At 46.8% G+C, this 230686-nt stretch carries 182 protein-coding genes, 34 tRNA genes, 6 rRNA genes, 1 pseudogene and 1 riboswitch (2 of these 224 cut by a window edge); of the genes and pseudogenes, 50 read left to right on the top strand and 173 right to left on the bottom strand.

What is annotated here, in order from left to right:
• From AC1VYS_RS02195 to AC1VYS_RS02185, 3 genes are all read left to right on the top strand, one after another.
• Nucleotides 1-676: the 3' portion of a transporter substrate-binding domain-containing protein gene (locus AC1VYS_RS02195; RefSeq protein WP_482912806.1), read on the top strand. The gene continues 164 nt to the left of window position 1, outside the view; the window shows 676 of its 840 coding nt (coding positions 165-840); its start codon lies beyond the left edge, outside the window; the stop codon is at nt 674-676.
• 275 nt (nt 677-951) lie between these two features.
• Nucleotides 952-1674: an amino acid ABC transporter permease gene (locus AC1VYS_RS02190; protein ID WP_482912805.1), complete on the top strand. Its 723-nt coding sequence runs from the start codon at nt 952-954 to the stop codon at nt 1672-1674.
• Nucleotides 1675-1882: 208 nt separating this feature from the next.
• The gene (locus AC1VYS_RS02185) at nt 1883-2533 is read left to right on the top strand and encodes an amino acid ABC transporter permease (protein ID WP_154959977.1); all 651 of its coding nucleotides are present in this window, start codon (nt 1883-1885) and stop codon (nt 2531-2533) included.
• A 671-nt stretch (nt 2534-3204) separates the two neighbouring features.
• Here AC1VYS_RS02185 and AC1VYS_RS02180 read toward each other — a convergent pair.
• The 32 genes from AC1VYS_RS02180 to AC1VYS_RS02025 form a co-directional block, all read right to left on the bottom strand.
• On the bottom strand, nt 3205-4551 hold the full coding sequence (locus AC1VYS_RS02180; RefSeq protein ID WP_482914885.1) for an FAD-dependent oxidoreductase: 1347 nt from the start codon (nt 4549-4551) through the stop codon (nt 3205-3207).
• Nucleotides 4552-4826: 275 nt separating this feature from the next.
• Nucleotides 4827-5672, bottom strand: coding sequence for a carbohydrate ABC transporter permease (locus tag AC1VYS_RS02175; RefSeq protein WP_482912804.1), 846 nt, complete (start codon nt 5670-5672; stop codon nt 4827-4829).
• Nucleotides 5665-6498, bottom strand: a complete 834-nt coding sequence (locus tag AC1VYS_RS02170) for a carbohydrate ABC transporter permease (protein WP_482914884.1) — start codon at nt 6496-6498, stop codon at nt 5665-5667. Before AC1VYS_RS02170 ends, AC1VYS_RS02175 begins: the two co-directional genes overlap by 8 nt.
• A 77-nt stretch (nt 6499-6575) precedes the next feature.
• Nucleotides 6576-7559, bottom strand: coding sequence for a hypothetical protein (locus tag AC1VYS_RS02165; RefSeq protein WP_482934461.1), 984 nt, complete (start codon nt 7557-7559; stop codon nt 6576-6578).
• Between the two features lie 170 nt (nt 7560-7729).
• Nucleotides 7730-9025, bottom strand: coding sequence for an ABC transporter substrate-binding protein (locus AC1VYS_RS02160; RefSeq protein WP_482912802.1), 1296 nt, complete (start codon nt 9023-9025; stop codon nt 7730-7732).
• 242 nt (nt 9026-9267) lie between these two features.
• Complete coding sequence (locus AC1VYS_RS02155; protein WP_482912801.1) at nt 9268-10044, bottom strand: response regulator transcription factor; 777 nt, start codon at nt 10042-10044, stop codon at nt 9268-9270.
• Between the two features lie 5 nt (nt 10045-10049).
• Nucleotides 10050-11816: a sensor histidine kinase gene (locus AC1VYS_RS02150; RefSeq protein WP_482912800.1), complete on the bottom strand. Its 1767-nt coding sequence runs from the start codon at nt 11814-11816 to the stop codon at nt 10050-10052.
• A 599-nt stretch (nt 11817-12415) separates the two neighbouring features.
• On the bottom strand, nt 12416-12601 hold the full coding sequence (locus AC1VYS_RS02145; RefSeq protein ID WP_261764645.1) for an aspartyl-phosphate phosphatase Spo0E family protein: 186 nt from the start codon (nt 12599-12601) through the stop codon (nt 12416-12418).
• A 249-nt stretch (nt 12602-12850) separates the two neighbouring features.
• On the bottom strand, nt 12851-13231 hold the full coding sequence (locus AC1VYS_RS02140) for a 1,4-dihydroxy-6-naphthoate synthase (RefSeq protein WP_482912799.1): 381 nt from the start codon (nt 13229-13231) through the stop codon (nt 12851-12853).
• Nucleotides 13232-13834: 603 nt separating this feature from the next.
• Nucleotides 13835-14167, bottom strand: coding sequence for an SMI1/KNR4 family protein (locus AC1VYS_RS02135; RefSeq protein WP_482934460.1), 333 nt, complete (start codon nt 14165-14167; stop codon nt 13835-13837).
• Between the two features lie 179 nt (nt 14168-14346).
• A complete protein-coding gene (locus AC1VYS_RS02130; RefSeq protein ID WP_482912797.1) occupies nt 14347-14670 on the bottom strand; it encodes an HNH endonuclease in 324 nt (107 codons plus the stop codon).
• A gap of 699 nt (nt 14671-15369) precedes the next feature.
• Nucleotides 15370-15867 (bottom strand): hypothetical protein, encoded by a 498-nt coding sequence (locus tag AC1VYS_RS02125; protein WP_482912796.1) that lies wholly within the window; start codon nt 15865-15867, stop codon nt 15370-15372.
• Nucleotides 15868-15895: 28 nt separating this feature from the next.
• Nucleotides 15896-17227 (bottom strand): WXG100 family type VII secretion target, encoded by a 1332-nt coding sequence (locus AC1VYS_RS02120; protein ID WP_482912795.1) that lies wholly within the window; start codon nt 17225-17227, stop codon nt 15896-15898.
• 127 nt (nt 17228-17354) lie between these two features.
• Nucleotides 17355-18053: a hypothetical protein gene (locus AC1VYS_RS02115; protein ID WP_482934459.1), complete on the bottom strand. Its 699-nt coding sequence runs from the start codon at nt 18051-18053 to the stop codon at nt 17355-17357.
• 296 nt (nt 18054-18349) lie between these two features.
• Nucleotides 18350-18790: a hypothetical protein gene (locus tag AC1VYS_RS02110; protein WP_482912793.1), complete on the bottom strand. Its 441-nt coding sequence runs from the start codon at nt 18788-18790 to the stop codon at nt 18350-18352.
• 16 nt (nt 18791-18806) lie between these two features.
• Nucleotides 18807-20027, bottom strand: coding sequence for a WXG100 family type VII secretion target (locus tag AC1VYS_RS02105; RefSeq protein WP_482912792.1), 1221 nt, complete (start codon nt 20025-20027; stop codon nt 18807-18809).
• Between the two features lie 127 nt (nt 20028-20154).
• Complete coding sequence (locus AC1VYS_RS02100; RefSeq protein WP_482912791.1) at nt 20155-22935, bottom strand: DUF5704 domain-containing protein; 2781 nt, start codon at nt 22933-22935, stop codon at nt 20155-20157.
• Nucleotides 22902-23486 (bottom strand): hypothetical protein, encoded by a 585-nt coding sequence (locus AC1VYS_RS02095; protein WP_482912790.1) that lies wholly within the window; start codon nt 23484-23486, stop codon nt 22902-22904. The genes AC1VYS_RS02100 and AC1VYS_RS02095 overlap by 34 nt, the downstream gene beginning before the upstream one ends.
• 12 nt (nt 23487-23498) lie before the next feature.
• Nucleotides 23499-24452 carry a copper amine oxidase N-terminal domain-containing protein gene (locus tag AC1VYS_RS02090; RefSeq protein WP_482912789.1) on the bottom strand — a complete coding sequence of 318 codons (954 nt, stop codon included), beginning with the start codon at nt 24450-24452 and terminating at the stop codon, nt 23499-23501.
• 250 nt (nt 24453-24702) lie between these two features.
• Complete coding sequence (locus tag AC1VYS_RS02085; RefSeq protein ID WP_482912788.1) at nt 24703-25410, bottom strand: ATP-binding cassette domain-containing protein; 708 nt, start codon at nt 25408-25410, stop codon at nt 24703-24705.
• Between the two features lie 11 nt (nt 25411-25421).
• On the bottom strand, nt 25422-26183 hold the full coding sequence (locus AC1VYS_RS02080; protein ID WP_482912787.1) for a hypothetical protein: 762 nt from the start codon (nt 26181-26183) through the stop codon (nt 25422-25424).
• A 15-nt stretch (nt 26184-26198) separates the two neighbouring features.
• Nucleotides 26199-27299 carry a YcaO-like family protein gene (locus AC1VYS_RS02075; RefSeq protein WP_482912786.1) on the bottom strand — a complete coding sequence of 367 codons (1101 nt, stop codon included), beginning with the start codon at nt 27297-27299 and terminating at the stop codon, nt 26199-26201.
• Between the two features lie 20 nt (nt 27300-27319).
• Nucleotides 27320-28360: a YcaO-like family protein gene (locus AC1VYS_RS02070; protein WP_482912785.1), complete on the bottom strand. Its 1041-nt coding sequence runs from the start codon at nt 28358-28360 to the stop codon at nt 27320-27322.
• Nucleotides 28361-28370: 10 nt separating this feature from the next.
• A complete protein-coding gene (locus AC1VYS_RS02065) occupies nt 28371-29201 on the bottom strand; it encodes a nitroreductase family protein (RefSeq protein WP_482912784.1) in 831 nt (276 codons plus the stop codon).
• Nucleotides 29191-30084 (bottom strand): McbB family protein, encoded by an 894-nt coding sequence (locus tag AC1VYS_RS02060; RefSeq protein ID WP_482912783.1) that lies wholly within the window; start codon nt 30082-30084, stop codon nt 29191-29193. The genes AC1VYS_RS02065 and AC1VYS_RS02060 overlap by 11 nt, the downstream gene beginning before the upstream one ends.
• 103 nt (nt 30085-30187) lie before the next feature.
• A complete protein-coding gene (locus tag AC1VYS_RS02055) occupies nt 30188-30403 on the bottom strand; it encodes a hypothetical protein (protein ID WP_146236230.1) in 216 nt (71 codons plus the stop codon).
• A gap of 182 nt (nt 30404-30585) precedes the next feature.
• Complete coding sequence (locus tag AC1VYS_RS02050; RefSeq protein WP_221823829.1) at nt 30586-30759, bottom strand: aspartyl-phosphate phosphatase Spo0E family protein; 174 nt, start codon at nt 30757-30759, stop codon at nt 30586-30588.
• A gap of 199 nt (nt 30760-30958) precedes the next feature.
• Nucleotides 30959-32305: a helix-turn-helix domain-containing protein gene (locus tag AC1VYS_RS02045; protein ID WP_482912782.1), complete on the bottom strand. Its 1347-nt coding sequence runs from the start codon at nt 32303-32305 to the stop codon at nt 30959-30961.
• 33 nt (nt 32306-32338) lie between these two features.
• Nucleotides 32339-32581: a hypothetical protein gene (locus tag AC1VYS_RS02040; RefSeq protein ID WP_482934458.1), complete on the bottom strand. Its 243-nt coding sequence runs from the start codon at nt 32579-32581 to the stop codon at nt 32339-32341.
• A 9-nt stretch (nt 32582-32590) separates the two neighbouring features.
• A complete protein-coding gene (locus AC1VYS_RS02035) occupies nt 32591-33694 on the bottom strand; it encodes a helix-turn-helix domain-containing protein (protein ID WP_482912780.1) in 1104 nt (367 codons plus the stop codon).
• 29 nt (nt 33695-33723) lie between these two features.
• Nucleotides 33724-35100: a helix-turn-helix domain-containing protein gene (locus tag AC1VYS_RS02030; RefSeq protein WP_482912779.1), complete on the bottom strand. Its 1377-nt coding sequence runs from the start codon at nt 35098-35100 to the stop codon at nt 33724-33726.
• Nucleotides 35101-35345: 245 nt separating this feature from the next.
• A complete protein-coding gene (locus AC1VYS_RS02025; RefSeq protein WP_482912778.1) occupies nt 35346-36740 on the bottom strand; it encodes a helix-turn-helix domain-containing protein in 1395 nt (464 codons plus the stop codon).
• A 292-nt stretch (nt 36741-37032) separates the two neighbouring features.
• Between AC1VYS_RS02025 and AC1VYS_RS02020 the strand changes: the two genes are divergently transcribed.
• Nucleotides 37033-38157: an LLM class flavin-dependent oxidoreductase gene (locus AC1VYS_RS02020; RefSeq protein WP_482912777.1), complete on the top strand. Its 1125-nt coding sequence runs from the start codon at nt 37033-37035 to the stop codon at nt 38155-38157.
• Between the two features lie 115 nt (nt 38158-38272).
• Here AC1VYS_RS02020 and AC1VYS_RS02015 read toward each other — a convergent pair whose 3' ends face one another.
• Nucleotides 38273-38854, bottom strand: a complete 582-nt coding sequence (locus AC1VYS_RS02015; RefSeq protein ID WP_482912776.1) for a TetR/AcrR family transcriptional regulator — start codon at nt 38852-38854, stop codon at nt 38273-38275.
• Between the two features lie 487 nt (nt 38855-39341).
• Between AC1VYS_RS02015 and AC1VYS_RS02010 the strand changes: the two genes are divergently transcribed.
• A complete protein-coding gene (locus tag AC1VYS_RS02010) occupies nt 39342-40577 on the top strand; it encodes an MFS transporter (protein ID WP_482912775.1) in 1236 nt (411 codons plus the stop codon).
• A gap of 478 nt (nt 40578-41055) precedes the next feature.
• Here AC1VYS_RS02010 and AC1VYS_RS02005 read toward each other — a convergent pair whose 3' ends face one another.
• The 6 genes from AC1VYS_RS02005 to AC1VYS_RS01980 all read right to left on the bottom strand — a co-directional run bounded on the left by AC1VYS_RS02005 (nt 41056) and on the right by AC1VYS_RS01980 (nt 46384).
• Complete coding sequence (locus AC1VYS_RS02005; protein WP_482912774.1) at nt 41056-41466, bottom strand: DUF2000 family protein; 411 nt, start codon at nt 41464-41466, stop codon at nt 41056-41058.
• Complete coding sequence (locus AC1VYS_RS02000; RefSeq protein WP_482912773.1) at nt 41463-41612, bottom strand: hypothetical protein; 150 nt, start codon at nt 41610-41612, stop codon at nt 41463-41465. Before AC1VYS_RS02000 ends, AC1VYS_RS02005 begins: the two co-directional genes overlap by 4 nt.
• A gap of 229 nt (nt 41613-41841) precedes the next feature.
• Complete coding sequence (locus AC1VYS_RS01995; RefSeq protein ID WP_482912772.1) at nt 41842-42948, bottom strand: Glu/Leu/Phe/Val family dehydrogenase; 1107 nt, start codon at nt 42946-42948, stop codon at nt 41842-41844.
• A gap of 372 nt (nt 42949-43320) precedes the next feature.
• Nucleotides 43321-43956 carry a sporulation-specific diadenylate cyclase CdaS gene (gene cdaS / locus AC1VYS_RS01990; protein WP_482912771.1) on the bottom strand — a complete coding sequence of 212 codons (636 nt, stop codon included), beginning with the start codon at nt 43954-43956 and terminating at the stop codon, nt 43321-43323.
• Nucleotides 43957-44093: 137 nt separating this feature from the next.
• Nucleotides 44094-44651, bottom strand: coding sequence for a hypothetical protein (locus AC1VYS_RS01985; RefSeq protein ID WP_482912770.1), 558 nt, complete (start codon nt 44649-44651; stop codon nt 44094-44096).
• Nucleotides 44652-44812: 161 nt separating this feature from the next.
• Nucleotides 44813-46384: a DUF6359 domain-containing protein gene (locus AC1VYS_RS01980; RefSeq protein ID WP_482912769.1), complete on the bottom strand. Its 1572-nt coding sequence runs from the start codon at nt 46382-46384 to the stop codon at nt 44813-44815.
• Nucleotides 46385-46589: 205 nt separating this feature from the next.
• Here AC1VYS_RS01980 and AC1VYS_RS01975 point away from each other — a divergent pair, with 205 nt between their 5' ends.
• From AC1VYS_RS01975 to AC1VYS_RS01965, 3 genes are all read left to right on the top strand, one after another.
• Nucleotides 46590-46880 carry a hypothetical protein gene (locus tag AC1VYS_RS01975; RefSeq protein ID WP_482912768.1) on the top strand — a complete coding sequence of 97 codons (291 nt, stop codon included), beginning with the start codon at nt 46590-46592 and terminating at the stop codon, nt 46878-46880.
• Between the two features lie 158 nt (nt 46881-47038).
• A complete protein-coding gene (locus AC1VYS_RS01970; protein ID WP_167375706.1) occupies nt 47039-47191 on the top strand; it encodes a hypothetical protein in 153 nt (50 codons plus the stop codon).
• A gap of 283 nt (nt 47192-47474) precedes the next feature.
• Nucleotides 47475-48002 carry a GNAT family N-acetyltransferase gene (locus AC1VYS_RS01965; RefSeq protein WP_482912767.1) on the top strand — a complete coding sequence of 176 codons (528 nt, stop codon included), beginning with the start codon at nt 47475-47477 and terminating at the stop codon, nt 48000-48002.
• A gap of 1126 nt (nt 48003-49128) precedes the next feature.
• Here AC1VYS_RS01965 and AC1VYS_RS01960 read toward each other — a convergent pair.
• Entirely contained in the window at nt 49129-49905 is a 777-nt protein-coding gene (locus AC1VYS_RS01960) for a Crp/Fnr family transcriptional regulator (protein ID WP_482912766.1), read from the bottom strand.
• A gap of 284 nt (nt 49906-50189) precedes the next feature.
• On the opposite strand from AC1VYS_RS01960, the gene AC1VYS_RS01955 reads away from it, so the two are divergent.
• The 7 genes from AC1VYS_RS01955 to chrA all read left to right on the top strand — a co-directional run bounded on the left by AC1VYS_RS01955 (nt 50190) and on the right by chrA (nt 55749).
• Nucleotides 50190-51023: a hypothetical protein gene (locus AC1VYS_RS01955; RefSeq protein ID WP_482912765.1), complete on the top strand. Its 834-nt coding sequence runs from the start codon at nt 50190-50192 to the stop codon at nt 51021-51023.
• A 386-nt stretch (nt 51024-51409) separates the two neighbouring features.
• Nucleotides 51410-51835, top strand: coding sequence for a GAF domain-containing protein (locus AC1VYS_RS01950; RefSeq protein ID WP_482912764.1), 426 nt, complete (start codon nt 51410-51412; stop codon nt 51833-51835).
• A gap of 185 nt (nt 51836-52020) precedes the next feature.
• Entirely contained in the window at nt 52021-52671 is a 651-nt protein-coding gene (locus AC1VYS_RS01945; protein ID WP_090919046.1) for a response regulator, read from the top strand.
• Nucleotides 52664-53779, top strand: coding sequence for a PAS domain-containing protein (locus tag AC1VYS_RS01940; protein WP_482912763.1), 1116 nt, complete (start codon nt 52664-52666; stop codon nt 53777-53779). The genes AC1VYS_RS01945 and AC1VYS_RS01940 overlap by 8 nt, the downstream gene beginning before the upstream one ends.
• A gap of 328 nt (nt 53780-54107) precedes the next feature.
• Nucleotides 54108-54602, top strand: a complete 495-nt coding sequence (gene chrS, locus AC1VYS_RS01935; RefSeq protein WP_482912762.1) for a chromate efflux transcriptional regulator ChrS — start codon at nt 54108-54110, stop codon at nt 54600-54602.
• 12 nt (nt 54603-54614) lie between these two features.
• The gene (chrB, locus tag AC1VYS_RS01930; protein WP_482912761.1) at nt 54615-55202 is read left to right on the top strand and encodes a chromate efflux transporter ChrB; all 588 of its coding nucleotides are present in this window, start codon (nt 54615-54617) and stop codon (nt 55200-55202) included.
• A gap of 1 nt (nt 55203) precedes the next feature.
• The gene (chrA, locus tag AC1VYS_RS01925) at nt 55204-55749 is read left to right on the top strand and encodes a chromate efflux transporter ChrA (protein WP_441926715.1); all 546 of its coding nucleotides are present in this window, start codon (nt 55204-55206) and stop codon (nt 55747-55749) included.
• A 209-nt stretch (nt 55750-55958) separates the two neighbouring features.
• Here chrA and AC1VYS_RS01920 read toward each other — a convergent pair whose 3' ends face one another.
• Nucleotides 55959-58331, bottom strand: a complete 2373-nt coding sequence (locus AC1VYS_RS01920; protein ID WP_482912760.1) for an Ig-like domain-containing protein — start codon at nt 58329-58331, stop codon at nt 55959-55961.
• A 273-nt stretch (nt 58332-58604) separates the two neighbouring features.
• Between AC1VYS_RS01920 and AC1VYS_RS01915 the strand changes: the two genes are divergently transcribed.
• A complete protein-coding gene (locus tag AC1VYS_RS01915) occupies nt 58605-59210 on the top strand; it encodes a methyltransferase domain-containing protein (protein ID WP_482912759.1) in 606 nt (201 codons plus the stop codon).
• Nucleotides 59211-59318: 108 nt separating this feature from the next.
• Here the strand turns inward: AC1VYS_RS01915 and AC1VYS_RS01910 are convergent, their stop codons facing one another.
• The 7 genes from AC1VYS_RS01910 to AC1VYS_RS01880 form a co-directional block, all read right to left on the bottom strand.
• A complete protein-coding gene (locus tag AC1VYS_RS01910) occupies nt 59319-59807 on the bottom strand; it encodes an NUDIX hydrolase (protein WP_482912758.1) in 489 nt (162 codons plus the stop codon).
• A gap of 21 nt (nt 59808-59828) precedes the next feature.
• The gene (locus AC1VYS_RS01905) at nt 59829-60965 is read right to left on the bottom strand and encodes a glycoside hydrolase family 88 protein (protein ID WP_482912757.1); all 1137 of its coding nucleotides are present in this window, start codon (nt 60963-60965) and stop codon (nt 59829-59831) included.
• An 87-nt stretch (nt 60966-61052) separates the two neighbouring features.
• Nucleotides 61053-63074: a glycosyl hydrolase gene (locus AC1VYS_RS01900; protein WP_482912756.1), complete on the bottom strand. Its 2022-nt coding sequence runs from the start codon at nt 63072-63074 to the stop codon at nt 61053-61055.
• Nucleotides 63067-65391 (bottom strand): heparinase II/III family protein, encoded by a 2325-nt coding sequence (locus tag AC1VYS_RS01895; protein ID WP_482912755.1) that lies wholly within the window; start codon nt 65389-65391, stop codon nt 63067-63069. Before AC1VYS_RS01895 ends, AC1VYS_RS01900 begins: the two co-directional genes overlap by 8 nt.
• 47 nt (nt 65392-65438) lie before the next feature.
• Nucleotides 65439-66095 carry an SGNH/GDSL hydrolase family protein gene (locus AC1VYS_RS01890; RefSeq protein ID WP_482914883.1) on the bottom strand — a complete coding sequence of 219 codons (657 nt, stop codon included), beginning with the start codon at nt 66093-66095 and terminating at the stop codon, nt 65439-65441.
• Between the two features lie 145 nt (nt 66096-66240).
• Complete coding sequence (locus tag AC1VYS_RS01885) at nt 66241-66570, bottom strand: AzlD domain-containing protein (protein ID WP_482912754.1); 330 nt, start codon at nt 66568-66570, stop codon at nt 66241-66243.
• Nucleotides 66561-67235, bottom strand: coding sequence for an AzlC family ABC transporter permease (locus tag AC1VYS_RS01880; protein WP_445646790.1), 675 nt, complete (start codon nt 67233-67235; stop codon nt 66561-66563). Before AC1VYS_RS01880 ends, AC1VYS_RS01885 begins: the two co-directional genes overlap by 10 nt.
• A 241-nt stretch (nt 67236-67476) precedes the next feature.
• On the opposite strand from AC1VYS_RS01880, the gene AC1VYS_RS01875 reads away from it, so the two are divergent.
• On the top strand, nt 67477-69477 hold the full coding sequence (locus tag AC1VYS_RS01875; protein WP_482912753.1) for a methyl-accepting chemotaxis protein: 2001 nt from the start codon (nt 67477-67479) through the stop codon (nt 69475-69477).
• 689 nt (nt 69478-70166) lie between these two features.
• On the opposite strand, the gene AC1VYS_RS01870 is transcribed toward AC1VYS_RS01875, so the two are convergent.
• The 3 genes from AC1VYS_RS01870 to AC1VYS_RS01860 form a co-directional block, all read right to left on the bottom strand.
• Nucleotides 70167-70934: a hypothetical protein gene (locus AC1VYS_RS01870; protein ID WP_482912752.1), complete on the bottom strand. Its 768-nt coding sequence runs from the start codon at nt 70932-70934 to the stop codon at nt 70167-70169.
• A 338-nt stretch (nt 70935-71272) separates the two neighbouring features.
• On the bottom strand, nt 71273-72538 hold the full coding sequence (locus AC1VYS_RS01865; RefSeq protein WP_482912751.1) for a DUF2087 domain-containing protein: 1266 nt from the start codon (nt 72536-72538) through the stop codon (nt 71273-71275).
• A gap of 288 nt (nt 72539-72826) precedes the next feature.
• Nucleotides 72827-74854 carry a methyl-accepting chemotaxis protein gene (locus AC1VYS_RS01860; protein ID WP_482912750.1) on the bottom strand — a complete coding sequence of 676 codons (2028 nt, stop codon included), beginning with the start codon at nt 74852-74854 and terminating at the stop codon, nt 72827-72829.
• Nucleotides 74855-75112: 258 nt separating this feature from the next.
• Between AC1VYS_RS01860 and AC1VYS_RS01855 the strand changes: the two genes are divergently transcribed.
• On the top strand, nt 75113-76513 hold the full coding sequence (locus tag AC1VYS_RS01855; RefSeq protein WP_482912749.1) for a serine hydrolase domain-containing protein: 1401 nt from the start codon (nt 75113-75115) through the stop codon (nt 76511-76513).
• Nucleotides 76514-77266: 753 nt separating this feature from the next.
• Here AC1VYS_RS01855 and nagZ read toward each other — a convergent pair.
• The 7 genes from nagZ to AC1VYS_RS01820 form a co-directional block, all read right to left on the bottom strand.
• Nucleotides 77267-78961 (bottom strand): beta-N-acetylhexosaminidase, encoded by a 1695-nt coding sequence (nagZ, locus tag AC1VYS_RS01850; RefSeq protein ID WP_482912748.1) that lies wholly within the window; start codon nt 78959-78961, stop codon nt 77267-77269.
• A gap of 231 nt (nt 78962-79192) precedes the next feature.
• A complete protein-coding gene (locus tag AC1VYS_RS01845) occupies nt 79193-80362 on the bottom strand; it encodes an exo-beta-N-acetylmuramidase NamZ family protein (protein WP_482912747.1) in 1170 nt (389 codons plus the stop codon).
• A complete protein-coding gene (locus AC1VYS_RS01840) occupies nt 80359-81075 on the bottom strand; it encodes a hypothetical protein (RefSeq protein ID WP_482912746.1) in 717 nt (238 codons plus the stop codon). Before AC1VYS_RS01840 ends, AC1VYS_RS01845 begins: the two co-directional genes overlap by 4 nt.
• Before the next feature lie 77 nt (nt 81076-81152).
• Nucleotides 81153-82262, bottom strand: coding sequence for an ABC transporter ATP-binding protein (locus tag AC1VYS_RS01835; protein WP_482912745.1), 1110 nt, complete (start codon nt 82260-82262; stop codon nt 81153-81155).
• A gap of 98 nt (nt 82263-82360) precedes the next feature.
• Nucleotides 82361-83194, bottom strand: a complete 834-nt coding sequence (locus AC1VYS_RS01830; protein WP_482912744.1) for a carbohydrate ABC transporter permease — start codon at nt 83192-83194, stop codon at nt 82361-82363.
• Nucleotides 83195-83261: 67 nt separating this feature from the next.
• Nucleotides 83262-84182 carry a carbohydrate ABC transporter permease gene (locus tag AC1VYS_RS01825; RefSeq protein ID WP_482912743.1) on the bottom strand — a complete coding sequence of 307 codons (921 nt, stop codon included), beginning with the start codon at nt 84180-84182 and terminating at the stop codon, nt 83262-83264.
• A 67-nt stretch (nt 84183-84249) separates the two neighbouring features.
• Complete coding sequence (locus tag AC1VYS_RS01820; RefSeq protein ID WP_482912742.1) at nt 84250-85602, bottom strand: ABC transporter substrate-binding protein; 1353 nt, start codon at nt 85600-85602, stop codon at nt 84250-84252.
• 450 nt (nt 85603-86052) lie between these two features.
• On the opposite strand from AC1VYS_RS01820, the gene AC1VYS_RS01815 reads away from it, so the two are divergent.
• Together AC1VYS_RS01815 and murQ are read left to right on the top strand one after the other, a co-directional pair.
• Nucleotides 86053-87018, top strand: a complete 966-nt coding sequence (locus AC1VYS_RS01815; RefSeq protein WP_482912741.1) for an N-acetylglucosamine kinase — start codon at nt 86053-86055, stop codon at nt 87016-87018.
• Between the two features lie 26 nt (nt 87019-87044).
• Nucleotides 87045-87950 carry an N-acetylmuramic acid 6-phosphate etherase gene (gene murQ / locus AC1VYS_RS01810; protein WP_482912740.1) on the top strand — a complete coding sequence of 302 codons (906 nt, stop codon included), beginning with the start codon at nt 87045-87047 and terminating at the stop codon, nt 87948-87950.
• Nucleotides 87951-88425: 475 nt separating this feature from the next.
• On the opposite strand, the gene AC1VYS_RS01805 is transcribed toward murQ, so the two are convergent.
• From AC1VYS_RS01805 to AC1VYS_RS01785, 5 genes are all read right to left on the bottom strand, one after another.
• Nucleotides 88426-89265 (bottom strand): MurR/RpiR family transcriptional regulator, encoded by an 840-nt coding sequence (locus tag AC1VYS_RS01805; RefSeq protein ID WP_482914882.1) that lies wholly within the window; start codon nt 89263-89265, stop codon nt 88426-88428.
• 109 nt (nt 89266-89374) lie between these two features.
• Nucleotides 89375-90619: an anhydro-N-acetylmuramic acid kinase gene (locus AC1VYS_RS01800; RefSeq protein ID WP_482912739.1), complete on the bottom strand. Its 1245-nt coding sequence runs from the start codon at nt 90617-90619 to the stop codon at nt 89375-89377.
• Nucleotides 90620-90803: 184 nt separating this feature from the next.
• A complete protein-coding gene (locus AC1VYS_RS01795) occupies nt 90804-91460 on the bottom strand; it encodes a GAP family protein (RefSeq protein WP_482912738.1) in 657 nt (218 codons plus the stop codon).
• Nucleotides 91457-92209, bottom strand: a complete 753-nt coding sequence (locus tag AC1VYS_RS01790; protein WP_482914881.1) for a MerR family transcriptional regulator — start codon at nt 92207-92209, stop codon at nt 91457-91459. Before AC1VYS_RS01790 ends, AC1VYS_RS01795 begins: the two co-directional genes overlap by 4 nt.
• 42 nt (nt 92210-92251) lie before the next feature.
• Complete coding sequence (locus AC1VYS_RS01785) at nt 92252-92410, bottom strand: hypothetical protein (protein WP_167375708.1); 159 nt, start codon at nt 92408-92410, stop codon at nt 92252-92254.
• 185 nt (nt 92411-92595) lie between these two features.
• On the opposite strand from AC1VYS_RS01785, the gene AC1VYS_RS01780 reads away from it, so the two are divergent.
• The gene (locus AC1VYS_RS01780) at nt 92596-93261 is read left to right on the top strand and encodes a DUF4097 family beta strand repeat-containing protein (protein ID WP_482912737.1); all 666 of its coding nucleotides are present in this window, start codon (nt 92596-92598) and stop codon (nt 93259-93261) included.
• 168 nt (nt 93262-93429) lie between these two features.
• Here AC1VYS_RS01780 and AC1VYS_RS01775 read toward each other — a convergent pair whose 3' ends face one another.
• The 4 genes from AC1VYS_RS01775 to AC1VYS_RS01760 form a co-directional block, all read right to left on the bottom strand.
• On the bottom strand, nt 93430-95004 hold the full coding sequence (locus AC1VYS_RS01775; protein WP_482912736.1) for an MBL fold metallo-hydrolase: 1575 nt from the start codon (nt 95002-95004) through the stop codon (nt 93430-93432).
• On the bottom strand, nt 95001-96599 hold the full coding sequence (locus tag AC1VYS_RS01770) for an ABC transporter permease (protein WP_482914880.1): 1599 nt from the start codon (nt 96597-96599) through the stop codon (nt 95001-95003). Before AC1VYS_RS01770 ends, AC1VYS_RS01775 begins: the two co-directional genes overlap by 4 nt.
• Nucleotides 96600-96969: 370 nt before the next feature.
• Nucleotides 96970-98046 carry an ABC transporter substrate-binding protein gene (locus tag AC1VYS_RS01765; protein ID WP_482912735.1) on the bottom strand — a complete coding sequence of 359 codons (1077 nt, stop codon included), beginning with the start codon at nt 98044-98046 and terminating at the stop codon, nt 96970-96972.
• A 142-nt stretch (nt 98047-98188) separates the two neighbouring features.
• Nucleotides 98189-99253: an ABC transporter ATP-binding protein gene (locus AC1VYS_RS01760; protein WP_482912734.1), complete on the bottom strand. Its 1065-nt coding sequence runs from the start codon at nt 99251-99253 to the stop codon at nt 98189-98191.
• A gap of 367 nt (nt 99254-99620) precedes the next feature.
• Between AC1VYS_RS01760 and AC1VYS_RS01755 the strand changes: the two genes are divergently transcribed.
• The gene (locus AC1VYS_RS01755) at nt 99621-100538 is read left to right on the top strand and encodes a LysR family transcriptional regulator (RefSeq protein ID WP_482912733.1); all 918 of its coding nucleotides are present in this window, start codon (nt 99621-99623) and stop codon (nt 100536-100538) included.
• A gap of 138 nt (nt 100539-100676) precedes the next feature.
• Nucleotides 100677-101537, top strand: a complete 861-nt coding sequence (locus AC1VYS_RS01750) for a hypothetical protein (protein WP_482912732.1) — start codon at nt 100677-100679, stop codon at nt 101535-101537.
• 170 nt (nt 101538-101707) lie between these two features.
• Here AC1VYS_RS01750 and AC1VYS_RS01745 read toward each other — a convergent pair.
• The 22 genes from AC1VYS_RS01745 to AC1VYS_RS01640 form a co-directional block, all read right to left on the bottom strand.
• Nucleotides 101708-101778: transfer RNA gene (locus AC1VYS_RS01745), tRNA-Gly, on the bottom strand.
• A gap of 13 nt (nt 101779-101791) precedes the next feature.
• Nucleotides 101792-101865, bottom strand: a tRNA-Pro gene (locus AC1VYS_RS01740).
• 16 nt (nt 101866-101881) lie between these two features.
• A tRNA-Arg gene (locus tag AC1VYS_RS01735) sits at nt 101882-101958 on the bottom strand.
• A 6-nt stretch (nt 101959-101964) separates the two neighbouring features.
• Nucleotides 101965-102039: transfer RNA gene (locus AC1VYS_RS01730), tRNA-Gly, on the bottom strand.
• Nucleotides 102040-102048: 9 nt separating this feature from the next.
• A tRNA-Leu gene (locus AC1VYS_RS01725) sits at nt 102049-102136 on the bottom strand.
• Between the two features lie 12 nt (nt 102137-102148).
• Nucleotides 102149-102221: transfer RNA gene (locus tag AC1VYS_RS01720), tRNA-Lys, on the bottom strand.
• Nucleotides 102222-102229: 8 nt separating this feature from the next.
• Nucleotides 102230-102304: transfer RNA gene (locus AC1VYS_RS01715), tRNA-Gln, on the bottom strand.
• A 13-nt stretch (nt 102305-102317) separates the two neighbouring features.
• Nucleotides 102318-102393 (bottom strand) — tRNA-His (locus AC1VYS_RS01710).
• Between the two features lie 94 nt (nt 102394-102487).
• A tRNA-Thr gene (locus AC1VYS_RS01705) sits at nt 102488-102563 on the bottom strand.
• Nucleotides 102564-102695: 132 nt separating this feature from the next.
• Nucleotides 102696-102773, bottom strand: a tRNA-Asp gene (locus AC1VYS_RS01700).
• 28 nt (nt 102774-102801) lie between these two features.
• Nucleotides 102802-102875 (bottom strand) — tRNA-Met (locus AC1VYS_RS01695).
• A 16-nt stretch (nt 102876-102891) separates the two neighbouring features.
• Nucleotides 102892-102967, bottom strand: a tRNA-Val gene (locus AC1VYS_RS01690).
• 129 nt (nt 102968-103096) lie between these two features.
• A tRNA-Glu gene (locus tag AC1VYS_RS01685) sits at nt 103097-103168 on the bottom strand.
• Between the two features lie 17 nt (nt 103169-103185).
• Nucleotides 103186-103277, bottom strand: a tRNA-Ser gene (locus AC1VYS_RS01680).
• 1 nt (nt 103278) lies between these two features.
• Nucleotides 103279-103354, bottom strand: a tRNA-Asn gene (locus tag AC1VYS_RS01675).
• A gap of 1 nt (nt 103355) precedes the next feature.
• Nucleotides 103356-103431: transfer RNA gene (locus AC1VYS_RS01670), tRNA-Ala, on the bottom strand.
• Between the two features lie 27 nt (nt 103432-103458).
• Nucleotides 103459-103532, bottom strand: a tRNA-Ile gene (locus tag AC1VYS_RS01665).
• Between the two features lie 57 nt (nt 103533-103589).
• Nucleotides 103590-103706 (bottom strand): 5S ribosomal RNA (gene rrf, locus AC1VYS_RS01660).
• A gap of 96 nt (nt 103707-103802) precedes the next feature.
• A 23S ribosomal RNA gene (locus tag AC1VYS_RS01655) occupies nt 103803-106728 on the bottom strand.
• A gap of 335 nt (nt 106729-107063) precedes the next feature.
• Nucleotides 107064-108619: ribosomal RNA gene (locus AC1VYS_RS01650) — 16S ribosomal RNA — on the bottom strand.
• Together the 16S, 23S and 5S rRNA genes with 17 tRNA genes alongside form the textbook arrangement of a ribosomal RNA operon.
• A 734-nt stretch (nt 108620-109353) precedes the next feature.
• On the bottom strand, nt 109354-110334 hold the full coding sequence (gene rocF / locus AC1VYS_RS01645; protein WP_482912731.1) for an arginase: 981 nt from the start codon (nt 110332-110334) through the stop codon (nt 109354-109356).
• 57 nt (nt 110335-110391) lie between these two features.
• Nucleotides 110392-111588, bottom strand: a complete 1197-nt coding sequence (locus tag AC1VYS_RS01640) for an ornithine--oxo-acid transaminase (RefSeq protein ID WP_482912730.1) — start codon at nt 111586-111588, stop codon at nt 110392-110394.
• Nucleotides 111589-112068: 480 nt separating this feature from the next.
• Here AC1VYS_RS01640 and AC1VYS_RS01635 point away from each other — a divergent pair, with 480 nt between their 5' ends.
• Nucleotides 112069-112713, top strand: coding sequence for a GntR family transcriptional regulator (locus tag AC1VYS_RS01635; protein WP_441931128.1), 645 nt, complete (start codon nt 112069-112071; stop codon nt 112711-112713).
• A 108-nt stretch (nt 112714-112821) separates the two neighbouring features.
• On the opposite strand, the gene AC1VYS_RS01630 is transcribed toward AC1VYS_RS01635, so the two are convergent.
• Nucleotides 112822-113553 (bottom strand): methyltransferase domain-containing protein, encoded by a 732-nt coding sequence (locus tag AC1VYS_RS01630; protein ID WP_482912729.1) that lies wholly within the window; start codon nt 113551-113553, stop codon nt 112822-112824.
• 165 nt (nt 113554-113718) lie between these two features.
• Here AC1VYS_RS01630 and AC1VYS_RS01625 point away from each other — a divergent pair, with 165 nt between their 5' ends.
• Nucleotides 113719-114087, top strand: a complete 369-nt coding sequence (locus AC1VYS_RS01625) for a hypothetical protein (RefSeq protein ID WP_482912728.1) — start codon at nt 113719-113721, stop codon at nt 114085-114087.
• 214 nt (nt 114088-114301) lie between these two features.
• On the opposite strand, the gene AC1VYS_RS01620 is transcribed toward AC1VYS_RS01625, so the two are convergent.
• The 3 genes from AC1VYS_RS01620 to AC1VYS_RS01610 all read right to left on the bottom strand — a co-directional run bounded on the left by AC1VYS_RS01620 (nt 114302) and on the right by AC1VYS_RS01610 (nt 115590).
• Nucleotides 114302-114529 carry a cold-shock protein gene (locus AC1VYS_RS01620; protein WP_056697134.1) on the bottom strand — a complete coding sequence of 76 codons (228 nt, stop codon included), beginning with the start codon at nt 114527-114529 and terminating at the stop codon, nt 114302-114304.
• A gap of 185 nt (nt 114530-114714) precedes the next feature.
• Complete coding sequence (locus AC1VYS_RS01615) at nt 114715-114915, bottom strand: cold-shock protein (protein WP_024633772.1); 201 nt, start codon at nt 114913-114915, stop codon at nt 114715-114717.
• A 438-nt stretch (nt 114916-115353) separates the two neighbouring features.
• The gene (locus tag AC1VYS_RS01610) at nt 115354-115590 is read right to left on the bottom strand and encodes a DUF6953 family protein (RefSeq protein ID WP_482912727.1); all 237 of its coding nucleotides are present in this window, start codon (nt 115588-115590) and stop codon (nt 115354-115356) included.
• 425 nt (nt 115591-116015) lie between these two features.
• On the opposite strand from AC1VYS_RS01610, the gene AC1VYS_RS01605 reads away from it, so the two are divergent.
• Nucleotides 116016-116687: a phosphatase PAP2 family protein gene (locus tag AC1VYS_RS01605; protein WP_482912726.1), complete on the top strand. Its 672-nt coding sequence runs from the start codon at nt 116016-116018 to the stop codon at nt 116685-116687.
• Nucleotides 116688-117016: 329 nt separating this feature from the next.
• On the opposite strand, the gene AC1VYS_RS01600 is transcribed toward AC1VYS_RS01605, so the two are convergent.
• A complete protein-coding gene (locus AC1VYS_RS01600; RefSeq protein WP_482912725.1) occupies nt 117017-117796 on the bottom strand; it encodes a helix-turn-helix transcriptional regulator in 780 nt (259 codons plus the stop codon).
• Nucleotides 117797-117909: 113 nt separating this feature from the next.
• On the opposite strand from AC1VYS_RS01600, the gene pyk reads away from it, so the two are divergent.
• Nucleotides 117910-119325: a pyruvate kinase gene (gene pyk, locus AC1VYS_RS01595; protein WP_441931122.1), complete on the top strand. Its 1416-nt coding sequence runs from the start codon at nt 117910-117912 to the stop codon at nt 119323-119325.
• Nucleotides 119326-119468: 143 nt separating this feature from the next.
• Here pyk and AC1VYS_RS01590 read toward each other — a convergent pair whose 3' ends face one another.
• Nucleotides 119469-120992, bottom strand: a complete 1524-nt coding sequence (locus AC1VYS_RS01590; protein ID WP_482912724.1) for a methyl-accepting chemotaxis protein — start codon at nt 120990-120992, stop codon at nt 119469-119471.
• Nucleotides 120993-121176: 184 nt separating this feature from the next.
• Entirely contained in the window at nt 121177-121626 is a 450-nt protein-coding gene (locus AC1VYS_RS01585) for an SRPBCC family protein (protein ID WP_482912723.1), read from the bottom strand.
• A gap of 180 nt (nt 121627-121806) precedes the next feature.
• Here AC1VYS_RS01585 and AC1VYS_RS01580 point away from each other — a divergent pair, with 180 nt between their 5' ends.
• Nucleotides 121807-122652: an AraC family transcriptional regulator gene (locus tag AC1VYS_RS01580; protein ID WP_482912722.1), complete on the top strand. Its 846-nt coding sequence runs from the start codon at nt 121807-121809 to the stop codon at nt 122650-122652.
• Between the two features lie 30 nt (nt 122653-122682).
• Here AC1VYS_RS01580 and AC1VYS_RS01575 read toward each other — a convergent pair whose 3' ends face one another.
• Entirely contained in the window at nt 122683-123216 is a 534-nt protein-coding gene (locus AC1VYS_RS01575; RefSeq protein ID WP_482912721.1) for an MOSC domain-containing protein, read from the bottom strand.
• 270 nt (nt 123217-123486) lie between these two features.
• Here AC1VYS_RS01575 and AC1VYS_RS01570 point away from each other — a divergent pair, with 270 nt between their 5' ends.
• The 4 genes from AC1VYS_RS01570 to AC1VYS_RS01555 all read left to right on the top strand — a co-directional run bounded on the left by AC1VYS_RS01570 (nt 123487) and on the right by AC1VYS_RS01555 (nt 127817).
• Nucleotides 123487-123852, top strand: coding sequence for a DUF1304 domain-containing protein (locus tag AC1VYS_RS01570; RefSeq protein ID WP_441931117.1), 366 nt, complete (start codon nt 123487-123489; stop codon nt 123850-123852).
• A 117-nt stretch (nt 123853-123969) separates the two neighbouring features.
• The gene (locus tag AC1VYS_RS01565; RefSeq protein WP_482912720.1) at nt 123970-124770 is read left to right on the top strand and encodes a DUF4261 domain-containing protein; all 801 of its coding nucleotides are present in this window, start codon (nt 123970-123972) and stop codon (nt 124768-124770) included.
• Nucleotides 124771-125037: 267 nt separating this feature from the next.
• Nucleotides 125038-125397, top strand: a complete 360-nt coding sequence (locus tag AC1VYS_RS01560) for a hypothetical protein (RefSeq protein ID WP_482912719.1) — start codon at nt 125038-125040, stop codon at nt 125395-125397.
• A 443-nt stretch (nt 125398-125840) separates the two neighbouring features.
• Complete coding sequence (locus tag AC1VYS_RS01555) at nt 125841-127817, top strand: methyl-accepting chemotaxis protein (RefSeq protein ID WP_482912718.1); 1977 nt, start codon at nt 125841-125843, stop codon at nt 127815-127817.
• Nucleotides 127818-127947: 130 nt separating this feature from the next.
• On the opposite strand, the gene AC1VYS_RS01550 is transcribed toward AC1VYS_RS01555, so the two are convergent.
• The 34 genes from AC1VYS_RS01550 to AC1VYS_RS01385 form a co-directional block, all read right to left on the bottom strand.
• Nucleotides 127948-128949 (bottom strand): LacI family DNA-binding transcriptional regulator, encoded by a 1002-nt coding sequence (locus AC1VYS_RS01550; RefSeq protein ID WP_482912717.1) that lies wholly within the window; start codon nt 128947-128949, stop codon nt 127948-127950.
• 115 nt (nt 128950-129064) lie between these two features.
• Nucleotides 129065-129871, bottom strand: coding sequence for a 5-deoxy-glucuronate isomerase (iolB, locus tag AC1VYS_RS01545; protein ID WP_482912716.1), 807 nt, complete (start codon nt 129869-129871; stop codon nt 129065-129067).
• Nucleotides 129872-129979: 108 nt separating this feature from the next.
• Nucleotides 129980-131029 carry an inositol 2-dehydrogenase gene (gene iolG, locus AC1VYS_RS01540; RefSeq protein WP_482912715.1) on the bottom strand — a complete coding sequence of 350 codons (1050 nt, stop codon included), beginning with the start codon at nt 131027-131029 and terminating at the stop codon, nt 129980-129982.
• Nucleotides 131030-131123: 94 nt separating this feature from the next.
• Nucleotides 131124-132599: a CoA-acylating methylmalonate-semialdehyde dehydrogenase gene (locus AC1VYS_RS01535; protein WP_482912714.1), complete on the bottom strand. Its 1476-nt coding sequence runs from the start codon at nt 132597-132599 to the stop codon at nt 131124-131126.
• A 133-nt stretch (nt 132600-132732) separates the two neighbouring features.
• A complete protein-coding gene (iolC, locus tag AC1VYS_RS01530; protein WP_154985913.1) occupies nt 132733-133743 on the bottom strand; it encodes a 5-dehydro-2-deoxygluconokinase in 1011 nt (336 codons plus the stop codon).
• Nucleotides 133744-133894: 151 nt separating this feature from the next.
• Entirely contained in the window at nt 133895-134788 is an 894-nt protein-coding gene (gene iolE / locus AC1VYS_RS01525) for a myo-inosose-2 dehydratase (RefSeq protein ID WP_482912713.1), read from the bottom strand.
• A gap of 101 nt (nt 134789-134889) precedes the next feature.
• Nucleotides 134890-136755 (bottom strand): 3D-(3,5/4)-trihydroxycyclohexane-1,2-dione acylhydrolase (decyclizing), encoded by a 1866-nt coding sequence (iolD, locus tag AC1VYS_RS01520; RefSeq protein ID WP_482912712.1) that lies wholly within the window; start codon nt 136753-136755, stop codon nt 134890-134892.
• A 510-nt stretch (nt 136756-137265) separates the two neighbouring features.
• Nucleotides 137266-137336 (bottom strand) — tRNA-Gly (locus AC1VYS_RS01515).
• An 11-nt stretch (nt 137337-137347) separates the two neighbouring features.
• Nucleotides 137348-137421: transfer RNA gene (locus AC1VYS_RS01510), tRNA-Pro, on the bottom strand.
• A 7-nt stretch (nt 137422-137428) separates the two neighbouring features.
• Nucleotides 137429-137507, bottom strand: a tRNA-Leu gene (locus AC1VYS_RS01505).
• A 21-nt stretch (nt 137508-137528) separates the two neighbouring features.
• A tRNA-Arg gene (locus AC1VYS_RS01500) sits at nt 137529-137605 on the bottom strand.
• 6 nt (nt 137606-137611) lie between these two features.
• Nucleotides 137612-137686, bottom strand: a tRNA-Gly gene (locus tag AC1VYS_RS01495).
• An 11-nt stretch (nt 137687-137697) separates the two neighbouring features.
• A tRNA-Leu gene (locus AC1VYS_RS01490) sits at nt 137698-137778 on the bottom strand.
• Between the two features lie 12 nt (nt 137779-137790).
• Nucleotides 137791-137863 (bottom strand) — tRNA-Lys (locus tag AC1VYS_RS01485).
• A 10-nt stretch (nt 137864-137873) separates the two neighbouring features.
• A tRNA-Tyr gene (locus AC1VYS_RS01480) sits at nt 137874-137959 on the bottom strand.
• 6 nt (nt 137960-137965) lie between these two features.
• Nucleotides 137966-138041, bottom strand: a tRNA-Thr gene (locus AC1VYS_RS01475).
• 20 nt (nt 138042-138061) lie between these two features.
• Nucleotides 138062-138137, bottom strand: a tRNA-Phe gene (locus tag AC1VYS_RS01470).
• Nucleotides 138138-138300: 163 nt separating this feature from the next.
• A tRNA-Asp gene (locus AC1VYS_RS01465) sits at nt 138301-138378 on the bottom strand.
• Nucleotides 138379-138406: 28 nt separating this feature from the next.
• Nucleotides 138407-138480, bottom strand: a tRNA-Met gene (locus tag AC1VYS_RS01460).
• 16 nt (nt 138481-138496) lie between these two features.
• A tRNA-Val gene (locus AC1VYS_RS01455) sits at nt 138497-138572 on the bottom strand.
• A gap of 44 nt (nt 138573-138616) precedes the next feature.
• Nucleotides 138617-138688: transfer RNA gene (locus AC1VYS_RS01450), tRNA-Glu, on the bottom strand.
• 4 nt (nt 138689-138692) lie between these two features.
• Nucleotides 138693-138768, bottom strand: a tRNA-Asn gene (locus tag AC1VYS_RS01445).
• A gap of 3 nt (nt 138769-138771) precedes the next feature.
• Nucleotides 138772-138847, bottom strand: a tRNA-Ala gene (locus AC1VYS_RS01440).
• Nucleotides 138848-138874: 27 nt separating this feature from the next.
• Nucleotides 138875-138948: transfer RNA gene (locus AC1VYS_RS01435), tRNA-Ile, on the bottom strand.
• A 35-nt stretch (nt 138949-138983) separates the two neighbouring features.
• A 5S ribosomal RNA gene (rrf, locus tag AC1VYS_RS01430) occupies nt 138984-139100 on the bottom strand.
• 139 nt (nt 139101-139239) lie between these two features.
• Nucleotides 139240-142164: ribosomal RNA gene (locus AC1VYS_RS01425) — 23S ribosomal RNA — on the bottom strand.
• Nucleotides 142165-142502: 338 nt separating this feature from the next.
• Nucleotides 142503-144058: ribosomal RNA gene (locus AC1VYS_RS01420) — 16S ribosomal RNA — on the bottom strand.
• A gap of 679 nt (nt 144059-144737) precedes the next feature.
• Nucleotides 144738-145292 carry a GNAT family N-acetyltransferase gene (locus AC1VYS_RS01415; RefSeq protein WP_482912711.1) on the bottom strand — a complete coding sequence of 185 codons (555 nt, stop codon included), beginning with the start codon at nt 145290-145292 and terminating at the stop codon, nt 144738-144740.
• 181 nt (nt 145293-145473) lie between these two features.
• Complete coding sequence (locus AC1VYS_RS01410; RefSeq protein WP_482934457.1) at nt 145474-147078, bottom strand: response regulator; 1605 nt, start codon at nt 147076-147078, stop codon at nt 145474-145476.
• On the bottom strand, nt 147078-148970 hold the full coding sequence (locus AC1VYS_RS01405; protein ID WP_482912709.1) for a histidine kinase: 1893 nt from the start codon (nt 148968-148970) through the stop codon (nt 147078-147080). The genes AC1VYS_RS01410 and AC1VYS_RS01405 overlap by 1 nt, the downstream gene beginning before the upstream one ends.
• Nucleotides 148971-148997: 27 nt before the next feature.
• Nucleotides 148998-149846: a carbohydrate ABC transporter permease gene (locus tag AC1VYS_RS01400; RefSeq protein ID WP_482912708.1), complete on the bottom strand. Its 849-nt coding sequence runs from the start codon at nt 149844-149846 to the stop codon at nt 148998-149000.
• Entirely contained in the window at nt 149843-150793 is a 951-nt protein-coding gene (locus AC1VYS_RS01395; protein ID WP_373323317.1) for a carbohydrate ABC transporter permease, read from the bottom strand. The genes AC1VYS_RS01400 and AC1VYS_RS01395 overlap by 4 nt, the downstream gene beginning before the upstream one ends.
• 148 nt (nt 150794-150941) lie before the next feature.
• Nucleotides 150942-152273: an ABC transporter substrate-binding protein gene (locus AC1VYS_RS01390; protein ID WP_482912707.1), complete on the bottom strand. Its 1332-nt coding sequence runs from the start codon at nt 152271-152273 to the stop codon at nt 150942-150944.
• 219 nt (nt 152274-152492) lie between these two features.
• Nucleotides 152493-154811 carry a glycoside hydrolase family 88/105 protein gene (locus tag AC1VYS_RS01385; protein ID WP_482912706.1) on the bottom strand — a complete coding sequence of 773 codons (2319 nt, stop codon included), beginning with the start codon at nt 154809-154811 and terminating at the stop codon, nt 152493-152495.
• Nucleotides 154812-155172: 361 nt separating this feature from the next.
• On the opposite strand from AC1VYS_RS01385, the gene AC1VYS_RS01380 reads away from it, so the two are divergent.
• On the top strand, nt 155173-156000 hold the full coding sequence (locus AC1VYS_RS01380; protein WP_482912705.1) for a methyl-accepting chemotaxis protein: 828 nt from the start codon (nt 155173-155175) through the stop codon (nt 155998-156000).
• A 211-nt stretch (nt 156001-156211) separates the two neighbouring features.
• Here AC1VYS_RS01380 and AC1VYS_RS01375 read toward each other — a convergent pair whose 3' ends face one another.
• The gene (locus AC1VYS_RS01375) at nt 156212-157036 is read right to left on the bottom strand and encodes an endonuclease/exonuclease/phosphatase family protein (protein ID WP_482912704.1); all 825 of its coding nucleotides are present in this window, start codon (nt 157034-157036) and stop codon (nt 156212-156214) included.
• A 243-nt stretch (nt 157037-157279) separates the two neighbouring features.
• Here AC1VYS_RS01375 and AC1VYS_RS01370 point away from each other — a divergent pair, with 243 nt between their 5' ends.
• Both AC1VYS_RS01370 and AC1VYS_RS01365 read left to right on the top strand, forming a co-directional pair.
• Nucleotides 157280-159028, top strand: coding sequence for an SWIM zinc finger family protein (locus AC1VYS_RS01370; protein ID WP_482912703.1), 1749 nt, complete (start codon nt 157280-157282; stop codon nt 159026-159028).
• A gap of 5 nt (nt 159029-159033) precedes the next feature.
• Nucleotides 159034-162063 carry a DEAD/DEAH box helicase gene (locus AC1VYS_RS01365; RefSeq protein ID WP_482914879.1) on the top strand — a complete coding sequence of 1010 codons (3030 nt, stop codon included), beginning with the start codon at nt 159034-159036 and terminating at the stop codon, nt 162061-162063.
• Nucleotides 162064-162190: 127 nt separating this feature from the next.
• Here AC1VYS_RS01365 and AC1VYS_RS01360 read toward each other — a convergent pair whose 3' ends face one another.
• Together AC1VYS_RS01360 and AC1VYS_RS01355 are read right to left on the bottom strand one after the other, a co-directional pair.
• Nucleotides 162191-162658 carry a hypothetical protein gene (locus tag AC1VYS_RS01360; protein WP_482912702.1) on the bottom strand — a complete coding sequence of 156 codons (468 nt, stop codon included), beginning with the start codon at nt 162656-162658 and terminating at the stop codon, nt 162191-162193.
• Nucleotides 162659-162834: 176 nt separating this feature from the next.
• Nucleotides 162835-163482, bottom strand: coding sequence for a TetR/AcrR family transcriptional regulator (locus AC1VYS_RS01355; protein WP_482912701.1), 648 nt, complete (start codon nt 163480-163482; stop codon nt 162835-162837).
• A gap of 215 nt (nt 163483-163697) precedes the next feature.
• Here AC1VYS_RS01355 and AC1VYS_RS01350 point away from each other — a divergent pair, with 215 nt between their 5' ends.
• The 5 genes from AC1VYS_RS01350 (at nt 163698) to csaA (ending at nt 167687) form a co-directional block, all read left to right on the top strand.
• Nucleotides 163698-164381, top strand: a complete 684-nt coding sequence (locus tag AC1VYS_RS01350) for a type 1 glutamine amidotransferase domain-containing protein (RefSeq protein WP_482912700.1) — start codon at nt 163698-163700, stop codon at nt 164379-164381.
• Between the two features lie 329 nt (nt 164382-164710).
• A complete protein-coding gene (locus tag AC1VYS_RS01345) occupies nt 164711-165247 on the top strand; it encodes an RNA polymerase sigma factor (protein WP_482912699.1) in 537 nt (178 codons plus the stop codon).
• Nucleotides 165231-166358, top strand: coding sequence for a DUF4179 domain-containing protein (locus AC1VYS_RS01340; protein WP_482912698.1), 1128 nt, complete (start codon nt 165231-165233; stop codon nt 166356-166358). The genes AC1VYS_RS01345 and AC1VYS_RS01340 overlap by 17 nt, the downstream gene beginning before the upstream one ends.
• A 191-nt stretch (nt 166359-166549) precedes the next feature.
• The gene (gene udk, locus AC1VYS_RS01335) at nt 166550-167182 is read left to right on the top strand and encodes a uridine kinase (protein WP_154959850.1); all 633 of its coding nucleotides are present in this window, start codon (nt 166550-166552) and stop codon (nt 167180-167182) included.
• 175 nt (nt 167183-167357) lie between these two features.
• Nucleotides 167358-167687: a chaperone CsaA gene (csaA, locus tag AC1VYS_RS01330; protein ID WP_482912697.1), complete on the top strand. Its 330-nt coding sequence runs from the start codon at nt 167358-167360 to the stop codon at nt 167685-167687.
• Nucleotides 167688-167715: 28 nt separating this feature from the next.
• Here the strand turns inward: csaA and AC1VYS_RS01325 are convergent, their stop codons facing one another.
• From AC1VYS_RS01325 to AC1VYS_RS01300, 6 genes are all read right to left on the bottom strand, one after another.
• Nucleotides 167716-168537 carry an ATP-binding cassette domain-containing protein gene (locus tag AC1VYS_RS01325; protein ID WP_482912696.1) on the bottom strand — a complete coding sequence of 274 codons (822 nt, stop codon included), beginning with the start codon at nt 168535-168537 and terminating at the stop codon, nt 167716-167718.
• The gene (locus tag AC1VYS_RS01320) at nt 168527-169345 is read right to left on the bottom strand and encodes an ABC transporter ATP-binding protein (RefSeq protein ID WP_482912695.1); all 819 of its coding nucleotides are present in this window, start codon (nt 169343-169345) and stop codon (nt 168527-168529) included. Before AC1VYS_RS01320 ends, AC1VYS_RS01325 begins: the two co-directional genes overlap by 11 nt.
• A complete protein-coding gene (locus AC1VYS_RS01315) occupies nt 169345-170946 on the bottom strand; it encodes an ABC transporter substrate-binding protein (protein WP_482912694.1) in 1602 nt (533 codons plus the stop codon). The genes AC1VYS_RS01320 and AC1VYS_RS01315 overlap by 1 nt, the downstream gene beginning before the upstream one ends.
• A gap of 18 nt (nt 170947-170964) precedes the next feature.
• On the bottom strand, nt 170965-171795 hold the full coding sequence (gene nikC, locus AC1VYS_RS01310; RefSeq protein WP_482914878.1) for a nickel transporter permease: 831 nt from the start codon (nt 171793-171795) through the stop codon (nt 170965-170967).
• 6 nt (nt 171796-171801) lie between these two features.
• Nucleotides 171802-172740: a nickel ABC transporter permease gene (gene nikB / locus AC1VYS_RS01305; RefSeq protein WP_221790165.1), complete on the bottom strand. Its 939-nt coding sequence runs from the start codon at nt 172738-172740 to the stop codon at nt 171802-171804.
• A gap of 183 nt (nt 172741-172923) precedes the next feature.
• A riboswitch (cobalamin riboswitch) is annotated at nt 172924-173118 on the bottom strand.
• A gap of 105 nt (nt 173119-173223) precedes the next feature.
• Nucleotides 173224-174054, bottom strand: coding sequence for an AraC family transcriptional regulator (locus tag AC1VYS_RS01300; protein WP_482912693.1), 831 nt, complete (start codon nt 174052-174054; stop codon nt 173224-173226).
• 226 nt (nt 174055-174280) lie between these two features.
• Between AC1VYS_RS01300 and melA the strand changes: the two genes are divergently transcribed.
• Nucleotides 174281-175579, top strand: coding sequence for an alpha-galactosidase (melA, locus tag AC1VYS_RS01295; protein ID WP_482912692.1), 1299 nt, complete (start codon nt 174281-174283; stop codon nt 175577-175579).
• A gap of 152 nt (nt 175580-175731) precedes the next feature.
• On the opposite strand, the pseudogene AC1VYS_RS01290 reads toward melA, so the two are convergent.
• Together AC1VYS_RS01290 and ytxJ are read right to left on the bottom strand one after the other, a co-directional pair.
• Nucleotides 175732-175947, bottom strand: a pseudogene (locus AC1VYS_RS01290) (winged helix-turn-helix domain-containing protein); the annotation flags it as partial.
• Between the two features lie 298 nt (nt 175948-176245).
• Complete coding sequence (gene ytxJ / locus AC1VYS_RS01285; protein WP_482912691.1) at nt 176246-176785, bottom strand: bacillithiol system redox-active protein YtxJ; 540 nt, start codon at nt 176783-176785, stop codon at nt 176246-176248.
• 224 nt (nt 176786-177009) lie between these two features.
• On the opposite strand from ytxJ, the gene AC1VYS_RS01280 reads away from it, so the two are divergent.
• On the top strand, nt 177010-177921 hold the full coding sequence (locus tag AC1VYS_RS01280; protein WP_482912690.1) for a hypothetical protein: 912 nt from the start codon (nt 177010-177012) through the stop codon (nt 177919-177921).
• A gap of 99 nt (nt 177922-178020) precedes the next feature.
• On the opposite strand, the gene AC1VYS_RS01275 is transcribed toward AC1VYS_RS01280, so the two are convergent.
• The 3 genes from AC1VYS_RS01275 to AC1VYS_RS01265 all read right to left on the bottom strand — a co-directional run bounded on the left by AC1VYS_RS01275 (nt 178021) and on the right by AC1VYS_RS01265 (nt 179553).
• Nucleotides 178021-178527 carry an SMI1/KNR4 family protein gene (locus AC1VYS_RS01275; RefSeq protein WP_482912689.1) on the bottom strand — a complete coding sequence of 169 codons (507 nt, stop codon included), beginning with the start codon at nt 178525-178527 and terminating at the stop codon, nt 178021-178023.
• Nucleotides 178528-178628: 101 nt separating this feature from the next.
• A complete protein-coding gene (locus AC1VYS_RS01270; protein ID WP_482912688.1) occupies nt 178629-179057 on the bottom strand; it encodes a VOC family protein in 429 nt (142 codons plus the stop codon).
• A 268-nt stretch (nt 179058-179325) separates the two neighbouring features.
• Nucleotides 179326-179553: a DNA-binding protein gene (locus AC1VYS_RS01265; protein WP_434748459.1), complete on the bottom strand. Its 228-nt coding sequence runs from the start codon at nt 179551-179553 to the stop codon at nt 179326-179328.
• Between the two features lie 284 nt (nt 179554-179837).
• Here AC1VYS_RS01265 and AC1VYS_RS01260 point away from each other — a divergent pair, with 284 nt between their 5' ends.
• Nucleotides 179838-180248, top strand: a complete 411-nt coding sequence (locus AC1VYS_RS01260) for a hypothetical protein (RefSeq protein WP_482912687.1) — start codon at nt 179838-179840, stop codon at nt 180246-180248.
• A gap of 179 nt (nt 180249-180427) precedes the next feature.
• Here AC1VYS_RS01260 and AC1VYS_RS01255 read toward each other — a convergent pair whose 3' ends face one another.
• From AC1VYS_RS01255 to AC1VYS_RS01185, 15 genes are all read right to left on the bottom strand, one after another.
• Nucleotides 180428-181300, bottom strand: coding sequence for a sugar phosphate isomerase/epimerase family protein (locus tag AC1VYS_RS01255; RefSeq protein WP_482912686.1), 873 nt, complete (start codon nt 181298-181300; stop codon nt 180428-180430).
• Nucleotides 181301-181311: 11 nt separating this feature from the next.
• Nucleotides 181312-182187, bottom strand: a complete 876-nt coding sequence (locus AC1VYS_RS01250) for a sugar phosphate isomerase/epimerase family protein (RefSeq protein ID WP_482912685.1) — start codon at nt 182185-182187, stop codon at nt 181312-181314.
• A gap of 320 nt (nt 182188-182507) precedes the next feature.
• Nucleotides 182508-185843 (bottom strand): alpha-mannosidase, encoded by a 3336-nt coding sequence (locus tag AC1VYS_RS01245; protein WP_482912684.1) that lies wholly within the window; start codon nt 185841-185843, stop codon nt 182508-182510.
• On the bottom strand, nt 185840-188167 hold the full coding sequence (locus AC1VYS_RS01240; RefSeq protein WP_482912683.1) for a glycoside hydrolase family 3 N-terminal domain-containing protein: 2328 nt from the start codon (nt 188165-188167) through the stop codon (nt 185840-185842). Before AC1VYS_RS01240 ends, AC1VYS_RS01245 begins: the two co-directional genes overlap by 4 nt.
• A 43-nt stretch (nt 188168-188210) precedes the next feature.
• On the bottom strand, nt 188211-190436 hold the full coding sequence (locus tag AC1VYS_RS01235) for a helix-turn-helix domain-containing protein (protein WP_482912682.1): 2226 nt from the start codon (nt 190434-190436) through the stop codon (nt 188211-188213).
• Nucleotides 190437-190606: 170 nt separating this feature from the next.
• Complete coding sequence (locus AC1VYS_RS01230) at nt 190607-192241, bottom strand: type 2 periplasmic-binding domain-containing protein (protein WP_482912681.1); 1635 nt, start codon at nt 192239-192241, stop codon at nt 190607-190609.
• Nucleotides 192242-192395: 154 nt separating this feature from the next.
• Nucleotides 192396-193304: a carbohydrate ABC transporter permease gene (locus tag AC1VYS_RS01225; protein WP_482912680.1), complete on the bottom strand. Its 909-nt coding sequence runs from the start codon at nt 193302-193304 to the stop codon at nt 192396-192398.
• 15 nt (nt 193305-193319) lie between these two features.
• Entirely contained in the window at nt 193320-194264 is a 945-nt protein-coding gene (locus AC1VYS_RS01220; RefSeq protein WP_420848966.1) for an ABC transporter permease, read from the bottom strand.
• A gap of 347 nt (nt 194265-194611) precedes the next feature.
• Complete coding sequence (locus AC1VYS_RS01215) at nt 194612-196024, bottom strand: alpha-L-fucosidase (protein ID WP_482912679.1); 1413 nt, start codon at nt 196022-196024, stop codon at nt 194612-194614.
• A 511-nt stretch (nt 196025-196535) separates the two neighbouring features.
• On the bottom strand, nt 196536-197594 hold the full coding sequence (locus AC1VYS_RS01210; RefSeq protein WP_482912678.1) for a Gfo/Idh/MocA family protein: 1059 nt from the start codon (nt 197592-197594) through the stop codon (nt 196536-196538).
• A gap of 288 nt (nt 197595-197882) precedes the next feature.
• On the bottom strand, nt 197883-198749 hold the full coding sequence (locus AC1VYS_RS01205) for a sugar phosphate isomerase/epimerase family protein (protein ID WP_482914877.1): 867 nt from the start codon (nt 198747-198749) through the stop codon (nt 197883-197885).
• A 109-nt stretch (nt 198750-198858) separates the two neighbouring features.
• Nucleotides 198859-200667: a glycoside hydrolase family 35 protein gene (locus AC1VYS_RS01200; protein WP_482912677.1), complete on the bottom strand. Its 1809-nt coding sequence runs from the start codon at nt 200665-200667 to the stop codon at nt 198859-198861.
• A 1-nt stretch (nt 200668) separates the two neighbouring features.
• Nucleotides 200669-202147, bottom strand: coding sequence for an alpha-L-fucosidase (locus AC1VYS_RS01195; protein ID WP_482912676.1), 1479 nt, complete (start codon nt 202145-202147; stop codon nt 200669-200671).
• A gap of 192 nt (nt 202148-202339) precedes the next feature.
• The gene (locus tag AC1VYS_RS01190) at nt 202340-203245 is read right to left on the bottom strand and encodes a copper homeostasis protein CutC (protein WP_482912675.1); all 906 of its coding nucleotides are present in this window, start codon (nt 203243-203245) and stop codon (nt 202340-202342) included.
• 76 nt (nt 203246-203321) lie between these two features.
• Nucleotides 203322-204341, bottom strand: coding sequence for a sialidase family protein (locus tag AC1VYS_RS01185; protein WP_482912674.1), 1020 nt, complete (start codon nt 204339-204341; stop codon nt 203322-203324).
• A 310-nt stretch (nt 204342-204651) separates the two neighbouring features.
• Between AC1VYS_RS01185 and AC1VYS_RS01180 the strand changes: the two genes are divergently transcribed.
• Nucleotides 204652-204852 (top strand): hypothetical protein, encoded by a 201-nt coding sequence (locus tag AC1VYS_RS01180; RefSeq protein WP_221790134.1) that lies wholly within the window; start codon nt 204652-204654, stop codon nt 204850-204852.
• 332 nt (nt 204853-205184) lie between these two features.
• Here the strand turns inward: AC1VYS_RS01180 and AC1VYS_RS01175 are convergent, their stop codons facing one another.
• The 10 genes from AC1VYS_RS01175 to AC1VYS_RS01130 form a co-directional block, all read right to left on the bottom strand.
• Entirely contained in the window at nt 205185-205376 is a 192-nt protein-coding gene (locus tag AC1VYS_RS01175) for a hypothetical protein (RefSeq protein WP_090924244.1), read from the bottom strand.
• 250 nt (nt 205377-205626) lie between these two features.
• On the bottom strand, nt 205627-208410 hold the full coding sequence (locus AC1VYS_RS01170) for a glycoside hydrolase family 3 C-terminal domain-containing protein (protein ID WP_482912673.1): 2784 nt from the start codon (nt 208408-208410) through the stop codon (nt 205627-205629).
• A 297-nt stretch (nt 208411-208707) separates the two neighbouring features.
• Nucleotides 208708-209796, bottom strand: a complete 1089-nt coding sequence (locus AC1VYS_RS01165) for a low temperature requirement protein A (protein WP_482912672.1) — start codon at nt 209794-209796, stop codon at nt 208708-208710.
• Between the two features lie 130 nt (nt 209797-209926).
• A complete protein-coding gene (locus AC1VYS_RS01160; protein WP_482912671.1) occupies nt 209927-210886 on the bottom strand; it encodes a ring-cleaving dioxygenase in 960 nt (319 codons plus the stop codon).
• A 190-nt stretch (nt 210887-211076) separates the two neighbouring features.
• Complete coding sequence (locus AC1VYS_RS01155) at nt 211077-211304, bottom strand: DUF896 domain-containing protein (RefSeq protein WP_090924289.1); 228 nt, start codon at nt 211302-211304, stop codon at nt 211077-211079.
• A gap of 357 nt (nt 211305-211661) precedes the next feature.
• Nucleotides 211662-212681, bottom strand: coding sequence for an SPFH domain-containing protein (locus AC1VYS_RS01150; RefSeq protein WP_482912670.1), 1020 nt, complete (start codon nt 212679-212681; stop codon nt 211662-211664).
• Between the two features lie 94 nt (nt 212682-212775).
• On the bottom strand, nt 212776-213576 hold the full coding sequence (locus AC1VYS_RS01145; RefSeq protein WP_482912669.1) for a TPM domain-containing protein: 801 nt from the start codon (nt 213574-213576) through the stop codon (nt 212776-212778).
• Nucleotides 213573-214604 carry a TFIIB-type zinc ribbon-containing protein gene (locus AC1VYS_RS01140; RefSeq protein WP_482912668.1) on the bottom strand — a complete coding sequence of 344 codons (1032 nt, stop codon included), beginning with the start codon at nt 214602-214604 and terminating at the stop codon, nt 213573-213575. The genes AC1VYS_RS01145 and AC1VYS_RS01140 overlap by 4 nt, the downstream gene beginning before the upstream one ends.
• A 30-nt stretch (nt 214605-214634) precedes the next feature.
• On the bottom strand, nt 214635-215342 hold the full coding sequence (locus tag AC1VYS_RS01135; protein WP_482914876.1) for a PspA/IM30 family protein: 708 nt from the start codon (nt 215340-215342) through the stop codon (nt 214635-214637).
• An 83-nt stretch (nt 215343-215425) separates the two neighbouring features.
• Entirely contained in the window at nt 215426-216325 is a 900-nt protein-coding gene (locus tag AC1VYS_RS01130) for an alpha/beta fold hydrolase (protein WP_482912667.1), read from the bottom strand.
• Between the two features lie 372 nt (nt 216326-216697).
• Here AC1VYS_RS01130 and AC1VYS_RS01125 point away from each other — a divergent pair, with 372 nt between their 5' ends.
• The 5 genes from AC1VYS_RS01125 to AC1VYS_RS01105 all read left to right on the top strand — a co-directional run bounded on the left by AC1VYS_RS01125 (nt 216698) and on the right by AC1VYS_RS01105 (nt 224040).
• Nucleotides 216698-218518, top strand: a complete 1821-nt coding sequence (locus tag AC1VYS_RS01125; RefSeq protein WP_482912666.1) for a PrpR N-terminal domain-containing protein — start codon at nt 216698-216700, stop codon at nt 218516-218518.
• A 349-nt stretch (nt 218519-218867) separates the two neighbouring features.
• The gene (locus tag AC1VYS_RS01120) at nt 218868-219854 is read left to right on the top strand and encodes a 2-keto-3-deoxygluconate permease (protein WP_445647550.1); all 987 of its coding nucleotides are present in this window, start codon (nt 218868-218870) and stop codon (nt 219852-219854) included.
• A 275-nt stretch (nt 219855-220129) separates the two neighbouring features.
• Nucleotides 220130-221425: a four-carbon acid sugar kinase family protein gene (locus tag AC1VYS_RS01115; RefSeq protein ID WP_482912665.1), complete on the top strand. Its 1296-nt coding sequence runs from the start codon at nt 220130-220132 to the stop codon at nt 221423-221425.
• The gene (gene pdxA, locus AC1VYS_RS01110; RefSeq protein WP_482912664.1) at nt 221422-222423 is read left to right on the top strand and encodes a 4-hydroxythreonine-4-phosphate dehydrogenase PdxA; all 1002 of its coding nucleotides are present in this window, start codon (nt 221422-221424) and stop codon (nt 222421-222423) included. The genes AC1VYS_RS01115 and pdxA overlap by 4 nt, the downstream gene beginning before the upstream one ends.
• Before the next feature lie 384 nt (nt 222424-222807).
• On the top strand, nt 222808-224040 hold the full coding sequence (locus AC1VYS_RS01105; protein WP_482912663.1) for a Fic family protein: 1233 nt from the start codon (nt 222808-222810) through the stop codon (nt 224038-224040).
• Between the two features lie 80 nt (nt 224041-224120).
• On the opposite strand, the gene AC1VYS_RS01100 is transcribed toward AC1VYS_RS01105, so the two are convergent.
• Nucleotides 224121-225044, bottom strand: coding sequence for a helix-turn-helix domain-containing protein (locus AC1VYS_RS01100; protein WP_482912662.1), 924 nt, complete (start codon nt 225042-225044; stop codon nt 224121-224123).
• A gap of 379 nt (nt 225045-225423) precedes the next feature.
• On the opposite strand from AC1VYS_RS01100, the gene AC1VYS_RS01095 reads away from it, so the two are divergent.
• Nucleotides 225424-228597: an alpha-mannosidase gene (locus tag AC1VYS_RS01095; RefSeq protein ID WP_482912661.1), complete on the top strand. Its 3174-nt coding sequence runs from the start codon at nt 225424-225426 to the stop codon at nt 228595-228597.
• A gap of 208 nt (nt 228598-228805) precedes the next feature.
• On the opposite strand, the gene AC1VYS_RS01090 is transcribed toward AC1VYS_RS01095, so the two are convergent.
• Entirely contained in the window at nt 228806-229657 is an 852-nt protein-coding gene (locus tag AC1VYS_RS01090) for an aldo/keto reductase (RefSeq protein ID WP_482912660.1), read from the bottom strand.
• 121 nt (nt 229658-229778) lie between these two features.
• A protein-coding gene (locus tag AC1VYS_RS01085; RefSeq protein ID WP_482912659.1) for an AraC family transcriptional regulator crosses the window boundary here: on the bottom strand, nt 229779-230686 show its 3' end. The gene runs 1042 nt beyond the window's last position; the window shows 908 of its 1950 coding nt (coding positions 1043-1950); its start codon lies off the right edge, out of view; it ends in the stop codon at nt 229779-229781.

The raw sequence follows: 230686 nt of genomic DNA, 5'->3' as shown, positions 1-230686 counted from the left end.
GCTGATTGCTGGCGTGAAATATGATACGAAGTTATTCGGACTCAAAGACCCGGCAAGCGGAGATGTGGAAGGCTTTGATATCGATATTGCCAAGGCACTCGCCAAGCAGATTCTGGGAGATGAAACGAAGGTCGAACTGAAAGAAGTAACGTCCAAAACACGGATACCCATGCTGCAAAACGGAGATATCGACATCATCATTGCCACGATGACCATTACAGATGAGCGGAAAGAGCAAGTGGACTTCAGTGATGTGTACTTCGAGGCAGGCCAATCCCTTCTAGTGAAAAATGACAGTGCCATCGCCGGTCTGGAGAGCCTGGATGGTGTGAAGGTACTTGCCGTGAAAGGCTCTACGTCCGCACAAAATATCCGCGAAAAGGCACCGAAGGCCGAAGTGCTGGAGTTCGATAATTATCAGGATGCGTTTACAGCGCTAAAAGCAGGCAAAGGCGAAGCACTGACGACCGATAACATCATCCTCATCGGTATGCAACAGACAGACAACAACTACAAGTTGGTTGGCGGCAATTTCACAAGCGAGCCTTATGGCATGGCGATTCGCAAGGGCGATACGGCTTTTGTAGAAGAAGTGAACAAGATGCTGAAAAACCTGAAGGATAGCGGCGAGTATGACACGTTGCATGAGAAATGGCTGGGTAGCAAGCCGGAGTAACGTTTAGCAGGCTACTTATGCTTAACTTAAACAGGTGCAGTGAATTCAGGCTTGTTGTGAGGTATTCCATGCGTCTGATGACGCCAAGTATAAAGACTGACGACATGACAGTTATGCAACTAAGGATGGGATAGTCCCTGTATCTGGGGATGGGCAAATCTACCATCAACTAAACATGCAATATGCACTGTTAGCATCTGCTGTATGCGAGAGATTCGCATGTAGCAGATGCGCTGCTGTTTTATTTTCACACCTGGAGAACGGGGGCTCTTGTTATGGGCACATTGGATTTTAGCGTACTGTTCCGACACTCCGACCGCTTTATGGAAGGATTTCTGAATACGATTCAAGTGAGCGTGATGGCTCTGATTGGCAGCTTTGTGCTGGGGGCCATTCTGGCGATCTTTCGAATCTCACCGGTCAAACCGTTGAACTGGTTTGGTACGGCCTTTGTTGAGTTTATCCGCAACATTCCGTTGCTGCTGGTGGTGTTTTTTTTCTATCTTGGGCTGCCTTCGCTGGGTATTTCTCTGGATGGATTTGTCGCAGGTACACTGGGACTAACCATATACACGGCCGTTTTCATCGCGGAAGCGATTCGGGCAGGCATTCAAACTGTACCTCGCGGTCAACTGGAGGCGGCACGTTCATCGGGACTGTCTTATGTACAGGCCATGAACTTGGTCATTCTGCCGCAGGCGATCAAAATTGTACTGCCTTCTATTGGCAATCAATTTATTAATCTGGTCAAAAACTCATCCATCCTGGCGGTTGTGGCCGGCATGGACTTGATGTATTTTGCTGACATTGTAAACTCCGATACGTTCCAGCCACTAAGTGTCTACACCATCGTTGCTCTGTTCTATCTGACGCTAACATTACCGCTCAGCTTTCTGGTGCATTATATGGAACGCAGATTCGGACAGAGTGATGCAGAAGCACGCAAACCCAAAGGGAAACCGAAGAAAAACAAACCTGCCGGGCAGGTTACGATGTAGGGATTTTCTAACACAGTCACATATGGTGATTCGCCAAGATCAGCATTAAATTAAGGCTCCACTGTCGCTTTAGAATGCTCTATTCGAGCTCAGTCTCCATGTCGCATATTAATTCGGCTTGATATTCAGCTTGAGCATAAGCATGCAAGGTAGCCTACGCAGATCACGCATTGAACATATATCGCTCACCGAAGGAGGCATCGAACGTATGGACTTTAGCGGGGCCTATGAATGGCCTAACCTTCGTTTCCTGCTGCAAGGTTTTTGGGTGACCCTTCAAGTTGCAGGCTTATCCATTGTGTTCAGCTTTGTGCTGGGCACACTGCTCGGTACGATACGATTTACACGAATTCCCGTCCTCTCCCAGATTGTGGCGGTCATCGTGGATACCATTCGTAACCTGCCTTTGCTGCTCATCATCTTTTTTATCCATATCGTGCTGCCACAGCTTGGTATTAAAATGCCACCCTTCTGGTCCACGGTTGTAGGACTGAGTCTGTTTGAAGGCGCGATGATCGCTGAAATCGTGCGAAGCGGTCTTAAGTCTGTAGAGCGCGGTCAGGTGGAAGCCGCCCGCTCCTCCGGCCTAAGCTACATGCAGACGCTAATCGGTATCATTATGCCACAAGCACTGCGCCGTATGTCTCCGCCCATGGTCAGCCAGTTCATCTCCCTATTGAAGGATACGTCACTGGCGATTATCATCTCCTTGCCGGAGCTGATGCGCAATGTACAGATCCTAGGTGGTCAAAGCTTCGATTACATCATCCCAGCGTTGTTGCTCGCCGCTGTACTGTATTTCATCATCAACTACTCCCTCTCCATCGTTGCCAGAAGGCTTGAGGCACGAATGAACTAGAGAAGTGGGCGTTGTTTTGGTTACGTTGTTTTGGTTCAGTTCTTTTGTTTGCTTCCATTGCTTGTTGCAACGGTTCGAAGCGAAGCTACTCTAGTGCTCCATGTTGAACGGTTTAAGACCACCGCTACGATTGCTCGCAATTCAGGCTCCTCCAGCTTCAATGCTCGAAGTGGAGTCGCTCGCAATATGAGCTAAACAAAGCAACGGTTCGAAGTTCAAAAGCTCCCATTCCACATTTTTCGTGGAATGGGAGCTTTTGAATTCTAACGATCTCAGATGAGCTTATTTAGCCATTTTTGAGGCATTTTCAATTCTAACGATCCGTAGGAAGCTTATTTTGCTAATTTCGATCATTTTCCATTCCATTTGGAGCAATCTCGGCAAAATAGCGTCGCTGGGGATCGTTAGAATTTTTATGTCACCTTTTTTGCCCGAATAAGGCTTCTGGTGATCGTTAGAATTTCGCCACTGTGCGGTTACGCTAACTTCGTTCCCTTTACCGAGTTATTCCGGCGTTGACTACTGTCTTAGGAGAGTAGATTAGCTTCAAAGGTTCGTAGTCCACACATTCTAACCCAAGTTACTCACGAAACCCCGTCTTCCCTCCCAACCAACTTAAGACGTTCTCACAACTTCTCCGCCCCGGCCCATTCTTATCCCAACCTTTCTACTCAAATTGCCGCACCATTTTGGCGCAACTCTGCTTGCAACAGTGATACAGGAAGATTCGCAGGCGCAAGTTTCAGCTTAACCGCCATAGCTGCAGCTGTTCCCGCAGCCTCTCCCGTTGCCATACAGCTCGGGGTCAGCCTCGTGGTGGCATGAGCCTCATGTGTCGTGGAGATACAGCGTCCGGCAGCCAGCAAGTTGCTGATATTTTGCGAGAGCAGCGAACGATAGGGAATATCATACGCACCATCTCCTTCAATAAAGGCTGCTGTCACGCCCTGCCCGGAGGGATCATGAATATCGATAGGATAACCGCTTCTAGAGACTACATCTTCGAACTTCCGCCCTGCAACGACATCTTCCTGAGTCAGCGCATAATGCCCAATGACACGTCTGGATTCACGAATACCGATCTGCGGGGCTACAGCCGAGATCGAAGCTCGTTCGAAACCCGGCACATCATTCTGCAGAAATTCGGCAATCATCAGCACCTGCTTCCGTCCTTCCTGTTCAGCTTGGGTTAAATCCATAGCATTGGTGGCATCAAGCCCCTGCACCCGGGTACAGTTAACCAACACTTCATCTGCCGCCGGTCCAGTAAAAAACAACACCTGATCGCGTTGAATCGGCACCGCCGCTTTCTTCCAGTGCGAATAGAAACCGCTCACGCCCGTTAACGGAATCGTATCCAGCTCGGCAAAGGGGGTTTTCTCATAAAAATCCTCCGGATGCTCCTGCATATACTGCTTCACACGCCCCAGATCCACGCCGCGCATACGAAACTTCATCGTCATGGGCTGAGACTGGCTGTCTTCCTCCCGTCCCTTCGCTATAGCAGCCCCAGCCAAAAAAGCCACATCCGCATCACCACTCGCATCGACAAATATGTTCGCCCGAATCTCCAGCTGACCGGATTTGTTCGTCACTCGCACTGCCTCTACTCGGTCATCCACTGCAGTAACACTATCTACGAAGCTGTGCAGCAACAGCCGAATACCCGCCTCTTTCAACATTTCTGCCGCAACTACCTGATACACAGCCGGATCGTACGGAGTGACGCTATGCACAAAACCAACCGTATCACGCAGATGCCCGGGAGAACCGCCGCGTGCCTGCAAACGATCCACAATCTCCTGTGCAATTCCCCGAATGACCTGCTCACCCTGCTCGGTATGAAACGTCATCCACGGATAGACCATAGCAGCCGTTGACATCCCGCCAACGAATCCGTAGCGTTCCACTAGCACCACGCGAACACCCTGTCTCCCTGCTGCAATTGCCGCCGCTATGCCTGCAGGGCCGCCTCCAACGATGACAACATCCGCCGTTTCTCTTTTCACATTCGCCATTTCATTCAAATGTGCCCTCTCCCTTCCATACGATACGCTGCCCTTCCATGTGAATAATGGATCGAAACCCGCTACCTACTCTCACTGATCCTCTTGCGCTCATCCCGCTCTTACCGTACTAAATCCATCCTTCTGTTACCTTTCAGTTCTCTCTCACTTCCCCCTTCCCTCCCAGTAGCTGCACGATCTCCTCACTCCACCACAACCCTTTTCCCAAACCGTTACAAATGTTCACACCCCTCATATTCATTACCTACCCCGCTTCCCGATCCCCATTACTCCTTCAACCCCGTCATCGCCACACCCTCAATAAAACGCCGCTGCGCCAGGAAAAAGACGATCAATAGCGGCACCGTTGCCATCACGGTCGCACTCATCAAATACTGCCAGGCTGTGCCCACCTCATCCGTGAACAGGGACAACCCCAGCGGCAATGTCATCAGCTCTCTCGAATTGATAAAAATCAACGGATCAAAGAACTCATTCCAGCTCGTCACAAATGTAAAAATGGTCAGAGTCGCCATACCCGGCTTGGCAAGGGGAAGCATAATCTGCCAATAAATCCGAAATCGGCTACAGCCATCAATCATGGCCGCTTCCTCCAGCTCGGTGGGCACCGTAAGAAAGAACTGCCGCATCACAAAGATGCCAAACACACCGCCCGCGCCAAAGATCGGCAGTAAAATCAGCGGAAGATGCGTATCAATCCACCCCAGCTCCCGCATAAACAGAAACATCGGAATCGCCGTGACTTCATGTGGAATCATCATCGCGCTCAACAAAATGAGAAAGACCACATTCCGCCCCTTAAACGGAATCTTGGCAAAGGCATACCCCGCAAGCGAAGCGAAAAACACCGTGCCAAGCACCACCAACGCAGAGATATACACACTATTCCCGTAAAAACGGTGAAACGGAATCAATCGAAACACATCGATATAATTCTGAAATTGCAAGCTGTCCGGTATCCACTGCGGTGGATAGGTAAATATGCTCTGCGGTTCCTTGAGGGATGTCGAGACCATCCAGATCAGCGGAACAATCATGATCAGCGAAATTGCCGTCAGGATCAAATAGGTGCCAACAGCAGCCCCGAACCTCCGGCCTGTCAAACTAGGCATCGCCTTCACCAAACACCCACCTCTTTCGGAGCTGCCATTGCAGCAGCGTCAGAATCAGCACAATCAGGAACAGCACATACGCAAGGGACGAAGCATAGCCGAACTGAAACAGCTTGAACGCTTTTTCCCAGATGTAATAGACCAGAACTTTCGTGCTGTTGCTCGGCCCGCCCTGGGTCATGACATAGATCTGTCCAAAGACTTTGAGCGACCCAATGACGGTCATCACTACGGTCAGAAATACGGTCGGCGTGATCATAGGCAGGGTGACGTTGAAAAAAGAAGCCCTTCTGCCCGCGCCATCCAGTGTCGCCGCTTCGTATAGAGAACGCGGAACCTGCTGAAGTGCTGCAATGAACAGCACCATGTTCAGACCGACATTTTTCAGCACACTCGTCACAATGACCGCAGGCATGGCCAGGTTCGGATCGTACAGCCAAGCAGGGCCTTTAATCCCCATCATCAACAATAGCTGATTGATCAGCCCCGACTCTGTTGCATACATCAGCTTCCACACGATGGCCCAGACAATTAATGACGTCATTACCGGGACAAAAATGGCCGTTCTGAACAGGCCGATCCCTCGAATGCTTTTGGATAAGAGCAGGGCGAGCAACAAAGCGAGTACGATATTCAGCGGCACCAGACCTGCCGTAAAATAAACCGTATTGCCAAGCACTTCCCAGAACATAGCGTCCGTCATAATATCCCGGTAATTGTCCATTCCGATAAAATGATGATCCCCAAGCAACGGCCAATCCGTCAGGCTCATATAAAACGCAAGTCCCATCGGGAACAGAAGTAGCAAAGCAAAGCCCAGCACCATCGGTGAAATAAACAACCAGCCAGCAATCTGCGCTTCCCTGGCGAGCGGCCCTCCGCGTCTCCGCTTGTTGGATCGGCTCACGAGCCATCCCTCCTTGGACTCGAACCATCTAAAGGTTCCATAGGCTCGGAAGGGTCTAAATGTCCGGCAGCTAACGATTCAGAAGCAGACTGTTCCGAGCACAAAGGCTCCATTTGCCCCAGACGATCTATCGCATTGCGGAAGCTACTTACCGCTCTACGCAGCTCATCCTCCGTTTTGCCTGTAACCATGGCCCCAAGCATAATAGCCTTGATGCCACTATGGTGAAGCACGGGAACATCCTCCGGCACCAGCTTACGCTGGGAAGGGACAAGTACCGGTACCCCGGCCTGCAAAACCAGCTGCCGATAATGAAGCACGTCCGCAAAGCTGAGCGGGGTGCCGTATTCTTTGCCGGGTACAATCGAAGCCTCCAGTGCAGTAAAGCCGAAATGTGTAGCAGATGCGAGTAGAGAAACATCATACTCGTTGTTAATCGCAAACGTAGATTCCAGCCCAAGATTTTGCAACATAAAAGAAGGCAGATGATGCGCATAGATGGAGTAGAAGTCAAAGCCCATACCTGCCAGTCGCTCCACATCTTCTCTGCATGTCCCTTCAATACTGCCGGATGGCACAACGCCGAACGGACCACCGAACTCCGAGCGAATCGCACGAAATACCTCGGTGTATTCGTCCAGCCGGCCAAAATGGTTGCCGCTTGCGCGATGGCCCACATTAAAGTGCACCTTCAGAGCATCCGCCCCTTCTTCCCATGCCGCCCGAGCCAGTGCGAGATCATTCCCGGGCAGACTGACGATGAGCGACAGCGGTTTTTGCTCCAGCATAACTTGCAGTTGACCTGTCTTTTGCATATTTTGCTTAGCACAAAGTTGACCGACTTGATGTGAATGTTGCGGCTTCTGGGAGTTCTGCGGGTTCTGCCAACTCTGAGAAAGCTGCATCTGTTGTGACTCCTGTGTCTGTTCCGTCCTCTGCGACCGCTGCTGCATCTGCTCCGTCTGTTGACCCTTCTTCATGTCTTCCACCTAGTTCATCTCCTCACTTCTCGCACTCTTCATACGCCTCATTCGCTTTTTTTCGTTATTTTTCTTTTCGTCATTTTCCTGTCTTCCCTACGCTCTATTCACATTTACGCTTCATCTCCCGCACTCCTTCACTCTCTGACTCCTTCACTCTCTGCCTGTCGTCAGGGCTGCAATATGCGCTGCACTTCGGTCTGCATCTGTTTCAAATTATCCTCTGGCGAGGCTGTACGGGCGAATAAACGGTCAAAACCTTGCAGTACCGCATTATCAATATCCTGCCAGCGGATATGTCCCGGAATCAGACGAGCTTTCGGCATTTCATCAATGACCGCCTGCACGATATGCTCTTTGCTCGGGTTGTTCGGCTGCTGGATGAAAGCGTCGGAGTTCAGCACCGAAGTACGCGCAGGCACAAAATACGTCGCGGTGGCCTGAGTCCCCTGTTCGCTGGCAAAATACTTCAGCAGCTTCTTCGTTTCCTCCGGATGTTTGCTATCCTTAAACATGGCATAGCCCGCTTGCCCCAGCATTGGTACGCTGCCCTGTGAGCCAGACGGCATAGGTGCAATACTCCACTTAAAATCCTTGATCTCCCTTGCTTTGGACACATAGCTGTAGTTATCGAAGAACATGCCCACATGGCCTGCATCAAAGCTCACCTGCTCGCCCGCTTTCGGGTGAGATTCGTCGTTAAACATCATGCGCTCCAGCATGGCAAAGGTCTGTACACCGTACTCATCATTCCAGGTAAACGCTGTCATATCTTCGTTGAACGGCCCGCTTCCGTTAGACCAGGAGTATGAAGAAAGCACTGCCCAGGTCTTCCAGTCCCGAAAAAAGTTAGCCCCATAGATACGATTCGCCGCATCCTTGCTGGTTATCGCTTTGGCAGAAGCCTCGAAATGCTCCCACGTCCACTCGCCTTTGGCAGCCAGCGTACTCGGATCGGTCAGCCCAGCCTTGTCAAACAGCGTCTGATTATAAAACATCACCACAGGCGGTGTGGAGAACGGCAAGCCTAACAGTTGATCTCCCTCACGGAAGAGATCCAGCGTGCTGGGAATGTAATCGTCCAGCTTGAATTGTGTATCATCCTTGAACGCCGACACGTCGGCCAGGATGTGATTGGACTTGAACTGTGGTATCATGCGTTCCGATACCCAGGCCAGATCAGGGAGCGAGCCGCCAGCGGCAAGCACCGATATTTTCTGCTGATAATCGGCAAAGGGTACCGATTCCATCGTTACCTTAATGCCCGGGTTCTCTTTGGTAAAGCCATCAATGAGCTTGTTGTACACATCAATGTGGGCCTGATTCCCCCACATCATGAATTTCAGTTCTACCTTGTCGTTCTCTCCACCAGAGGCGTTAGAAGCCCCGCCCGTATTGGTGCTTGTGCACCCGATTAGAGCTGTGATCATAAGTACGAGAATCAGCATCAGTCCTGCCTTTTTCATGGAAATCCCCCTTATGGACGTTATGGTATCCTGTGCCACCTCAGTATATCGAAAGCATTGCTTACTCCTAAATCACGTCAGTTGCAGAAATGGTACGTTTTTTAAAGAGATTTACTCGTGGCTCTGTCCCTGGCCTCATACAGCACTCGCCTAAATGCTCTCTGTGCTACGCTCTTTCATACTCTCTAAACCAAGAGGCATTTTGCTAGTGCTACTCTCTTACCTGTACTCTCTGTTTCTTACTACTCCCCACGCTGCACATCATATCCATCACGATACTCCCCTGCCGTACATCCCATCTGCTGTTTAAAAACCAACATGAAATGTTTCGGACTCTGAAACCCGGATAACCGGGCAACGTCATAGATTTTAAGTCCGGTGTTGACCAGCAGCCATTTGGCCCGCTCCATTCGTGCCTCCGCGATATATTCGGAATAGTTGATGCCCGTCTCGGTTTTGAACAACTGGCTCAGATACGTCGGGTTCAGATTGACCAGTGAAGCAACCGTCTGGAGCCGCAGGTCACCATCGGGATGCTGATGGATGTGCTCTTTCACGCTGCGAATAATTTTGCGGGGTTCCCCGTGTTCCGGGTTGGCAGTGCCAGAGGTTTCGGGGATAGGAAGTGTGGAGCGGCCGGTTCTACGGTCCAGCAGCGATTGCATTTTTTGCAAACTTTTCACCAGTTCATGGCGTTCGATTGGCTTCAAAAGATAACTTAATACCCCGTGTTCCATCGCCCTGCGTGCATATTCGAACTCCCCGTACCCGCTGATGATAAGCATGAGCAGATCAGGGTACATCTCTCTCGCTAATGAAACCAGCGTTAATCCATCCATCTCGCGCATACGGATATCCGTGATTAATACATCCGGCACTTCACAGCGCAGTACCTCCAGTGCCTCGGCTCCGCTTGCCGCTTCCCCCACTACCTGAAACTGAGGGGATGCCTGTACAATCAACTCTCGTAATCCCTGGCGGATCACCGTCTCATCTTCGACAAGTAGCACTTTATACATGCGTATCAATCCCCTTTCCGTTGAAGGTGAATGGATAAGGTAACCACCAGCCCATGTCCAGGACTTCCATCAACCGTTAGTCCGCTGTCTTTTCCATACACCAGATGCAGCCTTTGAGCAATATTGTGTAGTCCCAGACTCTCCCCGGCATGACGGTGCAGAATGGGATTAGCGGGTGGGTACACGTTTTGTCCAGAAACGGTCTGCCCAGAAACAGAAGCATTTAACCGATCCAGTTCCTCCTGTTCCATCCCTTTGCCGTTGTCCCGAACACTGATGAGCAGTTCCTGATCGAATAAAACGGCAGATATCCAGATCATGCCGCCATTATTACCACCCGTGCTGCCGCCTGCTAGCCGTCCTTCGATCCCATGGCAGATTGCATTTTCCACCAGCGGTTGCAGGATCAGCTTGGGAACAAGACAGTCGTTAACTGCTTCCTCCATGTCATAGATGATCTCCAGTTCACCGTTGTAACGCACTTGCTGAATTCGTACATAAGAATCGACAAACGCCAGCTCTTCCCGCAGCGTCACCATGCGATCTGCCTTATCAATGGTGTATCGCAGCAGCTTGCCAAGCGCTGTCACCATTGCAGATACTTCGGCATGCCTCTGGCGGACAGCCATCATGTTGATCGACTCCAGTGTGTTGTATATAAAATGAGGGTTCATCTGGCTCTGTAGCGCCGACAGTTCTGCTTCCCGTTCCTGAATTTCCAGCATATACACCTCATGGAACAGACGATGGATCTCCTCCATCATGCGGTTAAATCCCCTGCTGATCTGCCCCAGTTCATCACTGCTGTATTGGGTAACCCGCTGGCTGAAATCACCCTGTTCCACCCGAATCATATGATGTTTCAGACGAATAAGCGGACGGGTGACCCTATACGATACGAGTACGGCGAGAATCGCTACAGCCGCCATACAGAGAAGGGCAAGTCCCATCGTGAAAGTCAGCATCTCCCCCGACTCCTTTTGAATGACCGTAATTGGCGTCAGGCTGATCACAGACAACCCTGAATATACTGAATGATGCCTTACATGGAGGTAGGAATGTCCATCCAGTGCTATCTTCTGATTGTCTGCATAATTCTGAAGCTTTCCATGGGATAACAAAGGAGTATAAGCAGATAACCCGTCCGTAGACGTTTTTTCAAAAATAAGACGTTGCTGGCTGTCTACGATCATCAGGCTTGCTTTTTGCTCAAAATTCAGGTTGGATAATAGCTGCCCAAAGGCCTCCAGCCGGATATCGATCAAAATGTACCCCAGCCGCTGTAGCGTTCCCGGATCACGCAGCTCTCTGCCCACGGTGATGTATACCGCTTCCTGACCACTTACGTAGTAGCCGGGAATATGCGGAGGAAGCAAGTGCCATATGCCTTCGGTGCCCCTTAATTCGGCAAACCATTTCTCTTGGCTGGCGTTCCAGACGGGTTTGACCGCAAGGGAGTCCAGATTAGAGAACAGGATGCCGCTATTGCTGATCAGATGAATGCCTCGAATCTCTGGCCGATCATAGGCCTGAGCTGACGTATACAGCTTCATTTTCTGATAATCATCCGACTTCGCCCAAGTCCCTGCACCCATCGCCCCATCGTACTTCCTCAGGATGCCAAGAACAGTCTGGTCATAGAGCGGCAAGAGCGACAACCGCTCAAAATCCTTCAGCATTCGGTTCAGATTGGTGTTGATCTGCCGCACCATATCAATGGTGAATTGCTCCGTTTTCCGATCCAGCGTCTGTGAAAAATGGGCGTAGCTCATTACCCCCTGCAAACTAAGCGGCAAGAGCGTCAATGCCAGAAAAAGCACTAGCAGCTTGGAGCGCAGGTTTATGCTTTTTCGGATCGAGCTGAAATCTATGAAATCTCGAATAGAACAAAAACTGCGCATCAATTGAAAAGCACGCCTAAAGCAACTAGAACAAAAAGCCTGTATAAGTTCCACACCCTTCCTGCCATTCACTTGTCCCCCTCCTTCGTTGAATCATTGTATGAAACCTTGCTGTTGTTCAATGAAATGATTCATCCGATGGAACAAACAGATGCATCAAACAGGATGAATTGAGGTCATCATATCCAGTTTAGAGATGCGGCGCCTATCCCGTAAGCTATGGATTTAGTAAGAAATTTTAAGAGGGAGGTGGATAGAGGTTGTTCTGGGAGCAGTTTGAAAGATGTGTGGCACTTCGTTCGGGACAGCATTAAAAAGCCGACTGCAACATTGCAGTCGACTCCTTTTTGGCATCTAATAGGTACAGCCTAGATTAAGCAGGTTTTATTGGGGTGGGTGCTTCTTATAGACTCCATGATTCTTCTAAATCCTCGAAGAAAAGAGATTGTCACATCAAAAAACCGACTGCATTAAGCAATCGGTTGTCTCTTCATCATATGTTTATATTGGAAACGATAATATTCATTGATTAGCTCATCCAAAACCATGGACTGTTCGAGGACTTTGTTATCCTGCATGCCATGATTCTCCGCCAACCGACGTAACTTTTGTCTATCCCGTTCAATTCGATCTTTAATCTGCAACGGTTCACTCACAGCATACACCCCCTCTTTGTATAACATAATAGGATAGATTGCCAAAAAATTCATATTTTGTTCCTTTGCAAAATGAAATGATTGTTTGCAGGGTATTAGTTTCATAAGCCATATTTTTGTGAATAATTCTTATAATCACTCAAACCACAAAATATAGATCTAAAAAACAATGCAACGTCTACATTTCGTATGTAAAATATCTTTTGAAAATACATGCAATAAATCCAATGATGCTTCACTATAACTAACTCAAAGCCTTTCCTGGAAATTGTATCCTCCTTTTCTTGGAAGAAACTCTTCAAAGTCACAAGATGCTATTGCCTTATAACCGGCATCCCATAACTTTATTAATAAATTTGTTACTTCTACAACAAAAGCATTATTCTCTACATTTTCAGCAGCTTTAATTTCTATACAATATCTGTAATATAGAAATTTATCATTTCCTAAATTCCTTCGATCTTGGTTGAAATCTCCATTGTTGAAAATATAAATATCTGCTTGTTCTGTAGAAAAGTATGAGCCACTAATCGTTCCGTATCCAATCTTAGATATTATCTCTATAACTTCTCCTTTTTCAGAGTCAGTATCTAAAAATATTTTTGTAAATAAATCAATGTTTTCATCCATTGAAATCACCTCGCATTATTTAAGTGACGTTGACTATAAATAACTTGCTTAATCTGCTAAATAACGTTATTACATGGTACTTCATTTTTTTCAAAAGATTCTTTGAACCATTCGTAGTTATCATGAATACATTCCTTTTCGACTTCACTTAAATCAAAATATCTTTCTATAATTGCATTTAGAAATCAGATGAGAGTGACTCTCCAAATGGTTGTAAGCTATCGGTTGATAAATTATCCATTATAGCCCCAATCAATGCTGCAGATGAATTTGTTAATTTCTGCTAAATAATCTCTTTTGCTTTTTCTTGGTCAACTTCATAAAGCAAATTAAATGCAACAGCTATTCAAAATCTAGTCGACCAACGCACTTTCTAAATCCTTATTGTCCATAAGTCAATCATGGTGGTATCTGACCATAATTAGCCTGTTTGGTTTGTTGTACCGGCATAGCGTTATTTATTTCAAGCATTTGATCTGTATACAAACGAAATTGAAGAAATCTTTATACGAGTATTACATGGGTTAGGTCCTTATGAAATCAGCCCCCGATTATTTCAGCGCAGGGGGCAATTTATAATACGTTAACATTAACTAAAAAGCCCTACTCTTTTAGCACCTCGAAAAATTCAGATATATTGAGGGCAACCTCTTGTGTCACAGGAGAAAATTCCTCTGACTCTTCATGAAACCAAATAACTACTGTAGGCTCTTGTGTTTCTCTGAAATCTAAACAAATAAAATCTCCTGAAAAAAGTGCCGCGATCGGAACTACATTCATTCCGATTAAATCCTCATTGTCAGTTAATCTATCCCCTATTTGTGTAATAGTAACCTCAATATCATACCAACCATTTATGGGATCAGACTCACTGTCATCTAGTACACACAAAAATTTCTCGATAAGACATTCATGCTGATTAAAACTAAAAAACATTAGTGATTGGTACAGCTCCATTATTCTCCTTAATAAAGATTCTATAAGCTTCGGGAAATGAAACTCTCAAGCTTCGTTCGACTACATCTAGTAATCCATCGCTCGGCAACGGTAGAACAACTGTATTAAAATCCATTTTCATTTTTGCCACTTCCTATATTTTATCTTTTAGCGTGTACTCAACCACCTGGAGCCCTTCTACCTTTATGTATACCAAAAGATACTAATTCTTTTCTACCGTTAATTTCAGAATGATGCCATGTTGTTCCATGTGGTCGTTTCCCACCTGGAAGTTGTGAATCAAGCCATTGGAACTGTTTTAGATCGGTCTCCTTCCAATAATTTTTAGGTAACTGTAAAATAACAGGTTTACCAGCAATCTTTATGATTAAACCAGCTTTTACGAAATCCGGATGTCTTGTGCCAGGATTCATAGGTACATCAGGTATCTTTTTCAATTCTTTCGCGCATTCTCTAATTAACTTGATCTGCTTTTGAGTCAAAGAATTTCCACCTGGTATATTTATCCATTTTCAAGGGGTATTTGAATTAACTTTGTCAGCATAAACTGTAGCATAGTCATCTAATACCTCATTAAACTTCTTATTACCTGACAAAAAATTGTTAATATTATTTAAATGAGGTGATTTTATATTTCCAAAAGCCTGGTAAAGCCGACTTTAAGCTGTATTATATGTCAAAATTATTGCATTCTTTAATAGAGGGCCCTTCTCGCATCTCAAAACGGAAAGGCTTTATGCTTAAGAAGCATGAACAATTCAGAGCGGAGAATTGCAACTACGTCCCATTTTTACTACCAAAACCTAGCACAACGCTAACTAAACAAACTGCCTTCAGTATAGTTCCGAAAGCAGTTCATAACTTAGCGACTTTTTTTAAATTATATTAAATGGCCTTGACCATACATCACCCCCATAGCTTTTATTATGAAGTAGGACACCGGCTGGGATTAAATAAAAAAACATGGCCAGACGGCTACTGTTAACTGAGAAAAGGAGTTCCACTTCTTAGCCCCGTCTAGAAGAAGACATAGATCTCTTGTCTACTTTGCTGATCCTTACTCATCCTGGCAGCAGGGCTCAAACGAGAATATCTATGATCTCTTGTGAGAGTTCTTTCCCAAAAGGTCTTACCATCTCATTAACCACAAATCATGAAAATGTTTGGGGCTGGAAGACCACTCACGAATTCTGACTATTATCAAGTGCATCTAAGGTTTCATCGCTTATATTAAGGGGTTCCCTTTCAACTCGCTTTGTAAGCGAAAGAAGATCAGTAGCACCGGCTACATTTAAATAACCTCCTCTTATAAAGAAATGTCCTCCTCTCTCATAAAGCTTTATTGCTGGCTCTAACAAATCTTTATTATCAATAGCGATTTGATTTCCTTCATCCCTGAGCGCATTTAATTCTAAATAACTTTTGGCGATTTCTCTAACATAACTGTTGTCGATCTCCTTTAATATTTGCAAATCATCAACATTCATCTGTGGTTTAATTATAGAATTTGAAATAACAATAAAAGGATACCTACAAGGTCCAGGGTAGTATTTGAGAAATAGTGATGCTCTTCTTAAGTATTCTTTACTCAGGTGAACATGTGACCTTGCTTGCTTGTTCCCAATAATACTCCAATCTATTGCAGAAATACGCTTAATTGCCTGATTGAGATTCTCCATAAATTATTTCGCCCTTTCTTCTCTATTTTTATTGCTCAAGAACCTTTTTCGCATAATATTCATATCCTCCAGGAAGTTCAAATGAAGGTTGGTTAGAAGCTAAATCATGTGCACCAGGAGGATCTGAACCAAAATCATCACTATCTTTCTGATACGAACCAGGATTTTTATATGGATAGCCTTGTTTCATTTTTTCACTTTCAGTTAATTCATGTTTAGCTAACTCTTGAAACCATTTTTTTTGTTTTGGATCCAGCTCACCTTTTTGTGCTTCTTTCCATATAAATCCAACTTCCAAATCAGGGGTAAAGTGACCAACTCGATAACTTTTATTATCTAAAGGAATTTTATGTTTATCAAAAAACATGTGTTGTTTCATGGCCTTAATTTCTTCCACTGTCATACCAGTATTTTTTGCAACCTGTTCAATATCACTCATACCAACACTTCTAATATCAACATAATCCTTCGATGCAGCTTTATATTCTTTTTCTTGAAATTTATCCATAAATGTGGGTTTATAATTATCTACGCGCTTGTATTCATTCCAATCAACCTTTTTAAGAGCAGGTTTTGATTCATTCCCCGTCTCCTTACCACTCTTGCCTGCCTGCTCCCGTTTCGCCTTCGCATCCCGAATCGTCTGCTTCATCTTGTCCAATATTGCATTGGTTCCGCGACCCTTATAGGGACCCTTGCCGTTTTTCATACTACCGGCGACCATTCCAATTCCGGCTACAATCTGACTCCACTTCAAGGAGGAGATCATCATCTTGGCATAATCGTCTGTGACAGGCTCTCCCGTAAACGGATTCACTCTGAGCTCAAATGCTTCAATCTGTAACTGAAACAAATCCTGTTCCGGGGCAGGATTTGCCCCAGGAGCTTGCCCCATCTTAGTCATATCGATCTTTCCATGATCTCGTTCATACGCTTGCAAGGCTGCCTGATCGGTTACCCCCTTCTCATTGACCGGTAGATAGATGTGGTATTGAGGATCATACTGCATCCGATACCCCTTATTATCATTGCTCTGAGTCGCTTTCAGCCCAATCGACATGGTGGCTACAGCGCCTGCTACGGCTGCTCCGCTGACCTCATCCGCCTGCTGAAACCGCCTGCCGATCTCTCGAAGCTCCTTCGCGATCTGAGCCAAATGCTCCAGCGTTTCTTTCATACGGGGTTGATTCTCTTCGAACCGTTCTAAAAATCGTTCTCGCACCATCCCGGACCACATCGATTCCATCCAGCGCATCAAGCGAACGAGTTCCTCACGAGTATCTTCCATTTGGTCACGAGTACCTTCGACCTCTCGTGCCGCTTCAAACAGTCGCTCCGGGGTCACTTGTATTCTACTCATCGCATTCTCCATCTGTCCAGATTCGGACTCTACGTCTTCTTTTCGTTAAAACTAACGCGTCATACACGCAATCTTTCCCTTACTTGGATCCCTGATAGCTAATTTAAAAATACTTTCTCTTGCTTGCTTAATGCGGCACCTGCGCACTGAAATCATCCCGGCTCGAACGATCCGCATGGTAAAAGACCACATCTCCATCTCGTAACGCAAATGAATTTTCGTAGCTATCCAGCACCTGACGCTGGAAACCTTCCAGCAGCCACTGGTTCATTAGCGGCGCGTGAATATATTGCAAATGCGGAGCGGCAAGATTACCTTCCCGAATAGACTCCAGGTTAAAGTTCACCACAATGTATCCATTTTTCAAGAAGATTGGTGATTTAGCATCCAGTCCACCATGCGTTCGCCCATACTCGGCCAGATTGGTTCCGGCCTGAACCACATAGGGCTCTGCTGGCAAGCTATACTCGCCATACCATTGCTGAATTGCCGCATTGGCTCGCAGTACATCTGCACTGGCTGTCGTTGGGATGTTCGTTTTTGGCCCGATGAATGTCCGTAATTGCTCTGGCATCAGCAGCAGACTGTATCCACCGACGGGTGTTTTCATCTTCGTAAACTTGTCCCGGTAGTATTCTTGATACGCTTGCTCGCTCATCATACCCGGGTGTATCTCACCATAGCGATTGTACTTGTACGTTGCGGTATCACGCAGCTGCACCCCCGGCACCTGACGCATCCGATCGTTCAGAATGACAAACCGCTTCACCTGATCCTCCGCCGAACCAATGCGGATAAAGTTCCGTTGATTGGTCGAATAGTACAAATCTACTGGAACACGCGTTTTTCCATCCTTTCTCACAAATAAGAGGTGCGGTGTCCATTATTCGGGGGTTAAACCGGTTTTTCTCTCTTATGTTCTAATTGAGTTCTAATTGAGTATGAATGTATACATTGATTGTAGAGAGCAATTAAGTGATCTAGCTACGTATATGCGTTTTGTTTATACATAAAAAAAGACTGCTTCGAACATTCGAAACAATCTTATCGATATACCTCAAATAATTTGCTTACCTTATCCAAGGCTACACTGGTTCAGCAGTCTGAATACATTTTAATTTCCTAAATTATGCTACCTTCTTGATATTTTATTTTTAGTTCATAGAATGGAAATCGTTCCGTGCCGCCCAACCCGCTATCATCAACTATTACTATATTATTTCTCTTTATCAATAAAGGAGTGTCTCCATTTGACTCCAATAAACACTCACCTTCTAAATTTGACATAATGATTCCGACAAACTTCATTAATTTATTTACACCGTTTGAATGATCACTATAAATATCAAACCACATACTATATTTAAAATTCACTTCATAATCCTCACTTCTGAATTCAACACTATCCCCGCCTTCAGTAATACTTACGTTAAATCCATTTGTTATTACTTCAAGCTCTGTATCAGAATCAGTTACTATCTCCTCATTACACAATATTTCAGTTACTACTTTCTTCAAATGATCAAAGCTATAATTTCCAGCCAAATAAAACAAATAAAACAATACAACCCCTCCAATTCTAAGGATAAAGCCTTCTTACTTTTCCATCTTTAATGATAAGTAACTCCTCTAGTGTATTTATCTTATATTCTTTAAATTGTTTAGCTACATCATCAACTGATCCTTTAAAATCGTTTAAATTAATGACAATTCGACTCGCTTGTTTTTCTGTTTTCACTCTTACAGTATCCCAAATATTTCTTACAGGTGTTTTTTCTTTAGGTGAATAACAATCGAATGCTTTTCCACCTATTAAGAAGTCTGGACATGAGGTTTTTTTTATTCCATAACCATTTCCCCCTTTTGTATCAGGCAGCATTTCTATATTATAGCCTTTACTAGCTAAGAAATTTGCTGCTTCATTTTGTAGTTCTTTCGGACGAGGATCTTTAGGATCTGGTTTCTCATATTTACCTTTAGGCTTCCCGCCTGGAGAAACTGTCGGCTCTGTAACACCAACATTCCCATTTCCTCTAGTTCTCTCATCAGCCTTTCCCCGTTTTGCCTTCGCATCCCGAATCGTCTGCTTCACCTTGTCCAATATTGCATTGGTTCCGCGACCCTTATAGGGGCCCTTGCCGTTTTTCATACTACCCGCGACCATCCCAATTCCGGCTACAATCTGACTCCACTTCAAGGAGGAGATCATCATCTTGGCATAATCGTCTGTGACAGGCTCTCCCGTAAACGGATTCACTCTGAGCTCAAATGCTTCAATCTGTAACTGAAACAAATCCTGTTCCGGGGCAGGATTTGCCCCAGGAGCTTGCCCCATCTTAGTCATATCGATCTTTCCATGATCTCGTTCATACGCTTGCAAGGCTGCCTGATCGGTTACCCCCTTCTCATTGACCGGTAGATAGATGTGGTATTGAGGATCATACTGCATCCGATACCCCTTATTATCATTGCTCTGAGTCGCTTTCAGCCCAATCGACATGGTGGCTACAGCGCCTGCTACGGCTGCTCCGCTGACTTCATCCGCCTGCTGAAACCGCCTGCCGATCTCTCGAAGCTCCTTCGCAATGTAGGCCAAGCTTTCTAACGTTTCGATCATCCTAGGCTGGTTCTCTTCAAATCGTTCTAGAAACCGCTCGCGTACCATTCCCGACCACATCGATTCCATCCAGCGCATCAAGCGAACGAGTTCCTCGCGAGTATCTTCCATGTGCCCGCGAGTCTCCTCCACCTCTCGTGCCGCTTCAAACAGTCGTTCGGGAGTCACTTGTATTCTACTCATCGTATTCTCCATCTGTCCAGATTCGGACTCTACGTCTTCTTTTCGTTAAAACTAACGCGTCACACACGCAATCTTTCCCTTACTTGGATTCCTTATAGCTAATTTAAAAATACTTTCTCTTGCTTGCTTAATGCGGCACCTGTGCACTGAAATCATCTCGGCTCGAGCGATCCGCATGGTAAAAGACCACATCTCCATCTCGTAACGTAAATGAATTTTCGTAGCTATCCAGCACCTGACGCTGGAAACCTTCCAGCAACCACTGGTTCATTAGCGGCGCGTGAATATATTGCAAATGCGGAGCGGCAAGATTACCTTCCCGAATAGACTCCAGGTTAAAGTTCACCACAATATATCCATTTTTCAAGAAGATTGGTGATTTAGCATCCAGTCCACCATGCGTTCGCCCATACTCGGCCAGATTGGTTCCGGCCTGAACCACATAGGGCTCTGCTGGTAAGCTATACTCGCCATACCATTGCTGAATTGCCGCATTGGCTCGCAGTACATCTGCACTGGCTGTCGTTGGGATGTTCGTTTTTGGCCCGATGAATGTCCGTAGCTGTTCTGGCATCAGCAGCAGACTGTATCCACCGACGGGTGTTTTCATCTTCGTAAACTTGTCCCGGTAGTATTCTTGATACGCTTGCTCGCTCATCATACCCGGGTGTATCTCACCATAGCGATTGTACTTGTACGTTGCGGTATCACGCAGTTGCACCCCAGGCACCTGACGCATCCGATCGTTCAGAATGACAAACCGCTTCACCTGATCCTCTGCCGAACCAATGCGGATAAAGTTCCGTTGATTGGTCGAATAGTACAAATCTACTGGAACACGCGTTTTTCCATCCTTGCTCACAAAATCAAAGGTCGGTGTAAGCCGAATGCCATCTCGCGGACCAAACATATTGCCTTTGGTTTTAAAATCGAATTTAAAGTGGTATCCCGTCTTCATGGCTACATTCTGATACCCCTGAAGCGGATGGCTTCCCGGACGGATGGGTACGGTGAACTGTGAAAAATTGCCCCGCTTGTCCCCGTCAATATTCTTTGTGCCTGTCCAGTAGCTAATCCACGTCGGGGCAATGCTTCCCTTGAATCGGCGGAAGACCAGTTCCCAGTTGTAATCAGCGATATCTGTGATTTCAAAATCGTATAACCTGCCAATCACTTCAACTGAAACTTCATCACTTGCCAAGTGATACGTTAGATCGGTATTCGCATCCGGCTGTGCATTACTGCGAGACATGCTTTCGAAATCGTCCGGAGCATTCTCGGCAATGTTGCGGAACTGTACCTGGTAGTCCCCTTCGTCGACCCAAACCGGGAGATAGAAGGTCGTATCCAGGACATACACCGGAACATCAATCCACGTGTTCCTTGGATAAAACTGCGTCCGGTCTTCGCTATATACATCAAAAGGGAATCGCACCTGTTTAATCCGATAATATTTGGCATAGTCCCGATCCCCATATCCCGGATACGAGCCAACATCCAGGTGCTGTCCACTGGTAGGCATGCGCACGGTGAATGGACGCTCCAAAATCAAGGCAGAGCGATTCATGTTGGGTACGGTTTTCTGGTTATGCGGCTGATCATCCGATACGAGAGAATAGTTGACGACCGGAGTGTGGACCGTGACGGTGTTGATTCCTGCAATGTCATATGCCAGTTCTTCCTCCTCAGCCTCAACACTGCCGTCCGCCAGCGTATAACGGATCTGTCCTGTGCTCGGTTGATCCTTCTTGTTCGTCTTCTCGGACGGAATATAGTTATACGGGCTGTAGAGCACATCTTGGTCAATTTCCTCTGGTTCAGGAATTTGTCCAGGTTGTGGTCCTTCTTTGGCCGTACGCTGCTTGTCCATGATCGTCTGGCCCTTGAACACCAACGAATCATTTTCAACCTGCACATCGGGAATGGCTGCTTCAGCTACATCCTGAAAATCTAATGGATCCGGGTCTGGCCTGCTGTCCTCACCGTCCTTGGATTGAGGCGGCCCTTCCACCTTCTCAGGCAGTGGCGCCGGGTAGAAATCTCCCGTCGTTTCCGCGGTAAAATCAGGTGGAGTATATCCGGAAGGATTGATCGTGATCTGCTCCCCTGAGAAGGCGTAGTTTTCTAAAGTAGCTTCCTCAATGTTGTAGACACTAAGTCCTGCAATCGTCCAATACGAATAAGGTCGAACTACGCTATACGAACTAGGCACCACTTCGGTATCCGTCATGGGTGTAGGAGGAGTCTCCTCATCCTCGCCCTCTTCGGTCCAGGTTAGCGTCCAGGTTGTTTCTACAACGACAGTATAGGTACACGTGCCTGTCATCTGAACAAATTGGTTTTTGAATAGATAGTCCAGGGCGAAGACGTTGCCGTACAGACTTTCTGATGTCGGAATGCCCTTTAGCACATCGAACGGTTCTCTTCCTCGCTGATCTGCCTTAACCATGGCCCTGACGGCCGGGTTCATGCTCTCTCCTTCCATCGTCTGTCCGGGCTCCGGCCGGGTACATACTATATCTGGATTGTTCGGTTCCTCTTGATTTTTAAGTTTGTAGTAGTAGTAAACGTAGTAGTTAGGAAAGGTGCCGTCATACTTGAATCCCGCCGGGTCTCCCCCCGTTCGAGAACCGCCTATGACTTTAGGTTTTTCGCGCGTGCTCTTCTTATGACCTTCATATGTATATTTGTCACCCGGGGCGGAATGTGGAAAGGTATAATTCCTGTCCTTCTCTAGCTTCGTTTCCTTGTCGGTAAAACCGTCTATACCATTCAAAGGATTCCCTTTTGTATCAAAATGCTGAATGATTGCTTTGCCTTCATCTGGTTCAAGTTCAATAGTAAATAAGGTTGGGAAATAATAACGATACCCTTCTACACCCGGAGCAAAAACCTGATCATTCTCCACTCCTCTTCAAGCTTTCGATCAATTCTACTTTTTGCTTTTAACACGCCATTCTGAACATGTACTGCTTTTTGTGCTTTATTTGTTCCTAGTCCAGAAACAGGAGTTTTCTCATAATTATTATAGTTTACTATTGAAGTCGCACCCTGATAATACTCTTGAGATTTATCTTTCAATTCTCCAGTTCTAGAAGTTTGGAAAGTTTCATTAGCATGTGTCCAATTAAAATCAAATTGCTTTACCTCAATGCTTTTGATTTTTCGGTTGGTTCCGAAAGTGAATTCATAGGTTCCACCATCCACTTTACGAACTACAGAATCTGGATGGTGACCAGCTCCAGTCCATGAACCACCGCTGTTTTTCCAGACTTCGTAGTAAACCATCCCTACAAAATAGAAGGTATTGGGCTTATTAAGACTAGGGTCCTTAAATAACCTATTAGAACTAATAGAAAATACGGCGGCTTCTGCCTTTCCTGAATTGAATGTGAATATAATTAGCACAGATGAGAGAATTATTATAAGACTCAGCGCACAACTAATAGTTTTTTTCATAATACTTCTTCCTTATTTGAACGGATTAACGAGAACAACAGCATAACTCTTTAAATTGCTATCCTCAAACAAAATATAATCAGCCTGGCTAATTTTAAAATTCATCCAGCTATTATCAGATTCAACATATTTCCCAGTGGCAAACTTATCCACCGTACTTAAAATTGGGTAATGATTCATACCCGTTTTGTCGCCATTGTTTATGAACGCTGCATCTAATACTTGACGCATCTTTGCATATCCATTTTTTATTAAGAATGCGGCTGGCTTACCTCTCGCATCACTACGAACTTCCACCATTTCCAATCTGGCCTTTTTAATCTTCACCAAATCCAAGCTGTAGATGACTTGACCATTTCCTAATTGAATTGGCAAATCAGTCTCTTTTATAATCTTTACCCCAGAGTACTTTTCACCCTCCCAATTTTCGAAAATATCCTTGGTCTTTGTATACGCCTTGAAATCACTCAGCTTCGTCAACTTAAACTGCTTATCATCTGTACTTCGAAAATTCTTATTTCCAATCCATACCCAACGACCAATCTTATCCCATTCTACTTTCTCACCAAGGCCTTCACTGACCAAGCGAAGAGGAACAAACGTCCGGTTTTGCTTTAATATAATTTGCGTTCCATAATCTTTCTTTTGTCCATCTACTAGTGCTGAGGTTTGCCCAATCGTCATATCTACTTTGTGATCTTTACTGTACACTCCGACTTTGGATACCTTGCCTTCTTTAAAATATGTAACTTTCGCGCCTAACGCTTCGGATACAAATCGGATGGGAACCATAACACTACCCTGAGCGTCTTGGAATGGCTTAGCGTCTGGAAATTTCATCTTAATGGTGTTTAACAACACTTCTACTTGCTTAGGCTTACCCGCAGCGGAAGCCGATTCCGCTCCTGATCCAATTAAACTCACACTGATTACACCCGCTAATACTGCTAACATTAGTTTTTTCATCTTTTGAACTCCTCTACTTCCTATGTAGTTTCTATGTATATCTTATCGATTCATACTCTATTTATCGGCTAAAGCATCCTAAATTTGAATCATAAATGGAAATATAGAGAAGAATATACCAATTTAAATGGTATGTCCTAGTGCTATTAAAGTTAGTAGTATACAAAAAAAACAACAGGGAGATTAATTTATCTCACTGTCCAGTAAAATAGCTAGGAATAATGATTTAACACTGGTGTAATACCTCTCCCTACTTCACCTGCTCCAAAAACGCCAAATCCGGATTCACTCCATCTCCCATTTCAACAAATGTCTCATATGATCCGCTAAAGGTGATTTTACCTTGATGAATAAAATGCAGAACACATTGAATATTTGCAATATCCTGCAAGTGATGGTTCGAGACCAGTACAGTGCACTCATTATGGAGTGCCAGCTTTTCGATCCTTTTTAAAATATGATAACGCATCTCAGGATCGATTCCCGCCAATGGTTCATCGAAGATGTACAATTTTCTCTTCATTAATGTGATTGCCAGAATACACAGATAACGCCTCTCCCCAACAGATAGTTGTCCAAATTCCATATTCCATACACGCTGTACCAATTCAACCTCAGCTGGACTCATAGCTTCATCTACATAAGGTTCGTTGTTCACTTCAATACGGTTGGAGTGATCGGAATACAGGAAAAAACGAAAGAGATCCTTAGCCTTCAAGGTTAGAGGAAATAACAAACCCTGCAGCTGGTAGATGATCTCCTTCTCATCAGGAATACCTTGTATTTCTGGCGGGCGTTTTATCACATTCGCGATCAGATCAAATAATGTCGTTTTGCCAGAACCATTTTTGCCAATGATCATATTAACGGTCTGTTCGGGAAACTCCACATGTAAATGATCCAGATTTTTGCGAGAGGCTTTGGGATAAGAAAAGCTCAAATCTTCAATTTTAATCATAGGTCCTCCTGCTATGTCCGATGTGTTCTGGATATGACTTTCACAAACTTGAGTGCGATAAGTCCGCAGGTAACATAACAAAGTGTGATAAAGCTCATGTTGATCAGACTCAAATGTGGGAACGGGCTATCCATAAACCATTCTGCTAATAAAAAAGTTAGATTTCTTACGTATTCCATAGGGTTGATGAACACCAGAAGTAGACCATACTCTGTTGAATACGCCAGTCCCTTTGCTGATAGAAAAAACATGACCAGTAAACTCATACTGACCACCGCATTCAGCGACTCTTGCCTTACTGGAAGAAGCATGAGGATAAGCGTTAATAAAATGACCATGACAGATCCCACTATACAGCTTGTTAAAGACACGGCGAGAAACAAAGCAACCTGTCCAAAGCTATCCAGGAATATCACTCCCGATACTAGCGAGAACAGAAGAATCGTCAAGAACAGAAAACCAATTTGGTTCAGAGCTTTTCCCCAGATAATAGGATATTTACTACCCGAGATAAATTTGAACATTTTGAAAAAACCGCTCTCCCTTAAAGAGATCAGGTTGGTCGTCACATCGATGGACATCACAAAGATAATATATGAAACAAATACACTGGTTTGGATGTAAAATTCATTGATCTCAGGCCCCTGAGTAAACCATTGAACATTAAAGATAAAAAAAGCAATGAGGGGAAATAACAAATACCATACGAATGCTACTTTGTTGCTTAACATCATTTTAGTAAACAGACGGAAGTATTCACGAGTTATTTTCAAAATACAACCTCCAATTTATCCAAACGGGAGCATTTTCCCTATATTGTGTAATCGATTCTTATAAGGCTTTAAGATTTCTACTTGAGTTGGATCTATTTTTGCAGCATACATGTGATGGAAGCCCTTATTTGTTATGATTTTAACAATTTTTGTATTCAACTCTCCATCAAGAGCTGGTATATAACAAAGATTAAAATCCATTGCTAATTTTAAAGAAATTTTCTTTACTGTATTATAAAATTCATTAGGATCGGCTTTGTCTCCATCTATTAGTTCACCACACACTTGATCCGATTTCTCTAGGTATTGAAACTCGCTTTTTAATTCATCTACACCAAGTCTCTCCATAAAATAATGAGAGTAAAGTAAAGGATCAACCGAGTTTTCCGTATTTTGATAATTCGATTTTTTTATAGGTTGCTCCACAGTTATATATTGGAATAGCTCTTTTAAACTGCCTGTTATTGCACCTCGGTAGTCCCAATCAGCACTTATCCCAACACCTTTAGTTTTTTCTCCAAAGGCGATTGTAATTACTACCTTGACCTCATCACACAACGATATATCGTACATAAAAACCTCATCTACATGTATCCGAGACATCTGGATAATGGATTGAAGATCTATAAATTTTATATCTTCAATATGAATCTTTTTAGCAGGAGATTTAGTGAACCAACTAAAGAGCAAGCTTTGTCTTTCAAAGAATTCTAAAAATGCAGAATTTATTGACTGATAGGAACTAACATGAGAGGCCATTCCGCAGGTATCGCTATATATATTATCTAGATTTAATTTGTTAAGTATAGGATCATTCCAGTTCAACAAAATACGATGTAGAGGAAATTGTTCTATTGTACCATTCAGCATGTTGACTCCCTCTACTAATTGATCCCTGAATCTATGATAATTGTTAAAAACAGATACCCTCTCTATATGCTCTCCTATTGCTGCTTTAATTGATTTTCTTTTATCAAAATCAATTGCGCTTGCAGGCGGGCCATTCTCAGAATACGTAATAACATCACTCTGAAAATAGTCAAGGAGAAATGAATTTTGTTTGATATGAAACCTTTCAATCATAAAAGGTGTGCCGTTAACTGGATTATTTATCAAAGCGTATTCTCTCCTCTCTATCACACTACAATACAGTTAGGTATTTTCAACATGCTTTGCTCGTTAAGATCTATCGTATTTACATTCATAGGGTTTCTTAGGTTAATGTACTCTTTTAAAGGAATATGATTAAAAAGATAAGGAGAGTAGATTTTTATACATTTAATTTTTGTAGTTACCGTTTGTTTTAGCGGAATCATATATACCTCATCCACCCAAGCAGGAAGTATATTCAACAAATTGGAGATTGTTAATTCTTTCATCGTTTTTTCATAATCACTAGTTGAGATACTTCCGTACCCTACAGATAAGTAATCAATAATCTCAGATTGATTTTCATATTTTTTCTTGAACACTTGGCGTGACATAGCAACGAGTTCATTACTTTCTTCTTTCCACTGTAATAAAACGGCTTCTTGTGTGGATTTAAGGATAGCCTCTTCAATGGAAAAAGAGCTACCCACCCCAGAAGAGCACACGAAATTTTTGTAAAGAATAAAACAAAATACTACCTTTAAGGGATAAAAATATTCATTGATAAAAAAAAGAACTTCTTTATTTTTTTGATACATTAATCCAGATAAAATCTTATGTTTGTTTATCAGAGATACATCTAGTTTAATTTTAGAACCTCGTTTACCATACCAAAATAGATACAAGGCATTTTTTTCAATAATTTCTCGGAGAGAACTAACAATTGCTTTTTGTGACGAAATATGACTAGAGGTTCCGGTAGTATCAATTGGGAATTCTCCTGATAATGAATACGTTGAGTATTTCTTATTAATAAGTACACTGCTTGAATTCACCATATTAATAGCGTAAACACTCTTCTCATCAAAAGGGATGCCCCCGGCAGATATTGCCCTTCTCTCGATCATTTCTGAAAAGGCTTTGATTAGAGACTGTTGCTTATTAAAATCTATTGCAGTGGAACTATCCGGCCCTATATAACCATTTTTAAGAAAGTTCCCAATCCTTGAGAAGGATGTGTATATGTCGTCAGTAATAAATTTTTGCTCCGGTATATTAAAGTGAAGAGGATTTGATAAATACAACATGATATCGACCTCATTTTCCTATTGAATCCGTGTATCCAAACCATTGAAGCATCACTATTGGACACAATCTCACATTAAGACCACATCGTTTAGTCAGTTCATTATCATTGAATCCAGACCAGCTTACCTCCCCGACACCTTTACTCATTTTATGGAGAGAATTTTTAAATACTTGGCTCATGGCCCCTACCTCTATTAGAGCATGTCTGTACCCTCTGATATGATATTTGATTATTGATCTGCGTAAGTCTGCTGCATATGCAATACAAATTTCCGGTAGATCTATTGCATCATGACAGACATACTTCTTGATATGGAGTGCTTCGTCCTTGACCCAAGACTTTATTTTTAACAATGTTTGTTCTATACCATCATATACGTAAACACCTCTTGTTAAAGTATCATGATCTTGGAACACGAGTACCAACGGAACTATGGGATAGAGAGCACCAGCAGAACCATATTTTTTAGACCCTTTTTGTTTATCTCTTATAAAAGCATCATTTAATAATTGGGATAACTCTTCAAAATTGAACTTTCTTTCTTTGTTAAATGATCTGTAACTTCCGATTACATTCACTTCTGTGCTTGTATTAAGATTAATTTTCTGTTCGTAATAATCAGGAGTGATATCTGTGTACTGCACATATTCAAGCCATGGGATAACGTTATCATCGATGGATTGGTGCTTGGAATCAGGCAACTTTAGCAAAGTACTGCTTTGATGAAATTTAAGAATATAGTTTTCAACTTTCTTTGGTATATGAGAAGAGTAAATGTAATCAGTGAATGACCTTTCCACGGTGTTATGTTCTAGACTTCCAACATATTTATTTTTCATAGCAATCACATAGCTCCCAATGTAATGAATAATCTGTATAGTAATTATTCGTTTGGAGATCAAATACAGAACATTCATGCAACTCTTCGTTATGGATTATTCTACCATTTTCCAAAGTGAAATATTTACTTATTTTATTACTTAATAACGAGAGTATATTCAATATATTATTTTTGTTAAGAGGAGTATGAACTTTGAATTTGGGTTCATCTTTATAAATCGAATCGATAATTTGCTGGTAAGAGATATTCCCAGTAGAATCTACACGTAATTGTGATTCAATGTGACCTATGTGGCAAAAATGACATGGATTAGATGCTTGAGGGCTATAAAGAGAATCAATATAAAAGTTGTTGTTATACGTGTAACTCATCAATAAAATTGAATTCTCACTCTTTCTTACAAGTGAAGTAATCTTATTGGCGATTTCTTTACTGTAAGGATTCATAAATACTACATATAAAGTATTACTATTCTTCTCTGAAAATAACGTGCTATTCGCTTCTTCATTAAGATTTACAATGGAATTTTTCATGTTTTGGTTCTCAAAAAGAAACTCTTGGGATACTTTAAGTATTTCATCATTGTTACTTAAGAAAATGCATTTTTCTATTGAGAAATTCACCTCTTCTTTAGTAATGAAGATGTAATTACTCTCTAAAAATGCTATAGCATTTGAATAATCTTCTTGAAAAACATCCATAAGTTCTTTTTCATGGACTGATTTAATATTATTGTTATCCCATTTCTTAATTTCTTCTATTAATCTTGCTTCTTTTATTTTCACTATCCCATAGTTATGCATTAAAACTAGTTCATTTAAGTTTATTTCATAGATAACAAAGTTATTCAATGTATACGTAGTGTACTCTTTTGTAATCAAAGTGATATGACACCTCCGCTTTAAACTTCAAGTGCGGCTAATATCCTAAATACGTATATTGCCGCACTCGAATCAATATAATTATTGGGGATCAAAAAAAGTCCTATAGTTCAATTTGTTTTTGTACATTATCCGCTCCACCACCTTTGCCACAACAACAGCAAAGTACACAACTAACATTAACGCCACAGCTACCGGTGTTCCCCGTTCCCCCGCCTGTATTTGGAGGATTTTGAAATCTGATTGCTCCAACACCGAAATCCCCGCTAGTCAGCTCGGGATATTTATTACTGCCTTTACCAGGTTTACTTGCTCCCATACACTCACCTCCTTATTTAATATAGATAAAAAATTCATTTAACCTTTTCAAAAATTGAACTAGTATGTTGATCCCTTTTTAAAATATAATATTTTGCAAAAGAATATTATATTTAAATTATTTGAATAATTATACAAATTAACATGTGTAATTATTTGGTAAAAGCTTAAATATCATATCATTCATTTCCTCATATTCATTCCTAAAGTAAATCGATTATACTCATTAATTAGCTCATCCAACGCCATAGACTGCTCAAGCACTTTCACATTCGGGATTCCATATTGATCCACCAAGCGACTCAACTCTTGCCGACCTTGCTCGATTTGGTCTTTTAAGATACTTCGTTCTCTCATGGCATGTACCCCTCTAGGACATTCTAAAAAACATTTAATATGAGTAAGCTATCTAGTTTTACTAATGACTACAGGTGCTTTTTAGAACATATTATTTTTTGCATAATATTGTAAAAATAATTCTTTAGAAAAGGCATTGCGCTCTATCTTTTCAAGGAAGTAAAAATAAAAAATAGCCTACTGATTTCAGTAAGCTAAACTATAAACTCGCTTCTATATAAATATTATCTACTAGTATTTTATATTTATCATGATCTTGATTAGTTAAATGCTCCGTAAACTGCCCATAGAGATTTACACATTTTGAGATCAGAACGTCATCTTTGACAAAAATACTTAACTCTAAACTTATTAACAGAGAAGTAGCTCCGAGTTCAAACCTCTTCTTGTTAAAGTAGTAAAAGGCCAATTCGTAGAATAGCACCACTCTTCGATAATACCAGCTCTGTACAGTATATCTTCCTTGTGAACGTGCGTCACTGAATTTAGCATCGATTTGAGCTTTAAATCTAATCAACACCTCATCTATATCATATTGATATCTATTTGCTGATTGAAGAATTTTGACCATTGCAGGGAGAATTTCCTCTTCACTATGTTCAATGTAAGTGATGTATTCAGGGATGACCTCTTTTCTTCCCATCATGACTTTATACAAACATTTGTTGAATTTCGCCCATTCTCTAAATTTATGAAGAACTTCATAATCTGCATAAACTTTCGCTTCATTCTCAATGATTTTCTCATATATATCAGTGTACTTTAAGGCTTCTTTGTAATTTTTAGCATAATCACAATAGTTAGAAAAAAGTAAGTTGGCATAGGCTTTGTATACGAAGAAAGGATATTGAGATTTAGATACACGCTTTTTAGTTTGTTTCATAGCCAGGTTAGCTCGTCTCTCAAGTTCTTGCGATAAATCCTTCATTTTATTCCACTCATGCAACCCCCAGTAAGCATTCGCCAAATCCTTAATTGCATCCAATTGATAGTCCTGATCTAATCGCTCTATAAAAGGTTCAAACTTTGAAATAATTCTTCTGTTTTCTTTTTGGTCAGAACCCATACTAATCAGAAATATACGATACTGACACATAGCCAACCGTTCAGAGTGCTGATATTTTTCGCATTCAGACACACATTCATACAGAATAAGTGCTGCTTGCTTCATTCCTTTGTTATACAAATCTTCGGCTACTTCAAACAACTCATCTATATATGAATGATCATCTGTCACATGAGTAATGACTTTTTGAATAATATCCAGCTTACCAAGCTCAGCACAACGGTATATAAACGGTTCTAAACGTCTCCAATGGGGTGCAGACTCAATAAAACATTCCACACCATACACATCATAAAAGTACCCCTGTTCCAAACCCATTGCAGAGGCAATCTGGTCTAGTTGGTTCATTGAAATAAGCCTAGTTCCTTTGATGATCGCACTTAATGTGCCCACATTAATGTCAGCGATTTCTGAAAATTGCTGTAGTTTATATCCCTTATTCCTCAAGTGATTTTCAATATAGGAACGTATATTGGACATTTTCTTCACCGTCCCTTCTTAGATATTTCATTATCAAAAAGTTGGTGTGCTTAACTTTTCTATTACATTTTTATACTTTTTCATTTGTGTTGCATTGGCTTCGCTCCAATACTCCCCGTACATATCCAAACATTTAATGCACATCAGATCATCTTTACTTAAAGATGAGAGCTCTAAACATACAAGTAAGGCATCCACTCCAAATGAATAATTACGTTTTTTCATTTGATACCTTGCCAATTCATAATAAAAATCTTGATGCATGCGGTTAAACATTTGATCGTTTTATCCACTTTTATTGTGCATATCCGTATTAATTAATTTAATCTGATTTTCGAATCGAATCAAAGCATAGTCAATGTTAAAGGAATACTGATTAGCCGATTGTAAAATATTAACCAATCCAGCTAAAATTTCTGAAGGGTTGTTTTCGATATAATCCAAATAAGCATCGATTACATTTTCTTGACCAAGCATTAATTGGTACAACAGTCGATTACCTTCCCCCCATTTTCTGAATAAATCTATTATTTCTTGATCCTCTTCTGTAGGATTCTCGATTTCAATTATCCTCATGTATTTGTGCATATACTTTATGGCTTTATGATATTCCCTGCCAGCGCTATATACAGTTGATATCATTAAGTTTGCATAGGCTGCATATGTAAAAAGAGGATAGGCTGTTAGTCTTCTTTTATTTTTTCGCCTGCGAAATTGCATTTTTAATTGAATCTCTGCTTTCCGTTCCAATTCCCGCGACCACGCATCGACCTTGTCCCACAAATGTATCGTATTATATACGTTTGCCAAGTCTTTAATTGCATCCAATTGCACTTCTTCATTTAATTTATCAATATATGGTTCGAACTTTGCTGCGGCATTAAGATTATCAAATTTACTCAGTGTTTTATGAAGCAGGAAGATACGGTACTGGCAAAGGGCCAACCGTTCCGAGTGTTGATACTTCTCACTGTCAGCCACACATTTATATAAAATGAGTGCCGCTTCATTTATGCGTTTATTAAAGAGACTCTCTGCCACATTAAATAACTCATCAATATAGGATTGATCATCTGTCACATGAGTAATGACTTGTTGTATAATATCTAGCTTACCAAGCTCAGCGCAACGATATAAAAACGGTTCTAATCGTCTCCAATGGGGCGCAGATTCAATAAAACATTCAACTCCATACATTTCATAAAAGTACCCCTGTTCCAAACCCATTGCTGATGTGATTTGGTCTAGTTGATTCATTGACATAAGTCTGGTTCCTTTGATGATCGCACTTAATGTACCAACATTAATGTCAGCCATTTCTGAAAATTGCTGTAGCTTATATCCCTCATTCTTCAAGTAATCTTCAATATAGGAACGTATATTGGACATTATCTTCATCGTCCTCCCCAGAAGTTTTTTTATCGAAAAGACGGTACACTTAACTTATCTATTAGTCTTGCATACTGCTCTTCCTGGGTCTTACTGGCGCGATCTCTATATTTTCCGTATAAATCAATGCATTTGATACACATCATGTCATCATTACTTGAGACGCACCGTTGAAGACTAGTGATTAGATCATCAATCCCTTGACCAATCAGGTTTTGATTTAATCTGTATTTTGCTAGTTCGTAGAATAGGCGTATATATCTAAAATTTGATGCCTGTTCGTTATATGCTCTTTTTACTTTTACATATTTCTTTGTTCTAATCTTGTTTATCTGATTTTTGAATCTATTCAGTGTATAGTCAATATTGTAGGAGTACTGATTGGCAGCTTGTATAATATATACGAATGCTGTTGAAATTTCCTCATGATTAACATCTAGGTAATCCAGATAATCATTCAATACCTCAAAATCACCCGATAGTATCTTGTATAAATATCGATTCCCCTCAGCCCAACCCTTGAACAGTTCTATTAGTTCTTGTTCTTCCCCAGTTGGATCGTTAACTTTGTTCACTATACCCTCATAAATACCTGTATACTCTAAAGCTTTTATATATTGCCTACGTTCTCCAGATACATGCGCCTTGTGTAGAATGGCATAGGCTTTATAAGTGAAAAGAGGATAACAGGCAACTCTAGTTTTCCTTTTCCGTCTCAAGGATTGAAGATGAATTTGTAAGTCAGTTCTTCGAATCGACTCCTCAGCCAACTCAAAAACCTTATCCCATAGATTCATTGTGCTATACAAGTTAGCTAAATCTTTAAGCGCATCCAATTGCATTTCCTCATTCAATTTATCAATATAGGATTCAAACTTGACTGCTGCATTCAGGTTAATGAGTTTATTCAATGTTTTCTGAAGCAGGAAAATACGGTACTGGCAAAGGGCCAACCGCTCCGAGTGTTGGTATTTCTCACAGTCTGCCACACATTCATACAGAATAAGAGCTGCTTCTTTTAATCCTCTAGCAAAAAAGCTCTCAGCTACATCAAATAACTCTTCTATATAGGATCGATCGTCCGTTACATGAGTGATCACTTGTTGTATACAATGCAATTTACCTAGTTCAGCACACTCGTATAGGTATGGTTCCAAACGTCTCCAGTGAGGCGATGATTCAATGAAGGATTCTACTCCGTAAGTTTCATAAAAATAACCCTTTTCTAATCCCATTGCAGAAGTGATCTGATTCAGTTGGTTCATAGACATCGGTCTGCTACCTTTAAGAATGGAACTTAATGTCCCAACATTAATTCCTGTAATATCAGAAAAATGCTGCAACTTGAGATTTTGTTCTCTCATATATTTCTCAATATGTAAGGTTATCGTAGGTGCTAAATTCATTACTCCACCCCCGCAAATAAATACCATTTATAATTGAATTGTGTATAATAAATGTTATTTTAATCCTGTATTTTACATTGGTCAATTTTTTATAAAATAAAAAAACGTCCCATTTCCAAAATGGAAATAGCACGCTTACTATTAATAAACTTAGAATCTTTTAGTATCCCCCAAAACCATGACTAGAAAGTAAAGTTATAATTGTCTCTACACCTTCTGTAGAGCACTGAAACATCAAAAAGGAACTAAACAGCATTAGTGCCAACACTGCTTTTTTTATCATATCGATCATAAACCTCCTTAATGATACTTTTATACTGTGATTCTGTTGTTTCAGAAGCCTGATTTCTATATTCTTCAAATAAACTGACACAATAAATTATGGTAGAGTCATCGTTAACCTTCTTAGCAACCACTAAACAATTAATAAGATGCCTAAATCCTTCTTGATACCTCTCTCTAGACAACTCGTATAAGGCTAATTCCCCCAAAAATTTGATATAATGGTCGTTTTTTATCATTATACTATAACTATTTTGATAGCTAAGTTTATTAAGTACCTTGTAAATAAAAAGATCGAATCTTCTAAGAACTTGATCAATATTGAAGTTATTCTGATTAGCTGCTTCTATAACTTTAACAAGTCCGAGAAGGGTTTCGTTTTCATTAATTTCTATAAAATCGAGATAAGAATTCAACGCATTTTTATCACCTATCATTAGTTTGTACAAATAAGTGTTTACCTCAGCCCAATCTTCGAATCGTTTTATAAAATGTTGATCCTCTGGAGTAGGGTCTTCAATAACTATATCGGAATATAAAGCGGTATACTCCAATGCCTTTTCATATTCTTTACGTTCTCCGCATACTGTTGCCATCATTAAATAAGCGTAGTATTTATAACTAAACATTGGGTGTTTAGAAAGTCGATTATAGTCCATTCCTTTTTTTTTATTTTTATATTGTTCCAAACATTTGACTCGTTGTAATAGTTCGCCAGCTAAATGAAGTACTTTATCCCAGTAACATAAGCTACCATACATATTAGCTAACTCCCTTATCGCATCCAGCTGCCTCTCCTCATCCAAGCGATTAATATAAGGCTCGAAGTGCACAGCGGCCCGGAGATTATCATGCTGATTCTGACCGAGAGAGAGGGTGAAGATGCGATACTGGCAGAGGGCCAGGCGCTCGGAATGCTGGTATTTCTCGCACTCGGCTACACACTCATATAACATGCGGGCAGCTTGCTGCTGACCGCGCTCCAGCATACCTTCGGCCATCTCGAATAGTTCAGAGATATAGGAGCGATCGTCCGTCACTTGTTGGATCACCCGCTGGATGCAGTCCAGCTTGTCCAATTCTGCACAGCGTTGCAGGAACGGCTCAAGCCTTCGCCAGTGTGGAGCCGACTCTACGAAGCACTCCGCACCGTACGTCTCGTAGAAGTAGCCTTCCTCCAGATTCATGCCCTGGGTAATCAGATCAAGCTGCGCCATGGCGATGGGGCGTGTTCCCTTAATAATGGCGCTAAGCGTTCCAGCGTTCACTCCCGATATATCTGCAAAATATTGAAGGGTATATCCCTGTTTCCTGATGTAATCTTCAATCGTTGAGCGTATCGTAGTTGCAGGTTCCATGTATCCCACCTCCACAATTAAAATCCAAAAATTTGAATTTATATGATTAGACCAATTTTAATCCTAAATTTTACAGTGGTCAATAACAATCGTGGCAATAAATTTACATTTTTATGCAAACTCCAAAATTTCTATATCTCCAGCTTGCCTTCGCCCCGAATTGCTTATAGAAAAAATCCATTAGAAGAATGGACGGGAACATGATACAGTTATTCCAACTTCAATATCCTACTATTTCCATAGGATTATACAACACGGACAGACACTTTATATGAGCAAGGGAGTACATTCAATGAAATTTGCCTTGTTTAGCCTCATGATGAATCTACCTAATGCCGTCACAGGGGAAGTTTTGACGACTCAGCAGAAATTCCATAACATCCTGCAACAGGCTCAGCTCGCTGAGCGACTGGGGTTCGACGCCTATGGCATCGGTGAGCGACACGGTGCACCCTTTCTGTCATCATCGCCGCCGGTTGTGTTAACAGCGATTGCTGCGGCCACCTCACGGATTCGTCTGCTGACCACGGTTACGGTTCTCAGCATTCTTGATCCGGTTCGGGTTGCCGAGGATTACGCTACGCTGGATCAGTTGTCGGGTGGACGGCTGGAGCTGATTATCGGCAAAGGCAATGACCCGCGTCATTATCCGCTGTTTGGCATTCGTGAAGAGCAGCAGTGGGACTCTCTGGATGAACGCTACCATCTGCTAAAGCGGCTATGGTCGGAAGAGAATGTCACCTGGGAAGGCATATACCGCCCTCCACTTGATGGAGTGACAACGTGGCCGAGACCCCTTCAAAAGTCCATGCCGATCTGGCATGGCAGTGCGTCGAGCACGTTATCTACAGAACTGGCCGCCAAATACGGTGAGCCGCTGTTCACCTCGAATTCCTTCCACCCTCAGGCCAAATACAAAGCTTTGATCGACCATTACCGCGAGCGCCTCACTTATTATGGTCATGATGCACAACAAGCTGTAATTGGTTCTGGTGCTGGCAGCCTCTATCTTGCGAGCACGGGCGAAGAAGCCATTCGCCGTTACAAGCCTTACTACGAAGCATTTCATGCTACCGCGGCGGCACAGCATAACCAGTCTCCTTTTACGGATCTGGAGGATAACATTGCCCGCGGCCCGGTTCTGATCGGCAGCCCGGAGCAGGTGATCTCGAAGATTCTGGATTATCATGCCGCTTACGGGCACCAGGTGCTCAGTATAAGCGTTGACGGACTCACGCATAGCGAGCAGCTGGAGCAAGTGGAACGTTTTGCCACAGAAGTGGCTCCTGTATTACGACGCGAACTGCCAAGTTCAGTGTGGAATGATCCCCCCGTTTTAAACGAGCACGAAACTTCATTCGCCCCTCAGGAGACGGACACATGGCCCACTGCCATCTCCCCGATCTTCCAAGTATAAGACTTCGTTTGGCTACGCAGTAACCGTATCTCCGGGTAATTCGGTCTATCTCCGAGTTGCCCTCTTCCTCTTTCTTCTCTACCTTCATTCATCCCATGTTGGCTATCACTTCTTGCTATGCCTCAGACCCGATGCCTTTAAATACGGTACTTAGCAGTAACTCCACAAACGTATCATCCATCGGCTCACCCGTGACCAGCATCCGGTAGAACACAGGCCCATAGATCATGTCGATAAACAGTCCAATGTCCAGTCCTTGCTTCAATTCGCCGCGTTCCACGCCTTTCTCCAGAATGCCCCATGCTTCGCGCCGGCGAGGCTGAATATATCTGCTACGGTATTCTTCCGCAAGAACGGGATCAGACTGCCCCTCTCCGATGATTTGTGTAATGACTTTCCCTTCGGCACTTGTCAAAAATTGAACCAGGTTCCCTGCATGAGCACGCACATCCTCATATACAGATCCCGTATCCGGCACAGGCAACCTGGCCGTTAACGCCGACATGTACCCGTCCAGCATAACGGCGCCTTTACTCGGCCACCATTTGTAGATGGTGGCTTTGCTGACCTGTGCACGTTCGGCAATCTTTTCAATCGTCACCGCCGCGAACCCATCCTCAAGCAGCAGTTCATAGGCCGCCGCAAGAATGGCATTCTGGGTTTCCATGTTGCGGGGACGTCCTCTTTTTGCAGTCATTGCTGACCCCTCCATTGTAATCATCTATGTAGTCTGAACTAAAGTATTTACACAACCACTTCAATGGCAGAATAACCTTTCAATCGCTGTTATCCCCAGATTTTTTTCATTCCCTTTATTAAAGGGGAAGATCCGGTGATAAAGGCGACCGCTTCGCTTTTCCAGGTTTTTTCTGTCCTCTCCGTTTTTGTGTAAAAATAGTTCAGCTAAAATAGCTACAAAAAATAAAATTAACAAAACGATACGTTCATTATACTAAAATGCAGCGTCAATATACATTTCTAAGCTCACAGCAATGTCATTATATTTCCGCCCTATCAATGTAAAATCACTTTGTTCTGTAACTGCCTATTTACAATACTAAACGTATCGTATATTATTTAGGTGTAATTAGTAAACGTAACGTTCATTAATTAAACCAACACATCATTCTTAGTGAAAATGGCATTTGAATGACCATCATACACTTTTATTGGAGGTTGATCTTATGGATACCAAATATCCTCATTCCAAACAGAAACAAAGTACCAACCAGACTCAGACTACCGTGCCTGCCTGGATTATTTTCCTACTCGCCGCTTCCTGCGGTCTGATCGTAGCTAACCTGTATTATGCTCAGACTGTTCTTGGGCCGATCAGCAGCACTACAGGTCTGTCGTCTGCCGCAGCCGGATTAATCGTGACACTGACACAGATCGGATATGTCATTGGTCTGCTGTTCATCGTTCCGCTCAGTGACATTATTGAAAACCGCCGTTTAATGGTTCTGTTTCTTATTGTACTTGTGGTAGCGCTGATCACCGCTACGTTCTCCACTAGTGCTTTCCTCTTCCTGACGGCGTCATTGCTCATCGGCATCGGTTCTGTCGTTGCACAAATTCTGGTGCCGTATGCGACTTATCTGACTTCGGAAGAGCAGCGCGGGCAGGTGGTCGGCAATGTGATGAGCGGTCTGCTGCTCGGCATAATGCTCGCACGCCCTGTCGCCAGCTTTATCACCAGCGTGTTCGGCTGGCAAGCGGTCTTTGCATTCTCGGCCGTGGTGATCGCATTGCTCATGCTGTTACTGTCACGGGCACTTCCAGCGCGTCGGCCTGATCCAAACCTGACTTATGGACAATTGATTATCTCTCTCGGTACACTGCTTCGCACTCTACCGATGTTGCGGCGGCGCGCGTTCTATCAGGCCAGCTTGTTCGGCGCATTCAGCCTATTCTGGACGACGGTGCCTCTCCGGCTGGCAAACGATTTTGGCCTGTCGCAGCAAGGCATCGCCTGGTTTGCTCTCGCTGGGGTAGGCGGCGCCATTGCCGCTCCGATTGCCGGAAGATGGGCAGACCGCGGTTTTACCCGAGTGCTCACCGGAGCCGCTATGGTCATTGCCGCGGCTTCCTTTGGTCTGGCCTATCTGTTCCAGAGTCATTCTACAGCGGCCTTGATCCTACTGGTCGTGGTCGCCATTACGCTGGATATGGCCGTTTCTGGTAATCTGGTGCTGGGTCAGCGCATCATTTACTCTCTTGGCAACGAGGCAAGAGGACGTGTGAACGGCTTGTTTATGTCGATCTTTTTCATCGGTGGTGCCATCGGTTCTTCACTTGGAAGCTGGTCATATGCCCATGGCGGCTGGAGTCTCACGACACTGATTGGTCTGATCATGCCACTGCTCGCGCTGCTATACTATTTCACAGAGAAAAAGATCACGGCTGTAAGCCGCACATAACCTGTACCTGACCTATAACTGTATCTGTATCTGTATTCTGTGCCTATACCTGTACCAGCATCTTTATCTTTTCTTTTCCTTTGTCCTTGCCTTTACCATTGCCATTGCCCGTGCCTTTACCTGAACCAGTCTATACTTTACCTATACATCTATCTTTACCTTTCCATGCGGTTGCTGCTCCTCTATCCCATCTGCATCACCAGATACAGAGCATTCATCTAAAAATTTCTCTTAGACAAAATAAGGGCAGAGGCCATCCATAGGATCGCTTCTGCCCTTCTTGTTATGTTCGTAACCCTTATGTTTCATACCCCGCATCGACAAGCTGTTCTGTCCTCCGCTAGTCTCCGGTACTCTGCTCCGTTCTGTTCCGTTCCAGCCAGGCGCAACAACTTGACTGCTGTAACTGCACCCCAGTTGTACTCAATCTAAAGCGTATCCCCAAACCTGCCTTATTTCATGGCACTATTCCATTACACTATTTCATCACACTGAACTTCTTGGTCGTTGCCCGAACGGACTCGCCTTCACCCCATACAATGACACCTACGACTTTGGTCGCCTCCAATGTCATCGATGCAATTTCGCTTGCATATTGTTCAAAAGCGTTATTCAGGGACTGTCCCGTCTGTGTAAAAACAAGATGTTGCAATCCGTCCTGATTATCGGCACAGGATTTGGCCAGATTGATCAGTTGATTCTCCCCGGCCTTCAGAATAACGGTGCTATAGCGGATGCCAGCATGCTGAATGCCGCTCTGATCCCGTACAGGCTGATCCGCATATAACTCCGGTTCGTTGAGAGCAGCTTGTCCCATAAGCAGGGCTGCCACGTTGGCTGCGGCTCCTTGCTCCAGATTTTTATCCAGTATAATTGCAATTCTCTTCATATGAGTGCATTCACCCTCTGTGGTTTTTTCGTAAAACATACCCATGGCATTTGAATGCCTTCACGCAACACTTTATACGTTACCAGTCCGTAATGATCCGCACAGAGCTGGTTCGTGAGCGCAATGGAGGTCTCTGTACTCAGCATAACCTGCCTACAGGGATCTTTTCTACAAAACTTGCAGACACGACCAGATCTGAATTCATAATGAAGCTGTCCAGCTTGGGATACTCTCCAGGCACCAGCATTTATTGTGCCTTTGCTTTACCTGCTACGTTTGTTTTGCCGTGTTATTTCCACTTAACACTTTGTCTTACCTATCGTCTTACACGTTGTCTTACATGAGTCCAGCTCTCGGTTGCTCGGCTGGCAACGTTTATTTACGCAGTCTGCGTGCACTTAATGCGTGATGACTGTTTTTTAAAAAGGTGCTACGCGTGTTCTTCATCATCTCGATCCGTTGCTCGGCAAGACGGTCTGCCGCGACATAGGTCGCGATGCCTTCGGTGCGGGAGCTTTCGAAAATTTTCTCCAGCGTGGTGTAAATCTCTCCGATCTTCGCCCAAGCTCGATCTTCATGATATCCGTTCAGCTCATCCGCAATGTTGATCACACCGCCTGCATTAATGACATAATCCGGTGCGTACACGATGCCTCGCTGATACAGCTCATCCCCATGGCATGGCTCCAGCAGCTGATTGTTCGCACAACCCGCGACAACTTTGGCTTTCAGTGTCTTGAGTGTATCGTCATTAATCGTGCCGCCGAGCGCACATGGCGCATAGATATCACATTCGACGCTTGTTATATCTGCCGGATCAACCGCCTTGGCACCAAAACGTTCCACCGCCAGCTTCACGGAATCCTTATGGATATCCGTTACGATAAGGTGTGCACCTTCCTCGTACAAATACTTGCACAGATGCATCGCTACGTTGCCTACGCCTTGGACGGCAATCGTTTTGCCTTCCAGCAGATCAGTGCCGAACGCTTCCTTCGCAGCGGCCTTGATGCCTCGGTATACCCCCCAAGCCGTTGCAGGGGAAGGGTTGCCAGATGAGCCATAGCTAGCCGAGATTCCCGTGACATAATCGGTCTCCTGATAGATCAGATTCATGTCTTCTTCCGTCGTGCCCACATCCTCGGCAGTGATGTAACGGCCGTTTAACCCTTGAATGTAGCGACCGAAGGCGCGGAACATCGCTTCATTTTTATCAAGACGCGGATCTCCGATAATTACCGTTTTGCCTCCGCCCAGATTGAGGCCGGATACTGCATTTTTATATGTCATGCCCCGAGCGAGACGCAGTGCATCTTCAATGGCAGCTTCCTCTGAAGCGTACGTCCACATCCGTGTACCGCCTAGTGCAGGCCCAAGTGTTGTATCGTGTATGGCAATAATGGCCTTCAAACCTGAATTTCGATCCTGGCACAGGACCAGTTCCTCGTAATCATGTTGCTCCATTGCTTCAAACCAACTCATGTGCTAACCGTCTCCTCTAAACCATTTTTGCGATATACCGCAGACTTCCTACGAACGCTCCACCCTCTATTGTACCCATATCCACCCAGTTTGTGCAAAAGGATCACCCCTAAGTTCGCTTTGAGCCAGCACCGTTCGTGTCTAAGCCACAGTTATGCCTACCTAATGAGATCTCTTTGATGGAATGAAACTCACCATAGCAAAAAGAGGCCTCCCCTGTCACCCTGTGACTGGTTGGTTAGCCCCTTCAATAACTCGATAACGGATATGCGGTCGGATTAGTTTACTCATGTGCTCGTGTGTTCGTGTGTTCGTGCTCGTCTGTTCTTGCTCATGTACTCGTTCTCACCCCGCTCTACGCTGCTCTACGTTCTAGGTCAGCGTCTCAACCACATTAATCGGATGCAACGCCCCGTCCACCGCAAAAGAAGCCTGTCCTGTCTCTTCCGAGACAACCAGCACAACCGCATCGGTTAGTTCGCTTAGTCCGAGCGCAGCCCGGTGGCGGGTGCCCAGCTTACCTTCGTGGGCTTCGGCTTGGGATAACGGAAGCACATTGCCAGCAGACACAATCTGGTTGCCACGAATAAGTACCGCCCCATCATGCAGAGGCGCACCGGGAATAAAGAGTGATTCGAGCAACGCATGGGTTACTTTGGCATCCACGGCTACACCGGAATGAATCAGCGGCTCCAGCGGAACCTCTCTTTCAATGACAATCAGCGCGCCATACCTGCGGTCGGACAGATGCTGCACGCTGGACGTCAGCTCTGCAAACTTCTCGGTGAATGGAGACAGATAACAGTCCAGATAAAAAGAAGAAGCGAGCACCTCAATGTGTTTGATCTCGGCACGAATCTCCGCAAACTGCCCCAGCAAACAGACACTGTCGTGGTCAAAACGCGATAATGTCAGATTCATTCGCTCGGCTACGCGGTGCAGGTCTGCCTTCAACTTTTGCCGCATCAGGGAACTGTCACAGTCCGCTTGTCCTAGGTGCTGATTCATCTTGTGCCGCCTCCCTCTTCTTAAATTCGTACACATCTGCTTTCAAACCTGACTGTTTTGTGAATCATCTGCTCTCCGGCTCCAACTCCATGATTAGTACCCCTACCTTCCCCCGAAGAGGCAAGATTTATGCAAAATTAATCCACGGCTATAACACTCCATTTCCCCGCTTGATCCGCTACGAAATATACGGTTACCGCCGCATGCTCTATCTTGTTCTCTCTTATCATTTCGCCTTCGACTGTAACGAGTATATGGTTTTTCGTTTCATCTTTCGAGATATGATTTATATCTGTAAATTTATAATCTCCATCATAGCTCCACATATAGGCATCAGCAGTTTCGGAATCTTTGAACGTACTGCGGAATGTTTTTTCATCTGAATGAGCCTGTGCAACCAGATATTTCCTCAAAACGTTCTTGATCTGGTCATTCAGCAAAGGGTCCCTTTCTTTCTCAAAATCAATGAACACTCCTCTTTCAAAGTCGGCAAGAGCCGGGGAATCAGGACTGTTTTGTTCTTGGTCTATTTTATTTTCTTCTTTGTCTTCTTTGTCTTCTTTCTGCTGCTGCTCGATTGCTTGCTCATCTACTGCCTCATTTAGATTTGTATTATTCTTGGCTTCATTTCCGCAGGCAACCAAAATTACAATAATGCCTGACAGAAAAAGCAACATTCTTAATTCCCTTTTCATCTTTAATCTCTCCTTTGCCGTTCACATGCGGTTAGATCACTTATATAAACAAACAACGTCAGATGTATGTAAAGGTTACGAAAACACACGAAGAAGCCGGGCGACCAACCCCAGCTTCTTTGCGAAAATTGTCTTATGCCATTTCTGACTCTGATAAATTTCTATTGAGCCTTGCCGTATGAACCGGCTTTAAATGTCGTTGGGTCATACCATTTATACCCTGCCGCAGGTGCAGCCCATGGCTCAACCTTTGGCTCGGTAGAGTTCGCTGGTGTCTCCATTGGCAACAGGCTTGTTGCTGTATCAAGGGTCAGACCTGGCACTTGGGACAGGCTGGTATAACTCTCTTTGACCGCCAGCCATTTCACCGTATTCACGAGGAATGTGGCATCGTCCACTTCTTTGAAACCATCATAGGTTTTCTTGGTGGCTCCGTTTTCTTCACGCAAATACTTTGGCGACGCATCTTCAACCGGAGAAGAATCACCGATAAATGCCGCTTTTCCTGCGCCTACTTTGGCAATTGCAGCGTAAGCCCCTTCTGCTCTTCCGCCACCGCTATATACGCCCTGATCGACGGCGTTATTCCATTTGGACACGCCCGCTGGAACATAAACCAACCCTTTGGCCTTGTTCGGGTCCATAATGGCAATCGTTGATCCGGCGTGCATCGCTACAGCTTGCACCCCTGTTGTGATGCCAAAAGCTTGTGATGGTGCAACGATATCCGTGGCATTCACATCACCCAGCGCGTTATAGCGGAAACGAACGCCGCAGTTCGTACCGAGCCAGTCGGAACTGGTCACACCCTGCATGGCTGGTGATTCCGCTTCGGCGGAGGACATGCCCTTGGCTGGATTCAGGAAAGCACCACGGCGGTAGCCGTTGAATACCTCCGAAGAATCCCAGCGGTTTTTGTTCCGGTCTGCATTATAGTGATCGGAGATGAAGAAGACACTACCGCCATTCTGAACGTATTGCAGGAGCGCAGCCTGCTCGGTGGCCTTGAATGGCACGTTGGCTTCGCCAATGACAAACACGTCATAGTCTTTTAATTTGTTATAGGTGTACGCTTGCTCACCAAATGTATACGGGATGCTGCGTTCCAGCTGATCCACGATAAAGCCTGCGTTTCGCAAACCATTCGCAAAGTCTGAAAAAGCTCCATCGATAATCCAGTCAGCCGCACCTGCGGTCTGGGCATGCGTGTTATCAAACAGCACTTTTTTGCCGTTGCCGCCCGGAAGAGGTGTGCCCGGATTCGGATTTGGCTCGGGGTCAGGGTTTGTTGTGCCTGTAGAGAGGGTGATCGACGTTGGATTTTTGACACCGGCATAGCTGTTATAGGCGCCAAGTGTTCCCGTTACGATAATTTTTTTACCTACCAGACTTGGGTTTGAAGCCAGTCCATATTGAGCACGGAAAGAAGAAGATACCTGCACATCCAGCAGTTTGGCGTTCGAGCGCTCGGATGCAGAATCTGCAATCAGCACATTGAAATCATTGGCATACGGTGAGGTAAACTTGGCCGTCAGTGATCCGGTCGCATGTCCCACAACATAACCTTCGACGGTTGCTGTGCCTCCACTGCTCTGGGCAGCAATGGCTTGTGATACGGTAAGTGGTGCTGCGGCTTGAACCGGAGCCTGAACCCCCGGAACGAGTAACGTTGTTGCCATCATAACAAAGACCAGGAATGCCCCGATCCAGTGCTGCCTTAACGCCTTTTTCATATACCCTTTCTCCTCCTCCATAACGTATGATGCTTGTCCCTATCTAATTTAAAGCTTCATATGATGAATTCCTCCAGATTTATGTAAAATTTTTGAAAAAAGTTTGAAGTCGCTTTCGGTAGCCGATACTGACCATTACTACAAGTTGATTACGAGTACAGTTGTGAGGTTTGGAATTATCTCTAATTCTGAAGGAGAATCTCATATGAAAATTGTCTTTTTGTTACTACTCATCATTGCACCTCTTGCAATGACCTTTATAGCTCTTCGCTTCCAATGGGCGACTCGGCTATTCCATGTGCTTGCCATCCTGTGCTTCTATAGCGCCGCAACCGTTATCGCCAGTGATGTCTACGCCACCAATGTTCATATGACAACATTCACCACGGAAATACATCACTTTTTGTTGAACGACTGGTTCCTGATCCCGGCTGCCTACTTGGGCGTTTATATCCCATATGTGCTCTGGAAGAGCCTTTTTCCTGAAAAAAGTTGAGTTATAACGCGGTTGGGCATTGCAATTTACCTACGTTCGATGCATAATGACATTATATATGTGATAATGATTATCATTATTGAGCTTGTTTATTTTCAATTCCGATGATGATGCCAACCATACTTACGACTTTATAGATAAAGGGGAACGAACATCGAATGAACACAACTCTGCAAAAGGCTGTCCTGCAGCTTGACGATTATTTGGATCTTCTGAACCTGGCGATTAATCTGGGTGACACAAGATGGCAAAAGGAGATCATCCGCAAGCTAGCCTACACTTACCCTGCAACGACTTGCAACCAGCCATAGTCACGCAATTACTGGTACTGTCATCTTTCAGATTGCTTCCGCAATGATCTGTAAAGGTAATCTGCAACGTTGTTACTCACGAACTGAAATAATATATCCTTTACAGTTGGACGATAACTGCCTGCGAGGAATTCAGATGTATGAATTCGGTCGTGGGCTTTTTTGTGTGCATATGGTGCGATACAATAGGATGCAATACGATGCGGAATCCATTCAGGTAAGGGGATGTGACGTACTCCAAGTCGGATGAAGAAATCTGAGATGGAACAAAGGAGTGTACGATATGCAGCTTGAAACGGAAAGATTACTTCTTCGTGAGATTGTAGAAAATGACTGGCCTCATATCCATACCTATACTTCGATGCCCGAAGTCACGGAACACACCGCATGGGGCCCGAACACGGAAGAGGATACCCGGGCTTATGTACAGGATGTCATTCGTATGCAGCTGGCCGAGCCGAGAGAAGGATATGAACTTGCCATTGTTTTGAAAAAGGAAGGGCTTCTTATCGGGGGCGCAGGGCTCCACCTTGTCGATCAGACCAATGCTGAGATCGGCTATGTGCTTCACCCTGCCTATCAGGGAAATGGATATGTGACCGAAGCCTGCCGCGCATTACTTCATTTTGGCTTCAAGGAACTTGGCGTCCACCGGATTTATGCCAAATGCCGTCCAGAAAACCCCGCATCTGAGCGCGTCATGCAACGGATCGGAATGCAGCGTGAAGGTGTAATACGAGAGCACTGGTTCTATAAAGGGGCATATCATGACTCGGCACTCTATTCCATGCTGGATCGGGAGTTGGAGTAAAATCTCAGGTGTGCTACTGCGTTGCGTGGGATGTGTGGCATCATGAGGCAGCAGCCAGTGAGAGTGCATGCCTTGCAAAATCCCCTGCGATGCTATGACGTGCTTTGTGATGTAATGTAATGCGGTGCTCTCGATTTCGCGATAATACACCTTGAAGTAGTGCGATGCGTTGGGATGTATGGAGATGATGCGCTGTATTCTATCAAGATGCGTTCGGGTGTATTTTAGTTCACTGAGGGCGGCGGGTGCATGGGGACGATGTGCTGGTGTATAGTACGATGTGCCGGTGTATAGCACGATTTGCTAGTGTATAGTACGATGTGCTGGTGTATAGCACGATTTGCTAGTGTATAGGTATGATGTGCTGGTGTATAGTACGATTTGCTAGTGTATAGTACGATGTGCTGGTGTCGCCAATGTCTGTGAGGCAGCAAGATCCAGCAAGGTACGGAAGTAGCTACCAAAATTCTAACGATCACCACGGACCTTATTTGGATGTTTTTCAGCTGTTTGGAATTCTAACGATCACCAGTGACGCTATTTCGCCAAATAACCGTAAAAAAACTCCATTTCCCAGCAATTTCTGAGAAATAACGTCTCTCCTGATCGTTAGATTTTTAAATGGGTTAAAACACATAAAATAAGCTCATCTGAGATCGTTAGCCGCGGGAGAGCGAGACCCGATAGTTTGAAAAGCTACATACCAAGAAGTACGAAAAAGTACGGAAAAAGGATGACACAGCCTACGCCACTCCATCCTTTTTCCGTTTTATTCTATTCTTTCGTTCCGTTAAGTTTCTTTCGTTCCATTTCGTTACTTTAGTTCCGTATTACTCTATTTTGTTCCGTTAGTTTTGTTCCGGTAGTTCTGTTTAGTCCAACTCGTTCAGTTCTGTATCCGTTCAGTTCTGTTTAATTCGTTCAGTTCACTATCCGTATCTGTATCTGTATCTGTATCTGTATCTGTATCGTATCCGTATCCGTTCCGTTATGCCCAATTCGTTCAGTTCCAATTCGTTCACTTTCGTATCCGTTCCGTTCAGTTCCGCTCTCGTGTCTCCCCACCCGTGCATTCTCTCTAAAGTTACCTGTTCTGCTGTTTAAAGCTAATCTATTGCAATATCTCCTACAGACGGCACAGCTCTTTCGGACAGCTTGGGAACGAAGGGCATCCACACATGCAGCGGAGCGCAGCCATATCCCGGATCATTAATTTGCCGTCCATCATATCAAGGGTGCCCTGCTCTTTCCACGCTCCAAGCATACGTGTAACACTCTCCCGAGTTGCCCCGATCATCTCAGCGAGTTCAGTATGGTTCAGCTTCATCTCCAGCACGATGCCATCTGGAACAATCTTGCCATACGTATTGCTGGCACGAATCAATGTCGAAGCAAGTGCACCCGCTTTGCCGTAGAGCAACAGGTCACGGAATCTCGACTGTGTAATGCGCTGTGCAAGTGCCATCCATTGCAAGAATTTCAGCGCAAGATCCCCATTTTTGCTAAGCACACTTTCAAGATCCGTCAGCGAGATGATGGCTAGCTCCCCTTTTTCCGCCATCTCTGCACTGTAACTGTGATTCAATCCGCCAATACCGCCGAATTCACCGATCAGATCGCCTCTTTGCTGAATCGACAGAATAATCTCTTTGCCATCCTCCGTCGATTTGGTCAACTTCACACGTCCCGAACGAATGTAGTACAGATATCCAGCTTCATCACCTTCCAAAAAGAGGCTGTATCCCGACTTTACTTTTTTAGGCTGCATTTTCTCTTCGATCAGATCCCACTGCTCCGGTGTAACAAAAGACAGAATCCCACCTGTTCTCTGAGTCATCTTGCCCGCCTCCGTCTGTGTACGCTCTACTTTTTGGGTGATTCTTTCCACAAATACTGTACCCATCATTTTCGTCCCCCTCGGTGATTCCTTATGATTACATCATATCGCGAAAGGGTCAGAAAGGTTATCGGGGGATTACCTGATCTTTGGCGGGAAACTCCCCCAATTCGCTGTGAGATAAGTCACATATCCCCAATAAAGGCCTCGTTTGCGAGCGATCCGATTCTGAATTGTCAATTTTTTGCGTTAATGCTAGCATACAGTTAAATACTTATGAGTATTTACTCTAGTGAATCTTCATTTATAAATCTTCAATCTTACGCATCTCCAGAACAGGAGGAAATCCTATGTTATCCCTTGATCATGATGTTTGGGAAAGGCTATCTGGTCCGTATGGCTCAGCAAAACATGTACCCGGCTTGTTGCAACAACTGGAGCAGGAGTTCAGCCAAGAGGTTTTTAATGATTTGTTTCAGGAGTATCTGTTTCATCAAAATTCAATCTATACGGCCACCTACGCCGTCATGCCATTTCTGGCACATCACGCTTGTACGACATCCGATGTAGCGGTGCGCAAAGAACTGTTTATCCACTGCGGTATTATTGAAGCAAGCCGTGATGAGCCGCACCAAGCACCCTATCCATCATCATGGACTGAGCTGGCCGATGTGGTGGGCAGTAGTGTCTGCACGCAGATGTATATTGAATATATAAAAGCCATTGACCAGCTCAGATCGCTGACGGAACAAGTGCTGACCGATGCTGCCGAACTATCCACAGATGATACGGAGAAACGTTACATCCTCATTGCCGATGCCGCATTCCGCAAATCCTATATCGTTGCGAATATGCTAATGACATTTTCGGAAGGGGATGAGTATGTAGCTGAGTGCCCCGCTTGCGAAAATGAACTGTACATATGGCCCGATGAAAATCATGCTGTGCCTCTGAAAGCTTATGAACAAGATCCTGTTTTCCAATCCAATCAGGAAGCTCAAGCCATCATTCCCGCTTCTTCATGGACAGATGAGGAGACACAAGTTTTAGCAGAGCGGACAGCCAGGATCGGAGAACAGACACTCGCTGCACACCTCCCTTATCTGGCAGGTGAAACCACATGTCCCGCTTGCCGTGAGAATATCGCTGTGTGGCCGGCGTTACTGAGCACATTTACAATGTAGAAAAATAATAATGTGTACATTTCCTTATCTGCAGGAGAATCTTCCTAAATCCAAACTCATTCAAGAATACACATTCAAACCAAGCAGTTGGCTCATGTTGCCGGCTGTTTTTTCATTTTTTGTGTTCCCCGAGTGATTCAGCAGCCATGTTCAGCAGTTTCCAGAAGTGAAATAGGGGTTTTCCCTGAATTACAAGGCCCACGAAACAGTCTACAATAGAACTAACATCGGAATAACCTGATTGTGAACTGTTTTCCCATCCAACAAGCCTTGAGTTCAAGGTTTCCCATATGTTGTGACAACGATGAATGACTACGATAACGATTGTAACGTAATGAGTGACGAGCTAATCGTCTATATGATTCGAGAAAAAGGAAGTGTCCCTCATGCATGATGAAGTCTCATCTGCCGTTCAGGAGATGATGAGCGGCCTGTGTCAGAGCACCGCCGGAGATTTTTGCGGAATGGCCTGTGTGTCTGGATCGATGCTGCGCTGGAAATATACCTCTGGGGCAACCAATGAACGTGTCAAACGCATGGCTATGCGCCCTGGACAAGATCTGGTAGGCACAGCACTCCGAACCGGACGTACAGTCATGCTGGATGAGCAGTCCAGTAGAGGATATACCCCGGATCGGTGCCCGCTTATGTTGGCTGAACGACTCGTGTGTGCGATAGCTGTGCCGATGTTTAGCGAGGGCAGTCTGCCAAGTGGTGTATTGCTTGTGGGAAGCAGGACCCCCTGCACGTTTTCCCCTGAGATGGTTGTCCAAACTGAGCAAGTCGCCAAACAATTGGAACAATACGCATAAGTAGAATAAGAATGCATAACCTGATTGCACCTCATGATACGCATTGCTTCATCTCTCTTTTTTCATTTATACATCCTGTGTGATCTGTACACGGAATAGGAGACTTTTCGGAGATTACCCTCTGAAAAGCCTCTTTTTTTGGTATGATAGATATAGATGAAGGAAGCGGACAGGGGGAAACGATTGTGATTCGATTATTAGTTGTTGACGACCATGTGGTCGTACGTTCAGGGCTCATTGCCCTTCTTGAAGGAAAGAACGATATACATATTGTTGGAGATGCAGCCGATGGTGACGAGGCCATTGCCAAAGCGCAGGAACTGAAACCCGATGTGGTCCTTATGGATTTCAGCATGCCCCCGGGCAAGGATGGATTGACCGCCACAGCAGAGTTAAAAAAATTGATGCCGGATGTATCGATTTTAATTCTTACGATGCATGATGATGAGGAATACCTGTTCCGTGCAATCCATGCTGGAGCTTCAGGGTACATCCTCAAGAGTGCGCCCCACGAGGAATTGCTCGCTGCCATTCGTTCTGTAGCCGATGGAAGTGCCTACCTCTATCCAAGCGCAACCAAACGATTGATGAGCGAGTATCTGGACAAAGCCAAACAGGAAAATGCCGGGCCGTATGATACCCTCTCGGATCGGGAAAAAGAAATTTTGTCCTGGATTGCCAAAGGTTATGCCAATAAGGAAATTGCCGAGCATCTGGTTATCAGTGTCAAAACGGTGGAATCTCACAAAAGTAATCTGATGGAAAAGCTCGGTCTTCGCACCAGACCGGAACTGGTGAAGTTTGCCATGAAGAAGGGGTTGTTAAACTTTGAGTAAGCCACGCAAAAACAGACTCAGCGGATTAGCTGACCAACCTGTTCAGCTCCTGCTCAGCGAGATTGACCAGCACATCTCCGACAACGATTTCCGAAGTAAACTGAAGGGTTCACTGCATCAACTAAGCGACCTGAAGTTTGCACTTGATGAATCCTCTATCGTAGCGCTCACAAATCGTTTAGGTAAAATCCAATACGTGAATGATAAATTCTGTGAAATTTCACAGTACAGCCGCGAGGAACTCATAGGTCAGGATCACCGGATTATTAACTCAGGATATCATGGCAAAGCCTTTATGAAGACGTTATGGGACACGATCTCTTCAGGCAAGGTGTGGAATGGCGAGATACGAAATCGTGCGAGAGATGGCAGTCATTACTGGGTGAATACCACGATTGTGCCTTTCCTTGATAACGATGGCGAGCCATATCAGTATTTAGCTGTGCGCAGTGAGGTGACCAAGCTGAAACAAGTGGAGGCTGAGCTGCAACAGATGATGTCGCAAGTCATGAATATTCAGGAAGAAGAGCGGCGGCGTATCTCTCGTGACCTTCATGACGGGATTGGACAAAGCCTGTTCTCTCTTGTGATTCAGATGGATCGCCTGCTGGCAGATCAAGCAAACCCGGGTGTAGAAGCATTACGGAAACAAGTTACCGGTATTATGGAGGATGTTCGAGGTATGGCTTGGGAACTCCGCCCGTCCGTACTGGATGATCTGGGCGTAGTCCCTGCCATTCGGACCTATATCGAGAACTATAACCGTCATTACGGTATCGAGGTTACTCTGGAGTGCAACTTGCGTAAACGGCTGGAGATGAACCGGGAAATCGCCATTTATCGAATTATTCAGGAAGCCTTGACCAATGTGGCCAAGTACGCTGACGTTGCCGAGGCACGAGTAACCGTAGAAGATACGGAGGAGCTCACGCTTGTGGTTATTGAAGACCAAGGAACCGGATTTAATAAAGGTAGCGCGGGGAATGGTGTTGGATTGTTCAGCATGGAGGAACGCGCACGCGGAGCAGGTGGTACGTTACGTGTATCCTCTGAACCTGGTGAGGGAACGACCGTTACGCTGTTGCTACCTAAGACAACGAATCTGTAATGAATGATGCGTCAACATCAACGAAACGTCACAACACCAACCGTCCTTAAGAATAGTTTCTTTTGAAGATGCAAATTCATGACATAACTTGTGAAAATGACGACTTGCCGACTGCCGCAGATAGCGCGCAGTCTTTTTCTTGCCTAATATCCAACAATATGAAGGCATTGCCGCGTATATTTTTAACAATTGTTCTAAAATCAGTTGACGTTAGTTACGTTTCGTCATTAAACTATGAATGCTGCATTTATTATGGGCACATTCAATTATTTCTTTAAATTCGGATACACATCGTGGAACATATGAAAATGAAAAGGGTGATTCGAACATGTCACAAAAACGTTCCTCCAAAGGCGGGGAAATTCCGCAAATGTACAATCTGGACGAGATGGATCGCAAAATCATCGCTGCCCTTCATCAGAACAGCCGGATTTCCTATACAGACCTAGGTTCGCAGATCGGATTATCACGCGTAGCCGTCCAGGCTCGCATCAACGCATTGTCGGAAAAGGGCATTATCGAACGTTTTACCGTTGTGATTAATCCAGGCAAAGTGGGGCTACAGGTCTCTGCCTTTTTTAATGTCGATGTGGAACCTCGCTATCTGGACGAAGTTGCGGAGATGTTAGACGAGGAGCCGGCCGTGACCAGCCTTTATCATATGACAGGCCCAAGCACCCTGCATATGCACGGTATTTTTGCAGATATGGAAGAGATGGAGCAGTTCCTGCTTGAGAAGCTCTACAAGATGCCAGGCATCGTCAAGGTGGAATCACAGCTGCTCTTAAAACGTTATAAAAGCCGTATGGGCATGAGACTCTAGGAGGATATCAGCATGAGTTGGAAAGATTACAACGGTCTCGTGATCGGTATGGTACGAACCGGAATTTTGGGATATGGCGGCGGCCCTTCGGTTATTCCGCTAATCCGTTATGAGGCTGTCACCCGTTACAATTGGGTCAGTGATGATGAATTCGGCGAGATTCTGGCGATAGCCAACGCTCTGCCGGGCCCCATTGCTACCAAGATGGCTGCTTATCTTGGGTATAAAACGAAAGGAGTACTGGGCGCTATTGTGTCCGTACTCGCTCATATTTTGCCGACAAGCATTGCTATTATTGCCCTACTCGGTTCGATGTACGCACTGCGCGAATCCAAGATTGTAGCAGGCATGGTAGCAGCCGTCCGGCCTGTCATTTTTGTGATGCTTGGCATGATGGCCTATGAATTCGCGATGAAAGCCTGGAAGGGCTTGGGGAAGTGGTTTGCTATCCTATTCGGTGTCATTGCCTTTGCCGCATTACAGCTGCTTAATATTCATCCGGGACTGGTGATTACGGTGTTCTTGGTCTATGGTTTCTTCCATTTCGGTCTGGTACAGCGTGTAAAATCCAAAGGTAACTCCGACAAGGGGGTATCATAGGATGCTTCAGACGTGGTGGGAATTATTTTGGGGATTTTTCGTAGCGAACATTCTGGGATATGGAGGCGGTCCCGCTTCTATTCCTTTAATGCAAGAAGAGATTGTGAATCACTACCACTGGATGACAACCGAACAGTTCGGTGATGTACTGGCAATTGGCAATGCTCTCCCGGGACCCATTGCCACAAAAATCGCCGCATTTGTCGGATATCACGTTGCAGGCTGGTTTGGTGCCTTGATCGCCAGTGTGGCTACCATTGTGCCGTCGGCTACCGCACTCATTCTGTTAATTCGTTTATTGAACAAACATCGGACTTCACCTAGAGTCAAAGGCATGACCTTGCTGGTGCAGCCGGTGATCGCTGTACTTATGATTCTGCTCACTTGGGAATTCGGTCAAGTATCCACGGGCTCGATCGGAATCTGGCAGACGCTCATCATTGCAGGCATCTCCCTCTGGGTCATGACCAAAACCAAGCTGCACCCGGCTATTCTGATCCTGATTGCTTTTGCCTACGGTGCATTGGTACTGTCACATACGATGTGACCAGATTAGATCGCTTACCAGACTTGCAAGCTTACTTGAATCTGAAAACGATATGCTTCTACATCAAAATATGGTTCAAAAAAAGGTGATATCAGCTTGGATGCTGACATCACCTTTTTGACATGTACTATATCTGATTCATCATTTTCCAAACGCACACTCGAGTGAATGAATTTGAAGAACCATCATCATAAACCTGAAGGACAGAATTACTTCGCTTCAACTACTACGCTAACTTTGGTTTTTACCCCTGCATACGAAACCGTAATTGTTGCCTTGCCCTTACCGTTTGCCTGAATTATGCCATCTTTAACGGAAACTGTCGCGATACGGGAGGATGTCCAGAGTGCCGGTTTGGACACATCTGCTTCGCTTCCATCCATATATGTTGCGGTAGCTGCTACGGTTGCTTTATCACCGACTTTCATAGTCAACGTGACTTTATCCGTCTGTAAATACTTTAATGTATCTACATCCAGTGCAACTGTAACTGATTTACTACCATACTTCGCAGTAATTTTGGCTTTGCCTGAGTTCAGAGCCTTCACTTTACCTTTAGTTACTTGAGCAACTTTGTAACTGCTCGTTTTCCATTCGGCTTTATCCGTAACATCCCGTTCACTGCCATCACTCAAGGTAGCTGTGACCTTCAGCTCAACGGAATCACCTGATTTCAGGGAAATTGCCGGTTCAGATGCTTCAATCCGTGAAATCACATCAACTTCAACCTGAATCGTAATTTTCTGCGAGCCATATTCGGCTGTGATATTGGCTTTACCACTGCTATTGCCTGTGATTACCCCTTTTTTCACATCCGCTACGCGGGAATTGCTCGTTTTCCAAGTCGCATCAGCTGTGACGTCCTTGGTATTGCCATCACCATCTGTACCAGTGAGGATAATGGACTGGGTTTCTTTTGCCGAAAGAACAACAAAGTTTACATCTGCCTCCAAACCGCTAGCCATACCCACTTCAACCGTGAGTGTCAACGTTTTGCCTTCGATTTTGGCAGTTATCGTTGCTTTACCTGTTGCTACCCCAGTGATAACCCCTTTACTGTCTACCTCAGCGATTTTATCGCTACTGCTGCTCCAGGTTGCATCCTCAGACACATCCTTGGACGTTTCACCGTATGATGCAAGAACTTTAGCCGAGGTCGTTCCGCCGACGGCAACGGTTGCTTTCTTTTTGTCCAGTTCATATTTGTCTGGAACATCAACGCTTACTGTGAATTTCACCGTTTTGCCGCCGTAAGCCGCAGTAATCGTAGCTGTACCCGATTTATATGCGATCAGTTCACCACTGGACACATACACAACATCCGCATTGCTGGATGTCCACGTTGCTTTAGACGTTACATCTTCCTTGCTTGCATCGATATATTCAGCATTCGCTGTGAGTTTTTTCGTTTTGTTGTCACCTGCAACGCTCATGGCGAGTTTGTCAGTAACATCTTTGATATCCAAATATCTCGCTGTATCTACATCGACAGCGATCTCTACTGTTTTGCCACTGTATGCCGCCTTAATGATTGTTGATCCTGCACTTACTGCTGTAATCTGTCCTTTGAACACCGTAGCAACCTTCTCATTGCTGGACGTCCATGTTGCCTGATCGGTTACATTCACATCACTACTGTTAGGATACGAAGCTGTAAGTGTGACATTAGAGGTTTTATCCGTGTCGCTCAAGCGGAAGAAAATGCTCTGTTTCCCCACGCTTAACTTGCTCGTCAGATCCACATCTACGTCTACAGAGACCGATTTGGTTCCGTATTTACCTGTAATTTTGGCAGAACCTGCTGAATAGCCTGTAATATCACCTTTCAGCACATCTGCAACCTTTTCATTGCTGGATGTCCACTCTGCAAGATCAGTTACATCCTTGGTGGTTCCGTCTGGATAGGTTGCTGTTAACTTCACGCTTTCCATTTGTTTAAGCAGAAGACTTACCTGATTTTTGTCCACATCCACACGTTTAACAACTTCCACGTTCACTTCTACCGTTACACTCTGAGTGCCCAGTTTCGCTGTGATTACTGCTGTTCCTGCTTTTTGGCCAGTCACTTTACCATTGACCACAGTTGCAACCTTCTCATCACTGGTTGTCCATGCTGCCGTGTTAGCCACGTTTGCATCGGTCATATTGTCGCTATACGTAGCCGTTAACACGATGTCTTTCGTTTCACCCATACGGAGATCCAGGCTTTGCACATTTTTCGAAAGAGCTTTGACTTTCTTCGTTACTTTAACCTGAACATCCTGACTCAGCCCTTTGTACGTTGCTGTTAGTGTAGCTGTACCTTCCTGTTTGGCTGTAATTGAACCATTATATGCAGTTGCTATCGAAGGATCGTTACTGCTCCAGGATGAGCTAACTGTCACGTTAGCCGAGGTATTATCCGTATATACCCCCGTTACCGTTACAGATCCCGATTCGCCTACTTCGAGCGACATTTCATTTTTGGAAACCACAATTTTAGATAGTTCCTTCTCTGCCGCAGCGGCCAAGCCTACGTTGGAAATACTCAGCATCAACACCAGCATCATCACCATGTACTTGGTCAATCTTGGCTTTAACATCATTTCCCTCCGATAATCGTCATTTTTTTCCTACTATAATTAATGTCGGCAGGTGCTTTCCAGATGTTTAGACTTTCAGGAAATTTTCAGGTAATTATATGGAAATTCAACCGACTATGTCATTACTATGGAGGCCATGTGGAAATATGTCGGGAAAAAGCGTTGATCTTTGAATCCTATTCATAACGATACCCGCGGTGCATAAATTGACTATAAGGATTATGATTCGGCCTGGAGGACAACATCATTTTTTCAGAATCGGAGGAAATCAACATGAAGCAGTCATTTGATTACATTCACTATTGGGAGCAAACCTATCGTTCAGGTGAAACATCAGGTAGAGGTTCTTATGGCGTGCTGGCCGAATTCAAAGCTGAGGTAGTCAATGCATTAATTCAGCGTGAAGGGATTCACCGAGTCATCGAATTTGGCTGCGGGGATGGGAATCAGTTGAAATATATGAACTATGGCGAATATCTGGGTATGGATGTAGCGGCCTCCTCGGTAAAACAATGCGCGTCTCTATATGCCAGCGATCCTTCCAAAAGCTTCATGGTGTATACACCGGGTCTGTGGTTCAATCGCGGCTTTCTACAAGCCGATCTGACCGTCTGTCTGGATGTGCTATATCATATTACGGATGAAGCAGACTTTCGGGCTACCCTTAGCGATGTTCTCCATACCTCGACCCAATGGGTGGTGCTCTACACAAGGCTGAAGGAGCAAGGTGATTCCGGCGTACAAACCATACAAGATCGGAATTTGTTCCATTATCTATTTGATTATCCCGAATTCAAAGTGCATGAGATTATTCGCCAGCGATACCCCGAGCAATCCTCTGCCGACTTTGTCATTCTGAAGCGTTCACCTGCGAAGTAAATCTCCTTCTGAAAAAACACCAAAAATAGAACCAGCCTGTAATAGGTGGTTCTATTTCTTGCTTCTGTTCAACTAGACAGATGTTCAACGATACTACTTTACATGTATTTAAATATGCCTTTGGAGTTTGACATGGAATTCTGTCGATGTCGCAGTACTATACTCCAGATAGTTTACAGAACCGTTGAAGTTTAAATACGCCTCATAGCGCATGCGAATGGCAGGTAAGGTGATCCAATCCAGAACATTTTCCTTGGGAACCCACCTGCACTCACTCGTTTCATCAGAAGTCGTTAACTCTCCACCCTCTGCTCTGCACACAAAATCAAACATGACTTTTGTAGGGACATCCGTTACACCGTCATACCACTTATGAATAGCTGTATTCGAAACGACACTTATTAAATGGCTAACCGTTGCAATGATCCCACTTTCCTCTTGGATTTCACGGATTACGCCGTCCATCAGGTTCTCTCCAACTTCGGTTATCCCGCCAGGATATACCCAGCCATCATCATGGGCTTTAACCAACAAAATATTTCCCTCTCCATCTTCTACAATTCCGCCTGCTGATACGATATGTGTCGGGAATGACATGTTAGAACCTCCTGCTTTTAGTTAAAATAAACCCTCACTTCCGCGCAGTTTCGCGAGCGCCTCCATATAGAAATAATCGCCGTAAATGATCGGCACATTGATACCCCGGCCTTCCGGGTAATGCACCGTTCCCTGCATGATGAGCCCTTCCTCCGCTGTGGATTCGCCGGAGCTGTAATGCTCATACAAGCCGCGGACGATGCGCTCTCCCGCGGCGGCGTAGATTGGCCTGCGCGGCGACAGCTTCGCGAGCTCGAACAGGCCGCTCGCGGCAATCGCCGCAGCGGACGAGTCCCACGCCGCCCGATGCTCCGCAGGCGCGCGAAAATCCCACACCGGCACGATGTCTTCGCCAAGCATGGCGAGGAAGAAATCGGCCGCCCGCTCCGCTGTCTCCAGATATCGGGCCTCGCCCGTATACCGGAAAGACAGCGCAAACCCGTGCAACGCCCAGGCGGTGCCCCGCGCCCAGGCGGACCCGGGAGCATGGCCTTGGCCGCCATGCTCCCGCAGCTTCTGCCCCGTGTGTGGATCAAACTCCACCACGTGGCAGATGGACCCGTCTGCGCGGACGAATTCGCGCGCCACGGTGTCCGCATGCGCTTCCGCCAGCCAGCGGAAGCGAGGATCGCCGCTCTGCTCGGATGCCCAGTAGAGCAGCGGCAGGTTCATCATGCTGTCGATGATGGCAACGCCGCGCGTGTCCATCACCGACGAGCGGAAGTTCCATGCGCGGATGAACTCTCCGCGCACGTGAAAGCGGGCAGCGAGCAGATTCGCGGCCAGCAGGCCGCGGCGGCGCCCATCCTCGCTGCCCATCTGGCGATAGCTGGCTACGCCACTAAGCAGCCAGATGAAACCCAGATCGTGATCCACAGCATCCGGATCACGCAGACAACCTTCGAGCTGCCGCTCACAGCTATCCGTGATGCGTAGCAGCTCTGCCGCCGCTTCGTGACCCGGAGCATCGCGGTACACTAGCCATAACAGCCCAGGCCAGAAGCCAGCTGTCCACCATTCCGGATCATTTTTATCATATATACCCTGCGGTGAAATATGAGGAAAGGTATCCTTGATTCGTTTCGCATTCCGAATCGTTTGGTTAACCCCTTGTTGCCATGCTTGCTCCAGCCATATTGCCGATGTTGAAGTACCCATGATCATCCCTCCAGTTTCTATGCGCGATCACATGACATCACATTGCATAAATAAATAGATAGATAGCCTGACAGCTATCCATATTTTTTAATTCCGTCCCAATCGAACAGTGAAGGTCAATCGCTGTGCACCATGAACTTCCATCCGTGCCTGTTTGAGCAGCCCGTTGCGTGACGCCACTTCCCGCTGATCCAGCTGAATCACAGCCCCGGCATCCTGTACCGCGGATTCAACGTATGCTCCCCGATATGCTGTACGCACACTTTGCTCCGTGTGAGTAATCACAGCCTGTTCCTGACCATCGCTGAACATCAGCGGAATCAAGGCCCCCACTGCCACAATCTCACCTTCGAATGCATACGTCACCGTCAGTTCATCGGCTCGTTGCACATAACGGGTAGTTATGGAGCGTATTCCTGATAAAGGCCCCGTCCAGGTGATCTCAAAATCATTCTCCGCCGTGTTTAACGGGGCACCCCCTGCATTTTTCACCGTTGCTTGCCCAGCAGTGTCCTCTATAACATTCACATTTCCATTTCCATCTTCTACCGGCAAGGTTCCATGCTGTTTGTTTTCTGTTGAAATCTCAGCCATCTTATCCGCCAGCTGGTACACTATCGAACCACCGCCGCTAGCCGGATTGATTCCCGCATCACGGTCGTATTCGCTACCAGAGGGGATGCCTTCGGCCAAACTATGCCAGACCCCATCGGTAGTCTTCCAGGCAGGGCAATAACTTAACGGCTGCACTACACCCTCTGCGAATTCCGTGAATCCTGCCTGTACATGACTGGCTGCCGATGGGCCAATTAACCCTGGTAGCCCTGTCTGCTGGATTCGTACCAGCCCGGGAATCGTATACGGGTCATTCAGTGCGGTATGCAGAACAATCTGCTGGCCTGGCACAGAGGCGAGTATCGTTTCGAACCAGCCATCCGCCCGTAACACCCGGTTTCCAATCTCGGAAGGAAGATAGGAGGGAGCGATATGCTCACCTCGATCACATAGACAAGCATGCGCAAGCGCGGCGGCTGTCCACAGATTGTAACAGGTGTGATTCGTGTATATTTCGTATCCGTGACGTTTCTCGGGCACATATTCGTTACGTACGATTTTCAGCCGTCCATCAGGCATCAGCCAGCGCTCTACAGCTTCAAAACAACGATTCGCTGCTCGTGCAAACGCCCCAGCCATCACAGAATCCCCCATTTGCAACGCCAGCTTGGCGTGCACCGAGCATACGTAAGCAGCGGCAGCTTCATTCCATTGGTGCTGGGAACTACGACCGCGAGGTGGTATTTCCCCCAGCGGAGACAACATCAGCAATGAGCTGAACGCACCGTGACGCATCTTCTCTCGCAATACATCTGCGACTTTGCCTTCATATCCGGCATCCAGCATCACTTCAAGGTGATAACGGGTAGCGATATCATAGGAAGACGGACAATTGGGCCGATCCAGCGGCCCATCTTGGTACAATCCAAGCCCGGTAAACCGGGGCAGATGGTACGCTTCCAGATAACGATCCATCCATGCCGTATCCTCACTCGCAAGCTGCTCATTCCACCGCAAATATTCGCCTGAGATCATGATCGCATTCCAATTAATCATCCGATTGGCATTGTTCATCTTGTTCATTGTAAACACGTAGTCACTCTCAGGATGAATGGTTTGGAGTGCCTCAGCCCAGACGGCTGCCTGTTCAGGTTGATGAGGTGCCAGTAACATATAAGCTCGCATCATGAGCACAGGAAAAAAATCCGGATGATTGTCCGGTGCACTGCCATTCACTACTGCATCAATGCTATGTGACAGGGCTGCCGATGCTGAATCCAGCAGTTCCATATGCCCTGCATCGACTAGTACAGCCGCAGCCATAGCATAAGCTGGCGTGGAATAATACCGTTCTATGCCTGAGTATGGATCAATAATAGCTCCATTCAATTCCTGATATTTGGTGTAAGCGCAAACAATTTTCCTGACGAGTGCCAGCTTGCGCTCCCTGCTCCAGCCATCTGCCGGTGCGGGGCCTGCCTCTGCTGCCAATGTCCGATACTGCTCAAGCTCCGTCTGCCATGGATATGTCGATGTGGCTGTATAACTACTCACGTGGACTCACCTCGGTTTTCCCTTCATGGGGTTCAATAATAAAATCAACCTGACATACAATCTCCGGCATTTCTAGATTAGCTATCCCGTGCGCCTGCTCCCCTGCAACACCCGGAGTATCTCCACCATCGGTACTTTCCAAGATCTCCAGAGTTCCCAAGAAACTTTGGGTTTCCGAAACTACCGCCTTCATTAACGTATCACCGAATCTTTCATCCTCGCCCTTGGTCGCTATTACTTCGTCCCCTTTCCATACAAGGGATGTACGATAAAATGTAACCGGCACTTGGTCATGATCCACGGTGTGCACTTCTTCCGTCTCGGCCTTCCACTGAACGGCATCATATATCATATACATGTTGGCGCGTGAAGCCTGCCACTGAAGTCGGCCTTCCTTTTCCATCACCGGATGTACCCTGCTTATCCATCGCTCAACAACACGTGATCCGACATGGGGTTCACCAAGCGAAAACTTTACAGAGTCGTGCTCTGCGCTAACCTTCCATTGAAACCGATCTATGACCCGTAAGGTTGCCAAGGCACCTCGTTTTCCGATCCTCCAGCACAAATGGCGTGTATACTGATGTAACGATTCTACCTCGGGATATGCACGAGTCAGATCCAGAGCGGCCAACATTCCCTTTCCATCCGGATCAAGCGTAAACTCCAGTAACCCGGCTTCCGCCTGTCTACCCGAACTCTGCTCACAGCCTTGGATCAAAGGAACGTTATGCCCGCCGGATGAGATATGAAATAACCGCTCACGTCCTAGAGCAAAATACGCCTGAGTGTACAACCCCGCCCCAGGGTCACACAGTATATTTTCGCCACCGCAATGGATAATCACTTGTCCCAGATCATTATGATTGTGAGGTTCATCATTATGCCCGCCTTTGAACGAACACGCTGCCTGAAACCACTCCTTGTCTGAAGGCAGACTTCCCGCTTCTTTACGTGGATTGGGTACATGAAGGACACCTTTGGCAACCATCCATTCGAGCTGTTGAAAAATAAACCCTCCATTCGCCTGCACTGCCGTTTTTTCATACACACGTTCATAGACCGCCGGATCGCTCCACATCACGTTCCGCAGCAGATGCGCCCAGCGACGACAAGGATCGTCTGTCAACTGAGGAATGTGTAACGGCAGATCCACGTACATCCCGAATCGTGCGGCTAATCGGGATAGCAGCCCCGATGGAATCTCTTCACGCTCCGAGCTATCCGAATAATTGATAAATGTGCCGCCCGATAGATGAATTCGCAGCGGAAATGCTGCTATAGCTGCTATTTTGGAACCTGTCAGAAGATTTAACTCCCCCCCACTGTAGTCCAGTAACATCTCGGCATAATAGACAAAATAACCGAATCCGTAGACCCAGTATCCAACCCCTTCGGCACAGCCGCCATCCTCGCCATATCCGTTCAGGAACGCCTGCATACAGCCAAGCGTCTGCCGGGCGGACTCCAAGAGCATCACTCTATCCTCTAGCAGTAACATGGCAGCCATACCGCAGCACCCTCCGCAGACAGCAGACCAGTTGTGATCTGCCGTTTGCCAGTGATACGCCCGCTTTTCCCTGTATAGCGGCGTAAAGATACGCCGCTCCGCCTCAATGCTGATCCGTTCAACAACCAGAGGATCGAGATGATGACGATGAATCGCCACAATTTCAGCAAGCATATGTACCGTTTCTGCGGCAAAGAGGTCAATATTACCTTCCACCTGCTCTGCTTCTCCCGTTCCCAGATGTGCCGGAAGACACCACGTATATTCATTACATACCGCCCATAACATCTCTTCAAGAGCATGGAGCATATCAGGAACGTTCGAATCGAGTGCAAGCATGGCAACTGCTGCTAATCTACCGCGCCGGTCGAAGTAAACCTGCTCATAAGCCTGACGATCTCCCGATGTGCCAAACTGTCGAAACAGTTGAAATGTCAGTGGAGGAAGCGGTTCTCTTGATGCCTGCTCTCCATATGTTCGCAAATCTTCGAGCAACTCAGCTATTTCCGGTTTATACAATCTCTCTCGGAGTTTGCCAGCCTTAAATCCCATAATCCCTTGACGGTAACCTCGCCTGTTAACGTCAATAAAAACCTGTTGAATACGTTGTTCATCCGGCCAGTCGATCTTTCCTGCCCCAGTTTCATCTTCAGTATCCCTTGTACGCATATGCATATGTTCATACCCACTATCGTGATTAGAGCGTTGCACAGCATTCACCACGTTTCGCTTATGGAATTTATGATAAAAGGCAAAAGTCAACAAAATGTAATACGATACATTAACGAAGTACCCTACAGATTCCATTATCCGTGAAAAATATCATACGAAAATCAATGTCTTTCCTGCTTCCCCTACACAATGGCGAGTGGCGATTGCTGTACAACGGACAACCACTGACGTGCAATTAATTCATGGCCAGCCGCAGTGGGATGTACACCATCCCACAACCAGTAGGAAGCATCCGCTTGCTTCAGAGCTTCATTAAACGTTTGCTGTAACGGAACCCATACCGCCCCGAACTGCTCAGCCATTTCCCGAACTTGCTGCTGGTATTCTGCCATAAGCTTCTCCCAGCCCTCCCATTTCTCGAGCGTTGCCCCCGTCTTTAGAATGAAAGGCTCCATCAGGACAAGTCCTGTATCCGGTATAACCTCCCGCGTTTCCTCGAGCAAGTGACGATACGCCCGGGCAAAACGATCCGTGTACCCTCTAGGTTCTTCATTCATGAAACGCCAGGCATCGTTAACCCCAATCAGAATACTGATCAGATCCGGTTTCAGACTATATGTGTCTTCATTCCAGCGTGCATACAGATCGGATGCCCGATTTCCGCTAATCCCTCGGTTATAGAACGTTTTTTGCTTACGTGCCAGCTCCAAGCCCAGTCGGCTTGAGATCAGATACGCATACCCGTGACCAAGAACATGATTCAGATCCTCATCACGTGATCTTCCTCCGTCTGTAATGGAATCCCCTTGAAACAAGATCGTGGATGGACTTGGTTTCATCTTAGACATCGTTCCTTTCGCTCAAAATAGTTGATAATATCCTACTACTTATCTACTGCTAGAATGGACTATTCCATGTCTCTTTCTCCATCTTATCCCTTTTATCTTCATTAGAAAATAGCGTTTTCACCACGATCCCATCTTCCTATCCCATGAGGTAACGTAATATCATCATCGATACAATACCCACCAGCACCGTGCCGAGCAGGCTGCGTGTCCAGATGGCAACAGCAACTGTGGGCAGTGCTGCCCACAAGGCCGCATTCTCTGTAATTGGCACAAGGCGGCTGTCTGACATGAACAGTTCCTGACCAATGAGTGAGGCCATAACAGCGACAGGCACGTATTCAAGCCAGCGCATCAGCCACATCGGAATTTGTATTTTACTGAAGAGCATCAGTGGCAATACTCGGGGAATAAATGTAAGCAATGCCGAGCCCATAATAATCCAGAACACATCCCATCTTACTTCCATCGTTCCATAAACACTCCCATCGTTGCTGCAACAACTGCTGCTATGATAATGCTCAGACTTCCTAGTGAAGCCATACTTGCTAAGATGACACACACAATTGCAATGATCGCTACATTAATATGTATTTTTTTGCTTTTGCGATGTACCAGTTGAAGCACAATCAGACCAATAAACATGGCTGGCAATGCATAATCAAGCCCTAACCGATCCGGGTTCGTGATCCAGCGTCCAAAATATGCTCCTGCCATATTCGCAGCAAACCAGTTCAAATATGCCGTAATATTCAGGCCATGCATCCAGCGTTCACTAAGCGTTTTCCTACCAATGGCTCGTGTCATCGCCACGCCGAATGATTCATCCGTAAGCAGTGAGCCGATCCACATATTTTTAAGCGGTGTCAGATGTCTGAAATACGGAGATACAGCTGCGCTGAGCAGCAAATGCCGCAGATTCACAAAAAATATAGTGAAGATGATCGCTAATGCCGATCCATTCGAAGCCAGCATGCCCGCCGCAATAAACTGGGCAGAACCTGCATACAGAATCAGACTTAACAATGCCGTTTCGGCGAAACTCAGCCCCGCGGTCATCTCAATGACCCCTGCCGCAAAACCAATACTTAAATATCCAAGCAGTGTAGGTACGCAATCACGAACCCCCTGCATAAATGTCGCCTCATCCCGAACTTCTACATCGTTCTTATATCCGGATGACCTTAGTGCATTTTGTTCCAAAATCAAGTACAACTCCTCTCTAATTTTAATCATGTGCAACCGATATATATCGATACATACCATTCTGGGTCAAAGAATTCCAATCATGAATTCAGAATCGGTTCGCACATTAACTTAGAAATATACCACATTTTATGTCATTTCGGGAGAGTTGACAGGGGGAGAATGTACTATGAAGAAAGTGAAGCAGCCAAAGGGGAAACGAACGTTGCAGATGAGAGAGAAACTGATCCTGTCATTTGCCATCGTGCTGCTGATCCCGACCATCAGTTTAGGCATCATTTCATTCCAGACAGCGGCTACCAAGGTCGAAGAAAAAATGTTTGAGAATGCCAATAGCAGTGTGAGCGTGCTTAATCAGACCATTGATCAGATCATTGGAGCTACACGCAAAAATGTGGATTTCCTGGCAAGCCAGCTGGATGCCGGTAATGTTGGGCCTGTCCAAGGGAACGAAACCGAAACTATTCGTACCTTACTTGACGCATACAAAGATACCCATAGTGATGTCGAGCTCGCTTCCGTCGGAACAGATAAGGGTGTCTATATCAATTCCCCAGTCACTGCCGTGAACAAGCCGGGATACGATCCCCGTGAACGTCCTTGGTTTAAAGCTGCTTCCGAGAACAAAGACGTGCCGACCGTAATTACACCTTACATTTCAAGCAATACAGGTAATGTCGTTGCTTCGGTCGCTCAGACGACTGGTGACGGTCATGGTGTCGTCTCGGTCAGTCTGTCCCTTGAAGCTCTTTCCCAGACGGTAAATTCCACGAAAATCGGGCAAAGAGGATATATCTATATTATTGATAATGCGAATAAAATCATCGTACATCCAACCGAGAAACCAGGTACCGAGGGTACGATGGAACCGTATAAACAGATTTTTGATCAAAAGAATGGCGACCTGCAATACACGCTTAATGGCAAAAACGAACACGCCTTCTTTACTACGAATGAAACGACAGGCTGGACGGTTGTTGGTGTTATAGACAATGACGAAGTTACGGAAACGGTTCGTCCAATCCTCTACACTACACTTATCGTTATCGCGATTGCTATTGTAGTCAGCTCTATCATTATTTATTGGATTGTGCAAGCCATTACGAGACCGCTCAATCGACTTGTCAAAGCCTCCAACGAGATCAGTGATGGCAATCTGACCATTGAGGTTGCTGTAAAAGGACAAGACGAATTCGGTAAACTCAGCAACAGCTTTAACAAAATGAGTCAATCTCTTCGTAACGTTATTCAGGATGTGCGTCATACGGCTGACGAGCTTACAGCCTCTTCCGCACAACTTGCCATTAATTCGTCGGAGACAACCAAAGCCACGGAGCAAGTAGCTCTCATTACAGAGCAGTCTGCAGCCGGCATTGAAAAGCAGGCGAACAGCCTGAAACATACCGCGCAGCAGATGAATGAGCTTGCCGGAGGGGTCGGACAAGTAACCAATAGTACACAGCAAGTATCCGAGGCTGCCATGCAAGCAAGTGAACTTGCGCATCAAGGGAACTCGACGATCAAAACGGCTGTATCGGAGATGAGCTCCATCCAGCATTTCGTACAAGGTATCGCTGAGACGGCTACAAGACTGGATCAGCATTCCAGTTCCATCGGTGAGATGGTCTCTGTCATTACGGATATCGCAGCTCAAACCAACCTGCTTGCGCTGAATGCTTCCATTGAAGCAGCTCGTGCAGGCGAGCATGGACGCGGATTCTCCGTTGTTGCGAGTGAAGTACGCAAACTGGCGGAGCAATCCAGCGTATCCGGTCAGAAGATCGTGGAGATGGTGGCTTCTATTCAGCAAGAAATCTCCAGGGCGAATGAGAATGTACGCCTGGGGCAAAAAGACGTAGACAGCGGCATTCGAGCTGTACAGTTTGCAGACGATGCATTTGTGCAGATTAGCGAGGCGGTTGGCGTAGTTAATCAACAGCTTGAAAATATCGCAGCGGCTTCAGAGGAGATGTCGGCCAGCACAGCAGAAGTGGTGCAGTCCATCGACCACATTCACACGATATCGGAATCCAATGCAGATGGCACAGAAAATATTTCTGCAGCGACAGAAGAGCAAGTAGCCTCCATGCAGGAGATCTCCTCCTCTGCTGATTCACTTGCGCACCTAGCACATAAACTGCAAAAGCTGGTAGAGCAATTTAAACTATAAGGAACAAGCAACAACGCAAATCTTTTACTATCTGGCAAATACATTAGAGCACATCACCACAAAAAATCCCTTTGCGACTCGACGACAAAGGGATTTTTTGCATTTGGGATAGTCATACATACTCACTGCTTACTCACTGCTTGCTTACTACTTACTCACTGCTTGCTTACTACATACTCACTGCTTGCTTACTACTTGCTTACTGCTTGCTTACCACTTGCTTACTGCTTGCTTACCACTTGCTTACTGCTTGCTTACCACTTGCTTACTGCTTGCTTACCACTTGCTTACTGCTTGCTTACTACTTACATAATCAATACTTACTTGCTTACTAAGTACTTGGTTACTTGATGACTTGCTAACTTGATGGCTTGTTTATTTGGTTATTTGGTTACTCGCTTATTTCTATGGCTAAATCACAATATTTAGCCAGAAGTGAATGCCCTGCATAGCTCTGATCTAGCCGGGTAATTTTCTAACGATCCCCAGGAACGCTATTTGGGTAATATCATACCGTTTTATTTTCTAACGATCTCAGGGAAGCTTATTTAGTAAAAATAAAGTGAAAATGGACGTATATCATGCGTTTTTAGTGAAATAAGGTTCCTGGTGATCGTTACAATGACAGCAAACCCGATATCGCCAAATTAAGCTCATCTGAGATCGTTAGAATCCTTGCATCTAACCGTTTAACCCTGAATCCAGTCCATTGTGACAATAGAAGACTTGCTTGGCTCTAAGAATGAAGCCCCGCCAAGCAATTTGTCACTGGACAACCATCCACCTTTTTGGTAAACCTGACAGAACGTAGACTTATAAACAGGATAAGCAGCAACTATACCCGTTTTTTGTCCCGGAATATTCATCGGAACCATTACGGATGTGGACACTCCTACAGATTCACCAAGGGTGCGACCAAATTCAGCGGCTACATATTCTTTGATTCCAATGCTTAGGGAAGATTGTACCTCAACCGAAACACTCTCGTTTAACGAAACTGTCAGTTCAACCCCGCTACATGTCTGTGCTTTTGCTTTGTTGCAAAAGTGCTTTGCTCTTGCTACCTCTGTCCAACCATTCACAAACTGAGGTGAACGGTTTACAGGTTTATAATCATCAAATAATCCGTTACGGCTAACAGGATCGCCATCCTGCTCCTTCAAAAAATCTATCGAACCTTTAGGGTCGGTGTTAACTACACGGATTGATTGCAAATTAGCGCCCTCGGACGGTTTCTCAATGCCATACTTGGCAATGATTTCATCACGATTATCTTCATTTACTTCAATAACTTCATTTTCCTTAACAGGTACTCCGTTTAGGTAGACGTATCCGCTCTCCATTTTACCTGAGTTGATAGGGACTACCTGCATTTCTGGAGAAGCAATTGCAAAAGAGTAAACGGATACAGATAAGGCCATGATACCCGCAAGCACTAGTGATATTTTTCTCTTCAAATAATTACTCCCCTTTGAATATATATATATACAAATTATATCCAAGTAAGCGAAGGGGGATCAACCTGAATTGGAAAAATAAGCTATATTTATGGATCGAAGCAATAAAATAAGCCAGCATCCGGTTTCAGGATACTGACTTAATGTGCTTCTATGCGCTTCTTATATAGCTATTGATTTGGTATTCAACTCACTCATTTATGTCTGCGCCTTTCCCAGTACCGACTATAGCGACAAAAGGCATTTGAGCATAAATCCTAGGGAGAATCTAGCTATTTCCCAATATTTAAATATTAAGTTCGTAGTCTTCAATACTGAAAGTGAACTCTATTCACCTACTAATTTGACAGTCTAGGCTCCGCGTGGTACCCACGATCTCCGTAAGGCTCCAGCTTCTCAAACCAGCTTTCCAGACATTTGGCCAGCGCATCCTTCGGATCGGCGTAGGGATTATCATCCTTTTTCATGACTTCTAATACCTCAATCGTAAATGCACTCTCACCGTATTCATTCCATTCTGCCTGCAAACGGCGGTTCAGATGGCTTCCCATTTTCAGCATAAATTGCTGTCCGTTAATTGTTTTCAGATTAGGCGTACTGTCGATATATACTTTTCCATTTTGTTCATTCCGGATCTGGTAAATGCCTGCTTCTATTTTGACTTCTTTGGCTTGCTCCTGTAACTCTTTGCGTCGGTTCATGCGTTTCTCCCCTTTAGCCATTTTTTCTTCTCGATCTCGCTGTTCCACAACTTGTGATGACGTTCCCGATAATGGCTCTGATGAACCAGACTTTTGATTCTTCTGCCGCCCTGTATCGCGACCTTGTTCCTCTGCTGCACTACCCAGCCAGTATTGACTGCCATCCTCCTCCCGCTCTAACAGACCGTAGTCCACCATATACCTCCGAATCTCCACATAGTCATCATGTACGTTTTTCAAGAGTGCGTTCACCTGTTTTTCGGTGTAATGACGCTGTGGTTCAAAACGTTTGGCGATCTCTGTGAGCACAATGAACTTATGCTTTTGCTGCATATGGAACGTAGTCATCGGGCCGCTTGTACCTTCGGGAAAGTAGTTGCGTAGCACTTGTTCCCGTTCCTCTTCGGATATATCAAAGGAATGCTGATGAATCGTATGCCCTTGTTTCATGATTGGCGACACCCATGTTGCCGGAGCATGCAGGTCTTTATTTTTCAACAGTTCCATTAATGCCAGGAAGATTTTGGCCTGTCTTTCCTTTTCCTTCAAAACAAACCGGTGGTTTCGAATGGTAGACGCACTGCCGATGCCGAGAGCCTGCTGCACTTCTGCATCCTTTTTCCCTTCATAGAACTGGGCCAGCAGACCTCGCTGCACATCGGATAATCCCGTCACGCTTTTATCCAGTTCCAGCAAATATTCAAATACCGACCCATGTACCTTCTCAATATGAACACGCATGTAACGAACCGCGTCATACAGCACTCCCTCTTCGGGATAAATAATCCCCGCCTCCGTTGTATAACCACAACAGAGACATGAATAGGCCAACCCTTCCTCCACATATCCACGTTTGATCTCTTCGAGAGAAGCTGTCTGCAATCTTGAATCCGAGGCTTTCATCGTTCGCCATCCTTTCTGAAATCATTCCGATGTTTTATAAATCGTTTATATTAAATTCCCTTCAGCTTTTCGTCTATATTTTCTTCTTTTATACGCTTCGGTTGTTTTTCAGCTTATTTTCTTTTTGTTTGTTTATTTATAGATATATTATTATCATGTTTGTTTATTGTCAAACACTAAAAGGTGAGATGGGCCATAAGCTGCAAAACTTCGGTCTTTTGCTGAAAAGAGAAAAGACTGCCGGTCATCACCCCGACAGTCTTCATACCCGTTTCCCTGTTTATTTCATTACAGTTTGAACCGTTCGATCATACTCTGCAGATCCTCTGCCATGCGAGACAAGGCCGCTGAAGATGCAGCAACCTCTTCCATTGTAGCAAGCTGCTCCTGAGCAGCCGCCGAACCATCCTCAGTACCGGCAGCAATCCGGTTAGAAAGAACCATCGTTTCGTTTACAGCTTTGTTCACATGCCCCATTCCTTGATCGATCTGACGGGAAGCTGCAGCAGCCTCTTCGGCCTGTGCCGCAACGGTCCGAACCGCATCACGAATCGTCTGGAATGCTTCTCCAGCCTCTACGATCATCTGTGAGCTGTTCACCATACCTTCACCTGTACGTGCAAAGGTAGACTGCACAGCATGAGTCTTCTCATGCATCTCGCGCATAAGCTCATTAATACGCTCTGCTGAAGCACCCGAACTGCTCGCAAGCATTTTCACTTCGTTTGCAACCACAGCAAATCCACGCCCGTGCTCACCTGCTCTCGAAGCCTCAATAGAAGCATTCAGCGCCAGAATGTTCGTCTGTTTAGCGATAGCCGTAATCTCCGCTACGATCTGCAGAATTTCATCATTCTTCGCTCGCAGATCATCGATGACAACTTCCATGGCTTTGCTCTCATCGTTTACCTGCTGGATATAGGATACGGCCTCCTGCATCGTGACCATACCCGCCTCCGATTTCGAGGATGCTTCGATCGCTATACGCTCCGCATCCCCTGCTCTTGCAGAGATCTCCTTCACTCCGAGTGACATTTCACCGACTAATTGCTCCGTTGCCGCAAGACTTGCATTCTGCATCGTCGTTCCTGCTGCTGCATCTTGCATCAACTCGGCCACCTGCTCGGTTGCTTTGGAGGTCTGTTCCGAGCTTGCCATCAACTCCTCAGATGACGCTGCCAACTGGCTAGAGGTGTCATGTACCTCACCGAGTACATTCCGCAGTGAAGTCGTCATGGTATCAAAGCTTTCTCCGAGCTGACCGAACTCATCCTTGCGCCGCAGGCCTACACGAACCGTCAGATCCCCCGCACTTACTTGAGATGCCGCTTTTGTTAACTGCTGCAATGGTCGATGAATGCTCCGAATAATAAAGATCATCAACACGATCCCCACAACGAAAGCTACCCCTATTAGCGTAATCGTACGGATCATGATCGGCTGCACAGACTCCGCCGCTTCGGAGTGAATCATCTCACCGACAATTTTCCAGCCCGTGGCCGTATTTGTGTAAAATACAGCTTCCATCGGTTGACCATCATATGTATACTTCACGGTTCCTCGATCTTTCGTATACATCTCATTGATGTAACTTTCATTAGACTGCGTGCCCGATTCAATCTTGTAATGGAACAAAAACTTCCCGCCATTATCCAGCATATACAGTTTCCCAGCTTTCCCGATATGGATCTGATCAACCGTCTCCTTCAAATGATTCAAGCTTACATTGGCACCAAAAACACCTTGTCCGTCTGCTAGCTTGGCCGCTGCTGTCACCACCCATTCCCCTGTCGTTGAAGACTGGTAAGTATCCGAGATGACTGGCTCCGATTGTGACATCGCCATTTTGTACCATGGACGTTCACGAGGATCATAAATCTGGTTTCCCGCATCAGGGGATTTCATCCAGCTTCCATCCTCCGCTCCAGCCGTAAGTACACCCAGCTCTTTATGGTTTTTTGACATCCGATCCATCTGAGCTTGAAGCGCGGAGGACTTGTTAATAATGTCTTCGGATGTAATACCCGATGCCATCTGTGCAGCATTGTCCTTCTCCATATTGAGCATCTGATCAATCTGCAGACTAAGCATTTCCGTCTTGGCCTGTGCAGAACGAGTAATCTCCATTTTAACCTGATCTGCTGCCTTAAGATAAGCAAGCCATCCTACACTGAAGCTGGGTACAATCAGGAACAAAAGAAATGCGGCAATCAGCCGTTTTTTTAGCGTCAATGTAAACCACGATTGAAACCTTGTCTTTACTTTGTGCCCTGTTTGCAGCTTTGTCTGAAGCCTTTTTTGAAGCCCTTTTCTCATTATCTATCTATCTCCCATCCTTAAGTTCAACTCTTTTTATCGGAAAGTTCACCACGAAACATTATGTATCAATACTGAATAATCACATTTTTAATGATCTGATCCTATTACTTAGGTAGTCTCTGTTTTTGACCCCCTTGTTGGTATCGTTTACAATATTTATATGCTGGTTTTTCATGAAACACTTGGAAGGAGAGGGTTCAAATCTTACGTAAGTCCTACACGCAACAACCTTTATTTAGCCGTGTCTGTGCATCTATGTCTCGTATTCTATTAGCACTCATTCTATGTGCAGGCCCGGTATTCGGGCAGGCTAACCCCGCTACTGTTTCTGCAGCCCAGACTACACAATCGGTCCACATTGAAGTGAATGGAGAGCAGCAATTGTGGCAGAATGCTCCCCTTATTCTAAAAGGTACGACATTTGTGCCGTTACGGGATGTAGTTCAATCTGTTAAAGGGGATTTGAAGTGGGATGTCCCTACCAAAACAGCTACAATTACCGTTGACAGGGACAGCCTGGTTCATCAAGCGGGCAGTAACTCCATCAAAGTAAATCAGGTATCTCTAGCCGCTCCAATGAATTCGCGTACCATTAACGGCACATTAATGATTCCTGTTCGTACCTTGGCGAATGCCCTCAAGGCTGATATTAAAGTCCAGCGAACGACTGCAGGCCAGATGAGTGTTGCTATTTTAACTGATCAGGTCAGCGTACTGAATCCTGAAGTAGCTAGCGTGGATACATATCTGCGTGAGATCAACTACCCGGGGATGGCTCTGATTGCACGAGACGGCGAAGTCTTGCTCAAACAGGGTTATGGTCTTGCTGATGAACAAACAATGAATCGCCCGGATCAGAAGACCCGCATTGCCTCCTTGAGCAAGTCATTCACTGCGGCTTCCATCTTGAGTCTGGCCGAAGCGGGTAAGTTGAATGTTCAAGATCCAATTTCCACCTACATTTCGGGTATCCCGAAGGGAGATCAGATCACCCTGCATATGCTGCTGTCCCAAACGTCGGGTCTGCCTTCGGCCTTCGGCCGCGGTGAAGGCGATACACTTGAAAAAACGGTAGAAGAGATTCGCCATAAAACGTTGAAGTTTGAACCTGGCAGTGCCTATCTGTACAGCAACAGCGGTTACGTTTTGCTTGCATACGTTGTGGAACAGGTATCCGGCATGAGTTATGCAGATTATGTACAACAAACCATTTTGGGACCGCTAGGTATGAAAGACTCGGGAGAGGCATCCCGCAAAGTGCATACAAATAGTGGCTTTGTTCAGGAAGGAAAAGCATGGGAGCCTGCACCTTACTATGTTTCACAATCCGGTTCAGGGACGATCTATTCTACCGTGGACGATCTACTGAAATGGGATCGCGCGTTATACACCGACCAGATTCTAAGTCAGGAAACGATTGCAACGATGTATGAGCCCTACTCCAACAAAAATTACGGCTATGCCTGGATCCTCAAGGAAAATGGAACGAAACGTACCGTCTTCCACAATGGAAGCGGCGGCGGATTTGCCACAGCATTTTCCCGTAATCTATCCGATGATATTACCATTATCCTGCTCGGTAATCATGCAGGCATGGATATGACCTCACTGCTAAGTGATGTAGAGGCACGAACGGCCAAAGCCTTACAGTTGTGATAGTCGTTTAAAGCCTCTTAACGGAGCCACCCACTCAGTCGGGGTTGAAAGTTTGCGTTTCGGGCTGAAGTTGGGTGAGGTTTTGAGGTTTTGAGGTTTTGAGGTTTTGGGGTTTTGGGGTTTTGGGGTTTTGGGGTTTTGGGGTTTTGGGGTTTTGGGGTTTTGGGGCTTCGAGGTTTTGGGGCTTCGAGGTTTTGGGGCTTCGAGGTTTTGGGGCTTCGAGGTTTTGGGGCTTCGAGGTTTAAAATTCGGTTGGGGTGTGATGCGTTAGTTGAGGTTTTAAAGTTTGGTGAGGTTTCGAAAGTGGAGACTGGATTAAAATCGTCCCATCCCCCCTTATTTATTCTAACGATCACAGATGAGCTTATTTAAGCGATAAAGAGCCTTCGAGAATTGTAACGATCACCAGTAACCTTATTTCGCTAAAAACACATGATCAACGCCCATGATCACGTCAATTTCTCAAAATAAGCTCTCCTGAGATCGTTAGAAAATAAAAACGTGTAAAATAGCCCAAATAGCGTCTCTGGAGATCGTTAGATTTTAGAATCCACCATCATTATCGGGGGGCGCTAAAATTAGATAAGGTTTTCATGATCAAGCCCTCTATACGTGCAATAATGTGAATAATAATCTAACACAAAGGGACGAAGCAATGAGCTTCGTCCCTTTGTTATTTTGTAGCCACCTACTCAAGTCCAAACTACCATACTCTCCGAATTCTCGTTATCGCGGGCATTCGGTCACTTCAACCTAACCGACTTCCAGCGAGACGGGAAGTTTGCCCTCGAATGGAATTAGGCCAAGCATTGCTTTCGCTACACTACTCATGGCGAGAGGTCGGCTCTCATACGCTGCAATATACGTCTGTACATCGGGAAGTTTCAGCAGATCGTATGGACTGCGGAGTGCGGCTACAGCCAAAGGTTTGCCAAGTTGTTGAAGCCAGCCGATTAATCGACATTGCGGGTCACCGGAAAGGCTGCCTGCGTTATATGTGCCAATCACAATTTGTTTAATATCCTCCGCTTCGGCAGCCTGAAGCAGACGAGCGGAGGATATAGCAACTTCATCCGCTGGCACGGTCCAATCCACGACTTCCAGACCTTGGGCAGACAAAGCCGCTCCGAGTGTTGCTGCACCGACCAGCTGTTCATCCGCGATACTTGTCACTTCTGCTGCAACAGTGATCACGAGTGTTCGCTCTCTTTTTAGCGGTAGCATATGTCGGGTATCCCTGACTCGTGTAATGCTCTTCTCACTAATCCGCTGAGCCACCTTCTGATGTATCGGATCATTACGCCGAAACGTTACAGTTGATGAGGCTACAGCACTTCTATGCTCTGTAACGGAGTCTGAGCTCAATGTATTCATCAGCTCCACATCGGCCACATCGTTTTCCATGTCAAGCACCCCACGCTTTGCTTTAAACATCAACAGACGTGTAACCGACTCGTTAATCCGGCGCTCGCTGATCCGTCCGCTATCTACTGCATGTATCAATGCGTCAAAAGCTTCCATCTGCAACTGTCCCGTGTGACTGATCAGCACAATATCCGCTCCCGCTTCCACCGCCATTACCGCTGCATCGACTGTGCCATAATGAACCGCGATGGCATTCATCTCCATGCAATCCGTCACAATCATGCCTTCATACCCAAGCTCCTTTCGCAGCAATCCGGTTAATACCGAATGGGATAACGTGACGGGAAGTCGCGCTGACTCCAATGCCGGAAAATAAATATGAGCAGACATCATGGCATCCACGCCTTCCGCTATTGATACACGAAACGGTGCAAGCTCCACCTGATTGACCCTTGCCCTGTCATGAGTGATTACAGGAAGGTCGAGGTGAGAATCGGTATCCGTATCGCCATGACCAGGGAAATGTTTGGCCGTCGCAGCGATATCCGCACTTTGTAATCCCGCAATGGTTGCTGCACCGAATTCGGCTACCTTTTCCGCCGATTCCCCAAATGACCGCACACCGATAACTGGATTGTTCGCATTGTTATTCACATCGAGAACAGGGGCAAAGTTCATATTAATACCCATCGATCGTAGTTCCATTCCACTAATGCGAGCTGCCTCATAAGCATCTTGCACCGATCCGGCCGCTGCAATGGCCATCTGTCCAGGCATCAGCGCGATCCCCTCTGTAATTCGGGCCACCATGCCGCCTTCCTGGTCAATGGCGATCCAGAGAGGGACATTACCACTCCCTAGCGCAATGTTCTGCAAACCACCGGATAGCCGCTCTACCTGCTCAGGCGAAACGACATTCCTTGCAAAATAAATGATGCCGCCAATCGGGTAACGTTGAAGCAATGTTTCTACCGCTCCCTCCGGCTCTGTTCCATGAAATCCACATAACAGCATCTGTCCTATTTTGTCACGCAAACTCATCTGCCCAAGTCTCTGCTTCACCCTGTCCTTCATGCTCTGCATACCATGCCCTCCTCCCATGAACATCCACCCTTCACCTCAAGCGGGGTCATACTTGTCTATGCTCTCATTTTACTTTTCCCGCGCTCTCCCTGTACTCTCCTGTGCTCTCTTATGCTAATCTCTGTACATGCTCATCTATAATTTCATACCTTTCATTATCCTTTCATCTCTGCTCTGTTCCTGTATCCCTGTTCAATTTCATACATCTCTACATGTCGAAATCCTATTCCTCTATTCGTATATCAAAAAAGGATTCTGTCGTTCCCGCCACATTTGCTCCTGCTCACGCCAAAGTGCCATTAGATCGGATAAGCGTTCACTGTCATCAATGACGTCACGAACCTCTGCACCCCCAGTAAGCAAATCAATAAAATATCTGGAGCCTTCACGCGGAGGTTCAAGCCACTCAAACTGCTCGGAATATCCCGCAGCGATCTCATGCAAAAGCAGCAAACCGGTTTCCACCGAACGAAATTCCGTTTCATCCGTAACAAAAATCCGCACACCCCCGCACAGCTCACCTGCGTGTTTCGAAAAGGCTGGTGTCATATACACCGGGTGAAAATGAACCCCACGCAATCTATGCTTCTGCATGGCATCTGCTAACTGTTCACCGTTGATCCACGGAGCACCAATCCATTCAAATGGCCTGGTTGTACCTCGACCCTCTGACACGTTGGTGCCTTCAAACAGGCAGGTTCCAGCATACGCACGCACAGTATCCACGGTTGGCATGTTGGGTGATGGCATCATCCAGGGTAGGCCAGTTTCTGCAAAACTCATCCTGCGCTGCCAACCTTTCATGGCAATCACTTCCAATGAACAGGGTTTGGAATGCTCGGCATTGACGAGCAAGGCCAGCTCACCAATCGTCATGCCCGTACGAATTGGTGTGGTCCAGGCACCCACGAAGGATTCGAATCCCTGCTGTAGCAAACCGCCCTCCACCTCCATACCGCCAAGCGGATTAGGCCGATCCAGTACCAGCAACTGTTTTCCTGCTTCGCCGCACGCCTCTATCATCTGGAATAACGTTGAAGCGTACGTATAATACCGCACACCCACATCCTGAATATCAAAAAGGATCGTATCCACCTCGGCCAGCATGGAGGGTAGCGGCTTTTTGTGTGTACCATACAAGCTATATACCGGTATGCCATAACGGGGATGCACTGAATCTGCAAAAGGAACACCTGCCTGCAGCTCTCCGTTCAGTCCATGCTCACACGCGAAGAGTGCCATAAGCCGGGTATCTGCGAGACCAGCACAAACATCCACCGTAGACACAAAGTCTGCCGTCATCCCTGTCGGATTCGTCACCAAGCCAATGCGTGCATCACCGGATAACCAGGGATGAGCGCTTCCCTCCGCTAGCACATCCGCTCCCGTTTTCACACTCATGATACATGACCTTCGCTCAGCCACCCTGTCTGCTGATGATCGTTCCCACTGGATGACGAGATCGATTCTTCCTCAGGCTCGATCAGATTAAGTGTAGCTTTATGCTGATAGATGGCAAACATACCTGCAAATAATGCCCCGAACCCTACAACCGTTAGCATAAGTAACGCTGTAAGCAATACAATCTGAAAACAGGCTGCTACCGTATAACCCGGATAACGAAAAAACAGCTTCACACTCTCACCCATTGCCTGAAGAGTGCCCATTCCCTTTTGCAGAATGAGCTGCCAGGTGTAGAACTGTGAAATGAGTGCCAGAATGACAAAGAACGTCTGAAACATCCCTACCGCTATGCCCGCCATACTGCCACGTCCGCCATAATACCACCAGGTTGACCAGAGGATGAAACCGAGTAGTGCAAACAGCAGCCCTGTCACCCCTCCTGGAAGCAGTCCCTTCAACGTACCTTCCCATAGATCAGTCAGTCCATTGCGGCGCTCTTTCCGCTCCAGTCGATGATGTACCGCATAGCAGACACCAAACAAGATTGGCATGTAGATGATAGCTAACAGCAGCACAGCTACCGGTATCGGTGCAAACATCAGGATCGGAACGAGCAGTAAGGAGCCCCCGGCACTGTACAATGCTACAGAAATAATATCCCGGTAGATCTCCACCCCTGACTTAACCAGCACTTCACTCAGTTTACGCATAGGTATTCTCCCCTCTGTGATTACTACAAGCTGTTATTCGTAAAGAGCGTGATTCTGATGCTTATCACAATCGATTCCTAGTGGTGACCAATCGCTATCTCCGTCTCCGGGTCAAAGAAGTGTGCTTTGCGCATATCCAGTACAAAAGTTTTGTCCATACCTACGTAAGCATGAGTCTCGGGATGAACCTTGGCCGTTACAGTTCGGTTCCCCAGATGGAAGTAGAGCAGATTTTCCGACCCGAGGTGCTCTACTACATCTACACGTGCCTGTAACGTGTGATCCTTCGGGACATTAAATGCGGCATCGTCACCAAAAATATGTTCTGGACGCAGTCCAAGAATGACTCGTTTGCCCTGATATTCGCTTAATCGTTGTAGGACATCAGCCGGCAGCGTGAAAGCTGCACCTTCCACCTTTATTTGTGTGCCTTCAATGTGAGCATCGATGAAGTTCATGGCAGGTGAGCCGATAAATCCGGCTACAAACATATTGCGCGGACTGGCATATAACTCCTTCGGTGAGGCAACCTGCTGAATGTCCCCATGATTCATCACGACGATCCGCTCCCCAAGTGTCATCGCCTCCACTTGGTCATGCGTAACATATACGATCGTTGCACCAAGCCTTTTATGCAGCTCACCCAGCTCTACGCGCATCTGCACACGCAGTTTCGCATCCAGATTCGAGAGCGGCTCATCGAATAGAAAGACTTGTGGATCACGCACAATCGCCCGCCCTACAGCGACACGCTGACGCTGTCCTCCAGACAACTCACGCGGCTTACGCTCCAGCATAGCTTCCAAACCCAAGATCGATGCAGCGTTCTGTACTTGCTCGTCAATATAGGACTTCGGTTTCTTGAGGTTTTTCAGTCCAAAGGACAGATTCTCCCGAATGGTCATGTGCGGATACAATGCATAATCCTGAAAGACCATGGCGATATCACGGTCCTTGGGATGCAGATCATTCACGATCCGATCCCCGATAACGATATCCCCGCTGGTTTGTTTTTCAAGCCCTGCGATCATGCGCAGTGAGGTTGTTTTACCGCAGCCGGAAGGACCGACAAACACGACAAATTCCTTATCCTCTATAACAAAGTCCGAACCGGCGACTGCCGTGAACGTTCCTTTATGGTCGTCTTTGAACTCTTTACGCACTTGGCGAAACTCCACGCGTGCCATAGGTGATCCCCCTTTACATTGTCACTTTCCCAGAACGGAATGCATTCAGACTTGCGATCCGCAAACCCAATCCCAAGGTCCACGTTCAATCATCATATTTACCCCTTCACCGCACCAATCGTAATCCCCTGCAGGAAATAACGCTGAAGTGAAAAGAACAGAATAATCATCGGCAATGCGCCTATTGTAGCTCCTGCCATCATGGCACCGAAGTCAGTAGATTCAGCAAAAACAAATGAAGCCAGTCCAACCTGAATCGTACGCATTTCATTGGAATTGGTGATCAGGAAGGGCCAGAAAAATTCGTTCCAAGACGCGACAAAGGTGAAAATTGCAAGCACCGCAATCCCCGGTTTAGCCATCGGCAGAATAACCTTCCAGAAGATACCGAACTCACTACAGGCATCGATTCGGGCCGCATGGATCAGCGATGTTGGCAAGGTGGACATAAACTGTTTCATCAGAAAGATATTGCCCACACTGACCGCTGCTGGCAGAATAATGGCCGTATACGTATCTCCGAGATCAAATACGTTGACCATCAGAATATAAAGCGGAATCAATGTTACCTGCGCAGGAATCATCATCGTTCCAAGCAATACCCAGAATACAGCCTGACTGCCCGGGAATTTCAGTTTAGCGAATGCATATCCCGCCAGCGAGGCAAAGAAAACATTGGTCACCGTCAAAATAACAGAGATCAGCAGCGAGTTATAGAGCCAGCGCCATGCATCCGTTTTGGCAAAAAAGCGTTCATACGGCGACATCGACAACTGCTCTGGAATCATCTGAGGTTTAAACGAAGCCGACATCGTTGTATCCTGCACGGATCCTACCAGCATCCAATACATTGGAATGATGGTAACCAGTGCCCAACCAGCCAATAGTACAGATGCAATCACAAGCAGCATCTTTTTTCGTGTTGAATTCATACGTTGCATTCACCCCCGGATGCCTAATGAAAGCCATATTTAACACGTAATCCTTTTTACTTCATCTTTAATACTCGATATCACTGGCGAAATATTTGAATTGCATAACGGAGATGACAATAATGATGAGTGCCAGCACAAAAGATTGTGCCGAAGCCAGTCCGAACTCGTAGAACTTGAAGGCTGTCTCATAGATTAAATATGCAATGGTTGTCGTCGCAAAGTTCGGCCCGCCTTGAGTCATCAGATACACGGAGATAAACACCTGAAATGACGTAATTACACCCGTGACGAGCAGATACAGTGTGGTTGGTTTCAAAAGAGGCCACGTAATTTTGCTAAACTGCGTCCATCCGCTTGCATGATCGATATCGGCAGCCTCATACAGCGATTTCGGGATGCCGCCCATAGCTGCAAGATACAGAATGATGCCTGCACCGTGAGATCCAAGCCAGTTCATCAGAATGAGGGAAAAGAGTGCGGTACCCGACTGCCCTAGCCAGATCACCGGGTCAAGACCAAATAAATGGAGGAATCGATTGAGCAGTCCCGAATCTGTCGGGTCAAAAATGGCGAGCCACACGATCGAGATCGTCACTCCCGATGCTACCGCAGGCAGATAAAGTGTGGCCTTGAAGAACGTTTGCCATTTGCTTTTCATCTGGAAGATAAAATACGAGAGCACAAATGTAATCAGGATGTTGACGGGTACTGTCCCAAGTGTGAAAATGACGGTGTTTTTAATCGACTTCCAGAAAGTTTCATCCTTCACCAGACGTTCGTAATTGTCCAGTCCCACCCACGTAGAATTCATGATGTTGTATTTCTGAAAGCTCATAACAAGTGCTGTTAGTACGGGGTACAGTGTAAAAACGAGAAATAGCAGGACAGGCGCCAAAATAAACAAATACGCCCACCCGTAATCTCGCCAGAACCGGACAACCCGGGAATGCCGGGGTGCAGGTTCCGGCGCAAGGGCGGTCTGCATGGCGAATCCTCCTCTCCGAATCAATCTGTTGTTGCTTGATGATGAGATGGTTTCAACTTATTGCCCGTTATTGCCCAAACATCTGTTGCCCTTTGCCTTTGAAATCTTCTGCAATCTGCTCAGGTGTTTTCTCACCGGAGAAGAGAGCTTGAATATTAGGTTTCACGACCTGTTCCTTGAACTGTTTCTGCTGTGAAGCCTTGTCGATATCCAGCTTGAGCACGACCGGCATTGCAATGTGTTTCGCCATTTCTTTGGCTGCATCCAAGTTGACCTGCTGCCCTAGCTCCTTGCCTTTGAACAGATCAGCTTGAGACTGTCTTACAAAAGGAAGCGCCAGCTCATTAGCTGAGTTACCTGCTTTGGCACCACTTAGTGCCTCCATTACGAGGAACGTATTTTGAGCATGTTGTTCGCCCTTATCCTTCTTCTGTTTAAAGGCCACATACCCTTCGCCACCCATCGTCGTTGCCGCAGGCTGATTGTCATTGTGCGGTACAGGCAGCAATACAAAATCAATCTTTTCTCCCTGCACCTTGCCTGCATCAATATCTTTGTTACGGTTCTGAATCATAACGTCGTAATAAGGAATCGCCTTCGAGATGATTGCCGTTTCACCCGCATAGAACATGTCTGTCCGCTTCGCCGGGGCAAGTGCTGCCGTTTCTTTCGGCATATATCCCTGATCCATCAGATTTTTAATAAAAGAGAGCGTGTCCAGAATGCGCCCATCGTTCCACTGGAATTTCCCGCTTTCGTCCAGCACATCAATCATGCCATTGTTGCGGGATAACATTTCGATAAAATCAAGAGAAGTACCATCTGTTACCAGTGAATATTGTTTACTTCCGTTCTCGAGTGTTTTCGTTAACTTGGCAGCCGCTTCGTTAAACTCTGACCAGGTCCAGCCGTTTTTTTGGATCGCCTGCCAGTCAATGCCGGCTTCTTCGAGAATGCGTTTGTTACCACCCCAAGCCCACTGGAATTGATAGAGAGGCAGTCCGTACTGTTTTCCTTGAATCTGACCAAGCTCCAGCGTACCAGGCAAATAGTCATCTTTGATCTCAGGTATCAGGTAACGATCCAGCTCCAGAGCGAGTCCGGTATTCACATATGTACCGTCCACACTATGGAAGTATAGATCTGGCGGATTCCCCGCATTTAATGCAACATCAAATTTCTTGGGGCCCTCAGCCCAGGAGAGCAATTCTGTTTTAACGGTGATATTCGGGTGTTCCTTATTGAAATCGGTAATCAAGTCCTTCAATTCATCCTCATACGTGCCATGTACCGGGTAAGTCCACACCGTTACAGTGTCATTTGCACCCGGATCATTCGATGCCGCTCCGCCGCTGTTGCCACAGGCAGTAATCCAGACCATCATTAACACCATTGCCAAAACAAGACCCTTCCTCTTCATATCCTTCATCCCCTTTTGCATATCGTCTTCTCGCGTCCCATGCCCCTTGTCATGATGCCTTGCCGATGAAGCTTTTTGATGGTGCGTCTTGATGATGTTTTCTAGCGATTCTTACTGAGTAATTCGTAACAATGCTCTTCTGGTGCCTTCTGGTGCTTCTTGCATCTTGCATTCCCTTACCGTTTCCTCACAGTTAGCGTGCAACCCGGAATCTGCACCTCCTTAGAGATCGACCTGTTGAAAAAGTCTGATCATACCGAATGTAACATATACGTTAGTTTTATTAACATGGATCGTATTGAATCTTCCTAAATTGCTGATTGAATTCATTATATGAGCTGTAAAATAAAAATTCAACAATAATTTTTATTATAAAATTTAATTTTACTTTTTTGAATTCAGCCTCTATACTATGAAAAAAAGAAAATAAACCCTACCGAGGTGAGCACGTTGCGAGTATACGCAGGAATTGATGGAGGCGGTACCAAAACTGATGCAGCAATCATTTCTGAATCCGGGGACATTCTGGCAACAGCCCGTGGCGGTGCAACAAACCCACATAGTGTATCGCCTCAAGAAGCCGTAATGGAGTTACTACGTATATTGGATCTTCTATTTTCATCTAATATAAATTTTTTATTAAATTGTGAAATTATCTGCCTAGGTATGTCAGGTATATCCGAAAGCCAAGAGCGGCAATGGATTACTTCCCACGTACAGGACTATATGAAAAACAAGAAAAATACGTTGGACTCTAATAGTAACTCATGTGCTGTTTGGGTTGTTTCAGAGGGAGAAATCGCACTGATGGCCTCTCTCGGGCAACCTCACGGTCTGCTCTCTATTTCAGGAACTGGCTCTATCGTCTATGGCATTACACCGGAAGGGGAAGTATGCCGGGCAGGGGGATGGGGACATCTGCTCGGTGATGAAGGGAGTGGTTACCGAATTGGCCAGCGAACCCTGCAAGCGGTGATGCAGAGCTACGATGGCGTTCTACCGCCAACCGCACTGACGTTACTTGTGCAGCAAGAACTCCATGTGAAGCATGCGCCGGACCTGAAGCAGCTTGTCTACCAGCCCGATTGGACCAAATCGAATACAGCTTCCATCGCTCGCCTGACGATAGAGGCTGCTTACGCAGGAGATGAGGCAGCACGTGTACTTCTAATAGATGAGGCTCGCCAACTGGCGGAAACAGCCAAAGCACTCATCAGGCAACGCGTATCCTTTCGCACTGCTCCTATGGCACTTTCCGGGTCCATATTCCGCAATTCTCCCCTATTTCGGGATACCTTTGTGCAACAGCTTGCCGAAATGTATGAATCACAGCAGATCGTCTGTCTGGAAGATGCTCCTGCTCCGGCAGTGGGTGCAGCCCTGCTGGCAAGACAGAAATGCCATTTGGCAGAATGATGTTAACAAAAAAGGAGGGCTTACGGATGAATCATACACTTAACTCTTTAGTGACAGAACAGCCTAACCCGCACACAGATCATATCGATCAGCTGCCTTCGGCAGAGATCATGGAATTAATCAATCGCGAGGATCGCCAGATCGGTGAGCTTATTCAGCCACTGATTCCAGTCATTGCCCAAGCAGCTGACCATATTGTCGTCAGTTTTCAATCTGGTGGAAGATTGTTTTATGTGGGCGCAGGCACAAGTGGCCGACTCGGTATTCTGGACGCATCGGAGTGCCCGCCTACTTATGGCACTCCTTCTTCCATGGTACAGGGTATTATCGCCGGCGGATTTCGAGCGGTTAAAGACCCGGTGGAAGGTGCGGAAGATAGTGAAGAGGCCGGAGCCATTGACCTGCAGCAGCACGGACTCCATCCGAACGACATTATCGTTGGCATTGCAGCCAGTGGGCGTACCCCATATGTTCTCGGGGCGATGAAATATGCTCGTCAGATCGGTGCTGTAGTGATAAGTTTGAGTAACAATGCGGATACACCTATGAGCACACTATCAGATGTAAGCATTGAAGCAGTTATGGGGCCGGAAGTGGTGATGGGATCAACCCGAATGAAAGCAGGTACCGCCCAGAAAATGATTTTGAACATGCTGACAACCACGGCAATGATCCGTCTGGGTAAGGTATATCGTAATTTCATGGTGGATCTCAATCCATCAAATGAAAAGCTTGTGCATCGTGCGAAACGAATGATCCAGCTTGCGACCGGGGCGAAGGAAAACGAAATCGAACATGCCTTTACCGCAGCCGATGGACATGTCAAAACAGCCATCGTCATGCTGATGGCTGATGTTGACGCAACGGAAGCCGCGCGCAGACTGGAGCTTTCGGACGGTTTTGTTCGCCATGCCATTAAAGGCTCAGATTAATCGCGACGGGTACCCCACATCAGGCCCCTGGCCACCTGCCTGCCTTCTGCCTAATGGAGCATCGATAAAGAGCAAGTGCTTATATTCGAGAAGCAGAAACAACAAGTCTTTTGAGGGTTATAAGCGTGCTTTCTGGGCGCTAATATAGGTTATAACATGGTGAGAGAAGCCCTGCCGACAGGCGGGCTTTCTCTTGTTTTATTTTTCCCGATGTACATCAGGACGTGTCTACTAACTCTGAAGAAAGCAGATTTTGCCGAATTTTCGTTCCAAGCAAGGAAGTTCCACGCAGGCTTGCCGGGGCAGTCTAGGGGAAGTGACCTAGCAGGGGGGCAAAGGGGGGTAAAAGATGCGATTCAGTGGGTTTCAAGATACACCCTAGTACTTTCTCATCAAAAAAACCCCTGATGCATGTGATTGCAAGGGATTTCCTTAGGAAATATGCTGCTGTTATCCATTCATTCTAGCCCAGGACTCACTTGTGTTCCAAAATAGCCTGTCTGCTCTTCTCCAGATACTGCACCGACTGATTATAATCCCGGCTGGCAATAGCCAAATAAAGAATATCAATGACGTTAAGCTGTGCAATGCGTGAAGAGGTAGCTCCACTGCGAATATCGCTCTCCATCGACGTAATCATAAGAGGAACATCCGCAAGACTGCTCAGCGTGTTACTGCCCCACTTGGTAATACTGATCGTTCCTGCACCACCTTCACGAGCATGCTTCAGGCAGGAAATGACATTGGAGGTCTCGCCTGAATAAGAGATACAGACCACAACATCGTCCTCACGCAACGTCGTCGCAGATGAAATCTGCATATGTGGATCGGCGAACGAAAAGCTGGTTCGGTTAATCCGCATGAACTTGTAATGTGCATCCAGTGCGATCAGATTAGACGCCCCCACGCCGTAGAAAAAAATGCGATTTGCTTCATTCAGCATGTTCACCGCCTGCTCTACAAGCCTTGGTTCCAAAATATGAACCGTGTCCTTGATCGATTGAATATTGTTTGTAGACACATGCTGAATAATACTCTCCATCGAGTCCTGAGGACGAATCTCCGTATATTGATACTGCTCATTGGTCTGTAAATCCCCGGCAATTTTGAGCTTAAGCTCCTGAAACCCTGTTACACCAAGTGATTTGCACAGACGGATAATGGCGGCCGGACTGCCTCCACTTCGTTCAGACAGTTGCGCAACGGACGACTGCACTGTCTCCTGGGGATGTTCCAGAATGTAAGCTCCAATCTTTCGTTCTGACGGAGTCAGATCATCCAGCAATGCGCGTAAACGTACAAGTCCACCTTTCATACCTTCCATCCGCTCCTCCTTTCCGTACTGTCATCTTGTACAAGCATTCTATCTTATATTTATTGCCACGTCTAATTGGAGAACAGCTTACCTTACAATTCAATGGCCACTATAGCGTTAGATGTCCTGAAATAACGGCATGTGCCGCACCTGTTACATGAGGAAGTGTATTTGTTCTGCCCATCAAGGTCTCATGTCCAAGCAGTGCAAATCCCATCGCTTCCCTGGCATCATCCGGAACACCATAATCTGCTGTACGCTCCAAGCGTATCGATTCAGGCAGTCTTTGGCGAATCATCTTCATTAGAGTGTCATTAGAAGTACCACCGCCGCAGGTAAGCATTGCCGAGATTGATGTCTTGGGCAACACAAAATCTTCAACAGCCCGCACAATTGTTTCTGCTGTAAGCCAAGTTGCGGAGGCTAACAGATCTTCCAGTGACAGATCCTGCAATGCCGCAAATTTCATAAGTCGCTTGGCATAATCTGCACCATAAACTTCACGTCCGGTACTCTTGGGGGGTTGGCGACGGAAGTACTCATCATTCAAGCAGTAGGCCACCAGCTCGGGGTGCATGGTTCCCTTCGCTGCTATACTCCCGTTCGGATCGTAATGCTGTTTCCCTTCGGTAGCATGACGAACCAGTGCATCTATCACCATATTCCCTGGGCCTGTGTCGAAAGCCGAAACCTCCGCCTCGGATGATCCTGCCGGAAGAACAGTCACATTGCCGATCCCGCCGATGTTCTGCACCAGACGTCCTTCCGTAGCACTACGGAACATTAATGCATCCGCATAGGGAGTGAGCGGAGCACCTTCCCCGCCTGCCGCCATATCCCGAGCACGCAGATTGCCGATAACCGGCAGTCCCGTTCGCTCACTCACTACAGCACATTCACCAATCTGCAGTGTGGAGATTACTTTCAGATTGCCGTTACCAGACGGGCTTGGAAACGCAGAAGGAACAGGTGCATGCCAGATTGTCTGCCCATGCATGCTGATTACATCGACTTGTCCGCTGGAGACTCCAGCGGATTGCAGTAGCTCCTGAACACTCTGTGCGTACCATTCGGATACACCAAAATGGGCTGTTGTCAGTTCATCTACTCGAGCTGTTTCGGGAGAACATAAGCGAATCAACCTCTCTCTGAGCTCATTCGTATATGGCGTACAGACAAAATCAATGAGATCAAGCCGTTGCATTGCTCCGCTCTCATCGGTTTGAATATGTACCAGTGCTGCATCCGTTCCATCCAGCGATGTGCCAGACATCAATCCAATCACCAGGTGCTCCCGTTTAGAACGGTACTTTGCCCACATCGGGTAACTGCTGATATCTCCTCGTGTGTCCATACGTATGCCAACCTCCCTAGACCGGATGCTCCACCTGCCCCGTCCTGTCCATATTTCAATCAGTATATGACATAAAATTTTACAAGTCAATTATATTATGAAATTTAATTACACTCTCATATACTTCTTTTATCTCGCACTCCATATTTCTTATATCTGTTCTTTCTACTACATAGACGAAACGCTACAAATAATCGAGTACGTTGAAAATAAGAATAAGTCCAGCTATGCACATAACCCACGAGAGCATAGAATGTTCAACCAACTTACGATGCAACTTCTCCACGTGGTATTGAATGAATGACCCGATCCAAATGTACAGCAGATAGATCAGCACAGACGGCATAATCATCAAAATATTGTAACTGATTAGTATCGGCAACCATTCCAACCATGAAAGCCCCTTACTTGTCATGAGACCTATTGCACCGAAATATGGTAAGGCTGTGCCTGCTTCCAGCAAAAACGTTGTAGACCCCATTAAGACTACTCCCACAGTACCAGTAGAGCGTAAAGAATGGATTCGATTATTTTTTCGAGAATTGGGTTTAATCCAGAAGCTCACCACAAACAACAACGCACCAATGATAAATATCGACCAACTTGCAATCTTGTTATGGAAAAAGGAACTCAAATAATCTTGTACAAACTCCATCGCCAGCATGAGTATACAGCCAAGGAGAAAGTATAATACCGCAACGGTCAGCAAATACACAGCCAATCGCGAACCGAATTGTCTTTGCCCCAACGCCATCAAATAGACGGTTATCCCCAGAATTGTTGGGCTTAACATATCCAGAAATGCGAGACCTCCAACATAGAGCAACATTTCAGCATTCATTCAGCTGTTCCACCTTCGTTGGTTATAAAAATGCCATAGGCCGCCTCCATATAATCTAAAAGTTCAGGCTCCAAGGGGTAGAAGCCAAGCTCTTCGGAAACTTCAGCCGATTTCCTCGCCTCCCATAGTTTGTTTAAAAAATCATCCTGCCCTGCAAAGTCCTCTCGTTGCTTCTCCATCATTCGCCTGATAATGTTCTGTACTTTCTCATGTGTAGGCGGTTCATGCATATAACTCTTAAGCTGCCCAAGCAGTGCAATCCACTCCAGCGAATGGGGATCGTTTGCACGCATCCGCGGTAACTTCCGCCACATCTTCATTTCATCATGACTAAATAATTCCTCTCTTAAAGAAGGCCGCTTGGCCACATTGGGTTTGGAGAGTTGAATCAGCTTTTCGATCGCTTCATGCTGATCTCCCTGCTCCAGCACTAAGCTGTGCAACATCTCCCTGATCGAGACCTCCATCGATTTCAGCCGTTGTTGCTCTTCTACAATGTAATCCAGCTGACTACGCAAAGAATGCTCCCAATTCCAAGACGCATCCGATAACATCTCCTGGATATCTTTGAGCGCATAACCCAAATCTTTGAGAAACTGAATCTGCTGAAGCTTCTTTAGATCGTTCTCTACATACAAACGGTGACCACCCTCTGTCTTAGAGGATGGCTTTAAAAGACCGATTGAATCATAATACCGCAGTGTTCTTACAGTAATATCCGTCTTACGTGCAAGTTCATTAATATGAATATACAGCGTTCATTCACCTCCCAGGCATCCTGTACAATTCGCTCAGGTATCTTTGTTTTTCTGTTCTCCAGACCACACATATTTCAGAAGATAACCAGCACCCAACCCGATTAATACACCTGGAAATACATAATCCATGGTTAGTCCGATGCCTGCCCCGATGATAACACAACTGTATATGAGGACATCTCCAGTTTTCATGTTCACACCTCCTTCTATTTGCAAAATAAGACCTTTTTGACTTGAAACTATTATATAAAATGACGTAACGTTAGCTTCAACTCCTAATCATTATGCAAAAATAACTTGATCCTTACGTAACGTCATCTCGTACGATGAATGAACACACCCTGTTCCTAATCCATTTCTTATTACGAGGTGATTTAATGAAAAAAGTTTGGCCTGTATGGCTTTGTATGCTTCTCATTCTGGTATCCTGCAATCCGCCTCATGCCCCTTTTAAAGACAATCAGACCATGCCGCTTGGTACAGCTAAAGTCATTTCTATTAATAACGGTAGTACTCCCGTAACCATAGAAACCGTATCCGGCCTTGATTCGTTGGAAGTGTCAAGCACTGCTCCCGATCGTAAACCTGCTTTCACAATAGAACGAAGCCAACAACACATTCGAATCGCAGCCAATAATCATCTGTTCCGCATCTTTAACTTGGCCAACAAGCCCGTCATGGTCGTCAAAATCCCTCTACATTATGAGGGGAGCGTGCAGATCAACAGTTCGTCCGGAACCGTAAACATTATTCGGCCTCAGAATAGTCTGATAGTGGATGGAACTAGCGGCTCCATTGAACTGACCGCTGACCGTATTGTTTCAGATATTCGCCTTGCCTCCACCAGTGGTAAGATATCGCTAAGGATCGCGGAGCCTGTACCTGATGTAAGTTGGACACTCGAGTCCCGTAGCGGAAGGCGTTCTTTTGCTCTTGAATGGCAGCAGATGAACGAAAATAAACATATATCACAAGGGGTTACAGGTCAGGGAACACATCAAGTACACGTGATAACTCGATCAGGTAATATTCAGGTTCAATAAATAGAGCAGGCTATACCCCTTAGAACAGACACATCCCCAGGAAATTGAAAAATGAATGGATTAGCCATATGACAAAAAAGGCACACAAGGTGCCTTTTTGGCTGTTCAAGCTATTCTTTGTCCGTATCCTTTTCGAAATCAAAACTGAGGTGATCGTTAAGCTCTCCTTCAAAAGATTAACTCATCCCCTGGAGATAACAGGTCAATATCCGTACCCGATCGAGATTGTCCAACGAGCAATCCCTGTCTTAGCCGCTCAGTCTCTGCAATATCGGTATGAACCAGCACGTTGTGCCGTGCAGAGACCCGGTTCAACATCCGCTCCACATCATTCCATCCTTGATGAACCTTGTATCGGACCTTTTCCACCCTGCATGTGCCGTATTGCTCCGGATTGTCGAGCAATTGATGTGAGAATGTACCGGCAGAAGTATGTCCCGTGAGCAAAATCAGATTTTGCATCTCGGGTGCCCACATTCCGTAATACCAGCGTGCGAGTGAAGACTGCATCATGCCATCCGGAATGAACCAGAGCGAAGCTTCAAATTTTTCAAGCAAATTTGTCCGTTCTTCAGACGTACTCACTCTTTCCCAGCCTTCTCCGCTCAGAAATGTTGCAATCCTATGAGCAGGCACCCTTTCCGTGACCTCACCTTCCCGCTCTCTAAGCCAAAAAGATGCACGGTGCAACTGCTTCATGCCCTCTACAAGCTTCTGCTCCACAATCAACGGTACACCTGCAAAACGTTGTTGTGCCCACAAGATCAGTTCCTGTCCTCGGCCAACCGCAGGCATAGGCAAGAGAACCTTTCCGCCTTGATGAAGAGCATTCTGAATAACACTTTCCAGCTGTTGCAACTTGTCTGCCTGTATATCACGATCTGTTCCATAGGCCGCATCGATAATAGCCAAATCCAGCCTGAGGATAGGTAGCTTATGCTCGTCTGCTTTTCGGTCTATATGTTGATCTTTCTGTTGATCTTTTTGTTGATCGTTGTACTGGTCTTTGTGTGGGTATTTGTGTGCCGCCACCTGCATTTGCGCTTCCAAAGGAGCGTACTTCACGGCTTGCCTGCTACTCGTAACGGATGCTTTGCTGGACAAAGATAATCGTTGCGCTCCACCTACTACAGAAGCAACGGGCATGACCTCGTTCAGTCTTTGCCTCTTCAGATCAGCCTGCCTGAATCCGTCAGCTACATCATCTGCCTGTAGTAGCATAGACTCCAACGTGTAATCGCCAGAGTACAGTATTCGCTTGTCTTCCATCTCCAGCCCGAACCAGACTGATCCAGCCAAATGTCCACTGCGCCCCCACATGACTGATACACCAGGTAACAATTCAAACCAGTACTCACGCTCAGCCTCATCCTCTAAAAATCGATAGCGAATCCGGTTTTCATCTGCTTCATCATAGGGTAAGGATTGACCCGCACGTTCCATACTGTTACGCCAAGATCGAAAATAAGTTGTTAACTGCTCTTTTGTCTCGTGTGTTGTCCACACTTCCCCCGTATACCCCAGCTTGTAGAGCAGCGGGATGGCAACGGAGTGATCCTCATGGGCATGGGATAATAAAACGGCATCCAGTTGTGGCACAACCTCCGGTTCGATGAGCGGATATTCGCCTTTTCCTTCTTTTTTCACACCACAATCCAACAACAGTCGATAACGGCTTCCACTAAGCAAATAGGCGGAACGTCCGTGCTCGCCCGCACCGCCCCATACGTTCAGTTTGATCATGAAGCATTCCACTTTCTCTTTGAATTCAGCATCTCGATCCCCAGCAACATCAGCACCGTCATCCCAACGGTTACTACAGCCATTGCCATCCCGAGCGATACCTGACCCTGTTCAAACTGTGCAAAAATATACGTCGCCGACGTCTGCATCGACGGCGGAAGAATAAGCAGCGAGCCGACCAGTTCCCTCGTTGCGATCGTAAAGGTCATCATCCAGCCTGCCAGCATGCCGGGCAGGATCAGCGGAACAAGGATGCGCCGCAGAATGTACAGTGGCTTGCCTCCGAACACCTGCCCCGCCTGAAACAACGTGCCGTCAATCTGGGTAAAACTTGATTTTACATATTGCACGGTGTACGGCAGGAACAGCACAACATAGGTGAGCACCACCATACCGTATGTGTTGTATAACGTCACGGGCATCCACGGGGAGTTCCAGAACAGAATTAGACCGACCACCATAACAATGCCTGGCACGGTGTTTGGCAGTAGACTGAATAGGTCGATGACCCGTTGCATAAATGAAGACGACTTGCCAATCGCTAGCGCAAATCCCGTGCCAATGATCACTGCCACCGTAGAAGCTGCCAGCGATAATCCCAGACTGTTTCCGATCGCTTTCATGCTCACCGAGCCCCAGGATAATAGCTCCCGGTAGTGCTCCAGTGTCAGATTATCCAGAGCCAGACCTGCTCCGCGCAGCTTCATCGTGGACGCTGCAATAATCGAAAAGTACGGAATGCCGATCGACAGTATCAACAATATCGCCAGATATGCACCGCATAACCACCCCGCCCAGCCCCGCAAGGAGTAGCGCTTCGAGCGTTGTCCTTTACCACCCACGAGACGATATGTGAATTTTCGGCTGATCGCCGACTGCATGTACCACATCACCAGACAGACGGACAGCAGCACCGATGCCAGTGAAGTCGCCTTACCGAAGTCAATCGGCCAGCTGGAGATATATTTGTGAATCTCGGAAGTCATCACATAATAACCGATTTTGCGCCCGAAGGTCGCGGGTGTACCGAACTCCGCAATCGTTTTGACGAAAACCAGCATGATTCCCATCCCGTAAGACGACAGCAACAAGGGTAAAATAATACGTCTGAATCGGTATCCCGCACGTGCACCATGTACGGCTCCCGCTTCTTCCAAATTGCCGCCGATACGAATCAGTGCATCCCGCAGCAACAAATAGAGGAAGGGGAACAAGTGCAGACTCATGATCATCACCATGCCCCAGAAACTGAAGAACAGCTCTGTCCAGTTCGCAGAGGAGGGCACCCATTGCTGAAGGTATCCCCCTTTTTGCATAAACAGAATCCATCCCATCGAGCCGATATACGGCGGGGTCATGAACGGAATCATCAGGATGACATCCACCCAGCGATGCTCTCCCATCCGGGTCTTGGACATCATCCAAGCGAGTGGTAACGCCAGTAGCGTTGTCATCGCCACCACGCAGATGCCCAGCCACACGGAATTCAGCAACACACCGGATAGATGATGCCCGGTAATTGTACGAATCGGAGCCATCCAGTCCCACTGCCCGTTCGGGTACACACTTTGCCAGAAGATCAGCAAAAGCGGCATGCCAATGCTGATTGTCAGCAGAAAGAGGGCCAACACCACGCCCACTCTCCGAAAAATACGGTTGTTATCTGTTACAACAGGTTTCACTACGCTCACCTCACATGACTTTCCACGTTAAGACAGCAGCCTCTCCTGTTGTCTACCGTTTCTGTATTTGTTCTTCCATAAGCTGAATAAAGATAATTTTTACTCACACTCCGATGACAGAATAACCTTCCAATCGCTGTTATCCCCAGATTTTTTGATTCCCTTTATTAAAGGGAAAATCCGGTGATAAAGGCGAACGCTTCGCTTCTCCAGGTTTTTTCTGTCCTCTCCGTTCTTTAAAAAATCTCATTAGCCAGCTTATCCATAGCACTCATGCGTTCACTTATTTAAAAGTTTCGGAAAAACGTGCTGCGGTTTCATCACCATGCTCGCTCATCCAGTTCCAATCCACTTTCAGTTGCGGAATATCCTTCACATTGGCACGGTTGGTTGCTTCGATATCTTCACGTCCTGGAATCAGGTAAGCATCTGTAACCAGCTTCTGTGTTTCATCCGACAACAGATAGTCGATAAATGCTTTGGCATTCTCTACGTTAGGGCTGGATTTCAGAATGGCCGCCGGTCTTGGGCTAATCACGGTACCCTCTTCAGGGTAAACGATATCCAGTGGTTCTCCTTTGGCTTTGGCAGAATAGGCCATGTAGTCGACGCCTGCTGCCACAATGCTTTTCGCACCCGTAATTACCGGGTCAAGAGCTTCCTGGTTCGCTCCTGCCATCGCTACACCATTTGCTTTATAGGCGTTCAGCAGATCCCATCCTTTTTCCCCATTGGCACTCAAGTAACCCGTGATAAAATCAAGTGCAGAGCCGGACAAGGTTGGATCAGGAATGTTCACGGCATCCTTCCATGTCGGTGTTGCCAGGTCAGCCCAGCTCTTCGGCGGTGTAGTCACCAGTTTGCTGTTATACACGATCCCCAGTGCCGATGCACTGCTGCTAAAATAGTTACCTTCTGCATCCGACCAATCCTTGTTCAGCTTGTCCGCATTAGCCGCTTCCGGGTAAGGCAGGGTGAGTCCATCCGCCTTCAACGCTTGTGCCGAAGGCAACGATGCCAGAATAACCACGTCTGCAACCGGATTCGCTTTCTCTGCCTCCATACGAGCCAGAATTTTGCCTGTCGTGCCTTGGAACATCTCCACTTCAATGCCTGTCTTCGCTGTAAATCCACTCACGATATTGTCTGCCAGCTTCTGTGGCCCTGCACTGTACAATACCAGTTTGCCGCCTGCTGTTTTGTTCGGCGCTTCCGCTGCCGCTGCTGCATTTCCTTCCCCTGCGGGCTGTGTTGCGTTTCCAGTTGTTGTGTTCCCCGTGCTGCATCCAAATAAACTTAGACTCATCACTGCTGTTAATAAAAGCGTTGCACTCTTTTTACGTGTTTGCTTACCGAACATGTTTATGCCATCTCCCTTAGATTCGTATTAGAAAAGCCACTACTGTTTGTTCTATTTTCTATATCTTCTGTTCTATTTTCTTATCACTTATATCTGCACTTGAACGTATCACTTAGCACTTGGTTCACTTTGGCGATACCCTCTAGTTGGCGGCGGCAATGATTTCTCTCTGTTGTTTCCCACCCGGATTCGGATTCACATGGTGTGTATCCATCCCATAATGGCTATCCTGTTGCTGCTGATCCTGCATCCGGCAGATTCGTTCTGGTGATACATAGAGCTGCACTTTCTCTCCAACGCGTAATCTGTGATTCGCATATGCCGTCCACATGCCCAGTCCTTCCATCTGCACACGCACCTCGTAGCGTTCTCCCACATAGCTGACGCTGAGGATGATTCCGGGGTAACCCAGATCATCGTGGCTTGTTTTGTTCCAGGTGACATGTTCCGGACGAACCATAGATTCATTCGGCGTGAGCCAGTTGGACTTTCCGATAAACGAAGCGACATACGGGTCACTTGGCGCGGAGTAGATCGTTTCCGGGGTACCTTTTTGCAAAATCTCCCCCTTCTGCATCACCACGATTTCATCCGACATCGACATGGCCTCAATCTGATCATGCGTCACATACAGCGCAGTCAGTCCCATATCGCGTACTAGTGACATCATCTCAATGCGCATCTCTTCCCGAAGCACTGCATCTAGTGCACTGAGTGGCTCATCAAACAGAATGACACCCGGCTTCACAGCTACCGCTCTGGCAAAAGCAACCCGCTGCTGCTGTCCACCCGACAGCTGATGAGGATACCGCTCCTCCATGCCTTGCAGGCGAACCATGCCAAGTGCTTCATTCACTTTTTGCCGCAGATCAGACTTGTATTTGCCTGCTCTCAACCCAAAAGCTACATTTTCATATACCGTCATATGCGGCCATAATGCAAAATCCTGAAACACCATGCCCAGATTACGCTTGTGTGTCGGTGTATCGATCCGCTTTGTCGCCGAGTAGATGTACTCCCCATCCGCACGAATCTCGCCCGCATCCGGCTGTTCCAGCCCGGCGATCATACGAAGCAAAGTCGTTTTGCCACAGCCCGAAGGGCCAAGCAAGGTGGTGAATTTCCCGTGTTCAAGCGTCAGATCGGTGGGCAATAGTGCAGGCGTTTGATGAAATGATTTTTGAATTCCTGTTAACTCCAGTTTCATAAGCACCCCTGCCTGTCCTCTTTACTAAACTTTTTTTGCGCATCCCTTGGACTACTCTCTTGTTTTAATCTGTTATTGTGTTTCTCTGTTATTTCGATTTCTTCTGTTGCTTTTGGTTTTAGCTTATCTCGTTTATGTTGCTCTGTTTGAGCTTATCCCCTTTATACTGCTCTTGTACTGTTCTCAGTCTAACGCCCGCCTTCGAGAGTTGTTTGTTATGTTTGTAAAATGAGAATTAACTTTTTAGATGAATTCTGTTGATCTTCATAGATTAAATCTATAGATAGGCATGATATGATCCTTCATCCAAAGGATGAGGTCATCCGGATTGACCGGGTAGTTTTAGAAACGAAGGAGTGTGGAGAGCTTGAATCTGATCAAATTGCAAATTGTCGAGCTGATCGACAAGCATCATCATATGACAAGTGTGGCCGAAGTACTGGGCATCAAGCAGCCAACCGTTACCTTTCATATGAAATCGCTGGAGGAAGAGATGGGGGTGCGTTTATTCGAATCTCGCAGTGGAAAAACATTTCTAACCGAAGCTGGACAAGCATTGCTTCATTATAGTGTCAAAATCAATGCCTTGACCCATGAGGCTCGCCGTGTCGTCAAAGAATATGATAGCCTGTACCGGGGCACGCTCCATATTGGAGCAAGTTATGTCCCAGCTACCTATCTGCTACCCGCGATGCTTCATACGTTTTCTCAGGAGTTTCCTGGCATTCAAATTGTGTTGTCCGTCAAACCCGCTCCTGTCATCCGGGAGAAGGTAATCCGGCATCAACTTGATCTGGGCATTATCTCATCCGAGCCATTTGTAGGCCCGGTGTTACACGCCGAAACGCTGTGTAAAGACGACCTTGTGCTCATTTGCTCACCACAGCATGGACTGGCCCAGAAAGAATCGTTAAAGCCTGAAGATATCGCGCAGGTGCCTTTTGCTTTACACGGCGATGAGTCCAGTACGCGAAGGCTGACCAATCAATGGCTTGCACAGCATGATATCCGGTTACGGAGCACCGTAGAGATGGACTCTCTAGAAGCCATCAAACAGCTCGTTCTACTCGGCGGTCATATCTCGTTTATGTCGCGCATGGCTGTACAGTGGGAGGAGCGGCAAGGCATCATTCAGGTGCTTCCCATTCCGGGAGAGCAGGCACCACGTCATATCTACACCGTACACAATAGGGATCGTCACCCTTCAGTTCAGGTCAATCGGTTCATCGAAGTGCTGCGAGAGGTCATGATTACGCCACCTGTGATGCATCAGCCTATCGGGTGAACCGATATAAACTATCGCTTGCCATTCATGAATTCTATGCAGGGTTAACGTAACTTGAGCTTCCCGTTAATCGCGCTCACATTCTCGGACGTTAAAGTGGGGTCTGTACGTTAATCCAGATTAGGAGAGTGATTGGTTTTGAAAAAATGGAAAAAAGTAACCGCCTCGTTGATGCTGAGCATCGTCACCCTGGGAAGTGGACTGACATTTCTGGATACACCGCCGGCTTCAGCCGCTGCCAACGCCGTTCCCGCATATGAGGTGAAATTCCTCGCCAAGCCGGAGCTTGTGTTAAACACGAATGGAACACCACGCAGTGAGGTCATCCAGACGCTAGGGCTGAACGCTACACCACGCAATATCAATGTGGAGTACTTTGACACCAATGCTCTCGGATTGGATGCCCAAGGTTGGAACGTCCGTTTCCGCAAAAAGGATGATAAAAACAACTTCGAGTTAACCTACAAAAAGCGTTACCCTGTCATTAATGGGGACATCCATGCAGCACTGACACTTGCAAATCAGGAAGGCTTCGATTCATCTGATGATAACTACGAGGCTGAAATTGATTGGGGATATGGTAAACAAACACTGAGCTTCTCTAACACGAAAAAAGTAGACACCAAAACAACTGGCACGCAGTTGCCTTCCGAAAAAGATGCCTTGAACCTGCTACTGGACAAGCTCCCAGGTAAATTAAAAAACTGGTCTGCCTCCAACTGGGGCAAACAACAGCTCACACAGGCCCGTGCCTATGGCCCAATTACCTTCCAACGTTATACAGGCACATGGAACAGTCAGGAGCTTACCCTTGAAGTATGGCCAATCCGCGACGCAGCAGGAACAGGTACGGAGAATCTCGTCGAGGTTTCATTCAAAACAGACGACTCAGCAGCCGTTTCCGGTCTACGTAGCCAATTGCTGCAACTGCTTCAGAATAAGAACTGGTTAATCCCTGCGGATGGCTTGAAGACTCAGACCATCTTGGAAAGATACTAATACAGGAAGTTGTAATTTTAAATCATATTCAAATAGTCGATTATAGACAAAAAGCTCCTATCTGCCAAAACAGAAAAGGAGCCTTTTGTGTAACCAAACAGAGCTAACACTTAGGTCAATATAAAACAAAAAAAGCCCGCATCTGCAGGGCTTTTATTACTAATTCATTAAGCGGGTGATGGGAATCGAACCCACGCTATTAGCTTGGAAGGCTAAAGTTCTACCATTGAACTACACCCGCATAAACAAAAAAATCGGGATGACACGATTTGAACATGCGACCCCCTGGTCCCAAACCAGGTGCTCTACCAAGCTGAGCTACATCCCGATATATAAGGAAATAATGGCGCGCCCTGAGAGATTCGAACTCCCGGCCTTTTGATTCGTAGTCAAACGCTCTATCCAGCTGAGCTAAGGGCGCAAATATTGGAGCGGAAGACGGGAATCGAACCCGCGACCCTCGCCTTGGCAAGGCGATGCTCTACCGCTGAGCCACTTCCGCAAAATAATATGGTGCGGTCGAGAGGACTCGAACCTCCACGGGGGGTTAGCCCACACGGACCTGAACCGTGCGCGTCTGCCAATTCCGCCACGACCGCAAAATATGAAAGTGAGTCATGAAGGATTCGAACCTTCGACACCCTGATTAAAAGTCAGGTGCTCTACCAACTGAGCTAATGACTCATAGTAAATGGCTGGGGATATAGGATTTGAACCTATGCATGACGGAGTCAAAGTCCGTTGCCTTACCGCTTGGCTAATCCCCAATAAAGAAAACTATGGGGCGATCGAGGGGAATTGAACCCCCGAGTGCCGGATCCACAAACCGGTGCGTTAACCACTTCGCCACGATCGCCATAAAGGGTAAACAATATTGCATGAGTATTTAAGTATTACCATCAGAGCTTATATTATACACTTAATTAGCCTCTGATTGCAAAATACTAAAATGGTGCCGGCGAGAGGACTTGAACCCCCAACCTACTGATTACAAGTCAGTTGCTCTACCAGTTGAGCTACACCGGCACGGTGTAAAGTATTAAAATGGCGGAACCGACGGGATACTCTCACTTCGTTCGAGACTGCGAAGCAGATGCTCTCGAAGTAAATGCTCCGACGAACCCACAAACGGATTCTCATCCCTGAAGCTGGTAAAGATGGCGGAACCGACGGGATTCGAACCCGCGATCTCCTGCGTGACAGGCAGGCATGTTAGGCCAACTACACCACGGTTCCAGATCACTTTCGGTTAAGAAAGCTACAATTGCGGGGGCAGGATTTGAACCTGCGGCCTTCGGGTTATGAGCCCGACGAGCTACCGGGCTGCTCCACCCCGCGTCATTAGAAAAATATATGGTGGAGGCTGAGGGGATCGAACCCCCGACCCTCTGCTTGTAAGGCAGATGCTCTCCCAGCTGAGCTAAGCCTCCATAGGTATTGCTATGACCCGTAGGGGATACTCTCACTTCGTTCGAGACTGCGAAGCAGTTACTAACGATGTTGATCCTCCGACGAACCTTTGGGATTCTCATCCCTTGTTGAAGCAATAGATATTGCTATGACCCGTAGGGGATTCGAACCCCTGTTACCTCCGTGAAAGGGAGGTGTCTTAACCCCTTGACCAACGGGCCTTGCTAAAAAAGTATTATGGCGGAGAGAGAGGGATTCGAACCCTCGAGACGCTTGTGACGCCTACACGATTTCCAATCGTGCTCCTTCGGCCAGCTCGGACACCTCTCCATGGCTCCCCGAACAGGACTCGAACCTGTGACAACTCGATTAACAGTCGAGTGCTCTACCAACTGAGCTATCAGGGAATGGTGGAGCCAAGCGGGATCGAACCGCTGACCTCCTGCTTGCAAGGCAGGCGCTCTCCCAGCTGAGCTATGGCCCCATTCATGTATTTCTTATGAAGTTACTATGGGCCTTGGTGGACTCGAACCACCGGCCTCACCCTTATCAGAGGTGCGCTCTAACCAACTGAGCTAAAGGCCCACATATGTTCATCCTACTTCCTACCAAGGGGGCAAAAAAAATACCCCAAAGGGAATCGCTTGGCGGCGTCCTACTCTCCCAGGACCCTGCGGTCCAAGTACCATCGGCGCTAGAGGGCTTAACGGTCGTGTTCGGGATGGGTACGTGTGGAACCCCTCCGCCATCGCCACCAAACGCGATTGGTCGAAGCAATGCTTCTTCCATTCATTCAGAGTGTTGTTCTCTGAAAACTAGATTCGAAACGAAACGTACGCGATTTAAAACTTGCTATTGGATAAGCCCTCGACCGATTAGTACTGGTCAGCTCCATGCATTGCTGCACTTCCACCCCCAGCCTATCTACCTCGTCGTCTTCAAGGGGTCTTACATACTGGGAAATCTCATCTTGAGGGGGGCTTCACGCTTAGATGCTTTCAGCGCTTATCCCGTCCGTACATAGCTACCCAGCGGTGCTCCTGGCGGAACAACTGGTACACCAGCGGTACGTCCATCCCGGTCCTCTCGTACTAAGGACAGCTCCTCTCAAATTTCCTACGCCCACGACAGATAGGGACCGAACTGTCTCACGACGTTCTGAACCCAGCTCGCGTACCGCTTTAATGGGCGAACAGCCCAACCCTTGGGACCTACTTCAGCCCCAGGATGCGATGAGCCGACATCGAGGTGCCAAACCTCCCCGTCGATGTGGACTCTTGGGGGAGATAAGCCTGTTATCCCCAGGGTAGCTTTTATCCGTTGAGCGATGGCCCTTCCATGCGGTACCACCGGATCACTAAGCCCGACTTTCGTCCCTGCTCGACTTGTAGGTCTCGCAGTCAAGCTCCCTTATGCCTTTGCACTCTTCGAATGATTTCCAACCATTCTGAGGGAACCTTTGGGCGCCTCCGTTACTCTTTAGGAGGCGACCGCCCCAGTCAAACTGCCCACCTGACACTGTCCCCGTACCCGCTAAGGGCACCAGGTTAGAACCTAGATACGATCAGGGTGGTATCCCAACGGTGCCTCCACGCAAGCTGGCGCTCACGCTTCAAAGGCTCCCACCTATCCTGTACAGATCGTACCCAAATTCAATATCAAGCTGCAGTAAAGCTCCATGGGGTCTTTCCGTCTTGTCGCGGGTAACCTGCATCTTCACAGGTATTAAAATTTCACCGGATCTCTCGTTGAGACAGCGCCCAAGTCGTTACGCCATTCGTGCGGGTCAGAATTTACCTGACAAGGAATTTCGCTACCTTAGGACCGTTATAGTTACGGCCGCCGTTTACTGGGGCTTCGGTTCACAGCTTCGGATTGCTCCTAACCACTCCCCTTAACCTTCCAGCACCGGGCAGGCGTCAGCCCGTATACTTCGCCTTACGGCTTCGCACAGACCTGTGTTTTTGCTAAACAGTCGCTTGGGCCTTTTCACTGCGGCCCCCTCGTGCTATTCACACTACCGGGGCACCCCTTCTCCCGAAGTTACGGGGTCATTTTGCCGAGTTCCTTAACGAGAGTTCTTCCGCGCGCCTTAGAATTCTCTTCTCGCCTACCTGTGTCGGTTTGCGGTACGGGCACCTTCATCTGGCTAGAGGCTTTTCTTGGCAGTGTGAGATCATGACCTTCGCTACTGTAATTTTCACTCCCCATCACAGCTCAGCCTTACGATGTGCGGATTTGCCTACACATCAGCCTTACTGCTTGGACAGGCATCCATCAGCCTGCGTCACTACCCTACTGCGTCCCCCCATCGCTCGTAACGATTTACGGTGGTACAGGAATTTCGACCTGTTGTCCTTCGACTACGCCTTTCGGCCTCGCCTTAGGTCCCGACTTACCCTGAGCGGACGAGCCTTCCTCAGGAACCCTTAGGCTTTCGGCGGATCAGATTCTCACTGATCTTTTCGTTACTCATACCGGCATTCTCACTTGTATGCTCTCCAGCGCTCCTTACGGTACACCTTCAACGTACATACAACGCTCCCCTACCCCTGATGCAAAGCATCAAGCCATAGCTTCGGTGGTGTGTTTAGCCCCGTTACATTTTCGGCGCAGAGTCACTCGACCAGTGAGCTATTACGCACTCTTTCAATGGTGGCTGCTTCTAAGCCAACATCCTGGTTGTCTGTGCAACTCCACATCCTTTCCCACTTAACACACACTTGGGGACCTTAGCTGATGGTCTGGGCTGTTTCCCTTTTGACAATGGATCTTAGCACTCATTGTCTGACTCCCGGAAGTAAGTCTATGGCATTCGGAGTTTGACTGAGCTTGGTAACCCTTGCGGGCCCCGCACCCAATCAGTGCTCTACCTCCACGACTCTGTTTTCCGAGGCTAGCCCTAAAGCTATTTCGGGGAGAACCAGCTATCTCCGAGTTCGATTGGAATTTCTCCGCTACCCCCACCTCATCCCCGCATTTTTCAACATGCGTGGGTTCGGGCCTCCAGTGCGTGTTACCGCACCTTCACCCTGGACAGGGGTAGATCACCCGGTTTCGGGTCTACGTCCACGTACTCATTCGCCCTATTCAGACTCGCTTTCGCTGCGGCTCCGGCTCTTCACCTTAACCTTGCACGGGAACGTAACTCGCCGGTTCATTCTACAAAAGGCACGCCATCACCCCTAAAACGGGCTCTGACTTTTTGTAAGCACACGGTTTCAGGTTCTATTTCACTCCCCTTCCGGGGTGCTTTTCACCTTTCCCTCACGGTACTGCTTCACTATCGGTCGCTAGGAAGTATTTAGCCTTGGCAGATGGTCCTGCCGGATTCATACGGGGTTTCACGTGCCCCGCACTACTCGGGATCCGTCTCGGAGGGAACAGACTTTCAATTACAGGGCTTTTACCTTCTTTGGCGGGCCTTTCCAGACCTCTTCGCTTAATCGGTTCCTTTGTAACTCCATGTGAGACGTCCCACAACCCCAAAGAGCAAGCTCCTTGGTTTGGGCTTCTCCGCGTTCGCTCGCCGCTACTGACGGAATCACTATTGTTTTCTCTTCCTCAGGGTACTTAGATGTTTCAGTTCCCCTGGTATGCCTCTACATAACCTATGTATTCAGTTATGAGTAACTGGATATTACCCCAGCTGGGTTTCCCCATTCGGACATCCCCGGATCAAAGCTTGCTTACAGCTCCCCGAGGCAGTTTCGTTGTTCGCCACGTCCTTCATCGGCTCCTAGCGCCTAGGCATCCTCCGTGTGCTCTTAGTAGCTTAACCTCGTTCTCCGGTTTCGGTTGCTCGCTTCCCTTGTTTTGCTTCGCAAAGCCAAAAGTCGCTCCCATCCGATACCATCGTACGTGCAATCTACCGTTTTTATTGAAACTTGTTGAACACAAGTTCAGCTAAAAAGGAATGTTCTAATTCGCGTTTGTTTCGTTTCGATATCTAGTTTTCAAAGAACAAATTGTTTGGTTCGGGCCGTTCACAGATGTGTCGGTCGAATAAACGAGAAGTTTTGAGAGTTTGAGCTCTCAAAACTGAGCAACGAGTGAGTGGTTTGCAGCTGAGCTGCATATTTGAATGTCTTCGCTCTGGAAGACGATTCTCCATAGAAAGGAGGTGATCCAGCCGCACCTTCCGATACGGCTACCTTGTTACGACTTCACCCCAATCATCTATCCCACCTTCGGCGGCTGGCTCCTTGCGGTTACCCCACCGACTTCGGGTGTTATAAACTCTCGTGGTGTGACGGGCGGTGTGTACAAGACCCGGGAACGTATTCACCGCGGCATGCTGATCCGCGATTACTAGCAATTCCGACTTCATGCAGGCGAGTTGCAGCCTGCAATCCGAACTGAGACCGGCTTTGCTGGGATTAGCTCCATCTCGCGATTTCGCAGCCCGTTGTACCGGCCATTGTAGTACGTGTGTAGCCCAGGTCATAAGGGGCATGATGATTTGACGTCATCCCCACCTTCCTCCGGTTTGTCACCGGCAGTCTATCTAGAGTGCCCACCCGAAGTGCTGGCAACTAAATATAAGGGTTGCGCTCGTTGCGGGACTTAACCCAACATCTCACGACACGAGCTGACGACAACCATGCACCACCTGTCTCAACTTTCCCCGAAGGGCACCTGATGCATCTCTGCTTCGTTAGTTGGATGTCAAGACCTGGTAAGGTTCTTCGCGTTGCTTCGAATTAAACCACATACTCCACTGCTTGTGCGGGTCCCCGTCAATTCCTTTGAGTTTCAGTCTTGCGACCGTACTCCCCAGGCGGAGTGCTTAATGTGTTAACTTCGGCACCAAGGGTATCGAAACCCCTAACACCTAGCACTCATCGTTTACGGCGTGGACTACCAGGGTATCTAATCCTGTTTGCTCCCCACGCTTTCGCGCCTCAGCGTCAGTTACAGCCCAGAGAGTCGCCTTCGCCACTGGTGTTCCTCCACATCTCTACGCATTTCACCGCTACACGTGGAATTCCACTCTCCTCTTCTGCACTCAAGTCACACAGTTTCCAGTGCGATCCGGGGTTGAGCCCCGGGATTAAACACCAGACTTACATGACCGCCTGCGCGCGCTTTACGCCCAATAATTCCGGACAACGCTTGCCCCCTACGTATTACCGCGGCTGCTGGCACGTAGTTAGCCGGGGCTTTCTTCTCAGGTACCGTCACCTTGAGAGCAGTTACTCTCCCAAGCGTTCTTCCCTGGCAACAGAGCTTTACGATCCGAAAACCTTCATCACTCACGCGGCATTGCTCCGTCAGGCTTTCGCCCATTGCGGAAGATTCCCTACTGCTGCCTCCCGTAGGAGTCTGGGCCGTGTCTCAGTCCCAGTGTGGCCGATCACCCTCTCAGGTCGGCTACGCATCGTCGCCTTGGTGAGCCGTTACCTCACCAACTAGCTAATGCGCCGCAGGCCCATCCCCAAGTGACAGATTGCTCCGTCTTTCCAGTTCTCTTCAGGCGAAGAAAACAAGTATTCGGTATTAGCTACCGTTTCCGGTAGTTGTCCCAAGCTTGAGGGCAGGTTGCCTACGTGTTACTCACCCGTCCGCCGCTAAGTATCAGGAAAGCAAGCTTTCCATCAACTCCGCTCGACTTGCATGTATTAGGCATGCCGCCAGCGTTCGTCCTGAGCCAGGATCAAACTCTCCAATAAAGATGAATTTCGCAGCGTCGTTAAACGCTGTGCAACTCATCGGGGTATTGAAAAGAGCGATAAGCTCATTTTGAATCTGACGAGATTAAAAATCTCATTGTTGTTCCAGTTTCCATACAGCCGGATGGCGTGTACCAAAACCTTCACGTTCATTCTGCAAGCAGAATGTTTTACTCACTCGTTGTTCAGTTTTCAAAGATCAAACTTGTTCCCGTTACCGAAACCAGTTCGTTTCAGCAACTCTTATATAATACCATGTCCGAACCAACTTTGCAAGCTCTTTTTTTAAGTTTCTTTCGAAGCTTATTTCATTCGCTTGCCGCACCGTGTAACCCGTGTTTTCTTGGCCGGAACTAGAATATACCATGTATGAAATCACAATGCAAGACTTTATTTTAAATAAATATAACTTTCATTAAACCTGCAAACCTGCCCATACTCTTCTCATAGAATTTTGCACAACAGTTTCTAAGATACTACATTGGATGTATTGCATCCAACTCCTATCCAGCGGTGTACTTAGATCAAGAGGGCTGACATTATAAAAAATAGCAGAGTAACAATAGAACGGGTCACTGGCTGAACAAACAATCTCCCTAACCTATCAGAAACAGGGAAGTCACGTTACAACCTGCCACAACGTTCGACCGATCGATAACATAGCTCCCCTGCAATATATAAATTTATAATCTCAACAAATCGTACCTTTTTCCTCTGAACATTTTCTCTTTCTTCTATAGAATAGACTTACCCAACAAGGAAGCAATCAGTCCAACGCCAAGTCTTGCCGTATGCCTGTTCTGATCCAGCAGAGGGTTCACCTCAACCAGTTCCATGGAAACCACTTGATTACTTGAAGCTAGACACTCCATCGCAAAATGCGCCTCCCGATAGCTCAACCCACCCGGAACAGGCGTCCCTACTCCTGGTGCTTCACGCGGATCGAGGCAATCCATATCGAAGCTAACATGAATACCATCCGTTTCATCTCCCGCAATAACCATTGCCTGCTCAATAACCTGCTTCATGCCCATCCGATCAATATCATGCATCGTAAAAGCTCGAATACCCAAAGTCCTTATCTGTTCTTTCTCATAGGCATCCAGATCACGAAGCCCGATATATACCAGATTGGACGGATCTACAAAAGAGCCTGCACCTTTAATCTGCGATAAGTTAAAAGCCGATTGACCCAAGAAGGCTGCCACACTCATTCCATGCATATTGCCCGTCAAGCTATGTTCTTCTGTATTCAGGTCTGCATGAGCATCAAACCAGATCACACCTAAATTACTATAATGTGCAGTTAATCCAGCCACAGTCCCGATAGCTACACTATGGTCTCCTCCAAGGACGAGCGGAAAAGCCCCCTCTTCCAGAGCAGCTGATATTTCATGACATACGTGCTGACTCACCTGCTGAACCTCATTAAGATACTTTAACGTCTTGCGTCCAGCCGGAACAGCTGGCTGCGTAGGGCAATTCACACGTGCTTCCTTGGAGACGATGAGACCTAAACTTGCAATCTCACGCTTCAACCCGGCAGTGATTAGTTCATCTGGACCCAGTTCGGCTCCATTCCTCGCACCAGCTAATCCAAAAGGGACCTTAATAATCGCTACTTCATTATGTTTAGTAGGTGTATGGTAAGTGTGTTTACGAGAGAGCTGTTGCATATCCCGCTCCCCTGCATCCAAAGCATCCTCTTTATTCATGAGTTTCAGCTCCTTTATCATCGTTGCCGAACTATAGCTCGTTGGAGTTCTTACGATTTATTGGTCACGAAGCACGTCTCTTATGATATCGATCGCCCAATCAATCTCTGATTCCTGTATGGTTAACGGCGGTGCAAAACGAATCGTTGTGTCGTGTGTCTCCTTACAGAGCAAACCGGCAGACATCAGACGCTCGCAATAAGGTCTTGCAGAACTATAAAGTTCAACCCCGATGAATAACCCTTTGCCCCGAATTTCATGGATCGCAGAACTCTGAATACCTTGAAGTTGTTTCATAAAATAATTCCCCAAAAGCTCTGACCGCTCTGCTAGCTTCTCACCTTCAAGAACATCCAGAGCAGCAATCGCTACGGCACAAGCGAGCGGATTACCTCCAAACGTAGAACCATGTGAACCCGGTTCGAACAGATCCAGAATGTCTGCTTCGGCGGCAATTGCAGAAATCGGCATCACACCACCTCCGAGCGCTTTGCCCATAATCCAGATATCCGGTTCGACGTGCTCCCAATCGGAAGCAAATCGACGTCCCGTTCTTCCAAATCCGGTTTGAATCTCATCCGCCATGGTCAAGACTCGTTGCTGTTTGCATATCGCAAACGCTTCTGCCAGATATCCATCCGGAGGAATGATAATTCCCGCTTCACCCTGAATTGGCTCAACCAGAAAACCGGCCGTATTCGGTGTGATGGCTTGTTGTAACGCCTCCAGATCTCCATATGGAATAATTCGAAATCCCGGTGTAAAAGGTCCAAAGTCTTTTTTATATTCCTCAGATGAGGAGAAAGAGGTGACCGTCAGAGTTCTGCCGTGAAAGTTGCCAGAGCATACAATGATTTCAGCTTTGTTCTCAGGTACTCCTTTGCAACGATATGCCCATCTTCGCACAGCTTTTACCGCTGTCTCCACCGCTTCTGCCCCTGTATTCATGGCTAATATTTTGGATTTACCCGTAAATGCAGAAAGTCTTTGATAAAATATTGCTGCAGAATGGCTGTGAAACGCCCGTGATGTCAATGTGACCTTATCCGCTTGATCTTTCAACGCTTGAATAATGACAGGATGTCTGTGCCCATGATTCAGTGCAGAGTACGCACTTAACATATCCATATATCGGCGGCCTTCAGGGTCCTCCACCCATACCCCTTCTGCGCGTTCAATAACAATGGGAAGTGGATGATAGTTAGGCGCAGCGTACGTTTCCGACCATTGAATGAACATATCGGTATCCGGCATTCCTTCACAACCTTCCGCATAATATTGTATACAAAATACAGTAACAGTGTATGCGAGCTGATCTTTGTTTACGACTTGATTCCTCATTTTCCGCAGTTGCCCAGTTTGAATACCTATGAAAAACAGACACAACTAACATTCGTTTTGAAAAATGAATCAACACAAGGCGCATGAAATATAGCGATTTGTTTGAGCAATACATTTGTATACAGTATTCATAATATAATATATGAACTTTATACCAATGATTTTAACAAACCCATCCATACTTGACAACGCTTTTATAATCATTTTTATACTATAAATCCAAAAAATGTACGCTCGATTTTATACACTATACAGCACACAGAGCCCGAACTTTGCTTGCCCAACTCCTCCCTCGATGGTAAGATGATAAAAACTTGAAACACCCCGAACGGCGCGGCCTGTATAGCTTTATAACCATTCACTATTACATACATATAGAAGGGAGAACTTGGTATGGAAGTACCTAAATACCGTTCCTTGAAAGATCACGTCTATGATTACATCGCCCAGAAGATCCAAAACGGGACGCTTCTTCCCAACCAGAAGATTAACGAGGCCGAAATTTGCAAAAAACTGGACATTAGCCGCACTCCTACCCGGGAAGCTTTATTTCAGTTGACCTCTGACAATCTGTTGCAGTATATCCCACGCAGGGGATTTATTGTTGCTCCTTTTGACACAAGCAAAAAGCTTGAATTCTCGCAAGCGATTGGTGTGCTGGAGGCACTGGCTGCCACGCTCGCAGCGGATCATCTTAAACCCTCCGAACTTATAGAAATGGAAGCCCTGATCGCCCGCATGGACGAAGATATTAACCAACTTGATCTCGCCGCTTACAGCAAGAATCAGTATCTGTTCCACAATCTTTACATCCAGCGCTGTGGCAACACCACCGTTATTGAAATGTTAAACACGCTGAAGAACAGCTTTATTCGCCAGTCTTATGTCAGTGATAACAAGCCAAAATTATCCGAGGTGCTACACGAAGTCAACGAAGAGCACCGGCAGATTCTAAGCGCGTTTCGTGCCAAGGACAAACCTCAGCTTGAAGCGTTGCTCAAACATCACTGGCGTATCATTGATAACGACATGTTGTAACTTGTAAACTCGGTTGCGGCTGGTTCACTTGGTACGAGGCTGTCCGGTCACCATAACCATAATCGAAAGGGGCAACTCACATCATAAATAATGCGAGTTACCCCTTTTTCATTCGGGTCCGACCTCAGCAGGAACCTTCGCGGTAAATACGGCATATCCCAGCCTTTTTCCGTATTTTAGAAGCAACCGATCATTGGTGCGACTCATCCGCTGTACATTTTCATCCTCCAGCCAGTTCATATCCATCTCACGCAAAGGGTCATGATCGACACCCCACTTACCCATGGTCCGCGATTGCTCTTTGACTTCAACTTGAGAAAATCCGCATGCCCTTAGACGTTTCTTCCAGGCCGCCACTGTGGCCAGTGTCTTAATCCCATAAAATCGCTTCATCCTGCGGCTCATTAGATCCGTTTTCCTTCCCGACAAAACCATCTCGCGGTCTACAAGCAACCCTCCGGGCTTCAGCACTCTCATATACTCGGACAACGCCTTACGCCACGGAGTAAAGATGGTGACCGATTCGATAAACACCACGTCCACATGGTTATCTGGCAGAGGCAGTCCAGCTACATCAGCTTGAATAAAACGCACATCAACCCGCTCTTTGCGAGCTCGCCTTACCGCTTTATCCAACATGTGACGATGTAGATCAATTGCAGTTACACGATAGCCTTGCTTGGCGAGATGACATGCTGTTCTTCCTGTGCCACACCCAATCTCCAGAACATGAACCCCTGTCGGAATCGATAACGTATCAAGCAACTGCAGTGTTGCCGAGAATCCGCCAGGATGAGCACTTCCTTCCCCCAAACGAGCAAGCAAATCATGATAATCCATGATTTCCCCTCCTTTCCCCTATCTCCAGTCTATGGAACAAACCGAAAAACGGCTCCTGACTATGGAGATAACCGGGTACTCGTCCATACCAATTGGCTCTCTTTCTACTATGATATACAAACCGTTGATTTCAAGCGGCAAACCGCAATTACGAGGGGGATATGCATGCACAGAATTCATCCGGTATGTGAAGAAACCGTGTCACCGCATGTGGGACGCCCTGTCTGTGTTGTCATGAAAGACGGCACGCATATGTATGGTACACTTGGAGGTTGCCAGGATGGAAAGGTGTACTTGAATGAATGCTTTCAAGGTCCGCGCCTGTCTTCTGTCCAGTCCAAGCAACAACTGCGCAGAGTAGCTAAAAAGAAATTAACATCAGGAAGAAAAGCCAAATCTTCAGCCTATGGCGGCTACCCTTACGGCGGCGGATACGGTGGTGGATACGGCGGGTATGGCGGTTACGGGTATGGCGCCGGTTACGATGTTGCCCTGATCGCTACACTATTCCTTCTTCCGTTCTTATTCATTTAGATCTCCATAACAGCAAGCTGTTGCAATTATATTGGCAATCGGCAAAAACCTCTTCATGTTCGCTCGCGGAACACGAAGAGGTTCTTTTTTCTTGCAACAAAAAAGGCATCCGCCTTAAACGAATGCCAGGAAGTTCATATTTAATCCCATACCTCTGTATCGGATGTTCACTTTATCTAAAAAAAAACACCTCGCGAGAGGCGGGTAAGCTATATTAAATCCGATTTCCTTTAGACATCGTTTTCAGGTTACTATTCGAATTCTCAAGCAATGGCAGCATCCTAGTCGTGCTAACCATCTCAGAAGCACATATTGGACAAGTAGGCACGCTATCAAACGCAAAATTGTCCCGCATCCATCCTTTGCACGTATCACTCGTACATTCCCAGATTGCTGCATCTGCTTGTGGAATTTCTTCCAACGGTTTTTTGCGATTATACATGACTTCTACCCCCTTTGTTATGGAAACACATCTTACTGACGTTATTTCACAAAAGCCACTGCTTAGCGGAAGTGTAACATCCGCCGAACTTCTGCCTCGACAACGGTTGGGCCAACTTCATCTATAAATCAAAAAAAAGAAGCTGCCTTTATCATTATAACATGTTAAAGGCAGCTATGCTTTAATTACAGTTTTACAACTTCTTCTGCTTGAGGACCACGGTTTCCTTGTACAATTTTAAATTGCACGCGTTGACCTTCGTCCAGCGTTTTGAAGCCTTCGCCTGTAATAGCGCTGAAGTGTACGAATACATCTTCTCCGCCTTCAACTTCGATGAAACCGAAGCCTTTATCAGCGTTGAACCATTTTACTGTTCCGTTTTGCATGTGAATTACACCTCCAAATAAAGATTAACATGTTCCTTTGTTCTTTGCAGCAAGCAAATAAAAATTCACACATTGAAAAAGGTACCAGTCATAAAACTATAAGTGATCGCCCTTTACAATATGTGAATTAGGTTTTCCACTCTGCTCTGTACAACTTGATTCTTAGTATACCTCTAATCCGATCAAAAAGCAAATCATTGTATTTTCTTTTCAAACAGCTTTGGAAATACATGTTTATTAAATTCATATCTACAGCTAGTCTGTGGCGCCATTGAGCTATCGTCTGTGCACAGCCTTATGAAAGGATATGCAGTTACAATCCAACTTATACATGATTTGCGAAAATGTTCTGTCCTTGCATATCCAACATATTCAAGTAAGAGCTATGGCTAAACTCAGTTAAAAACTACAAAAACCAAGATATGAGCAACATTTCATCTAGGTCCAGGCCCACATAAATGCATCGCGATCCCAGGCAACCCGCCCGCCGTGTAGTTTGCGAAATGCCTTTTTCACTTCTTTGGATAAGGAAGCATTACCGTTTTCGTTAACAAAAACGAACTGCTCTCCAAAATGAGTTCTTACATATTCTATTGCTGCTTCCTGACGAAGTGTGCCCGTAAACTTAATCTCTCCGACCATCCATTCAGCCACGTCCTGCGCTGTCTTTTCCATTTTTTCACCTGCCGTTCTCCTGTTACACGGTGGTCAAACCTCTTTTGCATGACGTTCACCTGTCTGAAGTATACCACGACAACGGGACAGACGGAAAACAAAGCAGGCATGAATATGAGAACATGGGATGTAGATGAGCCTTTCAAAACCTTACAATGCAGGTGTACCCATTTCAGGGTATGCGTAATATAATACGTTGCATGACCATCATTTTCAGATGAATAAAGACATCAAAAGTAACAAAAAAGAGACTTATCAAATTGCATTTTATCCTAAAATCAGGTATGGCTTAACCCTTTGCCTGTCCATTATAGTAATACTTAAGTTTAAAAAGTTGCAGGGACACTTCATCTTTCTAACGTCAAATGACTATAAGACTCGGATGATTATCGTTTCTATAAGCATATTATATCAGGGAGGATTTTATGAAAGCATTCTTTCAGCGCTGGGGACATCTACTGGCCATTTTATGTATACCGCTTCAAGGCTCGATCTACATGCTTCTGGGCAGCCAAGCGGGAGATGATGTATTTTACAATTATGCCTGGATTGATACACAGATTCCTTTTATCAAAGAATTTATTATTCCTTATGTCAGCTGGATGCCCATTCTATATCTGAGCTTTCTCTACTTAGGTCTAACGAACAAGTCGCTGTTCTGGCGTACATTGATTATATATAACGTCGGGGTGATGGCTGCCAATGTTTGTTTTGTGGTATTCCCGTCGTATGTACCTCGTCCTGAAGTGAATGGAACGGATCTTAGCAGTGTACTTGTGCAATTCATTTATTCCAATGATGCGCCTGTGAACTGTTTCCCAAGCGTGCATTGCCTTACAAGCTACATGTTATTCATTATTCTCAACAGACATCTGAACGTCAAACCTGCTTTACGGATCTTCGGCTCCGTGTGGTTGTGGTTAATTATCGCTTCGACAGTGTTCGTTAAACAACATTCCCTGCTGGATGTCGTTGGCGGCATTGCATTTGCTGAAGCGGCCTACTGGGCAGTTCATGTTTTTGCCAAACGTCTGGGGCACGCTCGGAAGAGCAACAAGCAACCGATCAGAGCTACACAACCAAGCCGTAACGCATAACGTGGTTTATAGATGCGAAGCACGATTCAATATGAATACAATGTATTCATATATGGCACACATCATACATTCAATAACAATGAAAGAGGGCTCTGTTTGCAGTTGCCCTCTTTTTTTGTATACCTAAGCATCTGTTTAGGGCGTGTCTTCCAATCACTGACGTGCATCTTTTACCGCCTTTTCGCCCCATGCTGCGTCAGTTTCCTATGACGTGCCCTGGCACGCCTACGAAAAACTTCCTGATCGGAACAAAAATTCAGCAACTTTAGCTTCCTTCAGCGATTTCAGCCACCCCCTACTAATCATTTTTTTAAATGCTATGGCAGTAATCAGATGATCGGAGGACGCTCGTGCAGCAAGTCGGATGGGGGACTGCCCATGAGTCGCTTGAATATGCGGTAAAAATAAGACAAGTCCCGATAACCGAGAAATTCGGCAATTTCCTGAATGGAGAGCTGCGACTCGGTAAGCAGGTACAATGCTCTTTTCATCCGTTGATCATGAACGTACTCGCTAATCGTCTGATTGGTTACATTTTTGAACAGGGAGGCCGCATAGTTGGGAGACTTTCCGATTTCATCTCCAAGATCTTCCTTTGTTACTTTCTCCCGATAATGCTGCTCAATGTATCTCTTCATCCGTTCCACGTACCGATGCTTCTCAGGCGGGATGATACCCCGATCGAGTTCCCGGTTAATATATATTAGCACTTCCATCAATAAGGCTTGGCTCATCATGACATAATAAGAAGGGCGTTCTTCCCATTGTTGCTGGATTGCCTTCATTCGCTGGTGGATCAGTTCGTAACAGCCTGGTTTATTTCTCAATGGTTCACGTTGTTCGAGTGCGGGCAGTTCTACAGTCCCATTTTGCCTCAATAAAATAACAATCTGGGTATGCGTAACCGTAGGAATACTCTTTCCATAATAGGGTATCCCTCCAGGAATCAGCAGCAATTCGCCCTTTTCCATGATCTGTTTATCTCCGTTCACCCAATATACACATTTTCCATATGTAACCAAGCTGAGACGCCAAATTCCCTGTGGTTGTACAGCTTCTTCGTACCAACCCACGCCATTCACATGATGTACTTCAAGTGGAGTAACCATATAACACCTCATTATCGGACTATACTCCAATCATTGTACTATAGTTCATATCGTGATTCGACAGAAAACGCTACAATATACACATAAGAACCAAATATGAGGAGGATATTAGCATGTTGAAAACCAAAATTATCTGTACCATGGGACCTGCTTGTGACTCAATCGAAACACTGAAAGTAATGATTCAGGAAGGCATGACGGTTGCTCGTCTGAATATGGCTCATGGCGAGTTGGAAGATCACGTGGGACGGATTAATAATATCCGTACAGCTGCTGCTGAACTGAATAAATATGTACCCATCATGATGGACATCAAAGGACCGGAAGTGCGGATCGGTAAATTAAAAGAAGCTTCCGTTCACCTTCAGGCGGGTAAAGAACTTACGCTAACCACTGAGGATATTCTTGGCGACGTAGAGCGGATCTCCGTAAACTACCCTGAATTGAATCTGGTTGTTAAACCAGGAGATCGCATTCTGATTGACGACGGCTTGGTTGATCTGACTGTATTGTCTGTTGAAGGTTCAGAGATTCACTGCCAAATCATTAGCGGCGGTATCCTGAAACCACGTAAAGGCGTGAACTTGCCAGGAATCAAAACGACATTGCCAGGCGTAACTGAACGTGACGTTATGCACATTGGATTCGGGATCGAGAACAACATCGAAATTATCGCAGCTTCCTTTGTTCGTAAAGGGGATGACATCCGTGAAATCCGCAGCATTCTGAAAGAACGCGGTCAGGAACATGTACAAATCATCTCCAAAATCGAGAACCAAGAAGGTATGACCAACCTGGACGATATCATCGAAGCATCGGACGGCATTATGGTAGCTCGTGGAGATCTCGGGGTTGAAGTTCCAATCGAAGATGTACCTATGATGCAAAAAGAAATGATCGATAAATGTAACAAAGCTGGTAAGCCAGTTATCGTTGCTACTCACATGTTGGAGTCTATGCAAGTGAACCCTCGCCCAACACGTTCCGAAGTAAGTGACGTAGCAAACGCCGTGCTGCAAGGCGCAGACGTGGTGATGTTGTCCGGTGAATCTGCTGCTGGTAAATATCCAATTCCATCCGTACGTACGATGGCTGCTGTTGCACGCCGCGCGGAAACGATGATCGATTACAAAGAGCAGTTCAACCAAAAATCGGCGCAACAAGTAGCTGACATTACCGAAGTTATCAGTCAGGGAGCTGTTAGTTCTTCCCTTGTTTTGAATGCTAAAGCGATCATTACATCCACCGAAAGTGGATTCACAGCTCGCATGATCTCTAAATATCGTCCAAAAGCACCGATCATCGCAGTTACTCAGCACAAAGAAGTGCTGGCTAAAATCTGTCTGCTCTCTGGTGTCGTTCCGGTCATGGGCGACAAAGTGACAACAACAGATGAAATGTTCGAATCCGCTACCCGCAATGCCATCAAAACAGGTTATGTTGAAAAAGGGGACATCATCGTATTGTCCGCTGGTGTTCCAATCGGTCAATCCGGTAATACCAACCTGATCAAAGTGCTGCAAGTATAATTACGAATGGCGGCATAGTCTTCTATAAAAAGTAGGAAAATCAAAAATCCACCGGGATGTGAAATCCGGTGGATTTTTGATGTTTGCCCTTTTACTTACTACATAAAAGTTGAACAAGATTTAATTATTCTTTTACACAAAAACTACAAGTTGCGCGAATAGTTGACCAGATCCTGCGACATGTTGTTGATCTCATCCATTGAGGCATTGACCTGCTGCGTCAGGGCTGCCTGATTCTGAGTCAGTGTGGACATGTTGCCGATATGATGCAAAATATGATCAATCAATGTTTTCATTTTCTGCATGCTATCTTCAATGTTGACGGTTGCCTCCGAACTATGATCGGCCAGTTTCCGCACTTCTCCAGCTACAACGCCGAAGCCCAAGCCCAGTTCACCTGCCCGTGCCGCTTCGATGGCTGCATTCAAACCAAGCAGATTCGTCTGGCCGGCAATCTCCCGGATAAACGCTGTAATACTCTTCGTATCATCCACACTATCCCGCACCTGTGTTGCCGCATCAGCAGATAACTCCTGAGCGTTGACCAGTTCCTGTGCCTGATCCGTAATCGAGTTAATGCCGCGTACCATCTCTTCAATGGACTCGGACAACTGTTTTGTTTTCAAATTCATCGCTTTAACGATCTCTTCTTTATTCTTCTGGTGAGTCACATCCCGAATCGTTCCGGCAACACGAAGCGGTACGCCATTCTGGTCACGAATGGTTTCACCACCCGCATGATACCAGCGATACTCCCCGTCTTTTCGTTGCAAACGGTAGTCAAGATCATACGGCGTTCTACCGCTGTAATCATTCATATGTTCAGCAAATGCATTAATCGTACGGTCATGATCTTCAGGGTGAAGACGACTGCTCCAACTGCTGAATACGTTCGGGAAGTCTTCTTCATTCTTGAATCCCAGCTCTCTGCGGAATTGTGGTGACCACCAGAATTCATTGTTTGGATTGACCACATCCCCAGCAACCACCGTCATATCCCAAGGCGCTTCTACAAGTGCACGGTTGACGAGATCATAACGGGTAACAAGTGCTTCCAATTCATCTGACTTGATCTTCTCCTCATGAACGTCGAACATGACTCCAATTAACTTAACCGGAGCTCCTGCAGCATCTCTCACAAGTCGTCCAAGACATCTGAACCAACGAACATCTCCGTTTTTCAAAACCATACGGCTTGTAACATTATATCCCGCTTGATCATTCGGATCATTCACATGTCTCGTGATATCCTCCACAAGCTGTGGTCTATCCTCTGGGTGCACAGATTTAGCCCAACTGGCGAACTCATTGGGGAAGTCCTTCGAATTATTGTAACCCAGCATCCTCCGGAACTCTTCCGAGAATGAAACGATGTTATTGTGATCCAGCGGATTACCTGCAACGATCTTCGACTCCCATATTGCCGCTTGGAGCGCCTGATTCAACATGCTAAGACGCATTTGCGCAACCTCATGCTGTGATTGCATCAGTTGTACGGCTTTCCGAATATTCTCCAAAATTTCATCATTGCCCTGTGTATCAGCGTCTGTCCCATTCCAAAACTGGCCATTTTGAGCATGCTCTAACAAACGACGGCTGTAACTCAGCAGTTGCTCATGTGAATTTATACGATTTGATTTGCTTACTTCATTACGTTTCAGAAACATCGCGGTATCCCCTCTTATGTAAGGTGTATTTATATATACTTCGACATATATTGACAAGAAGTGTAGGTCTAAAGTCGCTAATATAAAAAAAAACGTAAATCTTCGCCAATGAGACGAGGATTTACGTTGTTAGGAGATTATATCTTATTTTTGATATATCGATTCAACGAAATATTATACTTTGCTACCAGCCGAAATTAAGCGTTTTTCCCGTCTCTGCCCACGTCTTAATGTTGCTTAAAATCATCCACCAGCTATTCTGCGCATTGGCGAAGGAAGGATGATTGTCTGTAAACTGATCATTGATCAGCGTAAGTTTGGTACACTCCCCCACAGTCTCTAATTGGAAAAGCACTCTCGACTGAAGCTCGGCATGATTGGAATGATACGAAGGCCCGGGATGCTCCCGATAGCTAAGACTAGAGAGCGGCTCAAATCCCAAAATCTCACCATATACATGGACTGTTTCCTGACCATCATTCCCTGGCCCAACATATGCGAAAGGTTGTCCAGGCTGAAAATTCGAGCGAAGCTCGCTGCCAAAGAAACTGCTTCGTGTACCGTCCGGGGAAATCAGCGCATTCCACACTTCCTCCCGCCCTGCATTGATATAAAATTCATATTTCAGATCCATAAGCTCACTCCCTTTATGTAATCAAAATGCGGCTGTACTCTCACATTTCTATCCTACCGTTATACCCCATACTTGTATTGTAAAAACGCGACAGCAAGGAAATATCAGTTATACTAAGGGAGATTAAATAGACGGAAGTCACTCTACCATTATATCGAAAGAGAAAGTGAGGACGCAGGGATGAAAAGGACAGTCAATCCAGTAACTCCCCCTATGGGATTGCTTCATATGGAAGAAGGAAAACAACGATATCAATTGACACGAGTGCGTCCCGCCGAGGTGCTGAGCCCTTTTGTCAAACATTATTGGATGGTGTCCTGGGATCTTGCAGAGCGTGAATCATATCCACAACATGTGATACCCAATCCCTGTGTTAATCTTGTCGTTGAGCGAAACAAAACCTTTTTCTTCGGGCCTTCCGATCAAAAGTTTACCTACTCTATTCATGGCAAAGGCCTTGTGTTCGGTGTGAAGTTCAAACCGGGAGGATTCCATCCCTTCCTTCGAGCGCCTGTTTCTACACTTTACGGAAAACCGCTGGAGGTGTCCGGCCTGCTCGGAACTCGCGCTGAGGATTTAGAAGATATTTTGTTAAGTGATCTCTCCACGGAAAAAAAGGTGAGCTATATAGATCAGGTGTTATCTGCATGCCTCCCTACAGAGGATATGGAAGCGAACTTGATCTACACCATCGTGCAGCACATCGAGCAGGATCGGGATCTGCTCAGGGTAGATCAGCTATCAGCCCGCTGGAATCTGCACACCCGAAAGTTACAGCGTTTGTTTAATCAATATGTAGGCATCAGCCCCAAAACGGTCATTCGATTATATCGTCTGCAAAATGCAGCGGAATGCATAGAACGCGGCTTAACCTGCGACTTAAGCAAGTTATCTCAAGACTTGGGATACCATGATCAATCCCATTTCACCAAAGATTTTAAATCTATTATCGGCAGCACACCTGAAGAATATCTGCTGTTGTCTGAACCTATTCCATTCGGTACAAGCAACAGCCACGCCGAATGACGCTCAACGCCAAATACGCCTGACGGGATTCTAAGGCAGGCGTATTACTTCAATGGTGTCTCCCGTATGAATAACACCCTCACGCTCAACTGAACAGACGATACCGCGTTTTTTGCGAGCAGCTGGCACAAACTTTTTGCGCAAACCCTCTTGTCCATAGACCTGTTCAATCACTTTACCTGGATGTACACAAGGCAGATTCTCCCCTTCACAGATCAAGCCTGTTCCATCAGGAAACAGAAGTCTTGTTCCCACGGACAATTCGGTCAAATGCTCTATGCCGCAAACCAGTATATTGGCACCCAGCCACTCAGGGCGGACTTCAGGGATGTTCATCTTCTGGGCAATCAAAGCGCACTCTTCCTCTGAAACGATACTGATCTGCCGACGATTGGCAATCGGTGTACCGCGCTTATAGATTTTCTGACGGGAATCTGCTGGTCTTAACAGACCGTAATGCCGATCCCCAGGAATTCCAGCAAGTTCAATATCAATGAACGGCACTACCCTTGTCACAAATGTAGATGGATCATCTGCAAGCAAAACAAACTGAGCTTTTCCCATTTAATCCCCTCCCTTTCTGGATCAATCCAAAATCCATTTTCCTTTTTGGCCTAAGCATTATTACCCTGTGTATGAATCTTTGACAAATGACAGATGCTGATAGATATATCTTATGATCTTTACTTCTCATATGAAGTGAGTAGAAAATAGAGAATAAAGCTTGTTTATAGTATGCACAATTAAATTGTAGAAAATTAATTTGAAAATTTCCGTTTTTATGCTAATCTATATATTAAGTATGTTAGGCGTTCATTACATATAGAAAGCAGGGTGTTTCTTTTGATCGGTACTATTTTTGTCGCTCTTGTAGCTGTTGAACACTTCTATATTATGATTATGGAGATGTTCATGTGGACACGTCCACGGACAATGAAAACGTTTGGTACTACCCCGGAGTTTGCCGGCTCTACCAAAGCTCTTGCAGCCAACCAAGGCCTCTATAACGGTTTTCTTGCAGCTGGTTTGATTTGGGGACTGTTATACCCGGATTCCAGTGTCGGATTGCATATTCAGATTTTCTTCTTAGCTTGTGTAATTATTGCAGCTCTTTACGGCGGTGCGACTTCTTCGCGATCCATTATCATCAAGCAAGGTTTGCCGGCAATCATAGCACTTTTGCTTGTGTTGTTCCTGTAAGTTTGGGAAAACGAGCACAACCTACGACTCATACCCTCTGATATGGTAAGGTAGGAAGTATAAAGTATATCTTACCAATCACCAGAATGGTTCTGGGAGCAGAAAGGGGAACATGTCATGGGACTGTTTGACAAACTGCGTCGGCGCAAAAAGGAGAAGGCACAATCCAGCGTTGCTGCTCCGCAGACGGATTATAGTCAAACCATTGTCGGATTTGTGCTATTAGAACGGGAAGACTGTGATTTTAATCTTTTTATCGACCGGATGAAGATGGAATGGAATATTGAGATTGATGAACAAGCCGAGGAAGGCAATCTCTTCTTTGAAGTTGACGGAATGCAGGTGGTGTGTGCTCACATCGCTGCACCTGTACCTGATCGAGAGGTTGAGAAGAATGCCAAGTTAAACATTCTTTGGCCGGAAGCTGAACAGGTGACTGCACGGCACCAGTCTCAGATCATTGTATCGGTTCTGAATGCAACGGATGCTATCCGGGGACATATCCTTTTTACTCAAACCGCATCCGCATTACTGCAATTGGATCATGCTCTCGCAATCTACATGTCTCCACTTGTCGTTGAAGCAGGTAAGTATGTGGAGGTAAGCCGTGGACTCAAAGAGGATGAATTACCGGTACCTCTGTGGGTGTTCATTGGTCTGTATCAAAACACCGAAGGGGCTTCAGCATATACGTACGGTCTGCGTAACTTCGGGAAAGAGGAGATGGAGATTACCGGATCGTCCAAGCCATTAAGTGATGTCTTTGAGATGATGTTTATGACCACCACATATGTGGTCGAAAATGATGTCACCTTGCATGATGGGGAGACTCTCGGCTTTACTGCAGAGCAGAAACTAAGTATTACCCGTTCCAAGGGAATTGCGACTGAAGGGGAAAGTCTGAAGATTGGATTGTAATCCTTTTGACGGTTCATAGTATCCAAGTATATGTACTCCTGATTCAGGCCGTTCGAAATCTAAATTTCGGGCGGCTTTTGTCTATTATAGTGCGGAATTTATCAGGTTCAACCCTCTCCATTTCCCTGAATTTTACTCCAATAGGATTATATAGTCCGTAAGAACTACAATCATGTGAAATCCATATTCATTTTTAGCAGAAAACAGTATAATTAATAGGCTAATAGACTTATAAACTACATAAAATATGAATGAGGAGTTGCTTTTATGTCTGTCAGACGTTTGGATTCAACAAAACCGATTATTGAAATCGTCTGGGAAGGGATTGTCTCACCAGAACAGGTCGACCAAGTCAACACGGAGATAGAAAAAATCGCTTCGCAACTGGGCAACACATTTGATGTACTGGTTGATATGACACATATGAAAGCTTTCCCGCAAGACACCAAGGAGAAGATTGTGGATCATCAAAAACGACTGAAGGACATGGGCATGAAGCGAGCTAGCGTAGCTGTTGGTGGAGCGATCGCCAAAATGCAGCTTAATCGGATCTCCAAGGAATCAGAACACCAGACCGAATTTCAATGGGAAACGTATGATGAGGCATTGGCATTTCTACTGAAATAAAAGTGCGGAGTTTTACAACAATGGATAGCCCTTAAATCATTATGCGGGATAGGAATTAGAATTAGAGCGGTTCTCGTAAGGAGCCGCTTTTTTTCCTTAACACATACCACGATCATATCTCTTCCTCAGTATAAAGTAATCTCTTAGTTCATGTACTCATCTACTGGTGCTTAGCAAATCCACAATGCTTTCTACCACAATTGCCAAATTAGCTTGTAATGGGACAATCCCCTATCCCATGCGCCACTTTCTATTTAAATACATATAACTTCTCTCTCATCGTGCTTCATACATATATCTGATTTGTTTATTATTTCATGACCTCCCCCTCTACCACTAAATAACAGGCTCACTTTAGTAAATGTTTCAATAGTATTTGTCGATATAATTTATAAGCTTCCACCATACTAAACACACACTATTTCTGGGGGTAAATATAAAATATGAGACTAAAATTGAAATTAATGTTAGCCTTCTCCATCACTGTTTTGGTCACTGCAGGTGCACTTGCACCACTTGGTTTAGTCCAAACCGAGAAACAGGCAACCCAAAGTGTGAACAATAAATTAAATGGACTAGTATCGAGTGCAACGTTTCAGTTAAATGGTTGGTTACATGGGAACGAGAAGTTAGTAGAAACGCTAGGATTAGTCATTCAAGAAGCTGTTCCTGCCTCTAATCTCAATGAAGATTATTTATCTATCATGTATAAGGGGACTAACTCCAATAACTTAGAAGACTTATATTACGGCAATGAAGACGGCCAGTTTATGAATGGTTCTGATTTTGAGCAGGCTGCAGACTATGACCCTAGAAAACGTTCCTGGTATAAAGAAGCCGTGCAAGCGGATAAACTGATTTTCACCGACCCCTACATTGATAACAAATCTAAACAATTTACGGTGTCTATTGCTATGCCCGTAAAAACAAGGAGCGGTACATTACAGGGCGTGGTGGCTTCTGACATCCTCCTTTCCAAACTAACCGATACAGTGAATCAGATTGATCTGGATGGATTAGGATATACCTTCATGCTCGACAAAAAGGGAGTTATTCTCGCTCATCCCGAGGCTGATCTCGCAAGTACTTCAGCAGCGGACAATGATCAATTAGGCCCTTTGCTCGCAGATATGCAGGCTAATGCATCAGGACAGAAGTCATTTCAATACAATGGTGAAAATCTGCTGCTCTATTTTAAACAAATCCCCACTACGGGTTGGATCGTCGGTTCAGTTATATCGGAGAAACTGGCCTACTCCGAGTATTATCAATTAAGGAATCAATATATCCTTATTATCGCAATTACATTGCTTACGGTACTAACGATAGCTTATTGGGTCGCAACGCGTTTTATCAAACCTCTTAAGCGACTGCAGTTCATGTCGGGTCAGATGTCCCACGGTGATTTTACGGGTCGGGTAGATGCTAAAGGTTCAGATGAATTTGCTGAACTTGGGGTTGCGTTTAATACGATGTCTGATCATCTCAGCGTACTACTGCAGAAGGTGAGAAGTTCTGCCGATCAGGTTCAAGATATCTCCATGGTTATGGAAAACCACACGGGTAACACCCAGCGTATTGCTGAACAGATTTTTATTGCTACAGATGAACTTGCCCAAGGATCAAGCAGTCAGGCAGAATCCGTCTATGAAGGATCGAACCGTCTAAGTGCCATGAGCCAGACGGTGAACGGTATCAATGACAATGTAGAGCAGTCTGTCATGATGATGCAGGAGGTTACAGAAGCGATGTCCGTGGGTTTACAATCTGTTGATGCTCAGGTAGCACTCGCCGAAGATAATCGCACTTCCATTGATAGAGTCGGCGGAGCTATTCATTTACTGGCAGAAAAATCTCAAAAAATTGAGAGTATCGCCAGCATGATTCGAGATATATCAGCACAGACCAACCTGCTTGCATTAAATGCTTCCATTGAAGCAGCCAGAGCGGGAACGCAGGGCAATGGATTTGCTGTTGTCGCTAACGAGGTTCGCAAATTGGCTGAGCAGTCCTCACAGTCTGTTGATAGTATTATTATTTTGCTTAATGAAATTCACACAGCAAGTGAACAAAGTGTAAATGAAGTAACTTCTGCCGAGCAAGCTATTCAACAGCAAGTAACTTCTGTTCACGAAATGCGAAATGTCTTCGCACGGATCAAACAATCCATAGATGGCATTGATCTTCAGGTAAGACATGTATCTGAAGCCACTACAGAACTCGATAATAATTCTGGAAAAATTTCAGAAGTTATCTCCAGTGTCGCTGCAATGTCGGAGCAGAGTGCTGCTTCCACAGAGGAAGTTGCATCTTCGACCCAAGAACAATTCAATTACATCACAACGATCTCGGAACGTTCTAAAGAGTTGTCCCACCATGCCAACACCCTGTTCGACGAAGTTAAGAAGTTTAAAATATAATCAACCTCTCTTTGAATGCAAATAAGCCGCGTCTCCTATAAAGGATCATGCGGCTTCTATTTGTATTCAAACTCATTTGATATGGAGGGCTAATCTCTGAACTCCATATCGCCGTCTTCTAAGAAAACCTTCACCTGAGTCCTGTCGTTTCCCTTACCACCAGTTCCGGCTTTAGAATTCGCTTCTGCGGTTCTTTGTTGTTATCCCTTAATTCTTCGATAAGGATATCGACGGCATAACGCCCAAGCTCCTCAATAGGCTGAGCAATCGTAGTCAATGGCGGACTCGTCACAGAAGCCAAAATCGTATTGTCGAATCCGATAATGGATACATCCTCAGGAACACGTAGTCCCCGTTCCTTGGCTGCTTGAATTGCACCAATCGCCTGTATGTCATTACAACAAAATATACCTGTAGCATGGTTTTGCTCACTGAGCAACCGCAATGCCTCATGTTTGGCAGAACTCAGATCAGCTGCAGATTCGCGAATCTGATCAGGCTCCAGTACATGTCCTGCTCGCTGTAGAGCTTCACGAAAGCCACGTACCCGCTCCTGACTGCTGCTGACTTTGGATGGCTCAGACAAGACCGCCAGACGCGTATGTCCAAGTTCAAGCAGATGCTCGGCGGCCAGAGTACCGCCAAGTATATCATCAATGGTGACCGTATGCACCGATAATGCGGGCATATGGCGGGCAATCAGCGCTACAGGCATCGACTGCTGCAAGAGCGGTGACAGAATTTCGGCATTCTCGATCCCGGTTCCGATCATCATGCCGTCGACTCTCTTTTGCTGCAACAAGTTCAGGTATCGCTCTACCCGCTCGTCCTTGTTATCCGTACTACAGATCACCACGCTATATCCCAACTGGCGGCTACGATCCTCTACTGCCCGGGCAAGTTCGGCAAAATACGGATTCGAAATATCCGGTACGAGCAGGCCTAGCGTATACGTCTGTTTACCTGTCAGTGCAGCAGCAATTGCACTCGGTTGATAGTGAAGCCGCTCCATGATCTCCATAATCTCGGCACGGCGCTTCTCGCTGATCTTGCCTTTGCCGTTAATCACCTGCGAGACGGTGGCAATCGATACCCCCGCCTCGCGTGCTATATCGTAAATGGTTGCTTTCATCGTTTTTCCCCATTTGTGCTATATATAAATTCATTATACATAGATGATTATTCTCTTCTTATTATGAAGGGGGAATACTGCTTACGCAATGCGAAGACAGAATTACTTATGACTTTTACTTTTTGAAAAGCCACTCATGATCCGGATCGTTATGGAATTTCCACGTTCGTGTCGGCCCTGCCATCACATTCAGATAATAGACTTCATATCCCGGAGGCGCACCTACCGGATGATATCCATTCGGCACAAGCACGACCTCGCCGTTTTTCACGGCAAGTGTCTCGTCCACAGAACGATCATCGGTGTACACGCGTTGAATGGCAAATCCCTGCTCCGGCTGCACACGGAAATAATACGTTTCCTCCAGCAGTGATTCATCCGGCAACGCATCCCGATCATGTTTATGCGGCGGATAGCTCGACCAGTGACCGTCCGGTGTGAACACTTCAACGACCAGCAGGCTGTCTGCTTCTTTTTGCTCCGGTAAAATGTTATGGATATGGCGCTCCAGATTGCCGTAACCGCGTCCTTCCACACCTACATCCTCAGGAGCGATCAAGCGTGAGGGATACGTACCTTTCCCTGGAGCAACGCAAATCGCGATCTCCAGCTCGGTAAGTGCCGTAACCTCAATCTGATCTGACGTGGACACATAGACGGAGTACGGAGGAATTTTTTCGAAAACGCTCATGCGTTTCCCGATATTCTCCCATGTATGCTCCCGAGTACTTACATTCGCAAGCCCGCTGAGAAGCACAACACAGAGCTCCTGATCTCCACTCTCACGGCTTAGCTTCTCCCCTGCTGCTAGTTTCGCAACCTGAAATCCGACGTATTCCCAGCCAGCAGATTCCGGAGTCACGGTCAATATTGTTCCGTCTGCCTCCGGGTTTGCGGCAGGTTTTACGATAAGTTCTGACATGTTGCCTTTCACTCCTTCCATACTCGTCTGCTATCACCTGATCTGATCCTTGTGTGACAGTATTGTTTATTTAATAAAAACTGCTTTGCAACTTCTACTAAATTCTAATTAGTTTGCCGGTTGCGTCTCACGCGATGCACCTGGAACTTCTGTCATCTTCACAGGTCTACCCTGCTCCATGGACATCTTGGCTGCCAAAGCGATCCGCTCCGCCTGTACTGCATCGTTACCGTCTACAATGACGGGTTTATCATGAATAATGGCATCAATAAATAGAGCAGTCTCCTGCACATACGCTTCATTGTAACGTTCCAGGAAGAAGTGCAGTGGTTTGTCGCGCATCAGTCCAGCTGCTGTGCTGATCTCCGCTGTATTCGGGTGGTCATTATCCGCCGAAGCGCTGCCCAGCGAACCGAATACTTCCACACGTTGATCATATCCGTACACTGCCTGACGGCTGTTGTCGATCACACCAATCGCTCCATTCGCAAACGTCAACGTAACGATGGCTGTATCTACATCACCATGCTCGGCGAATACCGGATTGATCAGCACCTTGCCTTTGGCGTAAACTTCCTCCACTTCACTGCCAGACAGAAAACGAGCCATATCGAAATCATGGATCATCATATCCATGAAAATTCCGCCGGATACCCGGATATATTCCGCAGGTGGTGGGCTCGGGTCACGAGAAGTAATCTTGAGAATATGTGGATCACCAATCGTGCCTTCCAGCACATGGGACCGTACTCTTCTGAAGTTATGGTCAAAACGGCGGTTAAACCCGATCTGAAGTTTCACGCCAGCCTTTGCTACAGCCGCTACAGCCGCTTCGGTCTGGGACAAGTCCATACTTACCGGCTTCTCACAGAAAATGTGTTTACCTGCTTGTGCCGCCTGCTCGATCAATGGTACATGTGTATCTGTTGAGGAACAGATCAATACTGCATCTATGTTTGGCATTGCAATCAGCTCACTGCTGTCCTTGGTGACAACAGAGATACCGCGCTCGGAGGCCCAAGCCTCCAGTTCAGGTCCTGCGAACAAATCACTGATCGCTACAATTTCGGCATGCGGGTTACGCAGCAAGTTGTCTGCATGGATTTTGCCGATACGTCCAGCACCGATAATGCCAATTCTTACTTTGTCCTTGCCCATTCCGTTATCCTCCCTATTTGCATCCCTATGGTGTCTGGGAACTGAGCCCTTGCTCAGCCCCTGTATTGCATGCTGTACGCTGTGCGTTGATTGATTACCAGCGTGTAGTTACCATTTTCTTGCGAGTGTAGAACTCCACACCATCCGTGCCGTTAGCATGCAGATCACCGTAGAAGGATTTCTTCCAACCGGAGAATGGGAAGAAGGCCATTGGTGCTGGTACACCCAGATTCACGCCCAGCATACCCGCTTCAATCGTTTCACGGAACTGGCGCATATTCGCACCGCTGCGAGTAAACAGACATGCCCCGTTAGCAAAGTCCGAACGGTTTGCCAGTTCTACCGCTTCTTCCAGTGTTTCTACTCTTGCCACCGAAAGAACAGGGGCAAAGATTTCATCTTTCCAGATTTTCATGGTGCTATCTACATGATCAAATACAGTTGGCCCTACAAAATAACCGGAGCCGTCTGTCGCCTGATCCTTGCGTCCATCCCGAATCAAGGTTGCGCCTTCCTGTTCACCTGACTCAATGTAACCCAGTGTACGCTCTTTGTGAGGTCCACGGATTACTGGTCCCAAGAATACACCTTCGTCCATGCCGTTACCGATGTTGATCCGGTCTGCCGCTTCCACCAGCTTTTGTACCAAGGCATCCGCCACATCGCCAACAGCGACAACTACGGAACAAGCCATGCAACGTTCGCCAGCTGATCCAAAGGCTGCACTTGTGATCTCTTTTACGGTCAGATCAAGGTCAGCATCCGGCATAACGATGGAGTGGTTCTTCGCACCAGCGAGTGCCTGAACACGTTTGCCGTGTGCAGAAGCTGTTTTGTAGATGTATTCAGCAACAGGTTGTGAACCGACAAAGGAAATAGCCGCAACTTCTTTATGCTCAAGCAATCCGTTTACAACGTCATGTGCACCGTGAACGATGTTGAGTACGCCGTCTGGAAGTCCCGCTTCTTTGAAAAGCTCTGCCAAACGTCCGGCCAGGAGCGGAGTACGCTCTGACGGCTTCAGAACAAATGTGTTACCGCAAGCAATCGCCAGCGGGAACATCCAGCAAGGTACCATCATCGGGAAGTTGAACGGAGTAATTCCGCCGATGACCCCGATTGGGTAACGGTACATGCCTGATTCTAGTCCTGTAGCGATGTCGGGCAGCTGTTTGCCCATCATGAGGTTCGGGGCACCTGCCGCGAACTCAACGCACTCAATCCCGCGCAATACTTCGCCATAAGCTTCGGCATAACTTTTACCGTTCTCCAGTGTCACCAGTTTGGCCAGCTCTTCCCAGTGCTCTACCAGCAGTTGCTGATAACGGAACAGAATGCGGGCACGGCGAGGAACCGGTGTGGTGCTCCATGATTTGAATGCTGTCCTTGCAGCCTGTACTGCCTGATCTACATCCGCTTGTTCAGACAATGGCACGTATGCAATAATCTCTTCTGTAGCCGGGTTAACAACTGCTTCGGTTCGTGTTGTCGTCGGGGTTACCCAAGTACCCCCGATCCAGTTCTGTACATTTGTCACTGTTGCAGACGCTTCTGAAGTCCCTTTTGCCATGTGTGTTGTCTCCCCTCGTTTATGTGCGTTTCTTCTATGCGTTTCTTTCCTATCCATTGCGTATTTTCGTATCACGAATTCCCATTGATCCAATATAGATCATCTAGAACAAAGCCATCTGTTTACGGCTGCATCAAGACGGAATAATCTCGCCCCGGTTGCAGCGTTCGATATACTCATTCACTTGTTCTACAGTCGGCATTGCATCCGAGCAGCTGTGACTGGAGATAACGATACTTGCTGCAGCACTTCCGTAGCCCATACTGCGCTCAATCGTCCAGCCTTGCATTAAGCCGTAGAGGAATCCCGCAGCGTAAGAGTCGCCTGCACCAAATGTTTTTACGACACGAGCAGGGTAACTGTTAGCCCGGTGTGAGAGCCCTTCACGCGTATACGCGATGGAACCTTCTTTTCCGTGCTTGATCACAACGATTTTCGCTGAAAAATCAAACCATTTCTGTGCCGTCACCTGATCATTATGATCGGGGTTGTTTTCAAATGTCTCCATCATGTCGAACTCTTCTCGTGTTCCCAGAATGATATCGCATTTTTCGGCAGCGAGATTATAATAGACTGCTGTCTCTTCATCTGATGTCCATGTATATGGACGGTAGTCCAGATCAAATACGATAACAGTGCCATGTTTTTTTGCATAAGTCAGAGCTTGAATAACAGCTTCTCGTGATGGACTCTGCGCGAGAGCGGTACCGGAAATCAACAGTACTTTGGAATCCGCAATTAGTTGCTCCTGTACCTCGCTGGCCTGCAATAACAGATCCGCTACATTGTCCCGGTACATCAGAATACTGCAATCTGTTGGGCTCTTGATTTCGGTAAAAGCTAGGCCCGTGACTGCCCCAGTGTTGTCCGTCACTACATTGGAGGTGTCGATCCCGTTCTTCTCCAGATAACTTTGGATAAACCTGCCCATCTGATCACCTGCAATTTTGCCGATGAAAGCTGTCTCCATACCAAGTCTGGACATGCCGATCGTAATATTGGCCGGAGAACCGCCAACGTATTTGGTGAACGTCATCGTCTCTTCCATCGGACGGTTGATCTCATTGGCATTCAAATCGATGCACAAGCGGCCAATGGCAGTGAAATCCTTTTTCCGGGATGCTGGAAAGGATACGTAAGTCATTGCGTTTGAGCCCCTTTCTATGGTGGAATCTCTTTTGATTAGGAGATAATTCTTACTCCATTTATATGAATTCATATTGGTTCTTTTTAATTTGCTACACATATAGATGCTAGGCTGGTTCACTGTCTTTAATTGCGGTGTCTTTACTGCCCTAGTACAGAGACTCCATGTAACTCAAAGAGCGTTTCGCATACTCATACGGATTATGAATGGCGGGATCTTGTTCTCCTTCGAGCATCGCCCAGCCGTTGTATCCGCGAGTGATCAGTTCCTGCAGAATCGGTGCAAAATCAATGCAACCATCTCCTGGTACCGTGAATACCCCCCTGCGAATACAGCCAACAAAGTCTGATTGCTCCGCTCGTGCCTGATCTAGCACATCCGGGCGAATATCCTTGAGATGGATGTAGGCAATCCGGTCGTAATGTTTACGCAGCACCTCAAGTGGATCAGCACCGCCATAATAGGCATGGCCTGTATCAAAGAGTAAGTAAACCAGTGATGGGTCTGTGAGCTCCATCAAACGGTCAATTTCCTCAGGTTGCTCAACTACCGTGCCTCCATGATGGTGATAGGTGAGCTTAAGGCCATGCTCCTGAGCAATGGCACCAGCTTGGTTCAAACCTTCAGCAAGAACATGCCATTCGGCATCGCTGAGTCTGAGCACTTCTTTTTCATGAGGTGTCCGTCTTGGATCAAAATGAAGTGACCCGCCAACCTCGGCTGTGCTAATGACCTTGCTGCCCATGGATTGCAGAAATTCAGCATGTCTGCGATAGTCGTCCAGTTCCGCTTGGCGATACGCCGGATCGGAGAATAGTACGGATTTCCACTGGGAGATCAGATTGATATTCCGCTTGCTCAGTTCCTCACGCAGTGCAGCGGGATCGGTCGGATACTTTCGTCCCATCTCAGTACCCGTCAATCCCAGACGCTGAATATCGTCCAAAATCTGGGCACACGTTGTATCATCACCATGTTCCTTCACATCTTCGCCGACCCAATTGATCGGATGAATCCCAAGCTGGAATGGCAGCTTGCTCATGGTTCCACGGCTCCTTTTGTTGTTCAGCTTTGTCAGACTTTATCTTTATGAGAAGAGATTTATTTATAAAATAAATGAGTAGATGAGATTAGTAGCGTGAATTACACCAGTTTTGCTTTACCACGATTTGATTTCATCGTCTCGTGGGCACGAACTACTTTTTCCTCAACAGATACTTCAGGCACCCCGACATTCCACCATGACTCATATCCGCCCGTGTTGGTCCCCGGTACAACCGGAATTTCAATCAATGTTGTTACCGTCTCGTTCTTGGCATCCCGAAGTGCCTGTTCCAGTTGCTCTGCGGTTTCTGCGCGATATGCTTTCGCTCCCATACTACGAGCGTGAGCCGCAAAATCCATAGGCATATACTCACCCGTCAAACGACCGCTCTCTGTTTCCCGATAACGGAACTCGTTCCCAAACCCGTCACTGCCGTGCTCACGTTGCAGATTATGAATGCACTGGAAGCCATTATTATTAAATAAAAGAACCGTCATTTTCTTCTGTTCCTGCAGACTTGTAACCAGTTCCGAATGCAACATCAGGTAACTGCCGTCACCTACCATGGCATATACTTCACGATCCGGCTCCGCGAGCGCCGCGCCGAATGCACCACTAACCTCATATCCCATGCAGGAGAACCCATACTCCATGTGATAAGTCTTCGGCTCAGCAGTGCGCCACAAACGATGCAAGTCCCCTGGGAGACTACCTGCTGCACAGACAATTACGGAGGATGGATCAATCGTGCGATTCACGATACCAATGGCTTTCGTCTGCGCTAAACCAGCTTCATGCTCTGCAGCGTAGAGTCGATCGACTTCTGTATTCCATTGATCACGGAGATCAGCCACTTCGGATGCACCGTATGCACTGTTATACTGTTGTGCCTTCAATTCTTGTTGCAACGCCTGCAAGCCTTCACGGGCATCAGCCAGAATAGCTTCCCCGCCTAACTTAGCAGCATCCATACTATTCAAGTTGATGTTGATAAAGGATACTTCTGGATTTTGAAACGCAGCATGTGACGCCGTGGTAAAATCAGAAAACCTTGTCCCCACGCCGATCACGACATCTGCTTCTTTAGCCAAGCGATTGGCAGCCAGAGAACCGGTAACCCCGATGGCCCCCACATTAAGCGGATGTTCCCAAGATACTGCGCTCTTGCCAGCCTGCGTCTCAGCGATCGGAATACCGAAAGCTTCTGCGAACTCGATCAGTTGTGCAGATGCCTCAGAGTACAGCACCCCACCGCCTGCAACGAGCAGGGGCTTTTTGCTACGGGCGATCTGCTTCGTTGCCCGTTCAATGGCTGCTGGAACCGGAGGCCGGCGATCCAGGTAATGTACTTTCCGGGCAAAGAACGATTCCGGATAGTCGTATGCTTCTGCCTGTACATCCTGTGGCAGTGCCAGTGTAACAGCTCCGGTCTCAGCTGGGTCAGTCAGTACACGCATTGCATGTGTAACAGCAACCATTAGCTGTTCAGGGCGCACGATGCGGTCCCAGTATTTGCTGACTGCTTTGAATGGATCTGTAGCAGATATCGTATAGTCACTGCTTACTTCGAGTTGTTGTAATACCGGATCTGGCTCTCGCGTAGCAAAGTTATCTCCTGGGAGAAGCAATACCGGAATGCGGTTCACCGTTGCTGTTGCTGCGGCAGTAATCATATTCAATGCACCAGGGCCAATAGACGTAGTGCATGCGTAGATCTGTTTGCGGTTCTTCTGTTTGGCATAAGCTGCAGCTGTGTGCACCATACCTTGTTCGTTTTTACCTTGCATATACGTCAAGCTTCCAGGGCTACGTTCTAATGCTTCCCCGATGCCTGTTACATTGCCGTGTCCAAATATTCCGATAATACCTTTTACAAACTTGGTTTCTACCCCATCTACCGAGATATACTGCTGATCCAGGTATCGAAGCAAGGCCTGAGCCATCGTTAATCGAATCGTTGTCATGAATTGATCGCCATCCTTTCCTTTACGGGTTAAGCGCTTAATCTAAGTTAAGTTTAAGCGCCTTCCCCCTAAAGGTTAAGCGCTTAATTCATATGGTATTACAGGCTGAGTAATTTCGCAAGCTATTTTTGTAAGCGTTTTATTAAAATTGGACTTGATTTGCGTGAAATAAGGGGTGAGAAAGTACGAATCAGGGGGATTATTATCCGTCCGATGCTAAGGTAATGGCTGGAGGAATATAAGGTATACATGATCAACAAATTTTATATAAGAAACTCGCATGTTATTAAAGCGCATGGTCGGTTTGAAGGGGATCAAGAGTAATCCAAAAATTCAACTTGGAGTGTAACAAGAGAGTTCGCTGAATGTGGATTGAATGTTAATTGAGAAAATAGCTGAAGAGTATGACGGAGACTTGGCCACATAATATAGCAAAAGGGGACTAACTTCTTGTTCATGCAAAAAAAGAAAGAGAACACAGATTGTGTCTCTTTCTTCTTCAATATATAAAGCGGGTGATGGGAATCGAACCCACGCTATTAGCTTGGAAGGCTAAAGTTCTACCATTGAACTACACCCGCATAAACCAAAATCGGGATGACACGATTTGAACATGCGACCCCCTGGTCCCAAACCAGGTGCTCTACCAAGCTGAGCTACATCCCGTTAAATATACCGGCGAGAGGACTCGAACCTCCACGGTTTCCCACTCGATTTTGAGTCGAGCGCGTCTGCCATTCCGCCACGCCGGCATAGTTTAAATTTAGTTATAATGGCGCGCCCTGAGAGATTCGAACTCCCGGCCTTTTGATTCGTAGTCAAACGCTCTATCCAGCTGAGCTAAGGGCGCAAATATTGGAGCGGAAGACGGGAATCGAACCCGCGACCCTCGCCTTGGCAAGGCGATGCTCTACCGCTGAGCCACTTCCGCAAAATAAGGGATGCGCGTGGAGGGACTTGAACCCCCACGTCAAAGACGCTAGATCCTAAGTCTAGTGCGTCTGCCAATTCCGCCACACGCGCATATAGTAAAAGTGAGTCATGAAGGATTCGAACCTTCGACACCCTGATTAAAAGTCAGGTGCTCTACCAACTGAGCTAATGACTCATAATAAAACTGGTGGAGGATGATGGATTCGAACCACCGAACCCGTACGGGAGCAGATTTACAGTCTGATGCGTTTGGCCACTTCGCTAATCCTCCATAAAGTGGTGCCGGCGAGAGGACTTGAACCCCCAACCTACTGATTACAAGTCAGTTGCTCTACCAGTTGAGCTACACCGGCGTATCAAATTGTTATGTTCATGGTGGCTCGGGACGGAATCGAACCGCCGACACGAGGATTTTCAGTCCTCTGCTCTACCGACTGAGCTACCGAGCCATATTAAAATTTGCTCCAAGATGGATTCCTATCCTTGATTCTAATAAAAATGGCGGAACCGACGGGATACTCTCACTTCGTTCGAGACTGCGAAGCAGATGCTCTCGAAGTAAATGCTCCGACGAACCCAAAAACGGATTCTCATCCCTGAAGCTGGTAAAGATGGCGGAACCGACGGGATTCGAACCCGCGATCTCCTGCGTGACAGGCAGGCATGTTAGGCCAACTACACCACGGTTCCAGATCACTTTCGGTTAGGAAAGCTACAATTGCGGGGGCAGGATTTGAACCTGCGGCCTTCGGGTTATGAGCCCGACGAGCTACCGGGCTGCTCCACCCCGCGTCATTAGAAAAATATATGGTGGAGGCTGAGGGGATCGAACCCCCGACCCTCTGCTTGTAAGGCAGATGCTCTCCCAGCTGAGCTAAGCCTCCATCTTTGGGATTCTCATCCCTAATTAAAACATTAGATAAAACTATGACCCGTAGGGGATTCGAACCCCTGTTACCTCCGTGAAAGGGAGGTGTCTTAACCCCTTGACCAACGGGCCTTAATGGCTCCCCGAACAGGACTCGAACCTGTGACAACTCGATTAACAGTCGAGTGCTCTACCAACTGAGCTATCAGGGAAAATGGTGGAGCCAAGCGGGATCGAACCGCTGACCTCCTGCTTGCAAGGCAGGCGCTCTCCCAGCTGAGCTATGGCCCCATACATGTATTTCTTATTTAATTACTATGGGCCTTGGTGGACTCGAACCACCGGCCTCACCCTTATCAGAGGTGCGCTCTAACCAACTGAGCTAAAGGCCCCTATCATTCGAAAAAAAATACCCCATTGGGGTTCCGCTTGGCGGCGTCCTACTCTCCCAGGACCCTGCGGTCCAAGTACCATCGGCGCTAGAGGGCTTAACGGTCGTGTTCGGGATGGGTACGTGTGGAACCCCTCCGCCATCGCCACCAAACGGGCATTTGTTTCACAAATGCGTTCGCGTTCCATTCGGTCCCTCACCGCAGTGTGGATGAATGGTTCAGCGCTTCCTCAGAGTGTTGTTCTCTGAAAACTAGATTCGAAACGAAACTCACGCGACTCAAAACTTGCTATTGGATAAGCCCTCGACCGATTAGTACTGGTCAGCTCCATGCATTGCTGCACTTCCACCCCCAGCCTATCTACCTCGTCGTCTTCAAGGGGTCTTACATACTGGGAAATCTCATCTTGAGGGGGGCTTCACGCTTAGATGCTTTCAGCGCTTATCCCGTCCGTACATAGCTACCCAGCGGTGCTCCTGGCGGAACAACTGGTACACCAGCGGTACGTCCATCCCGGTCCTCTCGTACTAAGGACAGCTCCTCTCAAATTTCCTACGCCCACGACAGATAGGGACCGAACTGTCTCACGACGTTCTGAACCCAGCTCGCGTACCGCTTTAATGGGCGAACAGCCCAACCCTTGGGACCTACTTCAGCCCCAGGATGCGATGAGCCGACATCGAGGTGCCAAACCTCCCCGTCGATGTGGACTCTTGGGGGAGATAAGCCTGTTATCCCCAGGGTAGCTTTTATCCGTTGAGCGATGGCCCTTCCATGCGGTACCACCGGATCACTAAGCCCGACTTTCGTCCCTGCTCGACTTGTAGGTCTCGCAGTCAAGCTCCCTTATGCCTTTGCACTCTTCGAATGATTTCCAACCATTCTGAGGGAACCTTTGGGCGCCTCCGTTACTCTTTAGGAGGCGACCGCCCCAGTCAAACTGCCCACCTGACACTGTCCCCGTACCCGATGAGGGCACCAGGTTAGAACCTAGATACGATCAGGGTGGTATCCCAACGGTGCCTCCACGCAAGCTGGCGCTCACGCTTCAAAGGCTCCCACCTATCCTGTACAGATCGTACCCAAATTCAATATCAAGCTGCAGTAAAGCTCCATGGGGTCTTTCCGTCTTGTCGCGGGTAACCTGCATCTTCACAGGTATTAAAATTTCACCGGATCTCTCGTTGAGACAGCGCCCAAGTCGTTACGCCATTCGTGCGGGTCAGAATTTACCTGACAAGGAATTTCGCTACCTTAGGACCGTTATAGTTACGGCCGCCGTTTACTGGGGCTTCGGTTCACAGCTTCGGATTACTCCTAACCACTCCCCTTAACCTTCCAGCACCGGGCAGGCGTCAGCCCGTATACTTCGCCTTACGGCTTCGCACAGACCTGTGTTTTTGCTAAACAGTCGCTTGGGCCTTTTCACTGCGGCCCCCTCGTGCTATTCACACTACCGGGGCACCCCTTCTCCCGAAGTTACGGGGTCATTTTGCCGAGTTCCTTAACGAGAGTTCTTCCGCGCGCCTTAGAATTCTCTTCTCGCCTACCTGTGTCGGTTTGCGGTACGGGCACCTTCATCTGGCTAGAGGCTTTTCTTGGCAGTGTGAGATCATGACCTTCGCTACTGTAATTTTCACTCCCCATCACAGCTCAGCCTTACGATGTGCGGATTTGCCTACACATCAGCCTCACTGCTTGGACAGGCATCCATCAGCCTGCGTCACTACCCTACTGCGTCCCCCCATCGCTCGTAACGATTTACGGTGGTACAGGAATTTCGACCTGTTGTCCTTCGACTACGCCTTTCGGCCTCGCCTTAGGTCCCGACTTACCCTGAGCGGACGAGCCTTCCTCAGGAACCCTTAGGCTTTCGGCGGATCAGATTCTCACTGATCTTTTCGTTACTCATACCGGCATTCTCACTTGTATAATGTCCAGCGCTCCTTACGGTACACCTTCAACCCTTATACAACGCTCCCCTACCCCTGATGCAAGCATCAAGCCATAGCTTCGGTGGTGTGTTTAGCCCCGTTACATTTTCGGCGCAGAGTCACTCGACCAGTGAGCTATTACGCACTCTTTCAATGGTGGCTGCTTCTAAGCCAACATCCTGGTTGTCTGTGCAACTCCACATCCTTTCCCACTTAACACACACTTGGGGACCTTAGCTGATGGTCTGGGCTGTTTCCCTTTTGACAATGGATCTTAGCACTCACTGTCTGACTCCCGGAAGTAAGTCTATGGCATTCGGAGTTTGACTGAGCTTGGTAACCCTTGCGGGCCCCGCACCCAATCAGTGCTCTACCTCCACGACTCTGTTTTCCGAGGCTAGCCCTAAAGCTATTTCGGGGAGAACCAGCTATCTCCGAGTTCGATTGGAATTTCTCCGCTACCCCCACCTCATCCCCGCATTTTTCAACATGCGTGGGTTCGGGCCTCCAGTGCGTGTTACCGCACCTTCACCCTGGACAGGGGTAGATCACCCGGTTTCGGGTCTACGTCCACGTACTCATTCGCCCTATTCAGACTCGCTTTCGCTGCGGCTCCGGCTCTTCACCTTAACCTTGCACGGGAACGTAACTCGCCGGTTCATTCTACAAAAGGCACGCCATCACCCCTAAAACGGGCTCTGACTTTTTGTAAGCACACGGTTTCAGGTTCTATTTCACTCCCCTTCCGGGGTGCTTTTCACCTTTCCCTCACGGTACTGCTTCACTATCGGTCGCTAGGAAGTATTTAGCCTTGGCAGATGGTCCTGCCGGATTCATACGGGGTTTCACGTGCCCCGCACTACTCGGGATCCGTCTCGGAGGGAACAGACTTTCAATTACAGGGCTTTTACCTTCTTTGGCGGGCCTTTCCAGACCTCTTCGCTTAACCGGTTCCTTTGTAACTCCATGTGAGACGTCCCACAACCCCAAAGAGCAAGCCCCTTGGTTTGGGCTTCTCCGCGTTCGCTCGCCGCTACTGACGGAATCACTATTGTTTTCTCTTCCTCAGGGTACTTAGATGTTTCAGTTCCCCTGGTATGCCTCACACTAACCTATGTATTCAGTTAGGTGTAACTGGAAATTACCCCAGCTGGGTTTCCCCATTCGGACATCCCCGGATCAAAGCTTGCTTACAGCTCCCCGAGGCAGTTTCGTTGTTCGCCACGTCCTTCATCGGCTCCTAGCGCCTAGGCATCCTCCGTGTGCTCTTAGTAGCTTAACCAGGTCGCTCGTGTTCGAGCTGTCTCTTCCCTTGTTTTGGACTACGTCCAAAGCCAAAAGTCGCTCCATTTCGATCACTCGCTCCAGCAATCTACCGTTTTTATTGAAACTTGTTGAACACAAGTTCAGCTAAAAAGGAATGTTCTAATTCGCGTTTGTTTCGTTTCGATATCTAGTTTTCAAAGAACAAATCGTTTGGTTCGGGCCGTTCACAGATGTGTCGGTCGAATAAACGAGTTGGTTTGAGAGTTTGAGCTCTCAAAACTGAGCAACGAGTGAGTGGTTTGCAGCTGAGCTGCATATTTGAATGTCTTCATTGCAGAAGACGATTCTCCATAGAAAGGAGGTGATCCAGCCGCACCTTCCGATACGGCTACCTTGTTACGACTTCACCCCAATCATCTATCCCACCTTCGGCGGCTGGCTCCTTGCGGTTACCCCACCGACTTCGGGTGTTATAAACTCTCGTGGTGTGACGGGCGGTGTGTACAAGACCCGGGAACGTATTCACCGCGGCATGCTGATCCGCGATTACTAGCAATTCCGACTTCATGCAGGCGAGTTGCAGCCTGCAATCCGAACTGAGACCGGCTTTGGTGGGATTGGCTCCATCTCGCGATTTCGCTGCCCGTTGTACCGGCCATTGTAGTACGTGTGTAGCCCAGGTCATAAGGGGCATGATGATTTGACGTCATCCCCACCTTCCTCCGGTTTGTCACCGGCAGTCTATCTAGAGTGCCCACCCGAAGTGCTGGCAACTAAATATAAGGGTTGCGCTCGTTGCGGGACTTAACCCAACATCTCACGACACGAGCTGACGACAACCATGCACCACCTGTCTCAACTTTCCCCGAAGGGCACCTGATGCATCTCTGCTTCGTTAGTTGGATGTCAAGACCTGGTAAGGTTCTTCGCGTTGCTTCGAATTAAACCACATACTCCACTGCTTGTGCGGGTCCCCGTCAATTCCTTTGAGTTTCAGTCTTGCGACCGTACTCCCCAGGCGGAGTGCTTAATGTGTTAACTTCGGCACCAAGGGTATCGAAACCCCTAACACCTAGCACTCATCGTTTACGGCGTGGACTACCAGGGTATCTAATCCTGTTTGCTCCCCACGCTTTCGCGCCTCAGCGTCAGTTACAGCCCAGAGAGTCGCCTTCGCCACTGGTGTTCCTCCACATCTCTACGCATTTCACCGCTACACGTGGAATTCCACTCTCCTCTTCTGCACTCAAGTCACACAGTTTCCAGTGCGATCCGGGGTTGAGCCCCGGGATTAAACACCAGACTTACATGACCGCCTGCGCGCGCTTTACGCCCAATAATTCCGGACAACGCTTGCCCCCTACGTATTACCGCGGCTGCTGGCACGTAGTTAGCCGGGGCTTTCTTCTCAGGTACCGTCACCTTGAGAGCAGTTACTCTCCCAAGCGTTCTTCCCTGGCAACAGAGCTTTACGATCCGAAAACCTTCATCACTCACGCGGCATTGCTCCGTCAGGCTTTCGCCCATTGCGGAAGATTCCCTACTGCTGCCTCCCGTAGGAGTCTGGGCCGTGTCTCAGTCCCAGTGTGGCCGATCACCCTCTCAGGTCGGCTACGCATCGTCGCCTTGGTGAGCCGTTACCTCACCAACTAGCTAATGCGCCGCAGGCCCATCCCCAAGTGACAGATTGCTCCGTCTTTCCAGTTCTCTTCAGGCGAAGAAAACAAGTATTCGGTATTAGCTACCGTTTCCGGTAGTTGTCCCAAGCTTGAGGGCAGGTTGCCTACGTGTTACTCACCCGTCCGCCGCTAAGTATCAGGAAAGCAAGCTTTCCTTCAACTCCGCTCGACTTGCATGTATTAGGCATGCCGCCAGCGTTCGTCCTGAGCCAGGATCAAACTCTCCAATAAAGTATTGAAAAGAGCGATAAGCTCATTTTGAATCTGACGAGATTAAAAATCTCAATTGTGTTCCAGTTTTCATACAGCCGGATGGCATGTACCAAAACCTTCACGTTCATTCTGCAAGCAGAATGTTTTACTCACTCGTTGTTCAGTTTTCAAAGATCAAACTTGTTTAGTCGCCGTCACTCTTTCGCTTCAGCAACTTTTATATCATAACATTTCCGAACCGACTTTGCAAGCTCTTTTTTCAAGTTTCTTTCGAAGCTTATTTTCATTTGCTTGCCGCACCGTATAAACCGTGTTTTCTTGGCCGGATTTAGAATATATCATAACATACAACTCTTTGACAACTTGTAAAATATCCCAAACAGTGTCCATCTATAAGAGCATTAATATTTCAACTCCAACAAGCTTGTATAACGACTATTGAAGCTACGCCTTATGCTGCATTCTTTTACACACCTTACATACTCCACTTACACTTCAATTACATACGAAAGACTTACTCTTTAAATCTATCCAAGTAATCCAAATAGAATAGACAAGCCCATGTATACTTAATGATTATCCTCTAGCCTATACTCATCACGCGACCCTCTCATCCATTATTATAGATAAAGCTATCCAAGGTAGCATGTACTTCGTTTATTCTAATTTTTTTAACAACCACACTTGCTCCCCCCTCCTATCTAACTCCATCGGCAAATCTGCCCATCACAACGGTATCGTAATAATGCCCGTCAGCATGTCTTCTATCCCTTTTTAGAATACCTTCTTTTTCAAAACCGTTCGCCTCATACAATCGTATTGCCTTATCATTCGTTGCAAGCACCTTTAAAGTTACCTTTTCGATCCCGTTTTCATCTGCCCATTGTAATGAAGATTTCAGCATCTCTCTGCCTATACCATATCCCCAGTATGACTGGGCCACACATACACCGAACTCTACCTGGTGTGAGAAACGCTTCAACTCTGATCCGGCACACCTGCAGTACCCGACAATGCTGCCTGATGTCACAGCAACGAGGAACAGCTTGTTACGCTTTTCTGAGTCCATGCGAATGAGCTCTTTGAAACCCGCAGCATCAATGTAAGCTTCTCCCGCTTCACGATCCATGTTTTCCGTTTCTCCATCCAGGCGCACACGAAGTGAGCTTAAGGTATCCGCATCCTTTTCCTCGGCTGAACGAATAATATACTGTATCCCTTTGATTTCATATTCCCGCACATTAAAAATCATCTCGATTTAATCATGCCCTTCACTCCATAGTAAAATTAATATGTGATCCGTTCCGCTTAGAACGTACTCCAAGCCCTCCTTGCTGACCTCTACTTAAATACATATCCCTCATATTATTAACTTGATTCGCTGTGACATAAAATTCAATCACCACCTTGCATATCCAAGCAAAACTTCTATATTAACCGACTTCGGACGGACTTTTCCCCGTCAACATTTTAAAGACCTGACTAAAATACGTCGCATTGCGGAATCCCGTCATCTCACTAACCTCATACACCATGTAATGTCCCGACTGCAAAAGCTCCAATGCTCGCTGTATGCGGTATCCATTCAGGTAACTCACAAAATTCTCACCGGTCACCCTTTTAAACAGCTGACTTAAATATTTAGGGTGCACAAAAAGACCTTTTGCGATGGCCTCGAAACTGACTTCCTCTGCATAATGCTCCTCTACGTATTGTTTTACTTGCGCAATGAGTTTGTTGCTCTTCTTCTCACCCATTTCCTTACGGATCTGCTCCAACCATGCTTTAATAACGCTATCCATCCAGTTTATCAGATCATGCAAAGCGTACTTCGACTGTATTTCGCGCAGGAAGTCGCTCATCGTGAGCGGCGGCGTTAGCAGAGGGTGTTGCTTTTTCCAGCTATGCATCATCGTATCAAACAAACTGACAGCAACCACCTGCGCATCCTGAATGCTTGCACAATTCCCTTCTTGCAGCGTTTGGAAAAGCTGAAGCCAGACTTCCTCCGCCAGATTAATCCGCAGGTCAGCCCACGCCTCATCCCACTGATGGAGCAGCAAAGAATAATCCGTCGCACTCCGCTCCGCCCTTTCCGGCGTCTCCACATGATAAATTCGGTTCCCGCCCTGAAACTCTGCTCGCTCTACCGCTTCTCTACTCTCCAGATAAGAATCGATGACCTCACAGGCATGATGCTTCACCCGGCCTATGCCAGCACTAACCTCAATTTTCAAATACGTAAAGATCTGATCCATGACCTGACTCACCAATGCTTGCAATTCTTCCAAGCAATCCTCTTCTCCGAGCATAACCAGCACAAATACTTGATCGGAGTAATCCACAACTTCAACTTGGCAACCCGCCATCCGAGCAGCCCGCTCCTTCACAGTCTCCTGAATGATATCTGCAGCCCCATATCGCAAAAGTTGCCAGTCCCGCTCTTTCATACGTGTCATAAAACCCGGACGATTCAGTTGCAAACTGACGACACGAACCTGAGCGTACATATGAAATCCGATATAATCCATCCGGGCTTCAGGTAATTCATCTGCCCGATAGCGTGTGGTCAGCAGCTCATGAAGAAACTGTTTACGCAGATAAGGGAGCACACGCCCTGCTTCTTGTTTGTACGTCCGCTCCAGCCGCTCATGCCGCTCTCGTACATCCTGTTCCAGCAGCACCTCACGCAGCACAGCCTCAATCTCCTCCACCTCCGCCGGTTTGAGCAAAAAATGATTCACGCCCCAGCGCATAGCTGCTCTGGCGTTCTCGAACTCGTCATATCCACTGAGGATGATAATCGGCAGATGAGGATAGTCACGCCGCAACTCCTGCGTCACTTCAAGTCCCGTCATGCCCGGCAAATATACGTCGGTCATGACAAGATCAGGATGCACGCGGCGGAAAAGCTCCAACGCATCCAGCCCGTTAGCAGCTGTACCTGCAATGCTCAAGCCCAAGGCGGGCCAGTTGATATGTTCGGTCAACGCTTTGATAATATGCGGATCATCATCGACAAGCATAATAGTCTTCATCATTTTTCACCGTCCAGCCACAGATTTAATTGCTCTTCGGTCTCAATGCGTGGCAGCGTAATCTTCACTTCCACACCGCCTGAACTTCCGTTGCTTACCTGCACGCCATACCTTTGTCCGCAATACAGTTGTATGCGCTGATGCACATTGCGAACACCGATACCTTTTGAATCCTCCATGTTCCAATCCACAGGTAAGCCTTGTCCATTATCCGTAATCCGTATGATGATATCAGGTTCAGAATCATCCGCCTCGTCAATACGTATTTGAATGCGTAGTGTTTCTTCCGATGGATGCCCATGCATAACTGCATTTTCAATAAAAGGTTGCAGAATGATTTTGGGAATGTGACATCCACGTATACGCGGATCAATGCGCTCCTGATATTGAATCGAGAACGGCAGGCGTTCAGATTGAATACTGACGTAACACCGGGCATGCTCTAATTCATCCCTTACACGGATAAACAACCTGCCTCCACTCAGCCCGATCCGCAGCAGCTTGCTCAATTGCACAATCATACGACTGATGTCCTTTGCCTCATAATCAAGAGCACGCCAGTGAATCATATCAAGCGTATTGTATAAGAAGTGAGGTTTGATCTGCGCTTCAAGCAAACTGGTCTGAGCTTCCCGCTTGGCACGGCTCTCATCCTTGACCTGCTCCATAAGCATCGTAAGCTGTGAAGCCATATGGTTGAACCCATACGCCAGATGAGCGTACTCCTCCGTGAAGGAGAGCTGTACACGAGTGTCGAAGTCTCCTTTTTCGAGCTGCCTCATTCGTTTGATCAACTGTCGCAAAGGGCGGATAATCTGCCGTACAAACAAATACGCGAGCACAGCCGAGCATAGAAGCCCAAGCACAGCGATGCCAAGGATCTGCCACCCTGCTTGGCGAACCGGCGATAACAAGGTGTATACAGGAATGGTCTGCACAAGACGCCACTGAAGCATAGCAGGTCTGGAGTACAGCACCAGTTGTGCCCCTCCCGGTTGACCTGATACTACTTCGAATCCGTCTTCTCCAGGGCGAGCATGCTCCTGAATCCAGGCACTATCTATAATAGAAGAAGATGAGTTAATACTGTCCATCGCCCCTTGAGCTGTACTTGCCTGTTCCCCAGAGAACGCTTGATCTTCTTGATGATCAGACCGGGTTACACTTCCCCCTGGCGGTTCAGCTTTTCCCATCTGCATCACTACATTGCCAGCGGTATCAACCAGCAGCACATTGCCATCCAGCACCATCGGTACATCGGCGAACCTTCGTACGATATCAGCTCTGCTTAGACGAATGAGCACATAAGCGACTGTCCCACCCCGACTGTCATAGATTCGCTGAGCATATCCAACCAAGGATTGTCCCGATTCATTCTCACGAAGCGGAACCCAGGCTGCATCTGCCTTTTCCAGTGAGGCAAACCATGAATCATTCGATATGGCATCTACAGGGAAAATACGATCAGCCATGGTAACTGTCACTTCATTAAAAGCATCCGTATACAGCTCAATCGAGGTAATTCCATCACTCACCACCATGGTATGATCCAGAATTCGTGAAACCTCTCTCCGCTGATGTATCTGTGCCAGTCTACCCGTTTTAGATGTATCCAGTAAGTTAGACAACTCCCTGTTGCTTGCGAGTCCGTAGGCCGTGCCCGTTACCCCTGTAATAAAATCAAAGCCCCGCCTAGTGCTCTCATTCAAGAGAGCAAGACGTGCTTTGCTAATTTCGGTAAATGTGACCGCAGAGAAGGATTGATAGGCAAGCCAAACAATGACTGAGACGAGCAACAGATTAAACGCAATAAAGCAAGTCACCATCAACGTGGAGAGCTTGCTTTGTTGCAGCTTTTGATGAATATAGGCAGACCATCTTGTTTTTCGCATACGGAATCAACTCGTTTCGTCTTGGAATTACCCTTTGAGCCCAGAGGTCGCGATTCCTTCCACGAAGTACTTCTGACACACGATAAATACGATAAAACATGGCACAAGGGATAACACAGACATGGCAAACATCGGACCCCAATCGGACTGTGAGCTTGAATCCAGGAACAGGCGCAGTCCCAGCGGAACGGTATACTTGCTCACATCGCTCAGGTAGATCAACTGACTGAAGAAATCATCCCATGTCCACAAGAACGTAAAGATCATCGTCGTTACAAGTGCCGGAAAAGCGAGCGGGATAATAATTTTGGTATAGATTCTTACCGGGCCACAACCATCGATCGTTGCTGCTTCATCCAGTTCCCGCGGTAATCCCCGGAAAAACTGTACCATCAGGAAGATGAAGAATGCATCCGTTGCCAGCCATTTGGGTACAACAAGCGGCAAGTACGTATTCACCCACTCCAACTGATTGAAGAGAATATACTGCGGGATTAGCGTAACGTGGTGTGGCAGCATAATCGTCATCAGCATTAGCCCGAAGCAGAGCGCTTTGAAGCGGAAGTTTAACCGGGCGAAGGCATAGGCCGCCATCGAACAGGAGATCACATTGCCCAGCACGGCTCCCAGCGACAGAACGATGGAGTTGGTGAGAAATTTGGAAAAGGCATTTCCCTGAGCGCCGGACCAGCCCGTCATGTAATTTTGCCAATTCCATTCCTTTGGCCAAAACCAAGTCTCTGTAAAAATCATATGCCCCGGCTTGAACGAGCTGCCCAGCATCCACAGAACAGGGTAGAGCATCACAAGGGCAATACCTGAAATCAGTACATGTTTGGTGACAATCCATGCTACGGAGTTACGTTGTCCAATCATGATTTTCCACCATCCTCATAGTGTACCCACAACTTACTGCTGCGGAATACGAGCAATGTAAATACGCCGATCAGGATTACCAGCACCCACGCCATAGCAGAAGCATAACCCATCTGGAAGAAGGAGAATCCTTTTTTGTACAGATAGAGAGAGTACATCAATGTGGAATTCACCGGTCCCCCGCTACCGTTACTGATAATGAAGGCCTGCGTGAATGATTGAAAGGACGTAATTAACTGCATCACTAAGTTAAAGAAAATGACAGGTGACAGGATCGGCAACGTGATATAGAAAAATCTACGCATAGGACCGGCACCATCTACCGCAGAAGCTTCATCATACTCGGGTGGAATCTGTTTGAGTCCTGCCAGGAATATGATCATGGATGAACCGAACTGCCACACAGACAAAAGGACAATGGAGTACAGCGCGTACTTCGGATTAGCCACCCAGTCCGGTGCTTTAATGCCTACCATCGCTAGTACGCTGTTGAGCAATCCGTCACCGCCCAGCATTTTGCGCCACAACATTGCGATAGCTACGCTGCCTCCCAGCAGTGTCGGGATGTAATACACGGTGCGGTATATGCCTAGTCCGCGAATGCCTTTGTTGAGCAACATCGCGACAAACAGGGCAAAAATCAGTTTGAGCGGGACGGACACCGCAACATAGGTAAATGTCACCTGAAGTGACTTGGTGAACAGCTTGTCAGACGTAAACATGGTGACATAGTTATTCAAACCGACCCAGTTCGGGGCGGCCAGGATACTATAGTCGGTAAAGGAAATGTATAACGAAGCAAGCATGGGACCCAGGGTCAGAAATACTAATCCGACAAGCCAAGGGGCGAGAAAGAGCAGAGCGGCTCCGTTATGGGCGTATCTACGTTTCATGCGCCGGGCGGCTACTTTCTCGAGTCTGGCTTGACTGACCTGTGATGTCGTCATTTTCGCAACCTCCCCGCGGTAATTTGAAGTTCATCGGAACGAGAGTGCCAGTTGTACTGTAGGTATATCTTGAAGATATACCTACAGATACAGATACAGATACAGATACAGGTAGTACTCGTCTGTAGCTACAAGTTCTATTCTTTTTTTACTGGCTTGATGCAAGCGTTGCCTTGGCCCCCTCAATAAACTGGGCAATGATGTCTGTCATGCTGCCTTGACCAAAAGCAATCTGCTCGCTCGTACTTTTGAAACTCGTATCCACTTCAGAAAATCCTTGCGGGTATGGCGGGCTGATCTCACTGGAATGTTTCGATACCGTATCAATGAATTGGAAAATAACTTTCTCTGCATCGGACAGTTTCGGTTGCATCTGCTCACGAATGCTTGCATTGACAGGCACACCGCGCTCCGATCCAAGAATCGCTGTCGCTTCAGGGTCATTCACCATGAAATCAATGAACATAGCCACTTCTTTTGGATGTTTAGACTTGGCATAACCGGACAGGAACTGGCCTGGTTTCAGATACTCACCAATTCGTTTTTCGTTCACACCATGTGGCAACACTTGAATACCAAGCTTATGATCCTGGTTTTTGTTCACTTGTTGGAACGTAAGCAGTTGGTTGGACCACGCAAAATCCATAGCTGCCGTACCCAATGAAATAGGTCTGGTTTCCAAAGCATTTGTTGTCGAAGCTGCGACTTCCGCAGACGTAGCTCCTCTGTTCTCGCGCAGCGCAGCCCACATCTCAAACCACTCTTTCAATTGGTCACTTGTCGCTGTCATCGTGCCATCCTCAAACAAACCTTTGCCGGACTGGCGTACAAATACCTCAAACATATTGGTAGCACCGGAAATGTCAGCCGAACCGTAGAATCCGTCTCCCTTCGCTGCAGCAATCTTGGCTGCAATCGCTGAGAAGTCGTCCCATGTCCAGCTTTCCTTCGGCTCTTCAATGCCCAGTTGCTGGAATAATGTTGCGTCATAAATGACACCTGGCGCATTCACCCCAAGGGTGATGGCATATAGTTTATCGTCGATCGATCCGGCCGTGATCATGCTCTTGTCGTGGTCCTTGATCCGCAGCTCTTTATCTGCATATGGCGTTAGATCAAGCAAAGCACCGCGCCGTGCAAAGTCCGTCAGAAACGCATAGTCCATCTGGATGATATCCGGAGCGTTCGAGCCGGCAACCTGAGTCGTAAGTTTATCAAAATATCCATCCCAGCCCGAATATTCAGCTTTAATCGTAATGCCTGGATGTTTCTCTTCAAACAGTTTGATCACTTTGGTTGTCAGATCATGTCTGGTCTGTGATCCCCACCAGGTCATGCGCAGTTCAATTTTGTCAGAAGCACCGCCTTGGCCTGAATCACCGGAAGATGCCGGTGTGCTTGAGGTTCCTCCAGAACAGGCTGTAGCGAATAATAACAGGGACAGGCAGAACAGGGTTACCCACTTTTTGTTGATGATCATGAATGAATTTCCTCCCCTTTTTGCTTATATGAAATCGCTTACAAAACTATTGTAATCGTCTGTCACTGCACATGACATAAACAAAAGTAAGCTATCCTGTCAAAAAAGTAAGGGGTTCATCGGAAAGAAAAACCACCGGAAACCACATTTCCGGTGGCGCTTATTTCTTCATTATGAACAAAACTACAGAATGAAGGGCAGGTAGGAAGCAGGTCCACCCTAGTTCAATCCAGAATGCACAGCAGACGCTGCAGACTTCGCCGTGCGCTCCGACAAATGCCTTTCCATCTTGGCTACCTCTGTTCCTGCCAGCATCATGATACCAATGCCATGGTTGTCATTGGTTACCGTACGCAAGTCCTGATCATAGTATTCAGCCGTGAATGCATATCTCGATCCACTGCAGACGCCATGCACATTGCCTTGACGATCAATGGCTTTGGTGACCAGTCCCTTCCATGCTCGCTGAGCCGCTGTAACATATGCAGCAGGGTCTTTGAACCAGCCAAACCGTACACCGCGAGCAAAACCATAGGCAAACATGGCTGTACAGGAAGCTTCCAGATACGTTTCCGAATGATTCAACACTTGGTGCCAGAGTCCGCTCTCACTTTGCAGTGCCGCATAGCCCTCACACAGCTCGTTGAAAAATGCGATTAAAGCAGGACGTTCCGCATGGTCTTCCGGCAATGCCTCCAGCACTTCCGTCAAGGAGAACAGCGTCCACCCATTACCACGCCCCCAAGGAATCTGCGTTGCCTGTTCATATTTGAAGTCATACACATGAGACATGATCTTGTACTCAGGCATAAACAAATATTTGCGATACAGCGAGAACTGTTTGGCCGCTTCATCAAGCGCTTCGTACTTCCCTGTCACACGGGCATAACGCACAAGGAACGGTGTGCTCATATATAGATCATCAGCCCACATCGTATTCTCGGCATATTCACCTGCACATGTGCGATAGAATGCCCCATCCGTTTGACGCTCCAAACGGTTAAGCATAAAGTCCGCGATTCGTTCAGCAATGGGAAGGAAGGTTGGTTCCTTGCATTCCGTATATGATTCCAGCATCGCTGAGCCGAAGGAACCACAGTTATCCAACATTTTCAGCATAATTAACTGCTGATTAATAGAAGGGAAACCGTACTGCTCACGATCCCATAGAGAATACTCATACATCTGAGTGCATGACTGTACATGTTCTGCGGCATAACGGGTAATATCTGTTCTTTGCATATATCGTCCTGCCTGGAGCAGGCCATAGACGGTAACACCCAGCGGGTAATCCCAACGTCCATAGTTGGTTACACTACCCACGGTCCATTTATTGCTCAGCATCGCATTTTCATAATAAGGTCGGATGAACGTATCCGGCCGATCCAGTCGCCAGTATGTCCGCTCCGCTCCCGCAGCATTGCCGCTCGCCTCTGTACCCTTCTGCCCGCCACTTGTCTGGTACACGCGATCCATACGCATCAGGTCTGCCAGCTCTGGCTCAGCGCCGGACTCGAAAGGCCCTGCATAGAACCAGCATTCATCCATTGCTCCCTGCACTCGCTGTGGAAGCTCCAAGGGAAGTGACTCCGTGCCAACAGATGCCTTCAGGTCGAACCCCCACGAACTAGCGTCAGCCTGACATTCACTTCGAACCAAAAGATCATTCCGGCCAAAGGAAGCCGCCACCTCTACTTCAAACGGCCCTGCTTGTTTCACTTCCGCAACCGATTTACCGCCAAGCCAGATGTCCAGTGGACCAGAAGATTGTCCAGACAAACGAACAGGACGTCCAGATGCATCACGGTTGTTCAGGTGAGTCCACGCATAAGCATATCTGCCCGGAAGCAACCCATAGATTCGTTCCAGAGCCGATTTATTCTGTTCAGAAGCAGACCACTGGGTCTCTGGCAACCAGTTTAGATCACTCTCTCCTTCACTCGCGAGCAGGTTTGGCTGGGCTTGTGCGGATGTAACAGGTTCAGAGAAGACCCACCCCGCTTGCCCCGAACGCTCTTGAAAAGGAGCAAGTACATTCAGAATACGTACTTTGCCTTCATCGGAACCGAACTGACATCCGAATCCGGCAGGGGTGTTTTTCATCTCCAACCATACCGTATTCCAGCCAGGTTGAATGTCGATTCCAAGCTTTACGGTGGCGTCCGGTGTAATCTCATCGATTACAGTAGAACGGTAGATCATCTCGTTGTTAAAATAAAAACGCACCGGGCCATAACAACGAACGAGCACATCCAGATTACGGTTCTCGTCCCCCCAGACCAGAGCTGCAGCATAGGAGATATGATCCTTCGGCGCATTTGGAAAGCGTTTACCAAGATTCAGATCATAAAGCCCTTTATCATTTTGTAAAATTCCGGATTGCTGAAACGCCCGGTACACAAAATCGGCCTGTGCATTGGCACCAATATATCTCTCAGCAAGCACCTTCAATACCTGCTCCTGATTTTCTCCGAATCGATAATACATGCTCTGCGGTTCACTGAAATACGTTGTCATCGAATGCCACATTCCTCTCATGTTGGAGTACTTCTCAATCTTATAAAAGCCCATGCCTGTTTACAGGACGTTATTCACCTATTTTTATGATAAAGATATAGCGCTTAACCTCAGTAAGGATACCCCTTTGCGAGGAGGACATCTGCACCCCTTTTACCATTCATACCGATTAATAATCCTAGTATAACTGACATAGACCATGGTGGCTACAGATTTTTGTTTACGCTTACACTATAGTCTGGATTTATCACTTAACCTCCCGGATAATAAGGCGAAATATAGAACTAAAGCAAGTCATGGTTTAAACAAATCCAAAAAATAACCGATATATACTTGGTAGTTTAATAATAACCCATACTATTTTGGAAAGGACAGATTTATATTGAATACCTTGGAATCACTGGTTAATGCAATGCCGTTTGTCCGTCAAATGTTCCGTGATGATATCTCTATATCCATTAATGATCATGAGAAAGTACTCTATTTCTCCGAAGCCCAGAGTCTGGAGATCGGTGTGAAGGCTGGGGATGAACTACATGAGGATTACAAACATTTCAAAATGCTGACGAATAAAGAATCCCGCACGATCGTACGTATGCCTGGCGATCTTCAGGGAAGACCGTTTGATTCCATTCTGATTCCCGTGAAGGAAAACGGACAAGTCGTCGGCATCCTTGGAGTCAACTATGCACTCAATAACCATCTAACCCTGGAAACGTTGATCAGCGAAAATGAAACAACCATTAATGCCCTTGTTGGCGGCATCCAACAAATCGCAGCCCATTCGGAGCAGCTGTCGGCAACCTCGGAAGAAATTTTGCGGAATTCCCAAAAGGCTTCCGAAAACTCGATTAACGTCACTAAAGTCACCAACGTGATCCGCGAAGTCTCGGAGCAAACAAATCTGCTCGGGTTGAACGCGATGATTGAGGCCGCTCGGGTTGGCGAGCAAGGAGCCGGATTCGGCATCGTAGCTAGTGAAGTCCGTAAACTCTCCGATCATACGAAACAAGCTGCATCGGATATCGAGACTTCTCTGGGCAGTGTACAGAATTCAATGAAACATATGGAGCAAGAGATTGGCCAGATTACGACAGCAACGGGGGATCAAGCCAAGCTTGTAACTGAATTTATGCAAAGTATTGAACAACTGAGTGAGACCAGTGCAAATCTGAAAAAGTTTGTACAGCAGATGCTGGCGCTTGAATAAACATGTATTGATCAACAATGAATCTTAGAAAAATTTAATTTAAGCAGCACGATTTACATAAGAAATGAGTTTTTCATAACACACCAAGAGCCTCCGCTTTCATTCCCTATTCGGGAAATGAGCGGAGGCTTTCATCTGCTTGATCAAATATAGCATTCAGGCGTACACGAGAAAGAGAATGTACGTGCATAAGTATAAACTCGAAAGATCCTTATATCTCTACCGCAACACCGAAATGATCGGATACGACAGGCCCATTTTTACCATTTAACACAACGCTCGAGGTTAGCGCCTGGACAGGACGATTCGAGAAAATATAATCAATTCTTAGCGGTTGTTCATTATTCGCCCAGCCGGCAATCGCTTTGACAACAGTAGCCCCGTCGTCTTTTTGCTTGGCTGTCGTGTACAGATCATTCCAGCCATGCTCCATCATGTAATCGTAGCCTTGTCCACGAATCTCCGCGACATTGTTGAAATCCCCCATTAGATACAACGGTTGATGCATATAAGGTGCAAGCACACGCTCGGTCAAATCCCATTGTCCCTTAAAAGGTTCCTGTGCATCATCCCACCAATTATAATGTCCATTCACAAACCATGTAGACGCGGACTCACCTTGCAGATTAGTCTCGATCCCAACGATTTTGCGTGTTCGATAGTTGTTATAATCCCGCATGTGGGACACATATTCGCTGAATGAACGAGTGATGGGTGTCCGACTTAGAATCGCCAGCCCTTCATCGTATGTACGAAACCCGATGTGTGTTGGAATCCAGGTCCAGTAATACGTGTCGGTCAACTGCTGTAGCAGGACATGAGCGTAGTTATCTTTTTTGATCGTCACATCCGCTTCGGTTGCTGTATACGTCTGTAAATCCTCTTGGGTCAGCGCTGTTTCTTGAATCGGCTGGTTCACTTCTTGCATTGATATGATATCAAATTGATGTGTATTGATAAAATCAGCCAGCTGACTGATCTTGGTCCGTTGATTTTCTTCTGCCCAGGCATGGACATTTAATGTAAGGATTTTCATCTCTATGCTCGCTCCTGTTGTTGAATATAGTCTTCATATGGCTGCCGCGCAGCCAGTACTGCTCCTGAAATGAATACATACGTTATAGGTTAAGCATACACAATATGGAGTATTCGTGCAGTAGATTCCGATGACGTCTGCACGAGCATCTCCAGAACTGATATGATAGAAGCATTGAAACTCTAGACCTGACGTCGAAGACGTCATCATTAGTTAACCATGTATACCCCAGGAGATGGAATGATGAACATACCTAAGGATCAGATCATGGATGACACGCAGTGGCAAGCACTGATTCGTGAAGTTGCAGATCTTTTTAACAACCTGACGATCATGCGTGGATTCCAATATTATAAACAGAAACGTGTTATATCTATAAATTTCAACGATGCTCAGACCATTATGGCCGAGGTGCAAGGATCAGAGGCTTACGAGGTTGTACTCCGTTTGCAGGACTTGTCTACCAGTTATTGTGCCTGCCCGGTTAACTCTCCATGCAAACATATGGCCGCTGTATTGATGAGTTATGCTGAACAGCAAGGACGCCCCGTTCCTGCACTGGTCAATGCACATGCAAGTACTGCCTTGAAACAAACCAGCAAACCGGCCGTTTCGACTTCTGGGAGAGCTTATAGCTTCAGCGATGTTACCGAACAAGAGGAGGCTGTCCAAGACACCATCTCCTCGGATGAACCCCAGTATAGCACAATGAAGGAGCGGGCAACCGAACTCGCTGGAATGGACATTGTTGAATGGCATGAACTATTTCGGGCGACCCTCAAGCGACTCGGGACAGGAACAGCAACGACGGGCTACATTCAGGAAGCTGCGGATGAACTATACGCGATCAAACCTAAGATGTCCGTGCCGATGGATCAGCTGTTTGAGCTGCATGTTCAGCTTTTTCTCATGCGATACTGCATACCACCCGCGCGCAACTCGATTACGCATACTCCTGTGTATTTAAGTTACCCTGCCCAGCTGGCGGTAGACTCTCTCCAAAAAGGAATAGAATCCCTCCTGCTTCAGACGCTGGACTTGTCCGGATTGAAGGGTACGGCACTTGAACAAGTCTGGGCAAGGCTGGACGAAACATCGTCTTATTTGCGGACAGAGATGTTGCCGGAGACCGCTAATATGATGTTCTTCACGCCCGTTTACTCCAAGCTGTGGCTGAACTGGATTGTGCCCTGGCTTCAAGGAAAACAGGCAATGTTGGAGTCAGAACTACATCTACTGAACGAAGCAGAAGCTAAGATCGTTTCGTCTGCAGGAGCTGTGCCCGGCACAGAGAAGAACGTCAGGAAAGCAACTTTACCCTTACCGCTTGTCCTGGCACAGAGCTGGATGTACTACCATCTGGAACAGGATTCATCAGCTTGGCAGAAACTTGTCCATGGCAGCTCAGCCTATGGCATTCCGCCGGAACATCTGTTGTACTTTCTCCATACACTGACCGATGCAGCTGAATGGACACGTCTGTCCGAATGGCTGGTACAGCTCGGTCCCCTGCTGGCGGGTCGCCGCAATGCTCCTTTGCAGGACTATATGCGATTGTGGGATGTCGCGATCCAACACGTCCCAGACGCAGAGCACCGGATGTGGGACACGCTGGTCAGCATGCTTCCCCACTCTCGGCCTGCTTATGAGGATGCCATGCATTCTCGGGGGCAGTGGCGCAGATGGATTGATTTTCAACTGAGTACAGGCACAGAACCTCTCGAATTCCGCGTGGCCGTGTTGCAACCCATCGAGAAGGATGCCCCTGAATTGCTGTTGCCGTTCTATCATCAGGCGGTGGAGCGTTATATCGGACATAAGAACAGAGATGGTTATAAAGCCGCTGTAAAGCTGCTGAAACGACTGTCCAAACTATATAAAAAAATGAAGCGAGAGGAGCCGTGGGAGCAGTTCATTACTGCACTGGCTGTTCGCAACAGCCGTTTGCGCGCCCTGCAGGAGGAGCTTCGGAAAGGTAAACTGATTCCATGAGTCTAATTCACCCCTACACAGAAACGATTGAAGTACACGTGGCTTTGACAGGCTATGGCGATGCTCTATTTTACGGTGCGCTGAATACACATCACTTTGTATCAGGACAGTCGTTGAAGCAGCGTCTATTCGCATGGCATGCCCCCTCCTTCTACGGTACCGATCTCGAAATCCGGCAGATTGAAGAGATTGAGCTTGTGGTGTTGCCTGCGGAAGAAGTCATTCCGTTCTTCGCGGATATGCATACCCTGATCCACATCGAGTGGAAGTGGAATGAGCAGGCAGATCACCTCATCCGAATTGCTCCGATACTTGCATCATCCATTGAAAATCGTAAGTATGTCCCTAGTTTTGAGGCTTATCGTGCCGGACAACTGCAATGGACGTGGGACTCGGATAGTCTGAAAAAGCAGGATCTGGCTTCCCTTAACCAAGCGATTCAGCAGACAGACGAGAGCTACGCCGAAGGGCTTGGCGCGGCCTATTCCGCCGCCGTGTTCCAGCAATGCTACAGCACAGAAGAAGCAGCCACCGACCTGCGACGGGAGTTCCCGCAGCTCTTCCCCGAGCGCGGAGTGCTTCCGCGAACAGGTGGTCTTGATGCTCGGTCATGGCTGGTGTCCATCGGCTGGAAAGCCGATGCTGCACCCTTCCGCCCGATGCTGCAATTGCAGGAACCAGATGAGGACGACTTCTCCTGGCGACTGCGTTTGGTATTGCAGAACAAGCTGGACGCTGCGGTTCTCGTGCCAGTCATGCTCGATTCCCGCGGACGACTGGAGGGCGAATGGCCCGAAGGCTGGACGCCATTTGTTCTGGATCGCTCGGCTGGCTGGCTGGATCAGCTGCGTGCGCAACTGCCGCGTCTTGGCAGCTCCATCAGCGGCAGACGAGATATTCTGAGCGATCCGCTCGATGACCAGCAAGCCTGGCAGTTCCTCACCCAGGAGAGCGGTCGCTTGCTAGCCGCGGGATGGCAAGTTCTATTGCCGGGCTGGTGGGAAGCCGCCCGGAAGAAAAAACCGAAGCTGCGAGCCAAGGTAAAACCGGAGGAAGGCAACGAGCGGGGCCAATCGTTCTTTGGATTGGACTCCATCATTCATTTTGACTGGCGCATCGCCATTGGGGATAGTGATCTTAGTGAAGAGGAATTTGCAGATCTCGTCGCCCGTAATGAACGACTCGTTCGCTTCCGCGGCGAATGGGTTCCGCTCGACCCCGATCTGCTGGAGCAAATTCGCAGAGCGATGGGTGGTGTAGATCGGGAGCAAGGACTCTCGTTTCAGGATATTCTGCACCTGCATCTGCTTCACAATGAACAGCGTGAATACGCCAAGCAGAAATGGAAGGAAGGTCAACAGGCCGAGGGCGAACAGGAACCAGAGCCATCTCAGACCAGCGAGAGTATCCGGCTTGAGGTGGAGTTAAATGATCATCTGAACCGGGTCATCGCTCAGCTCGGAGGCGGACAAGGTGGAGCCCCTTCCCTGCCCGTTCCGGAGGGACTTCACGCAGAGCTACGTTCCTACCAGAAGGAAGGTTTTGCTTGGCTTGGTTTTCTGCGCAGATTCGGCTTGGGCGCTTGTCTTGCCGATGATATGGGTCTTGGGAAAACGATTCAGTTCATTACGTATTTGTTGCACATCAAGGATCATGAGCCAAGGCTGTCGGGACAGGCTCCTGCTCTGCTGATCTGCCCTACATCGGTACTAGGTAACTGGCAGAAGGAAATCAGTCGTTTTGCGCCTTCCATCCGTGTGAGTCTGCATTACGGACCACGGAGGTTAAGCGGAGAAGAATTCCGGGAGCAAGCAGAACAGTCCGATATTATTATTACTTCCTACGCTACGGCGACATTGGATCAGGAACTGCTGGAAACCTATACATGGTCGGCCATCTGCCTCGATGAAGCACAGAATATCAAGAATGCCCAGACGAAACAGTCCGTGGCTGTACGCAGCTTCCCTGCGAAACATCGCATTGCGCTCACAGGTACCCCTATCGAGAATCGGTTGTCTGAGCTGTGGTCGATCTATGATTTCATTAATCCCGGTTATCTGGGCAGTGCTCGCGCATTCCAGACCCGCTTCATCAGTGCGATTGAAAAGGATAAGGATGAGCAGCGCATGCAGGATCTGCAACAACTGGTGAAACCTTTTATGCTTCGCCGTAAGAAAAAAGATCCGAATATCCAGCTCGATCTGCCGGACAAAAATGAGATGAAAACATATATTCACCTCACAGGCGAACAGAGTGCATTATATGACCAATCGGTGCAAGCCCTGATGGATAAAATGAAAGAGCTGGAGGGCATCAAGCGCAAAGGCGCGATTCTCTCCGCGTTAACCCAATTGAAACAATTGTGTGACCACCCGCTGTTGCTCACCAAGGAAACGTTGCCTGAAGAACTACCTGCAGATGATCCGGCAACATCAACCTATGATGTGTACAGCCCGCAGGACATGGCGATGCTGATCAGCCGCTCGGCCAAGCTGGAACGGCTGATGGAGCTTGTTCGCGAGTTGCGTGATGAGGGGGAGCGATGCCTTATTTTCACACAATATATCGGCATGGGGCAGATGTTACAGCAAGTGTTGCGTCAGGAGCTGCAAGAACCTGTACTCTACCTTCATGGTGGTACGTCGAAGACCGCACGGGATCGTATGATTGAGGAATTCCAGTCTCGAACACTGCCTGCGGACAAGCAACCTTCAGTCTTCATTCTGTCCATTAAGGCTGGCGGTGTTGGCCTGAATCTGACAGCGGCTAATCACGTCTTTCACTTTGACCGCTGGTGGAACCCCGCAGTTGAGAATCAGGCAACGGACCGGGCGTACAGGATGGGACAGACCAAAGACGTGCAGGTGCATAAATTCATCTCCCTCGGTACACTCGAGGAACGCATTGATGAGATGTTAGAGAGCAAACAGCAACTTAGCGACAACATCATCACCAGCTCCGAGAACTGGATTACCGAACTGTCGACCGATGAGCTGAAAGATTTGTTCACGCGGCGGCGTGACTGGTCTGGTTAAGCTGGGTGGGCAAAATAAAAAAGAGCGAAGCTTTGGAATGCGGATTCCGGCTTTGCTCTTTTTGCTTTTGTAACGTTATGCTTCTTGATGAAAGTACCATTCTAAACCTTGTTTTGGGATCCCAGTCCTAGCGCATGTTACCGATAATGGAGGATCTGGAGTCTTGCATTTTTTTAATGAAATTAGTCATGAGATCAAAAGCTTCATTCCGCTTGTTAGACATGGACTGCAAACGAAGCATATCCATTTGTTGCGAATTGCTGAGGGCATCAATCTGGCCTTTCAATGTTTGCACAGCGGCTTGATCTCCGTTTTGCTGAGCCACTTGCAATTTTGCATTGAGATCAGCAATCTGTTGATTGCGGTTCTGTACCTCTTGGATTTGTGCTTGCAACTGAGCATCCAGCAATCTGGTGCGCTCCTGCTGCACCATCATCAAGGCCGTTTCAATATCCATCGAGGAGATGTTTACTCCGGACAATGAAGAAACGGGCTTTGCCACAGTTGCACTTGCTGCCGATGCAGAAGTGACAACCGATACTGCTGCAATTGCAGCAATAGCCGTTGAAGAGAGAAGCTTTGTTGACTTTTTCATAGGGTAGACCTCCCAAAATATGTAGAAGATATCTGGTCATAATTGACATCTTTCGACATGATTATATCAGAAGACCTAGGTCTTTATATCTATTTATTTTAAATTTTAAATAAAATAGATACTTCCCGTTGTTATATCCAGGGCTGACCATCCAATAACCCTCTCCAATCCACTCTTTACATCGTCCGTGACAGCTGTTGAATCAGTTCGTTAATGGTTGCTTTTACCGGCTGATCATCCAGATTCTCAAGCCGTGACGGGCTGAGTAACTGATGTTTCTTTAGGATGTAAAAGTCAAACAAGCCCTGACGGATGGTCATATCATGCGTGATGGAAAACGACGGCTCAGCAATTCTACGGATCACCGCTTCATCTTGAATCATGTATAACACCGGGCTAATGCGATTAAAGGTGCCTTGTGCCATTCCCTTTTCAAAAAAGGAACACAACTGTTCACTATGATGTTGCAGAGCAGAAGCAATGCCTTCGTATAATTCCGGGTAAAGCTTCTTCACCTCGCTCCAAAAGAACTCGGGCAGATATAACACATGGGTCATCGCATGCTCATAGGCGATCTGAAATCTACGCTCGTACGAGATCGTATCATCCTCCATTGTTACACGGGAATCATGAATCTCCTCAATATACACGTTCAGTACGTTCTGGATAATTTCCTCTTTGGATGAGAAATATTTATATAGGGTTGCCTTGCTGATATCCATATGTTTCGCGATGTCCTCCATGCGTAGGGAACTGATGGACTTTGCACGCAGAACCGGAATGATTTTAGTCAGTAGTTTTTGTGAATTTTCCAAACGTTTCAAGGGGTTACCTCCTTCATGCTGCGTCAATTGCTCCAAAATGGACAATATAATGAGTATACCATGCCTAGACAATATATACAGAGTGTACAAACTATACGAATTTAATGAATTTAGTTTACTTTGAAAGATGGGTATGATATATTGTGTGAATTAAGTCGTTAACAATTATATTTTACACAATTTAAATAACAAGCATGTACAGGAGGGTTTTTACGATGAAAAAAATATTAGTTGTTTTGACCAATGTCGATAAATATGCAACCAAGGATGAACCTACAGGTCTGTGGCTGAGTGAAGCTACTCACTTCATCGAAGAGTTCGACCATAATGAGAATGTACAGGTTGATCTGGTCAGCCCGAACGGAGGCAACGTGCCACTTGATCCGAAAAGTCTGGGCGATTCTCTGGATGCCAGCACCAAAGCTTATTACGAGAACGAATCCTTCATGAACAAATTGAAAAACACATTGAAACCGAGCGAAGTAAGCGCAAGCGACTACGATGCAATCTACTTCACAGGTGGACACGGTACAATGTGGGATTTCCCGGACAATGCCGAACTTCAAGCGCTATCACGTGATATCTATGAAAAAGGTGGCGTGGTATCCGGCGTGTGCCACGGGGTTACTGCCCTGCTGAATGTGAAGCTGTCCAATGGCTTGCTTCTGATTAACGATAAAAAAGTGTCTGGCTTCACGAACGAGGAAGAGGAACTGGCACAACAAACAAAGTATGTTCCTTTCTTGCTGGAGGATGCCCTGCGCGAACGTGCTTCCGAGTATGTTAAATCTTCTCCATACACTTCCTATGTGACAACAGATGGACGTGTGGTTACGGGACAAAACCCGCAATCCAGCAAAGCCGTAGCCGAAAGCGTTAAAGAATTGCTTGGTCTGTAAGATACCTCAGCTCCCCCATGAGCTTTTATATATATGAACAATGAAATATCTGAATAATAAAAAGCACGTATCCGTCATCATTTGACAGGTACGTGCTTTTTATTGTTCCTTATGTTTCCCCAGAATTCACAGACACCGCTTCCTCTATCCTTCTACTAGCTTGCATGAAGGGCACCTGTTGCCTTTGAGCGTCTAACAGACTAGAACTTTTTTCATTCACAAAAATAAATGTGACCATCTGCCCCACCCGGCAGTCTAATCTATGTAAAACCGGCCAAGAGATGTATCTCTAACATGATATAAACCCGTTACGAAAGGAGCTGTTAACTATGGATTCACCCGATCTCATCACACAGGCTATCCAGGGAGATCGTGAAGCTTTCATCAGGCTGATCCGAGAGATCGAAAATTCCCTATACAATACCGCCATATCCATGCTGCGCAAAGAAGAGGATGCAGCGGACGCGATTCAGGACACGATCCTGAAAGCCTACAAATCCATGCATACCCTTCGAGAACCGCAGTATTTCAAAACCTGGATGTTCCGTATTCTCATCAATGAATGCAATACCTTGTTATCCCGCCGCGCTCTCTCCACTTCTTACGCAGAAGTGCCCGCAGAACATCAAACACAATCAAGTCCATACGATGAGGTGGATATGCGAGAAGCAGTCGATCAATTGGAAGAAGCCAAACGCATTGTGATTGTACTTCACTACTTTGAAGACATGAGTCTGCGTCAAATTGCGGATACACTCGGCCTGTCTGAAAGTGCTGTGAAAATGAGACTGAACCGAGCAAGGAAAGATCTATACCAGAAATTCAAAAACTTTCGGGAGGTAAAATTACATGTCGAAACCGTTTAATCTCGATCAAAAGTTAAAAGAGCAAGCCAAGGAGCGTCCTGCCATGTCAGAAATCGTACGCAACCGCATTGATGCCACACTGGATTCCCTTCCGGAATCAGCTAGCCAAATGAATATAGAGTCGTTTCAGGCTCATCCATCTAAACGTGTTCATAAGCGACTACGCCGTACCGCAGGAGTCGCTGTCGCAGCAGGTGTGCTGAGTTTGACCGTATTTGCATCCGGTTTTGTCTCTCCAGCCATGGCTGACTCGTTGCGCAACATTCCACTGGTTGGCAGTCTCTTCAGCTCGATTGAAGCTGATTTGGGTCTGAGAACAGCAGGCAACGAAGGTTTGACTACACCAGTGAACAGCTCTTTCACTTATCAGGATGTGAAATTCAAAGTATTAGAAACGGTCTATGACGGCACACGTGCAGCGTTTCTCGTTCATATTACTGCACCTAATCTCAATCAGGGCATGTACGACAATGGCAAAGATATCGTAAAGCTGAGCAGTGGCGTTGAAAATGTGTTTTTCGATGTGAACGGTTCTCATCCAGATAGTGGTCTGTTCTATAGTTCAGCCGGGGCGAACGAGCCTGATACGTTGCTTTTTGAACAGGTCATTCCTGCAGATCACACAGGCGCCATCCCGGATCAGTTCGAAGCTAAAGTGAAGTTGAGGTTGCAAGGTATGGATCATGAGTTCGAATTGACCGTTCCGTTCACTAAATCTACAACGGACACTCATAACGTTCAGCCGAATAGCACGATAGAAAATGATCTGTACACGGTCAAGGTGAACAAAGCCGAGGTCACGCCTATTACCACTCGTCTAACTGCCTCCATCGCGTTAAAAGGGAAAGAAACATTAAGTAATAAAGAAGAGAAACAGCTGCGTGAAATCAGATTCGCTGTCTATGATGATCAAGGCCGACAATTGACTGCACTGAGCGGTGAAGGTATGTTTGCAGCAAAGCAGTTGAACTGGGAAAGCATCTACGCCACCACAGCCAAGGATGTGAAATACCTGGTTGTAAAGCCTTTTAAGGTTAGAGATGATTTTGCCGAAGAGGTCAAGGACGATCAATTCATTAAGGGAATGGAAATGAAAATCCAGCTGCCATAGTGAAAATGAGCTTCCTTCTTAAAGGCAAAACATGGTCTGTTCCTTAAGATGAAAAAGCTAGCGAGCTGTGGTACAATGAAGGAATTGTGTATTCGCAGACAGACATGCAGATCGCGCTTAAAAATAAAACATTTTGGGCACTCTTTATCGATTGATCATGCTGCCACTTTAGGGAGGTTTATGGAACAACCATGCTCATTATTGGTATCGCCGGAGGAACCGGCTCCGGCAAAACAACGGTAGCCCGCTCCGTTATTGAACGTCTGGGATCAGCCAAAGTTACATTCATATCTCAAGACAATTATTACAAAGACCAGTCAGACCTCACACCTGAGCAACGCAGACTGACAAATTACGATCACCCGTTTGCTTTTGATAACGATCTGTTGATCGAACATCTCACCCTGTTGAAAAAGGGCCAACCAGCGTTTGCTCCCGTGTATGACTTCACCATAGATAACCGCGCTGCAGGCGAAACGATTGAGCTTGCACCGAATCACATCATCATTGTCGAAGGATTACATGTGCTGATTGATGAACACCTTCGCACACTGCTGGATATCAAGGTATTTGTAGATACCGATTCCGATGTGCGCATTCTACGCAGAGTACTGCGTGACATGGAGGAGCGCGGACGCTCGATTCAATCCGTGTACAAACAATATCTCGAAACGGTAAAACCGATGCATGATGCGTTCATCGAACCGTCCAAAAAGTATGCGGATATCATCATCCCTGAGGGCGGGCATAATGAAGTAGGGATTCAGATGCTGTCCATTCTTACCGAGAAATATCTGACGGGAGAAAACTGGAACAGATCATAATCAAAGTTGCATAACTCCTATTGGAAACTCCTTCACTAGTATCTATAGGGAGAATTCCTATAGAGAATCACGACAGAAATCCAGGTTACGATACAGCGTAATCTGGATTTTTAGTTTGTTATGACGCATTCTTCCTTTATACTGAATGTCACAGTTCGTTGAAGGGAGTTTACTTATGGCTACTTTTGAAGAGTTTATGCAACATGACATCCGAGTGGGTACCGTGGTGGATGCCGAACCTTTCCTGAAGGCTCGTGTTCCCGCGATTAAGATGAAAATTGACTTTGGCCCGCTCGGTGTAAAGAGTTCGAGTGCTCAGATCACCCACCGTTACACGCCCGAGATGATGATTGGCAAACAGGTCGTTGCTGTCGTGAATTTTCCACCTCGGCGGATTGCCGGTTTCGTGTCTGAGGTACTTGTACTGGGCGGTGTTCCCGGCGAAGGCGATGTCGTTTTAATCTCTCCGGATCAACCTTTACCGAACGGAACGCCAATTGCCTGATCGTCAGGCTCTACGATTTTTTCAAAGGTTACTCCACACGCTCCCGCATCTGTATATCACCCTTCAACTCTCTAAGCGACAGAGTGGAGGAGATCAGACTTCGGGTATATGAATGATTCGCCGCACTGGTCAGCTTGGAACTGTCCACTACCTCCACCACTTTCCCTTGATGCATGACTGCAATACGGTCACTGACTTGCTGTACCACCGCGAGATCATGTGATATGAATATGGAGGAAACACCTGTCTCCCTACGCAGTTCCATGAGCAGATCCAAAATCTGCTGCTGGATGGACACATCAAGGGCAGAGGTAGCTTCGTCAAATAGAATGATCTCAGGCCGTACGCCAATCGCACGAGCAATGACGGCTCGCTGCTGCTGACCGCCACTTAATTCATGCGGATATTTATCTGCATCCAAAGCAGTCAAACCAACTCGTTCCAGCAACCTGCGTGTTTCCTGGACAGCCTGCTGGCCCTGCATCATTTTATAATTCAACAGAGGCTCACCGATAAACATACCCACCTTCATGCGTGGGTTAAAAACCGCGGCAGGCTCCTGAAAGACCATCTGAATCTGCTTGCGCATCTGACGCAGCTTCTCGCCTTTCAGACGGGTGATCTGCTGCTGACGGTACCACACCTCTCCTGAAGTCACCTGTTCCAGATGAGTTACACACTTGGCCAGAGAGCTTTTGCCACTTCCGCTCTGCCCGACAATCCCCAAACACTCACCCGGATATAAATCCAGATCTACATTCTGCAGAGCTTGGACTGCCTGCCGCCCTTTCAACTCATAGGTTTTACATACGTCACTCAGTTTCAGAATGGGTGATCTGTCATTGATCATGCATGCTCCCCTCCAGTTCAGGTACAGCCTCCAAAAGTTTGCGGGTATACGCATGGTCAGGATTCGAGATGACACGCAGCGTATCTCCCAGTTCCACCAATCTGCTATCTAACATCACACCGATGCGGTCAGCCATATGAGCAGCAACAGCCATATTGTGCGTCACCAGGATCATACCTGTTCCCTTGTCGGCACAAAGCTTGCTGAATTGGCTCATTACTTCATTTTGGGTCGTAACATCCAGCGCACTTGTCGGCTCATCCGCCAGCAGCAGTTCCGGCTCCAGCGCAGCAGCCATCGCAATCGCTGTCCGCTGCTTCATCCCCCCGCTAAGCTGGGAAGCATACGAATGCAAGACTCGTTCAGGATCATCCAGCTCCATACGGGCAAGTGTGCGGACGGCCAATCCCCAGGCCTCTTTCCGGGACATGGGAAAATGGGTACGAATCGCCTCCACATACTGACTCCCGATAGTTCGAATCGGATTCAGATAGGAACCGCTGTCCTGAAATACCATCGCGATTCGTTTGCCGCGCATCCCCCGCCAATTCTGCTGTGAGTCCCGTAGCAATACCCGATCCCGGAAAGTAATCTCTCCACCGGTGTATTGTCCACCTACAGGCAGCAGTCCCAGTAAAGCCCGGATAAGGGTAGACTTCCCGCTGCCACTTTCACCTACAATGCCAATAATCTCTCCCTGTCTCATGGAAAAGGATATATCCTGCAAGGAAGGAATCCCTTCCTTGTAACTCACAGACAGGTCCTTCACCTCAAGCCAAGGTGTTGTTTCTTCACGCAGCTGCATCATCACTGCTCAACCTTGATATTGCGATCAAGAAGATAGAAATCAATCGGGTACATTGTGGCGCCCTTCACATTACTTTTGCTGACAATATTAATGGGTGTGTACGTCAAAAACATATAAGCCGCATCGTCCAGAATCATCTGCTGCGCTTCTGCTGCCAGAGCATACCTTTTCTCCACATCGAACTCCGAGTGAAGACGCTCGATCAGCTGATCTAACTTCGGATTGCTGTATCCGCCAACATTCCACTCCGCTCCCGTTTTGAAATAAAAGTCCAGAATATACTGCGGATCACCCGTGATCCCTGTGTTAATGCTCGTCAGAGCAAGGTCATAATTCCCGCTCTTCTGATGGTCGGTGAGGTCCTCATACGAAGTTAGCTCCAGACCAACACCAATCTCCTTAAGCTGGGACTGCATCGCAGCAGCCACAATGGAATCCGACTCGTATGCTGAGTTTAGAATGAGTTGCAACGATAGCTTTTTCCCGTCTTTGTCCCGAATGCCATCTCCATCTGAATCCTTGTATCCGGCCTCATCCAGCAATTGTTTTGCTTTCTCAGGTTCGTAATCGTATCCTTTGATTTTGTCATATCCAAAAGGCAAAGCAGAGGTAAATGGCCCTTTGGCTGCTTGTCCACCAACCAGTGTATTCGCGTACATTTCGCGGTCAATTCCGTAAGATATAGCACGGCGAACCTTTACATCGCTTAGCAGTGAATGGGTCGTGTTAAACCACACAAACTGCGTACGGAGGCTCGGAATTTCATCAATCGTATATTGTGTTTTATCCTGAAAAAGAGGCATCTGGCTGCGTCCCACATTACTCGCTACATCAATTTCCCCTGATTGCAGTGCCAGCGCCCGTGTATTATCATCCTTGATGTATTTCAGTGTCATTGTATCCAGATCAGCCGCGCCACCCCAGTATTTATCGTACTTTTTCACCTGAATCTCCTGGTCGGGCGTATATCCTGTAACCATGAACGGCCCGGTAGCGATGGGCTCACTCTTGAATTTTGATGTGTCTGCACTCGTATCCACGATAATAAACAGCGGCTCTGCAATATTGCCTAGCAGTGAGGCATCTAGCTGTGTTGTTTTGATCGTCAGATCCTGCCCCTTGGCAGTCATTGACGCAATTGGCAGTGTGGATTGACCTCTCTCATTCAGCGAGATGGAGCGTTCGATTGATTTTTTTACCGCATCCGCAGTCACGGGATTGCCATTATGGAACGTTACCCCGGCCCGAATATGAAAATGCCATGTTGTATCATCGATCCGATCCCACTTATCGGCAAGTTTGGGGACGATCTTCATCTGCTCATCAAACTGAATCAACGTCTCTCCAATAGCCGCGCGCGTCAGCGTCCAGCCGTTCCATTCCTCCGCAGGATCAAGGCTACTCCCCAGCCAGAACAAGGCCACATTCAGATGTGATTTCTTGCCCTCACCAGCCGCACCACTCGCATCCACCCCTGCCTTTTTCCCCGTAGCATCGGATGATGAAGGTGTTGAATTTTTGTCGTTACCACAGGCCGCGAGCAACAGAATAGTCATCATTGATATGATAGCCAGTAGCCATGTTTTTTGAAACTTACCCATACTTCCCATTCCCCTCAGTTACACTGTATTTTTCTTGGGATCAAGCACATCTCGCAGACTATCCCCCAGCAAATTAAAAATGATAACCGTGCTAAATATCGCAAGCCCCGGATAGATTAACAGCCAAGGCGCAGTCTGCAGATATCTTCTACCTTCATTTAACATCGCTCCCCACTCGGGATCAGGCGGCTGTGCACCAAGTCCGAGAAAGGACAGTCCCGAAATCGACAACATCATGCCGCCCACGTCCATCATCGCCATGACGATCAAGGGTGGCAACATATTCGGCAGAATCGTTCTACTAATGATCTGGATTTTACGCGCACCGCTGAACGCGGCGGCAGTGACGAACTCTTTTTGCTGAAGAGAAATGACCAGGCTTCGGGCCATCCGTGCATACTTTGCCCACCAGACAACTGACAGTGCGACCACCGTGTTAAATAACCCCGGCCCTAACATGCCTACTACGGCAATAGCAAAAATCAAACCCGGAAATGCCATCAACGTATCGCACAGCCGCATCAGCAGCGTATCCACCAGCCCTCGCAGAAAACCTGCGACGACACCAACCGCTACGCCTAAGCTGAAAACAATCCCGATCATCATAAATGTAAGCAGCAGAGAGGTGCGTGCTCCATATAAAAGTCGGGACAGGACACATCGCCCAAGCTGATCCGTACCGAGTGGATATTCGGGGCTGGATGGCTGCAACACTTTGGCAAAATTCGTAGCAAGTGGATCGTGAGGCGCCAGAAGCGGCGCAATCAGAGCCAGAACGATCCAGCCTGTGGTCAGGGATAGCAAGAGAATAAATAGACGACGTTGTGTCAGATATGCTCGAATCTTCATCACCATCTACACATCCACATCCAGTTGAATGCGCGGATCGCGAAGATGTGTCCAGAGATCCACGATCAGATTCAGGGTGACATAGATGACTGCCATCCAGATTACATAACCCTGTATCAGGGGGTAATCGCGGGTGAAAATGGCATCCACCGCCATCTGTCCTACTCCCGGCCATACGAATAAACTCTCCACAATTGCTGCTCCGCCAAGTAGTGCTCCTGTTGTCATGCCTAGCAAGGTCACAATTGGCAACAGTGAATTGGGCAAAATATGTCGCCAAATAATCATTGATTCCTTCACACCTCTTGCTCTTGCACCCACTACGTAATTCTGGCTTGTCTCCTCCAGCATGACCGCACGAATCTGCCGGCTGTATTGGGCGATCAATGGAATCGCGAGTGTCGCAGCAGGCAGGATCAGGCTGTTCCAGCCGGAACTACCCATGACCGGCAGCAGCTTCAGCTGCACACCAAATACCAGCATCAGCAACATCCCCAGCCAGAAGCTCGGCATGGATAGACCGGCAAACGAAAACAGGCGAATCACATAATCCAGCCATTGATTCCGGCGTACAGCCGAAAGAACTCCGAGCGGAAAGGAAATCAAAATCACCAGAAGCATTGCGCTCCCGGTTAACTTGAGCGTTGCTGGAAGGCGGGCCATTAACACATCCAGCACTGGACGGTCATATTTATACGACGTACCAAAGTCTCCAGTGACTACTTGTCCCAGCCATGTGCCATACCGAACCAGAAATGGCTTGTCCAGCCCAAGCTCTGACCTCACCTGTCTGACCAGTTCATCCGAAGGTGTGACTCCGGTAGACATCAGCATCAGTCTGGCGGGATCTCCAGGAGACAGATACGTTAATAGAAATGTCAGGAAGGTGATTCCAAACAGAACGGCGACCAGTTGTAATAACCGTTTAACGATATATCTGCCCAATAATAAAACGCCCTTCCCGGTTTAATGCGCGTGTACGCCTTCATTTTCATTCCATTCAATACAAGCCAATTCAATCCAAAAAAGCGCCCTTCTCCGTTTCACGGGATAAGGACGCCTTAAATAAACAGATTTTCAGAAAAAATCATGCTCTTTAAACACCTTCCTATCTCCCGTAGGGTACTGCTGTGTTTGTCCAACCTGGCAGGTCTCCTGGCTCCAGTATCATTGCCATAACAGCTCCTTCCCGGTCTTCGTAAGACCAGTGGATATGCTGCCTGACTCCTCTGTTACAGTGGCGGGACCGCGCCGGCATCACACCGGACTTCCCTTTTAAGCTTCTACCCCAGCGGGTAGAGCACCAAGTTCCACGTATTCAATTCACTAAAATTTGGTATCTGTTACACTTCTGTATCAGTATAGCGGCATACGGAATAATGTTCAAAACTTTTCTTTCAAAATTTAAAATCATGATTGCGGCTAATCTCACACTCGCGAGCCCTTGGGTGACACCCCCGTCACACGTTTGAACATTTTGGAAAAGAGCAGCGGGTCGGTGTATCCAACGGAGTGGGCTACTTCACTCACAGACAGCATCGGGTTACGAAGCAACTCCGCTGCACGATTCATGCGATACTCCAGGAAAAAGGCTTGCAGTGACTTGCCGTATCGCTCTTTGAACAACCCCGATAAATACGTTCGATCCAGTCCTACCGCCTGTGCGATATCCAGAATGGAAGTACGCTGGCTATACCGGTTCTCCATAAACTGCACAGCCTGCCGAATATAAGTCTCTTTCGTCGAAAGGAGCGGATTTTCTTCTTCTTTGATCGGTGAGGATGCGATTAATGCCGCCATAAGTCGGTATAACAGACTTTGATGTAGCACATCCCCTCCTGCAACAGAGCTCGTTCCGGCCTGAAGCATCTCGTCATACAGCGCTGCCATCATATTCTTATCATGAGCAGTAAATACCGGGTGCTCCTCGCTTAACTGTGCACGTTGCATAAAAGCCTTCGCCTGTACACCTCTGAAGCCAAACCATGAATATGTCCAAGGCTCCTCAGCATCGGCCTCATAATGAATGACCGTGTCGGGTAATATGAGAAATCCTTGGCCCTCGCCCAGAGGATATTCCCGATCTCCCATATATACCGTACCATGACCCTCATGTACGTAATGCACAATATAGGAATCACGCACCCCCGGCCCCCAATAGTGGGCAGGATCACATGCCTCCCATCCATAAAATAACAAGACCAGTTCCATCTGCGTCCAGCCGGCAGAGACCACATTCATTTCCACTTTTCGACTCATGTTTCCCCTCCTTTTGACGATGAGGTTAAAGATATCTTAATGTGAGCTCACATATTCCCTTACCAGTACACACAATAAATTATAACAGGTAGAAGAGAGGAAATCTTGCTAAAAACGAAAACAAAAATGGGATTATGCCATATTTGAGAGGGTTTGAGCCATAGTGATATGGGCCTGTTCGGCCTATAGTTGGGGTACAACATTTTTCGGGAAGGATGAAGTTGAAATGAACAAAATTACGTTTCTCGGTGCAGGCAGCACCGTTTTTGTCAAAAATGTATTGGGTGATGTGATGATGACGGAGGCCTTGCAGGACTTTGAACTGGCCTTGTTTGATATTGATGCTGAACGTCTAAGTGACTCGGAGCGTTTGTTAAAAAGTTTGGCTCAGTCGCTAGGAAGCCGCTGTTCCGTTAAAACATACCATGATCGCAAGGAAGCGCTCCGCGGAGCTAAATATGTCATCAATGCCATTCAGGTGGGCGGATATGACCCGTGTACGATTACCGATTTTGAGATTCCGAAGAAATACGGCCTGCGTCAAACGATTGCCGATACGCTCGGCATTGGCGGAATCTTCCGTAACTTGCGTACCATTCCGGTGATGCTGGACTTCGCCAAGGATATGCAGGAAGTATGCCCGGATGCCTGGTTCCTGAACTACACGAACCCGATGGCTGTACTCACTAATGTCATGAACGTACATGGCGGAATTAAAACGATCGGTCTGTGTCACAGTGTACAAGTCTGCGTACCTCATCTGTTCGATACGCTGGGGATTGACCAGACGGGTGTCGTTGCTAAAATTGCTGGTATTAACCACATGGCCTGGTTGCTTGAAGTGACAAAGGATGGCGTCGATCTGTATCCTGAAATCAAACGTCTTGCGAGACAGAAACAGCAAGAGACCCATGACGATATGGTACGTTATGAACTCATGCATCGCTTCGGTTATTATGTCACAGAGTCCTCCGAACATAGTGCAGAGTATCATCCGTATTTTATCAAACGCAACTATCCGGAATTGATCGAACGTTACAACATTCCACTCGATGAATATCCTCGCCGCTGTGTGGATCAGATTAACGATTGGAAGGAAATGCGGGAGAAGCTGTTTGCGAGTGAAAATATTCAACACACCCGCAGCCATGAATATGCTTCGCATATTATGGAAGCGATGGAGACGAATCGCCCGTACAAAATTGGCGGTAACGTTATCAACAACGGACTCATCACCAACTTGCCGCGCGAAGCTTGTGTCGAGGTGCCTTGTCTGGTCGATGGTTCCGGCATCAGCCCAACGTATATTGGTGACCTGCCACCACAACTGGCAGCACTGAACCGTACCAATATCAACACCCAATTGCTCACCATCGAAGCCGCTATGACAGGCAAAAAAGAGCATATCTATCACGCGGCTATGCTCGATCCGCATACCGCTGCTGAGCTGTCCATGGACGACATCGTCGCGATGTGCGATGATTTGATTGAAGCCCACGGCGACTGGCTGCCAAAATTCTCATAATATAAGCATCAGGACGTACAAATGAAGATATGCAAACAGAATGTATAACCAGATGCATAACTAAGATATACAAAAAGAGCACCGTGCCTTTCGAAATTGAAGGGGACGGTGCTTCTTTTTCACTCTTTTTACTTTTTTCACTTACATTCAGATTACTCCGCAGGCAGTAGAAAACGATATCCAATCCCTGGTTCCGTCTGGATATAGGATGGCCGGGTAGGGTCTTCTTTTAACTTTTTACGCAAATGACCCACATAAACTCGCAAATAGTGGCTATCCGACTCATGATGATGCGCACCCCATACTTGCTGCAAAAGCTGGCGCTGGGTAATGACTTTGCCTGCATTCGAGGCCAACATCTTCAGCATTCATTTCAAACTGATCATAAAGATAGCTACCACCAAAATACAACAAGACTAGAATACCAACAACAATCAGGATCATAGTGAGCGCTCTTCTATTCATAAAACCTCCTTGAATTTCATCAGAATGGATTTTCTCCTTTAACAAATGGAATAAAAACAACATAAAAGGAGCCCATTAGAAACGCCCAGGAAATGAATGATTTGAAACGTTTCTTATAACAATGAAGCCAATAACCAAAAATCCTATACACTCCAGATATATTATCAATTGCTTTTTCCAAAGGGACATTCCCTCATCTCCCTACCCAAAAGGATTCTGCGCCCACTGCGTCAGTCGTTTTTTGGTGATATGTCCATGTGAAGTGTGTTTGATCGCCTGTCCCTGGTCGAGTAGCAGCACCTGCGGCGATTCATGGCGAACCTCGGTTTCTTCCGCAATGTGACGGGATAACGGACGGTTCTCGATGACTTTCACTATACGATATTCCATCGTCTGTTTCGGATCGGATGCATTCGTGCCGACAAAAGCCATAAACTCTCTATATGCTCGTGCACTGACGGGACAAGTTGTGCTGTGCTTCAGCAGCAGCACCGGATGCTCCTGCGAATGTTGAAGCACCTCTTGCCAATCCTCCAGTTTATGCAATTCCAGCACATGCTCGCTTAACATGTCATGGGAGTCAGCGCCTGTACGTTTACCGACCACCGAACCGATTACAACACCAAGAGCGACGCCAAAAGCAATGCCCAGTCCGAACTGCCCGGTAGCTGTACCAAAGCTTGCACCAAGTGCCACACCCACGCCGAGCCAAAGTGCTTGATGGTTAACTTTTTTCTCCACTATAATCATCCTTTCTCCGAGTATGTATTGGTTCTATATAAGTTAAATTTTATCGACACAAAGAATGTGATAACAGAGTTCACATCTATATATTTGGTTCAAATTATAGCACAGCCTCGCACCTAAGCTTTCACAATCTGCATCTTTCGGGTACATAATTGTGATACACTGATGGTAATTTGGAAACGATGAACATAAGAGCAACTGAAAGGCGGAAATTCAATATGACATACGCTTTTACGATTGAACCACCGGATTATTATGCACTGGACAACGAAGACGAGTTAATTGCCAAGTGTCAGGAGTGGGGCCTCATTTCGGCCAAAGCGACCAAACTCAAAACGTTCTATTATAAAGGAAACGGACTGAACCTACCCTGCACGATTCTAGGGTTTGTAGATCACATGACGGCTGTAATTGAATTGGATAATGGAAAAAAACACTGCATTCATCCTTCCTATCTGAAAGAGATGCAGGCTTCTGGTTACAGTACTAGAGGATTAAGCGGAGCTGGATCAGAAGCAAGCATGGAACAGGATGCCGCAGGGCAAAGTACTGAGACAGCTGCTGTTGATGAATCGTTAGCATCTGCAAGCACTAGATCTACGGATGCACAAGCTCCTGATCTTGCTGATCCACCAGTTAAGGACGACTCTCCTGCCAAGCTGTATGATTCAGAGGATGACATGGATGAATCAGATTCATTCTCTGGTCTCAAAGGTGATCCTGACGGATTGGTGGAGGAATACACCGGCCCTCAGACAGGTGCCAGTACCGAAACGTCTTCGGGAGCCAAACCGAAAACCAAAGCTGCCCCAAAAACGAAAGCCGTTAAAATCGACTTGCCGGATGGCAAAGTGAAGATGAGCGCAGTGGTGAAGGAGTTTACGACTGTACCGAATCATTTCTCGGACAATGACGATGAGGTCATCATCTATGAAGCGTTAACGATCACCGAGCCCGAAGTGATTGAAGTTGGCGAAGCCTGGTCAAGTCACAGTGCAACGATGAAAAAGCATGAACTGGAGGTCGGTGATGTGCTTACTTTTGAAGCCAAGATCATCAAGAAAAAGCTGACCCGCAATCCGGTACCATACAAAATCAACAACCCATCCAAGATTCAGAAGGAAGATTAGTCTATTTAAAAAAAGAACCCTAAAAACCTCCACGCTGCAGTAAGCAGCAGCTGGAGGTTTTTGGCGAGAAAGCTTGTTATACGGGCAGCAAACCTGCCATTATTCAGAAGAACGGCGATCCGTTTTCCAATACCAGAACTTCGTTCCTTGAGAAATCACAAACCGTTCCAGCCAAATTTCAAAGTTACTGTAGAAGCGACCTGCAGCTTCGGCAGGATCAAAACTCTCACCAAGAAGCAGATACTCCATATTACCAGATTCCCATCGATCCAAATCAATGATAATTTGATCATCAAGGATATTAGCAACGACAATCTTACGGTCAGACGCCTCGTTATAATAAATAACATCCTGTGCCGAGTATAAGAAGTTTTCTCCTCCATACTCAGGATGTTCAAACAGGGATGCACCATTGCAGATTCGTAGAAATTTGATGTAGTCTGGAGGCAGTGGGATAGAGAAAAAATCGGAGAGGTCTCTGATCTTCTCCTCCGAAGCACCCGGTTTAAATTTATGTATAGCCGTCATTCTTCCAGACGGAGTAAGTATCACTGTACGACCTTCGTTTTGCTCAGACCATGCTTTAAAGTCCTCGAACACCTTCATCTACACCACTCCTCACACCAAAAAACTGACTTCACAAAAAGTCTGTAAAGTCAGTTTACCAGATAAACACCTTGCATTCACAATAGATTTATCGAATATAACTATACTTGTCCAGGAGTTGCACTGATTTGGAACTGCACGCCAAATTTATCAGTAACATTACCGTAAGCCGGGCTCCAGAAGGTTTCTTGAATCGGCATATTCACTTTACCGCCCACTTCAAGTTTACCGAAAATATCCTTCGCTTGCTCTGCCGTGTCCGTATTAACCGTTACCGTGATGTTATCTCCAATCGTGTGTGGCATACCAGGAAGCGTATCAGATAACATCAGTACCGAACTGCCAATTTGCAGAGAAGCATGCATAATCCAGTCCTTGGCCTCTGGTGGGATTGGATGATCCGGACTGGAGGGGCCTTCTCCAAAAGTCTGCATCGCGAGCACTTCCGCACCAAATGCCTCTTTGTAGAACTCGACAGCTTCACGCCCGTTACCATTGGTGACAAGGTACACATTCAAGTTAATTGCCATGGATTGTTCATCTCCCCTGAGTTCATGTAATTATAGGCCAGGTCACTTGCGACATGAGTATATAGGAACGGATTGGCTTTTGACAAGCATAAACTTCCACTCTAATCGGTGACCGTTACAGAGCTATATTTCCCAACATCTTCTTCTCTGATTCCCCTCTCTATTCAAGAAAAAAGCCACTCTCCCGAGTACTGCCCGGTAAAATGGCTATAAACGTTCTATTTAGTTATTACCCTTGTCGTGTACGACTGCGTGCCGCTTCCTATATCTATTGTGCTTGCAAAATGCGATCAATTTCACTTTTTAACAAAAGGTATCGATGCACACTTCTCATAATGGGTACCTTGGTGAGTTTGTTTTTATCCACGTATAACTTCATCTGGTCTTTACTCAGTCCCAACAGGCTTCCCGCCTCAGTTACCGTCAGTACCACTTCGGGATTCGTTGCGTTGAACGTCTTTTTCACCTTTTGATTCCAGTCCTCAAATACCTGCATAGATTCACGATCTCTCCTATCCATAGCCAGTTATTTTCAGGCTGCGTATATTCAGTATAGCATACTTGTGATTATCGTCACTTATTCCTCTTTATGGCACTACTAAATTATCTCCTAATTCATACACTTCATATGACAAAATGTAGGGAGGGGAGAAGCTGAACTCACTCATTATCATCTGACATGTATTCACAATTCGGATCATTTTTCGATCATTTTCACATGGAATTAAATGGATTTTTATGTTAGTGTTTGTTTATTCCATCTTAAGGAGAAGATCAAGCTTGAAGAAGATTCTGAAGGCAGCACTTACCTTTACTTTAATACTTAGTTTGAGCATCGCATCTGTAGCTACGGCATCATCCGAAACAACAGATCAGAATACATCGGAGAAATTTACAGAGGTACAAACATCCGGGACAGCAAAAGCTAGAGTAGGAAAATATCAAGGCGATGCAACCATCATTATGGACGAAGAAGGAAATCAATTTACGCTAGGCGAGCTAAAAGCCTTAACAAATGTAATATTGCCTGATGATACAAACAAATATGGTACTGTTGATAACAATAGCATTATTATTTCTCCGCATCATGATCTAGTCATTCCTCTTGCATCGGCGTACGGCCATCCGTTGCCTTATTATCAAAAGAACTGGACCAAAGTTAATTGCTATGGATATATAGTAAAAAACTAAACTACCCTATGTAACTAATCCCGGAAATGCCGGATCGTTTATCAAGTGTTATGGATGCTAAGTGAGTGTATTACTATGTAAAATTTATTTTCATAATTCAAACAAACGGCGCTTATCTATGAGATAAACGCCTTCTATTATTTAATCAATGTCGTTCATACCTAAGGGACCACATTCTTTTATGTTTCATCCCAGAAACGACGCAGATTGTCCATGGCGATTTTGGAAGCGGCTTTGCATTCCTCCATGCCTTCGAACTCCACCGTGATATTGCCATCGTAACCGGAATCTTTAATCAGCTTGACGATTTTACGGATGGGGATATCACCTTGACCCACGATCGCACCGCGCAGGAAGTTACCATAGGTTGTGGTAAACCACTCCCCTTCCCCCGGATGCTCGTCATACGGACGGAAGTAGAAGTCTTTGAAATGAATGAGCGAAGCGTACGGCAGATTTTTTATCACACCGATAATCGGGTTTTCGTCTACACACATGAAGTTGCCAATATCCAGCGTTGTTTTGAAATTCGGCCGATCTACGGCATGCAATACTCGCTGAACCCGATCACTAGCCTGCACACTGAACCCATGATTCTCAATCGTTGTGATCATCCCGTACTGTGCAGCATAATCGGCAATGATCTGGCTTCCCCTAACCATCAACGGCAGATGCTGTTCAAACCAGGCAATGGTCGTGCTTTCCTTGGGCAGCTTGAATGCAGTAACGTCGTGGCGCAGATGCCTGACACCCATCCGGTGTGCGACATCCACATGTTTTTTGACCCGAGCCATCTCTTCTTCAAAAGCCTCTTCCGTCTCCTGCACAAAGTTGGCTGGCATCGAATAGTTCGACAGTTCAATCCCAGCTGCTTCGGCGCGCTCCCGAATCGCATCCGCCAGTTCATGATTATCCTCCACCGTGTATCCGTAGGGAACCATCTCCATGTGCTCGCCGCCGTTCGCTGCAATCCAGTCGATTACATCCAGTACCGTCATGGCTCCCGAATTCAGATCATTCAACAAACTGTACGTGCTCAGACCTACCTTCATCCGCTCCACTCCTATCGATATTGTTTGATGAACTGCACGGCTTTGCGAATGTCCACTTCCGGTTGGTCTCCCACTTCGCGCTCAATGGTTAGATACCCTGTATAACCAATCTCCTGCAGCGCGGCAAAATAAGCATCAAAATCAACAGCTCCCTCGCCCAGTGGCACTTCGCGGAAAAAGGCGCCGGAAGCTACCATTTCGGCAATTTTCTCATGATCCATCGGAGCATAACCCACCGCACCGTACACGTCCCGTGGATCGACCTCTTTCAGACGCAAGCCATCCTTCACATGTGTATGCACGATATAATCCTTGAGTAGCTTAACACCCTGTACCGGATCATCTCCTGTCACCATCACCATGTTTGCCGGGTCAAAATTGACCGACACCCCGTTCGTGGAGAGGGTATCCAAGAAACTTTTCAGATCAGCAGCCGTTTCCGGCCCCGTCTCGATGGCAAAGTAAGCTCCGACACTTTTGGCGTACTGTCCCAGTTCTTCACATGCAGCGTGCAGTGTTTCGTATACTTCGGAAGAAGGATCATGTGGAACAATACCGATATGTGTGGTCACAATATTTGTGCCCAGATCAAGAGCAAGATCAACAATTCGTTTAGACTTTTCCACTTTCCATGCATTGTCTTCCTTCACTTGAAAGCCGTGACCGCCCAGATCACCAACCAAGGCTGAGATCTCCAGACCCAAACCATCTATGTAGCCGCGAAGCTCTTTACGAGCCGCCAGCGACAGATTTTCCGGGTCCATCTCTCCCTTCACCGCGTAGATCTGCACGCCTTCTGCACCTGCATCCTTGGCTTTCAACAGCCCTTCCCGTACACCTACGCCAAAACTGTCAACAATTACACCGATTTTATTGGTTAATTTCATGTCGTACCTCCCATGAGATTCAATGAGTTATGCTGCTCTTTGACGTTTCAATCCATCGTGCATCCGTGAATTCAAAAATCATGCTATATAAGTTGAACTAAAGGTTTTTTACACGGAACACTCCGATGACAGAATAACCTTCCAATCGCTGTTATCCCCAGATTTTTTTGATTCCCTTTTCCAAAGGGAAAAATCCGGTGATAAAGGCGAAGCCTATGCTTCCGATGCAGCTTTCTTACAGAAAGCTTGTAGCTTCGCTTTTTCAGGTTTTTTCTGTCCTCTCCGTTATAGTGTAAATGAATAGTTCAACTTAAATGGTATTAGCTCAAATAGACAAGCTTTACCGACTTGATTTCATATGGTTTAAACGTCAGTTTAAACGTTCCACCCTCGCAAATGATCGGCTCAAGCTCATCTTCCAACAAATTGATTATGGATGCACTCACATTTGGTTCATTCCACTGTATCTTTACAGTCTCCCGGCCTCCGCTCGATTCATAGAAACGCAGTACCGTTCCTGATCCGTCTTCCGACACCTTAATCGTATCCAAAATGACATGTTTGCTGTGGAACTGAACCCAGCTGTGTTCCGAAGGTTTTACACCCGTATGTGGTTTGGCTGCAGCCGCCTGTACCGGATGATTCAGTTCCATCGCACGTTGCACCACATTTGCCTGACGCCAGTCTCCTGCATGTGGCAGTACCGAATACGTGAATTCATGCTGCCCTTGATCGGCATGTACATCAGGCCATTTTGGTGCTCGCAAAAGTGAAAGACGAATCGTGCGATCCTTAATGTCGTAGCCATACTTGCAATCGTTCAACAAACTGATACCACTATTGCCCTCCGAGAGATCAGCCCAGCGATGCCCGCACACCTCAAACTGCGCCCGTTCCCAACTTGTATTGTTATGCGTTGCCCGTTCCAAGGCACCAAACGGAATCTCATAGGTTGCTTTAGCCGCCACCAAATCTGCTGGGAACGCCACCTTGAGCAGCTTGTGACTTTCATTCCAGTCTACCCGAGTTTTAAAATCAACGCGCCGCTGATGATGAAACAAAATTACATCCTGGCTAATCTCGGATTCATTCAGCTTCCAGCGGAAACGCAGTACATCCTGCACAGGGCCGCGCTGCACAATCTCTCTGGAGATCAGCTGTACAGCACCTGCCCGCTGAGATTCGAACCTTGGGTCTATATCCCATGCGTCCCAATACGTCGGTTTGTCATGGAAAAACTGCCACTCATTCGCTCGGTCACCCGGCCTCAACCATTCACGCTCTACAGTCTTGTCATACCATCTTGTGATCTCACCCAGGTCGTTGAATTCGAGCAAATAGAACTCGGTTTCCCAACATGCAGGTATCTGCTCAAGCCTAGTTGCCTTTTGGATCGCTGAACCCACTTCTAGATCTGCATTTGTTGTTCTTTTCCCTACTTGGATGTCGCCCTCACCTGTTGCTCCTAATGCGCTATCCGCTCCCTGTTCTACGGTTACCGCTATTTCTCCTTTTGTATGTCGTTCTACTTCTTCTGTCTCGCGCAACCATATGGTGGTATACCCGAAGGCAGGAACCGAAGGAACAAGAACATGCAGGCTAACTCTATTTTCTTGCTCTTCCCGCTCTACCTCGCTAATTAAACGATTTCCATACCGATCATATGCCGCCAAGCCATCCCAATCCGTATCCCCTGCGATACAGATTACTTCACTCCGCTCCCAGCCAAGACTGTTGAATACAACGTACGGCTTACCTGATACTTCATTCGTTGCAATGTTATCCGTGATCGCATCGAGTGACCCCTGTAGCACGTCATCACCAAGCGCAAACACCTTCGTATACTCCTCAGCAGAAGTTACATATACTTCGGGAATCGATGTACCTGGAATAATATCATGGAACTGATTCAACATGATCAGCTTCCAGCCTTCATCAAGCACTTCCTTGTGATCCAAGCTCCGGCCGCGATTCTGATCCCACTGGCTCCAGATTTCTGCTTCGCGATAGAGCACCTCGGCCTTACGGTTGCTGCGTTTATTTCGCGCATGGGTGGTATACGTACCGCGATGCAGCTCCAGATACAGATCACCATGCCACTTCGGCAGTGTTGGTTTACTTGCTGCAATGCCTTCAAAAAATGCTCCAGCCGTGCTGAATTGACTGATCGGCTGCCCTGCCATCAGGTGAGAACGCTTGGCAAACTCCACCATTTCATTCGTCACACCGCCACCACCATCGCCGTGCCCATAAAGCAGCATCTGCTCTGCATGAACGTCTTTTTGCTTATAGGACTGCCAGTGTTCATGCACATCTTTGGGACGCGTGTGTTCGTTTACACCATGATTCAGGTAAGACAGCACCGAGGTACCGTCTATCCCCACCCAGTCGAACAGATCATACGGAAACACATTCGTATCATTCCAGTTTAGTTTGGTCGTCATAAAATAAGGAATGTCCGCAAGCCTCAGAATCTGAGGCAGTGATGCACAGTATCCAAACGTATCCGGCAGCCATTCAATATTTGAACGTTTGCCAAATTCCGACTGATAGAACTGCTGTCCGTACAAAATCTGGCGCACCAAGGACTCGCCGCTCGGAATATTCAGATCCGGTTCCACCCACATGCCACCAACAAGTTCCCAACGTCCTTCGGCAATTCGTGTCTTCACCCGTTCATACAGCTCGGGATAACGCTCCTTTACAAAAGCATATAATTGAGGCTGGCTCTGGGAGTACACAAAATCCGGGTAAGTATCCATAAGCGTACACATCGTAGAGAACGTTCGGCTCGATTTGCGCACGGTTTCCCGCACAGGCCAGAGCCAAGCCACATCAATATGAGACTGTCCAACCAGATGCATAAACCCGCTTCGATGCTGCTCCGGGTCTTCCCTCTCCACGGTCTGGGCGATTCTCTGCTCCAGCTCGTGCAGCCACACACCATCCTGCCAGCGTCCCGGATCATGGTACATTTCATCCATCACCTGATGGACAGCCCGAACCAATGTTGTGCGTTTCAAATCCTTCTCCGGTAAAGCATGCAGCGATTCTGAAAGTACCATTATGCTGTACATCAGGCTCTGCAACGGTTGATTCACATGCACCAGCGCCGCTCGTATCCCCTGAATCGGGGGCTGAATTACCGCTTGCCGATTCAAGGGATCATGCGGTTCAGGGATGGGATCATACAGCTCGATCTCCAGCTGTGGCGAGATTCCCACACGTTCTCTTGGAAGAGGTACGAAGGTATGGTTACGGTCCAGCCCGTGATAAGGCACGCCGTTGACCTTCAACAATCCTTCCCCACCCGCTTCAAAAACAAATCCAATCGCTTGCCCCTGCCACGTCTCAGGAATCTGTACTCTTTTGCTCAGAAAATACGTCGTTCCGTGTGTACTGTTCAAGGGATTCAGGGACTGTTGTAACGCCCGGCCTGCTTCTTGATCCAATCGCCCAGTTCCAACTTCATGCTGGTGGTCAGGCTGCTGTTTATCTATATGCTCATGTCCCTGTTCAGATCTGTCCCACTGCTCATACTCGTATTCTCCTGGCCGAATATATAGAGCGCGCTGCAACTGCCAATCGGGAAGCTCAACGACTTCCAGCCACTGCTTCTGCTTCAAATCTTCGATAAACCGCTGAATTCGAATCATACCTTCACCTCCACCTGCTGTACATGCAGACTGCAAGCCGTCCAGTCCGCAGAGCTGCGTCCAACCATCAGCTTGAATTCACCCGGTTCCACCACAGACTGGAGACGGGAGTCGATCAGTGCGAGATGTTCCTTTTGTACAGGAAACGTTACGGTTCGGGTCTCTCCCGGCTCCAGATGGATTTTACTGAAACCTTTCAGGGCAATTTCGGCCCGGGTAACGGAAGCCGACACATCGCTAATGTACAGTTGCACGACCTCTTTGCCTGCCACGGCACCTACATTCGTCACTTCGACCTGCACCTGCGTCTCTTCGTCTGGTCCAATTACTTCCGGTGTCACTCGAACATTGTCATACTTGAAGTCTGTGTAGCTCAGCCCATGTCCGAAGGCATATTGCGGCGTAAGATCCATCTCCAAATACCGTTTGCCGCGCGTCCGTTTCGCATGATAGTACACGGGAAGCTGACCTTCATGCTTTGGAATGGAGACGGTCAATCGTCCCGATGGATTCACATCCCCGAACAGTACATCTGCGATGGCACTGCCCCCTTCCTGCCCCGGATACCATGCTTCAATAATGGCCGGAATGTGCTCATCGATCCAGGGTTCGGCAATGGGGCGCCCGTTAATATACACCACAACGACCGATTTCCCCAGTTTATGTATTTCCTGCACCAGTTCCAGTTGCACACCCATCAGGTTCAACGAAGAACGGTCAATGCCTTCCCCGCACTCCATATCATTCCACGGATCATTGGTTACCACGGATGCTCCTGTTCGCAGATCAATCGTACCTTCGCCGAAATCACGCGCACTCGATCCACCCATCACCATAACAATGACATCAGCCTGCTCTGCACATGCCAGCGCCTGCGCAAAACCTTCTCTCGAATCCCCCTTGATCCGGCATCCGGGTGCATACAGCACCTGATCAGTATCCGTCCCAACGAGTTTGCGTGTGATACCATCCAGCACCGTCACAATCTGCTCCCGTGGCTGCGGTGAAGTATAGTCTCCGAGCTGGTTATAGATATGGTTGGCGTTCGGCCCGATCACGGCCAGTTTGATTCCCTGAGTAGCGAGCGGAAGCACATGTCCTTCATTTTTCAACAGGACAATTCCCTCTTGTGCCACCTCCCGTGCGAGCCCGACATGCTCTTCACACCCGATAACCTTTTCTGCAAAATCAGGATCAACATACGGCTGCTCAAACAAACCAAGCCTGAATTTCATCTCCAACACCCGTCGCACCGCCAAATTTAGTTCTGCCTCTTCCAGTAAACCTTGTTCAAGCGCCTGTGCCAGATGTTTGCGGTACATGAATCCAGACATCTCCATATCTACACCTGCCCGAAGGGACTGTGCCACAGCCTGCTCTCCATTCTCTGCCGTATTGTGTCCGTTCACCAGCATCTGGATCGCCCCAAAATCAGTAATGACAAATCCGTCAAAACCCCACTCTTTCCGCAAAAGATCATGAAGCAGGTACGTACTGGACGTACACGGCATGCCATCGATCTCGTTATAGGCCGTCATGACCGAGCAGGCCCCGGCTTCCACCGCTTGTTTGAACGGCAGCAGGTCAATTTCATGCAACTCACGCATTCCCATATGCACTGGTGCCGCGTTGCGTCCTCCCTCTGAACTGCCGTACGCTGCAAAATGTTTAAGTGTCGCTACCACCGTCCGGTCGGAATCAAGACGATCTCCCTGCAATCCATAGATGGCTTCTACGGCAAACTGCCCGATGAGATAAGCGTCTTCGGCAAAACATTCCTCCGTTCGTCCCCATCTCGGGTCACGCACAACATCAAGCACCGGAGAATACGTAGCTGCACCGCCTTGACTCCGGGTTTCCACAGCGATCGCCTCGCACATCCTGCGATATAACTCTGTATTCCACGTACTTCCTACCGTGAGCGGTACGGGAAAGACCGTTGCACCAATGGCCATATGCCCGTGGGAGCATTCTTCTCCAAACAAAATCGGAATGCCTAACCGGGAATGTTCTATCGCATATTGCTGAATCACATTCGTAGCGACCGCGCCTTGCCGCGGTGTCAGACCTGTCTCCAACGTCACTTCCGTCCATGGATCTGCCCTGAGTACACCGTACAACGAGCCGACACCACCCAGCGCCATGTCCGCCTCGAACTCTTCGGTTACCCGTACCGTACCGTCTGCCGCTTTCGTGTACGTTTTCCATCCCATAGGCTGGATCAACTGTCCGATCTTCTCTGCCGTGGTCATTCGTTCGAGCAGATCCTGTACCCGCTCCTGAATGGGAAGCGATGCATCTTTGTAGCCTGTTTGCGTTTGCATGTGCACATTCTCCTCCTGCCTGTGAATTGGTCGTGCGAGGACCTTACATGGCCTTGCGATAGTCGCTTGGAGCCATTCCGACGACATTTTTAAAAGCGCGGTTGAAGGAATTGTAGTTGGTATAGCCCACTTCCTCACTGATCTCCTGAATGGCTTTGTCCGTCTGTTGCATGAGCTGTTTGGCTTTTTCGATCCGGTGACTGATGAGCAGATCCACGAATTTCTCCCCGATCTCATCTTTGAAAAGCTTGCTCAGATACTTCGGATTGATATCGAACAGATCACTAAGGTAATTCAGCGACAGATCGGGATTGTTGTAATGCTCTTCGATATATTTGCGAATCTCCAGAATATGTGACCGATGTTTACGAGAGCATTGCAGTGTCTCCATCTGCTGCGCCAGTTCCCGGAACCCTTCCAGACACAGCTCGCGCAGATCATCCAGCGTCTCCCAACCTTCCAGCCGTGGCAACAATGGCGTAAATATCGCCGCCCATGACTCCTGATATTCACGCGGAAGCTCGGCAAATTCACGATTATAATGCTGGAATAACAGCTGAACCGTGTTCATAATCTCCTGACGAGACAGAACAGACTCGCGAATCTGCTTAAACAGCCGTTCAAAATGCTGTTCCCAAATATCGTCTGACAGCCGCATCGCCTGCACGAGCAAGGAGATGGTTTTAAGAAACTCATACACATCATTCGTCGAACTCGGTACATCTCCGCACGGTATGATCTGATTGGTGCCCAGTACTGCCTTGTACTCCAGAGCGTGTACAGCCTCTTTAAGCGAAGCCCGAAGCCCGCGAATATCTACAGCAACCCGGCCCACACCAATCGTTACGGTAAAGTTCAAATACTGACCCACCTGATCCAGATAACTGCTGAGCAAACGTTGCTCTGTCTCTTCCGACTGTTCCGCCTCAGGTAGCCAGAGGATGGCATACAATCGCTGACTCGAGACCCACTCTGCCCATACCTCGGTTCCTTCTTGCCTTGCACTTTCCTGCAAAATGCTCGACAGCACAAATTTCAGGAGAGCTTGATCCTGCTGATGATACTCATCCACAAACACATCGTATCGATCCATCTCCACCACCATCACAGCCCAGCGATGCTCTAATTCAGGGAGTTTGAACTTGCTCATCTCCGCAGACAACTCATGACATGTGTAATCCCGCGTACCTTCCAGCAGTTCCTGAAAGAAGACCTTCTTCTGCAAAATCAGATTCTCTTCATGCTCCTCCTGATATTGCTTCGTCTGGTCGATCATGCGCTCCAGCGTGGTATGAATGAAACGGAATTCATTCTCTTTGCCATAGTTCAGTGCAGACGGTTTCTGTGAGGAGACAGTCTGAATCAGGGTAACAATCTGCTGGATCGGTTTATAGTTTCTGCGCGTCACATAGACGACCCACACAACCCCGATCAGCACAACAGCAACAGCGAAAATAAACCAGATATTATAAAATTGCAGCGTAAACTTGATAATTTTCCCGTTATTTAGCCCCGTCTGTACCTTCCAGCCACTATAGCTGGACGTGAATTCAGAGAAAACCTCTCCCGAAGCGGAAGCTGGCTTGGAAGCAAGCATCTCAGCATCAGGCGTACCACCATGCCAAAGACTTCCCCCGGATCGGTTATAGATGTTCACAAACGTAAATTCAGGGTCGTACATCTGCATAATGGATTTTTGCAGCGTATTCAACTCCACGTTGGTCACCACAAGGCCTCTACCGTTCCCGACATTCCGAACAACCGTAATGACCTGCTCCGCCGATTGGGAAGGAAACGCCTTGAATGATCGTGCACCGACCCACTTCTGCTCATCCTTCATCCGGCTGTCTGCAATAAAGGCTGCATCGGGGAATTCGTTAATCGGAACAGCCTTGCCATTGCTAAAAACGGTGTTATCGCTGTACCTGACCAGGTAGATCGAGTCGATCAGCGGGTATTCTATCTTCAATTCATCGATAACCTTAATGGCCTGAATGCCGGCATAGACATCCTCGCTGCCAGATACCGAGAAATAGTTTTTCAGATTCGAGTTGGTCAAAATCTCGCGCAGTACCTTGAAATCAATGGACCGCAAGGAATTATCCAGATACTGTGTCACCTGTGAAGCCAAAAATTCATTGGCCTTGAGCGCTTCCCTTCGGTTCTGCTCATTGAATACCTGAAAGAAAATAAAAAATAAAATCGTCGTCACAATAAAAAAAATAGGCAAATACGATAACAGCAAACGTCTGAACCAATTGTTGTTCATCTCCGCGCCCCCCACCAATCCATTTCATGTTGCATGACGACAAACCACTTGCACCTTGCCTCTGTTCACAAAGTTTTCATAATTATGCGTTCATTATATCGAATGACGTGGGGTTGTCATAGGAGAAGACTGCCCCGGTCACGGGTGACAGGCGGGACAGTCCTTTTGCATCACTTTTTCTCAATTGCACGCTGATAAATATCCAGATAATTGCTTAATCCAAGTCCATCAAATCCTTTGACGTATGAGTCCCAGTCCTTATCAATGCTCTTGCTACCAATGATGAACTGAGCCATGTTGGTCTGCACATAATCTTTGATCGCGGTGGTCAGTTGAGCTGCTGTCTCAGTATCTTCTGGACGAATAAATACGTTGGCAGGATATACTTCTTTGGGAGCGTATGGGGCATATACTTTCGTCGCTTGAGCAAGCCTTGTACCGTATCCTTCAGCAGACAGTGGATCTTGACCCTCTGCAAACAGATTACGGAACGTATTGGACAAATCATGCGCACCGATCTGTGACCAGCTCTCGTTCACAACCACGTTCGGATCACGTTCAGGCAGGTTGTAATAGCTGTATTTGGCAGGTTCGCCGTTGATGTTTTTCTCATCCGGGCCTGCTTTCTTCCAGCCCTTTCCTTCCGTTGGGCCGTACTCTGCGTAGAGTGCACCTTCTTCACTGAACATGTAATCTACAATTTTGATCGCTGCGATCTGTTGTGCTTCGGTCGCTTTGTTGGTGATAGCAAACTCAAACTCACCTACACTTTGCGTTGCTCCAGTCGTCTGCACACCATCCGGTCCTTTGAGTGGGGGCACGATCTCCCAGTGCTGGTGACGGGTAATTTTTTTGTCATATGTGTTCACCAGATAGCTCACCAGTGCCGTTGTAATGGAACCAACCACTTCATCTCCTTCTTTGTTCCCCAGTTGACCAATCGCTTGGTCATTCTGTGTGAAGGAAGCCGGGTCGATCAGGCCATCCGCATACAGCTTGTGCATATACTCCAGCCCTTTCTTCCATCCCTCCTGGTTTGCGGCAAAGCTGACCTTGCCATCGTTCACAATCAGGTATTTATCGTTATCGTTGTATATGAAGCTGTTCATCAGATAGGCATCGATGTTGCCGTTCCACACATATTTGTTTGGTGCACCTGTGAGCGGAATCTCATCGGCTTTGCCGTTGCCGTTCGGGTCTTGGGTTTTGAACGCCTTCAGAACGGTATACAGTTCATCCGTCGTCGTTGGCATTTTCAGCCCTACCTTATCCAGCCACTCTTGGTTGATCCAATACTTCTGCGCATACGTACAGTGGTAACATTCATTAAAAATAGGCAATGCATAGATATTACCGTCCGGTGCCGTTATGGCATCCTTGAAATAAGGCTTCTCTTCCATCACTTTGGTGAGGTTCGGGCCGTATTGCTTGATCAGGTCTTGAAGCGGGAGAAACACGCCTTGTTTACCATAGGTTTGAAGATCCGAGGTGGTGAATTTGCCATGCAGGAACACTTCAGGATAATCACCACTGGCTAGCAGCAATTGTCTGCGATCCTGCAAAGCGTCTGTCGGGGCCAGATCCCATTTCAAGGTCACGTTGAACTTTTTTTCGATAAACTTGGTGAATTCATTGTCTTCCATCGGCGCTTTACCTTGTGGAGCAAAAAAAGTCATCGTTACCGGGCCGCCGCTCTCGCCGCTCCCCTCGCTACCTGTACCCGCTTTTTCAGATGAACTGCATGCGGACAATATCGTCACCGAAGCGAAGATCAGACACAAAATTGAAATCCAGGATTTTCTCAAGCTGACTCCTCCTTTTTATTCATAACGGCAAACCTTTGGTTAAGCTATACGGGTTGATATAGCCGGCGTGTGCCCTCACCTCCTTTCATGAACCGGCTGCCATCGGATACGTGAAAAGTGATTTTTCTTCTTTCCTACGGATGAAATGTGCAAACTAGCCTTTAAGTGAACCGACCATAACCCCTTTGACGAAGTGTTTTTGCACAAAAGGATACATGATCAGAATCGGAATACTGGCGACGACAATCAGCGCATATTTCAGCACCTGCTCGAACCCTTGATCTCGCATCTGCTGGCTTGTATTCGCAAGCATGGCCGGGTCAGCCGCATTCAGAATTAACAAGTTACGAAGCACATATTGCAGCGGGAACAGTTTCTCGGAGCGTAGATAGATGAGTGCGTCAAAGTATGCATTCCAGTGGCCTACGGCGTACATCAGGGTCATCACCGCCAGAATCGGTTTGGAGAGCGGCAGCACCACGCTGATCAGGTAGCGAATATCCCGGCATCCGTCCATCTCGGCAGCTTCACCAAGTTCCCCGGGGATCGACGACTGGAAGAAGGTGCGCGCAACGATGACCTGGAACACAGCAAGCGCTCCGGGCAGCCACATCGCCCAGCGGGTATCCAGCAGGTGCAGGTCTTTCATCAACAGGTAGGTCGGAATCAGACCCCCGTCAAAAAACATCGTAATCATCATGAAGATGATGATCGCTCCCCGTCCGTAGAACGACTTGCGGGAGAGCGGGTAGGCTAGCATAACGGTCAGAGCCACGTTGATGAACGTACCAACCACGGTGTAGATGATCGTGTTGTAGAAACCAAGCATGAGCTGCTCACTTTTGAAAATGGAGATGTATGCCTTGATATTGAAATCCACCGGGAACAGCCACACCTGACCGGATGTCACGGCACGTGACGAGCTGAACGAGGAGCTGACAATGTACAAGAGCGGATAGAACACCGTTAACAGAATGGCAATCAGAAAGATATAGTTAATGGTCATGAAAATTCGGTCGCCAATGGGGTCTTTGATACGGTTCCGATTGATCAGATTAAACATAGACATGCTCCTCCTTTACCACAAGCTGTTCTCGGATACTTTGCGTGAAATGCTATTGACGATGACCAGTAAAATCAGATTGATGATGGAGTTAAAGAATCCGACAGCCGCGGAGAAGCTGAAATTCGCTCCGATCAGACCGACCTTGTACACGTACGTGGAGATGACCTCCGAAGCGCTTGTATTCAGCGGATTCTGCATCAGATATATTTTCTCGAAACCTACGCCCATAATGCTGCCCAGACTTAGAATCAACATGATTACGGTCACCGGAACAAGGGTGGGAAGGTCGATGTGCCAGATTTTCCGCAACCTTGAGGCTCCATCCATCTTGGCCGCTTCGTATAGAGAAGGATCGACTCCAGCCAAGGCCGCGATGTAGATAATTGAGGAGTACCCCATGCCCTGCCATACCCCGGACCAGACATAGATCGATTTGAAATATTCGGGAATGCCCATAAAGTTAGTCATCGGGAAACCCAACCAGGTAAATAACTTGTCTACGACGCCTACATGCGGCGAGAGCATCAGAATGATGATGGATACCATGACAACGGTGGAGATAAAATGCGGTGCATAGGTGACCATCTGTACGGTCTTTTTAAAGTAACCCGTTCGAATCTCGTTCAGCGCCAAGGCGAGCAAGATCGGTATAGGGAAACCGGCAATGAGGGAATAAAAGCTGATGCCAATGGTGTTCTTGATCAGTAGCCAGAAGTTTGGGGAATTAAAGAAGGCTTCAAAATGTTTGAGTCCCACCCATGGGCTACCCCAGATGCCTTTGACCACGCTGAAATCTTTGAAGGCAATCTGCACGCCCACCATCGGAATGTATTTGAAGATCAATAGATACAACACCGGAGGCAACACAAGCAGGTACAGCTCCCAGTGCTTTTTAAAGCTTTTGATAAACGGATGCTGCTTCTTGGGCGCTGTTTGACGTAATTGCTGCAGCTCCATGTTCGCAGGTATGCTATCTGTACCTCGACTCATTTGCGTCACTCCTTCTCAGCCTCAAGTGTAATAATACATTACATTCAGATTCCTTAAACGTTAGTTTTCGGCGTTCATTCGATGCCTTCAATCCAATCAATGTCAACAATCATATCAGGTAGCGCTTTCTTGATTTGATAGTACCTTGCTGGGGTCTTTTTGATCAATTTGCAATTTTCTCCGACCTCTCTTTATTCTAAAAACCCTTGTGCAGCAAGTGTTTAAAGCCATGTACTGTGGGGTTCTCTATGTTCTATGTATAAAAAATAAAATTCCGGAGGCACTGATATCTCCCCCGGAATTGACATCTGATTTTATGATTTGATGATCAATCTGAATGTATGAGTGATGGGTGCTTGGTTGCTTGCAGCGGATCGTGGCAACTCCACGAGCAGCCCTTCTTCGGTCTGCTGAAACGAAAGTACGTCATTCGTCCCGATGAGTTCAATACGCTCCACCTTTTCCACATATGGAATGATCAGTCGCTCTTCTAGGGTCTCGCTCTCGTTGCGATACATGCGGAAGGCATATACGGTGTTGATCTCTTCTTTCTGTGTAAACGCCCACTCCTTCGTGTAATACGGTGCGCAGATGCGGGTGCCATAAATGCCTTCACCGTGAGTGTTCAGCCATTCGCCCAGTCCCTTGATACCTCGAATTGCCCCTTTGGGTAGACGTCCGTCCGGCTGCGGCCCGACATTCAGTGCCAAGTTACCGCCTTTGGATACGACCTCGAGCAAAATATGTGCAAGCTGCCGGCCCGATTTATACTGATCATCGAAGCCAAAAGCAAACGAATGCCCGACGGTAATGCAGCTCTCCCACGGGATATTCATCGGATGCTCCGGGATCGTCTGCTCCGGGGTGACGATGTTCTCATACGGCCCGCCTACAGTGCGATCTGCGGATAAAAGCCAAGGCTGCGTGCTCTTTCTCGCCCGCTCGACCACTTCACCAAGCCGGATATCCTGACCGTGGCGCCCTTCGCGTACCCAGCCTGCATCGAGCCACAAACACTCGATCCGTCCGTAATTCGTCAGCAGTTCCATGATCTGCTCATGAGTGAACTCCACGAACTTTTCCCACATCCATGGATACTTGTGTGGTTCATAAGAAGGCCCGCGCCACATATGCCGTCTACGCTCCATGCCCGGTGCCCAGTAATAAGGGGTATGCCAGTCCGCTTTGGAGAAATATGCAGAGATACCGAGCCCCTTCGCTCGGAACGCATCAAACAATACACGGCAGATATCGGCATATTTGTGCGTGTGAAACGGCGTGTCCTTGCCCGTAATCCGGTAATCGGTCGTTTTGGTATCCCACATGCAGAAACCGTCATGATGCTTGGTTGTAAACAGGAAGTATTTAAAGCCGTTGTCGGCGGCCATCTGTGCCCATTCCTCGGGCTGGAACCGAATCGGATTGAAGGTTTTGTTCAGGTCAAAATATTCACGTTTGAAGTCCTCCATGTCCTCCGTCCAGTCCACATCATCCCGTGACCAGTCGCCATCCTCATCGCTCAGCGCCCATGATTCCACCAAGCCGAGCTGCGAGTATGGCCCCCAGTGCATCATCAAACCGAGCTTCTGATCTTTGAACCACTCCAGCCGCTCCAGCAGCAGTGGATCTTCCGGCTTTACCCATTCGTCTTCTTTGCTAAAGTTGTGTACGCCTGCTTCAACGATCTGCTCTTCCTGCTCTGGCAGGGGGGGATTGGTTTGAGTCAAAATAAAGCATCTCCTTTAGTTGAAATTTCTGACGTTGTAAAAGGGGGATTTACACTAAGGCACTCCGATTGCAGTACCATCTTTCGATCGCTGTTACCCCCGGATTTCTATGAATTATTTCCCTGATGGGGAAATCCGGTGGTAAAGGCGAGCGCTTCGCTTCTCCAGATTGGTTCTGCACTCTCCGTTTCACGTGTAAATGGATTTTCACAACGGGCCAAGACGGTTTCACCTCGTCGATCGGGTAACTTGGATACGTCGGGTTACTTATCCCTCCGTTTGGGTAGAACAAATGACTTAAGATTACTGGCCGATTTACACTGGGCTACTCCGATTGCAGTGCCATCTTTCGATCGCTGTTACCCCCGGATTTCTTCGAACTATTTCCCTGATGGGGAAATCCGGTGGTAGCGTATGCTTCCGATGTAGCTTTCTTGCAGAAAGCTTTCAGGCGAGCGCTCCGCTTCTCCAGATTGGTGCTGCACTCTCCGTTGCACGTGTAAATGATTTTTCACAACGTGATCTCTTTGCCCTCGCGCGCGGATTCGTAGATGGCGCATAGCATTTTCATGACTTCCACGCCGTCCCCGACGGGGCTAAGGGTTTCTTTTCGGCCTTGCGTGCTATCGATAAAGTGGTTGATTTCATTGCGGAACGAACCCATGAAGTCAAAGGATTTGAAATCGACCTGCGGTGTCATGTTCAGAATGGTATCGAACTTCTCGCCGATAATCGAAATCTCGGGCTCCAGCTCGGCTCCGCCTTTATCGCCGTACAGCTTAACTGCTGTTTCATCGGCTTTCGCATGCAGAGTGAAACTAACGTCGACCAGCAGGCTGGCTCCATTTTCAAAACGAATCAATGCATTGGCCATATCTTCCACGGTGTTCTGTTCTGCATCGTAATCGGCTGCCTTATAAAATGAAAGATTTCGAATATTTGCCCGGTTGCCGAGCCGATTGGAGACGTTAGCGGAAACGGACTTCACCTTTGGTCTACCCATCAGATACCAGCAAATGTCGATAACATGTACGCCGATATCAATTAACGGGCCACCGCCAGAGCGACTTTTATCCGCAAACCAGCCACCCGGGTTGCCCAGACGGCGCAGACTGGAAGCTTTGGCATAATAGATTTCGCCCAGTTCACCTTCGTCGATGAACTTTTTTAGAATCTGGGCATTGTCACTATAGCGGCGAACAAAACCTACTTGCAGCAGCTTTCCACTGCGATGAACGGCTTTCTCTACCTCTAATGCATCCTCTACGGTTTGGCATAACGGCTTCTCGCACAGCACGTTTTTGCCTGCATCCAGCGCCGCAATACTGATCTCGGCGTGCGAATCATTCCATGTGCAGATGCTAACCGAATCAATTTCCGGCAGAGCGAGTAAGTCTCTATAGTCCGTAAACACATGAGTTGCTCCATACTGCTTAGCCACATCAGCGGCACGAGTCTCGTTCAGATCACAGATCGCATAAATCTCTACTTCCGGATTACTGGCATATGCTTGCAGGTGACAATCGGATATCGAACCGGCGCCGATGACAGCGACTTTTAATTTGGACATTTCACTATCCCTCCCGTTTAAAAACGAAAATGAATACCGTTCAGCTTGGCAGAGCAAGCTTTTTATAAAAAGTAGCACGACCTTGAATCATTCATACTGATCCCATTTCGATGTATTTCATCTGAGAGAAAACGGATAATTGCGTCTTCTTTCATACGGTCTACTTTCTTGCTAAACCCTCCTATATAAAAGACTCGCTACACTACACTGCATCTCACAGCACTAAACCAATCGACACGGGATAGCATAGCGATGCCAGATCACAGCAAGGCATATACCGACACAGTGTCACGCCTCATCCCACAAACGGCGCACGTTATCCATCGCAATGCGCGAGGCGGTTCGGCAATCCTCCATGCCTTCGAATTCAACCGAGATATATCCGTCATACCCGGACTGCTTCAGCACACGGAACACCTCTGGCATGTCGATATCACCATGTCCCACGATGGCTCCGCGCAGATAATTGCCGTGGGAGGTCTGGAACCAACCTTCGCCGGGATTACGGGTGGAAGGACGCCAGTAGAAGTCTTTGGCGTGAACGATGGACGCGTAAGGAATGTTATTTTTCACCGCACTCACCGGATCTTCATCCACACAGAGGAAATTACCGATGTCTAGCGTAGTCTTAAAATTTTCCCGCCCCGTCTCATGTAAAAGCCGCTGAATTCGCTCGCTCGATTGCACATAATATCCGTGGTTCTCCACACTTGTCGTAATCCCAAAGCCTGCGGCATAGTCGGCAATTCGCTGACAGGCTTTGACGAGCACGGGCAGGTCGGCTTCAAACTGTGCTACAGTCCCTTCCGGTGCAGGCCGGAAAGCCACATCGTGGCGCATCAGTTTCACACCTAGGGCAGCGGCAACATCCACGTGGCGCATAACGCTCTGAATTTCTTCTTCCAAAGTCTCGGCATTCTCCTGAACTGCAAAGTTTGCACCAATAGCATAGTTTGAAATGTCGATACTAACGTCCTGAGCCGTGGTTTTGATCTCCTCCATTAACGCTGGATTGTCGATCAGACTGAAGCCCATCGGCACAATCTCCACATGCTGCCCGCCCTGTCCGGCAATCCAGCGAATGGCATCCGGCACCGTAAGTTCCTTACGATCCAGGGCTTGCTGCAAACTGTACGTGCTGAGTCCAACTTTCATCTTCCTCATCCTCTCCCTCTCCTGTGATGGGTGTCCATACCCAACGTATACCTTGTTCCAGCCCATAGGGCAATTGCCAATAATCGCATGGCTCACCGATTTTCCTTTTCTAGCCCAAATCCGGCTGATCCACGAACATGACAGCGGCATCTGCCGTCCCATGAAGCTCAAATATAATGATCTCATTCTCCCCTTGACGGAGAAGAGGTGCAGGGACATACAACGTCTGTTGCGGGCCTTTATTCCAGTAGCGCCCCAGATTGAATCCGTTTACAAATACAATTCCTTTTGTCCATCCGTCCAGACGAAGAAAGGTATCCTTTATATCCAACACATCCTCCATATGAAGACTTCCTCGATAAAAAAATGGCTCCGCTTTAACTGTTCTTGCGCTGTACTCCAGCTCAGACAGCACAGCAAAGGATAAACCCGAAAGATCGGTCATCGGCAAGCAATGAATCGTCCAATCATACAAAAACTGAAATCCATGCCGCACACCCTCCGTGATACCCTTCGGATCTCTCAGATACGGCCCATAATTGATTCGCCCCATATTCTCAACGAGAATGAGCAACTCTGCGCCCTCTGTTGGTACTTCAAAGGATATCGTCGTCTCAGCATTTCCACGTTCGAGCACACCCTGCAACAAGCCATCTACAAACACCAGTGCCCGATCACGCACCTCCTGAACAACGAATTCCTGTCGTTCTCTTGGCCCGGATATCCGTGTCTGGTAGCTGATGAACCCGTAATCCTGCCCCAGCTTCTCCATCGGCTCCGGATTTGTACGGTGCATTGGAACAGCCAGTGCATTCAGTTGCTGAAGCAAACTAGCATGTTGCCTCATCTCGACCCTGCCGTAAGCGGCCGTTCCTATAGGTTCTGGTAAAAACAAACCTCCCGTTTCAGAGCTACGATCCTCTTTTTGAGAACCACTATAGCGCGAGAGAACCTCTCTGACCGCATAAAATTTCGCTGTCGGTTCACCTGATTCGCTAAGCAGTGAGTCATAGTCATAACTTGTGATGGTTGGTTCATATTGATCCTTTTGCTGACAGTTCGCCCCATTATAAAATGCAAAATTCGTACCGCCATGGAACATGTAGAAGTTCACCGAAGCGCCTGCTTCTAACATTTCCTCCAGCACTTTAGCTATATCTTCTGCTTCCCGGGTATGATGTGACTCGCCCCAGTGGTCGAACCACCCATTCCAAAACTCCATACACATGAGCGGTTCCTCGGCTTGATATTCACGTAGCTTGGCAAACGCCCACTCGGTCCCCGACCCAAAATTAACTGTTGCCAAGTGTCCTGGCACGGAACCAGCTTGCAGCATATGATCGGTTGGCCCATCCGAGGTAAACAGGAGCACATCCATGTCCCGCCGCACCATGCCATCCCGCAAATATTGCAGATAACTCGCATCGTTTCCGAAGCTGCCGTATTCATTTTCAATCTGCAATGCAATAACGGGGCCGCCAGAGGTGCTCAGAAGGGGTTTTAATTTGGGCAAAAGCACATCGTAATACCGATCCACATGCGCCAGAAACGCTGAATCGGTACAACGAAGCCGCAGATGGTCATCCGCAAGCAGCCAGGAAGGCAATCCGCCAAATTCCCACTCCGCACAGATGTAAGGACTTGGACGAACGATCACATACAGCCCTAAAGTTCCTGCAAGTCGTACAAACTGCCCCACATCCGCCATGCCTTCAAAACAGTACTCTCCTGGCTGCGGCTCATGCATATTCCATGGCACGTAAGTCTCCACCGTGTTGAACCCGCAGGCCTTCAGCTTCAGCAACCGATCTTCCCAATACTCGGGCACCACTCGAAAATAATGAATCGCTCCCGAAAGAATTTGAAAAGGTTCTCCATCCAGCATGAATTGAGACCCCCGAGCCGTCAGTACCGCCATCTCACACGTCCTCCCGTTCACTGTAAAATAAACTGAATCTAGATAACGTCGGAACCCATCTGGACTCCTGAATGGTTAGCCGGACCCGGCGAGCAGTCACTTTTGGAAAACAGCAAATCCGCTTATATCCAACCACCGTTCCAGCATAGATGTCCTGCCACCGACCATCCTCACCGCATACTTCCAGCATGAATCGTTCGATCCGCTGTCCCGATTGGATGTGTTCCATCAGCATCACACGGTCGAAGGTCTTTTCTTCGGGCAAAAGCAATTCAATCCACGCCTGCTCTGTTCCTTCGCGTGGGCACCAATAAGCTTTTGGTTTGCGCTCTCCATCCGGATTTAGCACTTGTGAAGCATCATGTGCTTCGTCCATCGTCTCCGAAGCCTTCGCCTGTGCGCCTTGCGCCAAGTCCTCACTGAACGTGGTATGCAGCGCTGAACCTAACTCCCGCAGTCGCTGAACATCATTTTCATGAATCAAACCACGCTTGTCTGGGGGCAGGTTAAGCAAAAAACAAGCGTTGCCGCCCACGGCGCCGTAATATACGGAGAGCAGTTCCTCCAGCGTTTTGACCTGATCATCTTCACCCGCATGATAGAACCAGCCCGGACGAATCGAGGTATTCACCTCGGCAGGATACCACACCAGCTGATCAGCATAGTCACGAATGACGTCACGGCTCCCCAGATCACGGTCCTGTGTGTTGATTTTCCTCGCAAACGCTCCATCATCCACCTGTTGCGACTGCTCCTGAATCTTCTCATTATCCTGCATATGCGCCGGCACAACGCTCCATTCCGATTCGCGCGTATGTCCCGCCTCGTTGCCACACCAGCGCACGTCCGGGCCACAGACCGAAATGACCGCTTCCGGCTGGAGCTCACGAATGAGCGCATAATAGGCGTCCCAGTCATAGACCTGCCTTTTCCCATTGGGCCCTTCACCACATGCTCCATCAAACCAGACACAGAAGATATCACCGTAATTCGTCAGCAGTTCGCGCAGCTGAGCAAGAAAAAAAGCATTATACAGCTCCGAATCCCCGTAACATGCTTCATGACGATCCCAGGGAGAGAGATACACCCCAAATTTCAACCCGGCGTCACGACAGGCATCCGCAACTTCTCGCACCAGATCACCAGCACCATTTCGCCATGGACTTGCTGCAACCGTATGATTGGTATAACTGCTCGGCCAGAGACAGAACCCATCATGATGTTTGCATGTCAAAATCAGCCCTTTCATGCCTGCGTCCTTACATGTCTCCACCCATTGCTTTGCATGCAGTTCAGTAGGGTTAAAGATCGCCGGGTCTTCCTCACCCGTCCCCCACTCCCGATCTGTAAATGTGTTCACGGTAACATGGATAAAAGCATAAAACTCCATCTCCTGCCATCTCACTTGGCGCTCGGATGGGCTGACCTGTGCAGCCGTTTTGATCCAATCCGCTGGTGCTGATGAAAGCTTTGAATTCATGGCTTTCCGCTCCTTTATATGAAAAGTGCATTTTGTTTTCAGTGCTTTTATTGCTTTTGTTACTTTTGTTACTTTTTGTTCTATATAAGTTGAACTATTCTCTTTTACACCAACTAATATAGCTATCCATCCGCTTCTATAGCCACCGCTACGTTGGCTACTTCTAACACACCACCCACACAATGGACACTATTACCGCAACTCTTGTACTACACGAATCAATGCTGCTTTGGCCTGAGCGACAAGCTGCGTATCTACAGAATGATCAAAACTCCATCCATGTCGCACACCCGATCCCATATGAATCTCGGTAATCCCCGTTCGGCTCACGATGGTTGGAATCCCCTCAATCGTGACACCCGAACCGGCCATAATCGATATATTTAGTATCTGTCCCATCTCCTGCAGCTGCTGTAGTTCGAGCAAACCTTCAGGGGCAGTAGGCTTTCCTCCCGATGTAAGCACGCGCTCTACGACACTCTCCTCGCTCTTACTCACACATGCACTTTTGCTCTCGCCCTTGCTATTAATCCCACACTCACTCTTGTCCTTGCTGTTATTCTCGCTACTGCTCCTGTCCTTACTTTCACTCTCGCTCTTGGTTTTCATCTCCTTCTCATACTCAAACCTGCACTTACCCTCACTCCCTCCATTGATGCTACCAATGCTCTCCAGTGATCTCACCACATGTGCACTCGAATCGATGGCGCGATGAAACGTAACTCCCAGCCCCTGAGCGCTTAACAGACAAGTTTGTAAAAAGGAGCGATCTACTTCTCCCTCATCGGTGAGAGCTCCAATCACGATGCCTGCGGCACCAAGCTCCCGCGCCACACGTATATCTTGGATCATCACTTGAAGATCATCAGCGCTATAGCAGAACGAGCGGCTATGAGGCCGGATCATGACATACACCGGAATTGACACCCGCGATAGGACTTGTTCAATCTGCCCGTAGCTTGGCGTAAGACCACCTTCGGACATAGCCGATACCAGCTCGATGCGATCGGCTCCCCCCTGCTCAGCCGCTTGGGCATCTGCCGCGTCCACCGCTATGACTTCCAATATTGGCTTTATGTTGTTGACTCGCCTATTCATAGGAACACCTCCTCACAAGTAATCACGACAGAAAGGACCGAATAAACGCCTGATCAGCGCTTCTGCGGCCCTTGCTTTATTCCGATGTGTAAACATTCAGTTTCCAGAACGCAACCCGGTCTCTTTTCCACGTATACGAGATATACAGGCTCTGCCCCTGAGATACGATGGCAGGATAAGAATACTCTCCCGGCTCATCTTCAAGCACCCATTCATCTCCCCAGCTCGCACCGTTGTCATTCGAAAAAGCAACCACCAGTGGTGTCCGGGGACTCTCTGTCGCATATCCGCTCACGGGATTGTAAACAAGCGCAAGCAAGCCACTCTCCAGCCGTGTGACATCAATTCCGCTATTGTTGTTTGGCAGTTCTGTCGGGTACGCTTCACACCATGTCCTGCCGCCATCCACCGAGTCACTGCGGAAAATCCTCCCCTCCGTGCTGCGAAGCAGCATATGTACATCTTCTGCACTTGAAGTCCATAGAGCAGGCTGAATCAGCCCTTTCGCAATCCAATGATTTGCCCCCACATAAATAGACAAATTCATCGGCACAGGTTTACTTTTCGTCCATGTCATGCCTTCATCGGTTGAAATATCAACAAAAGCTTCCCACACCTGCTTGCCCGGATTCTCCGTGTCCATTCGCTCAATAGAAGCTGGAGCCAAAATGGTTCCATCCGTTAGCCGTAAAGGTTTATTGCGCACCGGACCACGGCCACCCACATCATCGGGAACCAACTCACGAGCCTCCGTCCATGTCTGCCCGCCATCCTCCGAGCGCATGATGCGCGTATGCCAGTCTGTAATTTCGTGTCCCACTTTGTAAAAGAGGACTAGTGAACTCCCATGTGCATACAGCACCGGGTTCCAATGGGCAATGTCTTCTTCATCCGCTACTTTGCGCGGCGTTGACCACAAGCCATCTTTCTCCTGAATAGCCATCCAGATCGCGGTGTCGCTGGATTTTTCATATGAACCCGCGAACCAAGCCGCAATAACTAAACCAGTTGGCAAAACAGCAAGCGTAGATGCATGACTGCTCTGGAAATGCTGCCCTTCCTGAAAAACATACTGTTTCTCAGCCATCATAGTCATGAGTGAACCTCCCGTAAATTGGAGTAAATAAGACGTTAGCTAGCATTGATTCAGTTAAACGAGTCTAGCTTTCCACGGCTTCCATGAACGTAATGCTATATTGGTTTTAATTGATTTCTACTTTTGCGATTTTCATCTCGTTTGTTATTTTTGTTATTGCATTTGTTATTAATTTATATATTCAGTCTAAAACGTTAGGAATTGAACGTCAATACTCTTATATGAGCTTCTTCGAAAATATCTCCCCATGTAGGCAAAAAGAGAAAAACTGTTCCCCCCATTTTTGCGTCTGTATATATGAGGTGATTTAATGAACAAAATTTTAGCATTTTCGATTTTGGGGATGGGTTTAACTGGTGCCGTTTTAATCTTCTCTGTTGCTCTATGGTTTAATCCACCGATAGGAAATGTTTTGAAGATGGTTACTGCTGCTTCAACATTATCTTTTATTATATTCGCTGTCTCGGCTTTGGTATTTCGTCGGCGGTTAGATCATGAGAAAAGAACTTAATATAATCACACTACTTTCTCCATCCAACACAAATGGTTTTCAAGAATAATGTCATAAGTTTAGTTCACACGCAGAACTAACATAAAAATGAAATCTGAATCGTGAAGCGGCATAGGAAATATCTTGAGCCGTTTCTTTTCTTGTGTATAAAGAGATTCTCACATATGACGCAAAAAAAGACGAGGCAAAAGAATCTCAGCATCGTCTTTGTATCATATCTACCGTATTGGTGACTTGTTCCAGTCCTCCATGTTCCTCACCCTTAAATAAAATAAAGGGCTTTCAAAATTACTTATTTTATATCTACTTAACTCATCGCATATCGTACCTATCTACTTGTTACGCCGGGCTTTTGTCATACGGTTGAACATAATCAAAGCCACAATAATCATGGCAAGCATCGCAATATTGCTGGACACCTCTTGCGACAATCCAAACAGCATACATACGTTTGTTACTAGTCCTCGTACGATTAATGCCACGACAATCAGCAGAATCGGACTTAAATAATTGTATCTCTTCATCGTTACCACACCCCTGACCCCATTATTCTGTTTGACCACGATCCCGTAATTCGATCATAACAGCCTGCTCCTCTGGTGACAACAAAAGGACACTGCACGCAGTGTCCTTCGTTATATTGCTACAATGATTTTATCACTGCATGGTTACACTTCTTCTTTCAAAGCTCCAGCCCAAACCACAGCCAATTCACATAAAATTACATCTCAATTGACCTTACAGAGCTATACCAATCTAATTAACCTAACCAACCTACACCTGCTTGAATTCGATCCAATCGATCTGTAGACCTGGTTTGGTAAAGTCCAGCTTGAGTTCATACAGCCCAGCCTCCAGTTGCACTTTCACCAGCTTTTGTCTGATCCATTTGCCCTCTGTACCGTTCGTTTGAATCGTCGTAGCCAGCTGATCATTGAGCAGCACATTACATGCACTTTGAGCCAGTTCAGGCTCAGGTGACATGATTTGCACAATAATCCGGTACTGGCCTGCTTCATCCACTTTCATATATACAGGCTCAGCTACGGGAGGTTTTACCTGCGCATTCTCAGCCAATGACTGAGCGTCTGCCGCTGACAGGGACGCGTTCGCCTGGAACGAGGCCACGTTCTCTACAATCTCATGTTTGCGTGAGGATACCGGCGCGTTCATAATGAATTTGCAGATATTGATCGCGGAGCGTTGTAGCTCGCCGCGGGTCAAGGTTCCATTTTCGAGCGATTCAATGGTATTGTCATCCCAGCCGTTGATCTCTGCACCATAGTTTGGCACAACCATGTAGAGGTCGTTCTGAGCGCGAACCATCCAGTTCGTGAACTTGCGATCGGCTTCTCCGCCTTCAACCACATCGTTCATAATGGCCCACCAGTCGGTCATCACAATACCGTCGAAGTTCCACTCTCCGCGCAGAATCGTCGTGTTCAGATCGTAGTTGGATGCGGCCCAGTGTCCGTTAATCGGATTGTAGGAGGTCATGATGGAGTTCGCTCCACCCTCTTTCACTGCAATCTCGAATCCTTTCAGATAAATTTCACGAAGAGCACGTTCGGATACAACGGCATCGACTTTGCTACGGTGTTTCTCCTGATTGTTGCAGGCAAAGTGTTTCAGCGTGGCGTTAGAGCCGCCCTTCATAATACCTTTCGTACATGCTGCGGCAAATACTCCCGAGATCAGCGGATCTTCCGAGAAGTACTCGAAGTTACGACCATTCAGCGGACTGCGGCGGATATTGAGTCCAGGTCCGAGCAAGGTGTCCACCTGATTGCGAAGCAGCTCTTGTCCTTCCATCACATACAGTTCTTCTACCAAATCTGCGTTCCACGTTGCCGCCAGAAGTGTACCAATGGATACTTGTGTTGCTTTCTCCCCACTATCCATACGGATACCGGACGGACCGTCTGCCGTACAGGCCACAGGAATGCCATAGTTAAACAGGCTGTCACTCACACCGCCAAACGCCGATGCCGTTCCCGAAGTAACCAGCGGACTGCTCATACCTTCACCGCGTACAATTGCTGCCAGATCCTGATCGCTTAGTTGAGCCACAAAAGCTTCCAGACCGACTTTGCCAGTCTTCACATCACTCAGTTTGTATCCCTGGTTGCCCGTTTGCTCCAACGTTTGCGGCAAGTTCTGCGTAATGCGATCCGCGATAGACACTTTGCGCTTTGGCACATCTACATAGGTCAGCTCATACGATCCATCCGCCTTGCGAATGCCCGGTTTCATGCGTGTGAATTCTTTCGTCGGTGCCATTGCTTCTTGCAATTGCTCCACCAGCTGAACCGTGTTTACAATGTAGCCGTCTCGGCCATCGATGCCAACATGCTCTACCTGCTTCACACTTGTACCCACATGCAGGCGGTACGTTCCCGCTTCAAGCACATAGGCGGAAGCATATCCTGTTACACCTGCGTCATCATACGAAGCCATGCGATTTACCGGGAAACGGATCGTTAACAGCTCGGAATCGCCGGGCTGCAGCAGTCCTGTTTTGCCAAAGGCTGCCAGCGCTTTCGCCGGTTGTCCCAACTCCCCCTGCGGTGCTTCATAATAAACCTGAACCACTTCTTTACCCGCATAGGTTGTACCGGAGTTAGTCACGTTGACACGAACCTCGATAGAGGTTTCCCCGTTGTCGGTAACCGTACGAGCTTCCTCGGTCTGAATCGCAAATGTCGTATAAGACAGACCATATCCGAACTCAAATTGTACCTTCTCAGGTCGAAACGTTTCGAAAAACCGATAACCTACATAAATATCTTCTTGATACAGGTTCTTAAACTCATTTCCGTAGTTGCTTGTAGAAGGGTAATCTTCAATCGAATAAGCAATTGTATCCGTTAATTTACCGCTTGGTGTCACGTCTCCAGCCAGTACGTCTGCGATCGCGTTACCGCCTTCCATGCCCCCGTGCCAAGAGTAAATCACCCCTTGAATCGGATGTAGAACCGTTTCGTTCAACCAGCTCATATCCATAATATTAGAGACGTTAAGTACCACAATCGTATGTTCAAAATGGTTCGTGACATGCTTCAGCATCGCCTTTTCATCGTCTGTGAGACGATAACTTCCGGGTGCATCTGCATTATCCTGATCTTCCCCTGCGGTACGCCCAATGACCACAATGGCTTTACTCGATTTACTTCTGGCCTGTGCAACCAGTTCGTCTGTAAGCGGCATTTCCTTCTGGTTCCATGGCTCGGCTGCCCAGACTTTCCCGCCATCGTCAAACGGATTTTCCTCGATCCATTTCTCATATACGGCTGCCAGTTCTTCGTTAACGTTGATGTTTTTTTTGCTACGCAATCCATCCAGCAGATTGGTCGTATACGCGACATGAACACTCCCGCCTGAACCAGTACCACTGCGATAATAATTCACTTGAATTCGGCCGAAAACTGAAACGTTTTCGGAATGACGAAGTGGAAGCACCTGTCCTTCATTTTTAAGTAAAACTGCTCCTTCGGCAGCCACTGTACGGCTAAATTCTGCAAACCCTTCCAATGGAACACCAATTAGATTTGTACTCAAGTGATTCCCCTCCTGAAATGTCATCTCCATATCTGTAAACCGGCTATTTATAAACAAGATTAGATCGTACCCAATTCACTACGATGGCAAAATACCTTAATATCGCTCTTTCCCTGACTAAGCTCATTTAAAAATAGAATTAACCTCTTGGATATGGCAGATTTACTTGTACCTAGTCCCATCTTAACAGATTGCGTACATGAAAATATATGAGAAATATTTATGTTCTTATAGCAAAAATGAAAGCCACGAACAAAGTCGTCCGTGGCTCTTGCTTCTTTTTTATATAAACGTAGATCATGTCGTCAACTTCGCATACACCAGAAAGAACAACATATCCTCACCCATGATGACATATCCGGGAACGCGGTAGATCAGATCCACCACTACAAAGGCCACTAACAATCCTACCATGACCACCATATGAACTGGACGAAGGCGGAGATGCTGGTGTCTGTAGCGATGAAACACAAGGGTTGTTGACAGGAAATACAGGAGCACCGAGCCAAATACAAACGCAAGCATAAACTCATAGTTTAGCAGGTTCTGGTACAGCAGTTGGATCGAAGCAGCGATCATACTTAGGGAAATGTAGATAAATAGATGCCCGTAGATGATGGCTTGCCCGACGGTCTGCATCTCTTTGCTTACTTTTTTCTCCACGTTATCGAAGTACTGCCACCACATGGCGATGACAAACAGGGACGTAAAGACAGCAAACAAGATCGATTTCCAATCCCAATGATCGGCTGATAGTACCGCGATGATGCTGACAACGGATTCACCGAGCAGGATGAGGGTAAAGAGAGCAAAACGTTCCAGCAAATGATGGGTCTGCACAGGCACTTTCACCAGATTTTTACGACCTAGTAGTGGCAAAATGATATCCACGGCGATTCCGGCATACAGAATCACATAACGCACCCACGAATCAAAGAACAGGGAACCCGATGAGATCACGATACCAATGATAAACGAGAGGCCCAAGAAACGGGCGGCCTGCTGCTGATGCTCGCTTTTTGACTTGTGGATCGTCAGGTACTGAATCGCGGTAAATGCTCTGGAACCAATGTATCCAACAAAGAAGGACAGATAGTGTTCGTCAAAATGAGTGGACAGACTTGCCGTCATAATGAGAACCGACAGCAGTTGAAGGATGAGGAAAATCCGGTGGCTCAGAATATCCTGACCATAACGGTTGATGAATAAGGTCTGGCCAACCCACGCCCACCAAACCGGGATGAAGATTAACACAAACTTTAATAAATATTCGAATGTAATGATGCCGTGCTCGGCATGTAACAAGACATGGCCCGCTTTGGAGACTGCCGCGACAAAAAGTAAATCATAGAACAGCTCCAGCCAGGTGACCTTTTTCTCCATCATCCCTCAGTGCTCCTTTTGGTTTAATTTCATATTCGTTGAAACAAAGGTGTTCACACGCAAACTTCGAGGACAGAATAACCTGACGATTAGCGGTCATCCCCCAATTTTTTGATTTCCTCTTCTGTCTATTTCACTCCATCACAGTTGCTACAGCAGTAAGTGTTCTTACCTGAATTGGCTGCAGATTATCCTCAATCTGAGTCCGGTACTGCTCAAACCACTCCGGCAGCATCAGTTTCTGTCCAAGCGCTTCGGCTGGTTCGTCTTTGGCAAAGCCTGGAGGATCAGTTGCAATCTCGAACAAAATGCCGCCCGCTTCTCTGAAGTAAATCGCGTTGAAATATTGGCGATCCCGGACTGGAGTCGGCTGATAACCGTATTCACGTACGGCTTCGCTCCACTGCACATGCTGTGCGTCATCTACTGCGCGCCATGCGATATGGTGCACGGTTCCTGCGCCGCCCATACCCAGCGGTACGCGGGTGACAGGCACATCCACGATGTTGCCAATGTCTCCGATGGAACGGAAACGGGCATATTCTTCATTTTCGCCCACTTTCACAAATCCGAGAATACGCTCAAGTGCATCCATCGTACGTTGTGGGTTCACACTGAAGAGTACGGCTCCACCAAAACCTTTAATTGCATGTTCAGTCGGGATTCCTTCTTGCACCCATGTATTCGCAGCGCCCTCTTCCCGCTCAACCAATTCCAGACGCAAACCCTCGCTGTCTTCGAATTGCAGCAACTCTTCATCAAAGCGGTTAGTTCGAGTCAATTCGATATTAAAACTTTCCAGACGATTTTGCCAGAAGTCCATTGAACCCGGTGGGATGACATATGAAGTAATGCCGACCTGACCGCCGCCAATCTGGCCACGTGGTGAGCCTGCCGCCGGGAAGAAGGTAATGATCGTCCCCGGACTGCCTTGTTCATCTCCAAAGTACAGATGGTACACATCCGGTGCGTCGAAGTTCACTGTTTTTTTCACCAGACGAAGTCCCAGAACTCCAGCGTAAAAATCAACGTTAGCCTGTGGATCTCCAGCAAAAGCAGTAATGTGGTGGATACCTGTCGTTTGAATGTTCATGATTATTTCCTCCTTGGATTGTAATCTCATTTATTTTTTATGTTTTATTTCCAATTATCTTTAAATTAAGATATATAATCTGTACCACTAATGCAGAATCGAAATTCAAACCTGCACTAACGGTACAATAGTCGTATTAGCCCTCTCATTCAGGGAACGTTTGATGTCCCCTCTGCTTCTGCAACATAATCTATGGATTCTGTCTGGAAGCCTGTTCTTGTTTCAATTTATCTGGAGTCACGTCATCGCCGTTTGGATCGTAGATGGTGGCATTCAGCAAAATGTCGTTGACCGAACCACGAAAGGTCTGCAAATATTCCTGGCGAAGGCGAGTCTGTTCTGCTTGCTCCATCTCCGTCAGTCCACCCGCTTTGGCTTTTCTCGCGAGTTCATTAATTCGTGTCAATGTTGGAATCATCATCTGGATCTCTCCTCCTGTCAATCAATTGAAGATATTTATTTGAGTATATTCTTGAGTACACCTTACTGTCACTTTCATTCAAATTAAATATCTTAATATAAAGATAATTGATTTTATTTCGCTTGTCAACACTTTGTTTCTGTAAAAACAGAGCTTACCTTTCGCTAAATCATGAGCTTCCATGTTGTTCAAATCAAAAAGGTCAGTCCCACAGGTGTTGTTATGCCTGTAGAACCAACCTTTCAATTACTCCTCTATTCCATCCTGACGTTGCTCGGTTCATAACAATCACACACTACAGATAAACTACACAGACGTACCGATAACAGATATTCTCCTAATCATCTGTATGCTCTATGCCAGCTTTTGTCCGCAGTTTGGACAGAAATTAGCTCCTTCGTTTTTGGCGCCACAGTTCGGGCAGAAGTTAGGCTTTTTGCCATCACCACCAGAAGACGGAGAGGCATCCCCATTACTATTCTGCTGTTGACCTTGGCTATTTGAACTTTGATGATTCGCGTTTTGGGTGTTCTGGTTCATGTTTTTCATCATCTCATTCGCCATATTCATGCCCATCATCATACCTGCCATATCTGAAGCTGCACCGCCGCCCTGTACTTTACCGGAGGAAATACCATCCGTCATACTCACCTGCTGGTACTTTTGCAGATTGCCGATCATCTCGTGAGAAGCCGTTTTGGTGATCATATCCTGAATCTCCTGCGGATAGTTGAAGCTCATCACCTGGAAGCCGGTAATGCCAATCCCGATATCCATCATCTGCATATCCAGATCCTCTTGAATACCGCGTGCAATATCCGAAGCATTCGCCTGCAGGTTAAACATATCCTTACCTTCACGGCTGATCCACTTCATGAGCAACTGATCCAGCACAGATGTAATACGGATTTTGACATCTTCCACCAGATAACTCTGTTTGATGCCTGCGATTTTATCAATCAGGGTCACATAGTCACTTACTTTAAAGTTAAACGTTCCATTCGCCCGAATCGGCATGCCGCCGGGAAGTTGCGGTGTCGGAATCAGTACCGGACTTTGCGTACCCCAGCGGACGGTGAACTCCTTTGTATTTACAAACAAAACCTCAACCCGCATACCGCTGTTGAATCCGAATTTGAATCCTTTTAGCGTGGACAGAAACGGAATAATCTCCGAGTCGATATTAAACGAACCTTCGTCCTCAAAAATACCTTCCACCTTGCCGTTATTCAGGAAAATGGCATCCTGTCCCGAGCGGATAATCAGCTTACTGCCTTTCTTGATCTCTCGATTACTCCATTTCCAGAAGATCATATCATCTCTGAATTCTTCCCATTCCACCACGTTAGAAAACTGATTTTTGAAAAATCCCATGTTTAATCCCGTCCCTTCTATAGTAAACCTGTCAGGCCTTATCTACGTTGTGACTTTTCTCAATACATGTTGACCATGTATCTGGTGATTACAGTTAGAACGACCGACTGCTACCGCTGTGTGAATGTCCACCTGCGGTCGTACCTCCACCGCCGCCTCCGCCATTATTGTTGTTATTCTTCTCAATTTTGGTCTTCGTGACCGTTGTACGAATATAACGATCCTGACGATCTATCACATGCGAGTTCTCCGAATCCTCATAGGTTGAACGGTTTACCGTCACCCGTCCACCCGAACGATACGTCATGACACCAACAACAATACCACCAATAGCCACGGATGCAGCGAGCTGAAACCATGTTTTGAATAAAATATTATCCGGGTTCACTCCAGGCTTCAGATCCAGATATTCGTAAGACAGATTCAGAAACTTCTCAAAAGCGACCCGATAATTGCCGTCTGACAAATCCGAGTAAATTTTGTCTGTAATTTTAGCTGCTCGACCGTTGTCGACGTATTCTTCACCCTTATAAAAGCCTGCTGCGTATACGTTACGATGATACATATCCATTGTCAGCATAACGGTGTTCCCGTGAGGTTTATCATACCCTGGTGCACGATTATCGTAGAATTCCTGAGTCAGGAGTTTATCTTCCTTCTGCTCCTCATTGTTAGTCGTGTAAATGATTAAGTCCGTCTGCCGCTCTGCTGAATACTGATTCGCCAGAGCGTTCAATTCATTTCGATCCTGCTCACTTAGCAGGTTGGCCTCATCGTAGATGAGGTTTTTGTTCTCCGCTGCGGATGCCGATGGTATGGGCAAGATCGGAGCGAGCAAGGTCACTAGAAGTACGATTAGCGCTGCTATCGCAACTAAGGGTCTCTTTTTGCTCACAGGAATCCGCCTCCCATCATCCACGACACCAGCTTCAGCGACAACAGTGAAACGGCAGCGACCCCCGTGAACCATCCGGCCACTTTAGCTTTACTGATCGGCGGCTTGCCGACCACTTTACCCGTCTGTCCATTCATGGCAAAGGTGTATTGTTTGCGGTTGTAATCATAGTTGACCATCCATACAGGTAACAGCACATAGTCTGCATTTTTGAGCTTGGTATCGATCTCTTTATTGGTGTAGCTCACACTCGTATATCCCGATACAGTAGAGGCAATGTAAGAATCGATGTAGGATCTCGTTTTATCCTTGGCCCGTGGGAAAAGCTCATTTTCGGTATAACTATATTTTTCCGCAATATATCCCGCCAGATACGGGGTTTTGAACAATTTCAGCTCATTGTAAGGAAAAGGCTCCAGCTTATCCATCAGCTCGTCATTCATTTTCTCAGATGCATCGATGGGCAGATTCACATATTCCAACCGAATTTTACGATAAATATCAAAATGTTGCGTCTCCGTATATCGGTAGTCACCCTGCGTATAGGATCGTACCTTGGTACCCTGAGCATGGACCTCAATTCGGTTATGTAGATCATACAGCCAGAACGGCACGTATATACCGGTAACACTCTGGATGCGGTCAGCGGTCATGAAGCCACCGGGCGTGAGCAGACCGTTTCTGCACCATTTTTTAAATGCCTGTTTCGCTTGCTCTTTGTTGATGGAAAAAGGAATCACCATCGCCGGGGCCAAATTGCCCGTCAGCCGGTCACTCAACACCACCGCCGCACCGCAGAAACTGCATGTTGTTGCACTTGTCTCCGGCTCAGTCACGATATCTGCTCCGCAGCTGTTGCAGTGATACTCCTTCACTTCCCCCTCCGTAAACACCTGCTTCTTCAAGGGATCGGGGAGCTGTTCAATGTTGTCCTGACGTCCGCAGCTCGGACAGGATAATGCACCGGACACACTATCAAAAATCATACCACTGCCGCAGTTCGGACATTTATACTCTAATACCGGCATCTGTTCACCTCCGTGTCTTAATCGGATGTCTTACTTCCGTAACTTCTCCTGGATCGCTGCCAGTTCCTCGTCTGCGCTTGGAGCCTGATTCTCTCTCTCCCTATTACCCGCATCTGCGTTCATATCCCGCTCTAACTGCGCAATCAATTCATCCAGATCATCTTCCTGTGCGCCTGCGCGAAGCTCTGCAAGTGCTTCCGCTTCATTTAGCGCCTGATTCGCTTGATCTTCCATCGCTTTAAACGCAGATTCCGCACGGCTTGCAGAAGAATTTTGTTCATTTAACTGCTGCTTTGCCTTCGCATCAGCCATTCGGCCTTTCAGTTCTGCGTGTCTCGCTTCCAATTTCCCCAAATCTGCAACAAGTTTGTCATTCATATGTTTCATCATCTGTGCTTTGGCGGAAGCCCGGTCATATGATGCTTGCAATTCATTGCGTTTGCCCGTCAGTTTCACTTTTTTCTCCAAAAAACTGCGTGCCTTATCCACATCACCTGATTCCGCCGATTTCTCCGCATAACGCTGCAGCTTGTTCACCTCAGCCTGGCATTCATCCAGTGCCCGCTTGGCCCGATTTTCATCTGCCAGCACCGCAGCTGTCTCGGCCTTTACCTGACCCAAGTCACTACTCAGGCTCCGCATATACTCGTTCACGGTTTTCTCCGGGTCGCCTGCCCGGTTCAACATATGATTGACATTGGCCTTCATCACGTCTCTAAACCTCGATAAGATTCCCACCATTTGTTCCTCCTTCGGGTATGTTCATATGAATATAATACATGAATAACACCACATGCGTTTCAGTTTTCATAATGAACTCTTTATAACTCTGCAATATACTTCGCACTTTCCTCCGCTATTTGCTCGGTATTCGTATTATGTAGATAATGTCCGCCGTCAATGATCAGGTATCTGCCATTATGCAGTTTCTCGCTATACTTTATAAGATCAGCCTGCCAATGTTCTACGGGCAATTCGTCACCACTCGATATAAAAAAGTACATTGGTACGTCCGGGATTCCTCGTTTATCGACTTTTTCGGCGTTCGCCTTAATCATCTTTATTTCCTCATTCATGTTAACCGTTTGGGTATTTTTATAAAATAATGCCCGGTACAGCTTCACATCATGGGTAGATAACCGATTCTCTTGAATGGCTGCAGAAGATTCTGCAATTCCCGGAAAAAAACGAGTAACTCCTGCTCTTGCAGCCAAAGTTGTTACATTCATCATCAGTTTCGAGGGAAGCGGGTACTTCTCATACACTTCTGGAACCGTAGAATCTAGTCCAATGATAGCTTTTACTTCATCAGGATACTTCTGTGCCCAATATAAAGCCTCAACACCCGACATGGAATGTGGAAATAATATATATGGCGGGTTCTGACCAGCTTTAGTTAGTGCTAAACGGGTCTCTTCTAATATCGTGTCGATATCCCTTGGAATGTCTGCTGTTTCGCTAAAACCATAACCCGCTTTCTCCACTACAGCAATTCGGTGTTGTATGGCTAATTTCGAATAAAGTGCTTTGAAATCCAGTACCGGTGCGGATGTGCCCCCACCCGAAAGAAAGACCAGTGTCTGTGGGCCAGAGCCCTCCGTGTAGACGTGCATTTTATGGTTATGTACATTAACTAAGACACCCGGTGAGGCTAATAATACCGATTCTTTCTTCAATTGGATAAGATGGTTAACAAAGCTGATGACTATAAATAGTAACAAGACTCCAACTATGGCCGATGCTGTATATCCTATTCTCTTTAACGCTGTTTTCATATCATCTCCTCTGGCAAGCTCTCCACCGCTGTAAAAAAGACATCCAGCAGTTCTACATCGTATGTTTTTCTCACGTATTCCGTTATCATCGCGACATCCTCTTCCTTCTGATACTCCAGGCAAGGACGACCCTCACTCCATAATACTCTGCAGGGGAATCTTTCTATCACACATTGGATAATGTGGTCTGGGTCGGCGGCTTTATGTATGTTGGGCATATGTCTGCACTTCCTTTCCTTCATTACTTGATCATGACTGACTTATTCTATCTTAATCGCTTAAACACTTTGCTTCCATAATGCATTAATTTTGAAATAGATGATCATTCGATTCAGTGCAGTTCGTCACATCGTTCCTTCACACCTCGCTTCACTCGCCTTCAAGGATGCCTTTCTTCTTCAAATTAGCTATAATAAAGGGATCAATGATTTTATAAAAGGCAGGAAAATTATGCGTACACGAGTTCATTTCATCGCTCCTTATGAATCGATGATTCCTATTATAGAAGAATGCATCCCGCGCTATCCTGAGCTATCCATCCAGACCGAAGTGGGTGACTTGGCAAAAGGTGCCGAGTTGGCAATTCAGGCCGAAAAAAACGGTGCAGAAATTATTATTAGCCGCGGCGGAACGGCGCAACTCATTAAACAAGCGGTGACCGTACCGGTCATTGATGTGCAGCTATCTGGCTACGATATGATTCGTTCCCTCACACTGGCAAGCCAGTTCAACGGACATACGGCCATCGTTGGTTTCTCCAACATCACGTCTGGCGCGCAGTCCATTATCGACCTGATGGATCTGCCGCTCAAAGTCTATACGATACATAGCTCAGAAGATGTCGCTAGGCTACTGCTGGAGTTGAAAGCGTCTGGCTACCAGCAAATTGTAGGTGACGTGATCACAGTGAGCACTGCAAAGGCCTACGGTCTGGACGGTTTGTTGATCCAATCAGGTACGGAGTCCATTCTCAGAGCTATGGAGGATGCACAGCTAGTCTATCGGTATTTGAGCAAAAATCAGACCGTGTCCGTCTTACTCCATGATCTCGTGACCCAAGAGCATCCGAATCTGCTGATTTTGGGTGACCAGGATGAGGTGGTGTTTGAAAACTGGGCCGACTTTAACCATAATCCACTCACCGAAAATCATCTATATCTAATGAACACAAGCCTGGAATTCCATCAATCCAAAATTCAGAACGTCTTCATGGTCGATGAATATCAATTGACAGTGCAAGCTTATGAAACCAAGCTGGATAATAAGAGCTACAAGGTGTATATACTTGAAAAAGGAGAGCCTTATGCCTTTGCACAATTCGGCATCACCACGTTTACCGATTCCTCGATGGAACCCATCGTTGCCGAATCACCTGCCATGCAGGCAGTATTAAAAAATATCCGAGCACTATATGCTCATCATGAACCCATATACTTGTTGGGCGAAGCCGATTCGGGGAAATCCTTCTTGGTCAAACATATGCATCAGATGCATGCTGGCGGCGGACTTCTGCTACAGATCGACCTCTCTCAGGTTCCTTCTGGTCATTTGCACAAAATTCCGCTAAACAAGGTAAAGACAGTGGAGCTCAATCAAATTGAATCACGTCTGCAAGACCCCGAGCTGCTGACTTTCATCGAGACTTGTCTCCAGAACAGCATCGGCCTGTTTATTCTAAGTGAACATGTGCCTGATCCGAATTGGACACTCAAGCTGAAACTGAACACACTCATCATGCCAAGCCTTGCCGACCGTACGGAGGATCTTGAACCGTTGATGCAGCACTTCCTGACGGGTTATTATCACAAATACGGCACGACAGCTGTACGAATTAAAGAGGATGCCCTACAGCTAATCCGGGATCAAGCTGCATATATGAACGTCAATCAGCTGAAACATCTCATCAAACAAGCTGCGCTGAACGAACCGGATTATGTCATTACGAGTGGAACTTTAACTCGCTTACTACATCAGCAATCTGCGGCAAATACAAGTGCAATGAAGCTAAACGGCACATTGAAGGAAATAGAGAAAGAAGTTATCCAATTGGTGCTTCAAGAGGAAAACAACAATCAATCCAAAGCCGCTGAGCGTCTGGGGATTAACCGAGCCACATTATGGCGTAAACTTAAAGATTAACTTTAAGTTTACGTCTTTTTTTGTGGTCTTTTTTATGCGTTTTTATGAGCTACTTTATCGAGTTTTTGAGCGTTTTTTTATTTGCTATGTATTCGTTTCTCAATGTTACTTCATTGAATTTCACCTGCTCATTTTCAACTCTTTTAGTTCATTATGAGCAAAACAGAGATTCCTTGTACTCGTTCATTAGATGATCTACTGGATCCGATAGACAATGTGTTGCATTTTTAAACATTTATATATTTATTTAAAATTAAAATAATTTTATGTTGCTAAATTAAACGATATGAGATAACATAATCCCTGCAAGCGCTTCAAGAAAACGATTACTTCATAAGGAGCTATGACTATGAACATTAAAGCTACTCTCGATCGCATCCCTGGCGGCATGATGGTTGTTCCTCTCTTGCTGGGTGCAACAATCAATACATTTTTCCCGAATGCCCTGCGCATCGGTGGATTTACAGAAGCTCTTTTTGTGAACAGTGCGAGCACACTCATTGCATTATTCCTGTTAATTGCAGGTACACAGATTACGTTCAAAACAGCCGGTTCCTCTGTCGGCAAAGGTTTGACCCTACTTACGTTCAAGTGGGTAATCGGTGCTGGTCTTGGTTTCATCGCTATTCTACTCGCTGACTCAAACGGCTTATTTCTAGGACTTGCTCCACTTGCCATCATTGCAGCCATGACCAACTCGAATGGTGGCCTGTACATCGCACTTGCGGGTCAATACGGTAAGGAAGACGACAAAGCAGCCTACCCGTTCCTCGCACTTAGTGACGGACCGTTTCTAACGATGGTAGCGCTCTCGATCTTTGGTGCGATGGGCTTTGCGAACGGCATGTTCTCCCCCATGTCCTTTGTCGCGGTATTGCTTCCACTGATTGTTGGTGTCATTATTGGTAATCTGGATCGTAATATGGCTGAATGGCTGCACAAAGGCAGTGACAAGCTCGTTCCGTTTTTTGCCTTTGCGCTCGGTATGGGCATCAACTTCTCTTCCATTATCCAAGGTGGACTTGGTGGAATTCTGCTCGGCGTGCTGACTGTGCTTCTTACAGGCGGGGTTGGATACTTGCTCTTCAAAGCCATCGGCTGGAATCCCATTGTCGGCGCATCCGAAGGTTCTACAGCGGGTAATGCGGTAGGTACACCCGCTGCCATCGTAGCTGCCAATGCGTCATTTGGCCCCATTGCGGAGATCGCTACAGTGCAGATTGCGGCAAGTGTTGTGACCACGGCAATTTTGTTGCCGATCTTTATCGGTTTCCTCTCCAAACGACTGGAGAAATCAGGCGGCATCGCCAAGTATAATGAACGACCGACCACATAAATGTAGAAAATTAAAACGGAATGATTTCATTTTTAAATTTTTTACCATACAAGTTGAACTATTTGTTTACACATTAACGGAGAAGACAGAAAAAACCTGGAAAAGCGGAGCGTTCGCCTTTATCACGGATTTCCCCCTTTGGAAAAGGAATTCAAGAAATCTGGGGATAACAGCGATTGGAAGGTTATTCTGTCATCGGAGTGATCCGTGTAAACACCTTTGGTTCAATTTATATGGTTAATGTAACAAACGAAAACTAAAGGAGGGATGACTGCATGAAACTGGCCATTATCGCAGATGACTTGACCGGAGCCAATGACAGCGGGGTGCAGCTAGCCCGGCATGGCTTGAAGACGAGCGTTCTATTTAATATGGATGAGGCATCACTGGCCTCTTATGATACCGTTGTTTTTGATACAGACAGCCGCTCTGTTGCGGCGGAGGAAGCTTATGATCGCGTGTATCGTGCAGCCAAGCTGCTGACGGAGAACGGGTTCGATACGCTTTTCAAAAAGATGGATTCCACCATGCGAGGCAATATCGGTATCGAGATCGATGCAGTATATGATGTTGTACAACCTGATTTCATGATGATCGCTCCGGGTTATCCGAAAAATAACCGTACCATTCGAGAGGGCATTCATTACCTAAACGGCGTGCCACTTGCGGAGACAGAAATTGCTCTTGATCCGAAGACACCCGTGACGATCTCTTACCTACCGGATCTGCTCAAACAACAGACGAAATACCGCGTGGGTGAGATTACCGTAGGTGATCTGGAAGCCGGACAACAACAAGTACACGCCAGATTGGAGCAGTTCAAACAAAACAACATCCCGTATGTGCTGGTGGACTCCACCGAGGAAGCGCATTTAGAGCAGATTTTACAAATGACACGGGACATGCCGTATACATTTGCTTGGGCGGGTGCAGCAGGAATTGCGAACTATCTCCCAGCTCACTATGAGTTGGAATCCAAATCCGCCGCACTCACGATCCCGGAGAACACGGGGCCCATCTTGACCGTTGTCGGCAGCGTGAACAAAAACTCTCGTGAGCAGTTGTATCGTTTGCTCCGTCAGTCTCGAATCGCGTCCGTATCGTTTCATTCATTCAAAGCCGTATCGGCAGAGGCAGATCGTACTGCGGAGATGGAACGTGTCTACGATGAGGTTAGAACCAAAGCGCTGGAGGGGGAAGATGTTGTGCTCTACTCCACTGCCGAATCCATCGATATTGAGCTGGCACGGGCAACAGGTGAGAATCGCGGATTGAATCACACCCAAGTCAGCAACGAAATCGTACGTGCGATAGGCGAAATATGCGCCAGACTGCTCGAAGAGGGCCTTTTCAAAGGAGTATCCATGACAGGCGGCGATACCGCCAAACAGATTTGTCTGAAATGGAATATCAGCGGCTTTGAACTGTTGGACGAGCTTGAAATCGGCGTGCCGATCTCCAGATTTATGGGTATGGAAGATTTATATGTGATTACCAAAGCAGGCGGATTCGGCAAACCGGACGTCTTTATCCGTGCAGTTCAAAAATTAAAAGGGGGCATTCTCGCATGAAACCCACAGTAGGTATTACGATGGGCGATGCCGCAGGCATCGGACCCGAGATTATTATGAAAGCACTGGCACATCAAGAGGTGTATGATCAGTGCAACCCGCTTGTGATCGGTGATGCCAAGATTTTGGAGCGTGTACTACCCGTGATCGGTTCCAACTTGAAAGTAAATGCTATTCAGGAGCCAATGGAAGCTAGATATGAATTCGGTACTGTCGATGTCATCGACTTAAACCTTGTTCCTGCTGATCTGGAGTATGGCAAAGTATCTGCTGTCGCGGGAGATGCGGCATTTCAGTTTCTTGCAAGAGCCATTGATTTGGCGAAAAAGAAGCAAATTCACTCGATCTGCACAGCACCGCTGAACAAAGAAGCACTACATTTGGGAGGTCATCTGTATCCAGGCCATACGGAGATTTTGGCAGACCTGACGGACACCGAGGACTTCTCCATGATGCTCACCACGCCTAACTTGCGCGTCATTCACCTGACCACTCATATGGGCCTGATTGAAGCCATTGCGAGCATTAACCCGGAAAGAACCTATACAGTCGTGAAGCTGGCTCATGATACGTTGAAAAAAGCAGGCTTTGACAATCCACGCGTCGCAGTGTGCGGGATTAACCCTCATGCCGGAGAGAACGGCTTGTTCGGCAACGGGGAAGAAGAAGAGAAGTTGCAGCCCGGCATTGAGCGCGCGCAGCAGGAAGGCATTAACGTCGTTGGCCCACTGCCAGCGGACACACTCTTCTTCCGCGCAGGCCGCGGCGACTTCGACATCGTTGTAGCCTGTTACCACGACCAAGGTCATGCCCCAATCAAGGTGATGGGCATTGAGGAAGGTGTTAATATCACGGTAGGCCTGAAGGGTGGCATCATCCGTACATCCGTGGACCACGGAACTGCCTTTGATATCGCTGGCAAAAACATCGCTGATGATAAAAGCATGCTGGCAGCTATTCGCTCCGCCATTGAGCTTGCACCGAAAGACTTGGTGTAAAACTCGCAGCCGATTAAGCTTTCAAGTTATAAACTCGTAATATAAACATAATTTTAATTTTAAATTAAAATTGAAAAAGGCAGGCCCACTTTCCTATAGTGAGCTTGCCTTTTTCTATATCATCCACTTCTCAAGTATATTTCAAGAAGACATTCGCTTTTTTGTCCACAACCACAGGATCTAACTTTAGCCACAATTTCGTGGTAATGAAGCTGAAGCTTCTTGTCACCGCCCTTCTCTATTTAATATTGAACGAGCATTTCACTGATAAGTTCATCTTCACTACTTTATACAATAGAAATATGAATAATTCATTTGTATTAAGGAAATAGTAGAATTATAATTTAAAAAGAGTACCCTTTTTAAATAATAGGAGATGGTTTTATGGGATATGAAAGATTATCTAAGATTTTTTATAAATTAGATCGTGATTCATTCGCCGAAGAGTTGAGAATAAGACAAAATAGTTATGGCAGTTATCGAACATCCTTGACTATCAAAGGTTTTAGAAAAGGGAATGTTACTGCAGAATCATTTGAACTTTTCTATGTAAACACACATGAATTAATGATTTTGAATAACCAAGTCTTAATAAACAGTTCTGAAATTTCTTCACTCATTAGCAAACTTCCTGATTTTATACTGGAGCCTTATTTTAATAAACTCATCGTTAACGAAGCTCAGAGTAATAATGAAATTGAAGGAGTTCGCAGTACAAAAAAAGAACTACAGGAAGCTCTCAGTGAAGTTAAAAAAAAAGAATCTAAGAATAAAAGATTTACAGGACTAATTAAGACGTATCTCTATATTGATCAAATTAAACCATTTGAGCAGCCTCTGGATTTCAGATCTTTGTATGATGATCTAGTTGCTGATGAAATTATAGCGGAAGATAAACCAGACGGTGAGCTGTTCAGACAAGGTAATGTGGAAATAAATGATGGGCAAATTACAACTCATGTTGGTGTGAGTTCGGAAAAGAAAATTATCGCATCGTTAGGCATGCTTATCAACTTTTTAAAAGATGAATCTCATCCTCCACTTTATCGGTATATGGTCGCTCATTATTATTATGAGTATATCCACCCATTTTATGATGGTAATGGGCGCACAGGGCGTCTTATAGTGGGCAGTTATTTATCACGCTATCTTGAAAAATATTCGGCGATCACATTTTCCTATGCGGTCAATAAAGATAAAGCTAAGTATTATAAAGCATTGGAAGAAATAGCATTCCCTTTAAATCATGGAGAGATGACCTTTTATTTAATCCATATGCTTGAATTACTTTCCAATGGACAAAGAAGTATTATTGAAGATCTTGAAATTAGTCTAATGAAATTGGAAAGAATCACACAGTATATGAAAAAAGATAAATGGAATGATAATGGGGATGCCAGAGAGATATTACTATTAATGCTTACTATTAATGTATTTATAACTGAGAATATAATTTTATCTGTACAAGAATTAATGAAGTACTCCAAAAAATCTAGACACAAGATCAACAATGTCATGGATTATCTCGTACAGGAAGGATATGTTGAATTAACAGGTAAGAAACCTAAGTCTTATCAAATATGTGATGGTTGCATTGAAAAAATATTATTAACGTAATGTAAGATGAAGAGTCTATCCCACATTACATGACTCTTCATCTTTTGCTGCTTCTTTCCAGCCCCTCCGCTTATCTCGTTCTACCCCTGCCTCTCCCCTACAAGTACCATCTCACGCTCATCCTGTGCTGGCTTGCTGCGTCGATAGGCGCTAGGCGACATTCCATTCTGCTTATTAAAAATGCGATTGAACTGCGAAAAGCTGGTGAAACCGCATTGGGCAGCAATATCCGTAATTTTCTCACTCGAATGTAGCAGCATTTGTTGGGCATTTCGAATTCGGGTCATCTGCACATATTCCGTAAACGTGAAGCCTGTGACTTTGTTGAACTGGCGCGATAGATGATGTGCGCTGACATAAAAGCGTCTGGACACCTCATCCAGCGACATCTCCTGCTGATAGTGACTATGAATATAGGATGCAATAGCATACATTCGCTGGGTCATGGATGATCCTTTTTCCTCACGGACATAACTATTCTCCGCCGCATAACGATGAAGACCACATAAAAATTCGACAAATTTATGATGAATAGCCACCGATTGAATAGGAGATAACTGCTGTGATATCGCAAAAATATCGTTGAGGGGCGCAAGAACTTCCTTACGCTGCTCTTCCGAGAAGCGGAAAATGGGAACCTGCGCATTAAATATCGTAAATAGCTCGCTGTAACCGTTCTCAAGTCCAGGTAAACTACGAGGCATAGCAAAATTAATCATTAACCGTTTGGGTGGCACACCCTTAGGATATTGGGTTTTATGAAGCAGAGCAGGCCGAAGCAACACAATATCATAGGGCTGCATCTCGTATAAACTGCCTTCAATAATGTGCGCAGCGGTCCGATCCAGCAAAATGCAAATTTCATAAAAATCGTGAAAATGCTGAAACTCCATATTGAGATCATGCGAACGCTCGTCGTAATCCAGGTAATAATAAAGCGAATCCCCCGGCTGGTTCACATGGATCGCATATCCCTTCTCATATGCCAGAACCGATGATGTCATGGACATGCTCCTTCCCTAGGGCGTGTCTGAAAATGCTGAAGAAAGCAGATTTTGCCGAATTTTCGTTCCAAGCAAGGAAGTTTCCCGCAGGCGTGCTGGGGCACGTCAAGGGGAAGTGACGTAGCAGGGGGCGAAAAGGGGGTAAAAGATGCACTTCAGTAGGTTTCAAGACACGCCCTAATCATACCTACCTTCATTTTAGCATGAAATGCAATAAAAAGACGGTGTTTTCAGCATACATTACGTAGTTTCTAGCATTTCTGATTTGATATGATAAAGTTAAAATGTCAGCGTTTCCATTGTTATAGTTTTTGTTTTTGTTGATGTTGAAGTAACCCTTACAGCTTGTACTTACTAAATACCAAGGTGGGAAACACATATGAAATTGAATTCCTTGTCTACTCGAATCCAAACGATTGTGAAACACTTGGAAAGTGCACGATTGACGTCAAAGACATATATACCCGAGCTTTATCATAAAGAGAGCGGATACCATACCTGGGATCTCGTACATGAAGACCCTTCTTCATGGAACGTGTTCCGCAAAGGTGATGGCTGGGGCGGCAAAGATGTACACAGCTGCTTCAAAACCCGCATTCGCATTCCTGACCACATGGAGGGGAAAAAGGTCGTATGTGCCATCGTTACCGGTGCCACAGATATTTGGAATTACGATAATCCGCAGTTTCTGGCCTTTCTGAACGGAGAGCTCGTCTGCGGTCTGGATGTGAATCATACTGAAATCGACCTGACGCCATCGGCTGTCAAAGGAGAAGAGTTTGAGCTGGCGCTGTATGCCTATTGCAGCACATCCGCAGCCGATGTTTTCCTGAACGTATATATTGCCGAGCATCATGAGCCTGTCTCGAATTTGTATTACGACCTAAAGGCTGCGCTGGATGCGGCAGATCTGCTGCGCGAGGACGATCTGGAGCATCTGAAGCTGATTGAACAGCTGAACGAAGCTGTAAATCTGCTCGATTTACGCCAAGAGAACAGTGCAGCTTTTCACGCATCCGTGCTGAAAGCACGTGAGTACCTGCAACACCATATCTATGGAGAAACTCGCCCGGACAGTGATCATATCCCGACCGTTCACTGCATTGGTCACACTCATATTGACGTGGCATGGCTGTGGACGCTGGATCAGACACGTGAGAAGGTTATCCGCAGCTTCGCGAGTGTGCTCTATCTGATGGATAAATTTCCGGAGTACACCTTCATGTCCTCCCAGCCTCAGCTCTATGCATATTTGAAAGCCGACTTCCCTTCTTTATATGAGAAAATCAAAGAAAAAGTAGCCGAAGGCCGCTGGGAAGCAGAAGGTTCGATGTGGCTGGAAGCCGATTGTAATCTGATCTCGGGCGAATCCATGATCCGTCAGATTATCTATGGCAAACGTTTCTTCAAGGAAGAATTCGGCGTAGAGAACCGTGTGCTCTGGCTGCCCGATGTATTTGGTTACAGCGCAGCGATGCCGCAGATTATGCGCAAGAGCGGGATCGATTATTTTATGACGACCAAAATTGCCTGGAATGATACGAACCAGATTCCAAACGATACGATGTACTGGAGAGGTATTGACGGTTCGGAGGTTCTGACGCATTTCATTACGGCCAAAGACTATATTCCACACCCGGAATTCGGAAAGCATCGTTTCGAAACCACTTACAACGGACGATTCAATGCATCCCAAGTAAAAGGTACGTGGCAGCGATATCAGAACAAAACCATCAACACCGATGTACTGCAATGCTTCGGATTCGGAGACGGCGGCGGTGGACCAACGGAGGAAATGCTTGAGCACGGCAGACGACTTGAAAAAGGACTCCCCGGCGTACCAACAGTGAAACGTACATTTGTGCGTGAATTTTTTGAAAAGTTAGAGCAGAATTTAGACGGCGTACGCTCGGTTCCGCGCTGGTCAGGCGAGCTGTATCTGGAATATCATCGCGGTACGTACACGTCTATGGCTCGTAATAAAAAGTATAACCGTCACAGCGAATTTGCGCTGTCCGATGCCGAGCTGTTTTCCATGATTCAACGCCAAGCGGATGCACAGGCTGTATATCCAACCGACGCATTGGAACACGCTTGGAAGCTGACGATGTTGAACCAGTTCCATGATATTCTGCCAGGCAGTTCGATTGAGCAGGTATACATCGATTCGCAGGAGCAATATGAAGAGGTGTTGCGTGTCACGGACGAACTGAAGAGCAGCGCCTTGAACGCAATTGTAAGCCAGATTACGTCGAACGGCGAAGCCATCGTTGTCTTTAATCCGACCGGCTTAGCACGGACAGATGTGGTGGAACTGCCTGCTTTTGCGAAAAAAGTAACCGTACACGATGGAGATCGTCCTGTACCAAGTCAGTACACGCCAGAAGGCGGACTTGTGTTCCTTGCCGAAAACGTGCCTGCAGCAGGATACAAAACGTTCCGCATCACACCGGATGCCGCCGCTGATCTTGGCAGTGCAGGTATATCGGTTGCCCAGTGGCAATCCGAGCAGCAGTCCATCGAGACCCCTTGGTATGATATTCGTCTGAATGAAAGTGCTGAATTTGTATCCGTGTGGGACAAGCTGGAGGGGCGTGAACTGCTTCAATCCGGCGAGCGTGGCAATGTGCTGCAAGTGTTCGAGGATCGTCCTGCGGAGTACGAGGCATGGAACATTGACGATTATTATGAACAGCATATGTGGGAGATCAATGACCTGCAATCGATGGAATGGGTAGAAAGCGGCCCGGTACGTTCCGTGCTTCAAGTGAAAAGACAATTCCTGGACTCTGTCGTTGAACAAACGATCATTTTCTACGCACATACACGGCGAATCGACTTCCGTACCTTCGTAGACTGGAGACAGGAGCATCTGTTGCTGAAAGCTGCTTTCCCGCTCGATATTTGGAGTGAAAAAGCCGTCTATGAGATCCAGTATGGTAACGTGGAACGCGCAACACACCGCAATACAAGCTGGGATCAGGCTCGTTTTGAGGTATGTGGTCAGAAATGGGCCGACCTTGCCGAGAGCGGTTACGGGGCAGCCCTGCTGAATGACTGCAAATACGGATACGACATTCACAATTCGGTGATGCGTCTATCCCTGATCAAGAGTGCAACCTATCCGAACGAAAATGCCGACAAAGAGCAGCATGTGTTCACTTACTCCCTGTATCCGCATCAGGGTGATTTCCGTGAGGGACGTGTTATTCAGGCAGCTTATGATCTTAACCGTCCATTGGTTGGTCTGGAGATAGGTTCACAAACCGGAACATTGCCGGATACATGGTCACTTGCTTCTGTAGATCAGGAGAATGTCGTGCTGGAGGTTATCAAAAAAGCCGAGGACAACGACGACATGATCATCCGTGTCTATGAAGCCCATGGCCGCCGCAGTCGTGCCTCCCTGCAATTGCCTGAGGGAACAGGTGCTACAGCTTATGCATGTGATTTGCTGGAGAACATCGAAGCAGAGTGCCGTGTGGAGAATGCTCGCATTGCTTTTGACATCAAGCCTTACGAGATTCTGACGTTCCGTATTCCGCGCGTATAAGGCATCTGGCTGAGCGGACTTGTCTTAAAGCAGTGAATGCCAGAAGATGTAAAAACATAGATGTTTCTGTTCGGGAATCTGGTTAGATGCTAGCCGATACATCGTTCTATATATCAAAAGAGTGCCGCTTGTCCTTATGGACGAGGGCACTCTTTTTTTCTCTATGCGAGCTTCTTCTATACATCTTTCTTCAATGATCCGTAATCTCTTAAAATTCCTCGTACTCACTCGGATCTTGGTTCCACAATCGCCCATCTGCACGATTAAACGAGGCAATGACCTGCATCTCCTCTTCGTTCAGCTCGAAATCAAATATATTAATATTCTCTTGCTGATGCTCTAAGGAACCTGCCTTCGGAATCGGAATAGAGCCAAGCTGAATATGCCAGCGCAATATCACTTGTGTAGGCGTTTTGCCGTGCGTTTCTGCAATGCGAACAATGTTCTTGTCCTTCAAAATATCCTGCAAAGCATCATTCCCACGTCCGATGGGACTCCAGGATTCATTCACAATGCCATGCTTTGCATCCTGCTCCCGCTGCTTCGCTTGATCGAAGAACGGATGTAGCTCGATCTGATTCAGACTTGGTGCGACACCCGTCTCCTGAATCAGCCGTTCATTGTGCTCAGGCAGGAAGTTGCTGACACCGATGGAGCGGATGTATCCGCGTTTTTTCGCTTCGATTAAAGCTTGCCACGCCTCAACATACTTATCCTGCTTGGGATTAGGCCAGTGGATCAGATACAGGTCATAATAGTCCAGATCTGCTCTGTACAGCGATTCCTGAATCGCGACCAGCGCTTTGTCATAGGCATGATATCTGCCCGGCAACTTGGAGGTAATGAGCAGATCCTCGCGCGCGATGGAGCTTTGTTTGATCGCTCTACCAACGGTAGCTTCATTTTCATAGTTGTATGCCGTATCAATCAAGCGATACCCTGCATCCAACGCAGACGCAACGGATTGAACCCCTGCCTCCCCTTTCAAACTGTACGTACCAAATCCAATCGCAGGCACTTTCAAGCCATCATTCAACGTGTATTCCGGGATATGATTCATTCGAGAACTCTCCTTTGTAAAAGGTAGTATGATCTTTCCTGAGCAAGGCTGGAAATATAAAGCATTCTCTCGTTATTCTACCCCTTCACGCTGACTTGAATCAATTCAGGCAGCTCATGTTCTATTTAGCATTTCCGATAATCAAATCTGTGATAATATCCAACTGTTTTTCTACCGCAATAGGGTCACTCGGAAGAAACTGATCAAAATCAATAGAGTACACATGGCCTGATTTCCCCGCTGGTGAGGCATCGACCAGCTTCTGTACATTCTTAAGCTTGTCCTCAGCACCCTTATTCACCGCGAGAAACAGACGGTCACCAATAAATTCGGGAATCACCTCGGTGGATACCTCCCATGTTTCGCCATGAATGACATCCGACTCTACCTTGGCTGCTGGCTTCAATCCAAGATATTTATAAATAATATTGCCACCCATATTGGTATCTCCGTATACAAAAAGGGCATCTGGACGTACGTTTAATATAGAGAACGTTTCATCCGCACGAACATAAGGGCTGATTTTCGCTTTGTACGCTGCGATTTTGGTTGTAAACTTCTCATTCCACTGCTTCGCTTCTTCCTGTTTACCGAGAATATCCCCAAACATCTCTATATCTTTGATGGGTTCATTATTCTGCTCGATCACAATAGTTGGAGCAATCTTGCTCAGTGCATCATACCCACCCTCCACAATCTCCGCTAATGCAGGTGTTGTTACAATCAAGTCTGGTTGCAGGGACAGAATTTTCTCCGCATCTGGCGGTATGCCGATATCGGTAATTCCTGTTTTGTCGCTAATATGCGGGTTATCCAGAACATATGTCGTTGTGCCCACCGGTTTCACGCCAAGTGCGATCAGCTCGCCAAGATGAAAGAAACTGACAACACGCTGTGGATGCACAGGGATGGCTGTTTCGCCTTTTAAGTGTTTATAAATTCTCGTTTCCGCGGCAGTGCTATCTGATGCGGTTGCCGTCGCTGTTTGGCTTGCAGGCTCTTGAGCTGCCGCAGCCCCTCCTATGGAAT

The sequence above is a fragment of the Paenibacillus sp. G34 genome (genome assembly GCF_056856875.1).
This window is presented reverse-complemented; position numbering and strand designations above follow the sequence as displayed.

Coding starts and splice junctions, on each gene's coding strand:
- AC1VYS_RS01640 (WP_482912730.1), bottom strand. CDS start 111,588: ATGCCGGATACCGATATGTTCATTCAATGGTCGGAAACGTACGCTGCG.
- AC1VYS_RS02010 (WP_482912775.1), top strand. CDS start 39,342: ATGGATACCAAATATCCTCATTCCAAACAGAAACAAAGTACCAACCAG.
- AC1VYS_RS01265 (WP_434748459.1), bottom strand. CDS start 179,553: ATGCAGGTATTTGAGGACTGGAATCAAAAGGTGAAAAAGACGTTCAAC.
- AC1VYS_RS01625 (WP_482912728.1), top strand. CDS start 113,719: ATGCACAGAATTCATCCGGTATGTGAAGAAACCGTGTCACCGCATGTG.
- AC1VYS_RS01270 (WP_482912688.1), bottom strand. CDS start 179,057: ATGGCAATTAACTTGAATGTGTACCTTGTCACCAATGGTAACGGGCGT.
- AC1VYS_RS01965 (WP_482912767.1), top strand. CDS start 47,475: ATGCAGCTTGAAACGGAAAGATTACTTCTTCGTGAGATTGTAGAAAAT.
- AC1VYS_RS01360 (WP_482912702.1), bottom strand. CDS start 162,658: ATGAAAAAGTCAACAAAGCTTCTCTCTTCAACGGCTATTGCTGCAATT.
- AC1VYS_RS01795 (WP_482912738.1), bottom strand. CDS start 91,460: ATGAATGCTGAAATGTTGCTCTATGTTGGAGGTCTCGCATTTCTGGAT.
- AC1VYS_RS01090 (WP_482912660.1), bottom strand. CDS start 229,657: ATGAATCATATCCCGGAATACACGTTGAATGATGGCTTGAAAGTGCCT.
- pyk (WP_441931122.1), top strand. CDS start 117,910: ATGTTGAAAACCAAAATTATCTGTACCATGGGACCTGCTTGTGACTCA.
- AC1VYS_RS01160 (WP_482912671.1), bottom strand. CDS start 210,886: ATGAACATTCAAACGACAGGTATCCACCACATTACTGCTTTTGCTGGA.
- AC1VYS_RS02190 (WP_482912805.1), top strand. CDS start 952: ATGGGCACATTGGATTTTAGCGTACTGTTCCGACACTCCGACCGCTTT.
- AC1VYS_RS01565 (WP_482912720.1), top strand. CDS start 123,970: ATGGGACTGTTTGACAAACTGCGTCGGCGCAAAAAGGAGAAGGCACAA.
- iolG (WP_482912715.1), bottom strand. CDS start 131,029: ATGGGCAAGGACAAAGTAAGAATTGGCATTATCGGTGCTGGACGTATC.
- AC1VYS_RS02160 (WP_482912802.1), bottom strand. CDS start 9,025: ATGAAAAAGGCAGGACTGATGCTGATTCTCGTACTTATGATCACAGCT.
- AC1VYS_RS01155 (WP_090924289.1), bottom strand. CDS start 211,304: ATGATTCCAACATTGACACGAATTAATGAACTCGCGAGAAAAGCCAAA.
- AC1VYS_RS01855 (WP_482912749.1), top strand. CDS start 75,113: ATGTCTCGTATTCTATTAGCACTCATTCTATGTGCAGGCCCGGTATTC.
- AC1VYS_RS02055 (WP_146236230.1), bottom strand. CDS start 30,403: ATGGGAGCAAGTAAACCTGGTAAAGGCAGTAATAAATATCCCGAGCTG.
- AC1VYS_RS02185 (WP_154959977.1), top strand. CDS start 1,883: ATGGACTTTAGCGGGGCCTATGAATGGCCTAACCTTCGTTTCCTGCTG.
- AC1VYS_RS01320 (WP_482912695.1), bottom strand. CDS start 169,345: ATGATGCAGCTGCGTGAAGAAACAACACCTTGGCTTGAGGTGAAGGAC.
- AC1VYS_RS01175 (WP_090924244.1), bottom strand. CDS start 205,376: ATGAAGAGATACAATTATTTAAGTCCGATTCTGCTGATTGTCGTGGCA.
- AC1VYS_RS01915 (WP_482912759.1), top strand. CDS start 58,605: ATGAAGCAGTCATTTGATTACATTCACTATTGGGAGCAAACCTATCGT.
- AC1VYS_RS01895 (WP_482912755.1), bottom strand. CDS start 65,391: ATGGAATCTGTAGGGTACTTCGTTAATGTATCGTATTACATTTTGTTG.
- AC1VYS_RS01770 (WP_482914880.1), bottom strand. CDS start 96,599: ATGCCGCTTTTGCTGATCTTCTGGCAAAGTGTGTACCCGAACGGGCAG.
- AC1VYS_RS01800 (WP_482912739.1), bottom strand. CDS start 90,619: ATGGACACACGAGGAGATATCAGCAGTTACCCGATGTGGGCAAAGTAC.
- AC1VYS_RS01600 (WP_482912725.1), bottom strand. CDS start 117,796: ATGGTTACTCCACTTGAAGTACATCATGTGAATGGCGTGGGTTGGTAC.
- AC1VYS_RS02020 (WP_482912777.1), top strand. CDS start 37,033: ATGAAATTTGCCTTGTTTAGCCTCATGATGAATCTACCTAATGCCGTC.
- iolC (WP_154985913.1), bottom strand. CDS start 133,743: ATGACTTACGTATCCTTTCCAGCATCCCGGAAAAAGGATTTCACTGCC.
- AC1VYS_RS02150 (WP_482912800.1), bottom strand. CDS start 11,816: ATGAGCTACGCCCATTTTTCACAGACGCTGGATCGGAAAACGGAGCAA.
- iolD (WP_482912712.1), bottom strand. CDS start 136,755: ATGACAACGATTCGATTAACGATGGCTCAGGCCTTGCTTCGATACCTG.
- AC1VYS_RS01605 (WP_482912726.1), top strand. CDS start 116,016: ATGAAAGCATTCTTTCAGCGCTGGGGACATCTACTGGCCATTTTATGT.
- murQ (WP_482912740.1), top strand. CDS start 87,045: ATGAATCATACACTTAACTCTTTAGTGACAGAACAGCCTAACCCGCAC.
- AC1VYS_RS02025 (WP_482912778.1), bottom strand. CDS start 36,740: ATGGAACCTGCAACTACGATACGCTCAACGATTGAAGATTACATCAGG.
- AC1VYS_RS01120 (WP_445647550.1), top strand. CDS start 218,868: ATGAACATTAAAGCTACTCTCGATCGCATCCCTGGCGGCATGATGGTT.
- AC1VYS_RS01535 (WP_482912714.1), bottom strand. CDS start 132,599: ATGGCAAAAGGGACTTCAGAAGCGTCTGCAACAGTGACAAATGTACAG.
- AC1VYS_RS01220 (WP_420848966.1), bottom strand. CDS start 194,264: ATGGAGCTGCAGCAATTACGTCAAACAGCGCCCAAGAAGCAGCATCCG.
- AC1VYS_RS01190 (WP_482912675.1), bottom strand. CDS start 203,245: ATGAATAGGCGAGTCAACAACATAAAGCCAATATTGGAAGTCATAGCG.
- AC1VYS_RS01805 (WP_482914882.1), bottom strand. CDS start 89,265: ATGAAAGGTGGACTTGTACGTTTACGCGCATTGCTGGATGATCTGACT.
- udk (WP_154959850.1), top strand. CDS start 166,550: ATGCTCATTATTGGTATCGCCGGAGGAACCGGCTCCGGCAAAACAACG.
- iolB (WP_482912716.1), bottom strand. CDS start 129,871: ATGTCAGAACTTATCGTAAAACCTGCCGCAAACCCGGAGGCAGACGGA.
- AC1VYS_RS01195 (WP_482912676.1), bottom strand. CDS start 202,147: ATGAATTCAAAGCTTTCATCAGCACCAGCGGATTGGATCAAAACGGCT.
- nikC (WP_482914878.1), bottom strand. CDS start 171,795: ATGAAGATTCGAGCATATCTGACACAACGTCGTCTATTTATTCTCTTG.
- chrA (WP_441926715.1), top strand. CDS start 55,204: ATGCTTCAGACGTGGTGGGAATTATTTTGGGGATTTTTCGTAGCGAAC.
- AC1VYS_RS01760 (WP_482912734.1), bottom strand. CDS start 99,253: ATGAAACTGGAGTTAACAGGAATTCAAAAATCATTTCATCAAACGCCT.
- AC1VYS_RS01980 (WP_482912769.1), bottom strand. CDS start 46,384: ATGAAAAAGGCGTTAAGGCAGCACTGGATCGGGGCATTCCTGGTCTTT.
- AC1VYS_RS01395 (WP_373323317.1), bottom strand. CDS start 150,793: ATGACGACATCACAGGTCAGTCAAGCCAGACTCGAGAAAGTAGCCGCC.
- AC1VYS_RS01115 (WP_482912665.1), top strand. CDS start 220,130: ATGAAACTGGCCATTATCGCAGATGACTTGACCGGAGCCAATGACAGC.
- AC1VYS_RS02175 (WP_482912804.1), bottom strand. CDS start 5,672: ATGCCTAGTTTGACAGGCCGGAGGTTCGGGGCTGCTGTTGGCACCTAT.
- AC1VYS_RS02170 (WP_482914884.1), bottom strand. CDS start 6,498: ATGGTGCTGGGCTTTGCTTTGCTACTTCTGTTCCCGATGGGACTTGCG.
- AC1VYS_RS01910 (WP_482912758.1), bottom strand. CDS start 59,807: ATGTCATTCCCGACACATATCGTATCAGCAGGCGGAATTGTAGAAGAT.
- AC1VYS_RS01555 (WP_482912718.1), top strand. CDS start 125,841: ATGAGACTAAAATTGAAATTAATGTTAGCCTTCTCCATCACTGTTTTG.
- AC1VYS_RS01590 (WP_482912724.1), bottom strand. CDS start 120,992: ATGTTTCTGAAACGTAATGAAGTAAGCAAATCAAATCGTATAAATTCA.
- AC1VYS_RS01225 (WP_482912680.1), bottom strand. CDS start 193,304: ATGTTTAATCTGATCAATCGGAACCGTATCAAAGACCCCATTGGCGAC.
- AC1VYS_RS01165 (WP_482912672.1), bottom strand. CDS start 209,796: ATGATGGAGAAAAAGGTCACCTGGCTGGAGCTGTTCTATGATTTACTT.
- AC1VYS_RS01575 (WP_482912721.1), bottom strand. CDS start 123,216: ATGGGAAAAGCTCAGTTTGTTTTGCTTGCAGATGATCCATCTACATTT.
- AC1VYS_RS01830 (WP_482912744.1), bottom strand. CDS start 83,194: ATGAATTCAACACGAAAAAAGATGCTGCTTGTGATTGCATCTGTACTA.
- AC1VYS_RS02155 (WP_482912801.1), bottom strand. CDS start 10,044: ATGTATAAAGTGCTACTTGTCGAAGATGAGACGGTGATCCGCCAGGGA.
- AC1VYS_RS01300 (WP_482912693.1), bottom strand. CDS start 174,054: ATGAGTCGAAAAGTGGAAATGAATGTGGTCTCTGCCGGCTGGACGCAG.
- AC1VYS_RS01315 (WP_482912694.1), bottom strand. CDS start 170,946: ATGGGTAAGTTTCAAAAAACATGGCTACTGGCTATCATATCAATGATG.
- AC1VYS_RS01345 (WP_482912699.1), top strand. CDS start 164,711: ATGGATTCACCCGATCTCATCACACAGGCTATCCAGGGAGATCGTGAA.
- AC1VYS_RS01245 (WP_482912684.1), bottom strand. CDS start 185,843: ATGATTCGAATTCAGCGGTTTATCGAAGATTTGAAGCAGAAGCAGTGG.
- AC1VYS_RS01255 (WP_482912686.1), bottom strand. CDS start 181,300: ATGAAGGTAGGTCTGAGCACGTACAGTTTGTTGAATGATCTGAATTCG.
- AC1VYS_RS01385 (WP_482912706.1), bottom strand. CDS start 154,811: ATGAGAGGAATGTGGCATTCGATGACAACGTATTTCAGTGAACCGCAG.
- AC1VYS_RS01280 (WP_482912690.1), top strand. CDS start 177,010: ATGACATACGCTTTTACGATTGAACCACCGGATTATTATGCACTGGAC.
- AC1VYS_RS01240 (WP_482912683.1), bottom strand. CDS start 188,167: ATGCAAACGCAAACAGGCTACAAAGATGCATCGCTTCCCATTCAGGAG.
- csaA (WP_482912697.1), top strand. CDS start 167,358: ATGGCTACTTTTGAAGAGTTTATGCAACATGACATCCGAGTGGGTACC.
- AC1VYS_RS01975 (WP_482912768.1), top strand. CDS start 46,590: ATGAAAATTGTCTTTTTGTTACTACTCATCATTGCACCTCTTGCAATG.
- AC1VYS_RS02125 (WP_482912796.1), bottom strand. CDS start 15,867: ATGGAGAATCTCAATCAGGCAATTAAGCGTATTTCTGCAATAGATTGG.
- cdaS (WP_482912771.1), bottom strand. CDS start 43,956: ATGAATCAGCACCTAGGACAAGCGGACTGTGACAGTTCCCTGATGCGG.
- AC1VYS_RS01185 (WP_482912674.1), bottom strand. CDS start 204,341: ATGACTATGATGGCTGAGAAACAGTATGTTTTTCAGGAAGGGCAGCAT.
- AC1VYS_RS01390 (WP_482912707.1), bottom strand. CDS start 152,273: ATGATCATCAACAAAAAGTGGGTAACCCTGTTCTGCCTGTCCCTGTTA.
- AC1VYS_RS02065 (WP_482912784.1), bottom strand. CDS start 29,201: ATGAAAAATAAATATGTTGGAAGTCTAGAACATAACACCGTGGAAAGG.
- AC1VYS_RS02095 (WP_482912790.1), bottom strand. CDS start 23,486: ATGAAAAAAACTATTAGTTGTGCGCTGAGTCTTATAATAATTCTCTCA.
- AC1VYS_RS01150 (WP_482912670.1), bottom strand. CDS start 212,681: ATGGGATTTTTCAAAAATCAGTTTTCTAACGTGGTGGAATGGGAAGAA.
- AC1VYS_RS01350 (WP_482912700.1), top strand. CDS start 163,698: ATGAAAAAAATATTAGTTGTTTTGACCAATGTCGATAAATATGCAACC.
- AC1VYS_RS01370 (WP_482912703.1), top strand. CDS start 157,280: ATGAACATACCTAAGGATCAGATCATGGATGACACGCAGTGGCAAGCA.
- AC1VYS_RS01960 (WP_482912766.1), bottom strand. CDS start 49,905: ATGGGTACAGTATTTGTGGAAAGAATCACCCAAAAAGTAGAGCGTACA.
- AC1VYS_RS01375 (WP_482912704.1), bottom strand. CDS start 157,036: ATGAAAATCCTTACATTAAATGTCCATGCCTGGGCAGAAGAAAATCAA.
- AC1VYS_RS01250 (WP_482912685.1), bottom strand. CDS start 182,187: ATGAAATTAACCAATAAAATCGGTGTAATTGTTGACAGTTTTGGCGTA.
- AC1VYS_RS02040 (WP_482934458.1), bottom strand. CDS start 32,581: ATGTTTAACCGCATGCATCAAGATTTTTATTATGAATTGGCAAGGTAT.
- AC1VYS_RS01995 (WP_482912772.1), bottom strand. CDS start 42,948: ATGAGTTGGTTTGAAGCAATGGAGCAACATGATTACGAGGAACTGGTC.
- AC1VYS_RS01615 (WP_024633772.1), bottom strand. CDS start 114,915: ATGCAAAACGGAACAGTAAAATGGTTCAACGCTGATAAAGGCTTCGGT.
- rocF (WP_482912731.1), bottom strand. CDS start 110,334: ATGAATAAAGAGGATGCTTTGGATGCAGGGGAGCGGGATATGCAACAG.
- AC1VYS_RS01205 (WP_482914877.1), bottom strand. CDS start 198,749: ATGAAAGTTGGACTCAGCACGTACAGTTTGCAGCAAGCCCTGGATCGT.
- AC1VYS_RS02120 (WP_482912795.1), bottom strand. CDS start 17,227: ATGAGTAGAATACAAGTGACCCCGGAGCGACTGTTTGAAGCGGCACGA.
- AC1VYS_RS01560 (WP_482912719.1), top strand. CDS start 125,038: ATGTCTGTCAGACGTTTGGATTCAACAAAACCGATTATTGAAATCGTC.
- AC1VYS_RS01875 (WP_482912753.1), top strand. CDS start 67,477: ATGAAGAAAGTGAAGCAGCCAAAGGGGAAACGAACGTTGCAGATGAGA.
- AC1VYS_RS01860 (WP_482912750.1), bottom strand. CDS start 74,854: ATGAGAAAAGGGCTTCAAAAAAGGCTTCAGACAAAGCTGCAAACAGGG.
- AC1VYS_RS02085 (WP_482912788.1), bottom strand. CDS start 25,410: ATGATTAAAATTGAAGATTTGAGCTTTTCTTATCCCAAAGCCTCTCGC.
- AC1VYS_RS01210 (WP_482912678.1), bottom strand. CDS start 197,594: ATGTCCAAATTAAAAGTCGCTGTCATCGGCGCCGGTTCGATATCCGAT.
- AC1VYS_RS01100 (WP_482912662.1), bottom strand. CDS start 225,044: ATGACATCATCGGTTCTGGCATATGAGAAGGGATATGCGATCCATGTG.
- AC1VYS_RS01405 (WP_482912709.1), bottom strand. CDS start 148,970: ATGCGAAAAACAAGATGGTCTGCCTATATTCATCAAAAGCTGCAACAA.
- AC1VYS_RS01635 (WP_441931128.1), top strand. CDS start 112,069: ATGGAAGTACCTAAATACCGTTCCTTGAAAGATCACGTCTATGATTAC.
- AC1VYS_RS01340 (WP_482912698.1), top strand. CDS start 165,231: ATGTCGAAACCGTTTAATCTCGATCAAAAGTTAAAAGAGCAAGCCAAG.
- AC1VYS_RS01880 (WP_445646790.1), bottom strand. CDS start 67,235: ATGCAGGGGGTTCGTGATTGCGTACCTACACTGCTTGGATATTTAAGT.
- AC1VYS_RS01865 (WP_482912751.1), bottom strand. CDS start 72,538: ATGAAAGCCTCGGATTCAAGATTGCAGACAGCTTCTCTCGAAGAGATC.
- AC1VYS_RS02105 (WP_482912792.1), bottom strand. CDS start 20,027: ATGAGTAGAATACAAGTGACTCCCGAACGACTGTTTGAAGCGGCACGA.
- chrS (WP_482912762.1), top strand. CDS start 54,108: ATGTCACAAAAACGTTCCTCCAAAGGCGGGGAAATTCCGCAAATGTAC.
- AC1VYS_RS01780 (WP_482912737.1), top strand. CDS start 92,596: ATGAAAAAAGTTTGGCCTGTATGGCTTTGTATGCTTCTCATTCTGGTA.
- iolE (WP_482912713.1), bottom strand. CDS start 134,788: ATGAGCAAGCTGCCATTCCAGCTTGGGATTCATCCGATCAATTGGGTC.
- AC1VYS_RS01275 (WP_482912689.1), bottom strand. CDS start 178,527: ATGAAGGTGTTCGAGGACTTTAAAGCATGGTCTGAGCAAAACGAAGGT.
- AC1VYS_RS01840 (WP_482912746.1), bottom strand. CDS start 81,075: ATGCGTAAACTGAGTGAAGTGCTGGTTAAGTCAGGGGTGGAGATCTAC.
- AC1VYS_RS02165 (WP_482934461.1), bottom strand. CDS start 7,559: ATGAAGAAGGGTCAACAGACGGAGCAGATGCAGCAGCGGTCGCAGAGG.
- AC1VYS_RS01235 (WP_482912682.1), bottom strand. CDS start 190,436: ATGAACAACAATTGGTTCAGACGTTTGCTGTTATCGTATTTGCCTATT.
- AC1VYS_RS01785 (WP_167375708.1), bottom strand. CDS start 92,410: ATGAAAACTGGAGATGTCCTCATATACAGTTGTGTTATCATCGGGGCA.
- AC1VYS_RS01820 (WP_482912742.1), bottom strand. CDS start 85,602: ATGAAGAGGAAGGGTCTTGTTTTGGCAATGGTGTTAATGATGGTCTGG.
- AC1VYS_RS01885 (WP_482912754.1), bottom strand. CDS start 66,570: ATGGAAGTAAGATGGGATGTGTTCTGGATTATTATGGGCTCGGCATTG.
- AC1VYS_RS01095 (WP_482912661.1), top strand. CDS start 225,424: ATGAAATTGAATTCCTTGTCTACTCGAATCCAAACGATTGTGAAACAC.
- pdxA (WP_482912664.1), top strand. CDS start 221,422: ATGAAACCCACAGTAGGTATTACGATGGGCGATGCCGCAGGCATCGGA.
- AC1VYS_RS02000 (WP_482912773.1), bottom strand. CDS start 41,612: ATGCTGAGTACAGAGACCTCCATTGCGCTCACGAACCAGCTCTGTGCG.
- AC1VYS_RS01125 (WP_482912666.1), top strand. CDS start 216,698: ATGATCATTCGATTCAGTGCAGTTCGTCACATCGTTCCTTCACACCTC.
- AC1VYS_RS01585 (WP_482912723.1), bottom strand. CDS start 121,626: ATGGATCTGAAATATGAATTTTATATCAATGCAGGGCGGGAGGAAGTG.
- AC1VYS_RS01920 (WP_482912760.1), bottom strand. CDS start 58,331: ATGTTAAAGCCAAGATTGACCAAGTACATGGTGATGATGCTGGTGTTG.
- AC1VYS_RS01610 (WP_482912727.1), bottom strand. CDS start 115,590: ATGGAAAAGACAGCGCAGGACGTGGCTGAATGGATGGTCGGAGAGATT.
- AC1VYS_RS01835 (WP_482912745.1), bottom strand. CDS start 82,262: ATGGCACGCGTGGAGTTTCGCCAAGTGCGTAAAGAGTTCAAAGACGAC.
- AC1VYS_RS02005 (WP_482912774.1), bottom strand. CDS start 41,466: ATGAAGAGAATTGCAATTATACTGGATAAAAATCTGGAGCAAGGAGCC.
- AC1VYS_RS01765 (WP_482912735.1), bottom strand. CDS start 98,046: ATGTTCGGTAAGCAAACACGTAAAAAGAGTGCAACGCTTTTATTAACA.
- AC1VYS_RS02015 (WP_482912776.1), bottom strand. CDS start 38,854: ATGACTGCAAAAAGAGGACGTCCCCGCAACATGGAAACCCAGAATGCC.
- melA (WP_482912692.1), top strand. CDS start 174,281: ATGAACAAAATTACGTTTCTCGGTGCAGGCAGCACCGTTTTTGTCAAA.
- AC1VYS_RS01825 (WP_482912743.1), bottom strand. CDS start 84,182: ATGCAGACCGCCCTTGCGCCGGAACCTGCACCCCGGCATTCCCGGGTT.
- AC1VYS_RS02050 (WP_221823829.1), bottom strand. CDS start 30,759: ATGAGAGAACGAAGTATCTTAAAAGACCAAATCGAGCAAGGTCGGCAA.
- AC1VYS_RS01325 (WP_482912696.1), bottom strand. CDS start 168,537: ATGATCAATGACAGATCACCCATTCTGAAACTGAGTGACGTATGTAAA.
- AC1VYS_RS02135 (WP_482934460.1), bottom strand. CDS start 14,167: ATGTTTTTTAGTTTTAATCAGCATGAATGTCTTATCGAGAAATTTTTG.
- AC1VYS_RS02180 (WP_482914885.1), bottom strand. CDS start 4,551: ATGGCGAATGTGAAAAGAGAAACGGCGGATGTTGTCATCGTTGGAGGC.
- AC1VYS_RS01180 (WP_221790134.1), top strand. CDS start 204,652: ATGAACAAAATTTTAGCATTTTCGATTTTGGGGATGGGTTTAACTGGT.
- AC1VYS_RS01985 (WP_482912770.1), bottom strand. CDS start 44,651: ATGAAAAGGGAATTAAGAATGTTGCTTTTTCTGTCAGGCATTATTGTA.
- AC1VYS_RS01950 (WP_482912764.1), top strand. CDS start 51,410: ATGCATGATGAAGTCTCATCTGCCGTTCAGGAGATGATGAGCGGCCTG.
- AC1VYS_RS01890 (WP_482914883.1), bottom strand. CDS start 66,095: ATGAAACCAAGTCCATCCACGATCTTGTTTCAAGGGGATTCCATTACA.
- AC1VYS_RS01410 (WP_482934457.1), bottom strand. CDS start 147,078: ATGAAGACTATTATGCTTGTCGATGATGATCCGCATATTATCAAAGCG.
- AC1VYS_RS01580 (WP_482912722.1), top strand. CDS start 121,807: ATGAAAAGGACAGTCAATCCAGTAACTCCCCCTATGGGATTGCTTCAT.
- AC1VYS_RS01845 (WP_482912747.1), bottom strand. CDS start 80,362: ATGAGTGTGAAAACGGGAGCGGATGTGCTAGCGGAGGGAAGCGCTCAT.
- AC1VYS_RS02070 (WP_482912785.1), bottom strand. CDS start 28,360: ATGTTGTATTTATCAAATCCTCTTCACTTTAATATACCGGAGCAAAAA.
- AC1VYS_RS01775 (WP_482912736.1), bottom strand. CDS start 95,004: ATGATCAAACTGAACGTATGGGGCGGTGCGGGCGAGCACGGACGTTCC.
- AC1VYS_RS01970 (WP_167375706.1), top strand. CDS start 47,039: ATGAACACAACTCTGCAAAAGGCTGTCCTGCAGCTTGACGATTATTTG.
- AC1VYS_RS02140 (WP_482912799.1), bottom strand. CDS start 13,231: ATGGATGAAAACATTGATTTATTTACAAAAATATTTTTAGATACTGAC.
- AC1VYS_RS02090 (WP_482912789.1), bottom strand. CDS start 24,452: ATGAAAAAACTAATGTTAGCAGTATTAGCGGGTGTAATCAGTGTGAGT.
- AC1VYS_RS02030 (WP_482912779.1), bottom strand. CDS start 35,100: ATGAATTTAGCACCTACGATAACCTTACATATTGAGAAATATATGAGA.
- AC1VYS_RS01620 (WP_056697134.1), bottom strand. CDS start 114,529: ATGTATAATCGCAAAAAACCGTTGGAAGAAATTCCACAAGCAGATGCA.
- AC1VYS_RS01955 (WP_482912765.1), top strand. CDS start 50,190: ATGTTATCCCTTGATCATGATGTTTGGGAAAGGCTATCTGGTCCGTAT.
- AC1VYS_RS01630 (WP_482912729.1), bottom strand. CDS start 113,553: ATGGATTATCATGATTTGCTTGCTCGTTTGGGGGAAGGAAGTGCTCAT.
- AC1VYS_RS02035 (WP_482912780.1), bottom strand. CDS start 33,694: ATGTCCAATATACGTTCCTATATTGAAGATTACTTGAAGAATGAGGGA.
- AC1VYS_RS01105 (WP_482912663.1), top strand. CDS start 222,808: ATGGGATATGAAAGATTATCTAAGATTTTTTATAAATTAGATCGTGAT.
- AC1VYS_RS01400 (WP_482912708.1), bottom strand. CDS start 149,846: ATGATTGGACAACGTAACTCCGTAGCATGGATTGTCACCAAACATGTA.
- AC1VYS_RS01140 (WP_482912668.1), bottom strand. CDS start 214,604: ATGCCGGTATTAGAGTATAAATGTCCGAACTGCGGCAGTGGTATGATT.
- AC1VYS_RS01200 (WP_482912677.1), bottom strand. CDS start 200,667: ATGGCGGTACTGACGGCTCGGGGGTCTCAATTCATGCTGGATGGAGAA.
- AC1VYS_RS01905 (WP_482912757.1), bottom strand. CDS start 60,965: ATGGGTACTTCAACATCGGCAATATGGCTGGAGCAAGCATGGCAACAA.
- chrB (WP_482912761.1), top strand. CDS start 54,615: ATGAGTTGGAAAGATTACAACGGTCTCGTGATCGGTATGGTACGAACC.
- nagZ (WP_482912748.1), bottom strand. CDS start 78,961: ATGCAGAGCATGAAGGACAGGGTGAAGCAGAGACTTGGGCAGATGAGT.
- AC1VYS_RS02045 (WP_482912782.1), bottom strand. CDS start 32,305: ATGTCCAATATACGTTCCTATATTGAAAATCACTTGAGGAATAAGGGA.
- AC1VYS_RS01415 (WP_482912711.1), bottom strand. CDS start 145,292: ATGATTTTTAATGTGCGGGAATATGAAATCAAAGGGATACAGTATATT.
- AC1VYS_RS01550 (WP_482912717.1), bottom strand. CDS start 128,949: ATGAAAGCAACCATTTACGATATAGCACGCGAGGCGGGGGTATCGATT.